The organism is Fodinibius salicampi (assembly GCF_039545095.1).
Lineage (GTDB): Bacteria > Bacteroidota > Rhodothermia > Balneolales > Balneolaceae > Fodinibius > Fodinibius salicampi.
On the sequence record NZ_BAABRS010000001.1, the window covers coordinates 1,268,774 to 1,499,459 of the forward strand.

215 protein-coding genes, 1 tRNA gene and 3 pseudogenes (2 of these 219 cut by a window edge) are annotated in these 230,686 nt (G+C 42.4%); 92 read left to right on the forward strand and 127 right to left on the reverse strand.

Annotated elements, in window-relative coordinates; all coding sequences use genetic code 11:
- On the forward strand, nucleotides 1-829 hold the 3' end of the coding sequence (locus ABEB05_RS05180) for a WD40/YVTN/BNR-like repeat-containing protein (protein ID WP_265788137.1). 2,051 nt of this gene lie to the left of the window's left edge; only the last 829 of its 2,880 coding nucleotides appear in the window; the start codon falls outside the window, past its left edge; the stop codon is at nucleotides 827-829.
- The gene (locus ABEB05_RS05185; protein ID WP_265788139.1) at nucleotides 732-1,229 is read left to right on the forward strand and encodes a DUF192 domain-containing protein; all 498 of its coding nucleotides are present in this window, start codon (nucleotides 732-734) and stop codon (nucleotides 1,227-1,229) included. Before ABEB05_RS05180 ends, ABEB05_RS05185 begins: the two co-directional genes overlap by 98 nt.
- A gap of 7 nt (nucleotides 1,230-1,236) precedes the next feature.
- Here ABEB05_RS05185 and ABEB05_RS05190 read toward each other — a convergent pair whose 3' ends face one another.
- From ABEB05_RS05190 to ABEB05_RS05210, 5 genes are all read right to left on the reverse strand, one after another.
- On the reverse strand, nucleotides 1,237-1,989 hold the full coding sequence (locus ABEB05_RS05190; protein WP_265788141.1) for an SGNH/GDSL hydrolase family protein: 753 nt from the start codon (nucleotides 1,987-1,989) through the stop codon (nucleotides 1,237-1,239).
- Nucleotides 1,990-2,006: 17 nt separating this feature from the next.
- The gene (gene fbp, locus ABEB05_RS05195; protein ID WP_265788143.1) at nucleotides 2,007-3,038 is read right to left on the reverse strand and encodes a class 1 fructose-bisphosphatase; all 1,032 of its coding nucleotides are present in this window, start codon (nucleotides 3,036-3,038) and stop codon (nucleotides 2,007-2,009) included.
- A gap of 137 nt (nucleotides 3,039-3,175) precedes the next feature.
- Nucleotides 3,176-3,769: a dephospho-CoA kinase gene (coaE, locus tag ABEB05_RS05200; protein WP_265788145.1), complete on the reverse strand. Its 594-nt coding sequence runs from the start codon at nucleotides 3,767-3,769 to the stop codon at nucleotides 3,176-3,178.
- Nucleotides 3,769-4,888 (reverse strand): peptide chain release factor 2 gene (gene prfB, locus ABEB05_RS05205; RefSeq protein ID WP_265789037.1). Its coding sequence is split into 2 segments (ribosomal slippage): nucleotides 3,769-4,827 and nucleotides 4,829-4,888, totalling 1,119 coding nucleotides; the frame shifts between segments, so codons are not numbered across the junction. Before prfB ends, coaE begins: the two co-directional genes overlap by 1 nt.
- Nucleotides 4,889-4,966: 78 nt before the next feature.
- Complete coding sequence (locus ABEB05_RS05210; protein ID WP_265788146.1) at nucleotides 4,967-5,221, reverse strand: hypothetical protein; 255 nt, start codon at nucleotides 5,219-5,221, stop codon at nucleotides 4,967-4,969.
- 150 nt (nucleotides 5,222-5,371) lie between these two features.
- Between ABEB05_RS05210 and ABEB05_RS05215 the strand changes: the two genes are divergently transcribed.
- The 8 genes from ABEB05_RS05215 to galE all read left to right on the forward strand — a co-directional run bounded on the left by ABEB05_RS05215 (nucleotide 5,372) and on the right by galE (nucleotide 10,865).
- On the forward strand, nucleotides 5,372-6,538 hold the full coding sequence (locus ABEB05_RS05215) for a BtaA family protein (RefSeq protein WP_265788148.1): 1,167 nt from the start codon (nucleotides 5,372-5,374) through the stop codon (nucleotides 6,536-6,538).
- Nucleotides 6,535-7,170 carry a class I SAM-dependent methyltransferase gene (locus ABEB05_RS05220; RefSeq protein ID WP_265788150.1) on the forward strand — a complete coding sequence of 212 codons (636 nt, stop codon included), beginning with the start codon at nucleotides 6,535-6,537 and terminating at the stop codon, nucleotides 7,168-7,170. The genes ABEB05_RS05215 and ABEB05_RS05220 overlap by 4 nt, the downstream gene beginning before the upstream one ends.
- A gap of 39 nt (nucleotides 7,171-7,209) precedes the next feature.
- Complete coding sequence (locus ABEB05_RS05225) at nucleotides 7,210-7,836, forward strand: tetratricopeptide repeat protein (protein ID WP_265788152.1); 627 nt, start codon at nucleotides 7,210-7,212, stop codon at nucleotides 7,834-7,836.
- 77 nt (nucleotides 7,837-7,913) lie between these two features.
- Nucleotides 7,914-8,402 (forward strand): hypothetical protein, encoded by a 489-nt coding sequence (locus tag ABEB05_RS05230; RefSeq protein WP_265788154.1) that lies wholly within the window; start codon nucleotides 7,914-7,916, stop codon nucleotides 8,400-8,402.
- A gap of 116 nt (nucleotides 8,403-8,518) precedes the next feature.
- Nucleotides 8,519-8,905, forward strand: a complete 387-nt coding sequence (locus ABEB05_RS05235; RefSeq protein ID WP_265788156.1) for a VOC family protein — start codon at nucleotides 8,519-8,521, stop codon at nucleotides 8,903-8,905.
- A gap of 45 nt (nucleotides 8,906-8,950) precedes the next feature.
- On the forward strand, nucleotides 8,951-9,319 hold the full coding sequence (locus ABEB05_RS05240) for an acyl-CoA thioesterase (protein ID WP_265788158.1): 369 nt from the start codon (nucleotides 8,951-8,953) through the stop codon (nucleotides 9,317-9,319).
- 105 nt (nucleotides 9,320-9,424) lie between these two features.
- Complete coding sequence (locus ABEB05_RS05245) at nucleotides 9,425-9,778, forward strand: taurine dioxygenase (RefSeq protein WP_265788159.1); 354 nt, start codon at nucleotides 9,425-9,427, stop codon at nucleotides 9,776-9,778.
- A 79-nt stretch (nucleotides 9,779-9,857) separates the two neighbouring features.
- The gene (galE, locus tag ABEB05_RS05250; RefSeq protein ID WP_265788161.1) at nucleotides 9,858-10,865 is read left to right on the forward strand and encodes a UDP-glucose 4-epimerase GalE; all 1,008 of its coding nucleotides are present in this window, start codon (nucleotides 9,858-9,860) and stop codon (nucleotides 10,863-10,865) included.
- Nucleotides 10,866-11,029: 164 nt separating this feature from the next.
- Here galE and ABEB05_RS05255 read toward each other — a convergent pair whose 3' ends face one another.
- The 3 genes from ABEB05_RS05255 to ABEB05_RS05265 all read right to left on the reverse strand — a co-directional run bounded on the left by ABEB05_RS05255 (nucleotide 11,030) and on the right by ABEB05_RS05265 (nucleotide 13,560).
- Nucleotides 11,030-11,791, reverse strand: coding sequence for a hypothetical protein (locus ABEB05_RS05255; RefSeq protein WP_265788163.1), 762 nt, complete (start codon nucleotides 11,789-11,791; stop codon nucleotides 11,030-11,032).
- Between the two features lie 245 nt (nucleotides 11,792-12,036).
- Nucleotides 12,037-12,159: a hypothetical protein gene (locus tag ABEB05_RS05260; RefSeq protein WP_265788165.1), complete on the reverse strand. Its 123-nt coding sequence runs from the start codon at nucleotides 12,157-12,159 to the stop codon at nucleotides 12,037-12,039.
- Between the two features lie 159 nt (nucleotides 12,160-12,318).
- On the reverse strand, nucleotides 12,319-13,560 hold the full coding sequence (locus ABEB05_RS05265; protein ID WP_265788167.1) for a glycosyltransferase: 1,242 nt from the start codon (nucleotides 13,558-13,560) through the stop codon (nucleotides 12,319-12,321).
- A 180-nt stretch (nucleotides 13,561-13,740) separates the two neighbouring features.
- Here ABEB05_RS05265 and ABEB05_RS05270 point away from each other — a divergent pair, with 180 nt between their 5' ends.
- From ABEB05_RS05270 to ABEB05_RS05280, 3 genes are all read left to right on the forward strand, one after another.
- Nucleotides 13,741-14,097: a DUF3127 domain-containing protein gene (locus tag ABEB05_RS05270; protein WP_265788169.1), complete on the forward strand. Its 357-nt coding sequence runs from the start codon at nucleotides 13,741-13,743 to the stop codon at nucleotides 14,095-14,097.
- 106 nt (nucleotides 14,098-14,203) lie between these two features.
- Nucleotides 14,204-14,288 (forward strand) — tRNA-Leu (locus ABEB05_RS05275).
- A gap of 205 nt (nucleotides 14,289-14,493) precedes the next feature.
- Nucleotides 14,494-14,619 (forward strand): hypothetical protein, encoded by a 126-nt coding sequence (locus tag ABEB05_RS05280; protein ID WP_265788171.1) that lies wholly within the window; start codon nucleotides 14,494-14,496, stop codon nucleotides 14,617-14,619.
- A gap of 282 nt (nucleotides 14,620-14,901) precedes the next feature.
- Here ABEB05_RS05280 and ABEB05_RS05285 read toward each other — a convergent pair whose 3' ends face one another.
- The gene (locus tag ABEB05_RS05285; RefSeq protein WP_425558400.1) at nucleotides 14,902-15,891 is read right to left on the reverse strand and encodes a glycoside hydrolase family 43 protein; all 990 of its coding nucleotides are present in this window, start codon (nucleotides 15,889-15,891) and stop codon (nucleotides 14,902-14,904) included.
- A 400-nt stretch (nucleotides 15,892-16,291) separates the two neighbouring features.
- Here ABEB05_RS05285 and ABEB05_RS05290 point away from each other — a divergent pair, with 400 nt between their 5' ends.
- Complete coding sequence (locus ABEB05_RS05290; RefSeq protein ID WP_265788175.1) at nucleotides 16,292-17,206, forward strand: poly(ethylene terephthalate) hydrolase family protein; 915 nt, start codon at nucleotides 16,292-16,294, stop codon at nucleotides 17,204-17,206.
- A 149-nt stretch (nucleotides 17,207-17,355) separates the two neighbouring features.
- Here ABEB05_RS05290 and ABEB05_RS05295 read toward each other — a convergent pair whose 3' ends face one another.
- The 5 genes from ABEB05_RS05295 to ABEB05_RS05315 all read right to left on the reverse strand — a co-directional run bounded on the left by ABEB05_RS05295 (nucleotide 17,356) and on the right by ABEB05_RS05315 (nucleotide 20,961).
- Complete coding sequence (locus ABEB05_RS05295) at nucleotides 17,356-18,168, reverse strand: alpha/beta fold hydrolase (protein WP_265788177.1); 813 nt, start codon at nucleotides 18,166-18,168, stop codon at nucleotides 17,356-17,358.
- Nucleotides 18,146-18,313, reverse strand: a complete 168-nt coding sequence (locus ABEB05_RS05300; RefSeq protein ID WP_265788179.1) for a hypothetical protein — start codon at nucleotides 18,311-18,313, stop codon at nucleotides 18,146-18,148. The genes ABEB05_RS05295 and ABEB05_RS05300 overlap by 23 nt, the downstream gene beginning before the upstream one ends.
- Nucleotides 18,314-18,586: 273 nt before the next feature.
- Nucleotides 18,587-19,450 (reverse strand): alpha/beta hydrolase, encoded by an 864-nt coding sequence (locus ABEB05_RS05305; RefSeq protein WP_265788181.1) that lies wholly within the window; start codon nucleotides 19,448-19,450, stop codon nucleotides 18,587-18,589.
- Between the two features lie 77 nt (nucleotides 19,451-19,527).
- Entirely contained in the window at nucleotides 19,528-20,625 is a 1,098-nt protein-coding gene (locus ABEB05_RS05310) for a glycoside hydrolase family 53 protein (protein ID WP_265788183.1), read from the reverse strand.
- Between the two features lie 189 nt (nucleotides 20,626-20,814).
- Complete coding sequence (locus ABEB05_RS05315) at nucleotides 20,815-20,961, reverse strand: hypothetical protein (RefSeq protein WP_265788185.1); 147 nt, start codon at nucleotides 20,959-20,961, stop codon at nucleotides 20,815-20,817.
- Between the two features lie 327 nt (nucleotides 20,962-21,288).
- On the opposite strand from ABEB05_RS05315, the gene ABEB05_RS05320 reads away from it, so the two are divergent.
- Nucleotides 21,289-22,437 (forward strand): helix-turn-helix domain-containing protein, encoded by a 1,149-nt coding sequence (locus tag ABEB05_RS05320; RefSeq protein WP_265788187.1) that lies wholly within the window; start codon nucleotides 21,289-21,291, stop codon nucleotides 22,435-22,437.
- A 109-nt stretch (nucleotides 22,438-22,546) separates the two neighbouring features.
- Nucleotides 22,547-24,883, forward strand: a complete 2,337-nt coding sequence (locus ABEB05_RS05325) for a TonB-dependent receptor (RefSeq protein WP_265788188.1) — start codon at nucleotides 22,547-22,549, stop codon at nucleotides 24,881-24,883.
- 501 nt (nucleotides 24,884-25,384) lie between these two features.
- On the opposite strand, the gene ABEB05_RS05330 is transcribed toward ABEB05_RS05325, so the two are convergent.
- From ABEB05_RS05330 to ABEB05_RS05340, 3 genes are all read right to left on the reverse strand, one after another.
- A complete protein-coding gene (locus tag ABEB05_RS05330; RefSeq protein ID WP_265788190.1) occupies nucleotides 25,385-25,948 on the reverse strand; it encodes a hypothetical protein in 564 nt (187 codons plus the stop codon).
- Between the two features lie 193 nt (nucleotides 25,949-26,141).
- Nucleotides 26,142-26,792, reverse strand: a complete 651-nt coding sequence (locus tag ABEB05_RS05335; protein ID WP_265788192.1) for a hypothetical protein — start codon at nucleotides 26,790-26,792, stop codon at nucleotides 26,142-26,144.
- Between the two features lie 203 nt (nucleotides 26,793-26,995).
- Entirely contained in the window at nucleotides 26,996-27,157 is a 162-nt protein-coding gene (locus ABEB05_RS05340; RefSeq protein WP_265788194.1) for a hypothetical protein, read from the reverse strand.
- Between the two features lie 247 nt (nucleotides 27,158-27,404).
- On the opposite strand from ABEB05_RS05340, the gene ABEB05_RS05345 reads away from it, so the two are divergent.
- Nucleotides 27,405-28,043, forward strand: a complete 639-nt coding sequence (locus ABEB05_RS05345) for a LexA family protein (RefSeq protein WP_265788196.1) — start codon at nucleotides 27,405-27,407, stop codon at nucleotides 28,041-28,043.
- On the opposite strand, the gene ABEB05_RS05350 is transcribed toward ABEB05_RS05345, so the two are convergent.
- The gene (locus ABEB05_RS05350; RefSeq protein WP_265788198.1) at nucleotides 28,036-28,344 is read right to left on the reverse strand and encodes a hypothetical protein; all 309 of its coding nucleotides are present in this window, start codon (nucleotides 28,342-28,344) and stop codon (nucleotides 28,036-28,038) included. The genes ABEB05_RS05345 and ABEB05_RS05350 overlap by 8 nt on opposite strands.
- 79 nt (nucleotides 28,345-28,423) lie before the next feature.
- Here ABEB05_RS05350 and ABEB05_RS05355 point away from each other — a divergent pair, with 79 nt between their 5' ends.
- Nucleotides 28,424-29,764 carry a Y-family DNA polymerase gene (locus ABEB05_RS05355; RefSeq protein ID WP_265788199.1) on the forward strand — a complete coding sequence of 447 codons (1,341 nt, stop codon included), beginning with the start codon at nucleotides 28,424-28,426 and terminating at the stop codon, nucleotides 29,762-29,764.
- Between the two features lie 15 nt (nucleotides 29,765-29,779).
- Nucleotides 29,780-30,454: an SOS response-associated peptidase gene (locus ABEB05_RS05360; RefSeq protein ID WP_265788201.1), complete on the forward strand. Its 675-nt coding sequence runs from the start codon at nucleotides 29,780-29,782 to the stop codon at nucleotides 30,452-30,454.
- 191 nt (nucleotides 30,455-30,645) lie between these two features.
- Here the strand turns inward: ABEB05_RS05360 and ABEB05_RS05365 are convergent, their stop codons facing one another.
- Entirely contained in the window at nucleotides 30,646-31,650 is a 1,005-nt protein-coding gene (locus ABEB05_RS05365; RefSeq protein ID WP_265788202.1) for a right-handed parallel beta-helix repeat-containing protein, read from the reverse strand.
- 624 nt (nucleotides 31,651-32,274) lie between these two features.
- Between ABEB05_RS05365 and ABEB05_RS05370 the strand changes: the two genes are divergently transcribed.
- The 5 genes from ABEB05_RS05370 (at nucleotide 32,275) to ABEB05_RS05390 (ending at nucleotide 37,494) form a co-directional block, all read left to right on the forward strand.
- On the forward strand, nucleotides 32,275-33,204 hold the full coding sequence (locus tag ABEB05_RS05370; protein ID WP_265788203.1) for a DNA/RNA non-specific endonuclease: 930 nt from the start codon (nucleotides 32,275-32,277) through the stop codon (nucleotides 33,202-33,204).
- A 746-nt stretch (nucleotides 33,205-33,950) separates the two neighbouring features.
- Nucleotides 33,951-34,655: a DNA-binding domain-containing protein gene (locus ABEB05_RS05375; RefSeq protein ID WP_265788204.1), complete on the forward strand. Its 705-nt coding sequence runs from the start codon at nucleotides 33,951-33,953 to the stop codon at nucleotides 34,653-34,655.
- 317 nt (nucleotides 34,656-34,972) lie between these two features.
- Complete coding sequence (locus ABEB05_RS05380; RefSeq protein ID WP_265788205.1) at nucleotides 34,973-35,959, forward strand: patatin-like phospholipase family protein; 987 nt, start codon at nucleotides 34,973-34,975, stop codon at nucleotides 35,957-35,959.
- A gap of 13 nt (nucleotides 35,960-35,972) precedes the next feature.
- Nucleotides 35,973-36,878, forward strand: a complete 906-nt coding sequence (locus tag ABEB05_RS05385; protein WP_265788207.1) for a DUF4747 family protein — start codon at nucleotides 35,973-35,975, stop codon at nucleotides 36,876-36,878.
- Nucleotides 36,868-37,494 (forward strand): hypothetical protein, encoded by a 627-nt coding sequence (locus ABEB05_RS05390; protein WP_265788209.1) that lies wholly within the window; start codon nucleotides 36,868-36,870, stop codon nucleotides 37,492-37,494. Before ABEB05_RS05385 ends, ABEB05_RS05390 begins: the two co-directional genes overlap by 11 nt.
- A gap of 103 nt (nucleotides 37,495-37,597) precedes the next feature.
- Here the strand turns inward: ABEB05_RS05390 and ABEB05_RS05395 are convergent, their stop codons facing one another.
- The 6 genes from ABEB05_RS05395 to ABEB05_RS05420 all read right to left on the reverse strand — a co-directional run bounded on the left by ABEB05_RS05395 (nucleotide 37,598) and on the right by ABEB05_RS05420 (nucleotide 48,862).
- Nucleotides 37,598-38,416: a hydroxypyruvate isomerase family protein gene (locus ABEB05_RS05395; protein ID WP_425558401.1), complete on the reverse strand. Its 819-nt coding sequence runs from the start codon at nucleotides 38,414-38,416 to the stop codon at nucleotides 37,598-37,600.
- 95 nt (nucleotides 38,417-38,511) lie between these two features.
- A complete protein-coding gene (locus ABEB05_RS05400; protein WP_265788212.1) occupies nucleotides 38,512-41,577 on the reverse strand; it encodes a PVC-type heme-binding CxxCH protein in 3,066 nt (1,021 codons plus the stop codon).
- Nucleotides 41,578-41,743: 166 nt separating this feature from the next.
- Nucleotides 41,744-43,531: a RagB/SusD family nutrient uptake outer membrane protein gene (locus ABEB05_RS05405; protein WP_265788214.1), complete on the reverse strand. Its 1,788-nt coding sequence runs from the start codon at nucleotides 43,529-43,531 to the stop codon at nucleotides 41,744-41,746.
- Between the two features lie 12 nt (nucleotides 43,532-43,543).
- Complete coding sequence (locus ABEB05_RS05410; RefSeq protein ID WP_265788216.1) at nucleotides 43,544-46,915, reverse strand: SusC/RagA family TonB-linked outer membrane protein; 3,372 nt, start codon at nucleotides 46,913-46,915, stop codon at nucleotides 43,544-43,546.
- 33 nt (nucleotides 46,916-46,948) lie between these two features.
- On the reverse strand, nucleotides 46,949-48,019 hold the full coding sequence (locus ABEB05_RS05415; protein ID WP_265788218.1) for a FecR family protein: 1,071 nt from the start codon (nucleotides 48,017-48,019) through the stop codon (nucleotides 46,949-46,951).
- Nucleotides 48,020-48,259: 240 nt separating this feature from the next.
- Nucleotides 48,260-48,862, reverse strand: coding sequence for an RNA polymerase sigma factor (locus tag ABEB05_RS05420; protein WP_265788220.1), 603 nt, complete (start codon nucleotides 48,860-48,862; stop codon nucleotides 48,260-48,262).
- A gap of 557 nt (nucleotides 48,863-49,419) precedes the next feature.
- On the opposite strand from ABEB05_RS05420, the gene ABEB05_RS05425 reads away from it, so the two are divergent.
- Together ABEB05_RS05425 and ABEB05_RS05430 are read left to right on the forward strand one after the other, a co-directional pair.
- On the forward strand, nucleotides 49,420-49,827 hold the full coding sequence (locus ABEB05_RS05425; RefSeq protein WP_265788222.1) for a response regulator: 408 nt from the start codon (nucleotides 49,420-49,422) through the stop codon (nucleotides 49,825-49,827).
- A gap of 110 nt (nucleotides 49,828-49,937) precedes the next feature.
- The gene (locus ABEB05_RS05430) at nucleotides 49,938-51,452 is read left to right on the forward strand and encodes a DUF5343 domain-containing protein (RefSeq protein ID WP_265788224.1); all 1,515 of its coding nucleotides are present in this window, start codon (nucleotides 49,938-49,940) and stop codon (nucleotides 51,450-51,452) included.
- 173 nt (nucleotides 51,453-51,625) lie between these two features.
- Here the strand turns inward: ABEB05_RS05430 and ABEB05_RS05435 are convergent, their stop codons facing one another.
- From ABEB05_RS05435 to ABEB05_RS05470, 8 genes are all read right to left on the reverse strand, one after another.
- Entirely contained in the window at nucleotides 51,626-53,419 is a 1,794-nt protein-coding gene (locus tag ABEB05_RS05435; RefSeq protein WP_265788225.1) for an ABC transporter ATP-binding protein, read from the reverse strand.
- 12 nt (nucleotides 53,420-53,431) lie between these two features.
- Nucleotides 53,432-54,697: a ribonuclease Z gene (gene rnz / locus ABEB05_RS05440; RefSeq protein WP_265788227.1), complete on the reverse strand. Its 1,266-nt coding sequence runs from the start codon at nucleotides 54,695-54,697 to the stop codon at nucleotides 53,432-53,434.
- An 85-nt stretch (nucleotides 54,698-54,782) separates the two neighbouring features.
- Nucleotides 54,783-56,585, reverse strand: coding sequence for an ABC transporter ATP-binding protein (locus ABEB05_RS05445; RefSeq protein ID WP_265788229.1), 1,803 nt, complete (start codon nucleotides 56,583-56,585; stop codon nucleotides 54,783-54,785).
- Nucleotides 56,586-56,637: 52 nt separating this feature from the next.
- Nucleotides 56,638-57,675, reverse strand: a complete 1,038-nt coding sequence (locus tag ABEB05_RS05450; protein WP_265788231.1) for an NAD(P)/FAD-dependent oxidoreductase — start codon at nucleotides 57,673-57,675, stop codon at nucleotides 56,638-56,640.
- A 134-nt stretch (nucleotides 57,676-57,809) separates the two neighbouring features.
- A complete protein-coding gene (locus tag ABEB05_RS05455) occupies nucleotides 57,810-59,171 on the reverse strand; it encodes an acyclic terpene utilization AtuA family protein (RefSeq protein WP_265788233.1) in 1,362 nt (453 codons plus the stop codon).
- Between the two features lie 327 nt (nucleotides 59,172-59,498).
- The gene (locus ABEB05_RS05460; RefSeq protein ID WP_265788235.1) at nucleotides 59,499-60,164 is read right to left on the reverse strand and encodes a response regulator transcription factor; all 666 of its coding nucleotides are present in this window, start codon (nucleotides 60,162-60,164) and stop codon (nucleotides 59,499-59,501) included.
- 68 nt (nucleotides 60,165-60,232) lie between these two features.
- Nucleotides 60,233-63,175 carry a sensor histidine kinase gene (locus tag ABEB05_RS05465; protein ID WP_265788237.1) on the reverse strand — a complete coding sequence of 981 codons (2,943 nt, stop codon included), beginning with the start codon at nucleotides 63,173-63,175 and terminating at the stop codon, nucleotides 60,233-60,235.
- Between the two features lie 45 nt (nucleotides 63,176-63,220).
- Entirely contained in the window at nucleotides 63,221-63,574 is a 354-nt protein-coding gene (locus ABEB05_RS05470) for a hypothetical protein (RefSeq protein ID WP_265788239.1), read from the reverse strand.
- A gap of 232 nt (nucleotides 63,575-63,806) precedes the next feature.
- On the opposite strand from ABEB05_RS05470, the gene ABEB05_RS05475 reads away from it, so the two are divergent.
- Nucleotides 63,807-65,228, forward strand: coding sequence for a phytoene desaturase family protein (locus tag ABEB05_RS05475; RefSeq protein ID WP_265788241.1), 1,422 nt, complete (start codon nucleotides 63,807-63,809; stop codon nucleotides 65,226-65,228).
- 78 nt (nucleotides 65,229-65,306) lie between these two features.
- On the opposite strand, the gene nfi is transcribed toward ABEB05_RS05475, so the two are convergent.
- Complete coding sequence (gene nfi / locus ABEB05_RS05480; RefSeq protein ID WP_345694237.1) at nucleotides 65,307-66,011, reverse strand: deoxyribonuclease V; 705 nt, start codon at nucleotides 66,009-66,011, stop codon at nucleotides 65,307-65,309.
- A gap of 74 nt (nucleotides 66,012-66,085) precedes the next feature.
- On the opposite strand from nfi, the gene ABEB05_RS05485 reads away from it, so the two are divergent.
- Nucleotides 66,086-67,510, forward strand: a complete 1,425-nt coding sequence (locus tag ABEB05_RS05485) for a pyridoxal phosphate-dependent decarboxylase family protein (protein ID WP_265788245.1) — start codon at nucleotides 66,086-66,088, stop codon at nucleotides 67,508-67,510.
- A gap of 64 nt (nucleotides 67,511-67,574) precedes the next feature.
- Nucleotides 67,575-68,279, forward strand: coding sequence for an SDR family oxidoreductase (locus ABEB05_RS05490; protein WP_265788247.1), 705 nt, complete (start codon nucleotides 67,575-67,577; stop codon nucleotides 68,277-68,279).
- 51 nt (nucleotides 68,280-68,330) lie between these two features.
- On the opposite strand, the gene ABEB05_RS05495 is transcribed toward ABEB05_RS05490, so the two are convergent.
- Nucleotides 68,331-68,672: a gamma-butyrobetaine hydroxylase-like domain-containing protein gene (locus ABEB05_RS05495; RefSeq protein ID WP_265788249.1), complete on the reverse strand. Its 342-nt coding sequence runs from the start codon at nucleotides 68,670-68,672 to the stop codon at nucleotides 68,331-68,333.
- 147 nt (nucleotides 68,673-68,819) lie between these two features.
- On the opposite strand from ABEB05_RS05495, the gene ABEB05_RS05500 reads away from it, so the two are divergent.
- On the forward strand, nucleotides 68,820-69,533 hold the full coding sequence (locus ABEB05_RS05500) for a hypothetical protein (protein ID WP_265788251.1): 714 nt from the start codon (nucleotides 68,820-68,822) through the stop codon (nucleotides 69,531-69,533).
- 29 nt (nucleotides 69,534-69,562) lie between these two features.
- Here the strand turns inward: ABEB05_RS05500 and ABEB05_RS05505 are convergent, their stop codons facing one another.
- Both ABEB05_RS05505 and ABEB05_RS05510 read right to left on the reverse strand, forming a co-directional pair.
- Nucleotides 69,563-69,979: a CoA-binding protein gene (locus ABEB05_RS05505; protein ID WP_265788253.1), complete on the reverse strand. Its 417-nt coding sequence runs from the start codon at nucleotides 69,977-69,979 to the stop codon at nucleotides 69,563-69,565.
- 90 nt (nucleotides 69,980-70,069) lie between these two features.
- On the reverse strand, nucleotides 70,070-70,780 hold the full coding sequence (locus ABEB05_RS05510) for a 3-keto-disaccharide hydrolase (RefSeq protein ID WP_265788255.1): 711 nt from the start codon (nucleotides 70,778-70,780) through the stop codon (nucleotides 70,070-70,072).
- Nucleotides 70,781-71,085: 305 nt separating this feature from the next.
- On the opposite strand from ABEB05_RS05510, the gene ABEB05_RS05515 reads away from it, so the two are divergent.
- Both ABEB05_RS05515 and ABEB05_RS05520 read left to right on the forward strand, forming a co-directional pair.
- Complete coding sequence (locus ABEB05_RS05515) at nucleotides 71,086-72,183, forward strand: DUF2914 domain-containing protein (protein WP_265788257.1); 1,098 nt, start codon at nucleotides 71,086-71,088, stop codon at nucleotides 72,181-72,183.
- Nucleotides 72,184-72,259: 76 nt separating this feature from the next.
- Nucleotides 72,260-72,697 carry an FKBP-type peptidyl-prolyl cis-trans isomerase gene (locus ABEB05_RS05520; RefSeq protein ID WP_345694238.1) on the forward strand — a complete coding sequence of 146 codons (438 nt, stop codon included), beginning with the start codon at nucleotides 72,260-72,262 and terminating at the stop codon, nucleotides 72,695-72,697.
- A gap of 58 nt (nucleotides 72,698-72,755) precedes the next feature.
- Here ABEB05_RS05520 and ABEB05_RS05525 read toward each other — a convergent pair whose 3' ends face one another.
- On the reverse strand, nucleotides 72,756-73,382 hold the full coding sequence (locus ABEB05_RS05525; RefSeq protein WP_265788259.1) for an O-methyltransferase: 627 nt from the start codon (nucleotides 73,380-73,382) through the stop codon (nucleotides 72,756-72,758).
- Between the two features lie 79 nt (nucleotides 73,383-73,461).
- Between ABEB05_RS05525 and ABEB05_RS05530 the strand changes: the two genes are divergently transcribed.
- On the forward strand, nucleotides 73,462-74,124 hold the full coding sequence (locus ABEB05_RS05530) for a lysophospholipid acyltransferase family protein (protein WP_265788262.1): 663 nt from the start codon (nucleotides 73,462-73,464) through the stop codon (nucleotides 74,122-74,124).
- A 170-nt stretch (nucleotides 74,125-74,294) separates the two neighbouring features.
- On the opposite strand, the gene ABEB05_RS05535 is transcribed toward ABEB05_RS05530, so the two are convergent.
- Nucleotides 74,295-75,395 (reverse strand): hypothetical protein, encoded by a 1,101-nt coding sequence (locus ABEB05_RS05535; RefSeq protein WP_265788264.1) that lies wholly within the window; start codon nucleotides 75,393-75,395, stop codon nucleotides 74,295-74,297.
- A 92-nt stretch (nucleotides 75,396-75,487) separates the two neighbouring features.
- Between ABEB05_RS05535 and ABEB05_RS05540 the strand changes: the two genes are divergently transcribed.
- From ABEB05_RS05540 to ABEB05_RS05560, 5 genes are all read left to right on the forward strand, one after another.
- The gene (locus ABEB05_RS05540; RefSeq protein WP_265788266.1) at nucleotides 75,488-76,660 is read left to right on the forward strand and encodes a glycosyltransferase family 2 protein; all 1,173 of its coding nucleotides are present in this window, start codon (nucleotides 75,488-75,490) and stop codon (nucleotides 76,658-76,660) included.
- Nucleotides 76,661-76,746: 86 nt separating this feature from the next.
- Complete coding sequence (locus tag ABEB05_RS05545) at nucleotides 76,747-77,658, forward strand: tyrosine recombinase XerC (RefSeq protein ID WP_265788268.1); 912 nt, start codon at nucleotides 76,747-76,749, stop codon at nucleotides 77,656-77,658.
- Between the two features lie 19 nt (nucleotides 77,659-77,677).
- Entirely contained in the window at nucleotides 77,678-77,977 is a 300-nt protein-coding gene (hpf, locus tag ABEB05_RS05550) for a ribosome hibernation-promoting factor, HPF/YfiA family (protein ID WP_265788270.1), read from the forward strand.
- Between the two features lie 9 nt (nucleotides 77,978-77,986).
- Nucleotides 77,987-79,018 (forward strand): HPr(Ser) kinase/phosphatase, encoded by a 1,032-nt coding sequence (gene hprK, locus ABEB05_RS05555; protein WP_265788273.1) that lies wholly within the window; start codon nucleotides 77,987-77,989, stop codon nucleotides 79,016-79,018.
- Nucleotides 79,019-79,132: 114 nt separating this feature from the next.
- Entirely contained in the window at nucleotides 79,133-80,107 is a 975-nt protein-coding gene (locus tag ABEB05_RS05560; RefSeq protein WP_265788275.1) for a M23 family metallopeptidase, read from the forward strand.
- Nucleotides 80,108-80,200: 93 nt separating this feature from the next.
- Here ABEB05_RS05560 and ABEB05_RS05565 read toward each other — a convergent pair whose 3' ends face one another.
- Nucleotides 80,201-80,905, reverse strand: a complete 705-nt coding sequence (locus ABEB05_RS05565) for a TrmH family RNA methyltransferase (protein ID WP_265788278.1) — start codon at nucleotides 80,903-80,905, stop codon at nucleotides 80,201-80,203.
- A 76-nt stretch (nucleotides 80,906-80,981) separates the two neighbouring features.
- On the opposite strand from ABEB05_RS05565, the gene ABEB05_RS05570 reads away from it, so the two are divergent.
- Nucleotides 80,982-81,419, forward strand: coding sequence for a CBS domain-containing protein (locus ABEB05_RS05570; protein ID WP_265788280.1), 438 nt, complete (start codon nucleotides 80,982-80,984; stop codon nucleotides 81,417-81,419).
- Here the strand turns inward: ABEB05_RS05570 and ABEB05_RS05575 are convergent, their stop codons facing one another.
- Nucleotides 81,420-82,097 (reverse strand): response regulator transcription factor, encoded by a 678-nt coding sequence (locus tag ABEB05_RS05575; protein WP_265788281.1) that lies wholly within the window; start codon nucleotides 82,095-82,097, stop codon nucleotides 81,420-81,422.
- A 114-nt stretch (nucleotides 82,098-82,211) separates the two neighbouring features.
- On the reverse strand, nucleotides 82,212-82,907 hold the full coding sequence (locus ABEB05_RS05580; RefSeq protein WP_265788284.1) for an alpha/beta hydrolase: 696 nt from the start codon (nucleotides 82,905-82,907) through the stop codon (nucleotides 82,212-82,214).
- A gap of 216 nt (nucleotides 82,908-83,123) precedes the next feature.
- Between ABEB05_RS05580 and bioB the strand changes: the two genes are divergently transcribed.
- The 3 genes from bioB (at nucleotide 83,124) to ABEB05_RS05595 (ending at nucleotide 85,888) form a co-directional block, all read left to right on the forward strand.
- On the forward strand, nucleotides 83,124-84,116 hold the full coding sequence (bioB, locus tag ABEB05_RS05585) for a biotin synthase BioB (RefSeq protein WP_265788286.1): 993 nt from the start codon (nucleotides 83,124-83,126) through the stop codon (nucleotides 84,114-84,116).
- A 102-nt stretch (nucleotides 84,117-84,218) separates the two neighbouring features.
- On the forward strand, nucleotides 84,219-84,686 hold the full coding sequence (locus tag ABEB05_RS05590; RefSeq protein WP_265788288.1) for a TspO/MBR family protein: 468 nt from the start codon (nucleotides 84,219-84,221) through the stop codon (nucleotides 84,684-84,686).
- A 20-nt stretch (nucleotides 84,687-84,706) separates the two neighbouring features.
- A complete protein-coding gene (locus ABEB05_RS05595) occupies nucleotides 84,707-85,888 on the forward strand; it encodes a lycopene cyclase family protein (RefSeq protein WP_265788290.1) in 1,182 nt (393 codons plus the stop codon).
- Between the two features lie 31 nt (nucleotides 85,889-85,919).
- Here the strand turns inward: ABEB05_RS05595 and ABEB05_RS05600 are convergent, their stop codons facing one another.
- The 10 genes from ABEB05_RS05600 to ABEB05_RS05645 form a co-directional block, all read right to left on the reverse strand.
- Nucleotides 85,920-86,972, reverse strand: a complete 1,053-nt coding sequence (locus ABEB05_RS05600) for an AI-2E family transporter (protein ID WP_265788292.1) — start codon at nucleotides 86,970-86,972, stop codon at nucleotides 85,920-85,922.
- Between the two features lie 90 nt (nucleotides 86,973-87,062).
- Nucleotides 87,063-87,770, reverse strand: coding sequence for a PIG-L family deacetylase (locus ABEB05_RS05605; protein ID WP_265788294.1), 708 nt, complete (start codon nucleotides 87,768-87,770; stop codon nucleotides 87,063-87,065).
- A 118-nt stretch (nucleotides 87,771-87,888) separates the two neighbouring features.
- A complete protein-coding gene (locus ABEB05_RS05610; protein ID WP_286668797.1) occupies nucleotides 87,889-88,626 on the reverse strand; it encodes an ABC transporter ATP-binding protein in 738 nt (245 codons plus the stop codon).
- Between the two features lie 6 nt (nucleotides 88,627-88,632).
- Nucleotides 88,633-89,994: an efflux RND transporter periplasmic adaptor subunit gene (locus ABEB05_RS05615; protein WP_265788296.1), complete on the reverse strand. Its 1,362-nt coding sequence runs from the start codon at nucleotides 89,992-89,994 to the stop codon at nucleotides 88,633-88,635.
- Nucleotides 89,995-90,016: 22 nt separating this feature from the next.
- Nucleotides 90,017-91,354, reverse strand: a complete 1,338-nt coding sequence (locus ABEB05_RS05620; RefSeq protein WP_265788299.1) for a TolC family protein — start codon at nucleotides 91,352-91,354, stop codon at nucleotides 90,017-90,019.
- 241 nt (nucleotides 91,355-91,595) lie between these two features.
- Entirely contained in the window at nucleotides 91,596-91,997 is a 402-nt protein-coding gene (locus ABEB05_RS05625) for a hypothetical protein (RefSeq protein WP_265788301.1), read from the reverse strand.
- A gap of 10 nt (nucleotides 91,998-92,007) precedes the next feature.
- Nucleotides 92,008-92,454, reverse strand: a complete 447-nt coding sequence (locus ABEB05_RS05630; protein WP_265788303.1) for a phage holin family protein — start codon at nucleotides 92,452-92,454, stop codon at nucleotides 92,008-92,010.
- Between the two features lie 2 nt (nucleotides 92,455-92,456).
- A complete protein-coding gene (locus ABEB05_RS05635; protein ID WP_265788305.1) occupies nucleotides 92,457-92,669 on the reverse strand; it encodes a hypothetical protein in 213 nt (70 codons plus the stop codon).
- Between the two features lie 90 nt (nucleotides 92,670-92,759).
- Nucleotides 92,760-93,983: an ABC transporter permease gene (locus tag ABEB05_RS05640; RefSeq protein WP_265788307.1), complete on the reverse strand. Its 1,224-nt coding sequence runs from the start codon at nucleotides 93,981-93,983 to the stop codon at nucleotides 92,760-92,762.
- Nucleotide 93,984: 1 nt separating this feature from the next.
- Nucleotides 93,985-95,196: an ABC transporter permease gene (locus ABEB05_RS05645; protein ID WP_265789041.1), complete on the reverse strand. Its 1,212-nt coding sequence runs from the start codon at nucleotides 95,194-95,196 to the stop codon at nucleotides 93,985-93,987.
- A gap of 160 nt (nucleotides 95,197-95,356) precedes the next feature.
- Here ABEB05_RS05645 and bshB1 point away from each other — a divergent pair, with 160 nt between their 5' ends.
- A complete protein-coding gene (bshB1, locus tag ABEB05_RS05650; protein ID WP_265788309.1) occupies nucleotides 95,357-96,100 on the forward strand; it encodes a bacillithiol biosynthesis deacetylase BshB1 in 744 nt (247 codons plus the stop codon).
- Between the two features lie 17 nt (nucleotides 96,101-96,117).
- Here bshB1 and ABEB05_RS05655 read toward each other — a convergent pair whose 3' ends face one another.
- Together ABEB05_RS05655 and dnaG are read right to left on the reverse strand one after the other, a co-directional pair.
- Nucleotides 96,118-96,951: an inositol monophosphatase family protein gene (locus ABEB05_RS05655; RefSeq protein WP_265788311.1), complete on the reverse strand. Its 834-nt coding sequence runs from the start codon at nucleotides 96,949-96,951 to the stop codon at nucleotides 96,118-96,120.
- Between the two features lie 70 nt (nucleotides 96,952-97,021).
- Nucleotides 97,022-99,079, reverse strand: coding sequence for a DNA primase (gene dnaG, locus ABEB05_RS05660; protein WP_265788313.1), 2,058 nt, complete (start codon nucleotides 99,077-99,079; stop codon nucleotides 97,022-97,024).
- A 269-nt stretch (nucleotides 99,080-99,348) separates the two neighbouring features.
- Here dnaG and sucD point away from each other — a divergent pair, with 269 nt between their 5' ends.
- The gene (gene sucD, locus ABEB05_RS05665; RefSeq protein ID WP_265788315.1) at nucleotides 99,349-100,224 is read left to right on the forward strand and encodes a succinate--CoA ligase subunit alpha; all 876 of its coding nucleotides are present in this window, start codon (nucleotides 99,349-99,351) and stop codon (nucleotides 100,222-100,224) included.
- Nucleotides 100,225-100,447: 223 nt separating this feature from the next.
- Here the strand turns inward: sucD and ABEB05_RS05670 are convergent, their stop codons facing one another.
- From ABEB05_RS05670 to ABEB05_RS05680, 3 genes are all read right to left on the reverse strand, one after another.
- A complete protein-coding gene (locus ABEB05_RS05670) occupies nucleotides 100,448-100,819 on the reverse strand; it encodes a hypothetical protein (RefSeq protein ID WP_265788317.1) in 372 nt (123 codons plus the stop codon).
- Nucleotides 100,820-101,044: 225 nt separating this feature from the next.
- Complete coding sequence (locus ABEB05_RS05675; protein ID WP_265788319.1) at nucleotides 101,045-101,935, reverse strand: carbohydrate kinase family protein; 891 nt, start codon at nucleotides 101,933-101,935, stop codon at nucleotides 101,045-101,047.
- A 66-nt stretch (nucleotides 101,936-102,001) separates the two neighbouring features.
- Entirely contained in the window at nucleotides 102,002-103,360 is a 1,359-nt protein-coding gene (locus tag ABEB05_RS05680; protein WP_265788321.1) for a sugar porter family MFS transporter, read from the reverse strand.
- Nucleotides 103,361-103,636: 276 nt separating this feature from the next.
- On the opposite strand from ABEB05_RS05680, the gene ABEB05_RS05685 reads away from it, so the two are divergent.
- From ABEB05_RS05685 to ABEB05_RS05720, 8 genes are all read left to right on the forward strand, one after another.
- Nucleotides 103,637-103,957, forward strand: a complete 321-nt coding sequence (locus ABEB05_RS05685; RefSeq protein WP_265788322.1) for a hypothetical protein — start codon at nucleotides 103,637-103,639, stop codon at nucleotides 103,955-103,957.
- A gap of 87 nt (nucleotides 103,958-104,044) precedes the next feature.
- Nucleotides 104,045-104,524 (forward strand): hypothetical protein, encoded by a 480-nt coding sequence (locus tag ABEB05_RS05690; RefSeq protein ID WP_265788324.1) that lies wholly within the window; start codon nucleotides 104,045-104,047, stop codon nucleotides 104,522-104,524.
- 55 nt (nucleotides 104,525-104,579) lie between these two features.
- The gene (locus ABEB05_RS05695) at nucleotides 104,580-106,805 is read left to right on the forward strand and encodes a TonB-dependent receptor (RefSeq protein WP_265788326.1); all 2,226 of its coding nucleotides are present in this window, start codon (nucleotides 104,580-104,582) and stop codon (nucleotides 106,803-106,805) included.
- Between the two features lie 258 nt (nucleotides 106,806-107,063).
- Nucleotides 107,064-107,948 carry an LEA/WHy family protein gene (locus ABEB05_RS05700; protein WP_265788328.1) on the forward strand — a complete coding sequence of 295 codons (885 nt, stop codon included), beginning with the start codon at nucleotides 107,064-107,066 and terminating at the stop codon, nucleotides 107,946-107,948.
- A gap of 41 nt (nucleotides 107,949-107,989) precedes the next feature.
- Nucleotides 107,990-110,452 carry a serine/threonine-protein kinase gene (locus ABEB05_RS05705; protein WP_265788330.1) on the forward strand — a complete coding sequence of 821 codons (2,463 nt, stop codon included), beginning with the start codon at nucleotides 107,990-107,992 and terminating at the stop codon, nucleotides 110,450-110,452.
- A gap of 90 nt (nucleotides 110,453-110,542) precedes the next feature.
- On the forward strand, nucleotides 110,543-111,145 hold the full coding sequence (locus ABEB05_RS05710) for a DUF4168 domain-containing protein (RefSeq protein ID WP_265788332.1): 603 nt from the start codon (nucleotides 110,543-110,545) through the stop codon (nucleotides 111,143-111,145).
- A 116-nt stretch (nucleotides 111,146-111,261) separates the two neighbouring features.
- Nucleotides 111,262-111,723 carry a methylated-DNA--[protein]-cysteine S-methyltransferase gene (locus tag ABEB05_RS05715; RefSeq protein WP_286668811.1) on the forward strand — a complete coding sequence of 154 codons (462 nt, stop codon included), beginning with the start codon at nucleotides 111,262-111,264 and terminating at the stop codon, nucleotides 111,721-111,723.
- Nucleotides 111,724-111,801: 78 nt separating this feature from the next.
- Nucleotides 111,802-113,400 (forward strand): amidohydrolase family protein, encoded by a 1,599-nt coding sequence (locus tag ABEB05_RS05720; RefSeq protein ID WP_265788333.1) that lies wholly within the window; start codon nucleotides 111,802-111,804, stop codon nucleotides 113,398-113,400.
- A 39-nt stretch (nucleotides 113,401-113,439) separates the two neighbouring features.
- On the opposite strand, the gene ABEB05_RS05725 is transcribed toward ABEB05_RS05720, so the two are convergent.
- The gene (locus tag ABEB05_RS05725; RefSeq protein ID WP_265788335.1) at nucleotides 113,440-116,427 is read right to left on the reverse strand and encodes a PAS domain S-box protein; all 2,988 of its coding nucleotides are present in this window, start codon (nucleotides 116,425-116,427) and stop codon (nucleotides 113,440-113,442) included.
- A gap of 410 nt (nucleotides 116,428-116,837) precedes the next feature.
- Between ABEB05_RS05725 and ABEB05_RS05730 the strand changes: the two genes are divergently transcribed.
- Entirely contained in the window at nucleotides 116,838-117,197 is a 360-nt protein-coding gene (locus tag ABEB05_RS05730) for a (2Fe-2S) ferredoxin domain-containing protein (RefSeq protein WP_265788337.1), read from the forward strand.
- 6 nt (nucleotides 117,198-117,203) lie between these two features.
- Here ABEB05_RS05730 and ABEB05_RS05735 read toward each other — a convergent pair whose 3' ends face one another.
- The 5 genes from ABEB05_RS05735 to ABEB05_RS05755 form a co-directional block, all read right to left on the reverse strand.
- On the reverse strand, nucleotides 117,204-117,560 hold the full coding sequence (locus tag ABEB05_RS05735) for a PAS domain-containing protein (protein ID WP_265788339.1): 357 nt from the start codon (nucleotides 117,558-117,560) through the stop codon (nucleotides 117,204-117,206).
- Nucleotides 117,561-117,577: 17 nt separating this feature from the next.
- On the reverse strand, nucleotides 117,578-119,776 hold the full coding sequence (locus ABEB05_RS05740) for a PAS domain S-box protein (RefSeq protein ID WP_345694239.1): 2,199 nt from the start codon (nucleotides 119,774-119,776) through the stop codon (nucleotides 117,578-117,580).
- 20 nt (nucleotides 119,777-119,796) lie between these two features.
- On the reverse strand, nucleotides 119,797-121,239 hold the full coding sequence (locus ABEB05_RS05745) for an ATPase domain-containing protein (protein WP_265788343.1): 1,443 nt from the start codon (nucleotides 121,237-121,239) through the stop codon (nucleotides 119,797-119,799).
- 325 nt (nucleotides 121,240-121,564) lie between these two features.
- Nucleotides 121,565-121,816, reverse strand: coding sequence for a hypothetical protein (locus ABEB05_RS05750; protein ID WP_265788345.1), 252 nt, complete (start codon nucleotides 121,814-121,816; stop codon nucleotides 121,565-121,567).
- A 164-nt stretch (nucleotides 121,817-121,980) separates the two neighbouring features.
- Entirely contained in the window at nucleotides 121,981-122,619 is a 639-nt protein-coding gene (locus ABEB05_RS05755) for a LuxR C-terminal-related transcriptional regulator (protein WP_265788347.1), read from the reverse strand.
- Between the two features lie 695 nt (nucleotides 122,620-123,314).
- Between ABEB05_RS05755 and ABEB05_RS05760 the strand changes: the two genes are divergently transcribed.
- The 4 genes from ABEB05_RS05760 to ABEB05_RS05775 all read left to right on the forward strand — a co-directional run bounded on the left by ABEB05_RS05760 (nucleotide 123,315) and on the right by ABEB05_RS05775 (nucleotide 128,479).
- Complete coding sequence (locus tag ABEB05_RS05760; protein WP_265788349.1) at nucleotides 123,315-124,991, forward strand: hypothetical protein; 1,677 nt, start codon at nucleotides 123,315-123,317, stop codon at nucleotides 124,989-124,991.
- Nucleotides 124,992-125,096: 105 nt separating this feature from the next.
- Nucleotides 125,097-126,086 (forward strand): pyridoxal-phosphate dependent enzyme, encoded by a 990-nt coding sequence (locus ABEB05_RS05765; RefSeq protein ID WP_286668816.1) that lies wholly within the window; start codon nucleotides 125,097-125,099, stop codon nucleotides 126,084-126,086.
- A 68-nt stretch (nucleotides 126,087-126,154) separates the two neighbouring features.
- Entirely contained in the window at nucleotides 126,155-127,345 is a 1,191-nt protein-coding gene (locus tag ABEB05_RS05770) for an FAD-dependent oxidoreductase (RefSeq protein ID WP_265788352.1), read from the forward strand.
- 24 nt (nucleotides 127,346-127,369) lie between these two features.
- Nucleotides 127,370-128,479 (forward strand): AI-2E family transporter, encoded by a 1,110-nt coding sequence (locus tag ABEB05_RS05775; protein WP_265788354.1) that lies wholly within the window; start codon nucleotides 127,370-127,372, stop codon nucleotides 128,477-128,479.
- A gap of 13 nt (nucleotides 128,480-128,492) precedes the next feature.
- On the opposite strand, the gene ABEB05_RS05780 is transcribed toward ABEB05_RS05775, so the two are convergent.
- From ABEB05_RS05780 to ABEB05_RS05815, 9 genes are all read right to left on the reverse strand, one after another.
- Nucleotides 128,493-128,831 (reverse strand): ribbon-helix-helix domain-containing protein, encoded by a 339-nt coding sequence (locus ABEB05_RS05780; RefSeq protein ID WP_265788356.1) that lies wholly within the window; start codon nucleotides 128,829-128,831, stop codon nucleotides 128,493-128,495.
- Between the two features lie 37 nt (nucleotides 128,832-128,868).
- Entirely contained in the window at nucleotides 128,869-129,690 is an 822-nt protein-coding gene (locus ABEB05_RS05785) for a ZIP family metal transporter (protein WP_265788358.1), read from the reverse strand.
- A gap of 24 nt (nucleotides 129,691-129,714) precedes the next feature.
- The gene (locus ABEB05_RS17105; RefSeq protein ID WP_350356648.1) at nucleotides 129,715-130,149 is read right to left on the reverse strand and encodes a MerC domain-containing protein; all 435 of its coding nucleotides are present in this window, start codon (nucleotides 130,147-130,149) and stop codon (nucleotides 129,715-129,717) included.
- Nucleotides 130,150-130,242: 93 nt separating this feature from the next.
- Nucleotides 130,243-130,428 carry a CsbD family protein gene (locus ABEB05_RS05790; RefSeq protein WP_265788360.1) on the reverse strand — a complete coding sequence of 62 codons (186 nt, stop codon included), beginning with the start codon at nucleotides 130,426-130,428 and terminating at the stop codon, nucleotides 130,243-130,245.
- Between the two features lie 126 nt (nucleotides 130,429-130,554).
- Nucleotides 130,555-130,950 carry a YtxH domain-containing protein gene (locus ABEB05_RS05795; protein ID WP_265788362.1) on the reverse strand — a complete coding sequence of 132 codons (396 nt, stop codon included), beginning with the start codon at nucleotides 130,948-130,950 and terminating at the stop codon, nucleotides 130,555-130,557.
- Between the two features lie 76 nt (nucleotides 130,951-131,026).
- The gene (locus ABEB05_RS05800) at nucleotides 131,027-131,221 is read right to left on the reverse strand and encodes a CsbD family protein (protein ID WP_265788363.1); all 195 of its coding nucleotides are present in this window, start codon (nucleotides 131,219-131,221) and stop codon (nucleotides 131,027-131,029) included.
- A 646-nt stretch (nucleotides 131,222-131,867) separates the two neighbouring features.
- Nucleotides 131,868-132,401: a DUF421 domain-containing protein gene (locus ABEB05_RS05805; protein WP_265788365.1), complete on the reverse strand. Its 534-nt coding sequence runs from the start codon at nucleotides 132,399-132,401 to the stop codon at nucleotides 131,868-131,870.
- A 26-nt stretch (nucleotides 132,402-132,427) separates the two neighbouring features.
- Nucleotides 132,428-133,015: an exopolysaccharide biosynthesis protein gene (locus ABEB05_RS05810; RefSeq protein ID WP_265788366.1), complete on the reverse strand. Its 588-nt coding sequence runs from the start codon at nucleotides 133,013-133,015 to the stop codon at nucleotides 132,428-132,430.
- Between the two features lie 104 nt (nucleotides 133,016-133,119).
- Complete coding sequence (locus ABEB05_RS05815) at nucleotides 133,120-135,084, reverse strand: aconitate hydratase (protein ID WP_265788367.1); 1,965 nt, start codon at nucleotides 135,082-135,084, stop codon at nucleotides 133,120-133,122.
- 387 nt (nucleotides 135,085-135,471) lie between these two features.
- Between ABEB05_RS05815 and ABEB05_RS05820 the strand changes: the two genes are divergently transcribed.
- Nucleotides 135,472-135,792: a Dabb family protein gene (locus ABEB05_RS05820; protein ID WP_265788368.1), complete on the forward strand. Its 321-nt coding sequence runs from the start codon at nucleotides 135,472-135,474 to the stop codon at nucleotides 135,790-135,792.
- Between the two features lie 22 nt (nucleotides 135,793-135,814).
- Here the strand turns inward: ABEB05_RS05820 and ABEB05_RS05825 are convergent, their stop codons facing one another.
- Both ABEB05_RS05825 and ABEB05_RS05830 read right to left on the reverse strand, forming a co-directional pair.
- A complete protein-coding gene (locus ABEB05_RS05825; protein WP_265788369.1) occupies nucleotides 135,815-136,612 on the reverse strand; it encodes a gamma-glutamyl-gamma-aminobutyrate hydrolase family protein in 798 nt (265 codons plus the stop codon).
- On the reverse strand, nucleotides 136,602-137,603 hold the full coding sequence (locus ABEB05_RS05830) for an amidoligase family protein (protein WP_265788370.1): 1,002 nt from the start codon (nucleotides 137,601-137,603) through the stop codon (nucleotides 136,602-136,604). The genes ABEB05_RS05825 and ABEB05_RS05830 overlap by 11 nt, the downstream gene beginning before the upstream one ends.
- Before the next feature lie 197 nt (nucleotides 137,604-137,800).
- Between ABEB05_RS05830 and ABEB05_RS05835 the strand changes: the two genes are divergently transcribed.
- The 7 genes from ABEB05_RS05835 to ABEB05_RS05865 all read left to right on the forward strand — a co-directional run bounded on the left by ABEB05_RS05835 (nucleotide 137,801) and on the right by ABEB05_RS05865 (nucleotide 144,799).
- A complete protein-coding gene (locus tag ABEB05_RS05835) occupies nucleotides 137,801-139,102 on the forward strand; it encodes an amidohydrolase family protein (RefSeq protein ID WP_265788371.1) in 1,302 nt (433 codons plus the stop codon).
- A 67-nt stretch (nucleotides 139,103-139,169) separates the two neighbouring features.
- Complete coding sequence (locus ABEB05_RS05840; protein WP_265788372.1) at nucleotides 139,170-140,363, forward strand: amidohydrolase family protein; 1,194 nt, start codon at nucleotides 139,170-139,172, stop codon at nucleotides 140,361-140,363.
- Nucleotides 140,364-140,487: 124 nt separating this feature from the next.
- Complete coding sequence (locus tag ABEB05_RS05845) at nucleotides 140,488-140,685, forward strand: hypothetical protein (protein WP_265788373.1); 198 nt, start codon at nucleotides 140,488-140,490, stop codon at nucleotides 140,683-140,685.
- 12 nt (nucleotides 140,686-140,697) lie between these two features.
- Nucleotides 140,698-140,979, forward strand: coding sequence for a Smr/MutS family protein (locus ABEB05_RS05850; RefSeq protein ID WP_265788374.1), 282 nt, complete (start codon nucleotides 140,698-140,700; stop codon nucleotides 140,977-140,979).
- 69 nt (nucleotides 140,980-141,048) lie between these two features.
- Entirely contained in the window at nucleotides 141,049-142,878 is a 1,830-nt protein-coding gene (locus ABEB05_RS05855; protein WP_265788375.1) for a MutS family DNA mismatch repair protein, read from the forward strand.
- A gap of 238 nt (nucleotides 142,879-143,116) precedes the next feature.
- Nucleotides 143,117-144,073: a threonine/serine dehydratase gene (locus ABEB05_RS05860; protein ID WP_265788376.1), complete on the forward strand. Its 957-nt coding sequence runs from the start codon at nucleotides 143,117-143,119 to the stop codon at nucleotides 144,071-144,073.
- Nucleotides 144,074-144,115: 42 nt separating this feature from the next.
- The gene (locus ABEB05_RS05865; RefSeq protein WP_265788377.1) at nucleotides 144,116-144,799 is read left to right on the forward strand and encodes an SIMPL domain-containing protein; all 684 of its coding nucleotides are present in this window, start codon (nucleotides 144,116-144,118) and stop codon (nucleotides 144,797-144,799) included.
- A 92-nt stretch (nucleotides 144,800-144,891) separates the two neighbouring features.
- On the opposite strand, the gene ABEB05_RS05870 is transcribed toward ABEB05_RS05865, so the two are convergent.
- Entirely contained in the window at nucleotides 144,892-145,527 is a 636-nt protein-coding gene (locus tag ABEB05_RS05870) for an arylesterase (protein WP_265788378.1), read from the reverse strand.
- Between the two features lie 123 nt (nucleotides 145,528-145,650).
- Here ABEB05_RS05870 and ABEB05_RS05875 point away from each other — a divergent pair, with 123 nt between their 5' ends.
- From ABEB05_RS05875 to ABEB05_RS05885, 3 genes are all read left to right on the forward strand, one after another.
- Nucleotides 145,651-146,373 carry an ABC transporter ATP-binding protein gene (locus ABEB05_RS05875; RefSeq protein WP_265788379.1) on the forward strand — a complete coding sequence of 241 codons (723 nt, stop codon included), beginning with the start codon at nucleotides 145,651-145,653 and terminating at the stop codon, nucleotides 146,371-146,373.
- A complete protein-coding gene (locus tag ABEB05_RS05880) occupies nucleotides 146,330-148,936 on the forward strand; it encodes an ABC transporter permease (protein WP_265788380.1) in 2,607 nt (868 codons plus the stop codon). Before ABEB05_RS05875 ends, ABEB05_RS05880 begins: the two co-directional genes overlap by 44 nt.
- Before the next feature lie 277 nt (nucleotides 148,937-149,213).
- Nucleotides 149,214-149,900 carry a YiaD family glycine zipper/OmpA-like lipoprotein gene (locus tag ABEB05_RS05885; protein WP_265788381.1) on the forward strand — a complete coding sequence of 229 codons (687 nt, stop codon included), beginning with the start codon at nucleotides 149,214-149,216 and terminating at the stop codon, nucleotides 149,898-149,900.
- Between the two features lie 161 nt (nucleotides 149,901-150,061).
- Here ABEB05_RS05885 and ABEB05_RS05890 read toward each other — a convergent pair.
- The 9 genes and pseudogenes from ABEB05_RS05890 to ABEB05_RS05930 form a co-directional block, all read right to left on the reverse strand.
- A pseudogene (locus ABEB05_RS05890) lies at nucleotides 150,062-151,273 on the reverse strand (aminotransferase class V-fold PLP-dependent enzyme).
- Between the two features lie 51 nt (nucleotides 151,274-151,324).
- Complete coding sequence (locus tag ABEB05_RS05895; RefSeq protein ID WP_265788382.1) at nucleotides 151,325-151,780, reverse strand: DinB family protein; 456 nt, start codon at nucleotides 151,778-151,780, stop codon at nucleotides 151,325-151,327.
- A gap of 113 nt (nucleotides 151,781-151,893) precedes the next feature.
- Nucleotides 151,894-152,400: a DUF1569 domain-containing protein gene (locus ABEB05_RS05900; RefSeq protein ID WP_265788383.1), complete on the reverse strand. Its 507-nt coding sequence runs from the start codon at nucleotides 152,398-152,400 to the stop codon at nucleotides 151,894-151,896.
- Between the two features lie 329 nt (nucleotides 152,401-152,729).
- Nucleotides 152,730-154,715 carry an LVIVD repeat-containing protein gene (locus ABEB05_RS05905; RefSeq protein WP_265788384.1) on the reverse strand — a complete coding sequence of 662 codons (1,986 nt, stop codon included), beginning with the start codon at nucleotides 154,713-154,715 and terminating at the stop codon, nucleotides 152,730-152,732.
- 124 nt (nucleotides 154,716-154,839) lie between these two features.
- Nucleotides 154,840-155,541 carry a DUF305 domain-containing protein gene (locus ABEB05_RS05910; RefSeq protein ID WP_265788385.1) on the reverse strand — a complete coding sequence of 234 codons (702 nt, stop codon included), beginning with the start codon at nucleotides 155,539-155,541 and terminating at the stop codon, nucleotides 154,840-154,842.
- Between the two features lie 308 nt (nucleotides 155,542-155,849).
- Nucleotides 155,850-156,419: a Crp/Fnr family transcriptional regulator gene (locus ABEB05_RS05915; protein WP_265788386.1), complete on the reverse strand. Its 570-nt coding sequence runs from the start codon at nucleotides 156,417-156,419 to the stop codon at nucleotides 155,850-155,852.
- 26 nt (nucleotides 156,420-156,445) lie between these two features.
- Nucleotides 156,446-157,483 (reverse strand): SDR family oxidoreductase, encoded by a 1,038-nt coding sequence (locus ABEB05_RS05920; protein WP_265788387.1) that lies wholly within the window; start codon nucleotides 157,481-157,483, stop codon nucleotides 156,446-156,448.
- Between the two features lie 121 nt (nucleotides 157,484-157,604).
- Entirely contained in the window at nucleotides 157,605-158,372 is a 768-nt protein-coding gene (locus tag ABEB05_RS05925; protein WP_265788389.1) for an MBL fold metallo-hydrolase, read from the reverse strand.
- Between the two features lie 68 nt (nucleotides 158,373-158,440).
- Nucleotides 158,441-159,016, reverse strand: coding sequence for a Crp/Fnr family transcriptional regulator (locus ABEB05_RS05930; RefSeq protein ID WP_265788391.1), 576 nt, complete (start codon nucleotides 159,014-159,016; stop codon nucleotides 158,441-158,443).
- A gap of 206 nt (nucleotides 159,017-159,222) precedes the next feature.
- Here ABEB05_RS05930 and ABEB05_RS05935 point away from each other — a divergent pair, with 206 nt between their 5' ends.
- Together ABEB05_RS05935 and ABEB05_RS05940 are read left to right on the forward strand one after the other, a co-directional pair.
- Nucleotides 159,223-159,693 carry an aminoacyl-tRNA deacylase gene (locus ABEB05_RS05935; protein ID WP_265788393.1) on the forward strand — a complete coding sequence of 157 codons (471 nt, stop codon included), beginning with the start codon at nucleotides 159,223-159,225 and terminating at the stop codon, nucleotides 159,691-159,693.
- 95 nt (nucleotides 159,694-159,788) lie between these two features.
- The gene (locus tag ABEB05_RS05940) at nucleotides 159,789-160,319 is read left to right on the forward strand and encodes a cupin domain-containing protein (RefSeq protein ID WP_265788395.1); all 531 of its coding nucleotides are present in this window, start codon (nucleotides 159,789-159,791) and stop codon (nucleotides 160,317-160,319) included.
- A gap of 572 nt (nucleotides 160,320-160,891) precedes the next feature.
- On the opposite strand, the gene ABEB05_RS05945 is transcribed toward ABEB05_RS05940, so the two are convergent.
- Nucleotides 160,892-161,692 (reverse strand): DUF5677 domain-containing protein, encoded by an 801-nt coding sequence (locus ABEB05_RS05945; RefSeq protein ID WP_265788396.1) that lies wholly within the window; start codon nucleotides 161,690-161,692, stop codon nucleotides 160,892-160,894.
- 181 nt (nucleotides 161,693-161,873) lie between these two features.
- The gene (locus tag ABEB05_RS05950; RefSeq protein ID WP_265788398.1) at nucleotides 161,874-162,062 is read right to left on the reverse strand and encodes a hypothetical protein; all 189 of its coding nucleotides are present in this window, start codon (nucleotides 162,060-162,062) and stop codon (nucleotides 161,874-161,876) included.
- Between the two features lie 304 nt (nucleotides 162,063-162,366).
- On the opposite strand from ABEB05_RS05950, the gene ABEB05_RS05955 reads away from it, so the two are divergent.
- From ABEB05_RS05955 to ABEB05_RS05970, 4 genes are all read left to right on the forward strand, one after another.
- Nucleotides 162,367-163,068: a DNA-binding domain-containing protein gene (locus ABEB05_RS05955; RefSeq protein WP_265788400.1), complete on the forward strand. Its 702-nt coding sequence runs from the start codon at nucleotides 162,367-162,369 to the stop codon at nucleotides 163,066-163,068.
- A gap of 370 nt (nucleotides 163,069-163,438) precedes the next feature.
- Nucleotides 163,439-164,560: a magnesium/cobalt transporter CorA gene (gene corA, locus ABEB05_RS05960; RefSeq protein ID WP_265788402.1), complete on the forward strand. Its 1,122-nt coding sequence runs from the start codon at nucleotides 163,439-163,441 to the stop codon at nucleotides 164,558-164,560.
- Nucleotides 164,561-164,609: 49 nt separating this feature from the next.
- On the forward strand, nucleotides 164,610-165,491 hold the full coding sequence (locus ABEB05_RS05965) for a universal stress protein (protein WP_265788404.1): 882 nt from the start codon (nucleotides 164,610-164,612) through the stop codon (nucleotides 165,489-165,491).
- A 5-nt stretch (nucleotides 165,492-165,496) separates the two neighbouring features.
- Entirely contained in the window at nucleotides 165,497-166,507 is a 1,011-nt protein-coding gene (locus ABEB05_RS05970; RefSeq protein WP_265788406.1) for an endonuclease/exonuclease/phosphatase family protein, read from the forward strand.
- A gap of 134 nt (nucleotides 166,508-166,641) precedes the next feature.
- Here the strand turns inward: ABEB05_RS05970 and ABEB05_RS05975 are convergent, their stop codons facing one another.
- The 9 genes from ABEB05_RS05975 to ABEB05_RS06015 form a co-directional block, all read right to left on the reverse strand.
- Entirely contained in the window at nucleotides 166,642-167,241 is a 600-nt protein-coding gene (locus ABEB05_RS05975; RefSeq protein WP_265788408.1) for a transposase, read from the reverse strand.
- A 121-nt stretch (nucleotides 167,242-167,362) separates the two neighbouring features.
- Nucleotides 167,363-168,835, reverse strand: coding sequence for an OmpP1/FadL family transporter (locus ABEB05_RS05980; RefSeq protein WP_265788410.1), 1,473 nt, complete (start codon nucleotides 168,833-168,835; stop codon nucleotides 167,363-167,365).
- 62 nt (nucleotides 168,836-168,897) lie between these two features.
- Nucleotides 168,898-170,196: a hypothetical protein gene (locus ABEB05_RS05985; protein ID WP_265788411.1), complete on the reverse strand. Its 1,299-nt coding sequence runs from the start codon at nucleotides 170,194-170,196 to the stop codon at nucleotides 168,898-168,900.
- A gap of 126 nt (nucleotides 170,197-170,322) precedes the next feature.
- Nucleotides 170,323-170,958 carry a response regulator gene (locus ABEB05_RS05990; protein WP_265788412.1) on the reverse strand — a complete coding sequence of 212 codons (636 nt, stop codon included), beginning with the start codon at nucleotides 170,956-170,958 and terminating at the stop codon, nucleotides 170,323-170,325.
- A 36-nt stretch (nucleotides 170,959-170,994) separates the two neighbouring features.
- A complete protein-coding gene (locus tag ABEB05_RS05995) occupies nucleotides 170,995-173,859 on the reverse strand; it encodes a ligand-binding sensor domain-containing protein (RefSeq protein WP_265788413.1) in 2,865 nt (954 codons plus the stop codon).
- Nucleotides 173,860-173,981: 122 nt separating this feature from the next.
- Nucleotides 173,982-174,836 carry a sigma-70 family RNA polymerase sigma factor gene (locus ABEB05_RS06000; protein ID WP_073062696.1) on the reverse strand — a complete coding sequence of 285 codons (855 nt, stop codon included), beginning with the start codon at nucleotides 174,834-174,836 and terminating at the stop codon, nucleotides 173,982-173,984.
- 156 nt (nucleotides 174,837-174,992) lie between these two features.
- Nucleotides 174,993-176,165, reverse strand: a complete 1,173-nt coding sequence (locus tag ABEB05_RS06005) for a phosphopentomutase (protein ID WP_425558402.1) — start codon at nucleotides 176,163-176,165, stop codon at nucleotides 174,993-174,995.
- A 17-nt stretch (nucleotides 176,166-176,182) separates the two neighbouring features.
- Complete coding sequence (locus ABEB05_RS06010) at nucleotides 176,183-177,682, reverse strand: GAF domain-containing protein (RefSeq protein ID WP_265788416.1); 1,500 nt, start codon at nucleotides 177,680-177,682, stop codon at nucleotides 176,183-176,185.
- Nucleotides 177,683-177,689: 7 nt separating this feature from the next.
- Nucleotides 177,690-179,486: a M3 family oligoendopeptidase gene (locus tag ABEB05_RS06015; RefSeq protein ID WP_265788418.1), complete on the reverse strand. Its 1,797-nt coding sequence runs from the start codon at nucleotides 179,484-179,486 to the stop codon at nucleotides 177,690-177,692.
- Between the two features lie 1,319 nt (nucleotides 179,487-180,805).
- On the opposite strand from ABEB05_RS06015, the gene ABEB05_RS06020 reads away from it, so the two are divergent.
- The 4 genes from ABEB05_RS06020 to ABEB05_RS06035 all read left to right on the forward strand — a co-directional run bounded on the left by ABEB05_RS06020 (nucleotide 180,806) and on the right by ABEB05_RS06035 (nucleotide 183,941).
- Nucleotides 180,806-181,516, forward strand: coding sequence for a VIT1/CCC1 transporter family protein (locus ABEB05_RS06020; RefSeq protein ID WP_265788420.1), 711 nt, complete (start codon nucleotides 180,806-180,808; stop codon nucleotides 181,514-181,516).
- Between the two features lie 383 nt (nucleotides 181,517-181,899).
- Nucleotides 181,900-183,051 carry an amidohydrolase family protein gene (locus ABEB05_RS06025; RefSeq protein ID WP_265788422.1) on the forward strand — a complete coding sequence of 384 codons (1,152 nt, stop codon included), beginning with the start codon at nucleotides 181,900-181,902 and terminating at the stop codon, nucleotides 183,049-183,051.
- 254 nt (nucleotides 183,052-183,305) lie between these two features.
- The gene (locus ABEB05_RS06030) at nucleotides 183,306-183,539 is read left to right on the forward strand and encodes a DUF2281 domain-containing protein (RefSeq protein ID WP_265788424.1); all 234 of its coding nucleotides are present in this window, start codon (nucleotides 183,306-183,308) and stop codon (nucleotides 183,537-183,539) included.
- A gap of 3 nt (nucleotides 183,540-183,542) precedes the next feature.
- Nucleotides 183,543-183,941: a type II toxin-antitoxin system VapC family toxin gene (locus ABEB05_RS06035; RefSeq protein ID WP_265788426.1), complete on the forward strand. Its 399-nt coding sequence runs from the start codon at nucleotides 183,543-183,545 to the stop codon at nucleotides 183,939-183,941.
- A 634-nt stretch (nucleotides 183,942-184,575) separates the two neighbouring features.
- Here the strand turns inward: ABEB05_RS06035 and ABEB05_RS06040 are convergent.
- Nucleotides 184,576-185,907: a DNA polymerase Y family protein gene (locus tag ABEB05_RS06040; RefSeq protein ID WP_265788427.1), complete on the reverse strand. Its 1,332-nt coding sequence runs from the start codon at nucleotides 185,905-185,907 to the stop codon at nucleotides 184,576-184,578.
- An 85-nt stretch (nucleotides 185,908-185,992) separates the two neighbouring features.
- Between ABEB05_RS06040 and ABEB05_RS06045 the strand changes: the two genes are divergently transcribed.
- Nucleotides 185,993-186,334, forward strand: coding sequence for a hypothetical protein (locus ABEB05_RS06045; RefSeq protein ID WP_265788429.1), 342 nt, complete (start codon nucleotides 185,993-185,995; stop codon nucleotides 186,332-186,334).
- Nucleotides 186,335-186,782: 448 nt separating this feature from the next.
- On the opposite strand, the gene ABEB05_RS06050 is transcribed toward ABEB05_RS06045, so the two are convergent.
- From ABEB05_RS06050 to ABEB05_RS06065, 4 genes and pseudogenes are all read right to left on the reverse strand, one after another.
- Nucleotides 186,783-187,112 (reverse strand): sensor histidine kinase, encoded by a 330-nt coding sequence (locus tag ABEB05_RS06050; protein WP_265789043.1) that lies wholly within the window; start codon nucleotides 187,110-187,112, stop codon nucleotides 186,783-186,785.
- A 66-nt stretch (nucleotides 187,113-187,178) separates the two neighbouring features.
- A pseudogene (locus tag ABEB05_RS06055) lies at nucleotides 187,179-187,697 on the reverse strand (sensor histidine kinase); the annotation flags it as partial.
- Nucleotides 187,636-188,196: a PAS domain-containing protein gene (locus tag ABEB05_RS06060; protein WP_265788431.1), complete on the reverse strand. Its 561-nt coding sequence runs from the start codon at nucleotides 188,194-188,196 to the stop codon at nucleotides 187,636-187,638. The pseudogene ABEB05_RS06055 and the gene ABEB05_RS06060, both read right to left, overlap by 62 nt.
- A gap of 153 nt (nucleotides 188,197-188,349) precedes the next feature.
- Nucleotides 188,350-188,952 carry a PAS domain-containing protein gene (locus tag ABEB05_RS06065; RefSeq protein WP_265788433.1) on the reverse strand — a complete coding sequence of 201 codons (603 nt, stop codon included), beginning with the start codon at nucleotides 188,950-188,952 and terminating at the stop codon, nucleotides 188,350-188,352.
- A 747-nt stretch (nucleotides 188,953-189,699) separates the two neighbouring features.
- On the opposite strand from ABEB05_RS06065, the gene ABEB05_RS06070 reads away from it, so the two are divergent.
- The gene (locus ABEB05_RS06070; protein WP_265788436.1) at nucleotides 189,700-193,356 is read left to right on the forward strand and encodes a multifunctional oxoglutarate decarboxylase/oxoglutarate dehydrogenase thiamine pyrophosphate-binding subunit/dihydrolipoyllysine-residue succinyltransferase subunit; all 3,657 of its coding nucleotides are present in this window, start codon (nucleotides 189,700-189,702) and stop codon (nucleotides 193,354-193,356) included.
- Between the two features lie 223 nt (nucleotides 193,357-193,579).
- Here ABEB05_RS06070 and folE2 read toward each other — a convergent pair whose 3' ends face one another.
- The 22 genes and pseudogenes from folE2 to nuoL form a co-directional block, all read right to left on the reverse strand.
- Nucleotides 193,580-194,479, reverse strand: a complete 900-nt coding sequence (folE2, locus tag ABEB05_RS06075) for a GTP cyclohydrolase FolE2 (RefSeq protein ID WP_265788438.1) — start codon at nucleotides 194,477-194,479, stop codon at nucleotides 193,580-193,582.
- Between the two features lie 26 nt (nucleotides 194,480-194,505).
- Nucleotides 194,506-194,958 carry a 6-pyruvoyl trahydropterin synthase family protein gene (locus ABEB05_RS06080; protein ID WP_265788440.1) on the reverse strand — a complete coding sequence of 151 codons (453 nt, stop codon included), beginning with the start codon at nucleotides 194,956-194,958 and terminating at the stop codon, nucleotides 194,506-194,508.
- 160 nt (nucleotides 194,959-195,118) lie between these two features.
- Nucleotides 195,119-196,177, reverse strand: a pseudogene (gene arsB / locus ABEB05_RS06085) (ACR3 family arsenite efflux transporter).
- Between the two features lie 151 nt (nucleotides 196,178-196,328).
- A complete protein-coding gene (locus ABEB05_RS06090) occupies nucleotides 196,329-196,925 on the reverse strand; it encodes a low molecular weight phosphatase family protein (RefSeq protein ID WP_265788442.1) in 597 nt (198 codons plus the stop codon).
- A gap of 99 nt (nucleotides 196,926-197,024) precedes the next feature.
- A complete protein-coding gene (locus tag ABEB05_RS06095) occupies nucleotides 197,025-197,930 on the reverse strand; it encodes an arsenite methyltransferase (protein WP_265788444.1) in 906 nt (301 codons plus the stop codon).
- Nucleotide 197,931: 1 nt separating this feature from the next.
- Entirely contained in the window at nucleotides 197,932-198,267 is a 336-nt protein-coding gene (locus ABEB05_RS06100) for an ArsR/SmtB family transcription factor (protein ID WP_265788445.1), read from the reverse strand.
- 186 nt (nucleotides 198,268-198,453) lie between these two features.
- Nucleotides 198,454-199,836, reverse strand: a complete 1,383-nt coding sequence (locus tag ABEB05_RS06105) for a hypothetical protein (protein WP_265788447.1) — start codon at nucleotides 199,834-199,836, stop codon at nucleotides 198,454-198,456.
- 109 nt (nucleotides 199,837-199,945) lie between these two features.
- Nucleotides 199,946-202,690: a TonB-dependent receptor gene (locus tag ABEB05_RS06110; protein WP_265788449.1), complete on the reverse strand. Its 2,745-nt coding sequence runs from the start codon at nucleotides 202,688-202,690 to the stop codon at nucleotides 199,946-199,948.
- A gap of 237 nt (nucleotides 202,691-202,927) precedes the next feature.
- Complete coding sequence (gene ftsH, locus ABEB05_RS06115; RefSeq protein WP_265788451.1) at nucleotides 202,928-204,973, reverse strand: ATP-dependent zinc metalloprotease FtsH; 2,046 nt, start codon at nucleotides 204,971-204,973, stop codon at nucleotides 202,928-202,930.
- A gap of 147 nt (nucleotides 204,974-205,120) precedes the next feature.
- A complete protein-coding gene (gene thiL, locus ABEB05_RS06120; RefSeq protein ID WP_265788453.1) occupies nucleotides 205,121-206,155 on the reverse strand; it encodes a thiamine-phosphate kinase in 1,035 nt (344 codons plus the stop codon).
- Between the two features lie 84 nt (nucleotides 206,156-206,239).
- Complete coding sequence (locus ABEB05_RS06125; RefSeq protein WP_265788455.1) at nucleotides 206,240-206,692, reverse strand: ExbD/TolR family protein; 453 nt, start codon at nucleotides 206,690-206,692, stop codon at nucleotides 206,240-206,242.
- A gap of 10 nt (nucleotides 206,693-206,702) precedes the next feature.
- The gene (locus ABEB05_RS06130; RefSeq protein WP_265788457.1) at nucleotides 206,703-207,248 is read right to left on the reverse strand and encodes a biopolymer transporter ExbD; all 546 of its coding nucleotides are present in this window, start codon (nucleotides 207,246-207,248) and stop codon (nucleotides 206,703-206,705) included.
- A gap of 12 nt (nucleotides 207,249-207,260) precedes the next feature.
- Entirely contained in the window at nucleotides 207,261-207,530 is a 270-nt protein-coding gene (locus tag ABEB05_RS06135; protein ID WP_265788459.1) for a hypothetical protein, read from the reverse strand.
- 37 nt (nucleotides 207,531-207,567) lie between these two features.
- The gene (locus tag ABEB05_RS06140) at nucleotides 207,568-208,278 is read right to left on the reverse strand and encodes a MotA/TolQ/ExbB proton channel family protein (RefSeq protein ID WP_265788461.1); all 711 of its coding nucleotides are present in this window, start codon (nucleotides 208,276-208,278) and stop codon (nucleotides 207,568-207,570) included.
- A gap of 163 nt (nucleotides 208,279-208,441) precedes the next feature.
- On the reverse strand, nucleotides 208,442-210,457 hold the full coding sequence (locus ABEB05_RS06145; protein WP_265788463.1) for a protein-disulfide reductase DsbD family protein: 2,016 nt from the start codon (nucleotides 210,455-210,457) through the stop codon (nucleotides 208,442-208,444).
- 28 nt (nucleotides 210,458-210,485) lie between these two features.
- A complete protein-coding gene (gene rplI / locus ABEB05_RS06150; protein WP_265788465.1) occupies nucleotides 210,486-210,944 on the reverse strand; it encodes a 50S ribosomal protein L9 in 459 nt (152 codons plus the stop codon).
- Nucleotides 210,945-210,960: 16 nt separating this feature from the next.
- Nucleotides 210,961-211,212: a 30S ribosomal protein S18 gene (rpsR, locus tag ABEB05_RS06155; RefSeq protein ID WP_265788467.1), complete on the reverse strand. Its 252-nt coding sequence runs from the start codon at nucleotides 211,210-211,212 to the stop codon at nucleotides 210,961-210,963.
- A 37-nt stretch (nucleotides 211,213-211,249) separates the two neighbouring features.
- Nucleotides 211,250-211,633 (reverse strand): 30S ribosomal protein S6, encoded by a 384-nt coding sequence (gene rpsF, locus ABEB05_RS06160; protein ID WP_265788469.1) that lies wholly within the window; start codon nucleotides 211,631-211,633, stop codon nucleotides 211,250-211,252.
- Nucleotides 211,634-211,810: 177 nt separating this feature from the next.
- Nucleotides 211,811-213,259, reverse strand: coding sequence for an NADH-quinone oxidoreductase subunit N (locus tag ABEB05_RS06165; protein ID WP_265788471.1), 1,449 nt, complete (start codon nucleotides 213,257-213,259; stop codon nucleotides 211,811-211,813).
- Between the two features lie 4 nt (nucleotides 213,260-213,263).
- A complete protein-coding gene (locus tag ABEB05_RS06170; protein WP_265788473.1) occupies nucleotides 213,264-213,554 on the reverse strand; it encodes a 4a-hydroxytetrahydrobiopterin dehydratase in 291 nt (96 codons plus the stop codon).
- Between the two features lie 4 nt (nucleotides 213,555-213,558).
- Entirely contained in the window at nucleotides 213,559-215,166 is a 1,608-nt protein-coding gene (locus tag ABEB05_RS06175) for a complex I subunit 4 family protein (protein ID WP_265788475.1), read from the reverse strand.
- 13 nt (nucleotides 215,167-215,179) lie between these two features.
- Entirely contained in the window at nucleotides 215,180-217,201 is a 2,022-nt protein-coding gene (gene nuoL, locus ABEB05_RS06180) for an NADH-quinone oxidoreductase subunit L (protein WP_265788477.1), read from the reverse strand.
- 498 nt (nucleotides 217,202-217,699) lie between these two features.
- Between nuoL and ABEB05_RS06185 the strand changes: the two genes are divergently transcribed.
- From ABEB05_RS06185 to ABEB05_RS06235, 11 genes are read left to right on the forward strand one after another with little or no spacing between them, the layout of a single operon-like run.
- Nucleotides 217,700-218,257, forward strand: a complete 558-nt coding sequence (locus tag ABEB05_RS06185; protein ID WP_265788478.1) for a Na+/H+ antiporter subunit E — start codon at nucleotides 217,700-217,702, stop codon at nucleotides 218,255-218,257.
- Nucleotides 218,257-218,532 (forward strand): MrpF/PhaF family protein, encoded by a 276-nt coding sequence (locus tag ABEB05_RS06190; RefSeq protein WP_265788480.1) that lies wholly within the window; start codon nucleotides 218,257-218,259, stop codon nucleotides 218,530-218,532. The genes ABEB05_RS06185 and ABEB05_RS06190 overlap by 1 nt, the downstream gene beginning before the upstream one ends.
- The gene (mnhG, locus tag ABEB05_RS06195; RefSeq protein WP_265788482.1) at nucleotides 218,522-218,851 is read left to right on the forward strand and encodes a monovalent cation/H(+) antiporter subunit G; all 330 of its coding nucleotides are present in this window, start codon (nucleotides 218,522-218,524) and stop codon (nucleotides 218,849-218,851) included. The genes ABEB05_RS06190 and mnhG overlap by 11 nt, the downstream gene beginning before the upstream one ends.
- A 41-nt stretch (nucleotides 218,852-218,892) precedes the next feature.
- On the forward strand, nucleotides 218,893-219,102 hold the full coding sequence (locus ABEB05_RS06200) for a Na(+)/H(+) antiporter subunit B (RefSeq protein WP_265788483.1): 210 nt from the start codon (nucleotides 218,893-218,895) through the stop codon (nucleotides 219,100-219,102).
- Nucleotides 219,099-219,404 (forward strand): hydrogen gas-evolving membrane-bound hydrogenase subunit E, encoded by a 306-nt coding sequence (gene mbhE, locus ABEB05_RS06205; RefSeq protein WP_265788485.1) that lies wholly within the window; start codon nucleotides 219,099-219,101, stop codon nucleotides 219,402-219,404. The genes ABEB05_RS06200 and mbhE overlap by 4 nt, the downstream gene beginning before the upstream one ends.
- Nucleotides 219,401-219,838 (forward strand): MnhB domain-containing protein, encoded by a 438-nt coding sequence (locus tag ABEB05_RS06210; protein WP_265788487.1) that lies wholly within the window; start codon nucleotides 219,401-219,403, stop codon nucleotides 219,836-219,838. Before mbhE ends, ABEB05_RS06210 begins: the two co-directional genes overlap by 4 nt.
- The gene (locus ABEB05_RS06215; protein ID WP_265788490.1) at nucleotides 219,835-220,203 is read left to right on the forward strand and encodes a cation:proton antiporter subunit C; all 369 of its coding nucleotides are present in this window, start codon (nucleotides 219,835-219,837) and stop codon (nucleotides 220,201-220,203) included. Before ABEB05_RS06210 ends, ABEB05_RS06215 begins: the two co-directional genes overlap by 4 nt.
- A complete protein-coding gene (locus ABEB05_RS06220) occupies nucleotides 220,200-221,699 on the forward strand; it encodes a complex I subunit 5 family protein (RefSeq protein WP_265788492.1) in 1,500 nt (499 codons plus the stop codon). The genes ABEB05_RS06215 and ABEB05_RS06220 overlap by 4 nt, the downstream gene beginning before the upstream one ends.
- A gap of 21 nt (nucleotides 221,700-221,720) precedes the next feature.
- The gene (locus tag ABEB05_RS06225; RefSeq protein ID WP_265788494.1) at nucleotides 221,721-223,205 is read left to right on the forward strand and encodes a monovalent cation/H+ antiporter subunit D family protein; all 1,485 of its coding nucleotides are present in this window, start codon (nucleotides 221,721-221,723) and stop codon (nucleotides 223,203-223,205) included.
- Nucleotides 223,206-223,207: 2 nt separating this feature from the next.
- Complete coding sequence (locus ABEB05_RS06230) at nucleotides 223,208-223,423, forward strand: hypothetical protein (protein WP_265788496.1); 216 nt, start codon at nucleotides 223,208-223,210, stop codon at nucleotides 223,421-223,423.
- Nucleotides 223,413-225,143, forward strand: a complete 1,731-nt coding sequence (locus ABEB05_RS06235; protein ID WP_265788498.1) for a Na(+)/H(+) antiporter subunit D — start codon at nucleotides 223,413-223,415, stop codon at nucleotides 225,141-225,143. Before ABEB05_RS06230 ends, ABEB05_RS06235 begins: the two co-directional genes overlap by 11 nt.
- Before the next feature lie 438 nt (nucleotides 225,144-225,581).
- Here the strand turns inward: ABEB05_RS06235 and nuoK are convergent, their stop codons facing one another.
- From nuoK to ABEB05_RS06250, 3 genes are all read right to left on the reverse strand, one after another.
- On the reverse strand, nucleotides 225,582-225,884 hold the full coding sequence (gene nuoK, locus ABEB05_RS06240; RefSeq protein WP_265788500.1) for an NADH-quinone oxidoreductase subunit NuoK: 303 nt from the start codon (nucleotides 225,882-225,884) through the stop codon (nucleotides 225,582-225,584).
- 1 nt (nucleotide 225,885) lies between these two features.
- A complete protein-coding gene (locus tag ABEB05_RS06245) occupies nucleotides 225,886-226,404 on the reverse strand; it encodes an NADH-quinone oxidoreductase subunit J family protein (RefSeq protein WP_265788502.1) in 519 nt (172 codons plus the stop codon).
- 126 nt (nucleotides 226,405-226,530) lie between these two features.
- Complete coding sequence (locus ABEB05_RS06250) at nucleotides 226,531-227,346, reverse strand: undecaprenyl-diphosphate phosphatase (RefSeq protein WP_265788503.1); 816 nt, start codon at nucleotides 227,344-227,346, stop codon at nucleotides 226,531-226,533.
- 86 nt (nucleotides 227,347-227,432) lie between these two features.
- Here ABEB05_RS06250 and ABEB05_RS06255 point away from each other — a divergent pair, with 86 nt between their 5' ends.
- Nucleotides 227,433-228,440 (forward strand): AAA family ATPase, encoded by a 1,008-nt coding sequence (locus ABEB05_RS06255; protein WP_265788505.1) that lies wholly within the window; start codon nucleotides 227,433-227,435, stop codon nucleotides 228,438-228,440.
- 113 nt (nucleotides 228,441-228,553) lie between these two features.
- Here ABEB05_RS06255 and rpsA read toward each other — a convergent pair whose 3' ends face one another.
- Nucleotides 228,554-230,557, reverse strand: coding sequence for a 30S ribosomal protein S1 (gene rpsA / locus ABEB05_RS06260; protein WP_265788507.1), 2,004 nt, complete (start codon nucleotides 230,555-230,557; stop codon nucleotides 228,554-228,556).
- Nucleotides 230,558-230,636: 79 nt separating this feature from the next.
- Nucleotides 230,637-230,686: the final stretch of a (d)CMP kinase gene (cmk, locus tag ABEB05_RS06265; RefSeq protein WP_265788509.1), read on the reverse strand. It continues 607 nt past the right edge of the window; 50 of the gene's 657 nt are visible here — the last part of the coding sequence; the start codon falls outside the window, past its right edge; its stop codon occupies nucleotides 230,637-230,639.

Genomic DNA, 230,686 nt, shown 5'->3' on the forward strand with positions numbered 1-230,686 from the left:
GCCCCGGCGCCGGTGGGTTAGCGAGGTACAGGCTTCTCCCCACTATACGGCCACAGCTTACGCTTCTCTCAACGGCTACCGTTACGATGAGTTTAAAACGTATCTCTACAAAACAACGGATTACGGAAAAAACTGGCACTCCATAAAAGGGAATCTACCCGACGACGTAGCAAATGTTATTGCTCAGGATCCAAAGTATCCGGATCTTCTGTACGCTGGCTTCGACCATGGTACCTATCTCAGCTTTGATGATGGCAATGAATGGTTTCTGATAAATGATATTCCCAACGTGGCGGCCTACGATATGGTCGTTCATCCCCGCGAGCTGGAGCTCATAGTTGGAACACACGGGCGCAGCGTATATGTTATGGATCTCAAACCTATTCACACAGTAGCTAAAAACAAGAACCAAAAGGTTTTGGCTCTTACTATTGATGATATCTCACATTCCGAAAATTGGGGCCAGCGCCCGGTCCCTTATCGCCCGGTTAATGAACCATCCGCAAAATGGATGTACTGGATTGGAGACGAGCAGGTACAAAATCAGTCTATAGAAATTACTGTGAAAGATAATAAGGATAATACCGTTACTACCCTCACCGATCGGGCCAGCTATGGCTTCAATACCTTTGAATGGAATCTTAAGCTTCAGGAGGCCAAGGAAGGCGAAACGGCCGATTATTTAAGTCCCGGAAACTATATAATTACTTATAATATTAATGGATCTACCGATGAAACAACATTCGAAATTACTTCTCCTAATAATAACAGCAATACTGGTCAGCGCGTGTTCTCAGGACCAGAAGAAATCGAATTCGAAGACTACTGACAATAATACCAATTCTGGTCGCCAGCTGGAGTATGAACGCTCTGTCACATTTCTGACAGCAGAGGGAGATTCCATTTCAACGGTTGACGTAGCAATTGCCGATGATAACCAGGAACGAAGCGAAGGGCTCATGAATGTGACCGACTTACCCTCGGACAAAGGGATGCTTTTTATCTTTGATGATAATCAACCACGCAGCTTTTACATGGCAAATACGCCCTTATCTCTGGATATTATTTTCGTCAATGCGGATAAAGAGATCGTGCGTATTCATGATAATACACAACCCTATTCCGACAAAAATTTAACCTCCGGGAAACCCGCCCGGTATGTTATTGAAACCAATGCCGGCTATTGCATGTCGCACGATATACGGGAAGGAATGCAAGTAACCTTTTAACAAGGCTCTACATTCGTTTAACTGTTTCCAGCCATCCATTAGCCATAAGCTGAGAGCCCGCGAGTGTCGGGTGCACACCGTCACCGGTCCAGTAAGTAGGTTCTACATTTTGTGATGCTTTATCAAAAATAGACTGGTAAGGAATAAAAGCCGCTTCAAAATCCTGGGCTATCTCTTTCGCTACTGCCTGATAATTCCTGAAATCAGGCAGCCAATCCTCTTCTTCCACGGCAGATCCTTCCAGGACAACAAAGGGCTCCCCAATCACCAAGTTAACATCCGGGAGTTGTTCTTTGGTACGTTGAAGCAGTGATCGAAAATCTTGCTCGTATGTCTCAACGGTACCCTCATAATCATTAAGCGTATGCCAATAGTCATTCACTCCAATGAGAATGCTCAATAGATCAGGTTCAATATCAAGCGCATCTTCTTTCCAGCGATCAGCCAGTTGAAACACCTTATTGCCACTTATTCCGCGATTATAACTTTGGGGGTCCCGTTCTGCCAGCTTGTGCCGCAGATGTGCTGTAGCAAGCATTGCATATCCTGATCCTAATCCGCTATTTGCATTTTTTTCGCCTTTATTTCTTCCCGCATCGGTTATAGAATCACCCTGAAAGAGAATTGTAGCATCCTCTGGTATAACCGGAAAGTCATCTCCCGATTTCCGTCTTTCTTGCGCCGGAGTTAGTGCCAGCCCGGCTGCCCCAAGAGCGGCCGCAGTAATAGTTTGAAGAAAATTTCGCCGCGTATAATCCATAACTCACCTATAAATAATTAAGCTGATATTGTTTCTGAGGAATATTTATCCAAAAATTCTTTCACTTTCAACACATTCTCTTGCGAACCTATAAAAATAGGAGTTCGCTGATGTATAGCCTCCGGCTCTATTTCCAAAATACGTCCTTTTCCATCAATAGCCAGTCCGCCGGCCTGTTCAATAATTAAGCTTAGCGGATTACATTCATACATCAGCCGAAGTTTTCCGTTAGGGTACTGGCTGCTGTTCGGATAAATAAAAATACCGCCGGTTTTAAGCGTTCGATGAACATCCGCTACCATGGAACCGATATATCTTGCTTTGTAGGGGCGGCTCGTTTCTTTATCCTCCACCTGACAATATTTAATATACTGCTTCAGTCCTTTATCCCATGAGTGGTAGCTGCCCTCGTTAACACTATAAATGGTCCCTTTATCAGGGATTTTAACGTCATCCTCCGATAAGATAAATTCTCCTATACTTGGATCGAGTGTAAATACAGATACCCCCATGCCCGTGGTATAAGTCAGCAGCGTACTCGAACCATAAAGCACATAGCCTGCTGCTACCTGCTTAAGTCCAGGTTGGAGGGCTTCATCGGCAGAAAGCTGATTCGAGCCGGGTTTTTCACGCATATAAATAGAAAAAATACTACCAATAGACACATTTACATCAATATTTGATGAACCATCCAAGGGGTCAAGATATACGATATATTTACCTCCGGCATTATCCAGCTCAACAATACCATCATTTTCTTCCGATATAACCATGCAGGTAATTTCAGCACGGTTGAGCGCAGAAATCATTTGCTCATCAGCAAAAAGATCCAGTTTTTTTACGGATTCACCGTGAATATTCTTGCTGCCGTCTTCTCCTAATATATTGGTAATACCTGCTTTATTTACTTCTCTGGATATGATTTTAGCTGCCAGTCCAATATCCCTAAGTAATTGCGACAAGTCGCCGGTAGCCCCGGGGAACTTATTCTGGGCCTGAATAATATATTCTTCGAGCGTAATTACTCGCTTCTTATTTCTATCTACCATAGTTTTCTCCCCTTTAATTATTGGCTGATTTATATTTATTAGAGGTATAAGCTATACTTTTAAAAGAACAATAAAACTAAGAGCCTCTTTGACTTATCATAGTCACTTAAATAAAATTAAGCTAGCAAGAAAGAGTCTTATGAATGCAAAAACTTATTAAATACAACTTCAGCTTTCTTTTTCAAATCCTCAAGTGTCCCCTCATTTCGAATCACAATATCAGCCTGGCTCACAGCATTCTCAAAGTTTCGCTGCTTATTCATCCGGCTCTTTACCTGTTTTTCGCTGGCTTCATCGCGTTCTTTGACCCACTGGAGCCGGCGCTTCTCATCGGCCAATACTAACACCAGGTAATCAAACAGATCCAGGTGATCACTCTCCAGTAACAAGGCGGCCTCGTAAACGCCTACCTTATAGCCTTTTTCCGCTGCCTCCTTCATCCGTTCGCGTACCGCAGCAGGCAACCTGGGATGAATAATCGCATTCAGCTCATCCACCCGCCCCTTTTCAAAGGCTTCTTCCGAGAGAAATTTCCTATTAAGCTCTCCTTCAGCCGTATATGATTCAGGACCAAAAGCAGCCTTTATTTCCGAGCGAATTTCATCGTTATCGACCATCAGCTGCTTGGCAAATTCATCGGCATTAAGGATATAAGCTCCCTCCTTTTTCCAAACATCACAAACGGTAGATTTTCCGCTGCCTATCCCTCCCGTAATGCCGACAATAACCATTATTCCGTCTTTTCAGTTGCTGAGATAGAAAGGAGGTATTCATTGATAAATTCATCAATCTCCCCATCCATTACATCTTCAACACTAGAAGTTTCATGGTCGGTACGATGATCTTTAACCATATTATAGGGATGAAAGACGTAGGACCGAATTTGTGACCCCCACTCAATTTTGCTTTTGGAATCTTCGAGCTTCTGCTTTTCCCGCTCCTTGATCTGCTTTTCCAGCTCGTAAATTTTGGATCGCAACAATACCATTGCTTTCTCACGGTTCTGATGCTGAGAACGCTCTTGCTGACATTCAGCCACCACCTGTTCTTCCGTTCCATCCGAAAGCTGACCTTCCCAAATCAAGCGAACGCCGGTCTCAACTTTATTAACATTCTGTCCCCCGGCCCCGCTGGCATGGAAACGTTGCAGTTCCACATCACTCTCATCAACATCAATTTCAATGGTATCGTCAATGACCGGAGATACAAATACAGAACAGAAAGAGGTATGACGCCTGGAATTACTATCAAATGGTGAAATACGTACCAACCGGTGTACTCCACTTTCGGCTTTTAAATAACCATATGCGTATTCGCCGCTAACTTCTATAGTAGCACTTTTAAGCCCGGCAACATCTCCATCCTGATATTCGATCACTGAAATATCAAATTCGTTTTTCTTGGCCCATCGGGTATACATGCGGTACAGCATCTCAGCCCAGTCCTGGCTTTCAGTACCACCGGCACCCGGATTAAAGGTCAATATCGCATCACGATGATCATCTTCGCCCCTGAGCATATTTTTGAGTTCAAGAACCTCTAGCTTCCGTTCCAGCTTGCGGGCTTCCTGCTCAAGTTCATCAGATACATCTTCTCCCTCTTCAAGAAACTCCTGGTAAACCCGGATACTATCCCGAAGCTCATCCAGTTCATCCCATTGGGCTACCATGCCTTTTTCATGATCCAGCCTTTTCATAATCCGGCGAGCTTCATCGGGGTCGTTCCAGAAGTTAGGATCCTGGGTCTGTTCCTGCAGCTCTATGATATTTACTTTTCTCTGCTCATAGTCAAAGATACCCCCTGAGCGCATCCACGCGCTCAAATAGTTCATTCAGATAATCGGCATTGATGGTTGTAGTACTCACGAAATTATTCTTTAAAAGATTAAAGGATGGCTAGTTCAAAACTCAATGATTGTAATGTAAAAACTACCTGTTGCTCAGCTTCCCCAAGATGAATCCGAGTGCAAGTCCGCCGGCAAAAGCAAAAAGCACTCCCTCTTCGGGATGTGACCGTACATAGCGTCGGGCTTCGCGATAGTCGTGATCAACCGCTTCGCGCACGGAATCGCGCTCTTGTTTAAGCTGATCAATCAGTTTCTCATAGCTGCGGATATGCTGTTTCTTTTGCTCTTCCGTTGTTTCTTCACCATTCGATTCGTTGTGTTCCTTATCCTGTGCCATGACTCTAATAATTTGATTAATAACTCTTTTAAAAGATACAAATTTCAACCGGGATTACAGAGAGGATTTCTCTCATTCAGCCACATTCTTAACATATAAGTTACGATTTGTTCACATCTATTACACATAGAAAATATATTTTAATAGCGTATGAATGTATTATCAGATATAGTAGAAAAACTGCGGGACCAACTGTTTAAGTCAGTGGTGTCCAACAACCTGGTATACAATACTTGTTGGGAAGATCCACGACTCGACCGGGAGATGTTACAGCTTGATGATCAAAGCAAAGTAGTGATGCTTACCAGCGCCGGCTGCAATGCCCTGGATTACCTGATCGACAATCCCAAGCATATTTTTTGCATCGATAAAAATCCGGTACAAAATGCTCTGCTCCAACTAAAGCAAGCACTGATTAAAAAAGGAAATCCATCACTGTTATGGTCTTTCTTTGGGTGTGGGGAAATAGAAGGAGCGGAAATGATTTATAATCAGGATCTTCGAAAATACCTGTCTCCCCGTGCCCAGACATACTGGGATGACCATATACACTACTTTTCCCCATATTCAAGTGAATCCTCTTTCTATTTCAGGGGTACCTCCGGAAAGTTTGCCCTGCTGATGCGTAACAGCATTAGAAAAAAAGGACTTTATGGCGATATAAAACATCTCCTTAATGCCCAAACGCTCGAGGAACAAGCCTACTATTTCAATGAGATTGAACCTTTGCTCTGGAATGGCTTTCAGCGCTGGCTTCTCAGCCGCAATGCGGTGCTGTCAATGATTGGAGTCCCTTCTACACAGCGCCAGATTATTGAACAAGAATATTCGGAAGGAATTCTCCACTATATCCGTAAATCACTGCGGAAGGTCTTTACCGAAATCCCCATACAAGACAATTATTTCTGGCGGGTGTACCTAACCGGTTCTTATACTTCGGACTGTTGCCCCAATTATTTAAAGGAAGAATACTTTGACACTCTTCAGTCACGTGTTAATCGTATTGAAATCCATACTTCAACTTTATCGGAGTTTTTAAAACGAAATCCCGGTACCTACTCACACTTTGTACTACTCGATCACCAGGATTGGATGATTGGTCAAAATCCCGAACTACTTGCCAGAGAATGGGAATATATTCTCCGAAATGCTGTAGCCGGCACACGAATCCTGTTTCGCTCTGTTGCGCCAGAAGCCGATTTCATTCCCTCTTTCGCCAGAAAAAAACTCAACTTTGCCTGCTCACTTACCGAAAACTTACATTTTCAGGACCGAGTAGGAACTTATGAAAGTACTCATTTAGCTATCGTACAATGAGAAACTCCACTCCATCTCATACCGATTCCAAAATCAAAAACTATTACCGGTTTCATTCCCATATATATGATATAACCCGGTGGAGTTTCCTCTTCGGCCGGACCTCTTTAATCACCATGATTCCGGATCTTCCGCCTCAACCCCGCATTTTAGAAATCGGATGTGGGACCGGCAAAAACATAGAACAGCTGGAGTATCATTTTCCCGATGCTGTTATTGTTGGAATGGATATGTCAACTGAAATGCTCAGAAAAGCCAGGAATCGCCTTCAACCCTCCGAAAATATCCGCCTTGTAAACAATCCGTATGGGAGAGTCTCACTCAATCTGGATCAATTTGATCTCATCCTGCTTTCCTATTCATTAACCATGTTCCAAGCACCGGTTGACGATATTTTTAACCACCTACACCAGGATTTAAAACCGGGCGGATATCTAGCCGTTGTCGATTTTCATACCAGCCGTTTCCCATGGTTTCGGCAATGGATGGAAATAAATCATGTCAATTTTGACGGGCATTTTTTGCCGCTGCTCAAAAAGTATTTTATCCCTTCACAAATTAAAACACATCGTGCCTATTTGGGGTTGTGGACTTACTTCCAATTTATTGGCCGGCAGGTTTATAAACTTTAGCACTGAGAAAAAGAGAGAACTTTCTTATCTTCGCGTTCTATGGAAAAAATAGAAAACCAGATCTCCGAAATAAAAGAAGAACTGCAGGAATCCCCCGAGGATGCGGATTTATTTAATGAACTCGGGATCGGCTATCAAATGCTGGGAGAATATGAGCAGGCGGTTAAAGCCTATCAACAAGCTCTTCAAAAAGATCAGAATCACTTTAAGGCTCATTTTAATCTGGCCAATACTTTTTTTGAGTTGAATAAAATCGATCAGGCGGTTAATCATTATTTGGATGCCCTTGAAATACGTCCCGATTATGTTCCTGCCCTTAATAACCTGGCGGATATATATGAAATCGCCGATGAAGACGAACGAGCCCGAGAACTCTTCGAATATATCACCAAAATCAAGCCTGACGATGCGATGGGCTATTTCAATCTCGCCAATCATCATCTGCGGGCAAATAATACAGTAGAAGCGGGACGCTGTTACAAAAAAGCGATAGAACTGGATCCGGAATTTCATGAGGCATACAATAATATCGGACTGATGCTAAAGCACATCGGTCAATATGAAAAAGCGATTTCGTACTTCGATCAATGCCTTGAAATTGCCCCCGATTACGAACCGGCACAGGAAGACCTCAAAGCCTGCCAGGAAGCGTTAAAAAAGTCCTGACCACAGTCGTCTTTGGAACACTTTCATCGATTCCTTTCTATAAGCATAATATCATTTGTAATTAAACCAGGAGTCATATGAAAATTGTTACCAAACTATCCATACTTCTTATCACGTTATTTTGTATTAGTTCAATGGCTCATGCCCAAGACCGACCTGGTGAGGGTTCCGTTGGGCTGTCAGCCTCAATCCAGCACAGCCAGACAAACTTGCAGATTCCCATTTGGCTGACGGATAATGTTACCATCGCCCCTGTATTTGGGATAAGTCACCAGGAAGATGCTTTTACTTCTTTAAATGTGGGAGTTGCTCCTCGTTTTTACCAAGATCTGGGAAATGATTTCGGCAGCTATATCGGTGCGCGAGGTATTATTCAGCACACTTCGAATGACGTAAACGACAACGATGAAACCGATATCCTGCTGGGCGCTACGGGAGGAGGCGAATATTTTCTCGATCATCATTTCAGTTTAGGCGTAGAAGGACAACTAAACTTTTTTATAAACGACGGAGGTGGTAGCTCGCTATCTACCGGAGCTGCAGTAATTGGAACCTATTATTTTTAGTAACAATACTTAAACGATACTTAAGCCGCTTCCTCATAGAGGGAGCGGCCTTTTTATTTATCGGAATTTTACCTAAGATAAGCTTTAATAGTTACTTAATTGATGTAATCAACGGCATGGAAAGAGTTATTGGATTCGGGGGTATTTTCTTTAAGGCAGATAATCCTAAGGCGTTGAGCCAGTGGTATAAAAAACACCTGGGAGTTCCTATTGATGAAACATATGGGGGCTATACCTTCGACTGGAAAAATGATAGCCTGCGCCCCAAAAAAGGATATACGATCTGGAGTCCATTCAAAAGTGATACCGACTACCTTAATCCGAGTGATAAGGAGTTTATGTTCAACTTTATAGTAGCGGATTTACCTAAACTTTTACAGGTGTTAAAAGAGGAAGGTATCAATCAGGTCGGGGAGATGGAAGATACCGAATTTGGCAGGTTTGCGTGGATCATGGATCCTGAAGGCAATAAAATTGAGTTGTGGGAACCTGCTGATCAGTAATTCTAAACGCAAAAATTTAATTATTAAAATAATATAACCTTATCTATGCAATTCTTTAGCCGAAAACTTATTAAACCGCAGGATTTAAATGCATCCGGAACACTCTTTGGTGGAACTGTATTAAGCTGGATTGATGAAGAAGCAGCAATTTTTGTCACTTGCCAACTTAATAAAGGAAATATCGTTACAAAGTATATGACGGAAATAAATTTTGTCAGCTCGGCCGGACTCGGCGATATTATTGAAATTGGGATGGAAACGGTCTCATTTGGCAGAACCTCCATTACCGTCCGTTGTGTAGTCCGAAATAAGTTTAGTAAGGAAACCATTATAAAAATAGACAAAATTGTGTTTGTAAACCTTGACGACGATGGACGACCTGCTCCCCACAATGTAACAGAACCACAAAATTAACTTTCCTGATAAATTATTGATGAAAGATCCCAATAGGTTTACATTGTTAACAGGATATCGTTTTTTCAAATACCTTTATATTTCACCCTAACTCCCGCATAATTTATGGATTATACATATATAGAGCCTGATAAAATATCGGAAATGCTTTTCGATGAGTCGGAATATGTCATTGAATTCTGTGAGGCCGGCGTGCTCTCTTTTACTGAGTTTAAAGACAATTTCCATAACCATCTTCTGGATCGCAATATGAAGCAACTGCGGGAAGCCGGCCACAAGATCAAGCCGGGTGCTAAAATGATGGGGGCTGATGAAGTGGTGGATAATTATGAAAAGGCCAAAGTAAGGCTGGAAGAAGATGCTCCAGATGAAGAACTCAAAGAATTAGTTGATACAATGGATTCAATATGTGCAACAATCATTGATGAGCTTGAGCATTTAGCCCAGAATCCAGAGTAAACCAATTTGGGGAATAACCGGAGATTCACGGGAGGACAAAACAGACTCTTTTCTTAATTAATTACTAAAGCAAAAACAGATGGAAATATTAGTTACCGGGGGGGCAGGATATATCGGCAGCCATACCGTTCTTGAGCTGTTAAAGGAAGGACACAATGTTATTGTAGTCGACAACCTAAATAACAGCAAGGAAGAAGCACTTGAACGGGTAGAGGATATTGCCGGGCGTTCGGTCACTTTCTATAAAACCGACCTGCTTGACAAAGCCGAGCTTGATGATATTTTCAATCAACATCAAATAGATTCCGTAATCCACTTTGCGGGTTATAAAGCCGTGGGCGAATCTGTTAAGAAACCACTCTCCTATTATCATAACAACATCACCGGCACTCTCATGCTCTGTGAAGCGATGCAGAAATATGGCGTTTATAATTTGGTATTTAGTTCTTCAGCAACCGTTTATGGAGATCCGGATGAAGTTCCTATAAAAGAAGATGCCCCCCTTACAACAACCAATCCCTACGGCCGGACCAAATTATTTATCGAAAAGATATTAAGAGATCTCCATATTGCCAATGACAGCTGGAATATTGCTTTATTGCGCTACTTTAATCCGGTTGGCGCTCATGAAAGCGGCAAAATAGGCGAAGATCCCAATGATATTCCCAATAATCTTATGCCTTTTATTACCCAGGTAGCGGTGGGCAAGCTCGATTATCTTTCTGTATTTGGCAATGACTATCCGACCCATGACGGCACCGGGGTACGGGATTATATCCATGTTGTGGATTTGGCAATCGGACATCTAAAGGCTCTCCAAAAACTTGAAGAGAATCCGGGAGTAGTTGCCTACAATTTGGGCACCGGACAAGGATACAGCGTGCTGGATGTAGTAAAGGCTTTTGAAAAGGCATCTGGACAAGAAATCCCATATAAAATTACGGATCGCCGTCCCGGCGATGCCGCTACCTGCTATTCCGATCCTTCCAAAGCGGAAAAAGAACTAAACTGGAAAGCGGAACGCGACCTATTAACAATGTGTGAGGACTCCTGGCGGTGGCAGTCCCAAAATCCCACTGGTTACTGAGCAACTTGCAGGTCGAAGGTTTAAATGTTGAAGGTTGAAAGTTTTGTTAACATCCAACGAGTAACATTCAACTTTTAACCTTCCTATCTTTCCACTCCCTGATGCCCAAAACAACTGACACACTGATCACTGTTGTACTTTTCACTGCAGACTGATCACTGTAGTCACTGCTTAATAAAGGTCGTCCGATCCACGCCTGTATTCCCCGTTCTTGGATCATAACCGTATACCAAAATTTGGTATGGCCCGTTTTCTTCCGGTGCAAAGGAAGCTTCGAAAGTGTTCTGCTTTCCAGCAAACTCCATCCGCTTTCGTTCGACTTCTTCTCCTCCTTTTTCAATGACAGCCACAAATTCCATCTCATCGCTGTCCCACAAACCACCCGGTTCAATGGGACATCCACACATCATAACTGCATTAGCAGTAATGGTTACCGTTTCATTGGGATTGCGCTCATGGGCCTGGGGCTGAAGTATATCTATGGAAAAGCCGGGAATCTCAAGAACAATACCATCTCCGGTAATGTCTTTACCCGGAATCAACCACAGTTCTGTGCTCGTCGTAACTGACGATTGCCTCTGAGATTTCGGTGCCGTAGCAGATACTTTCACCAATGTGGGCTCGGATAGATCCAGCTGGGCTTCGAACTTTGCAGCTCCTTCGGTATGTAAATCTCCATACCGCTTGTGCGGCTCCCGCACCAGACGTTGGGTATCTCCCGTTGTACCTTCGGTCTTCCCTTCCGCAAGAATAACTCCCGAATCTGCCTCTTCAATGAGTATCGAAGCGCCATCCATGGAAGTGCCTATAAATTTAGCATCTTTAGCTATGGCCCGTACGACCACTGTTGTGGACTGCTGGGACAAACTAGTTGCTGTTACACATCCGACAAGCAAAAAAAACAGAAAACTGGTTTTAATCTTCATGACATTTATTTTTATAAATTAAGATATGTTATCCTGAGTTTGATGTAAAAATCAACAAAAAGGCTCGAAAAATCCCTCCTTGAGGAGGGGCACTATCCACCAATAAGTGGATAGGTCGGGAGGTGTTTCCTTGGTAAAGCCCCCCCTCCTTCCGCTCGGAAAATCACCGAGAGGACTCCCTAAAGGGGAGATTACATTATCCTTATTCTTATATCGAGTTCACATTAAGTTAACTAAATTATTACCTAAACTACTTGCCACATCATGTAAATGGCAGCTGCACCAACAGCAAAGAGGAGAATAACAACAAAATAGGCTTCGAAGGTGCTGCTTCCTCCCTTTTTAAGTGCGTTGACCAGTCCAGCCAATGGAACTTTCCATAACCAAATAAGGACTAATATTCCGATGACAACTGCTGCCAAAATCATTACCATGAGAATGGGTACCCATAAATTCTATCGTTAATTTAACATATCAAATATAATAAACAGCTAATACGTAACCGACCTGCTATCACAGACAACATACTACGTTTTGTTCTTTTCTTCGATCCATTTTGACATGTACCTGGTACTGGCGGCAGTATGATGCATTAACATGCTGCCTGTAAAATTTTGTCTGCGATGGCTCTCCAAACCTTCCTTGATTCTGTTTAGCCTGGTAATAAACTGTTCTTCAAAATTATTTTTAGAGAACCGCTTGTTAATAATGTTTACTCCATATTTTTGAGCTTTTTGCCATTTCTCCCGGTTGGTATAAAGTTCCACCGAGCTATCTACGAAATTCTCTGGGTTGTTTTCAACAGCGCCAGGCCAATTTAAATTTCCCTGTAATCCCTCTGCACCTATATCAGTAGTAACCGAAGGCGTTCCGCATTCCATTCCTTCAACTAATTTACCTTTTAAACCTGCTCCAAAACGAAGAGGAGCCAGCATTACTTTTGCTTTGCCTACCACTTTTTTTGCATCTTCCGCTCTGCCTTTAATGTGGAAGCCCTCCTCTGGCTGGTGAAGCTGCTGAACTTTCTGAGAAGGATATGCACCATAAATATGCAATTCTGCTTTGGGAAGGGATGATCGAATTAAAGGCCATATATCTTTTTTCAAGTACTGCACCGCATCCCAGTTAGGGGGATGCCTAAAATTACCGATGGTAACAAAGTGCCGGCGCTCACTGAAATCCAGCCAGTTATTTTGCTGCTTTTTATCAATCGGCTCTATCAAAAAAGGCAAATAATGAAGTAAAGATGGATCGACCCTGAATACCTTCTGTAATACCTCCATTTCATATTCTGAAATGATTAACGAGAGATCACACCTGTAAATACTGGCCGCCTCCCGTTTCGCTACATCCGCCTGCAACAGCTCTTCAGTATTAAAAGAACGTCCGTCCCTGATAGCTTTTTTTCGTACTCGTCGGAGGCAGTGCAGGTCTTCACTATCCAGTATTCGCATCGCTTGCGGACAGTTTTCTGCAACCCGCCATCCGAACTGTTCCTCAGTGGTAAACCGATCAAAAAGCACAACCTCCGGTCGCAAACCTCTTATAAACTCATCAAATGAGGAATCGTTAAGTTTAACGGGCTGTTCATTAATTCCTTTTTGTTCCAGGTCAACGCTGTAATTACTCTTATCTGCTGTTGAAGCAAAAGTTATTTCATAGTTCTGCTTTTGAAACAGGGACAGGATTTCCATCATCCGCCGACCAGCTGCAGAAGAATCGGGTTCGGGCCATACCGAACCGATTACTAAAAGTGAAGGATCTGTCATGTTGCTCCTGTTTAATACTTCTGTATGTCATGCAAACATACCATATTATTGGGTTGTCATCATCTATATTCCTGATTATTTAGCACATCAAAATTAGCTATTTAAAATTGCATTCCAACCCCTTAGATCTTATTCTTCAGAGACCCACAGAATGTTTAGCAATGATCAGGAATTAGCAAAATGGATTTACAAATAGAAGGTACAGTAAAAAAAATACTGGAAGAACAATCAGGATCAGGAAAAAATGGTCCCTGGCGTAAACGCGACTTCATTTTAGAAACCGGGGGACAGTACCCCAAAGAGGTTTGCATTACCCAATGGGGGGATAATATTGACAAAGCTGATCTGGAGGAAGGTGAAGAGATTGTTGCTTATATAGATATCCAAAGCCGGGAATATAAAGGCAATTGGTACACGGATGTGAAAGCCTGGAAAATTGAAAAAGGCGATCAAATAACAGATCAGTCAGCCGGACAGGATTCGGTGCCCGTTATAAATCTTTCGGCGGAAGATGAAGACGAAGAGCCACCCTTTTAAGAAATTCAGCTTTTGTTTTAAGAGTATATTCACCTCCCGCTTTTTTATAAATGATGGTTGTAGATGTAGACTATTATATCTTATATTTGCTCTTTGTTGAAATGAAGCCTGAGTGGCGGAATTGGTAGACGCGCCGGATTCAAAATCCGGTGGCCATTGCGGTCGTGGGGGTTCGAGTCCCCCCTCAGGTACTTTACGCTATAAGTTATTATCTTTAAATGACTTATAGTCTTTTTTATTTGATATTATGCTTGATTCCTCTTCCCTCCTTTATATATACCAAACATAATACGTTTTTTGTGTTTAAGCGGTATTTTTACCAAACTACCTCCTTGCAACATAATATCATTATGCCTCAGGCTTGTTGATATAAGTTATAGTATTGGATTAGTACAAATGAGTAATGGCAAAGTACTTCACTTCAGCGGTCAGCGCATGCAGAACAAAGATTCTCTAAAAACCGTGGTTGAGGTTTTTAATCCACGGGGCGACTTGTCGGAACGGGCTCCTTTGATGAGATAGCCATAGACAGCAACCTTTTAGTATTTGAATCCAATAATCCTGCCATCTGGATGGATGAAAAAGACCGGTTCTATTTTGTTGATGACGACGATGTGCCGGTGGTAAAAGTAGGTACGATTGAGGGCATATAATCTAAACTGATTCCCTGTATTATTTTAGGTGGATGTATTGCGATTTTGTTGGTCCGTATCTTGCAGGAGCGTATGCAATGCGGCCCTATATCATTATCCCCCCGCCCAAAACGGCTGCCGGGAAGTACCCTCTGGTTATAGATAAATTTCTCTACGGCTGATATGGTCCCGTTACTTCTATTCTATCCCCGGAATCATCTACCTCAAAAAGATGAGGTATTCGGATGTAGCGCCCATCTACACTTTTGTGGCTGTGAGCCGACATTAGCAGTTTTCCTTCAAACGTTCGAAAAAGCATGCCATGCCCGAAATTTGGCGGAGTGATCAGCTCCTCTTGGTGTACCCATGGACCGTCCAGCGTACCACTCTCCGAATATGCAACACCCTGTACATAGTCATCAAACGCCCAGCTTGTCCATATCATCCCCAACTTTCCGGTTTGCGTTTCGAACAGCCAGGGGCCATCGGTAACCTTGTTGGGAATCACATTTCCGTCTTCATCCCGCTCCTTACTCCAGGGAGAATCAGATGCCCGAAACAAGACTTCTCCTTCCCCCACAGTGCCGGATAGATCAGGTTTCAATTGAATCTTTTCCATAGTCCCGTTCCAGTTAATCAACCATTCTTCGCAATAAACCATATACGGTTTGCCATCCTCACCGACCCAAAACGTGCCGTCTAATGTGGGAATATCCGGCGGCAAATAGGTATCGTCTTCCATGGGAACATATGGACCGTCAGGCTGGTCACTCACCAACACATGACTGGAACGCCGATTAATGGCATTGCCCTTTACGGTATCGATCACCACATCCCTGTTGGTGAATGTGGCAAAGTAATAATACTTTCCCTGGTATTGATGTAATTCGGCGGCCCATATCATTGGATCAGGCCCCATCCATGATTCAGGATCGGTCTCTACAACCTTAAAAGGACCCGTCCACGTACGCAGATTCTCGCTTTCCCATAGTAAGCCACCCGTTCCGGTCATGTAGTAGGTTTGCGTTTTTTCATCAGCAAGAATGGCGGGATCGCTAAGTCTGATAGAGTCTAAGGGGACATCTTCTCTTACTTCGGGTACCCATCCTTGAGCAAAGACTGTAGAAAAATTCAGGATTAATATCAGTGCAAAAAGAATGATTCTCATAGTATTATGATGTATGTTCAATTTCCAATGTTCAATATTTGTCCACTACCAGTAGCGGAACCCGGAATTGACCGGCATGACTCATCGGTACAACCTAAATAATTTTGGAGCTTATGCAATTTAAAATATGATAAAATCTTGTGATATCTTGCTATGATACCTATAACTTTTTTATTAATGAGTTTAGGAATTGGCTTTAAACAACCTGTCAGCGTCCACAGGACCTGAAAGCGTTGTCTTAAAGATGCTGACAGGAATCAACATCCATTGATACGCTGTCAGGTCCAGTTTTTTTCTTAATCCCTAAAAGCGTTATTATTAGTTATTTACAATATATACCACACCACAAGAGTATCCGAATATTACATTCATCATAAAAATTAATAAAAGACTTATGAAACAATTTAAACATCACAAGAAGTGTAGTTACACTATTTTTTTAGTCATACTCTGGATCGGATCAGGCTTTTTAAATTTAGCCTTTGCTCAAGGTAACTCACGTACTATAGAGGATGGGGGTACAGGATCCTACAAAGCGTTAATGATATCGGAAAAGACCTTACCCACCCATACGGTATTTCGGCCCGAAAAACTGAGTGCTTTCGGGAATGGAAAAAAGTTGCCCGTCATAGCCTGGGGAAACGGTGCGTGTAACAATTCTCCCTGGGAGCATGTCAATTTTTTGAATGAAGTAGCATCCCACGGGTTTTTGGTTATAGCGATTGGACCTATGCCAGAAGAAGGAGAAAAGAAGAGGGAGCTGTCAAAATCCTCTTTGTTAACGGATGCCATAGACTGGGCCATTGCACAAAACAGTGACAAGAACAGTCCCTATCACAACAAAATTGATACGGAGAACATCGCCGTTAGCGGGATGTCATGCGGGGGACTTCAGGCCCTCGAAGTAGCCCCGGATAAACGTATTACAACGGTTGGGGTATTCAATAGCGGCATCTTGCCAAGCCCTGATAGCGGCATGGAAGGCATGCCTTCCCTTTCAAAGGATCAACTAGATAAACTGCACTCCCCTACGCTCTATATGCTAGGCGGTGAATCTGATATTGCCTATGACAATGGCATGGATGACTTCAGACGGATCAATCATGTGCCGGTGTTCATGGCCAACATGGATGTCGGACACGGGGGGACTTATGCCGAGCCTCACGGGGGTGAATTTGCCAGGGTTGCCACTGCCTGGTACCAATGGCAGTTAAAGGGTGATGAAAAAGCTGGCAAACTGTTTACCGGCTCTCCCAGCGGCCTCTCTGAATCTCCCCACTGGACCGTCCAAAAGAAGAATATTGATTAGAGTGGTGAGCGGGAAGAACTTAAGTTGTGCTTCTTTCTATCTCGGAGAGGTCTGGATGGAAAAGCAATAACAAAAAAGGGACCGCCACAGATGCGGCGGTTCCTGATGTTAAATATTCTGCTATTATACTCGTTAAAATGCGCTGCTATTTAGAGATCAGAAAGAAACTCGGTAATCTCCTCTACGGTTCGCCTTAATTCGTCGTGGTGCAGGTTGTGGCCGGCTCCATCGATATGCACAAGCTCACCGTGCTGCATCACGCTGACCGCTTCTTTGTGAGTTTCACGTGCCTGCGAGGGAGCATCTGCCTTCAGGATCAGTGCGGGTACTGCAATCTCCGCAAGCGAATTCCCCGTCTGCATGGTGCCTGACATCGCCTGCCACTTCTGGCTGCTGTAGGCACCGTGATACTGCTTTTTAGAAAGTGCCCAATAGTGGCAATCCATCATCGCCCACTTGCTGTTCTGACGCTGGCATAACGCCACCAGGTCTTCGAAGCTGTAGTTGTTCTGGGCTACCAGCGATTCGGGCGTACCAAACATGCTTACAGAAAGTTGATCCGGGTTCTGCGGGGGCCTAGGCGGTGCTTCACGCTCTTCAGCTTCTTCAGTCTCCCGGTCTTCTTCCTGTTCCTGGTCCTCGTCTTCATTCTGTTGACCGGGACCTCTTCCCAGACCGGGATCAAGCATGATTATGGCTTCTGCCAGCTCGGGATACTCAGCTCCTACCCTCATGACTGTCGCAGCGCCCATCGAATGCCCCATCAGGATTGGCTTCTCAAATCCCATCTTCTCCACAAACGCCACCACATCTTCCACCAAGGTATCACCGTCGTCTGAAGTCGTGAAAGGATCCGAAAGGCCGTGGCCACGGGTATCAACCATAAAAATATTGTACGACTCCTGTAGCTCCCACGTCAGTGTGCTCCAACAGAGACCGTTATCCGTAACGCCATGAAACATTACGATCACCGGTTTTTCCGGTGCCGGAACGGCCTGGTAGTAGTGCATGCGAATTCCGTTCGCGTACACGTAGCCATCCGACCATCCCGCTGGCTTGTCGGGCAGCTGTGCCGTTGCCAATGATGGCAGCATGAGTAGGAAACATAGCAATTGAAGATAGTTGAAGAATGATTCCCTTTTATTCATAGTATTTATTCCTACGTTAGTTCTGTTTTAATGATTTTGGTTATATAAGCGTAAAGTATTTTCGTTAATAAACAGTTAGTCAATAAAGTGTTTACCAGTTGGCGATTTGTTTTAATTCTGCAATCCATATTTTTACAGGTAAACACGTTTAATCAATATTTATGCGTATCTCTGTCCATTTGTTGTAGAGTTTTTAAAGAGAGCGCACCTCTTCTACCTGATTAAAAATTCCTTATTGTTCCGGATTCAGGTGCTTGGCAAAGAACTCCTCCAGTGCGGGTTCGGTAACGTCAAGCTGTTCATTATAGGCTACGCCATGCCCGCCTTCCAATTCCATATATTTGATATCTGCACCTGCACCCTTCATCTTATCCACAAAGTCTTTAGTCAGTTCAGGGCGCACAACCGAGTCTTCAGTGCCCTGGATGAGAAACAGCGGTGGATGGTCACCTGCTATATACCCGATGGGCCACCATTCCTCTTTTGCCCTCGGCATATCGCGACCTAATTCTGTGGGAGGTGAACCGGCGGCTGCTACATTAACCATACTGGAATATTCGTTCCAGCCTTCCCCCTCCAGACCGGCTGATTCAGGAGCCATTGCCAGCATCATGGCTAAGTGTGCACCTGCCGAATGACCATAAGCCCCGATACGGTCAGGATCTACCTGGTACTTGTCGGCGTGGGCGCGCAGCCAGCGAACCGCAGTCTTAACATCTTCAATACAGGCCGGAAACTTGGCTTCATCCAGCAGACGATAGTTGATATTAATAGTGACATATCCTTGCTGAGCATAGTCAACCATCATCTTCTGGTAGACATCCACCGACTTTGATCCCGCTCTCCAGCCGCCGCCGTGGACGATCACCAGAGCCGGGCGCAGCCCACTTCCGATATTAGCCGGCATCGCCAGATCGAGCTTCCAGGCGTCACTTCCACCCTCCTTATAGCGGATATCTTTGGTTACCGTAATTGTTTTGTGGTCTGTATCGATCACCCTGTTAACCGGCTCTTCAAAAGACTGTCCCATACTAATGCCAGTGACGGCAACAACGGAAAACATCGTCAATACCAGAGATACAGTGGCTCTTTTCATAAATGCTAGTCTGGCTAGTTTCATTATATTTAGTGATTTAATTTCAAATTATTCTTCTATAGAAGCTAAAGTATGCACTACTCCGGGGCATCATCTTCTCCCGTCTTCCCGCGCTTGTACCTGTCAAACACGTTAATGACCGGACGTACATTGCAATCTTCGTCAAAGTAATCACTTCCACATCGACTGGCAGGCTCCCACCAAAAGACGCCTTTAATCTTGCGGCTGGAAACATTTAACAACGTTTCATTTACATCCTCCAAAAAGGCCTTGCGCGCCCCCCCAGCTATATCTTCAGGATAAGGTGCGTTATGATCTTCATATTCGTGAGGACGATAACCGGTTTCTACAAGCACGATATCCTTGTCATAATTCTCGACCAGCGAAAGCAGATTTTCACGAAGCTGCAGCAAGTTGCCGTGCCACCATGGGTAATACGAAAGCCCGATAATGTCGTAAGGAATGTTGTAGGAGTTGAACTTGTCGTAATACTGTTTTGCCCCGTCTGTATCAGCCCCGTTATCGTAATGAAGCATAATCAATGGTCGTGGTGCTTGTCCCCGACCGGCGTCTACTCCATCCACACCCGCTTTAAACAGGGCAGCAAAATTATCCCAGTTCTCCGGCAGTTTGCCCAGTGGCCACATCATGCCATTCCTCACTTCATTACCGATCTGTACCATCTCCGGCATTACGCCCGCCTCGCGAAATGCCTCAATTGTATTCTTGGTATACTGGTAGACCGAATCAATCAGCACTTCAACATTGGTCGTATCCCAGGCGGCGGGAATATACTGCTTGCCGGGATCAGCCCATGTGTCGGAATAGTGATAGTCGAGCAGGAATTTGAATCCGTGCTCTTGGGCTTCCTTGGCCAGATCAATGGTGTATTCCAGATCGTTTGGCAGCCGGTCGGGGGAATGAAACAGCCTGAGACGAATCCAGTTATACCCGTGATCACTGAAGATCTCCAGTCCCGGCTTTACCTCCCCATTCTCCTTGAATTCCACGCCCCCGTCTTCGGCCGATTTCAGGAATGAGAGGTCGGCGCCCACAGCGTAGTTAATATCAACAGATGAGACAGAGTCAGGTTGCTGAGCAATTGTATCCTCACAGGCAAGAGTTGTTATGAGAATCACGGCAAATAAAAAGAACCAGCATTTTGAAAATTTCATATGTGAAAATTATTGATTTGTTTTAGTGATTTTATCTAATCAATTTAGTCAGTCTACTACCTAAGCTTCCAATTACGTTACTTAATTCATTCCAGCCAAGCCTCTTCTACCTGGAAGCCATACCGTTCCCCCCCTCATAATCAGGGTTTTCAGAGGTATCAATCAGGAAAGGTGAAACTTTCCAATCTCTCAATACGACTGATACACATGATCAAAAACCTCATCTTCATCCAGAGTATCAGTCCAAACCCCTAACACATTTTCTTCTTCCGCTATATCATGCGCCTCCTTAATGGTTTCCGGAGAACCCATCAGTTCTAACAGTCTGTACGTCATATAACAATTTTGTTGAATATCATTTTTTCAAGGGTACAAAGGATTCCTTGAATAAAAAAGTCGGGATTTCTTTTTTTGATGATGATTTGTCTCTCAAGCGATAAGTTGGTAACAAGGATTGATGCAAAGGAATTAATTGAATACGTAGGTAAGTCTGCTAGCTGGCAGATTGACATTTTCCTTTTTGAAGGGGGTTAGCTATAAATAATGGATTAATTTTATCAGAACTTTATTTTTTCAGATATTTTTTTATATCCATAATTAAGTCTGATGTGATTAGAACAGATTTTTTTATAAATCAAGTTATTTTAATATTAATAGTATAATATGATTCTTGAAGCTTTTTTCTTACTGGGAGCCATTCATGGATTTATCTTGGCACTCATCCTATCACAAAAAAAGGTAAATCGTCTGCCAAACAAGCTGCTGGCACTACTAATGATAGTCTTTTCGATCGATCTGGGGATGGCAGCTTTTCATAGCTTTGGACTGCATACGGCATATCCTGATTTTATCGGGATCGACTACCCCATCACATTGCTTTATGGGCCTCTTCTTTATCTCTATGTAAAAACAATGAAAGATGGCTGTTCTACCATTAAGCGATACGATTATCTACATTTTGTACCCTTTATCATTTTACTGATTTATATGATCCCGTTTTACACTGGGACGTCCACTGCAAAGTTAGCATTTATTACTAGTCCTCAAGAACTATCCCACACATTTGGCTTTGGATTTATTAATCACCTCAAAGTTCTCCATGGATTAACCTATGCGGGGTGTCTCATTTTTATGCTCCTGTCTTACCGCAAGAAGCTAAAAGACTCTTTTTCTTCCATTGAAAAAGTGAACCTGAACTGGCTGCAAAATTTCGTGATTGCCTCCATTGTATTAGCTGCCATTGCCGGAGGAATACACTTTACCAACTTTTCTAATACGACTTTGATGGGATTGGGAGAGAGTGTCTATAGCAACATTACCCTGCTGTCGGTTACCATTTTTGTATATGGTATCGGATATATGGGCTTATACCAGGCGGAAGTTTTTACAGAATCAAAACCAGCAGAAAACAGCAATCACACACCACAAGAACAATATCAGAAATCCGGCCTAACTCAAGAGGAGGCCGAGCGCTATGCTAAGGAAATACGAAAAGTAATGGAGGAGCAGAAACTATATCAGGACAGCGATTTAAAACTAGCCGATTTGGCAAAGGAGTTTTCAATTTCTTCCCATAATCTGACGGAAATTCTTAACCAGTATATGGGACAAAATTTCTATGATTTCGTTAATCACTATCGCGTCAAAGAAGTGAAACAGAAGCTGAAAGATCCCGGCTCCAAAAACAAAACGCTACTGGCGTTGGCTCTTGATGCCGGATTCAACTCCAAATCTTCATTCAATTCCGTATTCAAAAAGCAGACGGGAATGACCCCTTCCCAATTTAGAAAGAATCATTCTATACCAGGATAAAGTATGCCGAAAATGATGTCCAATCCCACTGGCAAAGACGAATAAGAGCTTTCAAAGCCTTTTTTTGCCTGCAGAATATTAAATATCAATTCAAAATATTTTCTGCAGGATGTACACCCGATTTGCTACAGTTGTTTTCTTTTTCCTCTTTGCATTTGCTATTCAAGATATACAGGCTCAAACCTGGACCATCAGGGGAACGGTAACCGATGCATTGACCGACGAACCTCTGCCTGGTGCAAATGTTACAATTCCCGGCACCAATCCTCTTATTGGAACGGCCACGAACCAGGATGGAGAGTTTGAACTGATAAATGTACCGCTGGGTAGACATGATATTAAAGTGAGCTTTCTCGGATACAAACCGGTGATCAGAACGGGCGTACTTGTAAGCTCTGGTAAAGAAACGGTCCTTCATTTTGAGCTTGAGGAACAGGTATTCGAAGGAGAGGAAATTACGGTATCACCAGAAGTTGACAAGGCAGAACCTTTAAATGATATGGCCTATGCCAGCTCTCGCTCGTTTACGGTGGAAGAAACCCGCAGATATGCCGGCGGACTTGATGATCCCAGTCGTATGGCAACCGCTTTTGCAGGGGTATCGTCCGGCGGAGGCATCCAACAAAATGCTTTGGTAATCAGGGGGAATGCACCCAAAAATGTGCAGTGGCGCTTACAGGGAGTTGAAATTCCCAATCCCAATCACTTTGCCGGACTATCGGTCGCTGGTGGCGGTGGTCTTACCCTGTTCAGTGGACAACTTCTGGCTGATTCAGACTTTTTGACTAGCGCATTCCCGGCCCAGTACGGCAATGCCCTGGCGGGCGTATTTGATATAAACTTCCGATCAGGTAATACCAATCAGCGAGAGCATGCCGCCCAGATCGGTATCAATGGTCTGGAGTTTGCTTCGGAAGGGCCGTTTTCAGGAAAAAGTAACTCTACCTATCTTTTTAATTACCGCTATTCCACCTTGGCATTGCTGATGCCCATTTTGCCTACCGAGGGAGGCATTCAGTACCAAGATCTTTCATTTAAAATGGATTTCCGGACCTCAAATGCAGGGCGTTTTGAGTTCTGGGGTATTGGCGGCTGGGATGGGCAGCAAATGGATCCTACCATGGATAAAAGCGAGTGGGAGTATGAGCTTTGGGATCGCATCAAGTACGATATGAAAATGGGGGTCGGAGCCACAGGTTTGTCTCATAATATAGCTGTGGGGCAGAACAGCACTATTAAGACATCACTGGCAGCAACTGTAAATCATACCGACTGGCAGCAACAGCGGCTTAATCAAAATGTTGAGCTTGAACCTAATTTATCTATTAAAAATACAACTGGACGGCTTACAGCGCGATCTCTGCTCGATCATCGTTTTAACAAGCGTCATCTGAACCGTACGGGATTCAGTATCCAGCACCTGTACTACAACATGGGTGTTGGGATTGCTCCCGATGATCAGCCACCGTTATCCACATATATTGACGGTGTGGGCAACAGTCAATTGATTCAGGCATTCACTCAATCCCGCTTAAACTTGTCACCGGATATAACATTACAGACCGGTCTCCATTCGCAGTGGTTCACGCTCAATGATGAGATTACCATAGAGCCCCGGGCAGGCGTCGAATGGCAGCTAACCGATAAATCTAGCCTGAATATGGGATATGGGCTGCATAGTCAGCTCGAAGATTTGCGAATCTATTTTGTGCAACCTGATGCAGGGTATCCCAATAAATCACTCAAGATGGCCAAAGCCCATCATTTTGTACTGGGATATGATCTGAAGTTCAACCAAAATACCAGGCTGAAAGTCGAAGCTTATAATCAGGAGCTTTATGACGTACCGGTTATCGCCGACAGATCGTTTTCCATGCTTAATTTCATGCAGGACTGGACTTTCAATGATCCACTGGTCAACAGTGGACGGGGGCGTAATTACGGCTTGGAAATTACCTTGGAACGATTTCTGGATGACGGCTACTACTACCTGCTTACAGGTACTATCTATAACTCTCGTTACAAAGGCGGTGGCGGAGAATGGCGAAACACGCGATTCGATCAAGACTTTGCCTTTAATCTGCTGGGTGGAAAAGAGTTCATGTGGAAAGATGGTCAACGCGTGCTGGGCGTAAATGGCCGATTGAGTTATATGGGAGGAGAACGGTACAGTCCTATTGACAGTAAAGCATCACGTAACAGAGAAGAAGTCGAATTTATAGAACAACGTGCTTTCGAAAAGCAATTTCCCAACCGTCTTATTGCTGACCTGACAGTGACCTACCGCATCAATCGTAACGACTATGCCTCAGTGTGGGCCCTACAAGTCAAAAATGTACTTATGGAAAAAGATTTGTCCCACGATTATAACTTTCAAACCAACCAAGTTGATCTGGTCAAAGAGGGGACTCCGCTACCATTTTTTAGCTATAAGATAGAATTCTAAATGTTGTGTTCGTTTATAGCTAACGACATTCCATGTTTAAAACACTTAGTATTGACTGGTATTTTTGATTAGCAGATATTCCTTCAAACAGAAGGTTGGTGGCGGGCAGGGAACCAGTTAGACGACATTGAGCCATAAAGCTCGGGCAGAATGATTGCCCTGCCCCTTGCCACCACCGTGTAACCACCGGCAGCCACAGCAGGCTATAAACACGAATGCCTAAGAGGGACAGCGAGCCCGTGCGCGGGATTGGGAAATAGGCTGGCGGCCGGTTAGAGATCTGGGATAGTAGCTCTCCTGGAGCTGCAGTCTCTGTCCATTGATGGAGAATAAGCCCGAAAAGGGGTTTGGATGCCAGTAGGTAATCCGAACGTGATCACCGACACCGGTTGCCAGCTAAAGGTTTGAACCAAGGATTTATTGGAATAATACGATACTAAGGTAGGTGAGGACTATCTGCTTGACATTTTCCTTTTTGGCGGGTTAGGCATACAACTCTGTTTATAACTTATTAGCAACTGTCTCAATCTTTTCCTCTAATCCAGTCCATTTTACAGGAGTCCATTTATCCAAGGCTTTTGATAAAACCATAGATTTTCGTTTTGATTTTAGATCTTTTGCAGGAATGACTAAAAATTTCCATTGTCGCGGATCAACTTGGTCAGCGTTTTCTTTATCTGATTCAAGGTGAAGGCAAAAGACAAACAATTCGCAGAAATAGCCTTCGTCTTCGATTTTTACTCCCGGATTATCTCTCTCGAAATAGCTTGGTGGATTAGATTTCCATCCGAAGACCAGTGTTGGGGATTTAGTTTTACCCCAAATTTGGCGAAGTGCAATATTCTTTACTTGTATTCTAATTCTGTTTGAGCCTGAGCCATACTGTAAATCCCAAGGATGCCATCCCAAACCGACAAAATTCCATTCATCTCCCAACGCCATCATAACAAGTGCTTCAGCGACATCACCACGGTGTGAATTATTTAAAATCCGTGTTGAATACATCGACTCTATAACTGTACTAAGAACATCTTCTCGATCAGGTATTTTTTTATCGCCACTCATTGGGATAAACTTGCGTATTGATTATAAATTCGCTGTATGCCTAACGGCGTGGCGGTTAACGGGCGGAGCGGCCTACTCTACTGATTGACTGCCAACGTATTACCGTCCCGTTGAAGCGCTTGTTAGCTTCTGGAGATCTTAAGCACTGGTTCAAATCTCAGATTATTACCTTTGCAAGAATCGTTTGTAACATTCATTGCCGTTTTTTGAAAAGGTCATAACCGATACCAGTAATCATGCTTATAATTAACGTGATAACGGCAAAACCAAAACTGTTTAAAAAAATAGATTCCAAAGCCGGTGAACCAAAGTAGTAGGCGGCTATAACATGCCCTACAATAAGAAAAATTCCATTGATAACAGTGAGAGCAAATATCCAAGGCCACAGTTTTGAAAACAGAGATAACAAGCTTTCAGTTGTATGCTTTCGCCACCAATCATAGGATGAGTTAATACCCGATGCTGAAATACCAGCTAATATAGCAAGTGTTGGTGGGCCCACTCCGCCGCCAGAAAGTAACATTGCAACTGAAAGCAACATTAATACCACCCCACTACGTTTATTATTTAGAAATGCTACGGACCACACAATTAATACACCTGAAATAATCAGTGTCACAATTCCTGCAATAAGAAAACTTTGAAAGATCGTTATAGCAGGATCCCCTCCAAGGTACATAGCAATCGGACCTTGATCCCAAGAATTAATATAGAACCCATCAATCATAATATTTCCCTGGAGCACTTCACCTATTCCGTGAATCAGCCCCCCGAGACCACCAAGAACACCAAAGCTTGATGCGATTGCTTTCGCGGCAGAATTGTATTTTTGATGACTTTCCAATTTTATAAATAATCCTCAAATCTCGTAGCTAACCTTTAATTATATAAAGGTGCGTATTTGATAATGTATTATCTTACATACGATAATACTCTGAAAAATCCCATTTAAATACAAATAACGTATTATCTGGTGATATTATCGCACATAGCATTGCGATAATAGGTTGATATAACATTCACATCTGCCGCCTGGGACCAATTGATTTAGAGGGATACCATCTCTTTAATAGCTATTTCAACCTGAAGATAGAAGATCCATTCCGGATACTTCAGTAACCGTAGCCAGAGGTCAATAACCTCATCTTCTGAAAGTTGCCCCCGAAGATATTTCGTGATGTCTCTTGAAAGTATTTTATTTTGATCCAACAGTACAGTAGTTAATTGCTGTTTTTATAGTAAGTACCTTTTGGGAAGCAATCCTTACAAAAAATCTTAAGATAATTGACAAAAAGTAAAAGCCCTGCACCTTTCACAATGCAGGACTTATCTCATTTCATCAAAGAGAAATACATTCTCATAAGTAAGTACGTTTTAAGGGCTAATCCTTACAAATTTTTTTAAAAAATATATCGATTGCCTTATATTTCCATAAATCGTTCATAACTGTATCGTCATGATTACGAAAGACCTTACTAATAAACAGTCGAAATTCTTCCGGCACCTGCTGGAATACGCTCGTGATCACGGCAACCTTCCTTCCTATCAGACAATTATGGAGCATACCTGGATCACGTCTAAGAATGGAGTTCACCAGTATTTTAAAGCGCTCTGTGATAAAAACTACCTTCAGTCAACCGGCTGGGGTGGTTATGAGCTGCACCCCTCAAAACAGTTCCTGGTTGACAGCCCGGAAAATCCTATTCCCATTCGGGGGATTATTACCGCCGGAGCCATGCAGGAGGCCGTGGATACGGATTTGGGAAGCCTGTCCATTCGGAACCTGTTCCCCCAGGCACAATCGCCGTACTGCGTCCGTGTGTCTGGGACCAGCATGGAGGAGGCCGGAATCCATGACGGGGATCTGGTAATTCTGGATGACAGCCCCATTACGGACGGGGATATTGGTGCTATTCTGTATGATGGGCAGACCACGCTCAAAGAGATCCGTAAAAGCGACCGGCAGGTCGTGCTATACCCCAAAAGCTCCAATCACAGACCGATCATTATAGAACCCGATGAATTTGAGGAGATTCGGGTACTGGGCAAGTATATCGCACATTTTCATGATGGGAAGGTCCGGTATGTCAATTAAACAGTAGTTCGTCATCAAATTCGTATAGCAGAATCCATGTGATTTTGCCGCTGTCATACACCATTTCAAAGAACCGGTCTTCGGTGGTCCGTACTACAAAGTGTACATGAAGGGTATCGCCCTTCCGGGCGGCATAGGATTTGCGGATCTGGGCAATCTCAAAAATTTTCTTGTTCGCACGTTTGAAGCTTAGCGGTTCAATGCGCTTATGGGTCCAGTCCCGGCCCATGGACTCATCATCATCCTTAAATCCCCGGTATATGGCATTGACATTGATCTTTTCCTGTATAAGCGTTTGCATGGCCCTGATTATTCGGTATTGCAAAAGTACATAAATCGTTCATATAATATAGGAGAGCTTTCATGTTAAATGCAATGCCATGAGCAAAGAAATTTCGATCGATACCGGCACGTATGATGTCAACGAGAATGTGCACAAGATTACTGATTACCGGTGCGTGAGTGCCGACATGCAGCACACCTCGATCAAGGAGAGGCTGTACCTGCATCTGGATATGAACTGCTTCTACGCCCAGGTGGAGCAGCTTAGCTATGATCTGTATGGGATGCCAATATATATCGGAGGCTGGTATAAAGGCGACAAAGGCATCCCCCGGGGTATTGTGGCTACCAGCTCTTACGAAGCCCGTGCCTTTGGGGTCAAGACCGGCATGAGCGCCTATGAGGCGGAACAGCTTTGCCCCTACCTGATTGGACTGCAGGCCCACTATGAAAAATACAAGGGCGTGAGCCGGGAGATTGAAGCGGTGCTTAATGACTTTGCCATGGACGTGGAAAAGTACAGCATGGATGAGTATTTTCTTGATCTGAATTTCATGAAGGATAAGGACCGGACGGAAATCAAGGAGTACGGGGAGCAGCTCCAGGAGGTACTTTACCGGGAAACCGGACTGGTCTGCTCAGTAGGCATCAGCTATTCAAAAACCTATTCCAAGCTGGCCAGTGAATTGCATAAACCCAAAGGATTAACATTGGTCCTGAACAGTCAGGATGCACAAGATACGCTATGGCCGCTGGAACTGGATGAAGTCTGGGGCATTGGCCGCAAGCGGTATCACAAGCTGAAAGGGCAGAATATCCATACCATTGGGGAGGCCATTAACAGAGGGTATCCACCCTTTCAGGATCTGTTTGGTCCATATTTTGGTAAAATTATGTGGGAGATGGTAGCCGGAAAGGACCGGGCAAAGGTACTGACCGACCAGCAACTGATCCCCAAGCAGCTCAACTACATGCATACCTTTTCCAACTGGTCAGATGATTTTACCCATATCAAGGGCGAGATTATGAAGGGCGTCGGCCAGCTATGCTACCGGATGCGGGGCTATAACCTACGGGCCCGGCAATACTTTTGCTACCTGCGGATTCAGGATAGCAGTAATAAGGGCCTTTCGTTCCGATTTAATACCGAAGGATTTACCAACCTTGATGATTATGTGTTTTATGAATGCATGAAAAAGGCTGCTCCCCGCATCAAGGGACTGTTAAAAGGAGGGCATACCCTGCGGGGCATTGGCGTTGGGACGGTCAAGCATGACCACTCCGGCCAGCAGGAACTATTTTTCCGGGAGGACAACCGGAAGCGCCGGTTTTGCCTGGTCCAGGATGCCATCAATAACCACTATGGTCAGCAGATGATCCAAAAAGCATCGGTACTGGATTCTGTCCCCGGAAAAACGCATTTTTTAGATCGGAGCTAACTAAATCAGATAACTATGTGTGGAAGATACACCTTAGACAAGGACGAGCAGGAGCTGGAAGGTTATTTTGATGCTGTAATGGAGGATTTTGAGCAGTTTGGACCGAACTACAATGTCGCACCTTCGCATACCATGCCGGTAGTGGGGCAAAACCGGGAAGGAGAGCGAACGATCCGCCCCTTCCGCTGGGGCCTACTTCCATTCTGGGCCAAAGAGGAAAAGGTCAGTTATAGCATGTTTATTGCAAAGGCGGAATCAATAGACAGCAAAAAATCTTATAAACAATCCTTCGAGCGTCACCGGTGTCTGGTCCCGGCCAGTGGGTTTTATGAGTGGACCGGACCGAAGGGGGATAGAACGCCCTATTATATTTACCCGACCCATGAGCCGTTGTTTTCTTTTGCGGGGATCTATAACGTCTGGGAATCCCCGGAGGGCAAGAAAATACCCACGTATAGTATCATAACGACCGAGCCCAACCAGAAGATGGCTAATCTGCACGACCGTATGCCGGTGATGCTGCTCAAGGAAGAATGGGATGAGTGGCTGGACCCGGACAACCATAATACCAATGCTCTGAAGGACCTGTTAAACCCATTCCCGGATGATGCGATCAACTACTACCAGATTGATAAGAAGGTGGGGAATGTCCGGAATAATTCTAAAGATTTAATAGATCCAGTTGAATAAAAGAATTGCACGTTACATTAATTGAAAAGGGTAAACGTATCGTTAATAATGTTATACTTACACATTTATCTGGGCACCTTGACTATATCAAACATTCAGATTTTTTAAATGACGCAATAAATAAAAAACTCCCCTGCTTTTAACAGGGGAGTCCTAAGACCAGTTTCAAGTATCCTGATACATGATTCTATCTAATCAATCTCAAATGGTTTCGGAAGCTTTGTATCGTCTCCCCCATCAATTAGATTAGTTCCCCATCCGGATACATCGTTTCGGATAAGTTTTGTGTTTTCAGTTCCTTGTAAAAATATACCGAAACCAGTTCCCGTATTGGATGTAATGGTATTCTGACGAATGCCATTATCTTCACTTGGATAGGCCCATACTCCAAAAATATAATTTACGTCAACTTCAGTATACGTGATCTCTATCGTATTGTGATTCACATTAGTATTATTACCTACCAGTGCTACTCCCAGATCATTATTCCGAATCGTATTTTTTTGTACGTTAACATTGTCAGAAAAAACACCAATTCCGCTTGAAACAAAAGTGTCCTTATTATAAAAATGCCCTTCTACAAGGTTGTTCTTTATTACCCCGGAAGCTTCTTGGTCAACCTGTATCCCATTTTGAGCCCATCCGGTTGATTTCGGGCCAATACCGATTACATTATTCCCATCAACATTTACATCTGTCCCTGCACCACGTAAAACGATCCCTGCACGATGTACACCTGTTACTTCATTATTTGTGATATTACCAGTCGCTCCATCTTGATATGTAATTGGTACAAACTGATGTGGATAATCAGCATCAGTATTTACAGATGAATTTGCAAGTTTTACATTTGCTCCTTTTACATATATACCATATTGCTTTGATTTTGCACCATCAAAGGTTGCATTTAATGTGACCCCATCTATCTCACCATCTTTATCAACGTAAACCCCTATATCACATGTAATATCCAATGGGCTATTAGGCGTTTCGTTAATATAATGAGCGGTAAGGCCAACTCCCGTGTCTTGGCATTCCGTAAGGCTTGCCGTTTCTCCACTAGACATGGAAGTCGATAATATATCGTTGTTTTCGGTGTTGGTCGTTGAGTCAATGCTGGTCGTTGATTCTTCACATCCAACAGCTACAAAAACTCCAAGTACTAGTATCCCAATTAGATTGGTTTTCTTAATCATAGTTACCCCGTTTTTTTATTTTTATGCCTCTTGATATTTATACATCACTACCAAGTAAATTTAAATGCCTCCAAAGGCAAAATTAAAATAAATTAATATATGCCAAGTAATTTGATGTGAGTGCATGCTTGATGCAGTGTTTGGAAAGCCCCGTAGTAATGCCGCTACACCACATAGCATTCACAGATGGAAGCTTTTATATAGGAACCTGATGCACTACTCAGATAGCAGATCAGTACAAACCCACTTCACCTACGATAAACAATACTGTGTTTACCAATCTAGTCAAAGCCGACTGGAAAATCTGTGACTTAGTTCCGGGTCTTGTCAAGCAGATAGTTCTCACCTACATCTAGGTACTTCATTTCAACAAATCCTCATTCCAAACCTTTAGCTGGCAACCGGTGTCGTTGATCAAGCTCGGATTATCATACCTGCTGGTATTCAAATTCTACCTCATAAAAAGTCCAGCACCGGTTTAGATGAGAGACTTTATTAACTAGCCAATCCTATACGCAGCTATTAAGACCGTTTGAAGAGAAAATATTTACAAATTTTTGGAAGAACTTCTTTTTATGTCCAGATTATAGGTCTACTGCTACCTGCGATTAAATTCCATCAGTTATGAAACCGAACCTATTTCTATTATGTATCGGCTGCTTGTTGGCAGCCTCCGTTGCCAGCGGGCAAAACTATTCCGACTATGACCAACAATTTGTGGACGAGCATATCTACGAAGGTATGCCCAGCTTTGATAATATTCATATACGGCAGGCTTACATCCTCTCTTATAATCACACCCATCGGATCCCGAATTGGGTCGCCTATCATATTGGCTTGGATTACACGAATACCGTCCCGCGATATGGCATCTTTGCCCAGTATCGCACGGACTGGAACATTCCCAATCCGGTCTTCGACCACGAATATGACGGGGTGTACGACGGGGGGAGCGGTTATGCCCGCGGGCACCTGGCTCCATTTAATATATCAGGAGGCGATAGGGACGCAGACGGCCTGCTAGGGGTGGGCGATACGAACGGGGACGGCCTCATTACCAAGGAAGATATGATTGGCCGGGATCGCGAGGAATATATCGAAGACGCCGATGAAATCACCAGAGTCTATCAAATCAACCAACTCTCAAATATGACGCCCCAGGACCAAAATGGTTTCAATGGCGGAGCAGGGATATGGCGTGACCTCGAGCGATATATCCAGGGGACCATTGTCGAGGAGCAAAAAAAAGAGGTGTGGGTGATGGCCGGTCCGGTTTTGGGTCCCGGCGAGATGGAAAAGGTAGGCCCAAAGGAAATAACCGTCCCTCCAATGTTCTTTAAAATCGTGGTACGCAATGGGGAAAATGACCTGCCGGTCGTGTTGGCCTTTCTCCTTCCGCATCACAAAGAACCCCATGGAGAGATCGAAGACTTTTTGGTGAGCGTAGATATCATTGAAGCGATGACCGGCCTGAATTTCTTTCGAGACCTTAACGAAGCTACCGAGGATTCGCTGGAGGCCACCGACACATGGATAAACTGGAATATTTTTTAGCTTTTCTTGGATATATTTCCTTAAAACATATACGAATAAGAAAAGGCCAGCCGATCAAGGCTGACCTTCCCACCTCATTAAATGAGAATTTTCAACGGCTATAGGCAAGTACGTTTTTAGCGGGCAATCCTTACATAAAACATCTTAATAATTGATCCATTCCGTCTTTATTAAGGAGTTCTAATGTTACCTCTCTCCTATTCGGTCGTCCTATGATTGTAATGAGGTAGAAACGCTGCTTGTGTGCAGAGCTTTATTACAGACGGTTAATTTAAAAAGCCCCGGCTAGGCAAGGCCGGGGCTTTATTTTTAGCATTTACACGGTGGAATTTTACATACCATCAGAAGTATTAGAAAATATTTTCATCCGTCAACCCCGGAATCCTCTCCCCTTTCTAAAAAATATTTCATAACTGGCGAAAAAAATCATAAAAAAAATATTAGTAATAATCGGCCTTTACGTGAATTAAACAGCTATTTTAAGGCTAATATCTCGCATATCAGTAACTATAAAGAAAATTTTTTTGTAACAAATCGCTATTTCAACACTCTTGTATAGTAGGAGCACGGGTATAAATCATTAGAGAAGTCGAACTTAAAAACGTAAGTCAAGAACGTAGACGTAGCTTCGGCTGCGTCTATTATAAACAAATAAAACCCGGCATCAGAGAGACGTTGGATCCTTTCGCAATACCATCTACAGCGACTCGCTGCGGGCCGGCCAACCACAACTAAATAATATACTTATGTCACTAGAATATTATTTAATTCCAAACAATATGACTGACAACCCGGATGACTACCGGGCGGTGAGTCGAAACAGTAAAAGCTATAATCTTGAGGACGTATTCAAAAACATGACCCGCGAGGGATCCACCGTTACTACAGCTGAAGCCATGGCGGTGTTCGAGGAGATCACCCGGGGTATCATTGGAATGTTGGAAGAAGGCCATGCAATCAATACGCCCCTGTTCAATATCTCATCAAGTATAACCGGGGTCTTCGAGGAAGAAGAGGATCGGTTTGATCCCAATCGGCACCAGGTACAGATAAACCTCAATTCCGGCGTGCGGCTTAAAGACCTTTCCAATACGATCACACCGGAACGGGTCGAGGGTTCCTCTCCCGTTCCCACCCTCAAATACCTGCAGGATAATATTTCCGGCACCCAGAATGAGCTGCTTACACCCGGCGGCGGCGCGCGTATTAGAGGGGCTCGGCTCAAGTACGATCATGAGGATTCCCAGCAGGGCATCTTTTTTATCCATACCGGGGATCAAACCGAGCACCGGGTGGATTTTGAACCACTGCGCAATATGCCCCAGGACCTCATCTTTACGCTTCCGGACCTGCCGGCCGGGGAATACGAGATGGAAGTACGATGCGTATTAAAGAGCACCTCAGATATACGTACGGGCAGCCTGCCTGATCTACTGACCGTAGAACCGTGAACTCCATAATATAAAATCGGAACCCTATTTATTATTCGAATTGGGAGCCATAATGCTCCTGATTTCGACAAACAGATTGTCATTACTATGGGAAGGTGTCTGTCATATATATAGGAAGGTGTTTCCCATTACTATGGGAAAGTATCTGCCATATATATGGGAAGGAGTCTCCCATTACTATGGGAAGATGGTTCCCATATATATGATAATCAGTTTGCATATACATTACGGATAGCGGTTCAATATTCCCTGCCGGCCCGACAATAACAGCCGGCAGGTTTTTATAAACCCTAAACTATTTACAGATGGTGATTAGTATGTCAGATAATTATAATATCAGCTATAAAACAGAGGAACGTACTGCTTTGGTACTGTCGGGCGGGGGTGCCCGGGGCGCTTTCCAGGCCGGGGTACTGCAGGTATTGCGCGAGCAGGGATTCACCTACGATGTTATCAGCGGTATCAGCGTAGGCTCGCTGAACGGGACCATGATGGCCACCAATCAGTTTCACAGAATGATGAAGATCTGGGAGCACCTGACGCCCAAACAGGTGTACCGCAAGAAGACGCTGGCCGGACTGGCCCGCCGGTACCTTCAGTATAAAATCGGGATAGGTAAGCCGCCCGTTTCCCAATACGATAACGGTCCGCTGCACGCCCTAATGCGCACCCATTTCCTAGGCAAAACCACTTCCGTTCCGTTTACTTTCGGATACGTAACCCTGGAAACAGGCCGGTACGTCCGCGCTACCATTCCCGGTGAAGAATCCCGGACGATTACCGAAGAGGATATTCGCCGCATCCTGGCCTCTACGGCCATACCGGCCGTGTTCAACCCGGTACCGATCGGCGATCACCTCTGTGTGGACGGCGGACTCCGGGACATTTCCCCCATCCGCGAGGTCCTTCCCTACCATCCGCACCGCGCTATTATCATCCCTACCCGTCCGGTAAGTGATACCAACCACCGGGTGGAGAGCCGCGATATCATCGATATCGGCTTTCGCGCCATTCATATCATGCTGGACGAAATCTTCTATGAAGATATCGCCCGCTTCCTGACGATCAACCACCTGGTGCGCCAGGCGTCCGAGGAAGGCGTGGAGCTGCTTCACCGGACCGGCCGCCCCTACCAACAGGTGCATCCGCTTATTATCGCGCCCAAAGATCCGCTGGGAGACGCCATGGATTTCAGCAACGCTCATATCCGGCGCATGATGCAGACCGGCCGCGACCGTGCCCGTGAAGTGCTGTCGATGGAGCCCTTTCCCAAACCGATGGTCTGGTTCCGGGAGACGATGTAATTATAAAAGGGTTTTGCAAATCTCTCTAAAATCGCCACTGCGTTCATTCTACATACCAAATATCAAACCTGTAATCATAAAACGGATACTACTTATGACCAACCAACAGGAAGTTCAATTTTACGTATTTAACATCCGGTTGCTTACCGACCGGTCCCGCACTCCGGGGCTCTACTTTACGCTCTTCCGAAGGCTCTTTGCCATAAATAAATCCGCTACCGGAAGCAAGCGCCAGGGCCTTTTATTCCACACCATGAAACGCACGCGTTACGCGGGCATACCGGTATTGAAGGGACATCTCTGCCGGTTTCAAAAGCCCGTAAATATCGGGTCTCAGACGGTCTCTCCCGCCGGGTTTCCCCACTATCAAGTAAACGAGTACCTGTTCATCCCGGCCATCCATCGCCTGTGCCTGATTGCCGGAGACGCTCCCCTGCCCCTCACTACGCTGCAGCGCTTGTTAGAAGAGGGCCTCAATAACGCCGTACAAAAAGAGGAGGAGGTGCACGTGACCCTCGAAAAGTCCCCTGATTTCCTGGACGACCTGCTGGATGCGCCTCAAATTTCCGATATTAAGTTCCGCATCTCCTACAGCAACCAGGATCTGAATGATGAGTACACGAACCTGGTGGACAGCCAGCTGCGCGATGCGGAGATCGAATACCTGCAGATCAGCGGCCGGGCTCGGGAGGGCAAAAGTGTAGAGCTGCAGAAGAGTACCTTTCTTATGGGAGCGATGGGACTGGTGCCCAGCAACGGCTACGCCACGGCCCGCATCGTAAACCGGGACGGATACCCGCAGTGGGTCAGAACCTCCGACTATCCCCGGCAGTTCCGGCTGCATTGTAGCGAGGAACAAGAAACAGAAGCAATCGTTCGCCATCTGCTGCAAACCTATCCCCGCGCTGATGAAGCATAGCCCCTATTCCCACCCCATGAACATCAGGCAGTTAAGGGCCCGGCACCAGTCGGGTCCCGCTGCCCTGGTGCGCTTGTATCCCAAGAGCAAGCTGAAACAGACGCTGGGCATTCCGACGGCCCTAACTGCTCTGCTATTGGCCCTTATGCGGTGGTCCGGGACGCCGGTGCGCGGGACCCTGATGGATATAATGGACCTGGCCGTCCGTATATTCCCGGATATCCTGGGCGTGCTGCTGGGCGGCTTTGCTATCTTTTTCGGCTTCCGCGACAACGCCTTTCTTAGCAAAACCACCATCCGCGGTGAAGGTCCGCTTACCCTCTATCAAAAGGTAATCTTCGCCTTTACCTTTACGCTGGCGCAGCAGTCGATAACGCTGGGGACGGCCTTCCTGTTCCGGCTATTGGCAAAGGTACATATCGAATGGCTCTCCCCGGCCTATGGCCTGATTAATATCCTTGGTTTCGGGGTGCTGTTGCTTTTGATACTGGTTTCCCTGTTTTCGATCTACCAGATGGTGATGATTATCTTCGGGCTGGCCCAGAATTACCACCTGCATTTGGTGCTGGGGAAGCAGAAGGGGAGGGAAGAAAGAAAAAGAGAGTGGCAATTATAACTGAACATATCCTGCACTGACTGTGCAGGATATTAAGCCCTCAGCTGTGACCAAAAATATATTATTTATTGTCTTGGTACACTAACTTTTACTTTACACCGCCTCATACATCACATATTTCTACAGCCTCGCGCAAGGCATCCAACTCATTATCCCAGGTAGGAATAAACTCCTGTCCAATAAATCCGGTATAGCCGGTATCCACGATGGCTTTTATGATAGCCGGATAATATAATTCCTGGGTCTCGTCGATTTCATTTCGGCCGGGGACCCCTCCAGTATGATAATGCGCTATATATTGATGATTATCCCGGATGGTACGGATCACATCCCCGTCCATAATCTGCATATGATAAATATCGTAGAGTAGCTTGAACCGGTCCGACCCCACCTGCTTGCAAAGCTCGACTCCCCATTCGGTATGGTCACACATGTAATCAGGATGATTTACTTTGCTGTTCAGCAGCTCCATGCATACGGTTACATCATATTCTTCAGCCGTACTCATGAGCCGTTTCAGACCTTTAGCACAATTTTCCAGACCGACTTCGTCATCCATGCCGTTCCGATTACCGGAAAAACAGATAATTTTATCGAACCCCGCATCGGCAACCATGGGAATAACACGTTCGTAATCCGCTATCAATTCGTCGTGCAGCTGCAAGTTATTAAATCCCTCTTCAATTCCTTTTCCAGCACCCCAGGGCATCGCACACGTCAGCCCATGCTTTTTAAGGGTAGGCCATTCGTCGGGGCCGAGCAGCTCTACCGATTGAAGTCCTATTTCTTTAGCCGCCTGACAAAATTCATCCAAGGGTATGTCACCGAAGGTCCATTTGCACACCGAATGATTGACGTTCCCGTTGAGTTCGCTTCCGAGAAGTGCCTCTAGGTTCTCCATGCTGCCCAACCATCCGGCCATTGTCCCCGATCCAACAATAGCTCCTATTTTCTTTAACGCGTTACGTCTGGATACACTCATAATATTTGTTTATATGTGAATGATAAATATGATCGTTATTTCAGTGACGACAAATACTCCACCAGGTCCACCAATTCCTGCTGACTCATTCCACTCTCGAGTCCGGCGGGCATAAGTGAACGGTCCATCTGTTCCCTTGATGCGATTTCAGAAACCTGGTATGTGGTTGCAAATCCTCCTGCTGAAAGGAGTTCAACTTCCGATTCTGTTTCACTTTGAATGATACCTGCTGCTTTCGAACCGTCATTCATAGTAAGAATGTATCCTTCATAGCCAAAACTTATGCCGGCATTGGGTTCAATTATAGCTTCATAAAGACCCTCCTTGGGCAACTTATCGCCAATTTCGGATAATCCGGGACCAAACTCCGTACCTTGCCCGTTCACCACATGACATATCTGGCATGACCGTTCAAACACCTGTTTCCCGTTATCTATATCACCGGTCATTGTTACCAGTTCAGATACCGATTGCATATTACCTTGATCATTGTCACTACCTGCAAGGTAATCTTTTGCTACCTGCCTGATTTCATCCCGCCAGGCGTTGCTCAGAACCTGGTTTGCTGGCTGATCCAATGATGGCGGAAGGATGCCATTCCTAACCATATCCGCAATTTTTTCTTCTCCTGGCCAACTTGAACCCATTGCTGTTACGGCCAGACTGCGCATTTCTATATCCCGGTCTTCATCCAACATTACCTGCTGCAGAAGATCCAGGGCTTCTTCTCTTCCGGTATGTCCCAATACCTGTATAGCACTTTCCTTCTCACTACGGCTTCCATCATTAATAACGTTCCCCACCTTTTCTTTACCGCCATATTGCACGGCAAGCTGTGCTGCACTTACTCCCAAACTGCTGTCGGGATAAGCAAGCATTAACGTAACCAATTCATCATTTTCAGTGGAAAGTTCGAACTTTTCTACCAAGTCAATAAATTCATAGGTGCCGCGGGTCGCTTCAAGGGCACCATCAAGTGCCGCCTGAACTTCGGAGGAAGATTCAAAAGATGATTTTTTCAAGTGTTTTAGGGTTAGAATATCCAATCGCTGCTGGTCTGGCAGATCGGTTCCCAAGATGCTGACTAATTCCTGTTCGATCTGAGGACTTGTATGGAAATCAAAAGCCCGGAAATATCTCAATTTTTGATCGGTATCAACCGAAGATTCTTTAATCAATTCGGCTAACATCGGCACGGCCGCATCGGCCCGAGACCGCCAAACGATATCCCGACCGGCCGGGGTGTTCCATTCCGAACCGACCTCCTCCAGCCACGCCTCAAAAAAACGATCCCACTGTCCATAAGCCCCGATACCGAGAGCCTCCAGGTACCAACGGTCATTGCCATTATGTTGCAATGCCAACTGAGCCCACAGCTCTGCTGCCTTGGGATCATCATTTCGATGCAAGGCGATCGCAACTTCCCGCCGGACTTCCGGTGCGGAGTCATCAACCAGTTTCTCGATATAAGGAATAATATTGACATCCAGCTGACGGGCCGCCCGCAGACCCGTAATACGAATATCCGGATTTGTATCTGCCAGTGCCTGTTCTATATAATCGACTCCATTCCCTTCCAGTTTGCTCAGCAGCCAGAGCGCCCGCGCCCGATATCGGTCATTTTCTGACTCCCAGAGGTCCACAAGTGCCGGTTCCGCTTTTTTCCCCAATTCATGTAACTGTAGCCAGGCCCGTGCCCGCAAATTCATGTTCGGATTTTTAAGCGCTTCCACAGCTCCTTGGGGGGTACTCAGATCAAAGTCGGGTACCTCGTAATTACTGCCTTCCGGGGCAATGCGGAAAATCCGTCCCCGCTGCTGATCACCCATTTGGTGTCCGCCCACGCCGGGATCATACCAGTCGGCTACGAAGATGGACCCATCCGGGGCAACGGTTACATCCGAAGGCCGAAACCACTGGTCGTTATTTCCCTTTAAGATGTTTTCAATAGATGCTGAGTAGCCTGCCCCATCCTTCTCAACCGGATACGAACGAATGACATTGGGGCCGGGATCGGCGTGTATCATTTCATTGTGAAAGACTTCCGGCAGCAGTTCCCCCTCATAAACAAGAATGCCGGTCGGCGATCCTGCACCGGTCTGCAGTAAATTCGGAATTGACCCGGGGTCGTTTTGATACCAGTGGCGGGTGGGAATATCATCGGCCATACCCGTACGGCGCGTGCGCCATCCCGCCCCGGTCAGTTCATCCGTGTACCCATAGTTCCCGTACTCCATGACATAATTGATGCGGACGCCCTTATTGCCGTCATCGTCGTTATCGGACTGCCAGAGGGTCCCATAAGAATCAACCGCGACCTCGTAGTTATTACGAAAATTATGGGCCAACACTTCAAATTCACTGCCATCTAGGTTACAGCGGAACACCATCCCCTGCCGGTACGGGTCGCCGCCAGTTTTTACTTCATTGCCAAATATATCTTTGACGATATTGTCATCTGCGTCTTTTATAACCTTGCCCTCATTACCGGTATTAAAGTACAGCTTACCATCCGGACCAAATACAAAAGCGTGGACCCCGTGATCGTGCTGTTCTCCTTCAATTCCGCTAAATAAAATTTCCTTCTCGTCAGCTTTATCGTCACCGTCCGTATCGGTAAAAATAAAGATATGCGGACTCCGTGAAACAATCACCCGGTTATCGAGCACCATAATACCCAGTGCCGAATTAATATCGTTCCCCTGGTAAAATACCTTACTGGTATCGGCCCGGCTATCTCCGTTGGTGTCCTCCAAAATGACAATCCGGTCTCCGTCGGGTTTTATCGGATTATCTGGGTTTAAGCTCGGCCGGTAGTTATGCCCCTCGGTCACCCACACCCGGCCCCGGCCGTCAATATCCATATTAGTGGGATTTACCAACATATCTTCAGCAGCAAACAAGGTCGTTTCCAATCCCTCCCTGGTTTCAAGCCCGGTCAGGGCGTGCTCGGCATTTCGTTTTTCGGAGTCGCTGAGCTGCTCAATATCTTGTTGATTTTCAGAACAGCCGACAAAAGTTATAAAAAAAACGCAAATTATAGGCCACAATTTCAGTGGGCTGTAGCCTGAAATAGATTTTTCTAGGTGTTTATTTTCCATTTTTTAAAAAAAATTTAGCAGTAAATAGTATAGAATACGAAGCAGATTCATCATAAATCTGCTTCGTATTAATAGGGATATAAGGGAAAGAGGTTATTGGAAATAGTTTATTTATAACTCAATAATCTAATTCCAGGCATTTCCCGGGTCACAAAAAACATATTTCCTAGTTATACCCGGGATTTTGCTCCAGGTTTTCGTTTCTATCCATCTCGTACCGGGGGATAGGCACAAAATAGGCGTTATCATTCCACTGACGCTGGTCAATTTCAACGACGTTATACTCATAAGTATAACTGCCGTCATTGTTCAGTCTCCCTATGATGTTGACGCCCTCTCCGTTTTCGTATACATCAGGGGCGATCATCCAGCGGCGTACATCGAAATAACGATGATCTTCAAACGCCAGCTCAATTCTCCGTTCATTTCGGTATCTCTCCAACAGATCCTGCCCGGTCTCTGTAATTTCGGGCATGCCTGCTCTTTGCCGTATGGTATTGAGGGCCGTACGCGCATCCCCCTCATCTCCGAGCTCTATTGAAGCTTCGGCATAGTTCAGCAAAATCTCAGCATACCGTATAAAAATCCAGGGGACTTCCTGCCGAAAAAACTGGTGATTAACATTGGGATCCAGAAATTTCCGCATGTAGTAGCCTGTATAGGTTCCGTTCCAGTCTTCAATAGGACCGTCACGAGTATCCAGACCAGGACGCAGCTCATTTTGGCCCTCTACTTCAAATGAAGCAGTTTCTACAATACCCTCCGGATCCAGATCAGTCATATCTGACGGACGCTCTCTCCACTGTGAACCGTTATAAAAAATAGAGGCGTAAAAACGCGGGTCGCGATTTTCATACGGTGATTCCCCATAAGACGGATCTCCATTTTGGTACGCCTGCCAGCTAAATTCGGTTCCATCCGACATCTCGTAGGCGTCAACCATTTGTCCCGTAGGTGTGTCTCCACCCCAGTTGTGCCAGCCATTGGGCCCGTGAAACAGTCCCATGTCTGCTTCAAACCACTGATAACTTTGGTTCTGCAAAAAATATCGCGCAAAGATAATTTCTTCGTGATCTTTCTGGAGGAACAGATCAGCATAATTTTGAGCTGTGGAATCTCCAGGAGCCGGGTTTTCCCGGTAGAGGCTATAGCCGAGATCCATAACTGCTTCAGCAGCAGCCTTGGCTCGCTCCCAGCGTTGTGACTGGTCGCCACCGGTATAGCCGGTATAATCGTTTCCACTGGGATTCTCTGCATACAGATCACTAGCTGCATAAGTGAGAATACGAGATTTCAGTGCAAGTGCCGCACCTCGGCTGGCATGAGCTTTGTCCCCTTCAATAACGGTTGGCAGCATCGATGCTGCAACATCCAAATCTTCGACCATAAAGTTGATACAATCTTCGAATGAATCGCGCTCAACCAAAAAGTCATCATCAAGATTGAAGGTTTTTTTAATAATTGGTACTCCTCCATGCAATTTAACCAGATTGTGATAGAAATACGCCCGCAGGAAGTGAACCTCTCCGGTCAAACGATCCTTGAGATCCTGGTTAATTGGAGATTCCTCAATATTTTCCAGAAATACATTTATGCTCCGGATATTACTGTAGAGGTCATCCCAGTGAAAATGATCGAAAGGAGCTACTGCTCCATCCCCGAATAAGCCTAACTCATCTGGTGTCATGTTGCTTTGTTTTATCGGGGTGTCATTCCATCCATGGGTAATGATCGTTTCATCAACCCCAGAACTCACATTCACAGCAAAGAACCCATGACCAACACCCTGGTAGATATCATTAACATACGATTCCACCAGTGCAGGATCATTCCACAAATCACCCTCTGATATCTGATCTAGTGGTTTCTTGTTAAGAATCTGATCATCACAGGATGTGACAATCACTGCAATACAAATAAGAAATAAGAACTGTTTGACTATTAAATTCTTCATAGCTATCAATATTTAAAAGGTTAACGAGATTCCGGCATTAAAAACTCTTTTTTGCGGATAGTACTGTCCGGAGCTACTGGATGCCTCCGGATCAAATACGTTAAGCTTGTCAAGAGTCAACAGGTTATATCCACTCACATAGATCCGCATATTTTGAACCCCTACTTGTTCACCCAGACTGGCCGGAAGGTTATACCCGATCTCTACAGATTTCAACCGAAGATAATCCGCACTTCTCAGAAAGTATGTATTCTGATTGCTCGTCCAATACTCATCTGTTCTGTTGTATGTGCGCGGATGTTCAGTATCCGAATTCTCCGGAGTCCAGCGTTTGTCTGCATAACTCTGCATGAAATTACCTATTTCACCCGATTCGGTAAATACATAGCGCACAGCTCCGGTTGCCCCTTGTAGCAGGGTGGAAAAGTCAAAGTTTTTATATGCCGCATCGAGTGTCAGACCAGCTGTAAACCGGGGCATTTCATTTTTGTCTATACGCACTCGATCCAAGCCATTGATTTCTCCATCACCGTTTACGTCAACAAATTTAATATCTCCAGGCCGGGCTCCGGGCCAGCTTGGATTCGCATCTATCTCCTGTTGATCATTGTAGACCCCATCTGCACGGTAGTACAAACCCGTATTCATGGGACTGCCCGTAGATCGCTGATAATCAGGTACACCTGGAGACTCATCCCAGTACTGTATTTTGTTATAGGCATATCCGGCATTTCCACCAATATCAAATGACAGATCTCCAAACTGATCGGAATAGGTTATTCTTCCGTCAAAACCGGAATTAACCACTTCGCCTATATTTTCCCGTGGCAGAGAAAACCCTGCCGTTGTAGGAATAGAAGCATTACGCCACCAGAGGATATCTGAGCGGAGGTAGTAAAAATAATCGGCTTCTATCATCAGCCTGCTATCGAGCATTTCAGCATCGAATCCGACATCAAACTGGTTGGCCACCTCCCAGGTAACGTTGGAATTGGGAATACGCTCCTGCTGCAGGCTTTTAACAAGATTAGTCTGTTCAAAAATATATCCATTACCGAACCCGTAAGTAGTCAAATACTGGAACGGTTCGATGCGGTCATTACCGGTTTGTCCCCAGCTCGCACGAACCTTAAATCCTTCCAAAAATGAAACATTTTCTTGCCAGAACGATTCTTCGGACAGGCGCCATCCTATAGAGATACCGGGAAAGAATCCGTATCGTTTCCCCTCCGGGAATATAAAGGAACCATCATAACGGCCGACAAACTCAACAAGATACTTCTCATTGTAATTGTAGTTTATACGTCCAAAGTAGTTTTGACGGGCCCCCTCAAAAGCACTACCATTATTGTCTTTCTGTTCTTCCGAACCGGCAAAAAGCTGGTCAATGGAACTAGACAAATATCGTTCGCGATAGGCACTAAAGTACTGATTTTGAAACGTCTGTCGTTCAACACCGAGCAGCAAATTGAATGCATGATCTCCAAAATCTTGCTGATAACGCCCAATCAGGTTAAGCGTTGCCTGGTAGTTGTCGGCGGCATCCTGTGTTAACTGGGGTTCGTTCAGTCCCCTTTTAGCGCGCGTTAATACTGGATCGCCATTATCATCGTAAGTCTCATAATCCCAGGTGTAAAGGTACCACGGTGTTTCCCAGAGTTTATTAAACTGGTAATTCTTATCATAGGAAACATTGCTTTCAAATTCGAGCCCCTCGACAAAAGGAACATCAAACTCGACCTTTATATTACTTTGAAGAACATCCCGCTTATCACGGTTATATCCCGTAGCTTGAGTTCCGGTAACCACAGGATTATCACCGTATTCGATATCGGGACCGGGTCGTCCGTTGGGCCAATAGGCTGGAAGCGTTGGTTTACCCCGCATCAACGCACGGAACGTAGGTCCCACTCCTCGTATGGGTGCTTCTTGTAGCTCACGCCGCCCCGATAAATTCACTGAGATACTCAAATTGTCATTGATCTCTCCATCAATGTTACTTCTAAAATTATACTGGTCATATTTAAATCCACTATTTTTAAAAAAACCATTCTCATTAGCAGCCCCCAATGACAGGTAGTAATTGATCGTCTCACTGCCGCCCGAAACAGAGGCATTCATTTTATTCTGTTTAGATAGATCCTTAAAAGCCGCATTGAACCAGTCGGTATTGGGATGTGTCCAGGGGTTGGTTCCCTCCCGGTATTTTTGAATATCTTCCTGTGAATATCGTTCCTCGCGCCCGCGATACATGTCAATCTCATTGACCATCCGGGCATAAGTAGCAGCATCGGCCATTTCCGGTATCCTGGTAGGTTGCGTAAATCCCTGATTATAGGAAACAGAAACCTCTGGAGTTCCCTCCCGTCCACGTTTAGTAGTTACCAGGATAACGCCATTCGCAGCCTGTGATCCATAAATAGCAGCAGAGGCATCTTTTAATACCGTAATGCTTTCAATATCATTAGGATTCAGTCTGGATAATCCACCGGTCCTATTTGTGACTCCATCGATAACAACCAGTGGACTGTTATCACCCAAAGTATTACTACCCCGTATTTGCAATGTTGAGCCTGATTCTCCTGGCTGACCGGTATTATTTATGGCAACAACACCCGGTAGTCGTCCGACTAGATTATTTTCCGCATTGATAACAGGGGCTTTTGCGATGTCTTCACCTTGTACAGTTGAAATTGAACCTGTACTTGTGGCCTTAGTTTGAGTTTGATACCCAACAACTATCATTTCTTCTCCTGCAATAGCTCCAGGTGTCAACTGAATATCCAGTTGTTGTCGACCATTTATAGGCACTTCCTGGCTTTGATAACCGATATACGAAACTACTAATGTATCTTGCAAGGATGGGACTTCCAGTTCAAAATTACCATCTATATCAGTTGAAGCACCAATTGACGTACCTTTTACAAGAATATTAACACCGGTTAAGACTTCTCCAGATTGCGCATCGGATACAGTACCGTTTATCATCTCCTGAACAACCTGATTCTTTTCCCTGGTTTTCTCTTCTGGTTCGTAGATTCCATATGTTTTGGGATTTAGATACTTGAACACAAGTTTCTGATCCTTCAACAACTCATCAATTGCCTTTTCAACATTATTAGATAACAACCTTGTGGTGGAAACTTTTTTATCAACTAATACGCCTGTCCGGTATAAAAAAACTACATTAAACTGTCGCTCAATCTGTTCAAGAGCCTTATTCAAGCTCATCCCTTCTTCCACCAGAAGTTGATCATTTTCCTGACTTGATTCTGTTGGCAAAAGCAGAGAACCTAATGTTTGGGCTTGCGTATGGCTACCCACCATAGATATCCCTAATACTATTACCATGACTTTTAAAAATCGATATGCAGCGTTCTTCATAATCCTATCCCATTTTTCATTAACATTTCCCTTTTAGTTTTTGTTAACATTACAGCTATCTTTTCCAAAATATATTTTATCCCTATCCTCAGATTGATAAACCGGAATCTTAGTTACCTCCGAAACCGATCGCACCAGTCCTTCGAGTGATTTAAAATATATGGCTCCATCCAGTGTTATATCCGATAAATCGTTATCAACAAGCTCTACCTCAACGGCAAACCGCAGCTCAATAAATTTAGCCAACTCTTCTATACTCGTCTCATTGAACTTCATTGTGCCTGTTGCCCAGGAAGTATAAAAAGTGGGATTTACGAACTGCCTGTCTAAAACTTCTGATTTGGTGAACGTCAGCATTTCACCTTTTTTTACTTCTTCTTTTCCCCGGCTCTCGTTATCTACTTCAACTTTTCCTTCCTGCAATACTACACTGGAATGCCCATTGCGAATGGTCACTAAAAACTCCGTTCCTATGTCACGAACAATTCCATCAGGAGTACGTACTGAAAATATTGGTTCGGACTCTTCATTCCCTCCTTCTGCATCAAAGTAGGCCTCGCCCTCTAATACCACCTCAATCGTTTGATTGTGAAGGAGCCCAAGGGTATAGGTTACAGAAGAATTACTGTTCAGGGTAATAGCGGATCCATTAGAAAACGTTATGGTCTTGTGCTCACCCGCTCCCGTTGAAATGGTATGCTCTTCCGTAATTTGCTGGACCTGAGTCGAAGGAGCATTACTTTCAGGATATATATACAATCCTACCCCCACCATTGCACCGATAATTAATACCGCCGCTATGCGGTAAATCCATAGCGAATTGGAATTTCTATTCGGCAAATAGGTAATGTTAGCATCAGCCTTTCCCATCGTTGTATCGTATAGACGCCGCCACTCTTTTTTCATGTCCGGCTGATCGGGATCCTTAAATTCAAAACCCGCTATCTCGGCCATAGCCTTTTTGGCCTTTGCCCGATTTTCCTCACGGTCTTCAATCCAGTTATTCCATCTGCTGATCTCATTCTCACTGGCCGTGCCATTGACCATCCTGCGAAAGGATTGATTCTGAATGAGCTCCTGTACGGTATAATTGTTATTTTGCACGTTCAAATAATGATTTAAAAATAATTCTTTTCACAGTTCGGTATAGGAGAGTCAAAAAAATCCCGTGCGTACTCAAATTATTTCAAAAAAATTTTCAAATAGTACTTGAGGGAAAAAAAGCGTATCTCTACAATAAAGGAAGACGCTTAAATGACGATTGGAAGTAGAAAGGATATGTTGCCCCAAAATAGTCTATAGGAGTTTTCTCCTTGCAGAGTGGGAGGGGTCGGAAGTAAATATCTACACGAACCAAAGAAAAGATAGTAATAAAGAGATTACCAGTTTCATGATCTCAGTATCCAGCAGTGAACGAAGGGTCTCCATAGCCCTGTATATATGATTGCGTACCGATTGCCGATTGATGGACAATATCTGCTCTATTTCTCCATAGCTCATTCCATTATAATAGTGCAGGTAGATCACTTCTCTTTGGCGGTCTGAGAGCTGATTCAACGCTAGCCGAAGCTTCTTTTTCTGCTGAAATTTTACTTCATCCCTGATGATCAGTTCTTCTTTGTCAAACTGAATAAAATCCGCTTCATCAACTTCCTCTAAATCAGAATCAGTCTTCCGGTGGGCCTTTATTTTCTTCAGAATTTTTCGGCGTAACGATACAAACAGGTACACCCTGGGCGACTCAATATGGGTTAGTGCATCTCTTCTCTCCCAAATATTCCGGAATAGCTCTTGGATACAATCTTTTACCAATTCCGGCCGGTCACATAACTTAATACCGTAGCCATACATCGGCTTATAATAACGGTCAAAAAGAGCTTTAAAACAGCTCTCTTCACCGCGAATAAATTGCTCCCAAACTTCCCTATTTCCTTTTGAATTGTCCATGCCTGTAAATGTTATTGGTATGCCCTAATATATAGTATAAACCACTAAGGTACAGTACCATTAACCCTAACTATTGTTGGTAGTTGGTCATAGAGTAACCTTAATGATTTGCCCCTTTTGATCCCTCCAACAATCTTTTAAACCTATAAAAAAGAATAACTAAGTCAAATACTTTTTATACATATCCATTAAATAGTGAAATATTATTTCTTTCTGTATCATATTGCATCTGTTTAGCGAAAGTAGTCGCAGCTCTTCTTCTCCATATATTATTAAAGAAGTAGATTTTCACCCATTTTATTTTTAGCTTCTCCTGTAAGAGAAGTTTATATCAAAAAATTAATATTTATTTCATTTAAGACAGGTACTGAATGGGGTCAGGGATACAAGAAGAACGATCTTAAAGATAAAATGCTGAAAATCGAAGGTACGTGGTCCCGCCTGTATTTTACTATTAGCACAGATATCAGTACCAAACAGAACAACAAATTGTATTATAGCGAGTAATTTTGCATAATACATATAATCATTTACATAAAACGGCGTATAATAACAGTATGGCCCAGGGAAAACCCGCAACAGAAACAAAAAATGTACTTATTGTTGAAGATGACAATATTCAACAAATTGTTCTAGAACGGATGGTCAATCAAATTGGCCATACCGTAATAGGTTCAAGCTCGGCGGGAAGCAAGGCGATTGAATCTGCATTACGCATTGGAGCCGTTGATATTATTTTAATGGATATTAACCTGGCCGATGATATAGATGGCATTGAAGCTGCCCGTGAAATAAGCAAACATCGGGAAGTAAAGCTTATATACATCACCGGCACAGAAGACCCGGAGAAATTTAAGCGAGCCCAGGAAACAAATTATGTCGACTATCTTTTGAAGCCCATTAAAGAAGAGGAACTCCAAGAGGCCTTTTTTAAGGCCTTTCCTTCAAAAAAAGTTGATAACTGACTTTTAAAAGGCTTTATTAATTATATTAGGATATTTTAATTAGGGTTTGCCAGATATATCATTAAACTATGTTACCCATTTTACCCCATTGAAAATCAAGTCTCAGTCTTATGAAGGTTTCAGAAGCTTTTTTAGTCAACACTAAAAACTTCGATAAAATAATCGAAGCTCTTGTAAACTATGAGGATCGAGAGTTCGTCATAGACTCATCCCTTTTAGAAATGTTAGGCTATTCGGATCCCAATGATCTCCTTGTCGTAAGACTTCTTAAGGATTTATCTATTATTGATCAGGATGGAGAAGCCGGCAAATACTTTGATGAATTTCGTGATCCGGAAACCACAAAAAAAGCTTTGACCAGAGGAGTACTTGATGCCTATGCTCCCCTTTTCGAAAAAGATCCGCAAATTTATAAAGCGGATATCGGTGATTTAAAGAAGGCCTTTAATGAAGTGTTTAATGGGAAAAAAACTGATTTAATTGTAAAATATATTTCTGGTACTTTCCAGAAAATTACGAACTATTGCGGAGCTGGAACTATTGAAGCCGTAATGGACGAACGCGAAGAAGCCTTTGAAACAGAAAACGAATCGGAAGCGGAATTAGCCGTTGCCAACCATTCCTCAAATGGCATGTATCACGCAGGCCAAAACTCATCTATAGATATGGATAAAAATACCGAACACGACAGTGACAGCGGCAGTGCCAATCCCTACACCTCCAACAATACTGATAAACCTTCAAGAAATAATGATATTGGTACTGATCGAACGAGTGATTTTGAAGATTCTTCCTCTTACGATGATAGTGAAGATCAATCGGAGGCAGATTTTGATCCGTTTGAAACGGTAGATGATGAAGGGGAAGACTTTCAAGAGAAAGAAAAAAAGAAACAAACACAAGCAGTCGATAATGATCCTGTTGAGCTTAACACATCGCTGTCGGAAATAGACGTCAAAAAAACAGATGACGGACCGATAAATACCGCAAACGATAGCGATCAGGAAAACCTTGTTCAGCAAGCTCTTATACGAAAGTCAGAATTGCTTCACAAGCTTCAGCGCTGGGATGAACTTATTCCTACGCTGAATAAAATTATCCAGCGATTTGATAATACTGAGCATTCCTATCTGGAGGATGTTGTTTCCCAGTCTATTGTGCGCCGGGCTTTTGTTCTTGTCAAATTAAACCGAAATGACGAGGCTTTGCCTGCATTGGATAATGTCATCAATCGATTTAAAAATGCAAGTGACCAGCAGTTTTATAATCATGCATCGGTGGCCATGCTTCACAAAGCAGAGCTATTAGAGCATGAGGAAAATTATTCTGATCTTCTCCCGCTGTATGATTCTATTATCCGGCGACTCAGCGATAATGAAAATGAACAGATCAAAGGTAAAGTTGATCGCATTTTTAACAAGCGATATGAGCTGGTTTTAGATCAGGGAACACAGGATGAAATTCTTCAGGCAAGTGAACAGCTTATTGATCGCTTTAAAAATAACACGGAGTATCGCAATCAGCTTCAAAAAGCGATGATCAAAAAAGCTGAGATCCTGGAAGAAACTAACCGGGATGAAGAAGCACTTGAGGCTTACGATGAATTTCTGGCTATGTTTGAGTAAATGAAATTAGGTGAGTTAAGAGCAGAAACCTGATCCATTTTATCTTATCGAATGATTCCTTTGGAATGAGAGATCTTTTATTCCAAAGGGCAGATTGCATGCTCCTATATTCTTATATTATATCGACCGAGTTCCCATAAATGTCACAGGTTCTTAAGGCTGGCCTTACTCCCTTAAGCAGATTTTGAGGCAGAAGTAGGCAAATATTCATCTTTATACTGCAGTTCATACAGCTTGCGATAGATTCCGCCCTCTTTTTGAAGGAGCTCTTGGTGGGTACCCCGTTCACGAATTTCGCCTTTATGCATTACCAAAATCTTATCGGCTTCGTGAATGGTTGAAAGACGATGAGCAATCACAATAGAGGTTCTATTCTCCATAAGTTGATCACACACCTTATTGACAATCTCCTCGGTCTCCGAATCCACATTCGATGTGGCCTCATCCAATACCAAAATATTAGGATCATAGACCATCGCCCTGATAAAGCAGATAAGCTGTTGCTGCCCCATTGATAATGAGGAACCGCGCTCGTTCAGCATAAAGTCGTACCCCCCGGGCAACTTCTCAATAAAGCGATCTGCCTCTATACTGCGAGCAGTCTCAATAACACGCTCTTCGGAAATATTTGGATTACCTAATGTGATGTTTTCCAAAATCGTGCCGGAAAACAACGCATTGTCCTGCAGGACCAATGCAAAATTTGACCTTAATTCTTCAATTGTTAAATCCCGGATATCTACGCCGTCTAAAAGAATTTCCCCATCATTGATATCATAAAAGCGCATAAGTAAATTAATAATGGTAGATTTGCCGGCGCCGGTAGCTCCCACAATAGCGACGGTTTCCCCTGCATTGGCTTCAAAGGACACATTTTTCAATACGGTTTCTTCATCATTATTGTAGCTAAACCATACATCTTTAAAGGTAATACTCCCTTCCGGGTTATCAATGTGTATAGGGTCTTTTGGATCAGTAACTTTATTCTCAGTATCCAAGACATTAAAGATACGCTCGGAAGATGCCAGAGCTGACTGAAGGGTATTGAATTTTTCCGATAGCCCGCGAATCGGTCGAAAGAAATCACGAACGTATTGAACAAAAGCCAGTAGAATACCGAACGTTACCTGATCCATCAGGGCTCGTCCGCCTCCATACCAAATTACGAGTGCCATTGCCAGGCTCGCGATAATTTCAACGGCGGGCCAAAATATGGCAAAATAGAAAATGGTATCAATATAGGCTCCTTTATAACTGCTGTTTATAGACTCAAATTTGCTGCGCTCCCGTTCTTCCTTATTAAAAAGCTGTACAATGGACATTCCATTAATGTGCTCCTGCACAAAGGAGTTCAGGCGTGCTATTTGATCACGAACATTGAGGAATGCAACCCGTACTTTCGCCTTAAACAAAAAAGTAGCGTAAAACAACAGGGGCAATACAGAAATAGCTACCAGGGAAAGTTCCCAGCTCATGCTAAACATAAAGTACAGGATAAAGAAGATGCGAAACATATCTCCCATGATATTCACTACTCCATCACTCAGCAGGTCACTGAGCGCCTCAATATCACTGGTTGTACGAGTAATGAGCCGGCCGATCGGGTTCTTATCAAAAAACTGGACATGGAGAGACTGTATTTTTTGAAATACTGCATTCCTTAAATTATATAATGTCCCCTGTCCGAACCAGCGCGTGAGGTAGGTGTTAATAACCAGCAGGATAAATTCACCAACTAGTGCTCCTAAAAGGAGTACAATTATCCATAGCAAACCCTCAAAGTCATTGTTCGCTATATAATCGTCTACCGCGATCTGAGTTAACTTTGGGCGGATGGTGCCTAAAAAGGAGGCCCCAAGCGTTAATGCTATACCCAACAGTACATACCAGCGATAGGGTCTTATAAATTGATAAAGCCGTCGAAGAAGATTAGTATCGACGGCTTTATCATTTTCTTTATTGCTCACACTACTATTTGTTTAGAAGCGATCGAAATCATCAAATGGAGTTCGCGGCGTAATCTGTCTTGGCTTACGCTCATTATTATCCTTACTTCCTCCATTGTTATTGTTGTTATTATTATTGGAAGAAGACTTTTTAGATCGGCTACTTCTGCTGCTACGAGAGCTGCTGCTCTTACTACTGCTACTGCTCTTCCGGCTGCGAGATGAGGATGTTTTTTTCCTCTTTCTCATGCGACGCTTCTTTTTCTTGCCTCCTCGCTTGTTTCGCTTGGATTTGCTGCCGCCTCCGCCGCTGTTACTATCTCCTTTATTTTGGTTAATCTCTTTGAGATAAACCTTTGGCTCAATAATACCTTTCTCATGAGCCGGATCAGTAAATATCGGTCGAAGCTCTGTAGCAACCCATGTTGGGAAGAAATCATCCCGGGCCTCACGCAGAAGCACATATTCATTGGTGTAACGGGCTGAAAAATGGGTGATAACCAGAAGCTTTGTCTTAGCCTCATTTGCCACACGGGCAGCATCTTTAGCTGTTGAATGTCCCGTCTCCTCTGCTTTATCAGAAAGACTCTCATTAAAGGTAGCCTCGTGAATCAATACATTCGTATTCTTAGCTAACTTAACAGAGTTAGGACAATATTTGGTATCCGTTATATAGGCAAAGCTATCACCAGGACGCGGATGCCCTACAATATCGGCAGACTTAACTACCGTACCATCTTCGAGCTCTACATCCTTGCCGTCTTTAAGATCTTTGTACTGCCAGTCTTCACTAATACCCTGCTCTTGGGCTTTCTCGGCATCAACCTTGCCGGGTCGATCTTTTTCCTGCAAGCGATAGCCGATACAGAACTTTGTATGATTCAGAGGTCGTGCCTCTACATAATATTCATCGGCATCAACAACGCGCTCGCTTTCAAAATCTTCATCTAGCTCCACATACTTAATATCATAACTCAGGCTGATATTGGAAAAATCAAAATTAAATTCTATGAACTCCTGAAGTCCTTCCGGACCAACCAGAGTAATTTCCCGGTCTCTCCTTTGGAGCTGCAAAGTGGAAAGCAATCCAATCAGACCGGAATAATGGTCTGTATCGAAATGTGAAATAAAGATGTAATCAATTTGAGACCGCTTTAAGCCCCCTTGAAGCATTCTCATCTGAGCATTTTCTCCACAGTCAAAGAGAAAAACGCTCCCTTCTCTCCAAACAGCTACTGATGATAAATGACGTGTTGCCGTGGGTGTCGCTGAAGCTACACCTAATGGTACGATAATCATGATTTAACTCCTATGTCTTTTTTTCAGATCTTACTGCGATCAAGCAGCAGATCTTATAAGGTTATAATTTTACTATTTTGTTTTTTTAGATTTCGGCCAACTCTTCTTCTATGAGTTGTTTATTGTACATAACTGAATAACGACCTTCTTTATTTAATAATTCTTCATGTGTTCCTTGTTCTACAATAGTCCCATTTTCCATATAATATATAATATCTGCATCTTTTATCGTAGATATACGATGACTGATCATCAATGTTGTTCGTCCTTGCAATTCTTTACGGAGATGTCGGAGAATAGATTCTTCTGTTTTAGTATCTACAGCACTTAATGAGTCATCTAATATAATAATTTTAGGATCTCGAATCAGGGCTCGAGCAATAGCAGTTCGTTGTTTTTGACCGCCGGATAACGTAATCCCTCTTTCTCCTAACATAGTCTCAAATTTCTTTTCAAAATCCAAAATATTTTCACGAACCTGAGCCTTTTCTGCAGCAGTCTCAATTTCTTCTTTGTTGGCGTCTTCGGTACCGAATGCGATATTTTCGCCAATCGTATCTGAAAATAAGAAAGTATCCTGTGGTACCAACCCAATGTTCTTACGTAATATCTCTAAGGGAATTGCCTTAATATCCGTTCCATCAATTAATATTTTTCCTTCCGTCGCATCAAAAAGACGTGGAATGAGTTCTACAAGAGTGGTCTTCCCACTGCCCGTACGGCCTACTATGGCTGCATTTTGGCCTGCTTCAATTTTTAGATTAATATTTTTTAACACATGCTCATCTGCTTCCGGATAAGAAAAAGAAACATTCCTGAATTCAATGCTTCCCTCAATTTCAGTAATATCATGCTTGGTACTTTCTTTATCAGCTATATCAATATCTTCGGTTAGCATTTCATCAATCCGCTTCCACGATGCCATAGATTGTTGATAGCGATTAACGGTATACCCAAGAGAAGCGACCGGCCAGGTCAAATAGGCCACATAAATTATAAATTCCATAATGTTACCAACAGTCAGTGTTCCCTCTATGACCATTTGGCCCGCTTTCCAAACAACGATTATTACCGAAAGACCAATCAATAGGTTAAGAGTTGGATGAAAAAGAGACTCCACCAAATCGAGGCGCAACTTTTTCTTGCGATATCGTTCGCTTTCGTGTTCAAAACGACCGTTTTCATACTCTTCGCGATTATAGGCTTTAATCAGCCTTATACTTGTAAAAGACTCTTGGGCTCGCCCTGCAATGGTAGAATATTGTTCCTGAATTATCCGGGAATAATCATTGATATATCCACTTACCCAATAAGCAAAAGCAGAGAGAAAAGGGAGCGGAAGTAAAGCCCAAAGCGTCAATTCCGGACTTACAATAATCATCATTGTAATAATAAAACCTGCTCTTGTTAACGTATTAATGGTATACATATAAGCAGGTCCAAAGTATTCCCGGACTTTAGATACATCTTCTGTAGCACGGACATAAATTTCACCGGAATCGTAACTGCTATAAAAACGCTGGGGTAGTTTTAGGAGCTTGTCAAAAATATCGTTTCTCAGATCGTACTCTATTTTACGGGAAGCGACTATAAGGGTTTGACGAGTAGCAAAGAGCAATACGCCCGATAGTACCACCGCTCCCACTAACAACAAAGCATTTTTTGCCAGAAGCCAGCTTGCATCACTACTGAATAGTAGTTCAAAAATATTGCCAAAACTTTCTGAAGACCGGTCAAGTTCTATCTCTGTTACCTGGTCCACCGTTCGGCGTAAATAAACAGGTATCCAGACCAAGAAAAAATTGGATGCTGTCAAAAACAACGATCCAAGAATGATGGTCCCCTTATACTTTTTAAAATACCTATTTAACTTACGTAGTGAACCCACCAATAACTGATTTGGTTTGATGATCTATTTGTTTCTATCCAACTGAACTTAACTATGCAACCGTAGCATTACTGTATTTATTTATCCAGTATTCTGCCAGGTTGTACCCGGATAGATATGCTTTTTCAACGGATCTTCCACCGAAGTAGTTCCCTACTAACGCAAGTGGGGCATCAATCATTTCTAATTCCATAAAATATTCGTCAATAACATTTCGTGCCGTAAAATATTTCCAGCGCTTCAAAGAGGTGGATTCGGGCTGTGATACCCAGGAATCTATAACAGATGACGCTTCCCCGAGTATATACTGAGTTGCTTCAGCATCACTAACTCTTTCATATTTCTTTGAAGTACCATGTGAAGAATGAATAACAAGTCCCGTTTTGCCGGCTGTATCGCGTTTGGAAGACTCATTTCCAATCCACCGGATGGCACTGTTCTCACACTTAATGCCTTTCCATTCCGGGGCTTCTCGATCATAGGTAGCCGCAACGGAAATGCAATCGTCATAGAATACCTCATCAATTACACGAATTATTTTTCGGGCAGCCGTTTCATCCTGTGCCGTCTGTAGTATTCCATATGCCTCTGTAGCAGGAGTCGCTATAATAACCGCATCACATTCAAAAACATTAACATCAGTTAAATTAATCATCCATGATCGTTTTTTTCCACGATCGGGACCAATATAAGTGAGTCCCCCGGCTTTCTCCTGTGCCCGAATATCAACCCAGCGGCTTAAATATTTATTGATTTGCCCGATCCCCCCATCTAAAGCGTACTTTGTCAGTGGCGAGGCATTGGGATCCTCATTATGCAGGTTTAACCCATCATAAAAACTAAACTCTTCGGCCCATTCATGAAGCTCTGTTTTTTGCTGCAACTCAGCAAGAAAGGTTTGAAAGGTATTTGTCTCGGCAGAGAGATGAGCGATACCGTTATCCAAAATCATATTGTCCAGCTCAATGGATGCCAACCGACCACCCAATGATTCATTGCGTTCAATTATTGTAACCTCATGACCGGCTCTGGCCAGTCGACTTCCGGCAACCAACCCTGCAAAACTTGCCCCAATTATTCCTATAACCATCGTTAATTGATAAACTATTTAAATATTAAATAATATTGAATGGGTAAAAATCCGAAATTTTCTTCCAAATTTCTAAGATCAATTCATTTTTTATGAAAAAATAATATTGTGGAGAATAACTACCTATATCATCGTTAATAAACCCGTACCCGGGGCGCAACGGCCTGTTTATCTAGCAGAGCGGGCCAATAGGCAATAACTTCACTGGCCTTTGGTCGTCCGCCAGCATAGCCAGTCACCCCACCTGGACCTGTTAAAATGAGAGGGACTACTTCTTTCCCAAATCGGTTCACATCCTCTTTGTCTGGCCCGGCTACTCCTACCCGCATTTGTACTTCATCATAATCTTTTTCAAGCATTTCATCAGTCACCGGTTCCTCACTGCAGCCATTTACCCCTAGATACTCAACCCGGAAATCCTCCAGCTCCAAACCCAGTGCTTCTGCGCGTTCCCGCAGGATTTCGCCTCCTGCCTTCGCCTTCTTTAAGGCTTTTGGCCAGGAATACACTAGGGTAGAAAAAAGACGATATCCGTCTTTATAACTGGCTGATACCTTATAGGTAGGGGTAAATTCTCTCCCCTCAATTCCATATACATAAACACGATTGGGACCTTCCTGACTAAGCTGAATGGAAGTAAAATCAGCTATACAATCAGGAGTTATATATTCTTTGGGATCTCCGATTTCGTAGATCAGCTGTTCCTTCACGGTCTCTTCGTTTACTAATCCTCCTGTATTTTCGTGCTTGGTAACATAGAAATTACCATCGGCTTTAACCTCAACAATGGGGAAACCGATATCCGCGAAGCGATCGACGCGCTCCCAGTCCGTATAATTTCCGCCCGTTACCTGCGCACCGCATTCCAGAAAGTGTCCGGCAATCGTGCCCGCGGATATTTTATCATAGTCATCAAAGTCCCAGCCAAACTCATGTACCAATGGGCCGAGCGTAAGTGCAGTATCGGTAACCCGACCTGTGATAACAATATCGGCCTCCTGCTGTAAGGCTTTTACAATTGGTCGGCATCCAAAATATACGTTAGCACTAAGCAGCTGATCTTTAACGGTACTAATTGGCTCACTGGTATCCATATTTTTGAGCGGGTGTCCCTCGTCAATGAGCTTATCGATATCATCCAGGATATTGTCTCCATCTACTACAGCCACTTTCAGTCCGGATAGTCCCTGTCTTTCGATTTCCTCCAATATTCTATCTTTACAGCTATCGGGATTTATCCCGCCGGCATTTGCAATCACCTTGATCCCTTTCTCGGAAATATCAGGCAGAATCTCTTTTATTACATCTACGAAATCCCGCGCATACCCGTGTTCTTTATTCCGCATTTTTTGTTTTTGCAGAATAGACATGGTGACCTCTGCCAAATAATCCAGTACCAAATAATCAATAGGCCCTTTTCGAACCTGGTCAATTGGGGCCTTAGGCAAATCGCCCCAGAAGCCCTGTCCCGATGCAATACGAATAGTTTTATTCACGATATCACATTTTGGCTGTTAGTTTTTTTGATAAGATAAGATTTCATCATGCACTAACAAAAAGATACGGAAGTATTGAACGAAAGGCAGGCCTGTTTGAAAAAAAGTGGCCCCGGCACCTCATTAAGCCGGGGCCCTTTTACTCTCTCTCATTGTTTCTCTGCACTCAAGCAGCTATATCTCGAAGTCGGCTTATTTACTTCATGAAACCATCTATAAGATATAGTATGTCACACTTTCAGTCACCGCATGAACATGTAGAATATTTACTGCTTGGGAGGGGAAAACACATTCCATGCAGGCCAATCGACCACATGAAATACCATATCAGGAGTTGTCGGGGTGGATTAAACGTCGGGAGATTCCCTTAGAAACCGCTTCCGACCGGGAATGCACCTGTAATTTTCGATAGATATTCCGGATATGGTAGCGCACCCCATCCACCGAAAGATATACGGCATTCCCTATGGCAGCATAAGATTTACCTTTGGCCAGCTCCTCCAGGATTTCCAGCTCGCGCTCAGTAAGTTGCTCGCCCTCATCATTTTCAGAAGGAGTATGAAAGGTTTTAATAACCTTGCGGGCAATATTGGGCGTCATGGGGGAACCGCCGTCATGGGCATCCCGAATAGCCTGTTTAAGATCTTCGGGGGATATTTTTTTCATCAGGTATCCCACAGCACCGGCACAAAGAGCATCAAATACATTTTTGTCATCGTCAAAGACCGTGGCCATAATTACCGGCAAATCAGGATGCTCTTTTTGCAGATACTTGACCCCCTCAATGCCCGACATTCCCGGCAGTTCAATATCCATTAACACGATATTGGTTTTGGGAATAGCTTCTGATTCAAACGCCTCTTCGCAGGACTCAAAGGTATCCATCACCACAAAATCCTGTTCAAAGTCCAGAATGGTAGCCCACCCCTCGCGCATGTAGCGGTTATCCTCTACGATAACAATTTTGATGAGTTTTTCTACTTTTCGTGTCATAGGTCAAATATAATATTCACCGCATCATATATGCACCACATAGTCATGTAGTTTTACTTCAATCGCTTTCAAATCCTCAGTGCCATCGTCCATTTTGTTCCCCTTTTCTCTTCGGTTTCCAGCTGAAGATCTGCTTTAATTTGTTCAGCTCTGTTTCGAATGCTCTTAATTCCCTTACCTTCCCGCTTGCCGGACGATTGCTGAATACCCTGTCCGTTATCCTGTACTACCAGTTTAAGAAGATTCCCTTCCATCTCAAAAATCACCTTTACCTTATCTGCCTTTGAATGGCGCGCCGCATTTACGGTCATTTCCTTGAAAATAAGCCACAGGTGCTGGCGCAGCTCCAAGTCCAGAGGCTGGTCGATATCCGTATCTATATCCAGCTCGTATGCTATATCTTTACTCTCGAATAAATCCGATGCAAAACGGCGGCACTTGGAAAGCAGGTCTATCCAATCATCTTTTTCCGGGTCAATGGACCAGATAATGTCCGTTATTTTCTCCTTGGCCTCACTGGCACTTTCTGATATTAAGCTCACAAAGCGATCAGCCTGCTGCTCATCCGGCACCTGACGAATAGCCTGGGCAAAATAGGTAATGGAACTCAGCGTGGCACTGACCTCATCGTGTAGGTCGCTGGCAATGCGGTTGCGAATGCGCTGCTCGCGTAAAATCCGGTTAATTCTAACCCTGTGAATACCATACAGGATACCGCCAATGAGAAGCACATACAGGGCGTAGGCCCACCATGTGCGATACCACGGGGGAAGTACTGCAAAAGAAAATGTATCCGCTTTACTGACCGTACCATACACATCCCTGGCGCGCACGTGAAAAGTATAGTCTCCTTCCGGAATATTTGTATAATCTTTCTGCACTTCGGAGGTCCAGTCGCTCCATCCCTCTTCAAAACCTTCCAACCACACCTGGTAGCGTGTTGCAGAAGGTTCTTTATATTGTGCCGCCGCATATTGGAACCGAAGCTCGTTATCCTCGTATTCCAGCTCATATCCTTCATTCTTTAAATCGGCATTAATTAGCGAGTCGCCCCGGACGTATACCCCGCGGACATGCGTCTTGAACGGCTCCGGTGGATTTCCCTGCAGATAGGGATCTTTAGACGGATCGTACTGGATAATGCCGTCATCGGTGGCCATCCATATCAAACCACTTTCATGGGCATAGATGCGATTCACTTGGTTGGCGTCGATACGCTTGAGGCCCGCCTCGGCAAAACGATACCTATCTTTTTCTTTGAGCAACACTTGGTGCTCCCGGTTGGACCGTACCCAGATATTACCCTCTGCATCCTCTTCCATGAGAAAAATCTGTCGCTCGGGATCGGCCATCTCTTCTCCGAACCGGGGATCACGGATCAGTGAATCCCCAGCCGCATCATAGTGGTACAAGCCTGCGGAACTGCCGATTACGGCCTCCCCGGAAATATTAGACACCCGCAAGCTTCGGTTTTCCTGATCATGTGGAACCTCATAATGATGCAGGAAATTCTCAAAATTCATTAGTGAATCAAAAAATGTGCTCTCAATACGAAAAACTCCGCTCTGGATGGTGCCAACCCAAACATCTCCATCTCGTTCTTCAATCAAGGATGATATTTCGTAGCCAAACTCTTCATCGGAAAAGACTAGCTTATGACTTGCATCAAAGACCTGAAGTCGGCTTCGACCCAGTACAAGATATATATTTTTATCACGATGATAAGCTTGTACAAACTGCACACTTGAACTCTCAAAAAGCTTTACCGCTTTTCCTTCACTAATCTGATACAAACTATTATCACAATTAATCAGTAGGTTATCTCCGTATTGCGTAATGCTGTTACACCGGATAGACTGATCAAAAAGGGGTTCAAATTGTGTGTTTGGGCTGGCACTGCTTTTTTTCTGCTTAATATCTAATCGAAAAAGTCCTTCATTGGTAGCTGCATATAGATCATTACGAAAAACAGTTAAATCAATTACTGTGCCCGGCAAGCCACTTCGCTCATCAAGATAAGAAATGGGGTTCATGGGTTCTATAACACTCAGTCCATTGCCCAGTGCCACCCAAACGTTATTAGCCTGATCCAAAAACAGTGAGTGCACCTGATCACTGGCCAGACCGCTTTCGCTGTCTATTTTTCGAAGCAGTCGCCCAGCTTGATCAACCTGCACAATACCCCCGTTGAGCGTTCCAAAAAGGTAGCTATCATCGGGCAACTGGATTCCGGTATAGACCTTGTTGTTTACCAAAAAGCCATCCACTGTCGATTCCAGTGGAATTAAATGAGTACCATCAAAAACTGATAAGCCCTCAGTTCGATCTGCAACCAGCCAGCTGTCATCACCATGGGGAAGCATAGCATTAACGTCGCGGTCTATAAATTGGTTGCTATTGGGCACAGGTACCAGGCTGTTATTTTCTACAGTATATAACCCTTCCCCAGTATCAGATAGTATTATTTCGTCCCTTACTTTAAAACTCCTTCGAAATGCATTCTTAGGCTTATATATATTAATAGCATCATTCTTTTCATTGTATAGAGCCTCACCACCATCAAAGAAAGTAGCTCCCTTGTGAGTAATTACATTCCAGATATTTAAAATCTTAGAGCCTGAATCAGGTATCGCAGGTACCAAAGAATGATATTTTAAGGCGATAGAAGTATCAGCTGGTGGCTTCTCTAAGTAACCAAACGAGCCAACTCCACCAACAAATATTTTATTGTCACTGCCTCTCCTAATGGACAAGGCTCGATTATTTTCGATTTGGATCGCTTGCCACCGCACCCCGTCATATTCCAGCACCTCCCCTACATTGGCAACATAGATAATTCCACTGGTATCTTGGGCGATGTCCCAATTTTGAATATAGCTGTCATATTCCTGATCAGAATAATTTTGTATAGGTGGATAAGAATAAGTTTGAACATTTTTATTTTGACCAAACATAGCATAGCTATGAAGCAAGAATACAAATATACCTATCCCTATTTTTTGTACATCCACCTAATCTTCTATTGATTAATTCCGAAAACTATTACTTAGTATGATTTAATAGTCCTTATCGTCTCTAGGATCCTTAAGCTCGATATCCTCATCTTTTCCTTCAAATCCCCAGTCTTCTTTGAGCTCTGAAAGAATCAGATGATAGGTAAAAATATCGAAATCCGTTTGGGTCTGGATACTACTCGCTGAAAAAACAGTAATATAGTTGCGGAAAATAGTCTTAATATCTTTTTGTTTAGGCACACGAAAGTCCAGGCGTATATTACCCAAATCCCCTTTGGGTATTACGGCTCCCTTTTTCGGTTTCAGCTTTTTAAACGGCTTTTGGCTTCCCTTTTTCTTCACCAACCGGTACTCAACCTCAAAATCCAGGTCATTTATAATTTTCCTTTCTTTCATTTAGGTCTCTTGTATTGATTTGTATTATTTATTTTAACAAACGTACTGATCTCCCTGCTTTCGCCTCAAGCTAACAGGCTCTTATACTATTAAAAAGAAAATCTTTTTACAAAGCTTTTTTGGTGAGCGTAACTTAATATTTTAATATTTTTTGGATCATTATTTATTAGATTCAAAAAACTTGTTTATATAGAATACAATAGTAAAATTGTATAATTAATAAACTCGTTTAATGCCAGATGCCACAATCATAGGATCGGGTCCCAATGGATTAGCTTCCGCTATCCGCCTTGCCCAAGAGGGACTATCCGTAACGATCTATGAAAAAGCGGATACCATCGGTGGAGGAACCCGAACCCGGGAACTGACGCAGCCAGGATTCAAGCACGATATATGCTCGGCCATTCATCCCATGGCGAAAGCCTCTCCGTTTCTAAAATCCTTGCCCCTGGAAGATTACGGTCTCGCATGGATACAGCCCGATGTACCCGTTGCCCATCCTTTGGATGAGCAGTCGGCTGCAGCTCTATTCCGATCCCTCGACAGAACTGTGGAGCACCTGGGCAGGGACGGGAAAAAGTACCGAAAATTAGTTGGTACGCTTCTCAACTCCTGGGAAAAATTATCAACCGATATTTTAGCTCCCTTTTCTCTGACCCCGTCCCACCCCCTGCTGATGGCCCGATTTGGGCTACAGGCGCTTCGGTCGGCCGAAGGACTTGCGAAAAGGTTTACTACCCCAAAAGGCCGGGCGCTGTTTGCTGGTTTGGCCGGACACGGCATGCTATCTTTTAATAAAACAGCCTCTGCCGGTATTCCCCTGGTGTTGGGAATATCCGCTCACAAAGTAGGATGGCCGCTGCCCAAAGGCGGATCTCATGCCATAACGAAAGCGATGGCGGCCTACTTCGAATCACTGGGTGGCACCATAAAAACAGGTACAGAAATACATACAGTTGATCAGCTTCCTGATTCCAAAACCGTATTTTTTAACACAACGCCAAATCAAATTCTTAGCATTGCCGGGGATAAACTTTCCCAAAAGTATTCAAATAAACTCCGCCGATATCAACATGGATGCGGGGTTTTCAAACTCGATTTAGCCCTTAGTGAACCTATTCCATGGAAGGACAGCATTTGTCGTAGAGCAGGAACCGTACATGTGGGCGGAACCTTTAAAGAAATTGCAAGCTCGGAAGCAGCTACAAACAGTGGTCGGCATCCTGAAAAACCATACGTATTGGTTGCCCAGCAAAGTTTATTTGATGACAGTCGGGCCCCCTCCGGCAAGCATACCTGTTGGGCCTATTGCCACGTACCCAATGGCGCTAACAAAGATATGACCAATCCCATATTAAATCAGATTGAACGATTCGCACCCGGCTTCCGCGACTGTATTATTGCACAACATGCGATGAATACGGTTGCCATGGAAACATACAACCCGAATTATATAGGGGGCGATATCAACGGGGGAAAACAGGATATAACGCAACTCTTTACGCGTCCGGCGGGGCTATTTGATCCGTACCATATTCCTGAAACAAACTTCTACATCTGTTCGTCCTCTACTCCTCCCGGTGGGGGCGTACATGGCATGTGCGGCTATCATGCAGCAGGATCTGCCTTAAGGCAGGAATTCAGCAATCAGTAAACAGTGGGCAGTTATCATTCTACTTTGTAAGAGATTGTTTAGAAAAGTTTTTAGGTCACTGTTTACTGGCACCCTGTTTCACTGAACTTCTAGATATCCTTCTTCCGCCTCTCCCCTCCGCAGCTGATTTGCCCACTGGTGAGCCAGCCGGGTTGTCCGTGGCAGCTTATATTTGGTCAGTGTTTTCATGGCAATAGAATACGCATCATCAAAAGAGAGCTTATGTCCCGGTGATACATAGATAGGATTCACCTCAGTCCGGCTTCGTAATGCGATTCCAACTTTTTCGCCCTTATCGATAAGAGCAGCATAGGCTCCTTTCTCCAATGCTAACTCAGCGTGTGATCCGGTCAAAATATTTTTGGCAGAACCTATGGTCGGATGATCAATTTCTATCCCAAAATGAGTGGCTATACCCATTCTGCGCGGATGCGCAATTCCATGTCCGTCTAAAATCAATACATCCGGCTTTATCTGGAGCTGGTGCCATGCTTTCCACAGTACAGGTATTTCCCGAAAAGCAAGCAGGCCCGGGATATAAGGAAAGCTCGTCTGGTCCGAAACCAGTGAACGGGCTACAGGCTCTAAGCTAGCCAATTCAAGTACAACGATCGCAGCGTGCATCCAATCCGATCCCCTGTCAAATGAGATATCAGCTCCGGCAACTAATTTTGGTGCGGCAGATAGTGCTTCCAGAGAAATCTTTTCCCGCAATTGCTGCTGAAGTTTTTTGGCTTCCGATGGACTGATTGTTTTATAAAAATCCAGTGGGTTATCCGGCATAACACTCAAATTATTCGACAAAAATTTGTTATATAGTTCCATTAGTAACTACTAAAAAGAGATTTAATAATAAGATGGACAATAACGAATTTCGCAAACATGCTCATAAATTGGTTGACTGGATGGCAGACTATTTTGAAGAAGTCGAAGATTACCCGGTCAAACCCAACGTTCAACCTAGTGATATTTTAGAACAACTCCCGGAATCGGCTCCGAAGAAACAGGGAGACTTTCAAAAAATATTTAAGGATTTTGAAGAAATAATTATGCCCGGTATGACTCACTGGGAAAGTCCCAACTTTATGGGATATTTTCCTGCTAACAAAAGCTATCCCTCGGTACTGGCCGAAATGCTTACCGCCACCCTGGGAGCCCAATGCATGAGTTGGTTGACGTCTCCCGCTGCAACAGAGCTTGAAGAGCGATCCATGGAATGGCTCCGAAAGTTACTTGCCTTGCCCAATTCCTTTACCGGCGTCATACAAAGTACGGCCTCTACCTCTACTCTTTGTGCCCTGCTGATGGCCCGCGAGCGAACAACGGATTTCGATATCAATGAAAATGGATTTATGGAGAATGAAAGATTGACGGTCTATTGCTCCTCAGAGACTCACTCCTCTATTGAAAAGGACGTTAAAATTGCCGGATTCGGCCGAAAAAATCTCCGGAAAATTCCAGTTGACGATGAGTTTGCCATGCAGCCGGAGAAACTTGAAAAAGCAATTCAAGAAGATCTACAAAACGGCAGGAAACCAACGGCCGTGGTGGCAACAATCGGTACTACCGGTTCTACAGCTATTGATCCCCTAAAAGAGATTGGGAAACTTTGCTCTGACTATGACCTGTTTCTTCATGTGGACGCTGCCTATGCGGGCACGGCCCTGCTGTTGCCAGAGATGCGATGGATGAATAACGGCATAGAGCATGCCGACTCCTTTGTATTCAATCCTCATAAATGGATGTTTACTAATTTCGACTGTTCAGCCTTTTTTGTCCGAGATGAAGATCTGTTAGTGCAAACACTAGGAATTATGCCCGAATACCTGAAAACACCAGAAGACCAGCGGGTTAAGAATTACCGCGACTGGGGAATTCCGCTGGGACGACGCTTTCGTGCCCTAAAGCTCTGGTTTGTCCTGCGAAGCTTCGGGAGAGAAGGGTTACAGAAAATAATAAGACATCATATTGCCCTGGCACAAAATTTAGAGGAGGAAATCAATCAGCACCCAGATTTTGAACTCTTGGCCCCTGTTCCACTGAATACGCTTTGTTTTCGTTTTCAGCCATCCCATATTTCTGATGAACAAAAGTTGAATGAATTAAATAAACGGCTGCTTAATCAGATACAACAAAGCGGTGAACTTTTTCTTACACACACTACCCTCAAAGATAAGTATACCATCCGCATGGTAATAGGAAATACAAATGTGGAACAGCGACACGTAGAAAAGGCCTGGAATTTAATCCAATCGCTGGCGGCGAAACTTATTACCCGTTAAAAGACTTTACTAAATAAAGTGACAATGTCCTTCGAATTATTTTTAAAACAAAAAACCAGCTATTATGAATCTATCTGATATCAATGCATTAGTTACCGGCGGGAGTTCGGGCATAGGTAAAGCTACAGCGCAGTCAATCACCGAAGCCGGTGGAAAGGTCGTAATTGCAGCTCGAAACAAAGAAAAATTAAAAGCATCTGCAGCCGAAATCGGGGCCATACCAATCCAGTGCGATGTACGGAAAGAAAATGAAGTTATTGACCTTGTTGAAGAAACAACTAAACAGCTCGATAACTATAATGTTCTCATTAATAATGCGGGCTATGGTACATTTTCCAGGTTAGTTAATTTATCAGCGACGGATCTTGAAAGTCAGCTCAGAACGAATACGATCGGAGCAATGATGGTCGCCCGGGAGACTGCCCGATATTTTATTCAACAATCATATGGAAATATTATCAATGTTTCTTCCTCAGCCGGCAAGAAAGGATTTGAAGGAGGTACAGCCTACGTAGCAAGCAAATTTGCGCTCAGCGGCATGACCGAATGCTGGCGGTCGGAACTTCGTCCCCACAATATTCGGGTCATGCAGATTAATCCCAGTGAAGTACAGACCGAATTTTCCGAAAACGCAGGGCGCGGCAGCCGAGCCTTTAACGAAACCAAATTGATAGCTGAAGATATTGGCCAGACTATTGTGAGTATGCTTGCCCTCCCGGATCGCGGCTTTATCACTGAAACCAGTGTATGGGCTACGAATCCAAAATAAATACTATGCAGAGCTAAGAATAAGAGCTGGCAGGTTTGTTATTTCAGCTTTTTACTCCTGTTCGGGATAACATTCCGTACAGGGGCACATTGCACGCAACGTTTCCCACTGGTACATCCCATTATTATGTCCGTCGTTCCAAAAAATCTTGATCGCATGATTCCCGATCTGTTTAATATCCTCGATTTGAAATTGTTGCGTTGGTTCAACAAAAAACAGGGAACGATCGAAGGTATTCATGCTACCATGTCCCCCACGGCAGGTTACACAGGGACAATTTTTACGGAGCCCAAAGAGGGTATATTCAGAGTGATGCCCGTCTGACCATTCTATTTCCAGGATACCTTTGCTATTAGAAACTTCAATACTTTTAGGCCGTAAATCGTGATTCATAAACTTGTTTTCGTATATTTCGCGGGAGTGACTCTGTCATTAGTAAGAATTAGGAGTATATAATCTCCCTTGGAAAGAGTCTGTTTGTCGGTTTTCTCTTATATATCATATATATCGAATTCACGTTAAAATAATAAAACTAACGCTATGTATTTGCTGGTCCTTATCTTGGTGATCATTCTTTTAGCTATGTTTTGGGTGGGATACCAGCGTCTGTTTCGTTTACGACACTTAAGCCGACAACGCATTATCTTCGGATTAACTACAGCGATGGTTATCCTGACCATTATGACTATCGCTAACCATCTGGGCTATCTCAGCCAGGATGTTGCTGCTAAATTTACGATGGGACTCTACTCGGCAGCGACTGGCTTTTTTTCGGGATATGCTTTGAAACAATTCTTTCTAAAAAAAGAAGGGAGCTATATCGATTATGCCTATCGCTCTTTTTGGACAGAAACGGCCCCTAATATTATTAGCATTATTCTAATTGCTTTCGGACTTTATCGAACACATCTCTTCACCTTCGGCCCGTTTACCGGAGTTGGCATTACCTCAGGGCTTTCGCTCATAGCCTTCGGTGCTTTTAGCCTGACCATTGGTATTGTACCTGAGTTTCGTCAAAATGGGATTCTTATTCTCGATCATTTGGTTCCATGGAAGAAAATTGTGGCTTACCGCTGGTATAATGAAGAGGTTATCCAAATCGAATATATAAATCGTAGTAACAAGCTGACTGATTTCACAACCTTTATACCTTCAGAAGATGAACTCACTATTGAAAGGCTGTTAACCAATCAATTGAAACAGCATGAATCCGAGAGAACTAAAGAGATAGAGAACATTAACCCCTCCTCCTGATATTCTTTAGTGAAAAAGTCGTCTCAATTTCAGGTTGATTTCTCATGCTGTACCATCAGGCATTCATTTTTCACATACCTGAACCCTGCCTCTTTAGCCAGCTCCTCAGCTTCTTTCGATGATACATCCAACTGTGTCCATATTACGGGCTTTTGTCCATTGTTCTTCGACCAGTCAATGATCTGCTGTACCATTTCTGCGGTATATTGCGAGTCCCGGAAAATATCAACAATATCCACTGAATACTTTTCAGGTATATCATTCATAGTATCATAACATGGCAATCCAAGAACCTCATCATAATTTGGGTTGACGGGGATAATGCGATAGCCATTATCCCTTAAGTAACTTGCAATATGATAACTGGTACGATACCTATTTGCCGAGCAACCGATAATCGCAATATTCTCTGCTTCTTTAATAATATCAGCGTAATTAGCAGCCATAATATTTGAACCGTTATTTATATATTTTTCCTTTATTAAAAGATCGTATCCACCACCGGCATCTTAGATTAGGTATCTTTAATTTAAAACTTACTCTTTACTGCTCAGTTCCGATATAGGAGTTAACACTACTTTGCGAAACTCAACTTCTGCTCCTTCAGCTTGCAGGGCGATTTTCCCCTCTTCTGCGGTCGCATCCGTTCCATAGTTAACCAAATCACCATTTACCCAGACCTTTATCTTATCATCCAGAGCTTCGATAACCATGGTATTCCATTCTCCAAGATCATTTTCGGATCCGTCCGTCAGGTTAACAATTCTGCGTTTTTTGCCTTCCGTAACTCCCCATTCCTCTTCCGGACCGCGCCGCTCCTCCATATTTGGAACTTCAATATCCTCTACAATACACCAAAAATCTCCTGCATTTTCATGCATCATTTGAACCTCAATAGACTGGGGAAACATCTTATAAAGCGCCCTCGGTGTAGATGCATGAACCAAAACGCCACAATTGCCCGGCTCACCCGGAAAACGATATTCAACCTCAAGCCGGTAATCCCTGTATGTATCATCTGTTAGCAGATGCCCCCTGGGCTCACCCAAACTTACAAGCATGCCATCACGTACAATAAAAGGAGCCCTTAAGGTCGAATCCTCCTCCAGGTCCGGCACATCCATATGCCATCCATCTAAATTTTCCCCGTTAAAAAGAGTTTGGGATTTGGAGTCAGTCTGGGCATAACAAGACAAAGCTCCTATCACAAAAAATAAGCACACAAATACACTGAGAATTCTTTTCATAATCGTTACTACTACTATATTATTGTTTGTTCCTTTTAAAATACCATTTCTCCATTCAGGATGGCGTTTTTAAGAATTTAATTTAACAGCCTTTATGAAAACTACAAAGGAACTTATCTGTATAATTCCAAAAGTATTAATTAAGAAATTCAAATGGTTTAATTTATTTTGTCCCTACTCTCTGCCAGATAATTTAACTAATAAAAAATGATGTGAATTAATTAGGTGTATTCCTTTTGTATTCCAAAAGACTCATGTCGTCTATTTGAATATCCTCTGCCCTTATCAAAAACGATTAATTTTAAATGCTCAGAAAAACAAAATCTTTTATAAAACGCCACCAGAAATACCTTCCGGTACTGTTTTTTATCGGAGGATTCATATGGGATAGCCTGACACTTGGCAGAATTGACGGCTGGTATAGTAATACAATACTTTTTACGTATTTAGGTGGATTAACAATAAGCTTGTATATATTCAATTTATCCGATGACAATCACTGGGAAAAAACTTTCCTACAACCCTATGAAAAATATGCTCCACTGGCTGTTCAGTTTTTTTTGGGAGGACTCTCAAGTGCATATGTCATTTTCTTCTTCCAAAGTGTTAGCCTGACCAAGACCGCAGTCTTCTTCATCCTTCTGGTCGTACTTCTTATTTCCAATGAGCTTTTAAAGCATCGAATCTCGAACAAATATCTCCAGTTTGGAGCTTACTTGTTCGTATCTTTCACATTCTTCACTTTTTTCCTCCCCATCGTGATTGGTAAAATGAGTACTTTTATTTTTATCATATCCGGATTATTGGGACTAGCCTCTACCCTCCTGTTCATCTTTTATCTTTATTACAAAAGTCCCTCTACACGTGCAGAAATTGATGGCCGGAAAATTACAGTATTAATATTGGGCATTTACATCTTTATTAATGGATGCTACTATTTTAACCTCATTCCTCCCGTCCCGATCTCGCTTAAAACGGGAATGATTGCTTATCATGTAGAGAAAAATGAACCGGTATTTGAGGTTACGTATGCAGAACAAAAAGGCGTAGCCCGGCTTTGGAGAACCCACCAAAAAACGTTCAACCACAGCATGGGAGATACTGTATTTGCTTATACTTCTATCTTTGCCCCTACGGATCTCAGAAAATCTGTACAACACCAATGGCAATGGTATGCTCCTTCATCCGAAAGTTGGGAAACCAGTGATGTCATTAGCTATGAGGTGATAGGCGGACGTAAGAGGGGATTTAGGGGTTATACCTATAAAACAAATATTCATACTGGTGTTTGGCGAGTCAATGTGACTACACAAGAAGGACTGGTGCTGGGCCGCATAAACTTTGAAGTAGTGCAGGATAGCACCTTCAACAAAGCTGATTTAACAACTAAAACATTTAATTAGCAATTTCACTCTTAATTCTCCTTAAAAAACCTTATATTAACGCACATTCAAAGAACAAGAAAAAACTGATAGTATTTTGCCAAAAGTAAAAGACGGTGACACCGTAAAAGTTCATTACACTGGAAAATTAACTGAAGATGGAACAGTTTTCGACAGCTCAGAAGATCGCGAGCCGCTTGAATTTACCCTGGGAGAAGGTCAATTAATTCCCGGTTTTGAAGAGGCGGTTATCGGCATGGAAGAAGGCGACGATACAACTGTAGAGATCGCCTCTGAAGATGCATATGGTGAGCGACGCGAAGATCTGGAACTAGAAGTTGCCAAAGATGATCTGCCTGATGAAGTAGATCCCCAGGTAGGTATGCAACTTCAAATGCAGCAACAGGAAGATGGACGTGCTATTCCTGTTCAAATTACTGCAGTTGAAGATGATTATGTTAAGCTTGATGCTAACCACCCGCTGGCTGGCAAAGACTTAACCTTCGATATTGAACTGGTTAAGCTTAAAAGCTAACCTTTTTAAGCCATTCAATACTAAGCCTGAATTCCATTCATTGGAGTTCGGGCTTTTTTTATTTTTTCTTGATCAGGGTCAATCCATCACGAACAGGCAACAAAAGCTGTTCGACCGACTCATCCTCTTTTATAGTTTTATTTAGGCTGGCAATTACTTGGGATTTTTCGCTCTGAGGGTCAATCACCTCTCCTCCCCAAAGCGTATTATCAACAACCATCAGGCCATCTTTGTTAAGGCGGGGCAAAAGCAAATCATAATACCTTGGATAATTTATCTTATCAGCATCCAAAAAAATAAAATCAAAATTTCCGGGAATAGCTGGAATAGTTTCTAGAGCCTTACCCATTACCAGATGTATCTTTGAAGAATATTCACTCTTTTCAAAAAAATGCCGGGCAATCGCTTCATAATGTTCATTATATTCACAGCTAAAAAGAACTCCTTCTTTCGGCATAACCTTTGCCATTGTCAAAGCAGAATAACCTACGAAGGTGCCTACTTCAAGGATCCGATCAGCTCCCGATAGTTCTACAAGGAATGCAAGCAAGCGCCCCACCAATCGACCGCTTATCATATCAGTATGCTCCAATTTTTGATTGGCGACTTCGAGAAGCTCCTGTATTAATGGATCCTCCTTCGATGTATGGGAAATAGCATAATCTTCAATTTCCTTTGAAACCATGAATAAGAAATTTTTCGTTAGTATTTTCCAAATGACCTAAAGATATTCAGGTACTTAACATTCAACAAATATTTTATCATTGGATTTTATTCCTTCTGACGAATCTCCCCTCTTTATTAAAGGTTTTCGTATTTACACCTACTATCTTTTCAAACGCCGTTTCTCAAAAGTATGGTTAAAACAGGAATATCAGCCAGACAACAGCTCCAAGACAATCTACTATTTGAATCACCATTCGTGGTGGGACGGACTCATTCCTTTTTTATTAAATGAATATATTTTTCATCAACGGGCTCGGGCTGTTATGGGAATCCAGCAGATGCAGAAATATTCATTTTTTAAAAAAATCGGGGCTTTCTCCATCAATCGGAATGACCAAAGACAGACTCTCCGCTCTCTTCGTTATGCCGTAGAATCCTTTGAACGTCCCAATGCCAGTCTTTTCATCTATCCACAAGGGGAAATTACTCCCCCGGGTTCGTCCCTCCATTTTGAAAAAGGTCTGGCCTGGCTCAGTCAACAGCTCACGGATATAGAGATAGTCCCAATCGGTATTTACATACACACAGTCCGCAATGACAAACCGGAACTCCATCTATGGATTGGACCCTCTATAAAAACTGAGACTTCTCATTCGAAACAAGAATTAACCCAAAAATTTGAAAATAAACTTGAAAACATCCTCGAAAAACTTCGAGAAACGGCGGGCTTTGATGATTCAATATTCGAGCGTTTTATCTGATCTTAGTAGTTATCGTTTTGCTTTTGTTTGTATAGGTCGCACAATCCTTGTCAACCTGTTCACCAGTTAACATATCAGGTCCTGATAAAATTAGAGTTAGACAGCATCGCAATCCTTTCAACGGATGCTGAAACTAGTACAACATGACATGGTGGCCTTTGCCAATACCCTTACCACGTCCACCGGTAAAGCCTTTTGGACCGCTGTACCCAATGTGGCTTACCCGAAGCCTGGCGAATACGCATTCGGATTAGTGGCCAAAATAAACGGCGATGAATCCTACTCGGTTGAATATATTCACTAATACCCTTTTGCGATTCCAATATTTCCTCATCAGGAATATTTAAATAGGCTCGACTTCCAAATCGCTGGTAAAAGGGGCCATTATCTTGTTTATCCGATTGCTGAACCTGTACTTCAATCCCTTTTGATCGAAACATCAACTTATGAGCTGTCAACAGGCCAAAAAGGGAAAAGCTTCGATCATATAAATTGATCTCATCAAAAGTAGTTAAAACCTCGTTATTTTGGCGGTCAATCAGCCAGGCCTCGTATTGCTGCTGCTCCTCTCGATTCATTATATAATAAACCAAGGTAGCATAGTTGAAATGGAAACGTCCCCAATACCAATCCTCAAAGGAATTTCGCATCGGCTCTCTTCCTGTATTATGATCGTGATAGCCTGTACCATTGAACTCAATAGTACGAAGAAGAGGCTTTTTATGACCAGTACTCAGAGTAATATGTCCGGCTACGATTGCCCTTGGCAATACCAGATTCCACTGGTGACTTATCCGATTCTGTTTATCCTTATTTCCATTTTTCTCAAATAATTGTCCGGGTATCTCCCCTTCAAAACGGAGTGCCACCTCAATTTTGTCCCCACTAGGTAATTGCTCTTGAAGCTGTAATGTATATTCGAGATGATCCCCATGAACAGTCCCTTCCATCTGATGGGGACCAATCTCCACAAAAATTTGATCCTCCCTAAACACACAATTCTCTTTTTCAAACTCAGTAAAGCTATAATAAACAGGCTGGGAATCTTCATAGACAGCAATACTAATAGCTGGATATTCAGAGGGCGCGGATTCCTTCTCCCGATCAAGTGCTTGAATATATCGCAAGGAAAATGGGTTTCCCTCATAAAAAATGATAACAAAACTATATTTCCCGTCATCAGAAATCCCATCAAAATACCACCATTCGTATCCCCCGGAAAAATGAGGTATTGTACGTGTGTCTTCAGTATGATTTGAGATAATTTTCATAGACCGGCAAGTAACAGTTTTAAAAAATGATCTGCAAACCACCTTGAATAATTCAGTTTCATATTCCTTCTTTCCCTTTATACCTTATATCCATGATGACAATCGTATTCTACATAATATTGGGGTATCTGTGCTTTACTACTGCTATTTTGCTGATTAATAAAAGGGATTTCGATACCCTGCCACCGGCGCCTTCTTCTTATTTTTCATATCAGGCCCCTTCTGTTAGTATTTGTATTCCTGCCCGTAATGAAGAAGGAACTATTGAAAGATGCGTACGTTCGGCTCTTTATCAGCAATACCCGAATTTTAATGTTACTGTATTGGATGATCAATCAACCGATCAAACTCCAGCCATCCTCAACCGCTTAAAAGACGAGTTTTCCAATAAACTCACAATTATTGACGGTCGGCCTAAACCTGATGGATGGGTGGGTAAGCCCTGGGCTTGTCACCAGTTGGCTGAAGTAACGGGTGGAGAAATCCTGGTTTTTATTGATTCCGATACCTGGTTGGAACCCTCAGCTATTGCCAGAACGGTTCGAACAATGGGACAAAATGTACTCGATTTCGTCACGCTTTGGCCGGAACAGATACTGCAAAGTTTCTGGGAAAAAAATATTATTCCTCTTATCTACTTTGCCTTATTCACCCTTCTTCCTGTTCGTTATATAAAACGTTCTCCGATATGGCTTCCCTCTTTTCTACGAAAAAAAATGGACCCTTTTTTTGCAGCAGCATGTGGTCAGTTTATGGCATTCAAACGCTCAAGCTATAATGCCATCGGTGGACATCAATCGGTCTATAATCAGATCGTTGAGGATGTAACTCTGGCCAAGCAGATTAAAAATGCAGGTTATTCCATGAATATGTATTCCGGTCATAATGTTGTCAGCTGTCGAATGTACCGATCAAGCAAGGAACTGTGGAAGGGGCTTAGCAAAAACTTCCTTGCAGGATTCAATTACAATATCCCCCTATTTGTATCCATGTCTATTCTGCATCTGGCCGTTTACCTGTTCCCTTTCCTGGGTCTCCCTTTTCTTCTCTGGTTTGGCAATCCTACTCTCAGTATTCTATGCGGAGGGTGTTGTTTATTAATAATCTATCAACGCCTGATCATTAACCGCTGGTTCAATTGGAGTTATTGGTATGCTTTTCTACATCCGATAGGCGTGGGATGGTTTCAACTATTGGGTTTTTATGCTTTAAAGGACTATTTCAATAACGAATATCCTGAATGGAAAGGAAGAATACTGGAATAACCACATACCATAAATGTTTTCCCTAAATTAATTACATCCTAATCCGGGGTTTCTTTTTAAAGATAAAGTATTCATATTGGATATAGATGAAGAAGGCAATTGACAAATATCTTCGTTATTTAAATGTCGAGCGCAATGCTTCGTCACACACTATTCGGTCATATAAAATTGACCTGCATCAATTTTATACATTTTGTCAGGCTCATTTTGAAGAAGATGATCCGAACATCGAACTTGTAGAACGTATTACCATCAGGCTTTGGCTGGGAGAGCTCTCTAATAATGATCTGGCAAAAAGTTCTATTACACGCAAAGTGGCGGCTATTCGCTCTTTTTTTAAATACTGCTTTAAACGTGGCCACGTTCAAAAGAATCCTGCTCATCTGTTAGTGGTCCCCAAAAAAGATCGTCCTCTTCCTAAAACTGCTTCCCGGGAAGATATTGAACGGATGCTTGACCAGGTTGAGGGAGATACCCCCAGAATTAGACAAAGTCGGGCTATACTGGAGCTTTTTTATAGCACGGGTATCCGTCTCAGCGAACTCACGAATTTAAATGAAGAGGATATCAATTTTAAGCTCAGACAAATTAAGGTTTTGGGAAAGGGATCTAAGCAACGAATAGTTCCCGTTGGCGGTACCGCCCTTAAAGCATTGAAAGAACACCTGGCAACCAAAGCGGAGCTATACGGCAACAGAACAGACTCCGAAGCCCGAAACGCCGTCTTTTTAGCGGCAAGCGGTCAGCGCATATATGCCAAAGCGGTACAGCGAATGGTAAAGAAATACTTAGAAAGAGTGAGTGAAATCACCCAAAAAAGTCCCCACGTACTGCGTCACAGCTTTGCCACACATCTGCTTGACAAAGGAGCTGATATACGGGTAATTAAAGAGTTACTGGGACATAATAATTTATCTGCAACACAAGTTTATACACATACATCCGTTGAACGATTGAAAAATATTTATGAATTGGCTCATCCAAGAGCTAAAACTTAAATCTAACAAAAGGTGCATTATGAAAACTACATTCACAGCACGCCACTTTGATCCATCATCAGAACTTCATAACTATGCCGAAGATGCTGTTCAAAAGTTAGATCAATTTTATGACCGTATTCTTACCTGCGATATTATTTTACAACCCATTCCAGATGATGATAATCCTCAACAGGCAGAACTAAATGTTAAAGTGCCTCAGAAACTTTTAAATGCCAAAGAAAGCGCTTCCTCGTACGAGCAAGCCATAAATATGGTTATTGATAATATTGTTCGACAACTCAAAAAGTATAAAAAGACTACTCTCAAACAAAGATAACCAGACTTTATGCCCTTCGGCCAACACGAATCCATACCTAAAAAAGAAAAAATAAGCGTTGCCTATCTTATTGAACGTCTTCGTAAACGCGTTAAAATAGATATCAACGCATTTACGGCCGAAGAGCAAAGCAACCAGCGATACGTCACCGAGGCGGATATCCACCGCCCCGGTCTGGCGTTAGCTGGATTTATTAAATTATTTACACATCAGCGAATACAGGTTATTGGAAATACCGAATGCCGGTATCTAAACAGTTTATCTCCAAGAGAACAAAAAGAGGCTTTTAAAAATTTAACTCAATTTGAGATTCCTGTTTTATTTTTGACACATGGAAATGAGCTCCCGGATTACCTCCTGGATATGGCCCAAAAAGCTGATATTCCTGTTTTTGGTACTCCACTGGAAAGCGTCGTTTTTTTACACCGCATGCGCGACTTCTTGGAAGATCAGTTTGCCCTGCAAACTATGTTACACGGTACCATGGTTGATGTATATGGCATCGGAATTCTTATTGCTGGAAAATCGGGAATTGGTAAAAGCGAAGTAGCACTCGATTTGGTAGAAAGAGGACATCGTTTAGTCTCTGATGATGCCGTTATATTAACCAAAAAAAATAACGTACTTATGTCTTCCGCAACAGAAATGAATAAGCATTTCATGGAAATTCGCGGTCTTGGCATCATTGATATCATGTCGATGTTTGGTGTACGGGCTATTCGTTATCAAAAAAGATTAGAAGTTGTTCTGGAGTTATCTTTGTGGGACGAGGAGTCCCAGGATATCGAGCGGACTGGTTTAAACCAGGAGACAACCTCGATAATGGGGGTGGAAATACCGCTCATCAATCTGCCCATTACTCCTGGAAAAAACATTACGGTCATAGCTGAAGTAATAGCAATGAACTACCTGCTTCGTCACTATGGATATGATGCTGCTGAAGCTTTTCAGGAAAAGGTAAAAAAACATATCGCCGAAAAAGCTGACCCTTCTTCCATGCCCCGCAGAGCAGTCGAATATTTTGAAGGAGATATTGAATAACGCTATATTAATCTTTGATTAAATTATTATAATTAACTATATTAATCATTTGTTATACTATATAACGGCTTATATCGACCCTCTCGGAATTATTTCCGACAGCATTAAGAAAATATGTCCCTGAAAAATTATTACTATTACGACGAGGAAAACTGCGAATTTGTACCCGTCAAGTATAATCAGTTAGAACGAATCGTATATACTGCCTCTGTTTGGTTATTGTGCGGTGTTGTACTTGCGGGAATAGGTATTTCTATCCTTTCCTTTTCTATTGGAACTCCTGCTGAGATTGCACTCAAAGCAGAGAATGAAGCCCTTAAGAAACAACTTAGAACGACTCAAACAACCATAGACACCCTTGATCAGCAAGTTGATCAGCTCGCAAAAGCTGACAATGAGATGTATCGTTCTATGTTAGGCTTGGAAACTATACCCATGGATGAACGAAAGGCTGGTACTGGTGGTGCTGATCTTTATTCTGACTTTGACATCCATAGCCAGGAAACGGCCGAAATTCTAAAAAAGACTGCTCAGAACTTAGAAAATCTTCAGCGAAGCATTTCTATACAGGAATCTAGTTTTGAGGAAATACAGTCTTTTTACAATGAAAATCAAAAGAAAATGGTACATCTTCCGGCAATTAAACCTACCCAGGGAGATGTTGTGAGTGGATTCGGAAAGCGCTATCACCCGATTTTAAAGTATCGACGTCAACACGATGGACTTGACTTTAAGGCCAATATTGGTGATCAGATTTATGCTACAGGCAATGGAGTAGTAAAACATGCTGGACGTAAAGGTACTTATGGCCGATTGCTTATCATTGATCATGGCTATGGTTATGAAACTTATTATGCTCATCTCTCCTCTTTTGCAAAAGACATTCGACCGGGTACTCGTGTTGAGCGAGGGCAACTAGTTGCTTACTCTGGAAATACAGGCATGTCTTCAGGACCTCACTTACATTATGAGATTCATAAAGACGGTAGTCCACTCGATCCTCTCAACTTCCTTTTTGCCGATGTATCTCCGGAAGAATACTCCAGTTATAAACGCATAGCAGAACAAAGCCAAATATCCATGGATTAATTTATAATGTAATTCCTTAAATTAGTTAGTGAGTGGGAACTGATTTAAGAACTGCATTTTAAGGATTCCCCTAGAAAAAGTATTTTGTATTTACTACGATGGGTTCTTTCCTTTCTCCTTCTCTTTCAGATATCGATCTATTATTTTATCGGCAGCCCGGATAGAATTCTTTAACCACTTATAACGTAAATCCAATTTCTCTTCTTCTGTAAGTGACCATTCCAAATCCTTCGATTTTCGTATACGATTAGAAAGCTCATATAAACTAAGGGCCGCGCTTACCGAAATATTAAAGCTCTCACTAAAGCCAACCATTGGTATTCGTGCATAGCCATCGGCTCCGGTAAGGGCAGCCTCTGATAAACCCGTCAGTTCAGAGCCAAAAATAAGTGCTGTCTTCTTTTGGGTGGAAATATCATCAATGGTAATATCATCGGTATGTGGAGTGGTCGCAATCAATTGATATCCCTCATTCCTAAGTCTTTCATAGCACCTAATGGTATTATTCCCTTCTTGCTTATTGTAATAGTTTAGTGAAAGCCATTGATCCGATCCAATAGTTACCCCTTTACTGGGATCAAATTTATTCTCATTTTCTATAATATGAACATCCTGAACTCCAAAACAATCGCAACTTCTCAGAACTGCACTTGCATTATGTGGTTGGTAAAGATCTTCTAAAACAACAGTAAGGTGACGAGTTCTCTTCGACAGTACATCATTCATAGTCCGCCATCGCTCTTCAGTAACAAACTGTTGAAGATGTTTAATGACATCACCTTTTACTTTTCGATTCATGATAATTAACCGTTATGATTTACTAAGATAAATGTTATAATACTAATTCAATTCCAACTTTAAATACGAGGGATTTATGAAAGTAAGGGATATTTTAAAATCAAAAGGTTATGATGTCTACAGTATTGAGGCTGAAAAAACTGTTTACCAGGCTATTGCCAAAATGGATGAGCTGGATATAGGAGCCCTCGTCGTTATGAACGGTGACGAACTTATGGGTATCTTAAGTGAACGGGATTACCGGAGTAAAGTAATTTTAAAAGGCCGTACTTCTAAAAAAACAGCAGTCCATGAAATCATGACCGGCAATGTCTATTGTGCAACACCCGAGGATACCGTGGAATACTGCATGTCCCAGATGACTGACAAAAAGATCCGGCACCTCCCGGTTGTCGAGGATAACCAGGTTATCGGTGTAATCTCTATTGGTGATTTGGTAAAATCCATTATATCCAAGCAAAAAGGAGAAATCACCAACCTGCGCCATTACATACAAGGTCAGTATCCTCGTTAATTAATCAGGACAACGTAATATAAATCCTTTTTTGCGTACCGTATCAATATATTCGTACTCGGAATAATCACGTATTTTCTTACGCAGATAGCTGATATATACGTTTATATAATTCGTTTGGGTATCAAAGTGGATATCCCATACATTTTTGGCAATCTCTTCCTGGGTAACAATTTCATCTTTATTCTTTAGAAGGTATACCAACAGGTTATATTCATTATTGGTCAGGTCTACTTCTTTGCCATTAACCTTAAACGTCCGTTCCAGCATACGAATTTCCAAATCACCACATCGTAGTACCTTATCACCTTCCCCGCTGCTACTACGCCTGCTTATAGCCTCAATGCGTGCTACCAGCTCCTCTGTATCAAAGGGTTTGGTTAAATAATCATCCGCTCCCAGCTGCAAGCATTTGACCTTCATGTCAGTTTCTTGTTCTGCTGTCAGGATAAGAATTGGTGTAGTAATTCCTTTATCCCTAATAGTTTGACACAAGTCTAATCCATCCCCATCTGGGAGTCCCAAGTCAAGAATAATCATTTCATAATTATCAGAAGAAGCCAATTCCTCTCCATTTGTAACAGTATGAGCGGTATCTACATCATACTCATTCCTTTTAAGCACCGCCTGAACTAAAGCGCGCACTGATGGATCATCCTCTATGATTAGTACTTTCATATTTTTTATCTATTTTTACCATTCCCTTCATTACAACTAAATTTATTGGAGTATAACCAACTGTATTAATATGTGAAACTTTTAATTTGTATTCTTATCAAATTTATTCCAATATTACTTGTTTTTTTGAGATAGCAACCACTTTCTTATCTCATTCAAATATTTCTCCTGCAGCTTATGCCCCCCATTTAATTCCTTGTAAGTTACATTTGCTCCCCATTTGGCGAGCTGATTACAACTTCTCTTCTGCGGAGCTCCCTCAACGCTTCGGTCATCCTTTCCATGTATAGCTAATACCTCCAGCTCGGTATAATTATGCTGTTTATCCTTGAAATATTCTGTTTTAATACGACTGCCTATTACTACCAAATTATCTACCCGGGGAGCCCTAGAGAGCGTATAATATCCAGCCAAATAGCCCCCCATGGAATAACCTATTATGGTCATACTTGAGAACTTACTTTCATTCGCAATTCTCTTATCAATAAGCTGATCTAAGAAGGCTGAGGTATGCTCAAGTGATTTATGGAAGGAATCCTGGTTTCCATCATATAGATACCAGGCCCGCCCCCATTCTTCTATTCTCTTATTCCTGTCACGATCATATATCGGATAAGGACCCTGGATAAAAAGATGATATCCCTCCAAATCTAACAAAGGTTCCATGTATGAGCGAAATATGTTCATATTTTGCCTAAAGCCATGCAAGTAGATAAACAGGCGCTTATCCTTCTCCTTACCAACATCCATAAGCATAAAAGGTACCTCAATCTCAAAACGGGTAGTATCGGTAAACGATTCTTCCTCCATGACCGGAATAATTTAGTTTATAATTCTGCACTGAAATTAGTCTAAGAGAATGTTAAACAAGCGAATGTGAATATAGTCATTTTTTAAATACAGCTAAAAGCTACCGTAAAATATACATCAATTTTCAATGTATACTTGCTCATCATTTTTGGAATTTTCTATCAATCACCATTACCTTTGCCAATTATAAATAAATTTTAAAATAGTAATAGGATTATGGCGGACTTACGAACCGATTGGACCCTCAAAGAAATCTCTGATATTTATCATACTCCACTTATGGAGTTAATATTTCGGGCATCAACCGTGCACCATAAGTATCATGAGATAGGCGAAATCCAGGTTTGCACATTGTTATCTATAAAAACCGGGGGCTGTCCAGAAGATTGTGCCTACTGTCCGCAATCCGCTCACAATAATACCGAGGTAGAGGCCGGAGAAATGCTCGACCGGGAGACCATTCTTTCTGCGGCACGCAAGGCTAAAAAATCTGGTAGTACACGTTTCTGTATGGGAGCCGCCTGGCGTAATGCCCGAAATACCAAGGATTTTGAACGGGTTATTGATATGGTAAAGGAAATAACGTCCATGGATATGGAAGTCTGCTGTACGCTGGGCATGCTATCGGATGAACAAGCTGCTGCTCTAAAGGAGGCCGGACTCTATGCCTATAATCATAACCTCGACAGCAGTGAAGATTTTTATAATCGCATTATTTCAACCCGAAAATATCAGGATCGGCTGGACACCCTCAATCGTGTCCGGGAAAACGATATATCAGTTTGCTGCGGAGGCATCATCGGCATGGGTGAAACCGATAAAGATCGAATTGAACTAATTTATAATCTCGCTACTATGCCTACTCACCCAGAATCGGTTCCTATCAATGCTCTGATAGCGGTAGAAGGAACACCTATGGAGAACCAACCCAAGGTACCCTGGCACGATATGGCACGTATGATCGCTACCGCTCGTATTACCATGCCGTCCTCTATGGTTCGCCTTTCTGCCGGACGAGTAGATATGAGCATAGAAGAACAGGCTCTCTGCTTCATGGCCGGAGCTAATTCAATCTTTTCAGGAGAAAAGCTTTTAACTACGGATAACAATAAACCGAGCAAAGATCGAAAGATGTTCGATCTTTTGGACCTAACGCCCCGGGAAGCATTCAAAGATGCCAAGGAAGAACATCTCCCTGAATACCGATAGCACTTAAATAATAAATCAAAATGTTAGTAAATGGTAGAATAAAAAAATTTGTTATTCCCCTATCTGATTATAAAAGTGCTTGTATTATTTGTGTGAATATTTATGCAAACAACAAAAAAAGCAGCCGAAATATTGGTATGGGTTCTAATTTGTAGTCTGGCAGGTATATTTGGAGCTCAGTTTGATCCCGGAAGCTGGTATGCTTTACTGCAAAAGCCTGCCTGGACGCCTCCCAACTGGATATTTCCTGTTGTATGGCCCATACTTTATGTTATGATGGGCATATCTGCATGGTTTATTTGGAAATTAGAAAAGACCTCACTTAACCAACCCGCTTTTCTCTGGTTTTTCCTACAGCTTCTGTTGAATGCACTGTGGTCTTGGTTATTCTTTGGAATGAATCTCATTGGAACTGCTCTTGCTGAAATTTTATTACTCTGGATAGCTGTTGTTTTTACTATATTCCTCTTTTGGCAAAAAAGCAGAGTAGCAGGACTTTTACTAATCCCCTATCTCCTCTGGATGACCTATGCTTCTGCGCTAAATATGGCTATTTGGCAGTTAAATTAGAAAATTAATAATCTGACAAAGTGGGCATTGAATACGATTATATTATTGCCGGAGCGGGTGCAGCGGGACTTTCATTAGCTTGGCAAATGCTCCATTCCCCTCTCAAGGATAAAAAAGTCCTTATTATTGACAAAGATTTAAAACTACAAGATGATAAAACATGGTGTTTTTGGCACTCAGGTGAACCTCCTTTCCAGAAGTTAATACATAAAAGGTGGTCCCGGGTAGAAGTAGAAAGTGCAGAAGGGTATATCACCCAATCCCTACAAAGATATCCCTATTATGCATTGAAAAGTTATGACTTTGAAAAAAAGATTATTGCAGCTATTAAAAAAAATCCCTCTTTTCATTTACTGGAGTCCCCTATTCAAAAACTTTCTTCTGATCCCGATTCTAAGAAGGCCTATCTTCATACCCCCGAAAATATATTAGAAACGTCCTATATTTTTCAAAGCTGTTTTGATCCTTTCAAAATTCACAAATCCAATGTCAGATATCCTCTCAGGCAACACTTTCTGGGGTGGGATATTAAGATCAACACATCTATATTTAATTCCGATGTGTTTACACTTATGGACTTCGATCATTCATTTACCGGCGGGGTTGCTTTTACTTATGTACTTCCATGGACATCAAAGACAGCGCTATTAGAATACACTATTTTTTCGGAGAATATCATTGCTCAAGAAAAGTATGAGGAGAAGCTTTCTGCTTATCTATCTAATCGCTACGGGTTAGAGCCTGATGATTATCAAATTGAGCGGAAAGAATATGGGGTCATCCCAATGGAAGATCGCCCTGCTCTTCCATGGTATAAACCACGAATCATGAACATCGGCACACAAGGAGGAGTTACCAAACCCTCTACCGGTTATACTTTTATGCGTATTCAAAATCAGGTAAAAAACATCGTTGAGGGATTAATTGAAGATAACAGGCCCCTGATTTACTCTCCCTCTAAATTTCGATTTAAGGCTTATGATCTTTGGTTACTTCATATCATATATAATAGTCCCAAAGAAGCCACGACTATTTTCAAACAACTGTTCCAAAACAATAAAATGGATGAGGTTTTCTGCTTTTTAAATGAAGATTCAATACTAAGCGAGGATTTGCAAATCATGAGTAGTGTTCCCTATCGGCCTTTTCTAAAGGCAATTTGGAAAAGCAAAAAGAGGCTCAGGGAAATCGGCAGAAAATAAATAATCTATTCTATTTTAGCTTATGGAGGGTTTATGAATATTCCTGTGAATTCCCGAAGAGATAGCCAAAGGGTCTCAGCGCCTCAATCTGATCAAAGATATGCTTTAAGATACCTATAAAAGGCACAACTAAAATCATCCCGGAAATGCCCCAGAGTTCCCCGCCAACCAACAGAGCTACCAATGCTACCATGGGATTTATACTTACTCTTGAGCCCAAGACATTGGGTGTAATAAAATTTCCCTCCAGAAACTGAACAGTAGCGAACACCGCAATGACTCCCAAAGGTATTAGGAGTGACTCCGTAAATAGCAACGCGAAAATTATGGCGGGTAGACTACCGATAACAATCCCAATATATGGAATAATAGCCAGAATTGAGGCAAAAACAGCAAAGAATAAGGCATGTTCTATTCCGATAATCCATAAACCAATCGCATTGAGTATAGCTAATAATGTTATGACTGTCATCATACCGATGATATAATTCTGGGTCACACTTTGGATGCCATCAATAACATTATTAATGGTCTCTCCATCCCCTTTCCATAGCTTATGCAAAAAAGTTCGGTACATATTCTTGTAATACATCATGAAAAAAACAAAGATCGGAAGGAGTCCCAGTGTAGCAAATACACTGGTTGTGGCCCCTAAAGCAGAACTCAAATATTTACCTCCCTCATTTACTACTGTTGAGAGCCCCTGCTCCAAAAATTCTACCTGGCGGCTGGGCGAGAGATTAAATTTCGCTTCAAAAAATTGCAGCAAATCACTGCTAATGGCCTGTATCTTTTGATTGGCTTCAGGGAGACGATCAGCAAACTGCACTAACTGTATAGACAATAAGGATATGATACCTCCCAAAACTATAAACAGAAGAATCATGCTAACAACAATGGATACCACCCGGTTAAGTTTTAAACGCTCCAGCCACTGACTTACCGGTTCAAGCAACATGGCAATAAGGGCCGCAAAAGCCAGAGGCATCATAATAAATTTGCCGTACGACAGAATAACAAATATGAGCACTAACCCGAAGAGGATTACAGTACCTTTTAGCCAAGCCGGATAGCTTTGATTCATAATGTCCTCGATTTATTTCCTATTCTTATTAATCTACCTATTTAAAAGGCATGTATCTGCCGTTACATTATTAAATAATATGGCAAAGTACTACTTCAAGCGATCGGTAATATCTGCGAGAGGAGGATCAAATTTTTCCTGAAATATTTCAAACGGTACTCTCTTTCCTACTTCATTCTTTACATTGCTTTCTTCTATTACCTGCTGATAAGTTTCGTAGCAGTCTAGGGCATCATGGAATCTTTGATAATCCTCATCATTCGCCTGTACCCAGCAATCAATTTCTTCTTCTTTTGAAGAAGTGAGGTTAAATTTCCCTTCTCCTTTATTTTCATTGTAATGCGTAAAAAAAGCCAGTCGCTGCGGATAGGCTTTCCCCTCACGTTTCAAATCACAATACACACTTTTAACGACCGCATGACTTACCAGATGATCTTCGAAACCACTTATGCCATGAACGGCATAGGTAACCAGCACATCAGGTTCCAGCTTTTTAACATGGGTCTTAATTTCTTCTTCTATCTGTCTTGGATCCAGCTCCTTAAGCCCACTATCGGGCATAGCCAGCACTTCCATGCCTGTCAAGCCCAATACATCCCTGACACACTGCATCTCCTTAAAACGGATCTCTCCCATTTCCTCTTTATCTATTCCCAAACGAAATCGCTGCTTTGTTGCCTCTCCTTTGGTAAGGGTCAGCAAATAAACTTCATGTCCATTTCGAAGCTGAGCGGCAATGGCCGGAGCGGGGCCGAAGGATTCATCATCGGGATGAGGAAAGACGTATAGGATTTTCATATCAGCTAGTTAGACAGAATTCTCAAAATTTAGTTGTATCAAACTTTAAAAATCTGACACACCAAACAAGAATTAATTTTCATATAGAATAGTATATGCCAAAACTGCAAAAAGCCGATTAAGCCGTAGCACTGGGTAAGGCGATTTCGACACCGTCTAAAACCGGACTTTCTACTTTTACATCACTTTCAATAACTCCGTCCCGGAGACGAATGATGCGCCGGGCGTGATCTGCTATTTCATCTTCATGGGTCACCAATAAAATGGTATTTCCCATCCGGTATAATTCCTCAAACAACAACATAATTTCTTCACCGGTCTTAGTATCCAGATTTCCGGTAGGTTCGTCAGCCAACAGTATAGAGGGATTGTTTACCAGCGCCCGGGCTATGGCTACCCGCTGTCGCTGTCCCCCTGATAGCTCATTGGGCTTATGATCAAGGCGATCTCCCAAGCCTACCCGCTCGAGTGTTCGGGCTGAACGTTGGCGCCGTTCTGCTGTTTTTACTCCCGAGTAGATTAACGGGAGTTCTACATTAGATAAGCAATCAGTACGCGGAAGTAAATTAAATGTCTGAAATACAAATCCGATCTCCCTGTTACGTACTTCAGCCAGCTCGGCATCCTCAAGCTTACTTACATCTTGTCCATTCAGGATATAAATCCCGGAAGTAGGGGTATCCAGACAACCGATCAGGTTCATGAGGGTAGATTTTCCGGAGCCGGAAGGACCCATAATGGCAATGTATTCATTTTCCTGCACATCAAAGGATACACCGTCAAGCGCCCGAACCTCTTGATTCCCCATTTGATAAATTTTCATCAATTCTTCAATCTTAATAATCGGTTCTGCCATAAACTATTACCTGCTGCTAAATTTTCTGTTATTGATATTAACCTTATCACCGTCCGCCAATTCATTGGATAGTATGCGGTAGCTTCCGGTCACTACTTCTTCTCCTTCTTCAAGGCCCGAGAGAATCTGCATATGTGTATTATCACTAATGCCGGTCTTTACCTCACGGCGATACCCACGCCCGTCCTCAACCACAAATACCACTTTGCGCATATCCTCAACAGGTATAACGCTTTCCTCTTCATTAGATAGTGAATCATTTTCAGTTGTATCTTGTACGGATTCATCTGCAAAGTCTCGTACGGTAACGGCCTGTATGGGTACCGAAACTACGTTATGAGCGGTCTGAGTCTTAACATCCACCGTAGCAGACATTCCTGGTTTAAAGGAGGGAGTAAATGTATCCTCGGGACTTTCTCCCTCCGATACCGATTGAACCAGTTTATCACCAGCCATATCCAGGTTGTGAGCTGTACTCACTCGTATTTTAACCTCATAATTGGTTACTTCCTCGCTTGTTCCTTCAGACGTTACATCTGCTGAGTTTGCTATTTCTGTCACCACTCCACCAAATACTCGATCCGGATAAGCATCAACCATAATATTCGCCGAGTCGTTGACCGCTACATTTACAATATCATTCTCATTGACTTCAATCTGTACTTCCATCTGATCCATTTTTGCGATGCGCAGCAGTTCAGTTCCAATCGACTGGGTATTTCCCAGCACCCGCTCTCCTACTTCAACAGCAAGCTTACTAATTGTCCCTTCCCGCGGTGCGCGAATAATCGTTTTCTGAAGTTCTTCCCGGGCCTGTTGAAGCTGGGCCTGAATACTCTGCACCTGGTATTCAGCCGCCTGGAAACTAGCTTGACGGGCTTCATAACTTGACTTTGATTGAATATATTCCGCTTTTGAGATAGCTTGGGATTCATACAGCTCTTTATTCTGATTGAAAACCGACTCTGCTTCCAAAAGATTCGCTCGTGCTTCTTCCAGCCTTGCTTTTTGTGTTAACAGGGAAGCATTAATTTCATCTATCCGGGCCTGATAAATATCCGGTTTTATGCGTAACAGTAAATCACCTTTTGAAACGTAATCCCCCTCTTTAATGGGAAGTTCAATAATTTCACCCGAAACCTCTGGTCGCATGGTCACTTCTACCTCAGGCTGAATTTTTCCGGAAGCTGACACTACCTGGGTAATTGTCTTCAGCTCTGCCTTTACGGTTTCAACGGTTTTTCCTTTGTCACCTCCCCCGAGCCACCCCATATATTTGGCTGTAATTCCTCCCAAGGCCAGCAAAAGTATAATTACCCCACTGAAGACAAACAGCTTTTGAGTGGATGATTTTTGTTTTTTTGCCATTTTCTTAATCTCTTAAATAAAATTATTCTAAAGTTATATCCTGATTCAGCCTTCCAATGTAGTAATCAAGCAGTTGCTGTTGGAAGATTACCCGAAACAATGCCTGGGCCCTGCTGGCTTGCGCTTCTGTATACTGGGCATTGGCATCACTTAGTTCAATTAATGTTCCTGCCCCCACTTCATAACGCTCTTTCTGGGTTTGATAGGAACGTTCTGCCGCTCTCAACGCTTTCTCAGACGACTCCAGCTGCTTGACATACGAGCGATAATCATTATAGGCCTGATTAACCTCCTGGACTACCTGCAGCTCCAAGTCTTCTAAATTCAGCTTAGCATTCTTATAATTAATTTGCTGGGACTGTACATTCGTTCTTCTATTCAAGTTTCCGAAAATGGGGATACTTAATGAAAGACCAATTCCCCGGCTTATGTTTTGGTCGAAAAACTGATCTTCAAAATTAAGTGGAATTCCATCAGAATAACGACTCCCTACAGAGCCACTCAAGCTTAACGACGGATATAAACTACCTCGGGTAGCACTCAGCTGGTGTCGAATCGATTTGATATTATATTCTTCACTTTTTAAATCAGATCGATTCTCCAGGGCCGTGGTCACGAGTTGCTCCAAATCATAATCCGCTGCAGCGGCCGTTTGTTCATCAATCTCGGGTGTCTCAAAATTATATTCTTTTCGAGGGTCAACCTGAAGGGTCTGTATCAACTGCAGGCGACTGGACTCCACGGCATTTTCTGAATTAACCACTGCCAATTCATTATTTGCAACCGTTGCTTCCTGATTGTATAAATCCACTTGGGGCCGGGAACCAACTTCCACTTGTGCTCTAACCTGTTCTAACGTTTTTCGAGAGGCCTCCAGATTTTCCCGATCGATTCTCAAAAACTCCTTATCCAATATCAGCTGTAAATAATTACTGGCCGTATTAAAAATAATATCTTCTCGTACGCGCCGCAGGTTTTCCTCACCTGACCGTTTGTCATATTGACTGCTACGGAGGGAATGCAAATTCTCAAGACCACTATAAATAGGGAGATCTGCATTCAAACGACCGAAAAAGGAATGGGTTGTTTCGGTTACAATTTCCCCTATATCCTGATTAAAATTACGTCCTATATCCCTATTACCAGATACACTTGCGTTTATTGATGGGAGATAATCCGCCTTTTCGCTCAGCACCTGCCTCTCAGATAATTCAACATTATTCTGCGCTACTTCTAGTTGGTTACTATTTTCAAGAGCAATATTAATGGCCTCATCCAACGTAATAGGCTGAGCATCTTGTGCATACCCACCAATGGTAATAAAAAAACTTATAAGAAAAAGCAGAATCCCTGTACGCATACTCATCATAGAAATTATTTTTGGTTCATTTGTGTAATTACACGAACTATTATAAAAATAGTTACGCTTCGAAAAGAGTTTTTTTAGTTAAAAAATTTAAAAGGGATGAACAGGTAGGAATACAGTACACCTATACATTATTCATGCATAAGAATTGAAGTACAGTAAAATCACACAAAGCAATCAGATATGATGTAAAAGCTCCCACATAGGCTTTCTAACTAACTCTCTCGCTCAATTTTTACTCTTCTGCGCTTCCGTTCGAGTTTGGTAGGTGCTTCCCAACTTTTTCATCGAACTTTTCTTCGGCAAAATCAGTAACAAAGGATAGTGCTTTTCGCATAGCAAGTCGCTTTAACTCATAAAGCAGCGTACTGGTAAATTTTCCGTCAGAAGAAGAGGAAGAGGATAAAGATACAGATTCCTCCTGCCTTTCCCGATGTCCGATAAGAAAACCCAGAAATACAGCCCCACCAACTACTGGCAGAGGATGCTTCCTTATAAATGATTTGGGGTCCAAGCTATCGCTCACATCATGACGAACCTGATCAATCGAGTCGTCAAGCTCATCCTGAATTTGTTCGAGCTCGGCTTCCAATTCTTGCTTCTTCTGTTCTAATTTATCCGTCTGATCTTTTGCCATGATATTTCCTCTATTCATTTCTATTTAAAGAATGATCAATCTCCATCTCAGCCGATTCAAGCTTTTTATGCTCTCTTTTCCTATTTCCTTCAACAGCCTTAATCATTTCCTCCTCAAAACTCTGCTGTAGCGTATCAAATACCCGCCTGGGTTTCAGATAAATAAAAGCTATACCTACCACGAAAAGCGGAATGGATACAATCAGGAATCCCAGACTTTGACTGCCTATTAAATTGCCCAGATAAATAGCTAAAGCTACCAAAACAAAGCATACTCCCCCCAACAGCAGTAATGCTCCCGTCGTCCGCTGTACAGAAACAGCGATCCAGTGGGAAAAATGTTCTCCGGAATTTAGCATTACCAATTCGATACGCTTCTCCACATATCGTTTGATATCGGCAACCATCGACCGGAGCTTTTGTCCCACCTTATCTGTTGTAGCTTTATCTGATTTCATTCCTAATCATCAGAACTTAAAATTTTCCCAAGTATATACCCGGCAAAAAGCCCTGCAGCCACACTCTTTACAGGATGTTCCCTGATTAAATGTTCTGCCCGACCTTTCAGTTCTTCAATTTTTTCAGGTAGCTCATCATTTTCTACCATTTGACGACCGCGATCTAAAGCATCATCCAATCGACGATTTACATTTTCAAGTATCTCTTCATTCATAACAGTTCAATTTAATTTAGGGTTTTCACCTAAGGATACGCTTAATTATAAGGAAATTATTGGTAAAGTGATGCATAAATAAGCCGCGATTTATTCGTACCGCAGGCTATCTATGGGATCCAATTGTGCAGCTTTATAGGCTGGATATACTCCAAATACCATACCCACTACAAACATACCAAAAAAGCCGACAATTACGGCCCAAATGGGAATAACCGGCTCCGTTTCTATCCACAGGGCCATGCCGTTTCCAGCCAGGATGCCTAATGCTATGCCAATAACTCCACCCAGCTGACAAATAAAAACGGCCTCTGCCAAAAATTGTGAAATGATAGCTTTTTTAGTAGCCCCCACTGCTTTTCGGATTCCGATTTCGCGTGTTCGCTCGGTAACCGACACCAGCATAATATTCATTACGCCGATTCCCGCTCCAAGCAGGGTAATACCTCCTATTACAAAACCCACTATATAAAGTATAAAAGTAAACTGGTCGAAAGTTCCGGCCAGGGAGTCATTCGTTTCAATTTCAAAATCATTTTCCATACCCGGCGCCACCTTACGGATCACCCGCATCACTCCAATAACTTCATCCATTGTGGCCTCAATAAAATCCATAGTCGGAGATTTTACCTGTATATCAATATTCCGGTCACCACCATACATCCGCAGGGCCGTCGTATATGGAATGAGTACAAATTCATCCAGCGACTGCCCGAAAATACTGCCCTTTTGGTCAAGCAACCCAATGATTCTAAACTGCTGACCAGCAATCCGGATATCCTTTCCCAACGGATATTCAGTTTCAAAGAGTTCGGCCTGCACTTCGCTTCCTATAATGGCAAAAAATCTCCCGTATTGAATGTCTTCATCCGTGAAGTTTCTTCCATCAATTAATTCATAAGCATTATTACTCAGATAGTGCTGATTGCTTCCCTTGATTTGTACCGTCGGATCGGTTTCCTTATCGCCGTAGATAATTTTTGTGCGGTCAAATGTTTCATCGGGACTTACATCTTCGGCCAAACGCAGCCGCTCTTTGAGTTTCTCAAGGGTGGTAAACGAAATATTCTGCCGATTACGGTCGCTTTGCATATCATTACCAATACGGATAGAAGGAGTCCGTGATACATTGATTACATCTCCGCCCATCATACTCATAGTATTTGTAAAAAAATTGTCCAATACCGCTACAGCTGTAGTGGAGACAATGACAGAGAACACCCCTACCACCAGTGCCAATAAGGTTAAAGAAGAACGGAGTTTATTCGCCCAGAGTGCGCCAAAAGCTTGTTTAAATATCTCTAATAAATTCATGTTATTCGTACCTAAGAGATTCTATAGGATCGGCATGAGCAGCTTTATAGGCCGGGATAAATCCAAAAATAAGTCCTACTAGCGAGCATAAAATAAATGCCCCAAAAACCACGCTGATATCAATCGAAGCGACAAAAATCTGATTTAACAGAATACTGATGGGATACGACAAGGCAAGTCCAACGAGGCCGCCCAGCAAGCACATTACGATGGCTTCAATAAGAAATTGAGATAATATTTCCCATCGCTTAGCCCCTACCGCCTGACGGATGCCAATCTCTTTTGTCCGCTCGCGAACGGAAACAAACATAATATTCATCACTCCTATTCCTCCAATGATCAGCGAAAGAAAGGTAAGCGCACCCCCAACCAGATAGAGTCCCGTTTTAAAAGATTCAAGCTGGGCTTTAAATGCCTCCGGCTTATTGATGGCAAAATCGTTTTCTTCTGTGGCCTCCAGCTGACGTATTCGGCGCATAATACCTTCAATTTCATACTCCCCCTCCTCCACACTCAGCTTATCCGAAAATTTAACCGCAATCTGTATACCGCTTCGCAGTCCAAAAACCTGTCCGTACGCCATGATGGGTACAATAGCACGACGATCCATATCTGAAAGTCCCAGGAACTTGCCCTGTTTTTTCAGTACGCCAATAACCCGAAATCTTTGTCCACCCATTCTGATATGTTCACCCAGTGGATTTTCTTGTTCAAAAAAAGTTTCCGCCAGGGTTGCACCTAGTATTACCACTTTCACTCCTCTCCGAACTTCCTCTTCTGTAAACACCCGACCACTCTCAATATCCAGTCCTGCCGTATCAAAATACCTTGCAGTAACACCTGCCATAAAAACCCCTTCCGAGCTTTTATCTTCGTAACGCAGGGTCGTTCCTCGAGCCGCAGCTGCGGAAACGGCCGAAGCCAGCTCGCTGGATTGACGGATTTGATCCACATAACTGAGCTTCATTTCGCGACGGTTTCGATATTTCCACCATTCATAATTGGGTCCACCGCCCCAAGGTTGTTTCTCCACATACACAACATTCTGACCCATCATCGCCATACTCTTGTCAAACTCGGCATCCATACCATTACTTACGGCATTCATGAGGGTTACCATCACAATACCGATTATGATACATAAAGTTGTAAGTATGGAACGGGTCTTATTGATCCTGAGGGCTCTTAATGAGATCTTTATTCCCTCCCACATGCTACTTATAAAACGTCTAACCACAGATACTCCTATTAATTTTATACTGAGATGTAGTATTCTACGCAAAAAAGATCAAATCGTTGCACAAAAATAAATTTGTTATCTTTTTAATCAGACTTATACTCTACTATTCCATTTTTAATAAAAGATATAACTCATGCAATTAGATATTCTTGCTCTGGCGGCCCATCCCGATGATACAGAACTATGCTGCGGAGGTACACTGGCGGCCCTGGCCAACCAAGGGAAAAAAGTGGGAGTTGTTGACTTTACGAAGGGAGAAATGGGTACACGAGGCACTCCTGAACAAAGGATGCGGGAAGCCTCTGCTGCAGCAGATATAATAGGACTCGAGGTACGCGAAAATCTGGAAATGGCGGATACAAAGATCCAAAACAACCGCGAAAATCAAAAAAAGATAATCCAAAAAATCCGTCAATACCGGCCGCATATCTGCCTGGTAGGAGCCCCTGAAGATCGCCATCCGGATCATGGTAACGGGACTCAACTGGCACTCGATGCAATTTACTACAGTGGACTTACAAAAATTGAAACCCGTGATGCAAAGGGGAGTCGACAAGAACGGTGGCGTCCTTCACACACCTTGCACTATATGCAGGATCGTCCTTTTGAACCAGATATTGTTTTTGACATTAGTGATACATTTGAAACTAAAAAGAAAGCTATATTGGCATTTGAGACGCAGTTTAATGTAGCAGATCCAAAGGATGAGCCGAAAACCTATATTTCCGACACCGAATTTTTTGAGGGTATTGCAGCTCGTGCCCGTCATTACGGACATCTGATTGGGACTAAATACGGCGAACCGTTTAAGTATCAAAACGGTCCCCTGCCAATGCGTTCTTTAAAGACTCTTTTTGAAACAAGTCCGATGAGATAATTAGCAGCAGCGCAGTATTATCTTCTGCTCTCTACAACATTCCCTATTAGTTCCTTCTCTGTAAACTGCGACTGTATACCGTCCAGCAGGAATGAATGTATATCCGAGTTTCCGGCTATAATGCGTTTTCCAAACAGCCAATTATCTCCGCCCTGCCAGTCAGATATCCGTCCACCGGCTTCTTCGATAATCAGTGCACCCGCCCCCACATCCCAGGGATTTAATGAATACTCATAGAAGCCATCCAGACGACCACTTGCAACGCAACACAAGTCATAGGCTGCAGCTCCGGCACGACGAACCCCATGGGTTTCGTGCATCAGCGTGCGAAAGAAAGACAGGTAATTATCCATCAAACTTAAATCATTATAAGGGAAACCTGTTCCAATTAACGATCCATGCGCATTTTCTATGCTCGAAACTGAAATAGGTCGGCCGTTTAGAAATGCACCTTGACCTTTTATGGCAATAAACCACTCATCGCTGGCCACTTCTAACACTAAACCCATTTTGGGTTCTTTATTTTCCCATAGTGCTATGGACACACAATAGACCGGGAACCCATGGGCAAAATTGGTTGTGCCATCAATGGGATCAATCAGCCAAATACGACCTTCCGGCAATTCCTGACCTCCGGATGATTCCTCAGCCATAATATCATCCTCGGGGAATTCCTTATTGATAACCGACAAAATTTGTTTTTCTGCTTCCAGGTCTGCATCCGTAACGAGATCATTCTTTCCCTTTAAATCTATGGAAAAACTGTTGGATGCCCGGAAATCACGAATTACTTTTGCTGCATTTCCGGCAGCTTTTCGGGCAATATTAAGTTCTATGGTATAATCAGACATGAATATATCTGTTTTAAAAATTTAGGATAAAAACTTTTGGAAACGATAATGATTTGAAATCCGAATCGTCTTATTGCTCACTTTTCATTTTATATTCGAACACTTTTTCGGAGACACTTCTTGCGGATTCCGTATCTGGATCGGGATACAACTCATCGATAGGCGACTGTTGTATATGCGTCCGTCGACGCCCGACTTCCTTCATCTGGCGCATTACTTTTTTTCGGTCCTCGCCTTCAGCCGAATTGAACCTTTCATAAAGTTCGACCTGCAATCGATCCAGAAAATGGGATTTCAATGCTTTAAGCGCTCCCTTTGCCGTCCGATACGGATTCTTATCTCTTTTATACTGTACACCAATCTTTTCATGATGCCGATCGCTTACAGAATATTTCTCCAGGACAATTTCTCCCACCAGCTCCGGATAGGGATGCTCCCTACTGGCATATTTCTCGACGCTCACCTCCTTCTCGGTTTTAAACCGCTCAATAATATCCGAGAAAAAATCACGTAATTGTTCATCTTCAAAATGTTTTTCCGAACAGTACGATCCGATATAATCAATCATATCACGGCCGTACATCAGCATCAGGCGGATCAGCTCCTTTTCATAATTCGGACGCTTTTTGGGTGGCTGAGGCTTTTTATTTGTGTCGTTTCGCTCCTTATTTCCCCTAACCTGTTTGTTAAATCCAACGGTATGCGGATGCGGGGCTTGTGGCCGATGATCGCTGCTTTCCGAAGGTTCCTGCTGTTGACGTGCCTCCCGTTCCTTGCGGCGCTTTTCACGCTTTCTGGCTTTTTGCAGCTCTTCTTTCAATTCTTTTCGTATTTTGCCTAACTCATCAAAAAGAGCCCTGTCCCCCACTTTTGCCTTACTGTTCAGATGCTGTACAAATGTTTCTCTCGAAACCGGGTCGGGCATATGGGCAATACTTTCCAAAATTTCACTAATTATCTTCTTTTTTTCAGCCGGGGCTTCCCACTTGCCCAATTCCCTGGCCTTTTGGATTTGATAGGTCAGAAAATCATTTTCTTTCTCCTCTTTCATTTCCAGGAAAGAATCACCCCCGAACTGACGCACAAAAGAGTCGGGATCTTCGCCTTCGGGCAGTTCCAGTAGTTTTACATCCATTCCCTCACGCAAGGCTATATTGATCCCCCTCTTCATAGCACGCTGGCCGGCCGAGTCGGAATCGTATATCATGGTAATAGTTTCGCCATAGCGATGCAGCAACTTCATCTGCTGGGGAGTCAGTGAGGTTCCACTGGATGCCACTACATTTTCGATACCATACTGTTGCAGTGATATAACATCGGTATAACCTTCTACCAGAATAACCTCATCGGATTTGCGAATTTCATTTTTGGCAAAATTAATTCCGTAAAGAACTTCACTTTTATTATAAACTTTGGTCTGAGGAGAATTAATATATTTAGCGGTCTTCTCATTCCCTAATACGCGCCCGGCATAGGCAATCACTTTGCCCGATGGATTAAATATGGGAAACATCAGCCTTCCCCGGAAGGCGTCGTAGTAGCCCTCTCCTCTGTTACTCGGCTTTATCAATCCTGCTTCAAAAAGATATTCTTCATTTAATCCCGAATCCAAGGCCGCCCTGTAGAGTTGTTCTCCTCCCTCAGGCGCATAACCCAGACCGTATTTTTTGATAATCTTCCGATTGTATCCGCGTTTTTGCAGATAGTCACGGGCCTTTTGGGCTTCATCTGTCTCCATCAAGTGCCGGTAGAAAAAAACACCCGCATATTTAAGGGCGTGATAAATTCCTTCTCTCAGATTGTGCTCTTCGGTAAGCTCTTCGTCATCTTCTTCTGGCAATGAAACTCCATAACGGTCGGCCAATGAACGCATGGCTTCAAGAAAGCCGACCCCCTCCATTTCCATAACAAAGTTAAATACATCTCCCGATTCTCCACATCCAAAACACTTATAGATGCCCAGGTCTGGCGTTACGTGGAAAGAAGGCGTACGTTCGTCGTGAAAAGGACATAACCCTTTCCAACTGCGTCCGGATCGTTTGAGCTTGACGTAGTCTTCGACTACCTCAACGATATCCGAGGCACCGCGCACTTCCTCTTTTTTTTCATCGGGAATCATTACTGCCATAACTCAGAAATAATAATGGAATTTCCGGTCATTATCATCCTATATATCCAGAATTTAAAATTAGACTACACGAATTCTATTACTCCAAATCTACCTTGTTAATCCTTGGATAATACAAAATCAAAAACCATCTATCAGGTAATATTTGAAACTAAGATTCTGATTACTTCCCAAATTTCTAATTCCCTTCTGATATCTTTGCCAATTCACTATGATGTGGGTATATTCCGTCCGACACAACAGAACCGTTTAATTTAATAGAATAGTTCATGAGCGTACTTGTTGGTAACGATACTCGATTAGTAGTACAGGGAATTACGGGCAGCGAAGGTAGTTTCCATACTAAACAAATGATAGAATACGGCACAAATGTAGTTGCGGGAGTCACGCCTGGTAAAGGCGGCCAAGAACATCTGGGACTTCCGGTTTACAATACGGTTGCAGATGCTGTTGAAAAAGAACAGGCAAATACTTCTGTCATTTTTGTACCGCCGGCTTTTGCAGGCGATGCCATTTCCGAAGCCGCCTTTGCAGGGATTGAAGTCATTATCTGTATTACGGAAGGTATTCCCGTTAAAGATATGGTAGTTGCCAAACAAGTAGTGGAAAGCTACGGTGCTGCGCTTGTTGGGCCCAACTGCCCAGGAGTCATAACTCCGGGTGAAGCCAAAATAGGTATTATGCCCGGAAATATTTTTACATCCGGAAAAGTGGGACTCATTTCGAGATCCGGAACGCTTACCTATGAAGCGGTCGACCAATTGACCAAAGCCGGACTTGGACAAAGCACGGCTATCGGTATTGGCGGTGATCCTGTTATCGGAACTACCCATACTGACGCTGTTAAGCTTTTCCAGGACGATGATAATACGGAAGCAATTGTACTCATCGGCGAAATTGGAGGAACGGCTGAAGAAGAAGCCGCCGCTTATATCAAAGATAATGTTGATAAACCGGTCGTTGCCTTTATCGCGGGAAGTACAGCTCCTCCCGGCCGACGCATGGGACATGCCGGCGCCATTATTTCCGGAGGAGAAGGGGGTGCCGATGCGAAGAAAAAGGCACTGCGTGATGCGGGCGTAACCGTCGTTGATAGTCCTGCTGAAATTGGCAAAACGCTCAAAGAATTATTAGAAACAGTTTAGAATTAATTATCTCGTCCGGTCATAAATTGATCGGACGAGCTTTTCTTTGTGGCGGTTCTTTTTTAACACAAACTGTTACCAACAACAGTATTTGAAACTGTTCGAGGTTAAAAAGTTCCATAACGGAGCTATAATTGCTATGGCTTATCTTATCTTTGGACTGGCTATCGGTACATTTATAAGTGCCCTTATAGAAAAATACCACAAAACAGATAAAACCCAGTTAATACCGGCTTCCTACCTTTTTATTCTCAGTGGAATCTTCTTCTTGGTCTTCCTTTATATTGGATGGCCATTGATCGAACAGGTTTTTACCTAAATCCAAGGAAAATTCCTTATTGGAAGAAAGACTGTCTGCCTGTCCAATAACCGGCATATCGTAAGTAAACCCTTTGGGTTTGTAGTGCAATATTTTAGCGTCACTGTCTTTGGGATTATAGATAGGCATTTGATCCAAAGATGACCGATCCACATCACCGGAAATTTTTAGGGAGTCCCCCGCATTGTTTTGATAATTTTTAGCAGTTGGTTGAGCCTGTATATTCATCAAACCTACTATCAAAATGACCGGGAGTATTAAGATAAAACGTCTCATATTTTTTATAGCTTTAATTTTGAAGAATTTGCATATTTATCACCATGCAACCTCACCAAAATCCTAAAATACCTATTACCAAATCCTCAGGATCTGTATAGATAAAACTTTGTTGCAATCAGATTATTGTTTTTCTAACATTTTCGGAACTGCTATTCACCAGATAAGTGATCAGACAACGGCAAATACATCCACAGAAAACCAGATAATAAAATTCCAGTAATTTTATCCCATTACAATTTCTTCTATACTGTGGATATCATATTCAGGGGTTGCGCCACTTTTTTGTGCTACAAATGAACCTGCGGCATTCGCATACTTAAGGAGCTCCTTGCCTTTCTTCCCACACTGTACTCCATAGATCATTGTTGCCAAAAAAGCATCTCCTGCTCCAACACTATCCTTAGCATCGGTTTTATACCCTCTATGGTCAGACCAGCTCCCGTCTTCAAATAGCATTGCTCCCGCCGGCCCTTTCGTTATACAAATGAATGAACATTCAAATTTTTCAGCTAACGTTTCAACAATCTGACAAGAACTTCCCGATAAAGAAAACCACTTTTTAATTTGTTCCAGCTCGGCTTCGTTCATTTTAATGATATCAGCGGCGGCAAGAGAATCCCTGATAACGGTTCTATCTATATGAGGCGGACGTAAATTCAAATCTAAAATCTTCTTATCGGCATATTTCCACAGGTTTTGAATGGTATCCCGGCTTTGTTCATTACGTTGGGCCAGTGAGCCAAACACGATGCCCCAACTTTCCCTGACTGCTTGCTTTAGTGAAGGAGAGGGTTCTATAAAATCCCAGGCTACCGGTTCAATAATCGTATAGCTGGGTTCGCCATTAGAGGTTACTTCCACTTCAACAAAACCGGTTTCCGACTGGCCGTCGGTCTGAATATGGGCTGTGGACATGTCGTTTCGTTGGATGCGCCTCAGCGCCTCTTTCCCCAAACGATCGCCCCCGACCCTGCTACACATTTCGACTGAGATCCCTAGCTGATTAAGATGATAACAGACATTCAGCGGTGCGCCTCCGAGAAACAACCCTGATGGCAGGGCATCCCAAAGTATTTCTCCAATACACAGAATCTTCCGTTGTTGTTCGGCCATAGATTAAAAAAAATCAAAAATTTATATACTCAGGTTATCGTTATCCGGCTATCGCTCAGCAGCATGCTACGCTAGTTCCTCTTGCTTAAACTCGGCATCTTTGGGTAGCAGGATATCCTCCAACTCCTCAAGCGAACGATTTTTGGTTTCCGGCATCAGCAGCCAGACAAAAAGTAGCTGCAGCACCATCATCCCGGCAAAAAAAGCAAAGATCGTACCGCCGGAAAAAGCACTTAGCACGGTGGGTGTAACCAAGGTAATCAGTGCGGCAAATACCCAGTGGGTACCGGAACCCAGTGCCATCCCGTAATCGCGCACTTTGTTCGGAAATATTTCAGAGATAAATACCCAGATAACGGCTCCCTGTCCCACCGCATGCGAGGCAATAAAGGCGCAGACAAAGGCCACAACCAACCCTCCTTCAGCCCCGGTAAAAAACCCCCAGGAAACGCCGGAAAGCGAGATAATATATCCGAAAGAACCATAATACATGAGCTTCTTGCGTCCAATGCGATCAATCAGGTACATACCCAACAGCGTAAAGAGCAGGTTCACAATACCCAGTGGAATCGAGGCGCCTAACACATCCGAGGCCGCAATACCCGCCTGCTCAAAGATGCGCGGGGCATAATAAAGTACAAAATTAATGCCCGACAGTTGATTAAAGAACGCAATCAAAAATGCGAGCGCCATCAAAAAACTATATTTTCGAGAAAAGAATTTGGCGTCGGTAACCTTCTTGGTTGACTTCTTAATTTCTACCAATAATTCTTCAATATTAGCTCCTGGATTAAGTTGTTTCAATAATTTTCGAGCTCCTGAATCGTCTTTCTTTTTAAGTGCCAACCAACGCGGACTTTCCGGCACGCCAAGCACAAAGAAGGCGTAAATAGCGGCAGGAATGGCTTCCACGCCCAACATCCAGCGCCAGGCATATTCATCAAAGTACACCCCAATAAGGTAATTTGACAAGTAAGCCACCAAAATGCCCAGCACGATATTAAACTGGTAGGAAGCCACCAGTCGGCCGCGGTTTGCCGCCGGAGTAATCTCAGAAATATAGATCGGGGCCGCCACCGACGAGGCCCCCACCCCTAATCCTCCGATAAAGCGCGCAAAAGAAAAGAGATAGGGATCGAGTGCCAAGGCGGATCCCAAGGCCGAAAGCAGATACAATACGCCAATAGCAAAGAGCGTCTTTTTGCGGCCGAACCTATCGCAGGGAATCCCCCCAAACAGCGCACCAACGACCGTTCCCCAGAGAGCCATCGACATAATAAAGGTGCCATGAAAGAGATCACTGGTATTCCATATTTCCTGAATTGGTCTATCGGCCCCGGATATGACAATGGTATCAAAACCAAATAAAAATCCCGCCAGTGACGCCACAATGGCCGACAATAATATAGATCTCGTTTTTATCATGATATTTTAGTTAAAATTACTGGGATTCTCTACCGTTTAACACGATTTAATACCAATCCCGGAGATTCCTACTTAGACAAGTAATACTATTCTTAAATCGATATCAAAATATCCCATTCCTTTTAACGGATTTTAGTTTACACATCATCCCAAAACTTTATTCTATAACTAAAAAATACATATCAACAATAAATCGTAATTATTTTTTACATACAATTGTTTGGCAAGATTTTTTTAAAACCCTAATTTAAGATTAACCTAAAAAGAACGTCTGTAATGCAAGGGAAGTTTAAGACATATTTCAGTCTTTTCCTGCTGGTGCTCATGAGCATCGGCCTGACTATCTCCACCCTTCATTCCCATCACCACCTGGAATGGAGCCATTCGTCAGACTTTGTTGATACAGGACATTGTCTTACAGAAGATACTACCGTATGTCCCATATCCGGGTATATCTTTGAAACAGATGTACTTTCCGCTTCCTTTTTTGGGGAAGCTTTTTTCAAATCTAAAGAGATTATTACAGACCACCAGTTTTTTATAGATGACTATTCTACCTCGGTAAATCGAGGACGCTCCCCTCCTGCTCTAATATAGATTCCCATATATATTATTTCATTCTATTAATCCGCATCCATTTCAACACGTTGTGGAATTCTTATCTAATATTAAATATTTAGAGCGATGAATACTATCAATTTACGATCTGTCTGTACACTCTTTATAACTACACTATTTACCACATTTATCATTATAGGTTGCAGCAACCCGGCAAACTCCAATGGAGATGACCATCATTCACATCCGGAAGGAGCAGTCCTCCAAATGAATGGTGAAGAAATTATTCGTATCGAAGAGGGAGAAATTGTCTCAGGTAATTCCAGTCTTGAAATTGAAAACGGAGATGAAACTCCACTCATTACGATCTACTTTTTGGATCATGATGGCGAAACGTTCCATCCTGAAGAGGATCATTTCTCTTTGAACTGGGACCAAATTGATACCTCTGTTGCAGTGATTGAACAACATGAAGAAGACGGCAAATGGAGCTTCCACCTTGTTGGACAGAGTCCGGGCGAAACCGAAGTTCGCTTCCGCCTGTGGCACGAAGATGAAAATCACTCTGATTTTGACACCCCTCCTATTCCTGTCACCGTCAATTAAAAATTCCGGTGGATGGGGACTTTGCCTCATCCACCTTCTCTAAAAGAATATCCTTATGCGATACCTTACTCTTTTACTCATATTCTGTTTATATGGAATATTTCCAGCTGAATTATATGGTCAAACAACTAATAAAGGAGAACTTTCGGGCCAAACAATAGATCGTAACTCAGAAGAACCACTCGGCTATGTTTATCTCCATTTGGAAGAATTAAACCGTACGGTTACCGCTCATTCCGATGGCTCTTTTTCTTTCCAAAATATTTCTCCCGGGTCCTATACCCTGTCGGCTACTCGCATTGGATACCAGGCCGTATCCCAGACTATTACCATTGAAGCTAATGAAACTACAGAAATCACGGTATCACTAAAACCCTCTGCCCTCAGCTCGGAAGCAATTGAAGTAGTAGGAGCTGCCGAGCAGTCCTCTGCTGGCAACCTTGAACATGCTTCAAAAACCATACAGGGAACAGATCTTCGCCAAAATTTAGGTACTACTCTTTCTGCAACTATGGATGATCTGCCGGGTATCAATTCTCGATCCATGGGATCGGCACCTGCCCGACCGGTCATCCGGGGACTGGGTGGTGAACGTGTACTTATCCTGCAGGATGGGGAACGTACGGGTGATGTATCATCACAATCGGCTGACCATGCTGTTACAGTAGATCCTATGGCTGCCGAAGAAATTGAACTTGCCCGTGGCCCCGCAGCTCTTGAATATGGTGCAAATGCGATCGGGGGGGTGGTTAATGTTGTTCGAAATCAAATTTCCTCATCTCTGCCCGACCATTTCCACGGCACAGCCAGCCTGCAGGGAAAGTCTGTCAATACAGGAACTGTAGCAGCTCTGAATGTCGGAGGACCAATTGGCAGTGATCTTGCTCTAAAAATTGATGGGAATCTACGTTCTGCTCGTAACCTTAAAACGCCCGAAGGAACACTCACTAACTCTGATATCTTTTCTACTAATAATTCAATAGGAATCAGCTACTTACGACCTTGGGGCTATGCCGGGCTTGCGGGAAGTATGTATTTGAATAACTATGGTATCCCCCCTGACCCAAATGGTGGACATGAACATGGCGTTGATATTGAAATCGAAAAATATCAGACAGAAGGAAAAACAAAAATAGCTCTTGATAACGAAACATTTAAGTCTATAAAAGTTACCTTCTCTCATAAAAGCTACTACCATAAAGAAATTGAAAATAGTGGAGCGATAGGAACTGAATATGGTGTTCTTACTACGAATAGCAAGATTATAACCCAACACCAAAGCTGGGGATTTCTCGATGAGGGGACAATAGGTTTTTGGGGAGAAACCAAAAATTATGCCGTCAACGGTACACAGACGCCAGATTCTGATGCTCATAGTTTGGCCGGTTTTGTTGTAGAGGAAAAAGATATTGGAGCTCTTCACCTTGAAGCGGGTATTCGTTTCGAACTAACTCAATCCATACCGGAGGAAGAATACAGCGCATCTATTGGAGAGATACGTGAACGCACTTTTTCCGGCCTTTCTACTTCAGCTTCCGTTATATATGATTTGGGACATGGTTTCTTTTCCGGAGCTACATTTATGCACTCTTTTAGGGCGCCCTCCCAGGAAGAACTCTATTCCGAAGGGCCGCACCTGGCTTCCTACTCTTATGAGGTTGGCAATCCGGACCTAAATCCCGAACGAGGATTGGGTAAGGAACTATTTATCCGTCACAAAACAACTTCATCCACCGCAGAAATAGGTGTATATCATAATTCTTTTAACAGCTATATCTATCCGCGTAACACGGGAGAGCCCAGCTCACGATTTCCTTCGTTAAATGTATATCAGTTTACAGGTGTGGATGCCTTATTTCAAGGAGTTGAAACCTCCTATCAGATCGAGTTTCTTAACAATTGGGTAATGTCGGGATCTCTCAGCTATACCCATGCTAAACGCAAAGCAGTGAATGAAGGATGGCAGCCGCTACCACAGATTCCTCCTCTACAGGGTAACATCGGTCTGAAATATACCGTCGGAGGTTTCCAATTAGGAGGAAAAACCACAATTGCTGCCCGGCAAGACAGAACTGGTGAATTTGAAGGCCCCACAGATGGCTATACAGTATTTAATTTGTTCGGGCAATACAGATTTGAATCCAGTGGCTTCCTTCATACCGTATCACTGAATGGTGAAAATCTCTTCAATAGAACTTACCGCAACCATTTATCGCGCATCAAAGACTTAATGCCCGAACCCGGTAGAAATATCTCACTACTCTACCGAATCTATTTTTAATACTGAAAAATATTTCTTCCAAAAATAAAATCCCGGGACTATCAATCCCGGGATTTTTTTGCTTCAGGGCTCAGTTATGTTAGGGTTACAAGAGAAAAACTCTTTAAAAAGGGTGCATTTAGCTCCCCCTTCTATATAACAAGAGTGATAAGCGACCAAAATGTTACAAAAAAGTTTTATTTTTTTTGAAGTTGTATACCATTGCCTCAAAATGTGTATTTTATTACCTCTAATAACCTTTCAAGAATATCTTTTTATATGATATCAAATAGTCTTTCCCTATCAGGCATTTCCCTCCGAACAACATGCCTATTTCTTGCACTAATTATTCTCGGCGGATGTTCAACGATCCAGGAAATCACTAATAGTATTCAGAAACCAAAAGTATCGGTAGCTAATGTTCGAGTCACTGATTTTAACTTCAGCCAGATGGAATTGACCTATGTTATCAAGGTAGAGAATCCCAATGCAGTGGCTGTGGAAATGATAGGTTACGACTATAATCTGGATATTAACGAACATCCTTTTATTAATGGCGACCAATCTAAAACGATGACCATTGAAGCATCGGGAGAAAGTATCTTTGAAGTGCCCATGACGCTGAACTTTCCGGATTTATATAGGACCGCTTCGGAGTTGGTAAATGAAGATGAGAGTTCTTACCAGTTTCTAAGTCATTTACGGTTCGACCTTCCCATAATTGGCACGACGGGAATCCCGGTCAAAAAGTCCGGGAATATACCCCTGCTTAAATTGCCAAAGCTTAGTATGCAAAGTATAGAAGTCAATAACCTTAACCTATCCAGTGCGGATCTTACCCTTAAACTTGGATTTAATAATCCCAATGGATTTGGAATGGATATCGGCCAGCTCAATTATGATCTCATAGTTAATGGAAGCCAGTGGGCAGACGGGACGGCGTTGCAGGATGTTAAAGTCAAAGAGAATGGGTTAACCGAACTCGAAATTCCTATATCACTGAACGTTACGCAAATTGGTACTTCGGCCTATCAAATACTTACGGGATCAGAAAATCTGGATTATCAATTCCAGGGGAACTTTCAATTCAATGTAGGCCACGAGTTGCTGGGCAGTACTAACTTTGATTTCAACCGTTCAGGGAAAATACCCGTTAACAGATAAAAATAAATATCAATAGAGACGACATTATTTTACAGACGGACATGGAACAGATTCACCATTACGATATAGAACATGAATTAGGTGCAGGGCAACACGGAACGGTTTATTATGCCACCGACACCCGGCTTAAGCGGCCAGTAGTTATTAAGATTGTACACCCGAAACGGGCAAAGGAAAAGCATATACGAGAACGAATTTTAGAAGAAGCGCGAATTGCCTCCGCCATTCAACATCCTAATGTAAGTGCTATCTATGAAGTAGGAGAATTTGATAAGCGTCCCTACATCGTAATGCAATACGTACCGGGACGCACCCTTAAAGAATTACTGGAAGGAGGTCCTTTGAACCTCCAGTTTGCTTTGTCAATAAGCATTCAAATTTCCGATGGACTGGCGGAAGCTCATAAGCTTGATATTCTCCATCGGGATCTCAAACCAGCCAATATTATGGTTACTGACGGGGGACTAGTCAAGATTCTCGACTTTGGACTTGCCAAGCGGCTCGGCACCACCGAGGTTATTGCACATGAAGAGAATTCCCCTAATTTTAAAAATGGAGATCAGGAACAATTATCCTCTCGTTTTGGGACAACCGCCTATATGGCCCCCGAACAGTTTATCACCCTGCGTAGCAGTAAACAATCAGATATCTTTTCACTGGGGATTATACTATATGAAATTATTACCGGGGAACACCCTTTTCTGGTTGGTGACCGTAATGATGAGATGCTCATCGTCCAATCTATACGCTCAAGGAAACCGGCTCCTCCCCAAGAACATCGACCGGAGATTCCGGATACGTTAAATAATCTCATTATGCAAGCCATTGACAAACAACCTACCAATCGGTTTGAGTCAGTCGCAGCCCTCCATGAAGGACTTAAAACACTTATGAAAAGCATGGAGTTTGAGAAGGGAATGATTCCGGGTGAAAGCTCTGCTTTGCTTCCCTCGCCTTCTTCTCCTCGAACAAAAAGTTCAAAAAGCGGAGATAAGAAAAATACGGGCTTTTTTTCTATGCTTACAGAATTTTTCCTTCAAAAAGATCGCAAGGAAGTTTCCGAGAATTCTATTGCGGTCTTACCCTTTAAACAGGTAAAAGAAAACGGACATACCCGTTATTTTGGATTGGCGATGGCCGATGCCATAGCAACACGACTATCCCAAAATTCCTCCGTAGTAATTCGTCCACCGGGTACCTTCCTTTCCCTTTCAGATCAAACTGTTGATGAAATTGAAGCAGGACACAAACTTCAGACTGAATATGTATTAACCGGCTCATTTTTCAGTGATGATGATGGGTTTACCCTTAACTGGCAACTCCTGGAGGTAAACTCACAGAGCATAAAAGCCGGAGATACCATCTCTGTTCCCTCTTTTGATCTGGTAAAAGTGCAAAGTGAGATAACAGATGCGGTATTTGATACGCTCTTTAGTCTTGGCAAACTGGAAAAAAATCATAAGAAAACTTCGCTCGATAATCTTCCTATTGATTTGTCGGAACAATACTTGGAAGCACAGGCACTATTATCTCGCTTTTTATGGGGATCCAATAATCCCAAAGACCTAAAGGAAGGCAAAGAAAAATTTGAAGAAGTTCTCGACCAAGCCCCTAATTTTGCGGCAGCTCATGCCGGACTCGGCAGAACCCATCTGAATTATGTGACTAATGGCTTTGGCGGTCCAACTCATTTTATGAAGGCCCAGCGCCATCTTGAAAAAGCTCTTGAGCTGGATCCGGATAATGTGGAAGCCAAACTTCAACGCGCGTATACCTATTTATGGAGAGGGGAAAAAGAGCAAGCCCGCCGCGATATTCAGTACCTGCTTAACCATCATAGCAATAACTCTGAAGTTCTTTTAGGAGCCGGTATCATTATCCAACTGGAGGGACTTCACCGGGAAGCTCTTCGCCTGCTGGGGATGGCCCTGCAAGATAACCCAGCTGCCGCTACACAGATATACAATCGCCGGGCCCGCTTAAACCACTATCTGGGGCAGATGGATCTGGCCTGGCTGGAAGTCAATAAGGGACTTACGCTCGAGCCGGACCATTCATTGCTGCGCACTACGGAAGGATATCTTTATTTCCGGGAAGGAGCGTATGAAAAAGCAATTCCTATATTGGAATCTGTTATTGAAAATGAACCTAACAGGCGGGTTACTTATCCAACATTGGCAATGTGTTATGTTCGGAACGGGCAGCGTGAAAAAGCGTCTGAGCTGATCACTGATGAACTGCTCAGCATCGCCTCAACAGATTGTGAAATGGCACACCGGCTGGCCACTTATTGTGTAGTGGATGGAAATACTTCCGAAGCACTGCACTGGCTTCGTAAGGCGATTTACCTAGGCTATGAGAACTATCCCTGGATTGCCGAAAACCCTGCCTGGGAGACCCTTCACGATAATGAAGAATTTAATGATATTCGCTCTGATCTGGAACGCGTTTACAAGCGTAACCGGGAGCACTGGGAAAAATTTCTGGCCAAATTCTGGTCATAATATCAAGTTATTGCAAATCCATACTTTCAATAGGTAATAAAATTCCTTTTTTTCCCGTTGCCCGTATGTATAAAGATAAAAACTTAATTCATGAAAAGTATCTCGATGACTCATACTCTTAAATATATATCGTCCTTAATCTTAGTAATTACCCTTGTTAGCTGCCAAAGTGATGACTCTGCTGATCAAACGGCCCAGCAACAAGCCTCACAACAGCAACAATCACAACAAATGCCCGGCCAAATGGGACAGCAGCAGGCTGCTCCGGATGTAGACCTTTCAGAAGAAGAGGCTGAAACCTTTGCCGATGCTATCATTGCCGCTCAAAAAGTCCAGGCAGGTGCTCAACAAGAATTGGTCTCTATTATTGAAGACGAGGGGCTTGATATCCAAACCTATCAAAAAATTGCCCAAGCTTCCCAACAGGGACAAGAACCAGCAGACAGCGTTATTGAAGATGGAGATATGGATAAGTTTGATAGCGCAAATGAATCTATTAAAGAAGCCCAGCAAGGAATCCAATCGGATGTAGCCGATGCTGTTGAAGAAGCAGGAATGGAGATGGAACGGTTCCAGGAAATTAATCGGGCCGTCCAACAAGATCCCGAACTTCAGAAGCAAATACGACAAAAACTGCAGGAGAAGATGGGTGGCATGCAACAACAGCCTCAACAACAACCTTCCAATCAATAAATCATCCTTTTGATTGTTCTTTTCAGGCCCGCTTCTATTTAGGAGCGGGCTTTTTATTTTCAAATACTTTTTCTAGATAGAAATTCAGTCCCGGTTAATCATTACTGTAATTAAAAATGAAATATCACTATCACTCTCCTATCGGTTGGCTCGAGCTGGTTATTTCCAACCAGGTTCTGACTGCTATTCGGTATCTCGACAATAAACCGGATCCATTACAGACGCCTAAGCATTCCGTTTTTGAACAAGCTGCCAATCAGCTTACCAGGTACTTTAATAAGAAGGATAAGCATTTTACCATGCCTATAAGTACCCAGGGAACAGCGTTTCAAAAAACTGTTTGGGAAGAACTTCAAAATATTCCCTTCGGTACCACCATTACCTATGGAGAGCTCGCAAAACGCCTGGGAGATCCCAATAAAGTACGGGCAGTAGGAAGAGCAAATGGGAAAAATCCTATCCCTATTATCATCCCCTGTCACCGGGTTATCGGTTCTGACAAAAAATTGATTGGCTACGCCGGGGGTATCGAGCGTAAACGGTTTCTGCTCGAACATGAAGGGGCTATTTTACTATAACTAAAAAATCTTCGCTATTCTCCCCTGTCGCAGGTTTATTATATTAGAGCTTCCAGGATAATAGAAAATAATATCTGTATGAGTAATCCTATAAAATTAATTTCTACTTTTCTTCTTCTAATGCTGGGATTTTCTGCTATAGCATATGCCCAAGTACAGGAAGCCCCAGATCGAACGATGGGTGAAGGGCCTTTTGATCGCCTGATCATACGCGGTGCCATTTTGGTTGACGGTACAGGCTCACCACCACGCGGTCCTGTGGATGTTGTTGTGGAAGAAAACAAAATAACTTCCGTTCAATCTGTTGGATACCCCGGGGTTTCTATTAATGAACAGCAACGCCCAGAAGCAGATACCGATACCTATGAAATTGATGCGGAAGGGATGTATCTGTTGCCCGGCTTTATTGATATGCATGCCCACACGGGAGGATCAGCCCAGTGCACCCCGGCAGAATATGTCTATAAACTCTGGATGGCTCATGGTATTACTACTGTTCGCGAGCCCGGTTCTTTTAATGGGATGGATTGGACACTCCGCCAGCAGAAACGGAGTCAAAATAATGAAATAACGGCGCCGCGCATTTTCCCCTATATCGGTTTTGGGATGGGACACGAAGGTGAGATCACTTCTCCGGATGAAGCCCGGCAATGGGTTCGGACCATTGCAGATGCCGGGGCCGAAGGCATTAAGTTTTTTGGGGCACCAAAGCCAGTTTATGCTGCCGCTATCGACGAAGCCAACAAACTGGGTTTGGGAACCATGACTCACCATGCGCAAACACGTGTTGTCTATAATAACGCCCTGGAATCGGCCCGGCTTGGATTGACAAGCATCACCCATTGGTACGGCATTCCCGAGGCCTTATTTACGGATCAAACTATTCAGGATTATCCTGCAGAGTACAACTATAATAACGAGCAACACCGTTTCGAAGAAGCCGGCAAGCTATGGAAACAAGCCGCAGAGCCCCATAGCGAGCATTGGAATAAAGTGCTGGATGAAATGCTAGAGCTTGACATTACCCTCAATCCTACATTTACAATCTATGAAGCCAGCCGCGATCTCAGTGTCCAGCGCCGCGCTGAATGGCACGAAAAATACACCCTGCCCTCCCTTTGGGAATTTTATAAGCCCAATCGCAGATCTCACGGCTCATACTGGATTAACTGGGGTACTGAACAAGAAGTAAATTGGAAAGAGAACTACCAGCTCTGGTTTGAATTCGTTAATGAATTTAAAAACCGTGGAGGGAGAGTTACACTGGGATCGGATGCCGGTTATATTTACAAATTGTACGGCTTTGGCTATATACAGGAAATGGAGCTTTTCCGGGAGGCTGGTTTTCATCCCCTGGAAATTTTTCAATCGGCTTCTCTTAAGGCTGCAGAGGTGCTAAACATGGATGATCAACTGGGTACCATCGAAGTTGGCAAACTCGCCGACATGGTGTTAGTCGATGCCAACCCACTTAAAAATTTAAAAGTACTATATGGTACCGGTGCTATTCAAGTAGATGAAGACAATAAGCCCACCCGCATAGGTGGAATTAAATATACCATTAAGGACGGGATTGTTTTTGACGCCCAAAAAATGTTGCAGGATGTAGCTGAAACAGTGAAAGAGGCCAAAGCGGAAAAGGACTATGAAATCACTCAACCCGGACTGGATTATTAAATCTCTTTTCCCAATTTCGTTCCTTTTTTGGAAGTAATCTTATATCAAGGAACTGCTTGATCCTTTTACTTCCTGCTTATCAAAGGAGAAAGAAAGATCAAGTCCGTTTTCATTATTGATATTAAGATCAGCATGTAACTGTTCTATCAGGGTATCAATGATAGTAAATCCCAGAGACTCATTTTTTTTCTCTACAAAATCGGCGTCAAGCCCCCGGCCATTATCCTTTACTCTTACATGAATAATATTGTCGCGCTGTTTTATGGAAATTAATATTCTTCCTTCTTTCCGGCCTTTAAAGGCATGCTCATATGCATTGGAGATAACTTCATTAAGGATTAGCGCACATGGCACGGCCTGATTCACATTTAATGCAAAACTATTATAGTCCAGTTGAAGATCAATTTCTTCTCCATTAATCGTCATCTGCTTAATATTTTCGATCAGTTCTTTAATGTAAGGACCGAAACTTATCTTGGAAAGCGAACTGGATTCATACAACTTCTCGTGTATGAGAGCCATTGTCTGTATCCGTTTTTCACTATCGGTAAGTAGCTTTATAACTTCTTTGTTATCCGTATTGAATGACTGTAATTGCAGCATACCGGATACCACTGCTAAATTATTTTTAACACGGTGATGGATTTCCTGCAGCAGCGTTTCTTTTTCTTTCAACGATTCTTTCAGCTCAATTTCAGACTTAACCCGTTCCGTAACATCCTGGGCGACAAGCTGCAATCCTACTTGCCCATCGTCTAATTTAATAGGTACACCCTGTGATTCTAAATACAGCTCTGTCCCGTTATTAACGGTTATCTTATATGTATGGATTTCTTTCTCTTTTCCATTAATAACATCTTTTATCCATTTTTGAGCCAGCTTCCGCTCCTTCTCATCCAAAGTAATCAGATCAAAATAATTTTTCCCAATTAACTCATAGGGAGTTTTAAATCCAAGTATAGCAGCTCCCGATTGGTTGATATATTTAATATTACCCTCAGGATCTAAAAGCTGAATCAGGTTTGGATCATTTTGCACCAGGGTTTCCCAACGTTGTTGACTTTCTTGCAATTTTTCTCGGGCAAGAATTCGATCAATTTGTGAAGTGAGGGTCTGTACAATGCTGTCAAGCAACTGGCGCTCTTCTTTAAGGAAAGGATCTTCTTTAGAAATAGTCCCGGTATCAGTATAAACTAGTTGTATTTTAAGGGGTTTACCTTCAATGCGAGTACTTTCAGCGGACAACTCCCAATCTGTTTCCCGAAAGTTATCCGTTATAAAGGTATTTCCATCAAATGTAATAGCAGCTTCAGTAAGATCTGGATACTGCAAGCCCTGGGGCAAATATTCTACCGCTTTAGCGAGAAGCTCTGAAGCATTCGCATAGTCTTGCTCAGAAAGATTCGAAATACTATACAGGCATCGTTGCTCCTTTATTCGTTCATTTAATTTCTGAAGGGTCTGTTTCCGATCGGTAATATCCGTAGAAATTCCGCATAAACAGTTTTCAAATCCCGGGACCCCTTTCAGAGGATACTTTATAGTGTGATAATGCCTTATTCCATCTCCTATGGGCAGCTGTTCCTCCACTTCTATGGTTTGTCCCTTCTCCAGAACCTTTTTGTCATTTCCTCTAACATTTTTGTGAAGTTCATCACCAAATAACTGCTTATCCGTTTTACCAATTATTTGATGCCCTTCTAAACCAAAAAGCTCTTTATAACTATTATTCACCAAACGCATCCGCCCTTCGGAATCTTTAACATATATAATCGCTTCGGTCTGATTTATAATCGCATCCAGTAAGAGCCGTTGCTGCTCTAATTCATATTCAGCTTCCTTAATTTCAGAAAGATTCATGCAGGTACCAACGATAAATTCTTCCCCTCCCTTTGTAAATCTCTTGGCCGTAATATAGTACGGGATAAGTGCTCCCTCTTTGGTTTTCAGTTCAACTTCCGCATCGGCATGACCGGTTTCAAATGCTTGAGCAATTTTAGATTTTACCAGATCATGATCTTCTTGCTGGTAAAAATCGAGGGGATCCATTTGTGCTATTTCCTCACCGGAATACCCGAGTTCCTGTGCAAAGTTGTCATTCCACCTTATATAATTTCCTTCTTTATCAACCACGTAAAACAGACCCGGCAGACTTCCGATGGCTGTATTCGTAAATGCCTTCTCCTCTTCCAGTTTTTGCTCATATCTTTTGCGGTCTGAAATATCGCGAGTACTGGCCTGAATTTCTATCAAATCTCCATTTTCATCAAAAATGGGCCGCATAACAGATTCCGTCCATTTATACGTCCCTAGCTTCGTACCCTTTCTAAAAACCCAGCGCTGTATTTCTCCCCGTTCCTGAAAATCCATTGCCTTCCCCTCCAATCGACTTCGATCTTCGGGATGCATATTATCGAATCCATTGTGTCCGACCAATTCTTCAGGCTCATACCCGATTAATTCTTTACTTGATTGTGATACATACTTGTACGTGCCGTCCGGTGCATGACGGGAAATCATATCTGTAGAGTTCTCAGCCAGCAACTGAAACTTCTCTTTTTCTGTTTTCAGCTGTTCGTTCTTTTTGGCAAGCTCTTTATTCTTTTGCTCCAGTTTAAGGGAATAAGAACGTTGCTTGAGTAGAATTTTAATGCGCGTTTTTAGCTGCTGTGGGGTAATGGGGGTATATACAACATCATCTACAAACTCCCATATAGTCTCGTTTTGCCGGGTTGCCTGTCTATTTGCGGAAAGCAACAAAAATGGCAGAAACAACGGAGCCGTTTCTTCTTTACATTTATGAAAAAGTTCCTCGTTTTCCGAAAATGAAATCTCATCCATAATACAGAGATCAAAATCAATATCTGCTGTATTATTGAATCCAATTTTAAAATTCAGGGAATCCGGGATGCACTGCTGTATTAGTTGAATACCATCAGGATCCTTTACTGATATAAGGATTGTTGCCCTATGATCGTCCGACAATAATAGCGAATTCGAATCCATTTCTATTTCGGATTTTTTCATTACAGTCTGATCACAGTATTTTGTTTAGAACTGAGTATCTCACTTAGCCGTCAATTAGTTATTATAAAAATGCCACACATATATTTATCTCGCTTAGCCAGCCCTTCTATATAATATCAATTGCAGATATTACCGTAAATGTACCGCAATTACATCTAACCCTTACCAATAAAAATTAGCTAAAAAATTTATGAGATGGCCAATGCCCCAAAAGCTTTATTAACATTTTTTAAGATAAGCAATTGTTTTCTACGTAGAAAGACGTAAAACACCTATTTTTCAATACGTATTTTAACTTATCTATGCTTGCTTTTAATAAGTGAGACTGAATTCTCTGTAAAAAATTATCATTCTCCAGCATCTTCCATTAAATTCCTCCAACTTTTCATAAGACATTAAATAACAAATCTATGAACCGACGCGTACAAAAAAAGGCCAAAGAGCTCCATGTAGATAAGATTCAGCGGCATATTTTTCTCTGTGCAGACCAGACAAAACCGAAATGCTGCAAAAAGGAAATCGGTCTAGAGGCATGGGCATTTCTAAAAAAAAGACTTAGTGAATTAAATCTCGATGGTGCCGGGGGAATTTACAGGACCAAAGCCAATTGTTTGCGTATCTGTAAAAAAGGACCGGTTGCGGTGGTTTATCCGGAGGGTATTTGGTACCATTCCTGTACGCCCAATGTGCTGGAACGGATCATCCAGGAACATCTCATCCAAGGGAACCCTGTTAAGGAATACATGTTTGCAGAACAGCCGCTGCAATAAAGTTTTTTAATTAAAAACTTTAATAGAACGAGCTAACATAGCCTCTTTTTTATTATAGATAACAGGACTTTCAACCATCAGTGTTACAAAACTGCTTCCATCCGATGTTCTGGGGATAAATAAGTGTTTCCGAAGCTCTGGTTCCAAATCATCCTGAAAATCTGTCGGAATATCTTCTCCAATAAAATCGTCATGAAAGAGATATCTAAATTGAATTTTGGAATATCCGTAGGCGTTAATGGCAGCGTTATTTACTTCCAATATTCGTTTATTCGATCTTGCATAAATCCACATTGGAATCGGATTAAACCAAAAAAAAGTGTCTGACAAGTTCTCGTTATAAAAGTTTTTCTTTTCCATCATAATACGCCAAATTAATGTTAAACTAACGTGCTTGAAGAGCCTTTGACTTCTTGCTTTTCAAAAGAAATTGCAAACGAAAAGCCGTCATCGTTTTTCATCTCTTTATCAGCTTCAAGCTGGGTTATTAACGTATCGATAATAGCAAAACCCATAGAGTTATTTTTCTTTTCACTAAAATCATCGGGAAGACCCGAACCGTTATCTTTTATTCTTATTAAAATGGTATTGTCCTGTTCTTCCAGTGAAACACTTATACAACCATTTTTTTTGTCACTAAAAGCATGCTCAAATGCATTGGAAACGACTTCATTGATCATCAGGGCACAAGGCACCGCTTGGTTCACATTCAGATTAAAAGAGTCAAACTCAAGATTAAGCTCAATATCTTCTGAATTGACCGATACCTGTCTGACATTATCAAGCAAATCTTTAACATAAGATCCGAACTCAATTTGTGAAAGCGACTGAGACTGATACAGCTTTTCATGTATCAGAGCCATGGTTTTAATACGATTTTTACTGGCACTCAATAACCTTTTAACTTCTTTATTTTCGGTACTAAGCGTCTGCAGCTCCATCATGCCCGATACTACGGCCAGGTTATTTTTAACACGATGATGAATTTCCTGCAAAAGCGTTTCTTTCTCAGAAAGCGACACTTTAAGCTGCTGTTCGTATTTTATGCGATCAGTAACATCGGTAGAAATTCCGCAGAGGCAATTTTCAAATCCGTAGATCTCCTTCAATGGGTATTTAATCGTATGATATACCCTTGTTTCATATTTATTGATTGGAAGTTCTTCCTGAAGCTCAACCATTTCATCAGTTTCAAATACAATACTATCATACGGCTCCACTTTTTCGGCAAATGTTTGTCCGTGCACCTCCTCGGATGTTTTTCCAATAACCTCCTCCCTACTCAAATCAAAAATGCGTAAGTAACTTTCATTGACAAGTTGGTATTTCCGGTCTTTATCTTTTACATAAACAAGAGACTTTGTTTGGTTAATCACAGCATCCAGCAACTGACGCTGTTGCTCAAGTTCATACTGCGCTTCCTTTATGGCAGATAAATTCATACAAAAACCAACAATGTAATCTTTATCTCCCCTGCTAAAACTTTTTGCCTTTACATAATAGGGAATTAGCTCGCCGCTCTTAGCTAGCATTTGCATCTCTGCTTCTGCACTACCCGTTATAGAAGCCTCAATAAGTTTAGAAATTGCAAATTCCCGATCCTCTTTGTGATAGAATTCCAGCGGATGCATTTGCTCTACTTCTTCATCAGAATATCCCAACTCCCGATCTATATTATTCCATTTTACAATATTAAGATCCTCGTCAATCAAATAGAAGAGTTCGGGTAAGCTCTGGATTGATTTATCAATAAACTCTTTCTCTTCCCTGAGCTTTTTCTCAAAATCTTTTCGTTCTGATATGTCTCGCGTACTGGCCTGAATTTCTATTATTTTTCCTGTCTCCTTATCGCCAATAGGTCTCATTACAGATTCAACCCACTTATAATCGCTCTCCTTTGTTTTTTTCCGAAATTCCCATCGCTCTATCTTATTATCTTCAAAGCTCCTGACTTCCTCCCGTAATCGTTCGCTGTCTTCGGGATGCATGTTATCTAATGCATTTTGCCCCATCAGCTCTTCCGGGGTATAGCCTGTCAACTCTTTTGAGGCAGGTGAAACATACAGGTAGGTCCCATCAGGAGTATGACGAGAAATCATATCCGTAGAATTCTCAGTAATCAACTGGTACTTGCGCTTCTCCTCGGCCAGTTCTCTATTTTTTTCTTCCAGTTTCAGAGAGTATTCACGCTGTTTTAACAGAAGGCTAATACGCGATTGCAACAGCTTTGGGGATGCGGGAATATACACCACATCGTCAGCCAACTCTAGCATGGTAGCATTGTTTCTGATTGCCTTCTTATTGGGTGACAATAGTAAGAAAGGCAAAAAGATCGGCGCAGCCGTATCTTTTAGCTCCTGCAACGACTGCTTATTGGCCTCAAACGATGGATGATCCATGATACAAAGATCAAAATCCCGATTGGCTATACCATTACTACTGGTTTCTATAGCCATAGAGTCGGGCAGAAACTGCTTTATCAGTTTCAAATCCTGAGTATTATGGACCGATAACAAAAGCACCGGCTGGCCTTCGGTACTCAATTCCGGGTAATTATATGTCGAGCCCATAGTATCCATGATAATCACTCCGTAAAGACCTACTTGTCAACTTCTGGCGTACCAGATAAAATTCCACGCATATTTTCCAGTTTATCTCCAACCTTGATACCTTCGGAGGTAATTTGAAATTCACGAATTGATTTTTCAAAATCACTTAACCGTTTCTTTAGCACGCCGACGGCTTTTCTTAGTTGTCCACTTACTTCCAGGTATCGCAGAAAGATGATATTGTCAGCTAGATAGCTTGCATTCATATTCGTAGTCGAAAATCCGCCTGTCACATTTTTTGTCTCATTCAACAAAAGCGTAGTAACACCCATATTCTGCAAGTACACAGTGAGCGCATGCAACCGTTCCAGGGTATTTTTACCGCGCACCGCCATATTATATCCCCCTACAGCATCGATCATAACAATTGAAGTGCCATTTTCCTCCACATCCCTACGGATGATTTTCGCAAATTCATCCGGGGAATAGGAAAGTGGTTCTACCGACATAATATTAAGAAACCCCGCCTCAAGCATCTTTCGAATAGGAGTGTTAATCATTTCGGAACGCTGTATAATCAGCTCTTTCGATTCTTCGAAGGTATATACGGCAGAACGTTCATTACGCGAAGCGGCTTCTTTAATAAACTGTAGTCCAAGGTTGGTCTTTCCAACTCCCGTCGGACCAACAATCAGGCTGGTTGTTCCTTTTTCAATACCGCCGTTAAGCAGCTTGTCAACCCCCTCCACGCCTGAGGATAGTACCCCTTTTGCGTAAGTTCGGCTATAATTATTGGGACGCAACCGCGGATAAATAACGATTCCATCTCCTGTTATTTTGAAAGCATGTTCCCCACTCAAATAATCAGACCCCCTGAATTTCGTGACGCTTAGGGTTCTCCAATCAGATTTATTATCCAGCTTTATAATACCGTCAACCCAAAAGGCGGCGTCGTCCCCATTACCACCATTACTACCCAGCGATTCAGAGGTCATCATCAGCGTGGCACCGCGTTTGGTAACATAATTTACCAGCGACAGGGTCAGTTTCCGCATTTGATAGGGATCCTGATTCAATAATCGCAACATCGTAAAGGAATCAAATAGGATGCGACTGGGGGAAAGTTCATCTACCGCCTTTGTCACAGCTTTCATAATCGGCCCCTGCTCCACATCCGCAGAAGAAAACACGCTGTACTGCTCATTATTTTCACTTAGGTCATCACTCGGGCTTAAATCCAGACCCACTACGCCAGAAAGATCAATGCCAAACTGTCTGGCATTTTGGAGCAGACTCTCTTTCGACTCAACCATCGTAATACATAGGGCATCTTCCCCCTTATCCAGGGCTTGCTTTAAAAAGTGAAAGCCCAGTGTTGATTTACCCGAACCCGGCCCTCCTTGTACCAGATAGGCTTTTTGAGGGATTAGTCCACCGTGCAGGATTTCATCTAAGCCGTCTAACCCAGTTGAAAGTTTGTCAAAGTCACTCATTAATAATTATAGATATTTTATATATAAATTAATGTCTTCTAAAAAACCTAAAGAGTATTTAAATCTTCGTATTTAACTTATTTGGTAACGTAAGGGAGTACAAACAAAGTTTGTTGACGTGATATACCTATTTTTTAAGATGCGTACTTATACCTACACGAGAGTTAAAAAGGCGTAGTTAACTGGTAGATATCAATAAAGGTTGGGCCAAAAGAAGACTACTTTTCAGCAAACTGAGAAACAATATGCAATAGTTCTTTAGTATCAGAATATATAGGTAGGCACTCATTTACACCAGCTTCTATTAACGGATCGCTTCGTTCACTTAAGCCGTCTTCACAAAGGGCAACAAGATATTTAGAAAGCTTTTTTCGCAAATGCCTCGTATATATTCATCAGGTTTATAAGGCGATGAAATGAGGTCAACAAGTGAAACTTGGTATTTTCTGTCTATAGGTATTCCTTCCAGAAATTGGTCATGGGTTATATGCTCAATTTCCCAATCGTCTTCTTCATTGAGTATTGATATGATAGCGTCATTTTGTATCGATTGGTCACCTATTAGTAAGATTCGCATATGAAAAGGATTTATTTTTTTCACCCTGTTCATATAGCGGTTTACCTATTAAGAATAAAAAAGAAGGGCTTCAAAACTGCTAAAACATCATATCAACAAAGGTATTCTCTACTTTTCATAGTACGGCCTAAGCAAGTCAAAGTAAAACAGTAATTTATTTAGCTTTACTTCAGGGTAAACAGATTGTTTTTGATTGCAAATTTTACCAAGCCGGCCGTATTTTTAGCTCCTGTTTTTTGCATCAAATTACGGCGGTGAGCATCTACTGTTCGTACACTAATACCCAGTTCTTCAGCAATTTCGCGATTTATTTGTTCTCTGCAGATTAATTGCAGAACCTGTAATTCCCGCTCGGTAAGGTCGGAAACCCGTTCACTGGTAGAACGAACCTCTTTCCCCTTAATAAGCAACCCTATGGTATCGTTGCAGAGGTACTGATTTCCGGAATATACCTCTTTAATAGCTTTAATAAGCTCTTCGGCTCCCCGTTTTTTTAAAATATAGCCCGATGCACCGGCCTGCATTACATCTTTTACCTGCCGGGGATCTTCTTCATCGCTCATAGCCAGAATATGAGTTTCTAGATGATCCCCCAAGATTTTTGTTATGGTACTCAAAGGATCCAAATCCGGGATATCTATATCGAGCACAACAACCTCTATGTTATCTCCTTCGGGATCATAGGGACATAGTTCCTCTTTATTTTTAGCCGTACCAATTACGTTAATATCAACATCTTCGGATAAGATTTTTGTAATACCATCTCGAACGATCTCGTGGTGTACTGCAATCAGGATATTCACAAATGCTAAAAGTTATTTAATAAATAATCATAGCAGGTCAGAAATGTGTCTTTAAAATAAACGCACACATTACTTGTTCCGACCCAGTCTATTTTTAACGTACTTCTGCTTTTCGTATTCTGCGTGCTCTGTATTTCAAGCCGTGTTCGAGCAACATTATTAACTCCCAATATTATCAGAAAAAGAATAACTTATTTTCAGCAAGATGTATATAGGCTAAACTGCCTATTTTATATTTAGGTATAAACCCTAAGTTCTTTTACCATATAAGGTTAGGAATAAATGAATATTAAATAACAATACATTTAATGTCGTCTAAAATGGATTGACAAAATCAGTTTTTAATTACAGTCATAAAATTTCACTCTTAGTACTTTATTTTAAACTTGAGAATAAAATTGCGGTTATGCCAGAAATAAGCTGATAGCTATCCAACCTTTGAACAGGTATAGAAAGCATATTTAAAATATCTGTGACAATGCTATAGCCTCCCAGTTCGTTAAGAACCAATAAGTAAGTGAATAGAAGAGCTAATGAATTAATATTTGATTATGAGTTATGGATTTTCTCAAGTCAATCATCTCATCATAGTTCACAGGCGGCTATGATATTTTTAACGATTACTAAACGATAGTTTTAACTCCTGAAATTTATCTTTAGCTTGCGTCTTCAATAATCAACTTACCCACAGCCCTATGGGAAAGATCAAGATGAAACTAGCCGGAGTGAATCCCCTGCTCAAAGGTATTCTCTATTTTATTGGAGGACTTGTTCTCATACTGCTTATTCTCCAGCTTGCAATATTTATTTGGGGAAACAACTATGTGGAAAGTCAGCTGCGGGCTCAACTTAGGCAATCAAATACCCAAGGCTATTCTATTGATTTTGAAGATCTTGATCTCAGAGTATTCTCAGGATCGGCAACTATTAGAAACATCCGGGTAGATACCGATACCTCCCTATTTTCCTCCACGGATGATACTTCTTCTGCTCCACGTTTTCTCTTTACAGGCTCCCTCGGACAATTAAGCCTAAGCGGAGTCAATGTCTTTTCTTCCCTCATGGGTGAAGAACTACATATTGGCACGCTGACCCTTGACAGCCCCGATATCTCCGCACTGAAAAATCCGAATGAAGTGTCCCGGGATGATGGTTCTTTCTCCTCTGTTGATTCTACTATCCTTGCTGGCATCCCCGACCGATACACTGCCCTCGAAATAGGTGAAATTATCATTAAAAATGGCCATGGAAAGCTCACTCAAACTGATGATACGCTTTCTTCTCTCCAACAGCTGAATCTTTCCCTTCGAGAGATAAGAGTTGACTCGGCTTCAGCTCAATCAGGACGCCTTTTTATTACCGACAATATTTCATTGGATGCCCGTGATTTTACGATGCATCTTTCCGACAGCCTGAATACCATTGCTTTTAACCACCTTTCAATTTACTCCGATGATCAAACTGTAGCTCTGGATTCCCTACAGCTTAACCCCCGTTATGGAAAACTGGAGTTTGCCCGCCGGCACGGCACCACCATTGACCGCATTGACCTTGCCATCCCGAATATTCGGTTTGAATCGGTTGATTTCCCCCAACTAGTGGAATCTGGACGTATTTATGCCGGCTACGGCCATATCAGCGATCTCCGGCTCGAAGACTACCTCAACCGAGGCATTCCTCCAGGACCACCGGTCGCCAAGCCCCTGCCCTTTGTTGCTTTTCGTGATCTCAATATTCCTGTCAAAATGGACTCCCTGCATATTGAAAACGCCTATATTTCCTATAGCGAATATGTGGGCGACACTCCCCGGGCGGGCACTATCACCTTTGAACAGACTGACGCTATATTCCGAAACATCAGTAATTACCCGGAAGATGTGGAGAAAGGGATCACCACAACCCTGGATGCGGAAAGCCAGGTTATGGGTACGGGATTACTTGATGTCCATTTTGAGTTTCCAATGGATACCCAAAATGGTTTTCATAAAATAGAAGGGAAACTTAGTGAAATGTCAATGCCCCACTTTAACCAGATGGTTGAACACGTAGCTTTTATCCGAATAGATAACGGACAGCTAGACAGCCTGACCTTTGAAATGACACTTGATCAAGAACAATCCAGCGGTACACTTGTCATGAATTATGAAAACTTTAGTATTTCCGTGCTCAATAAGCAATCCATTAAACAACATGGCCTGCTGGAAAACTTCAAAACATTCTTAGCCAATAATTTTATTGTCAGAAAGAAGAATATCCCTGGAAATGATATGCAGGCGGGCCGTATTGATTTTGAGCGTGACGAATCGAAATCTATCTTTAACTATTGGTGGAAATCGCTCTTGAGCGGAATCAAGGATTCCATCAGGAAATAAAGCACAAACCTGTCTATTCCCGGAGTCTGCAATACTATTCCTTTCTGTTTTTTATTATTTTCGATTTTTATTCTTACAAAGGTCACTACGGATTAAGTTCCTCTATTGCCTAAACAAGGCAGCATTAACATATACACTATTATCGTGCAGATTCCTACTTTTTCAGATATCCAGAGCGCGTACCTTAAGATTCAAAACAAAGTACACCGCACGCCTGTTTTAAGCAGCCAAAAGGTAAATGAACGAGCCGGCGGAGGAGAGCTTTTCTTTAAGTGCGAGAACTTTCAAAAGATTGGGGCTTTTAAATTCCGGGGCGCAACCCATGCTGTAGGAGAATTATCGGACAATAATGCCCAAAATGGAGTTGCCACTCATTCATCTGGCAACCATGCCCAGGCGGTGGCCCTTGCGGCCAAGCTACGGGGGATTCCGGCTCATATTGTAATGCCCAAAAATGCTCCTGGGGTCAAGGTCCGGGCCGTGCGCGATTACGGTGCTAATATCACTTTTTGTAATCCCACACAAGAAGCCCGAGAAGCCACCCTGGAAGAAGTCGTTGCAGAGACCGGGGCTACTTTTATTCATCCCTATGACAATCTAGATATTATTATGGGTCAGGGTACGGCCGCGCTGGAGCTGCTCGAAGAACATCCCAAACTGGATATGCTGCTGGCTCCCGTTGGCGGAGGCGGACTTATGAGTGGCAGTGCTATTGCCGCTTCGGGACTGGCAGCATATACAAAAGTAATTGGTACGGAACCTGAGATAGCCAATGACGCCTATCTCTCCTTTAATTCCGGAGAACTGTATCCGGTACAAAGCACAAACACCGTAGCTGACGGACTGCGAACCTCACTCAGTGAATTGACCTTCTCTTGCATCCAAAAGCATGTTGATGATATCATTACCGTTAAAGAACAAGAAATTATTGATACCATGCGGTTTGTCTGGGAACGAATGAAAATCATCATAGAACCTTCCTCCGCTGTGCCGGTTGCGGCAGCATTCAATCATATTGATACGCATGACCAGCAAGTTGGTATTATCATCAGCGGAGGTAATATGGATCTCGATCATCTTCCGTGGATGAAATAAGAAACATATTGAAGATCAACTTTCTCACCTAAATGGATTTAGCTATAGTATTTACTCATTAGTCATTTATGAATTCTGAAAAAATTATCATTATCGGGGGTGGAGTATCGGGAATTACTACTGCCCTGACGCTCCAGCTCCTGGGTTGCCAAACCGAAATTTATACCGAAAAAAAAGCAGAGAATATTGCAGATAAAAATACTCACCCGGAATTTGCGAGCCTCTTTCCGTCCGCTTCGGTAATACCCCATTCGGTCTATTCAAATCAGCTAGAAGAGCTTTTCCAATCTTCCCAATCATTCTTTTACGAATTGCGCAAGCGGTCTTTTCCAGGGCTGACGCTCCAAAAGCATTTTGAGGTTTTTGAATTTGAGAAAGATCGTCCCGAATACGGCGACTGGATGATGAATTTTAATTCTTTAGAGGAGTTTCATCCACGGGAAATTCCGCGCCGCTCCTTATCTCAGGATGTATACGGGTGGGCCTTTGATTGCATCTTTGCCGACTGGCCGCTTTATTTTCCGGGCTTAATTACACTCTATAAAGAATCAGGTGGTGAAATTAATCAGCGTAAGATACAAAAAAGAGAAATCCCCTCCCTTCCGGCAGATATTATAATCAATTGCAGCGGTACTGGCAGCCCTGATCTTTTTGATGATCCAGTGGAAAAGCAAATGATATTGAAGGGTCATTTACTTCACAAGCCCGAAGCATCGCTGATCACCAACAGCAATGATGAAATTATTTCCTACAATTATACCCCAAAAGCCTCCATCTATTCGGACTCTTCCGGAAATGCCTGCGATGTGTATTGCTATCCGCGTAAGGATGGCTGGATTTTAGGCGGTAGCCGGGAATCCGGCTTTTTAGATAACAACGATAGTGAAACAGAGGATAGTCCAATAGAAAATACTCGAGCTTATAAAATTGATAGCCTTGATATTCCTTCGGCAGTTATTGACTTAAATCAAGAGATTCTAAATACAACATTTGGCCACTCTCTGGAACAATCTGATAAGTTATCTGCTCTAATGGGATATCGCTATATCCGTAACAAAGAAAATGGATTGCGCTTAGACCATGAAACATTGGATGGTAAAACGGTCTATCATAATTATGGTCACGGAGGAGCTGGAGTTACGCTCTCCTGGGGATGTGCAATACACCTAGCAAATAAAATTATATCTCTAAAGAGATCTCAAATGCAATCAACTCTGTTAGACAGATTGGAAGAAATAATGTTTGATAAAAAGACATAACAATGAATCAGGGGAAAGAATACTATGGATAAATATCCTATTGCACTACGATATTTAATACGGCTTCTGCTGTTATTCTCAATAATAGCCGTACTCATTATTGCCCGCCAGCTGTTAGTGCCTCTATTTCTGTCAATTTTGTTTGCCTATTTACTGTATCCTGCAGCAAATAAAATGGAAGAAAGCAACATCCCCCGAATAGCAACTAATCTGATTTTAATTGTCGGCACCTTTGCGTTTTTAGGAGGCATAATTTACGGGGCATCACTTATGGTCGTTACGTTCACTACCGATCTGCCAGAGATAAAAGATCAAATTGACACCAATATTACTCGCTTCCGCTGGGCACTGGGACGCACATTCGGGGTAACGGCCGAGCAGTTGGATAATATTGTTGAGAGCATCCGGGGTTCCGGAGAATATATTGCGCAACTATTTACCGGTACGGCCAATACTATTTTAACAGCTGGTCTGCTCCCGGTTTATACTTTTTTACTCCTTTTCTACCGCGATAAGTTCCGTAAGTTCGTGTCGATGCTCATATCTAATCATGAAGAAGAAACGGCCCAAGACATTATTGACCAGGCCTCGAAAATTGTTCCTCAGTATTTAAAGGGACTCTTTATTGTTTGCTTTATTCTAATAGGACTTAATAGCCTGGGATTTTATCTTATCGGTATCGAATATGCGTTGCTGATAGGATTAGTTGCTGCTATTTTTAACCTGATTCCATACCTGGGAACGGTCATTGGTTACGGTATCGCTTTCCTGTTTGTGCTGGCTACACAGTCACCGGGATTGGCACTGGGAGTTATCGGCCAGTTTTTCGTTATTCAATTTATCGAAAATAATATTCTTACGCCGAACATCACGGGATCATATGTACAAATTAATCCGCTAGTAACTATTCTCTCTCTCATTGCAGGCGGAATGATCTGGGGACTGCCCGGCATGTTTATGGTAATCCCCTACCTGGCGATGTTCAAAATTGTATGTGAAAATATAGAGAGCCTTGAACCGGTCGGTTACCTTCTGAGCACCCGGGGAACGGAGGAACATGCCCTTACTTTTCAATCCATGATGAACAACTCCGGTGCGGATAGCACAGGAAACCCAAAAAATCAGGCTTCCTAAAACCTTACTTTATTTAGTTATAGATCTGTTTTTCTGCACATTGGGGACAGTCCAACCAGTTTTCCGTGGGCATTGAGGAAAGTGCATTGGGACTACTTCCCTTTTCAAAAACTGGTCGATAGAGTACTTCTCCCTTCTCATGTGATTCGCCACAAGTATGGCAACTAATTTCATCATCAAGCTCCTTGGGAGTATAGCCGGCAATTACCCACCCTTCATGTCCCGCATGAACGGCCAAACTCTCCAGAGCCGCTCGCACAGTCTGTGATTTATTGCCGCTGTAATACTTTTCGGAGAGTTCCCCCAAGAGCTCAACCGTTTCATTATCCAAAGTAAAATTGAGGCGTTTCATAGAAGTATTATATTAATATTGGTTATCCTAAGGAAGTTTAATAGGCTGCATACCATGCCAGAAAGACTATGATTCCCCCTAAAAAAGTATAGAGTACAGCCCACTGTCGGTAACGATCCAGTTTGTGGTGTTCATCGTGTGTTAAATCGGTTTCCTGGTGGATCTTACCCCCTACTTCGCATTCTGGCAGGAAATCAATAGCTACATGGAAAAAGACTCCGGTTGCAAAACCAAAAATGAGTGCATTTATGATATCATTGCCAGAAAGATTTAACAGGCTTACCGGTAACGCTGTAAGTCCAATTGCCGCCGCAGGTAATAGTACCGATAAAGCTGATTTCCCCTGTTTAGTGAGGCGCCGGGAAGCAGCATAACCGGCCGGACCCTTATGAGAAACAATAGCTATACCCAGCAGCACTCCGAGTTCCGGCATAGCTGCATAGACCATCCCGATAATCAGTCCTGCAGATAGCGCATGGGATGTAAGCTCCAGTACCACCGGATCAATCGAAGTTTTGGTGTGTGTCAGTCCATGATTGAGTGTATGAATAGCAAAACCGGCTATGATACCGGCTGCAATTCCCAATCCGCCATAAACAGGATGATGATTGATAGCTGTAGGGACTAAAAAGATAGCGGCACTGGTTATCATGGCCCCACTTGACAACCCATAGCCAGCAATAAGATGATTAAGTTTACTTTGACTGGCCGATTTGATCCCCAACGGTATTGCCAGGGCCATCGCTGTAAAAGCGATCCAGGAGATTCCAATAATTTTCCAGTTTGCGTACAGGATGGCTATAAAGGTAAATACACAGAAGACAAAAAGAGTACCGTAAACAATAGATTTATCTGACATAATCTATGTTAGAACATATTAGAATTAAAAATCTTTGGTAACAGAACAGGATCGGGCGGAATGGTTTTGATAGTTTAGCCAATGTCCACGTACCAGTAATGCACTTCCTATTATAGTAATAAATGATTCCCACCATAACCCTACAAAATCATGTAGCAACCAGGAAAGAGTAATCACTCCCAAACCTGAATAAAGAAATACAGAAACATTTTTAGCATTTTTCGATTTGCGAATTGCATAATATATGGTCGGTAAGATTAAGAGAAGTAATACAGGATGTGTCCATTCATGTGTTGCTTCTGCAGCGGGCCAAAGGGGTAACAGAGATACAAAAACCGGTACCAATAAACAATGAACGGCACATAAGCCCGACAGGCCAATACCTATTTTATCCCAAAAAGATTTTGTAACCAAGAGGAAGATGTATGCTGCAGTTTTAGTGTGTACGATTATACACACTAAAATATTGAAGAACAAGCTCTTTAATAAAAAAAGCCATCACTATTACATGATGGCTTTTCCTTCTGTAAGAGTTAATTGTTTTTTAAAATATTACAAATCCTTGATAATCGCTTTTATCTCGTCTTTGGTCTTACCCAGTTTTTGCTGAATATTACCAATCAGCTGATCTTCCTTTCCTTCTTCGTAAGTCAAATCATCATCCGTTAACTCTGCATACTCCTCTTTCAACTTTCCTTTCAACTCGTTCCAGTTTCCCTCAATTCTTAGTTTATCCATACTAGTTTTAACTATTTTATGATTGAATATTAATACTTCTCTCCTTTATTAGGTATCATCTCCCTTACCTTGATAATAAAATTAGATAGCAATTTGTGATATTTAGAAGAAAATGAATAAAGCAGGCTAATAACTTCTCAAGGCCTCTATCAATTCACTTTTATTCATTGTTGAGTAACCCTCAATCTCCAGGGTTTTGGCTTTCTGGTAGAGTTCGTCTTTGGTCCAATCCTCATAGGAAGTAAGTTTCTTTGCTTTTTTAAGGATCTCATCCCCTTTTTTCTTAAGCTCTTGACTAAGCTCGTTAACTTCTCCCTTACCAGCTTCAACTTTCTTATTGAGAGTTTCCCGAAGTTCCTCTATCTCATCTTTTAAATCCTGAAGGTATTCGGCTCTTTTTTCATTAATCTTTTTTCTGGTTTCCTCTCCTTTATTCGGAGCGAACAACAAGCCAATAATAACCCCGCTGGCTATGCCCGTTAAAGTGGCTAAAATTACTTTTTCTTTATTTCCTGTTCCCATAACTGTACTGATTTAAATTAAAGATGTCATTTAATATTTAAACACGTTGTATAGGTAAAATAATTTCAATACCCGATTAATCATCCAATAAGCTACGGATCATATCCGAAATTTCAGCCTTTGTTTTCCCCAGCTTTAGTTGCAGTTCTCCAATAAGACGCTCTTCTTTTCCTTCTTCATAGATGAGATCCCTCTTCGTTAAGGCGGGATAATCTTCTATAAGCTTCGCCTTTATTTTTCGCCAGTTTCCTTTTGTTATTAAACCACTCATAATAAGTTTTGATTGGAAGATTTAATTTCAAGCTGTATTCCCAAGCAACAATTATGGTTCATTTATAATGGTTTTATGTTATAGGTCTTAAAGGCTTATAAAGTTTCGGATAAATTCTTAAAAAGATATTATCATCTTCCAAATTATACAGCGTACAACCATGGAATTCCCCAATATCTTAGTATGTAAAGCCTTATGTCTACTCTCTCTTGAACAACCTATAAGTGGCTTAGCAAACAATACCCCTAAGCTTCCAAATAAATTTATATGGTGATAGTTAATACGGATAGCACGGAAATAGCTCTGCGATGGATCATAGAAGTAATAAAATACCGGTTTAAAAAGCCGTCTCGACAAACATCGCTATGAGTGATAATGGCAAAGTGTAATGAGTTATATACATCAGTATTTTCTTAAGAAAAAGATACGCAGAATCAGAACTATTCTTATTACTCATCGGTCATTCTATTTGATTCTTATTCACCATGTCCATCCAGATATGCTCCCAATATTTACGTTTATTGCCAGCGATTGAGCATATATCATTCTATCAAATCATACTTTGAATAATTTTCGCAGTAGAATATTGCATTGCTCTCTCCTTCTAAAATTAAATACCATTAGTTTTAATTTAGCACTTCCCCCCTTAATTCCATCCCCGAACTCCTTTTAGCAACTCATTATCAAGTTCATGATCAGGATCTTCATGGTGCAAGACTGCAATATCTCCAGTGGCCTCCATTACCACTGCTTTTACCTGGCTTAACTGAGTGGCATTAGCTTCCCGTAGTTTTGCACGGAGATCGGCATGGGTTACTTTAGCCTTTTTTAAGTTATCTTCTAAAATTTTTGTCCCCTTCATTAACAACAATGGTTCATTATTTACCAATTTGCTCATCATGGATGAACTTCCTCTCAAGCTTGCAACCGTAATTTGCAGAACATATAAGGTAGCAAGTGCTGTTATAGCCAAATATAAAGGCGGATCTTTTGCTAAAATAGTACTCGCAATAACCGACCCTATTGCCACCGTTATCGCGAAGTCAAAACTAGACATTTTAGAGAAAGAACGTAATCCCGCTATCCTCGTAAAAAGTATAAGTGAGATATAAATTCCAATGGTAGATAATGTGGCCATCAATACTGCTGACCAGGTAGTGTTTATCCAACTGTAATCCATAAAAGGTATAATCTAAAGATTAATTTCTATAACAAATTATAAATGATCAGACCAAATGTACCAGCAGAAAACAAAAAAGCGAGCAAGGCCATCAGTCCGTCACGGGTAATTAATGCTAATCCAAAGGCAGTAAGCGCGATACCTGCTATAGTAGCACTAAAAGGGATAACTTCCATGACTGGCATTACTAATGCAATAGCAATACACACAGAGGCAATAATATAGATTCCAACGCCCCGTGTTACCATAGTTAGTCGTGGACGTAACCAATGATCAGAAAACCGGGCAGGAGAGTGCATCCACTGAAGTCCCTTTTTGAGTTTATCCTTCCCCACAGATTGTCTGAGCAACCAGTCTGGCAGCCAAAAATGATCATACTGAAACAGCAACTGACTTCCTATCAACAATATAAGTATTCCCATAATAGTCGGTACCCCAGGGATATCGCCTAAAATAGGTGCAATGGTAACCAAACAAATTAGTAAAAGAGGTCCGAACGAACGGCGGCCAACGGTGTCCAGTATTTCACCCAACGATACGTCCTCTTCCTTTTTGTCTATAGCGTCTTCAATTTGATCCAGAAGTTGAGTTAAATTTGTAGGCTCTTCACTCATATCCTTATATATACCAGATATTGAAGACACTAAATATGTTTTTAATATAAAAAAGGCTCCGACTAGTTGTCGGAGCCTTTCCAGTTTTAATTCTCAAACTGAATTTAGCTAGCCTTCTTTTCGGCTTTAAAGCGATTAATTACTCCACCATGGAGCACCGCTTCTTTTTGGCGATCACTAAAGGTGTGTTTTACAGTATATTTATTGCCTTTCGTCTTATTATGAACGACGACTTCATTGCCATTTTTAATAGCACTTCTGATGTCATTCACGGTTAAGACATCGCCCTGATCGATATCCTCATAGTCCGCATCATTTGCGAATTCAAGCGGTGGAATACCAAAGTTGATCAGGTTTTGCCAGCCAATACGGGCGTAACTCTTTGCGATTACGGCCCGCTGACCCAAATAACGCGGAGCGATAGCCGCATGTTCGCGACTTGAACCCTGGGCGTAATTTTCGCCGGCTATTACTACGTGCCCACCGTGCTCATCTTTAGCTTCCATCGCCCGATCATGGAAGTTTTTATCCACAACATCAAGTGTAAATTTACTAATTTCTGGAATATTACTGCGGAATGGCAGCACTTCTGCCCCGGCACGGAGAATTTCATCGGTAGAAATATCATCTCCCATCTTGAGCAGAACCGGAACGTCAAAATCTTTAAGCTCATCAAAGTCGGGCATGGTTGAAATATTCGGCCCTTTCTTGATTTCACCTCGTTCCTTTTTCGGTTTCGGCGGGGTCAACATTTCCGTATTTATGTGAATCTCATTAGGATGCTCATACTTCGGATATTTCATATTATAAAGATCCTCAAGATCGCGCGGATCGGTAATCTTTCCGGTCAATGCAGAAGCCGCCGCTGTTTCGGGACTTACCAAAAAGACTGAGTCTTCGGGGGTTCCTGAACGGTCAGGAAAGTTACGCGGCACAGTACGCAAGCTGTTTTGTCCTGTTGCAGGCGCCTGCCCCATGCCAATACAGCCGTTGCATCCGGCCTGGTGAATACGAGCTCCCGATTGAACAAGGTTAAACATCACATCATTCTTAACCATATTTTCGATAATCTGGCGTGATGTAGGATTGATATCATAGGAAACATTGTCATTCACCGTTTTATCCTTCACAATCTCAGAGGCCATCCAGAAGTCACGAAAACCCGGATTCGCGGAAGAACCAACATAGGACTGATAAATATCTTGTCCCTCTACTTCACGAACAGGCACTACGTTACCCGGACTGCTGGGCAGAGCTATAAGCGGTTCCACATCATCCAGCACAAGTTCTTCATACTTATCATATTCAGCACCTTCATCAGCTTTGAGTTCGACGAATTCATGACCACGCTCTTGGGATTCCATAAAACGACGCACCTCACCATCGGCAGGAAATACCGTGCTGGTAGCTCCCATCTCGGTACCCATATTTGCAATAACATGGCGATCCATGGTATCAAGATTTTTCAGCCCTTCGCCAAAATATTCAATTACATAACCGGTAGCTCCATCTACATCATAGCGACGAAGCATCTCAAGTACTACATCTTTGGCACTTACCCAATCGGGCAAATTACCTTTAACTTCTACTCCTAATACTTTGGGCATCTTGATGTATAGCGGTTCACCAGCGATGGCAAAAGCAACATCTAAACCACCAGAGCCAATAGCCAACATACCCATACATCCTGATGCAGGAGTATGGCTGTCAGAACCAGCTAAGGTTTTACCTGGAATTGCAAAACGTTCGGTTTCAATAGGATGGCTTACCCCGTTTCCAGGACGGCTAAACCACATACCAAATCGTTCGGCTGCTGATTTCAAAAATACGTGATCATCTGGATTTTTATAGTCGGTCTGTATCAGGTTGTGATCCACATACTGACAGGACATTTCTGTTTGGGCTTCATCCAGTTCCATCGCTTCCAATTCCAACATCACCATGGTTCCGGTAGCATCCTGAGTCAGTGTCTGGTCAATCTTTAAACCGATTTCCTCTCCGGCTTTCATTTCACCATCAACAAGATGACTCTTAATAAGTTTTTCGGTTACATTAAGTGGTTTACTCATATAATAAAATGTAGTATTGTTATAAACTTCTGTTTTCCTATTTATATAAAGTTATTCCATTCTGCTTTCGTTTCAAAAGTTATCAATAGGAGTACTATTTATCTTCTTTTAAGCTAATTTAAATTGGTTCTATCTTACACTCCAAAAAAGCTTCGTTTTTATCATTTTTTTTATTAACTATGGAATAGAGCTGGCAATAATTCAATTTATAAAAAGAAATATGCGTGATCAGCCTATGAATTATGATAAACTGACTTTATAACTTGACAAACCGAGTCCCAACTCGGCAGTCAGCTAAAGCCTCTCTGGTGCACTTCTACTTTTTGCACCTTTTCTGATTCAAAAACTAGAATCTAACTAATCAAGCACACATAATAGGAGTATATTATGATTCGACATGTCGTAATGTGGAAACTTAAAGATGAAGCCGAAGGAGCCACAAAGGAGAAAAATGCAGAAAAAATGAAGCTCATTCTTGAAGGCTTAAAAATAAATATTGATGAAATAAAAAGTGTGGAAGTCGGTATTAATATTTCCGAAGGAGATGGAGAAACCGGCACACCCTATGATGTTGTGCTTATATCCGATTTCGAGACCGAGCTTGATTATACCATGTATACTCGTAATGACCACCATAAAAAAGCGGTAAAATTTATTGACTCCGTAATCGAGGAACGACATTTCGTAGATTATAAAGTAGATATCTGATATAAAGAAGTACGATTGGGGATCATTTTACAAACTTCTTAGCTTGGCTTATTAATGCGCCAAAAATTGCCCGCTGGTGTACTATCTGGGGCATATATTCTGGGTGCCACTGGACACCCATCATAAACGGATATGATATATGCTCAATAGCCTGAGGCAGATCTGTTTCTTCCCGCGCAATAACCCTCAGTCCACTGCCTATGTTATCTACAGCTTGATTATGCAAAGCATTAACCCAAATATTATCTTTCCTAATAATCTGGCCTAATTTTGAGTCTGATTCAATAAGTACCTTCTTTTTGGGCCAGATAGAATAAACTTGGGGCACTTCACTATAAAAATCGCCTATATCCTGATACAAATTCCCTCCAAAATGGACGTTGATCAGTTGAGATCCACGACATATACCTAATATGGGAATGGTATTATTGATAGCCTTTTGAAGTATTTCAAACTCCAGTCTATCTCTTTCGGGGTCAACAGCAGATGATTTTGTCGAAAGGAGTTTTCGAATCAAAAACAAAAAAGGATAAAACAAGAAGGACAGTATTTTTATAAATCCTTGATATAAACTTGATGGTTTAGGCCCCATTTCAAAAGGATTTTCAGCAAAAGATTTTCCATACCTTTCCTGATCAATATCGGCCCCGCCTCCTAAGATAAGTCCATCCAGATTCTCACCTGGATGTGGTTCGGAAGGCGTTATTCTAATTGGTTTTCCTCCCTGTAATAATACTGCGTATTTGGTAAACCACCATGCAGCAGTTCCCCCCTTATCCGGTCCTGTTATGCCAATGGTCGGTTTGTTGCTATTCTTCATTTAAATCTAATAATATAACTATAGATTCTACCCATTCCTTTTTAAAGGACACCAGTGTTTTCTCTTTACGCATTACATATAACTGAGCAAGTTTCTCTATCATTTCAGGCTTTTGGACCAGCTCTTCTACAGCTATCCAATAATTCCATTCTTTGGCAAATGTCCAGCTTAAGTCATCAATTTTACTATTGGGCAAGCGGTAGTGAAAAGTAGGCCTTGGTGTATTCTTTTCCCCATTAAGCTTGCGTTTTACCGTGGCCTCGTCAAGCATGGCAAGTATCGGAAGGAGATCTAAAGGCCTGTTTCTTGTTGGATTAAATTTTATATAGTCTGAAATAAACTCCTTTTGTGAGGGCTCATAACCAACATCCAGTACCTTTAAAACAAATTCTTTAGGAAAAGGATCTACAAAGGGAGACAATTTCCTGGAAATATCGATTTCCAACTTTTCCAAAAGCCAGGGATATAGCAGTAAGAATGCGCGCAAATATTTCAGAATGGTCTCAATATCCAGTACAGGGGCTTCAATATTGATATGCATTCCAAAAGCATGCACGAGAGACCCTTTAGTCCCCTCTGCCTTTTCTTCCCACAGCTTTTTACGTAAATCTTCTAATCGTCCAAACTTTGAAATGGATACAGGGGGCATTACAATTTCTACAGGAACCACAGACATTGCTAATTTATCTATAATATCTTCTATAGATTTGCGAAAGGAGCGTTCTTCGATATCTATATCAGCCGTATCAAATATATCTTCCTCCGCCATTTTTTGTAGGATACGGGCATCGAGTTCTACTCTAAAATCCCCCAAATCAGTATTCCTTATCTCAATATAGTATCGGTGATTCTTCCGGACTTCTCCTCCGTATATAGAGGTTATAATATCCGCAACACGCTCTAAACCGATACCTGCAAATTCGAGCTCAAGTCCTATTTTTCGCTCTTCATTATTCTCATTATACAGTACCGGAGGTGATCTATATGCCATAAATAAATGGTTTCGATATCTTTTCTTACAAAAGGTCAGGGTAACATTTCATAGGTAAACTCATTATCGAACAGTTTTATAAGGTAAAAAGCAACAAAATAACTGCCCTTATAAAACACTTGCCTACCTGGCGACTAATTTGCATAATAATGTAACAATAATCTAAAATAACTAATCCCCAAAATAAGGGACAATTTATGAACAGAGTTCTATCGATTTTGTCATTGATTTTGCTATTTCCAATGCTAGTCTTGGCGCAGCAGCAACCTCAGGTATTTGAAGGAGCTAAAATCATTCCCATTGAAGGAGAACCTATTTCGGAAGGAACACTTATCATTGAGAAAGGCAAAATAACAGCTGTAGGCACCCGGGAAAATGTTGAAATTCCCGAAAATGCCCAAACACATGATGTAAGTGGAAAAGTTATTATGCCCGGACTCGTGGATTCCCACTCCCATATTGGCAGCGGAGATGGAGGCGATCGCTCATCAGCCTTACATCCCGATACCCGTATACTGGACAGTATTGATCCCCGCAGCGATACCTTTAAAAAAGCGCTTGCCGGCGGGATTACTACGGTAAATGTTATGCCCGGATCGGGTCATCTTATGAGTGGCAGAACCGTTTATCTAAAACTTCGTGATACCAATACTATTGAAGAGATGCTTTTTGTTGATGATCCGGTAAATGAAATAGCCGGCGGACTTAAAATGGCGAATGGAACAAATCCAATTGGAGAGGGTCCCTTTCCCGGTACCCGTGCTAAATCTGTAGCTATGGTACGCGACTTGTTTATTAAAGCCCAGGAATATAAAAACAAAGTTGAAAAAGCGGATGGGGACCCTGAAAAAATGCCTACGCGGGACTTAGGTATGGAAACGCTTATCCAAGTGCTCGATGGTGAAAGGGTTGTACACAATCACACTCACAGACACGATGATATTCTGACAGCTATTCGTTTATCCGAAGAATTTGGATACCGGCTGGTCCTCCACCATGTGAGTGAAGCCTGGAAAGTGGCCGAAGAAATTGCGGAAGCGGAGGTACCCTCTTCTATTATTGTGCTGGATTCCCCCGGAGGAAAAATGGAGGCTGCTGACATACGATACGAAAATGGTGCAGTCCTGGAGGAAGCCGGCGTAATGGTGGGATATCATACGGATGCTTCCATAACCGATACCCGTTTGTTTCTGCGATCTGGGGCCTTTGGTGTGCGCGCCGGAATGAGCCGCGATGCAGCTCTAGAGGCTCTGACAATCGCTAATGCAAAGATGCTTGATCTCGAAAATCGGGTCGGAACACTCGAAGAAGGAAAAGATGCTGATTTTATTATTCTTTCCGGAGATCCGCTGAGTACTTACACTCGTGTTCAGCAAACTTGGGTGGAAGGTAAAAAACGATTTGATGTTTCCGATCCTGAGGATGCCAAATATGCTGTCGGAGGATACAAGGTATTTGAACGGTCGACCCAAAATCATCACCATCACGGTATCGATTAATGTACTGTTTGTTACCCGTATGGTATCCACAATCTGATCAATTTCTTATTAAAGCATTATTCTTATTATGAAACGTCGAATCATTCTATTAACCGTCTTTATTTTTAGCCTCACTACTGCTATTCATGCCCAATTGGCCGTTAAAGCCGATACGATCTATACTATGGAAGGACCTAAAATTGTGAATGGCATTATTTTGGTTGACGATAATAAAATAGCCACCGTTGGTCCAGCAGATGAGATCGATATCCCAGCTAATTATGAGGTACATGAGGCTTCGGTAGCAACTCCCGGCCTTGTTGATGCTCATTCCGTAGTTGGATTGGCCGGCATCTTCAACCAAGAGCATGACCAGGATCAGCTGGAAACATCCGATGCCATACAGCCCGAATTACGTGCGATAGACGCGTATAATGCCCGGGAAGAATTGGTTAAATTCGTACTCGATAAAGGCGTTACAACCACCCATACGGGCCATGGTCCCGGTGCACTGGCAAGCGGACAAACCATGATTGCCAAAACCCCTTACAATACCGTGGAAGAAGCACTGGTTGACTCCTCAACTACTGTTGCTTTTACCCTTACATCTGGAGTCAGCCAAAATTTCGATAAACCCGGTACACGCTCCAAAGGGATGGCCATGCTGCGACAAAAATTTATTGAAGCACAGGAATATATTGAGGAAAAAGAATCAGAAGATCCCCCATCCAGAAATTTGACCATGGAGGCTTTGGCTAAAGTGCTCAACGGAGAATTGACAGCCATGATTACCGCTCACCGGGCACAGGATATCATGACAGCCTTGCGCCTGAAAGAAGAATTCGGTTTTAATATGATTCTCGACGGTGCTGCTGAAGCCTATCTCGTATTGGATGAAATAAAGGAAGCAGACATCCCGGTATTTATCCATCCTACGATGGTCCGCACGTATGGGGATACCCAGAATGCCAGTTTTACTACTGCCGCAAAGCTACATGATGCGGGTATACCGTTTGCATTTCAAAGTGGATTTGAAAGCTATGTACCCAAAACGCGTATAGTTCTCTATGAAGCCGGCGTGGCTACTGCTTACGGGTTGCCCCGAGAAGCGGCTTTAAATGCCCTTACCAAGAGTCCATCACAAATCCTGGGCATTGATAAACTTGTGGGTTCGCTACAGGAAGGAAAGGATGCGGATATCGTACTTTTTGATGGAGACCCGCTGGAGTACACCACTCATATTCGTTCCGTTATTGTGGACGGCAAAGTTGTCAAAAAATAAGTCGGGAGACTTGAAAAGGGAATGTTTAATTCCTTTCCATTCTATGTGTCTTGATCAAAAAGTAAAACATTTTTTAGTCATTCTCGTATATTAGCTTGTAATCATAACTAAACGATCGATTATTATGAGTGGACAAGGATCAGCCGGTAATGTTATCGCAGCGTTAGCAAGCTTTTTTATTCCCGGACTGGGGCAACTTTTGCAGGGACGCCTCATCAAAGCAGCCATACAGTTTGTATTGGCCGGCGTCCTCTGGATCTTCCTGATGGGATGGATCATCCATCTGTGGTCTATTCTGGATGCGGCCATGTTTAAGGCTTAACTCATTGATCTTATGAGCCAGGAGACTGAACCTAAAGAGCTCCCAATTGACGGGACCCTGGATTTACACACCTTTAAACCAGAAGATTTGGGGTCCCTTATTCCCGGCTATATTGAAGCATGTCTGAGCAAAGGGATTTTTGAAATCCGGATTATTCATGGCAAAGGAACCGGCAACCTGCGTCGGTCTGTCCATGCCCTGCTCGATCGCAATCCACATGTAAAATCATATTCTCTGGCTGGAGACCACAGCGGATGGGGAGCGACCATAGCCACGCTGGAAAAAAATAAATAATCACTGCATTTTTCTATTCCTTTCTCTATCCTTTGGCTAAATAGTAACGTATCAAAAAAAAATGATGGCATGAGCTATACCTCCGCCTCACTACGCAAGGCACTGGAAAACCAAATTCGTCGGCTTCAAAAGAAAACCGATGACCTTAAAAACCAGAGCCAACGATTATCGATGATTCGGCTTTTTATCTTTGTGGGAGGACTGGCACTCGTCTATATGGCCGGGAGCTTAGGACCTGAATGGCTGTTCTGGATTACATTGATCACTTTCATCGGAGGTTTTTATAAGCTCATTACTATTCATAAAAAAATTGATAAATCAGTTGAAAGGTTTACCGTCTGGAAAAATATCCGCCGTAATCAGTTAGCGCGCCAGTCTCTTAACTGGTCAGATATTCCAGATTCCAATGCTATTAAATCATACCAGGATCATCCCTTTGCTTTTGACCTTAACATTATAGGGAAACACTCCCTGCTAAGTCTGATTAACACAGGACATTACCAGGGAAGCACCGATTTTCTTGCACAATTATTACTTCAACAAGAACCAGATCCGGAGGAAGTAGCTGATCGGCAGTCCGTAATTAAAGAGTTAAGTTCCAACGCCAGCTTTCGGGATCGCCTGCAATTACTGGCCCAACTGAATAGCAAACAGGAACTAAGTGATGACTGGACTCTGGAAGAATTGCGTGAGCACCTAAATAACGCTGAAAAGGTCAATTATAATGGTGTCTTATCCCTTTTGGGTGGACTTTCTATACTCAATATCGTGCTCGGGGTGCTTTACCTTACGGGCTATATCGCACCATATGTCATATTTACTTTTGTGCTTTACCTGGTGATCTACAACTTCAACAGTGATAAAATCAGTGGGCTCTACAACGAGGCTTCCCAAATAGTAAAGCTCTTAAAACCTTTCAAGACAATTCTGGAATATCTGGAAACTTACTCTTACTCAGGGAATCCTAATCTAAAGGATTTTTGCAGCCCCTTTTGGAAGCGTTCAAATGCACCGTCCGGGTATATAAACCAGATCGTCCGGATTGCTGGGGCAGCCTCTTCTCAGCAAAGCGAAATCATTTGGGTACTGCTTAACTTTTTAGTGCCTTGGGACCTCTATTATGCACAAAAACTAAGTGGTTACAAACAGGAAGTAGCTCCCTTCCTGTCTCGTTGGCTCGATCGGTATTATAAACTTGAAGCCCTGAGTTCTCTGGCTAATTTCAGCTGGCTAAATCCGCACTATAATTTCGCGCTGCCGGAAACGAATTCTGGTAACCCATTTGAGGCTAAAAACCTGGGACACCCTCTTATTCCGGAGGATGAAAAAGTAACTAATAACCTAACCATTCATGAAAAGGGCGAAATCCTGTTAATCACCGGATCGAATATGGCGGGCAAGAGCACTTTTTTACGGACCGTGGGTATCAATCTGGCACTTTACTTCAGCGGTGGACCCGTAAACGCTTCCTCTCTGACTACCATCCCCTTTCGGTTGTTTAGCAGCATCAACATTACCGATTCCCTCGATGAAGGGCTCTCTCACTTTTATGCGGAAGTCAAACAACTGCGAAAACTGCTGACATTTCTTGAAGACAATCATCCGATGCCTGTTTTCTTTTTGGTGGACGAAATTTACCGGGGAACCAATAATCGCGAACGGCTACAGGGCAGCAAAGCCTTCCTCCAAAATGTAGCCGGAAAAAACGGAATAGGTATGGTATCAACCCATGACCTTGAACTGGCACAACTGGAAGAGACCATTCCCGAACTCAGCAACTGGCATTTTTCAGAAACCATTGACGACGGAAAAATGAGCTTCGAATACAAATTAAAATCGGGTCCCTGCCCTTCTACCAATGCCTTAAAGATTATGGAAATTGAGGGGCTACCGGTTTAAGAATTCTTAAATAAAAAGTTAGGAATTATGAACTAGTTTTCTCAAAGTATATGCCTGCCTATTTGCAGACTTCTGTTATTTAATATCTGCTTTTTTACTGTGTAATATTTCAAATTACCAGTTGTCTACAGAATATCGAGATTCCATCTTTAAACCAGAACTATATATATTTCACATCTGCTAAATAAATTTATATTTAACAGTTAGAACAGTAGTTACGAGAACTAAATATATACTATTGAATTTAGTCCAAAAAATAGAAGACGCACATAAGCGAATCAAAAATGATATTTTTCAAACGCCCCTGCTCTATTCACACTGGCTGAGTAATAGCTGTGATGGTGATGTTTATCTGAAGTTGGAAAATGAGCAGATTACCGGTTCATTTAAAGCCCGTGGCAGCCTGAATAAACTGAAATGGATTCAAGAGCAAAATCTGGAGAAACACCCTGTTACGGCCTCCACCGGAAATCACGGATTGGGATTTGCCCGGGCTTGCGAGCTATTGGATATTGATGGGACGGTTTTCCTGCCTCACAATGCGGTGGATTCCAAAGTAGAAGCGATTCGCAATTATGAAGTGGATATTCGTTTTCACGGAGACGATCCCTATACTACCGAAAGATATGTCCGCAAACGCGCCGAAGAGGAAGGCTGGATCTATGTCTCTCCTTACAATGACCCGGAAATTATAGCGGGACAGGGTACCATCGGAAAAGAAATACTTGACCAGCAGGAGGAAATCGATAACATTTTGGCCACTGTAGGTGGTGGTGGATTAATCTCCGGCATCGGTTCTTATGTCAAAAATAAACTGCCGGATACATCTATTATAGGATGCCAACCGGAGCATTCACCCGCAATGAGTGTAAGCGTCCGCGTCGGTGAGTACCAGGAAATTGAATCAAAACCTACGCTTTCAGATGGTTCTGCCGGTGGATTCGAGGCCGATGCCATTACTTTTGACCTCTGTAAAAAACTGGTAGATGATTTTATCCTGATTTCTGAAGACGAAATTCGGCATGCCATACGTTCTATGATCAGGCACCACCATAAAGTAATTGAAGGATCGGCCGGAGTGGCTATAGCAAGCCTGTTAAAAAATCCGCGTCGTTTTGCAGATCAAACTATGGTAATTGTGGTATGTGGTGCTAATATTGCCCCGGATACCTTACAATCCATTTTATGTTCGTAACCATAAACATTCGTTTACAACCATTAATTAAAATATACCATTATGAGAGCCCTTACTTTACTATTAACTTCTTTTCTCGCTTTCGGAACCGTCCAGGCGCAGGATAATACCATCTCTATCAATTCCTCGGCTACCGTTGAAATTCCGGCCGATCGGTTGGTTTTTAATATCAATATTAATGCCGAAGCAGAAGAGCCTCAGGAAGCATATAAACAACATCAGCAACGGGAACAAATCCTGCTTGATCTCCTGAAGAAACACCAGATCAAGGAAGAGAACATCAGCTTCCAGCCTATCTCGATCTCAAATATCAATACTCATCGCAATGACCAGGAACCGCGCATTCGCACGCGGCAGCAGGTAAGTTTAACGCTCTCCGATTTCGACCGGTACGAAGAGATTCAGATTGCACTAATTGAAGGAGGCTATGATGATTTTAGCGGTCAATTTATATCAACCGAATCCGACAATGGAAAGGATCAAGCACTGAAGGATGCTCTCCATACTGCCCGCCAAAAAGCTGAGCTCATTGCTGAACAAAGTGGCCTTACTCTTACGGGTATTCATTCTGTGGACTTCTCATATAATCAGTCACCTCCCCGTCCTATGATGATGGAAATGGCCGCGCGGGATGATGCCTCAGGAAGTCTTATATCCGAATATGCACAAACAGTAAGTGTATCCGCAAGTGTATCAGTGAAATATAATTTTATGAAAGTGAATTAACCCACTTTAGTATTGGAGGCTATAAATGGATACTAATTCCTGGAAAAATTAGTATCCTTAGTCTTCAATATTAATAAAACAGCAACCTTTCTTTACTCTTCTTTCTTAATTTTTAAGATAGGTTTCAGCACTTCCCAAACATTTTCGGCCAAAACCTTGTGACCCTCTGCCGTGGGATGAATTCCATCTGACTGATTAAGTTCTTTATTCCCCCCTACACCTTCCAGTAAGAATGGAACAAGCTCAGTATCGTTTTCTTCAGCAAGTTCAGGATACATTTTACGAAATTCCTCGGTGTATTCCTGTCCCAAATTGGGTGGTACCTGCATTCCTGCCAATACAATAGTCGCTTCCGGATACTTTTCGCGTACTTTGTCTATTATCTTTTGCAAATTATCTTTAGTAGTGCTCAAATCCACGCCCCGAAGTCCGTCATTTCCTCCCAGCTCCAGCACGAATACATCCACGGGCTGCCGAAGCATCCAATCGATCCGTCGAAGCCCCCCCGCCGAGGTCTCTCCACTCAACCCTCCGTTAATAACCTTATAGTTCCAGCCCAGAGAATCGATACGTTGCTGAATAAGGGCGGGAAACGCCTCATTCTCGTCAATTCCATGTCCAGCAGTGATACTGTCACCAAAGAAAAGTATGCGCTGGGGATTATCTTGTCCATGAACAGACAGGATTAATAAAAAAAACGTAACAAAAAGTGTTAAAAGTCGTTTCATCAGTTGACTAACAAATAATTACCGTTTTTATTCTTTATGAATCAGGAAACGATTTCTTCCGCAGAATGATTCATTTATCTTTGAAGAATACCAATAACAGCATTTTAACCAGTTTATTATTTTATGGGTACAAATCATATCTTGGAAGTTACCGATATTACCCAACAATTCAGAAGCGGTGATCAAAAACTTACCGTTTTAGACCAAATTAATTTCTCTGTGGAGGAAGGCACCACCTGCGCCATTGTGGGACCTTCCGGGAGTGGGAAAACCACTCTATTGGGACTCTGTGCCGGACTTGATCGGCCTACCGATGGCAAAATAAACCTAAACCAAATTGATCTAGGTCCACTTACCGAAGACCAACGCGCACAAGTACGAAATAAACATGTTGGTTTTGTTTTCCAAACTTTTCAGCTGGTACCTACTCTTACCGCTCTGGAAAATGTTATGGTTCCACTGGAGCTCAGAGGAACTAATCCCAAAGAAGTCGAACATGATGCCCGGGAGTTACTCACTGAAGTAGGACTTGGGGATCGCCTCCAGCACTATCCTGCCCAACTTTCGGGTGGCGAACAGCAGCGCGTTGCCATCGCTAGGGCTTTTATCAATCGGCCGAAAATCTTATTTGCTGATGAGCCTACCGGTAATCTCGACTCTGAAACGGGCCACACCATAGAAGAACTACTTTTTGATCTCAACCGCATCAGCGGCACCACGCTGGTGCTGGTTACACACGACCACTCCCTGGCCGAGCAGTGTCAGCGTATCATTCATCTGAAGAACGGCCGTATTCACAGCGATGAACGGAACGAACCATCCGAAACAGAAGCCATCAATCAATAAAAGCAGCTCATATATGCACTCCTTCTTTTCAGGCTGGTCGTGGAAAATGGCATGGCGCGATGCCCGCTCTAATAAAAAGCGCCTCTTTATTTATATCTCGGCTATTATTATCGGGGTTGCCGCACAAGTAGCCATTACCTCCTTTCGGGACAGTCTCAACGAAACGATCAATAACCAGTCAAAGGAACTGCTTGGGGCTGATCTTGAAGTTGAAACTGAACAGCCTTTTCCGGATACGCTCAGGGCCTATTTCGATGAGCTGGGTGGTGAACAGGCTACCATCACAGAATTTCCTTCTATGGCGTTATTTCCCAAAGGAGGACAAACCCGTTTGTCTAATATCCGTGCTCTGAAAGGTAATTTCCCGTTTTATGGAACGCTCGAAACGGATCCTGTTTCCGCGCTACAACAATTCAAATCGGATACCTCTGCCCTCGTTGATCAAACATTGATGACCCAATTTAACCTGTCGGTGGGCGATTCCGTAAAAGTAGGTCAGGTAACCTTTCCCATAAGCGGCGCTGTAACCAAAGTGCCGGGTGAAGCGGCAGCGGCCTCCATGGTAGGGCCACGCATCTTTATTCCCCACTCCATGCTCGACTCAACGAAATTGGTACAGCAAGGGAGTCGCATTGAATACAAGCGATATTTCAAATTTGAGAATGGCCGGGAGATTACTCCCATAGAATCAAAGCTCGATTCACTCGAAGAGTCTCTTGCTATGGATATTGATATAGAAACCATAGAAGAGCGACAGGAAGAGTTAGGCGAAGCCGTTGGTAATTTAGGTAAATTTCTAAATCTCGTTGGCTTCATTGCTCTCCTTTTGGGCGGTATCGGGGTAGCCAGTTCCATTCATGTATATATCAACCAGAAAATAAGTACCGCATCGGTACTCCGTTGTTTTGGCGCCTCCTCTAATCAGACTATGAGCATCTTTCTTATACAAGCTATAGTTTTGGGCTTTTTGGGGGCACTCGTTGGAACACTCATGGGCGTAGGTATACAATACCTGCTTCCCTCTTTGGTCAGTGACTTCTTTCCGGTGGATATAGAGCTAACAATATCCTGGCTTGCAATCGGCCTTGGTCTTTTTACCGGTACGGGCGTAGCCCTAGTTTTTGCTCTGCTGCCGCTATTAGCACTCCGTAAAGCCTCGCCACTCTATGCCCTGCGAACGCTAGAAGAATCTATTACGCAACTGCTCTCACAAAAAGTAAAGTGGACTACCTACGGCCTTATAGCGTTAACCGTCTTTGGCTACGCTACCCTGCTTACCGAGAGCTGGCGGGCAGGCGGACTTTTTACACTCGGCATGATCGCCGCCTTTGGATTGCTGCTACTTACTGCTCAGTTACTTATAAAAACAGTTAAACGCTACTTTCCCTCTCATTGGACCTATGTATGGCGACAGGGTTTAGCCAACCTATATCGCCCTCATAATCAAACAGCCACCCTGATGCTTTCACTTGGCCTTGGGATGCTGCTCGTAAGTACGCTCTATTTTAGCCAGGATATGCTGATGAAAGAGCTTGATTTTGCCACCAGGGATGATGCTCCCAATCTTATTTTCTTCGACATACAGTCTGATCAAAATGAGGGACTCAATAACCTCCTTGATGATCAAGACCTCCCTATACTTCAGAATGTACCCATGGTAACCATGCGCCTGGATTCACTGAGGGGACGAAGCATAGAGGCGGTAGATGAAGATACTACCACCGAAGTACATGGATGGGCACTCAGACGGGAATATCGCTCTACCTACCGCGACTCCCTTATCGATTCAGAAACCCTGCTGGAAGGAGAATGGATCGGAACTGCCGATCCTTCCGAAGGCCCTGTACCCGTCTCTGCAGCCCAGGAAATTGCCGAAGATCTTCAGCTTGAAATTGGGGACTCCCTCACCTTCGACGTTCAGGGTGTCCCGATATCAGCTTACGTGGGCAGTATACGAAAAGTTGACTTCCAGCGTGTGCAGCCAAACTTTTTTATGCTATTTCCGGCCGGTGTACTGGAAGCCGCTCCTCAAATTTTTGTAACGATTACACGTACTGAGGATACGGAGGCTTCTGCCAGGGCTCAGCAGGCTGTGGTACAGGAGTATCCCAATGTTTCAGCTATAGATGTAAGCCGTATTTTGGAAACTATCAATCAGTTTGTAAGTAAAATTTCCCTGGCTATCCAGTTTATGGCTCTTTTCAGTATCATAACGGGACTTATTGTCCTAGGCAGCTCAGTTGCCACCAGTCGGTTCCAACGTGTTAAAGAGAGTGTGCTTTTACGTACCATTGGCGCCAGCAGAAAACAGATTATCCAAATACTGGCTGTGGAATATCTCTTTTTGGGCGTTCTTTCCGCCTTAACGGGGTTAATACTTTCCGTAGGAGCCGCCTGGCTACTTGGCTACTTCTATTTTGATATTGCCTTTGTTCCCAATGGATGGGTTATTATCGGGGGCACCGCGCTTGTTACAGCCTTAACGATCCTGATAGGCATGGTAAACAGCAGAAGTATCCTTAACAAAACTCCCATTGAAGTATTACGTGCAGAAACAACCTAAGTATTCAGAAAGATAAAGAAGAGATCCATACAAGAATGGATATAGGTCAAAAAACAACGTATATATCACTGTTTGTTTTGGCAATATGTATCCTGCTTACCCTTGTTATCTACCTTTATACAGGTCATTTAGTTATTGTACTACTTATTGCACCCCCTATTATCCACTGGATTCTTAAAAAGCGGAAGGAATCTTAAGCCTACAAAAGGAGTATGGAACATAGTGTCTTATAAATGCTTATAATACTACATCTTGTTTAACCAAATAGATATCAGATATGACAACATTCAAAAAAGCTACTATACTAACGATTTGTATTGGTTTTTTGGCCTTTACGTTTGAAGGTTGTAAAAACTGGAGTAACACAGCCAAAGGCGGTGCAGGAGGTGCTGCTGCCGGAGGATTAGCTGGTGCCATCATTGGTAAAGCTGCCGGTAATACGGTAAACGGAGCTATTATTGGCGCTGCTGTAGGTGGAGCAGCTGGTGCGGCTATCGGTAACTACATGGACCGCCAGGCCGAAGAGATAGACGAAGAGCTTGAGAATGCCAAGGTAGAACGCGTAGGTGAAGGTATTAAAATAACCTTCGATTCCGGTATATTGTTTGACTTCGACTCCTATGCCCTGCGGGAAGCTTCCAGGGAAAATATTCGTGAACTTTCCGATATCCTTCAGAAATATGAGGATACAGAAATCCTGTTTGCCGGGCATACCGACAGCCAGGGTTCTGCAGAATACAACCAGGGACTTTCAGAAGACCGGGCTAAATCGGTAGCCAGTTATACCTCAGAACAGGGAGTTTCCAGCGAACGCATGATTATTACAGGTTACGGGGAAGAAGATCCTGTAGCCGACAACAGTACCGAAGCCGGACGTCAACAGAATAGAAGGGTAGAAATCGCGATCTATGCCAACGATGAGCTTAAAGAGAAGGCCAAGAATGGCGAAATAGGCGAAGGATAATACTTCTAACTTTCTGAGATTATTATATTTAAAGGTCCGTACTTCTTAGTACGGGCCTTTTTTATTTAAAAACTTTCTGATCTAGTTATTTATAAAGTGTCAATCGTTCTTTGAAAAAAAATCTGGAAAAGAACCTGAGTTTCGGAGTTAGAGTTACTGAATTACAATTGAGATACCAACTCTTCTATAACTCCTACTGCCTTATCAATCTCTTCAGCTGTATTATAGTAATGAGGAGAAATCCGCAGCGCCATTTCTACAGTTTTAGCATCCATATTGATTACTCCGTGGTTACGCTGTGTCGCGCTTGTATTAATTTTTTGTTCCCTCAACTGTGCTACTAAATCATCTATATCGATTCCTTCAATACCTGCTGTTACAATAGCGCACTTATTTTCTCCCCCATTCAACACTTGTACGCCAGATAGTTTGCTTAATGCTTCCCGGGTGTATGTTGCAAGTTCACTAGCACGCTGACTGGCTATTTCTATACCTATCTTTTGAGCTTACTCGGCAGCAGCTCCCAGTCCAAGGACAAGAGCATAGGGAAACTCCCAGTTTTCGAATCGTTTTGCATCGCCTTCCACCTGAAAATTATTGGCAGAGATCCACTTGGCTCCCCTGGTATCTGGAAACAAAGGGGAATATCCCTGTTTAAGCATCCGGTCGGATACGTATAAAAACCCTACGCCACGCGGCCCACGTAAAAATTTACGTCCCGTAGCTGCCAAAAAATCACAATGGAGGTCCATTACATCAACCGGTAATTGTCCTACTGCCTGACAGGCATCAAGAAGAAAAGGGATCTCAAACTTACGACATATTTCACCCACCACCTTTGCATTTTGAATGAGTCCGGAATTAGTTGGTATCCAGCTCATCAGTACAAGTTTCGGGCGTTGCATCTGGATAAGATCGTGAATAGAGTCAGGATCAACACCACCTTCAGGTAGATCTTCCGCCCGAACAATCTCAATTCCATATCGATCAGCTAGATTTAGCAGCATAATTTGGTTTGAAGAGTAATCCGCATTGGTAGTTATTATGTTATCTCCCCGCTGGAAATTGAAAGCGCTAAGTGCCTGTGATACAGCTACGGTAGCATTCTCCACAATAGCGATATTGGCAGACACAGTTCCAATAAGCTGAGCAATAGCATCATAAGAGGCGGATATTTCTTTTTCTGCTGCTTCCGCTGCCTCGTATCCACCAAAACGGATCTCGTTATCAAGATGTTTATGAATCGCCTCTATGACAGGCGTCGGCATTAATGCGGCACCTGCATTGTTAAAATGAGTACGATATCTACAACCCGGAGTGTCTCTTCGCCACTTTTCCAGATGGGAGGAACCTAATAATTTTGTTTTATTCATAAATGAGAAGACTATCAAATAACAGTTAACTATGCCGAGTACTATAACGGATTAAATATTATTCATTTCCGTATGTATACTATAACTGATATAATCTGTATCGGCTATATCCATTTCACGTTTTGATGTATATTCAGACATCTGTCCCCTGTGGTGTTGACCATGGGTGCAAAGATGAAGGAGGATATCACCAATAGATGAACTACCCGAATCACCACTAAACCGCTGAAAACTAATAACCCTGTCTATATCCTGCTCTAAAAGCTGATAATAAATTTTCCTGTGCTCTTCCTGCAAATCAGTTAATTGCTCTGAAGGTAAAATCTGCCAGATATTTTGACCAATTTCCTGGCCGAAGATACGCTGAAACCACGCCTGCTCACTCAGTAAAATATGACTCATCATCTTCGCAAGATATTGGTCATTACTCCCTTCATCAGACAGGAACTCAATCCAAATCTCATTAGCCCAAATACAATGATGAACCTGTTTATTTAAATATTCCATTTATCACGTATGCACTAAAGTTACGACCGCAATATCACATTAAATAATATTGATAAAATGTAAAGAATTGAAAGGCTCAAAGCGGCTAAGCCAGATATAAAAAATATATCCTCCTAAACGCTAGAGACAATTAATCCGAATTGAGATAAGTGATGATAGCAATGTTTGAAATGAAATTTCTTCCACTGGTCTCCATTTAGTTCTCCAAAAACCGGATTCATTTGTGAAGCATCCGGATTGTTTTCGTAATACTCTAAAAAGTCTTGAATCTCTTCGTTTAATTTGGCTTTTGCTTTACTCAAATTTGGATATCTCAAATCTAGTAATCCTGAACCCGTTACTGGATTTACAAACCCCTTAGGCATAGGACGATTCATATTTAAAAAAGCCTGAAGCTTAGACCTTTTCTCTTCCGGAGTATAGCATTCAACTTCCAATTTACCCGTTGATACTTTAAATGCAAGAATCAGATGCTCAATCATGTGGTGAATCGTCATTTTACCCCAATCCGCTTCTATATCCTCATCAATAGAATCAATAATCTCTGGCAAATTTTTGTCGAAGAACCTGTCTATCAAGTCAGGATCTTTCACGTTAAGAGGCAGTTTAACAGGTGTCATAGCTTACTATTTTGGATTAAAGCCACAAGTAGAAAAAATGGACCACAAAATGCGTTAGTAGAGACTCCAAATTGGTGGCCCTACTGCTTTAATCATAAGCATTTATACCAGTATACTAAAAAAGTAACTGTTTTTTCTATTCTGGTCGGAACTTTCTATTCAAAGGATCAAAGAACAAAGAATAAAAAAGCGTTCGCCTCTATAGTTCCCTATATATACTCCCAAACAAGAGGTCCCCATCAAATCTGTATAACCAAATTGAATGGGGACCTAAATTTACTACAAATAAGATGCGACTCAATTATCTTAACCAAGCCACTATCTTGTATTTATTTAGAAGCAAGATCACGCAATGTACTTGTCAGTTTCTTCATTTTTGCTGTTTGTTCAGAGGCTGCAGCCTGCCCTTCTATCCGATCAGCCAATTCTGAAAGGAGTGTTTCCTGTTCCGAACCAGATGCCCCTTCGGCTTCCGAAATACTTTCTCTGATAGCGATAAGGCGTTCCGGAGATAGGCTCCTACCGCGCTCAAGCTGATCGACATACGCTTTTGCAAGGGCAAAAGTAGCAGGCCAGTCGTACTTCGGCTGTCCCTGGGCATTCAGCTGATCAAACTTAATAGTATTCGCGGCATCGATCTCATTCTGGGTAAGGTAAGGACTTGGTTCGAGCTCAAAGATATCAAGTCCGCGAGCGATTTCTGAATTTACAATTGCGCCATTGTACCAATATACAGACCAGCTTCCGCCCATCTGCATACGTGTAGAATCCACGGGACCACGATCATGAAAAGCAATCTCGACCGGGTTTTTCGGATCTGTCCAGTCAAAGATGGATATCCCACCCTGGTACCAAGACTGCACCATAATATCCCGATCGGGTACCGGAATTAAAGAGCCGTTATGCGCCACACAGTTTTCCTGTTCTGTCTGGGCGGCAGGCATCTTAAAGTAGCTTTGGAAATGCATCTCTTTGTTATCATCGATAGTAAAAATAGCATTGGCACCCCATTCGTAGGGATCATCCTCGCGGCACTTTGGCTGTCCACCTCCGCCCCATTCATCCGTAAAGAGTACCTTATCTCCTTCATTATTAAAGGTTGCAGAGTGCCAATAAGCAAAATTTGAATCCGCAACAGCGTCCACGCGTTTGGGGCTTGCAGGATCCGAGATATCCAATAAAAGGCCATATCCCTCACAAGCGCCTCCCGCCAATCCAATTTCTGGATAAAGGGTAATATCATGGCACTGATTAGGTCCTCGTTCTTCTGTTTCATCACCTTCTTCATCGTCATCATTCCCACTGCCATACCGTTCAGTAAGTATATCCTGCAGATTATTACGTAGGGTCGTGCTATCGGCAGCTGTTGGGGCTTCACGGCCGTTTTCCTTTGCAATATTCAGAAGCATAGGCTGTATAATTCGATCTGGGATAATACGTTCCCGGCCGAACACGTCTGCTACAAATGCTCCTTCTTCTTTAGCCTTTTCAATTTTAGCCTGATCAGCGGGAGAGAGCCCGTGCGTAGGTGCTTCTGTCAAATTTTCAAAAATACGGGGTGAGTTTACAATAGCCGCTTGCTCGGGATTATCCAGCGGTACCTTTATTACCTCAATCCGGTAAAGAGCCGAATTGGGATCATCTTCGGGCGGAGCACTTGAACAACCGGGAAGCTCTTCTTCAGGGCGTACCGGGGCAGAACCAGAAACGTACACATACACATTTTCCTCATCCTTTGGATCATCCAGAACGGAATGAGTGTGAGATCCGCGACAGGTCTGGACATTCGAAATGTACTCGGGATTTTTAATATCAGAGATATCGAAAATCCGGATACCACGGAGGCGTTCTTCACTAACGGCTTTATTAACTCCTTCGGTGCCACAATCAAGACGGCCGCCAAGCCCCTCTCCGGAGACAAAAAGCAGATCTCCGTAAACAGACACATCGCTCTGTGAGGCGGGGCAGAGAAAATCAACCACAAGGCTTGGTTCCGCAGGATCAGAAATATCCCAGACCATAAAGCCATTATAATTTCCCTGGATAGCATAATTATCTTTAAACGCCAAGTCAGAGTTCGTTACTCCCACAAAATCCTTTGGTGGAGGGGTTTGGGAAAGCAAATTGAGATTCCAAATTGCCTCTTCCGCATCGAATAATCCTGCTTCTAATCCTACTCGCGGATCGGGACTGGGTTTCTCTATTTCCTCCAGGGGTTTAATATCAGAACTGTAGGTAGCAGAAGAAGAATTATCAACCGTGGAGGATGAGGGAGCACATGAATAAGTAGCAAAAGCCACTATAGCAAGGAGCATCCCCAAGTAGCTTCTCCCCAGCCTAAAACATTGTAAATTTAGATTGCAATCGGAGTTCATATTTATATTATCTCTTTTAAAATTAGAAGTGCTTTTTTTTGAAAAAAAATGTATTAAAACAACTTCAACCTGATTCTGGTAAATCATCAAGCATCAGCTGCATCCGGTCGATTTCCGTCCGCTGGTCGACCTGAATATCTGAGGCCAGCCGGAAGGCCTGTTCATCCTGGGCGGCCCCATCGGTCCCAAAAAGGTTGTCAACCATATGTACCGCACCGGCATGATGTTCAATCATATATTTGAGAAACAATCGGTCGAACTCAGTACCCTTAGCCTTCGCAAGTTCTTCCAGCTTTTGCTGCGAAAGCACACCGGGCATTTTTTTGTAGCTGGTAAAAGGCTCGTTATCGATCTCAATATATAAATCCAGTCCTTCAATCTGGATTTTCGGTGCAGGTTGGTCCCGATCGCGGAGCCACTGCTGCATCGAAGCAATTTCATCTTTCTGGGCATTAATAATCCGTGCGGCCAATCGCTGAACTGCAGCACCGGCATTATTTTCCGGGGCTAAACGGGACATGATAAGTGCCTGTGCATGATGGGCAATCATCCCCCTCATAAACTTAACATCGGCTTCCGTGAAGTCCATGCGGGACTGCTCCACCTTCTCCCAGTAAAGCTCTTCCAGCTCTGATTTATTCGAGGAAGACGCAGTCTCATCTGATTTTGTACTTTCAGTACTTTTGCAGGAAACTGTTCCAATAAAAAGAAGAAGGACAGCAACAATTTTGAAAGGAAATAATACTCTTATATTACTGTTAAACACGTCTCGGCAAGAATATATTTTTAAATTATACTTTAATATAGCGCCACAGTATAAATGCAAAATGGAAGAAAAACCAGTGCATTTTTTTAGATTCTTTGGCCAATAACCTTCTGTTTTCCTTCTTTTCTCCAAACTTTAGTCTATGGCGGGAGGCGTTATTATCATCCTCCGAACAGCTGATAATTATTTACTCTGTAAAAGGTATCAATTTATTTGATAAAAAGTAACGCCTTTTGATCTATTTATATTTAGGGATAATTAATATGAACTCCAATCCTCTTGATAAATTAATATTCACATGAAAATACTTATGATAACTCGCGCCGTATCCTGCTCAAAGACTGTGGTGTAATATGCAAATATGAAGCAATATGCTGTTGCGGAACCTTCAACGCAAGATCCGGATAACGATTTATAAACTCCAGGTATTTATCCTTGGCAGATCCAAAATGCAGGAATTCCTTGTTCTTTATTTTGTTGAGCAACGCTGATTCCGTTAAACTCTTAGTAAGGATATACAAATTAGGAACCTCTTCATACAACTTATTCCACTTTCTGCGTTGGATGGATAAGATCCTGCACTTGGTTACAGCCTCTATACCCAAAGCGCTCGGTTTATTATCATAAAAACTTTCAAGAGCTACGGCAAATTGGTTTTTACAGATAAAATGTTTGATAATTTCCTTCGCATCACCTCCAATGATATATTCCCGTAAGATGCCTTCATCGACAAAACCAATGCGATCGGAAGTCATGCCTATGGATAAAAAATCGTCACCGGACTTAATGCTTTGTACTTCAAAAAAACTGGTTACATATTCCACCTCTTCATCAGACAATATCCCTCCGAAACTCAGAGCATTGATAAGGTTTTTCATATTTTTTTAAAATGGGTCATTAAGAATTATATTAATTCGACGTTTATTAAACTGCGGGCACATGAGCGTACTGCTTCCTTCACAGGTAACGGCTCCCATTGCAATACATTTCTTGATTTTGAGCTATCGACCTTTCTTTCCTTACCCAAATCATTGAGTATAGGTTCAAGAGTAGAATCAAAATACGAAAAAAGACGAACTATAAAATTTGGGAGGATCCAGGTGGGTATACTTCTGTCAGGAAAATGCTCCTGTAAAATTTCCGTAATTTCATTGAATTTTAAATATGCTGATGATCCTATAAAGCGTTCACCCGCTGCTTCCGGGTGTTCCATGGCTCGAATTAAAAGATCAGCAACGGATCGAACGTCCACTATATCAAAACCAATATTGGGCACCGCCGGCATGCTTCCATCCATTGCTTTGCGAACAATATTTGCTGAAGTCCCGAAATCCTTTTCCAAAACGGGTCCCAAAATAGCCCCCGGACAGACTGTTGCAAATTCTAATTCACCGTTATGCTGATCCATAAATTTCCAAGCCTCTTTTTCAGCTATTGTTTTACTTCTATAATAAGGGGTAGTATCGTCCTTATTATCACAATTAGTCCAGTCAGCTTCGGTATATATTCCATCTTCAATACCCTTTTGTTTTCCGTAAATGATCGCTCCTATGGACGAAGTAAGTACTACCCTCTTCACATTAACATTATGAGCTGAGGCCGCTTTAAGTATATTTATCGTACCATTTTTTGCCGGAAGAATTAACTCATCTTCATGATCCGGAAGTTCCCTGGGGAATGGAGAAGCAATATGCTGGACAAAATCTATTCCCGGCATTAGCTCATCCCAAACGTCGTTATCCTGCAGATTCGCCTCCGCAAATTGTAACCAATCGATATTAGAGGTATGCTGGGCTATAACATTTTTAATATGATCTGCGCGCTCTATATTTCTCAGCGTTCCAGTCACCCGATATCCCTTTTCGAGTAATTGAATAGCGGTCTGAGAACCGAGGAAACCGGTTACTCCGGTCAATAATACTGAATGTCTTTTCCCTTCCATAGTATGTATATACTTTTAAAATAAGTTAGATTTCTCTGCGTCTAAATTATAAGAATCATACCTCTTATTTCTCTTATCATTTGGTAAAAAATAGGACAATGTTTTATTGACCAAGAAACGCCTACAGAAGCTCTATGCTTTCTCCGTCATTCGGTATAAATACTTTATCCTGAAGCTTTTCTTCCTCTAGCATATTTCTCAACTGTTTTCTGGTAGTCGGACAATGATTAATTGCTTCCAAATGATTCGCAATTACTTTTCCGGGACTCTGTCTGACGAATTGAATAATTTCATCCATATTCATCAGTAGTGGTCTGAATATATCAAATTGAGCAGAACCGCAGGCAACCACACTGACATCGGGCCCATATTCCGTTAGTACCTGGTTGACACCATTCGTAAAGATAGTATCTGAACTTAAATAGATGGACGGTTCTCCGGGTAATTCAAGAAGGAATCCCATTACATCACCCATAAACTTGGTCACAAATCCATAACCGTGAGTGGCCGGGATTCCGGTTATATACCCGCCCGAAAACTCTTTCTGTTCCCAGTAATCGAATGTTTTATGGATAGCAAGCCCCTGTTTATGAAGTATTTCTTTGTCATGGACACTGCACAATACGGGTATTTCTTTTTCCTTAAGAAATGCGATGCCCGCCCCATCGAGATGGTCCGGGTGTCGATGGGTAATTATTGCATGTGTAACGCTATCCAACAATGCCTTACTTCCCTCTGGCAAAGAAACAGTAGGGTTTTTCCTTGGTTTGGATCTAATAAAAGCAAACGGAGGAAGTGTTCCTTTATCCCCGAGCATTGGATCAACTAACAGAACTTTTCTTTCAGTTTCTATTACCATGGTTACATTTCGGAGGTGATATATCCTCATATATTCATCATTTTGTTGTTGTTCGCTCCCAATTAAATGATGAAGTCGAAAAATAGCATTGATTCCAATCAAGAAATACGGCGGCGTATTCTGCTCAGGGTTTCGGGCGTGATACCCAGATAGGAAGCAATATGATACTGGGGTATTTCCTGAAGCCACTCCGGTTTATAGATACGAAGCTCTTTGTAAAGTTCTTCCGGGGTCTTTGTAACCCGGTTGTATTCGAACATTTCCCTGATCTTTAATAACTGCTCGAAGACCAAATCTCTAAATTCTTCCCGGCATTCATATTTTTCCAACAACTTAAAAAAAGGTATCCGGTCAAGCTCAAGCAACTCTATATCTGTTAAGCTTTGCTGATTCCGTTTTGTTTTTACAGTGTTGATGAATGAGGAAAAATCAGTTATAAATCGAGGTTTCGTATAAAAATTTATATTCACCTCCCGGTGATCGTTCAGGTAATACTCTCTTATAACTCCCTTATTAAGGAAGCGAAGTTTACGATCCGTTTCAGTCTCTTTAAGAATTATAGTGTTTTGGGGGATGACCCTTTGCTTAAAGGAAGACAATAGCTCATTAAGTCCCTTGTGACTGAGCGGACAATTTGTTCGAAGAAACAGGGATATATTTTCTGTATTACTCACTTAGTTCATGATTAATGCCCAAACTTAAAGGCCTTAAAATTACCGTATCTAAGATAGTAGGCTAAATTTTAACTGCAAAGATATTAGCCAAAAACGACCAGATTAAAACCCGTCACTTAATTATGCGCGCTCCTCATTGGAATGGTTCCAGTCTGGTTTTTATTATAGATTATATCATAGCTATTTAATTTAATCCGGAGGTCATTATGCCCTTAAATAAATTAATCAACTATTTGGATGAAAAGGGAAAGAAATATGTAGTAGTAAAACATTCCCCGGCATTTACAGCCCAGGAAGTGGCGGCATCAGCTCATATTCCGGGCAAGGAGATGGTTAAAACCGTGATTGTAAAAGCGGATGGTGATATGAAGATGGTAGTGCTCCCTTCTACACACGATGTAGATTTTGATGCCATAAAAGAAGCCATAGGAGCCGAAGAAGTTGAGCTTGCCTCAGAAGATGAATTCGAGAATATATTCCCTGATTGCGAACTGGGAGCCATGCCCCCATTCGGCAATCTTTACGATATTGATACCCTGGTAGCCGAATCGCTAACCGAGGATAATATTATCGCATTCAATGCCGGCACCCATAAGGAATTGGTGAAAATGGGCTACAGTGATTACGAGGAACTGGCTAATCCCCAGATTATGCCGGTAGGAGTAAAAAAGGCATAACCTCATAACTGGCAAATATGTTTTTAAGCGTTCTTGCTCTGGGTTTAAGGGGATTATTACGCCTCAATTTTAATCCAGATGATATATAGAAGAATATGCAACCGAAAAAATTATATCTTGAAGACGACGGCAGCATCCCCAACAACAAATTGCCGCTGCTCCTGTACCGCAATGCCTTTAGCAAGCGGGGACCAGCTGGTGCCCGTTGGCTCGAAGAACAATTCCACCAACATAATTGGACAAATGCCTGGAAAAACGGGGTTTTCAACTACCACCATTACCACAGCACTTCGCATGAGGTTCTGGGCGTGTATTCCGGAAGCGCCAAACTGCACCTTGGAGGAGAACAGGGCCAAAAAGTGGACGTTCAGGCAGGAGATGTTATCATCATTCCGGCCGGGGTAGCCCATAAGAACCTGGGCAGCAGCCGTGACTTCAGGGTGGTCGGCGCCTATCCGGACGGAAACAGCTATGATTTAAAGACTGGTAAGGAAAGTGAACGTCCTCAAGCCGATAAGAATATTGCGGCGGTACCCATGCCCTCTGCCGATCCCCTGCTGGGCCAAAGCGGTGGACTCACGGAAATATGGAGTAATATAAAGTCAGAGCTAAAAGATAAGATATAGGAAAATACAACTTCCATCACACATCAAAAAAATGTAAGGAGCAAAAGATGAACGAGGAAATCATAAATCTCAACCCGCTAGTCTATTTAATGGATGGATTTGCACCACACTTTTTAAACAATAGAAGCTTCTTATTCTGATTTCCATTTTTTAAAATACCTAACTACTACCAAGCCGAATAGCAGAGTCATAGAACCATGGAGTATGAGTTGAGATTGCTCAATGATTAAATTGTAAAGGAAAAAGAGTAAAAACAGACTGAAAACAATAAGTAGAATTAGATTGTAATCTCTCGAAACCCTTTCTGAAAAGCTCATAGCTATAATATACGTTTATAAGGAAATAGAGTGGTATAACGGTCTGATACACCCTATACACTTATTTAGCAAATAACGAAAAGTGAACCCAAAAACCAAGGTCTGATGCTAGCTTTCCTCTTCATAATCAGCAACTCAGTCGGCTACAATAGATTTGAACCAAGGATCTGTAGAAGTCAAGTACGCTGAGATGTGGGTGAATCTGTCACCAGCCTGAAGAGTGACATTTTCATTTAGAAGGGATTAATGTACTGTTTATTTGCTTAACTCAACCTCTTGGTTAAAAAGCTTAGCTATTTTTACGAACTTATTCTTGTAATCTTTATCACTATCATCATGCAGTAGATTATGAATCGATTTAAAATAATCGAACACAATTTGTCGAAAACTAAAGCTGGATTTCGTTAAACATTCTGAGAATAGAACACTTGTAATTAATACTGAATTGTTAATAATAGTTTGGTTATCAAATTTGTCATAGGGATTGGGCTCTAATTTAGTAATGGTGTGAAATTCCGGATAACCATCAAAATAAGTTGGATGAACTCGACGTGATGCATATTCATACCCGAATTTATAGAGGAATCCGAGGTCATTTTCTTTTAAAATTTTCTTAGGATCAGGTTTATTCCAACCATCTAAATTCTGCTTATATTCTTGGTATTTCTTCCATTCCTCTTTTGTAATTTGAAATAAAGGATCCTCTAATATTCCTTCAAGGGATTGGTCACTTCTTGCATTATTAACATGTTCAAAATTTGCAGTAAGTGTTTCAAATTTAAATTCCTGAAATGAATCGTGCTTACTTAAGTAGTATACATGAACTAATCGATCGAGCAATGAACGGTACAGGATTAATGCATTATCGTAATATTCCTTTTTATATAAAATCAAAATTGATTCAAGTAAAGAACTTCCTTTTGCAATACAATTTCTTAGATAAAAGTCTTTCGATTTCTCGGTTTTTTCAGCTAAATCAAAAATCAACATTGGAGCTACAGCAACAATATTTTTCAAACACTCAAATATTTCTTTTTCAGGTATTTTTGATTGCATTCCAATAGATATTTACAAAAGCATGCTACCTTCTAATTAATCTACTAACCCAACGGCACAACAATTTTCCTTTTACACTCGTAGTTTGCCAAATATTCCGTTTAAACACAAAATTCCAACTTTAATTGCTAAATCTGCAAGTTTACGACCTCTGTCCTTTCGCATAACAAATGCTAACGAATCAGCGCTGTTGCCGGTGTATCACGGGGGCGGGCCGGTGCAGCTCGTTAAGCGCCAGCTCAACTTTTAGGTAGTATATCCATTCGGGGTATTTCAATAACCGCAGCCAAAGATCTATGGCCTCTTCTTCGGTTAGCTTGCCGCGGGTATAGTTCGTCATGTCTTGTATTAGGTTCTCTTCTTCGCCCATTTATTTGCCCTGTTTTTAGTGAATCTTTGTATAGTAAGTACCTTTCAGCGGCCAATCCTTACAACTTTTTTTAAATTTTTTGTAAGGATTGATCTCCAAAACGTACTTACTTATGTGAGGTCACAAATATAGGGCCTCTCAAAAGAGAGGGCGGATACAAATATCTGTCCGCCTGTAAAAAATAAAATATCAAACAGAAGGCCGCGGGGTGCCTCACTGTATTGCTGCTTTCTTTATCGATAGGCTGCCATATAGTACATCCGGTAACCATACTAGCCGGTCCTTCATAAAACCTATTCTTATTATGGGATTAGAATTCTATTTAGCACCAAATAACATGACCGCTGATACCGAAGATTATATGGCTATCAGCAGTAATACCAACAGCTATTCCATCGAAGATGTCTTCGATCATATGACGCGCGAGGGCTCTACCATTACCAAGGCAGAAGCCCTTGCCAGTTTCGAGGAAATCAGCCAGGGCATTATCAACCTGATTCGCCAGGGAAATGCGGTGGTCACGCCCCTGTTTAATATCCGCTCGGGTATTAGCGGGGTATTCGAGGATGAAGATGACAACTTTGATCCGAATCGCCACCAGGTACGCATTAACCTGTCGGTAGGCTCCCGTCTGCGGCCCATTACCGCCGAAATAGATCCGCAGAAAATTAAAGCGCGCGAACGTCAGCCGGATCTCGAATACTTCTACGACGATGCTACCGATACGAAGAACGATGTTATCACTCCTGGTCGTGGGGCGCGTATTGTGGGAGAGTTGCTTAAATTCGACGAAGACGATCCGACCCAGGGTATCTTCTTTGTGAATAAAGACGACGCCTCCGAGACACCGGTGGATGAAAGCATCCTTAAGAATAAACCCGGGGAGCTTATTTTCATTGTGCCTACCCTGCCCGCCGGGATATACCGACTCGAAGTGCGTAGTATTATATTCAATACTACGGAACTGCGCACCGGAGCCCTTTCGCACGAACTGACCGTTTCTTAGCTGTCAACAATCGGGTTCGTCTGTCTAAGACATAAGACCAAAGCCTCTCCATCTGCCTGGTGGAGGGGCTTCTTTATTTCGTTATGGTGTATAACACGTCGTGTTAAGGGTCGTAACACGTAGGGTTAAGGGGTCTAACACGTCGGGTTAAGACCCTTAACGTATCGGGGTTGGAATACACTCTCTCCGGTATATGAAGAAATAGATGACTGGTACCCACTTGTTATTCTCCCCGGATTATCAATAACAAAAGGGAAATATCACCTGTTGAAGTAACAAATTATCTGCAATTACGTCTCCCTGCCCCCTTGTTTGTAAGCGCACTCTTCTACATATTGAGGCATACATTAATCTGGTAAGAACTGTGTATATGGCAAAAAAAAAGAAGAAAAAGCTACGAAGTCTCCTTTCCAAACGTAAAGCCCATGCCCGAAAAGCTCCGGGTACTGCGCCCGGTACCGTGCAATATACCGGGGACCAGAAGGTCGATGAGGTCAGCATTAAGGTGCACGATTACGATGTCGATCATGTGGAGCATATCTCCATTGCGGATATTGAGGAGTCACGGCCCTTCCTTGAAAACTCATCCAAAACCTGGATCAACGTTACCGGCCTGCATGATGTGGACAAGCTAAAAAGCATATGGAAGTATTTTGATCTCCACCCCCTGGTCCAGGAAGATATTGTCAATACTAGTCAGCGACCAAAGGTAGAAACCTATGATAACTGCATCTTTTTCGTCCTTCGTATGCTGTCTTTCGATCCGGAGAACAAATCGCTGGTTTCTGAGCAAATCAGCGTGGTGCTGGGGAGTAATTACGTGCTTTCCTTCCAGGAAACGGATAGCAACTATTTCCAGCCGATCTTTAATCGCCTCGAGGCCGGGGGACGCATCCGCACCCAACCGACGGATTACCTGGCTTATGCCCTGCTGGATACCGTTGTGGATCATTACTTCAACGTGATTGAACAGATAGGCAATGAAATTGAAGAAGTTGAGAATATCCTTTTTGAGGATGAAGAAACCAACCAGGATTTACTGCAAAAGGTGCATCATATCCGGCGGGAAGTCGTCTTTTTGCGTAAATCGGTGTGGCCTTTACGTGATGCCCTCAATACCGCTATCCGGGATGATTCCGATTTTATATCAGACCATACCAAATTATTTCTCCGCGATGTGTACGACCATATGATACAGGTTATTGACAGCGTGGAAAACTACCGGGATATGGTATTAAGCCTTCACGATCTCTATATGTCGTCGATGAGTAACCGGATGAACGAAATTATGAAGGTGCTGACCATTATCGCCACCATTTTTATCCCTCTTACGTTCATCGCTGGTATTTATGGGATGAATTTCGATCCTGAAGCCAGTCCCTATAACATGCCGGAGCTCAGCTGGTATTGGGGATATCCGGCATCCATAGCAATAATGGTTGTATTAGCCCTGATTATGCTGTACTATTTTAAACGCAAAGGATGGTTATAGTCTAACGTATTAACTGTGAACCACTTATAATCTTTTTATATTTAAACCTATGGAAAATCTAAAAATTCTTGTCCCTCTCGACTTTTCTGAACTGAGTGCCACTGCTCTGCAGTCGGCCCGTCGGATGGCGGAAATGTGGAACGGAAGCATTACTCCTTTTCACTCCTACCTGCCTCTTAACGAGGTAGACGGCGGACCCTATATGTTCGGGATGCCCTCTACCCCCGTTGAGGATTATGAGGATGTGGAAAAAACCATTCGGGAACGACTCAACGAGCTCTCCCGGGAACATATTGAGGCTTCCATGCTTAAGACCCCGCAGGTTTCTATTGGCAATCCCGCCCAATCTATTGTGGAAGAAGCCAAAGATTACGATATGATTGTGATGCCTACTCACGGGCGCACCGGCTTTTCCCGCTTTTTCCTGGGTTCTGTTGCCGAAAAAGTGCTTCGCATGGCGCATCTGCCGGTATTGGTCGTCAATAAAGAACGGCAGCTTACCGATCTCGAACATATCCTGCTAACCACTGACTTTTCTGATCACTCTAAAGATGCCTTTCCCTATGCCAAGGCCATTGCCCAAAAAGCAAATGCACAACTGGAACTCATCAATATTTTTGCCTACGATCCGGAACATAACAACGATCCGGATAAGTCCAAGATTCAGCTTCGCGAACAACGACTCAAAGTACTGGCCAAAGAAGAGCTCCACGAGTTGGGCGACCAGGTTACCACCAAGGTAATCGTCTCTACGGATACTCCTCACGAAGCAATTCTCAACTATAACCTGAACAACCCCCAGGATCTCATTGTGATGTCGACAGTGGGCCGTACCGGCATTGATTACCTTATGATGGGCAGCACCACGGCTAATGTGGTTCGACACGTTAAGAGTCCGATTCTAAGCATCAACCCTAAACAAGAAGCATAAACCCTTTGAAACGATTTATCTTTGGCATTGTTATTCTTGGGATTGCCTTATCTCTATTTAAAGCCTGTGGGGGTACTTCGGGTTTCGAAGTCGATGATGAAGACGAACCGGAGGAAATTTTGCCCACCGAGCCAGTTGCCCCGGATGGCATACTGGAAACCGTAACCTGGAATACCGAGTGGTATGGTAATGAAGGGAATGGTCCCGATGATGAGTTCCAGCAGACAAAAAATATCGTGCGGGTGTTAGACTCTCTGGATGCCGACCTCTATGCCATGCAAGAAATCTTCAGCCAGGAAGCTTTTAATGAGATAGTTGAGCCCATGACCGGCTATAAAGGCTTTACGGCTGATTTCATCAATAAAGGCCAGAAGATGGCTTTTCTGTATAACACCAACACCATCGACTCCCTGGAAGCAGGTGAAATATCTCTAGCGGAGGTGAGGGAAACCTACCGGGATGAGTGGGAATACTACTGGGCCAATGGCCGACCTCCCCTCTTTTTTCGATTCGATTACCATACCCCCAACAGCGAGCAAACGGAGTTCTTTGCAGTGGTTATTCACGCCAAAGCTAATTACGGGGACTACCAGGAATCTTATAAGCGACGCCAAATGGCGGCCGAGGGCTTGTACTACTACCTGTTGGATGAGCATCCCAATGCCAATATCATTCTGATGGGCGACTACAACGATGATGTGGATGAATCGATTTATTACGAAGAACAAAATGGCGAAGAGGTATACCAGGAAACACCCTACGATGAGTTTACAGAGGATACCCAACACTTCCGAATAGTCACCAAAGTACTATCTGAAAATAAGCACACCGCTTCCATAAACTATATGGATAAGGGCGACCTGATAGATCATATTACTATGAGCGATGAGCTGTTCAATCTTTATATCGATGACAGTGCGACTATTTATGAAGCCCCGCTTGATTATATCCCCGACTTTGAAAGCAGCACCTCAGACCATTTGCCGGTTTGGGCCAAATTTGATATGGCTCAGTAATTAATTGGTGTATTTCCTCGTTCCCGGAATATTTGGATACAAATCTAATTGGATTTTTCGCTGGCGGCCACGCCATGGCGTGTTGTCGGGACGTACCATGTATTAGTCCGTATTGATTCGAATTTATCACTTATTCAGGCTACTGCCATATATTCTACCGCTTGCTCGTGAATTATATTGCTATCGGTATTCCTGTCTCTTTTACCTTTCTGCCACTGCAATGGATTATCAAATATATATTGCCTTATGCGCTTTAAAGCCCGCTCATTTCGGATTATATGATCATAAAAGCGCGACTGCCATGCAAAATATTCGTACTCATGGGCATTGCACCACCGGGTAACGGCTCCCTTAAAATGATTGATAATCATAGATAATGATTTTGATTGGGGCTGCCCGAATTTTGCTTTTCTCTCTGCTTCAGAAGCATTTGGTACGGACATGCCATGGCATGTCCCGACAGCTTCTTCTGATTCAATTCCGATTATCCCATGAATATGATCAGGCATTACCACAAATTCATCCAATATCACATTTTCCTGATGATGAGGAATCTGCCGCCAATAATGCCAGGCTATGCATCCAGGCACCGACAGGCCCATCATACCATCATTAATATGGCCAAAATGATGCTGGCTCTCGTCCGTGCAGATTGTAATAAAATATAGCCCTGTCCTGTAATCCCAGCCCTTCAATCGGATCGATTTTCGATTCGGACAATTCCTCTTTTGCATCTCTTTCTTGATTTAAAATCAATCTGCCTCCAACAATTCTATCCTATTTTAATCACGTCTCTCATTCGTATTTGTGCGGAGGTAGCATGCTACGTCCCCGACGAAAAATGTATTAACCTTACTACAGTGCCAGCTTAATGCCTGCCATTACGTTTAATCGGCCAACATCTTCATGCACGACTTCATCAATGACATTATTCCCGCTTTCATAGCTATAAATAACATTCTGATCTTCCCACATGCCGTATTGTAATCCGATGTCCAAGCTTGTATTGGGACTAATCTTAGTGCTAAAACCACCGCTTATAAACTGACGGGAGCTGTCAAAGCCTCTGGTTGGATCAGCGTAATAACCATAGCCGACTCGGGGGGTAAACTGCTCGTTCATTTTATATTCGATGCCTCCCCTGAAATTGACCACATCTTTAAAGACAGATTGTATCTCGTTGTTCAGCTGTGTTTCATAGTCACTCAGTCCTTCCTCATCATATTCAGCTTCTGTATAAAAAACACTTTCCGCAGCTGCTGTAAGGGTAATTTTCTCATTCCCGGTATAAGTTACCCCCGCCTTTAAGCGCGGTGGACGTATAATCTCGTAGGTGAACTCTCCGGGAGCATCATGTTCTTCCACATCTCCATTGTCGAAGGTCGTAGTAATCACGGTATTGTACTCTTCTTCTATCTCTAATCGACTCGGGAACTCATAACTAACCCCTATATTCCAAGCTTCAGCAGGCCGATACATCAGGCCCAGCCGGGCACTAAAAGATTGCATTTTGGCATCTATAGTATCATAACTGAGGATCTGATCAATATCTGTATTATTCGATCTATTGTTATAATCGTTATTCCGGTCGCTCTCTAAGAAGTCTCTCTTATAGGTATAGGTACCACCGGAAATACCAACAGAAGCACCAATAAAAAGGTTCTTAGCAGCTTCCGTTGCAAGAAAAGCCGAATATTCACCCAACTGTCCCCTTTCGGTCATCTCTAAATTCTGCTGGATGCCCTCGTATCCGTTGGCTCGGAAGGCCGAGGTCGTATTCGAGTAATCGTCATCCCCCGGACTCGGATCATAAATGGCGAACGCATCATAAGCAGTAAAATAAATATCATCACTTACCAGGGAACTATTATAATAATCAGTAATGGTCGAAGCTTCATTAAATCCATTTGCGCCAAGTGCTCGGTTATAGTCGCTGGTCTGGCTGTATCCCCCTCCAAACACCAAACTTCCCCTAGTCGTTGGGAACTTATACACAAATCCCAGATCGCCCACGCTTGTTTGATTATCTGAATGCTCGGTAGTATTCCCCAAGTAACTGCCCGAGGCTTCAGCAAATCGGCTGCTCAGGCTGAAAGAAAGATATCCTTCCGGTGCCAGTGCCATCACGGCTGGATTATCCTGATAGGCACCAAAACCAGTATAACTGCTTACGCCAGGAATTACGATACTTACCGGATCGTAGGAAGGATATTCGAGGCTGTAGCGCAGAACGTCATCGGTGGTCTGTGCTCCGACGATGGCCGGAGAGCTCAAGAAAATACCCAAAAGGACGAGAAACCATTTTTTTGATATACCTTTGATATTCATAGTCTTATACCTTTATAGTCTGTTGATGAAAAAATGTTGGATATGCCTGAGCTCGGTTAAACTCAGTTGCCACCGCTACGGGAACGCGAGGAAGAACCGCTTCTGCTTCGGGAACCAGATTTACTGGACGAAGAGGAAGAGCGACTCCTGCTTACGGAACCAGAACTACTACTGCTACTACGACTGCGCTGCCTAACAGACGAATTATTACCAGAGGAAGATGAACGACTGGAACGCGAGCGTATTTGGGTATTTGCAGAAGAGGAGGAACGACTGTTGCTATTCGATATCCGGGTTGCCCCCTTCTCAATAGCATTTCTTAATTTCTTAATAAAACCACTACTCCGGCTGTCGCTTCTCCTATCATTGCGCTCCAACTGTCTGTTTAATCGCTGTTGGGGAGAAGTAGAAGGCGAACTATCTAAAGTATTTATTGAACGCCGTATAACACGCACATTCCGCTCTCGCTTGTCACTGTCATTGTTATTGGCTGTCCGGATGCCTACCCTACTCACGCGAACGGCTGAATCATTGTTGCTTTGCTGTTGCATATTATCACCCCTGCTTCGGCTGCGGGAACTGCTCCCATCACTTCCACTGCGGCTTCGGGTAGTATTCCCCACTGAGCCTGAATTTGTTCTGCTTCGGGTACTATTTCCTTGCTGTACCGTACTACGAGTTCGCGTAGTATTACCAGAACGCTGGCGTACATTTGTATTTGAGTTATCGGAACTTCGACTCCTTACGCTAGTACCACTGCGCCCATTGTTGGAGTCCGATCGACTTCTGACCCGATTGGTTCCTACGCTTGCACTTCTTCGGCCATAACGCCGATCGTCATCCCGGCTTCTGCTGTAGTTATAATATGCACGGCCAGGCTGCCCGTAATAATTGTAGTAGTTATAGGCGTATGGACGGTAGTGATAGCCGTACCAGTAGGGATCATAATAGTACGAGTGTCCATAGAAACTATGGTAAAACGGACTACCCCATGAAAAAGAGAAGGCAAAGCTATTGTGTCCATAATAATGTCCAAATCCCGTTCTTAAACGCCATCTCCAATAGGGGCTTAAAGACCAGTAGTGTGAAGAAAAGTAGGGGTCGTAATACCTGTGAGAATTAAAATAAAAAGAGTGGTAAGAAAAATCGGAGAAGTAACGGTTAAACCCATATTTACCATAACGATCAGCATAGGCATAGTCCTTGTAGTAGACGGGAATATACTCATCATATTCCACCACCTCTTCCCCCTGCTGGTCGGCACGATCTTCTGTCACAGATTGGCTATACTTCAACTGAGTATAGCATCCGGTTAACAATAAGGCCGATAATGTTAAGATAAGAGCTTTAATCAGTTTCATGGCATTCTACGTTTAATGTTAACTCCCCCGCTCTGTGTTACGAGCTCGTACACTACTTCTGAGCTCTATTATCAATGTATATGATTAATGTTATATACACAATCACATGATCATGTGAATAGCCCATTAAATTTCTCCCTTGAGGGATTTAGCAATCACTTCTGCTTTAGAATGAACGTGTAGTTTTTTATAAATATTGCGTATATGAGCACGTACTGTATCAATGGAGATGTCGTACCGGTCCGCAATCATTTTATAACTGAGTCCGTCTACCAATCCATTAACGATATCGTGCTCACGCGGCGTTAAATTCGAATCGCTGTCCTTTTTATTGTTATCATCCTGAAAATGAGTGATCACCTTCCGGGCTATTTGAGGCGACATGGGAGCACCACCGTCCAGCAATTTCAAAATAGATTCTTTAATCTCGGGCAGCGAGGTATGTTTGAGCAGGTAACCAGAAGCGCCTGCTCGCAATGCTTTAAATATTTTATGGGAATCGTGATAGACCGTCAGCATTATAATTTCAATATCGGGATATTCCTCTTTAATAACCCCCATCCCCTTGATGCCGGACATCCCAGGGAGCTGGATATCCATTAATATAACATCCGGTTCGGCATGTTCCTCCAAATAATCAATCATTTCCTCAACCGAATCTACCGCTACGGGACAGCTAAAATCATCCTGCATATCAAGGTAACGCTGAATTAGATCACGAATCTTTTTGTTGTCTTCGACAATACCAACTACGGAAGCCATAAGAATCAGTTTTAAGTAAAATTAATGCATAATCTTTCAGGCTGTACCTTCTACCCGTACTTCAAAACCCTTGTTATTATTAAATGTAATATCCGCATCAATACGTTTCGCTCGCATCTTCATGTTAGACAAACCCTGTCCCGTTTTACGTTCGTTTTGAGGACCGGTTCCGTCATCATGAATACTCATTACAAAACGTTGACCGTTTGTTGCCAAATGAATCTCTACCTTGCCTGCATTAGAATGCTTGGCTATATTATTAATTGCTTCTTTAAAAATAAGGTACAGGTTTTCTCGCAATGATACTCCAAGTTTTTCTTGCGTATCGCCCTCAAAACGATAGCTGATCTCTTTCTCGGGCAGTACGTTGTTCACATAATCCTGCATTCGATCGGTAAGATCCCCTACTGTGTCATTGCGTGCATCTATGGACCAAACGATGTCATCAAGACTGGATACAATTTTTCGGCTTTGGTTTCCAATTTGGCGGAGCGAATCCTGAAGAGGATCGGCGACATCCATCGTCTGGAGGAAATCTGACTGTAAAGCAATTTCCGTGAGTGCCGATCCCACATCATCATGAAGATCACTTGCTATGCGCACGCGCATCCGCTCCAACTCTACCATCTTACGAACACGATAATAGTTATATATAAAAAATATTAGTCCAATAACGGCCACTATAACTGCAGTAATAAACCACCAACGCATCCAAAATGGAGCCAGTACGGTAAACGACAACTCTGTTTGTTCTTCATTCCACCGCCCATCATTATTACGAGCCCGCAACTGGAAGGTATAGTCACCGGGACTCAGCGAAGAATAACGAACACTTCGATCTGTAGTCATCTGCCACCCCTCACCGGAATTTCTTAGCCTATACTGATATTCCACCTGATCTGGTGAAGTAAAATTAATACCTACATAAGAAAAAGTGATATTCCGCTTGTCGCTTTCAATTTCGATCTCTCCTTGTAAAGGTACATTTTCTCCTCCGGCATTAAGATTTTTCATATGAATACTGGGAGGGGCTGCATTCATGGTTTCCATAGACGGAATAAAGCGTGTAACACCTCCTACCGATCCAAACCATAAATCACCCTCATTATCTTTAAATGAAGCTCCTGCATTCATTTCATTGGCAACCAGTCCCTGTGCCTGGGTAATAAGTTTAAAAGGACGCCTGTCATCGGATGGTTCTGCATTCTTATAAGCTTCATAATCAAAGCGGATAATCCCTCTGTTCGTCCCGATCCAAAAAATACCACGATCGTCTTGTTCTATAAAATAGCATACCTCATCGGGCAATCCATCTTCTGGCGTTATAGCCTCAAAATTCTCACCATCAAACCGGGCAATTCCACCAAATGTGGCAGCCCATAAATTTCCTTCTTTGTCAATAAGAATATCCATTACCCCATTGTTCGGTAACCCATGCTGAATGCCATAGGTGGTGAAAGTACTGTCTTTCCACTGACTAATCCCTCCGTAAGTGGCAAACCAGAGCGAACTATCTTCTGATTCCTCAATCGCCATTACCGTATTATTAGCCAGTCCTTCTTCCTCTGTCCAGAGTTGAAAGTCTTGGTTATCATATTCTAGTACTCCCTCTCCGTAGGTACCCAACCACCAACTATCCGTGGCCTCTGACCTGTGTAATGACCGTATTTTTCTATACGGGACCTCGGTTTCGTCAAAATTCTGGAATACTCCTTCTCTGAAGATGCTTAAGCCCCATCTGGTACCGATAAATAGTCCCTCGGTACTGTCAAAGGCCATCGTATAGACTTTATTATCTACCAACCCATCCTGACTGTTATAAATTGTCGTCCCGGAATTATTCAATCTGGCGATCCCTCCACCATAGGTAGAAATCCAGTGGCTTCCTGTTCTATCTTCCGTTATATCCGTTATAACATTATTAGGCAATCCCTCTTCCACAGTATAATTCCTGAAATGGTTACCTAAAAACAGATTTATGCCTCCTCCAAATGTCCCAAACCAAATATTTCCTTCCCGATCATATAAGGTGGTCTGCACAATATTATTGGTGAGCCCTTGATCAACAGAATAGTTGGTAAATGATTCTTCAATAAAAAAGCTAACACCTTCTTCTGTCCCTATCCAGAGTCCCCCCGACTCCTGATCCACCGAAATAGACTGAATGCGATTATTTACCAATCCATCATTTTCTGTAAAACATCTGAATACCTCTCCAATAAGTTTACAAAGCCCCCCGCGGCTGCCAATCCATAATGTACCATCCTGTCCTATTGTAAGATCACGGAGACGATCGTCGGGCAGCCCGTGGCGCTCGGTGAAAGTTCGAAAGTTCCCATCTTCCAGCTTGGTTAGTCCGTCCCGTGTGGCAAACCAAAGTATGCCCTCTTCATCTTCCAGAACTTTACGAACGCGATCGTCTCCCAGACCATTCACTTCTCCGTACTGACTAATATTATTATTGCCATCCAAGTGCCAAACGCCCTCGCCATCCGTTGCAAACCAATATTCATTCAATTCGTCTTGATATATATCCAAAACAGTGCTGGAATTCAGGGGAGACAATGCTGATACTGATTGAATACTATCAGACTTAATAACGTTTACCCCGGCAGCGGTCCCTATCCACTTCCATCCCTTGTGGTCTTCGTATAAGGAGTGGATTCTGTTTTCTTTAAGACCGTCTTCCATGTAATAATTTTCGAATTCTATACCATCAAATCGGTTTAATCCATAGCTGGTAGCAATCCAAAGATAGGCATCCTCATCCTGGAGCAGGTCATTAACCACAGATTCACTAAGACCATTTTCAATGGAGTACGTACGAAAAGGCAATGTCTGTGCTTCCGCTTCACTAAAACTGATGGCCAAAAATAATACGATGAGTAGGTAGAATCTCATATATAGTGAACCTCAAAAAACTGCTCTAAATTTTACAATTGTATATCAGTCTATGAAAATTTGCGGAAATAAAAAAAGCCCCGGCAGTGCGGGGCTTTTTCATTAAAATAATAGTCAAAAGTTTAACCGAGATAGGCTCGGAGAGCTGCGCTTCGATTATGGTGGCGAAGCTTTCTTAGTGCTTTCTCCTTAATTTGCCGAACGCGCTCCCGCGTCAGGTCAAAGCGTTCACCAATTTCTTCAAGGGTTAACGAGTGCTCCCGACCAATTCCAAAATACAGGCGAATTACTTCTGCTTCCCGGTCGGTCAGCTTAGACAGTGCCCGCTCAATCTCCACCTTGAGCGATTCCCCCATCAGATCATTATCGGGATCCGGAGTTTCCTCGTTCTCAAGAACGTCCAGCAGGCGATTATCTTCGCCCTGAGCAAAAGGAGCATCCACAGAAAGGTGGCGTCCTGAAATTTTAAGAGTGTCTGCAACTTCTGATACGGTCATATCCAGACTTTCGGCAAGCTCTGCGGCAGAAGGCACACGTTCGTACTCCTGCTCCAGCTTTGAAAGCTCTTTACCGATCTTATTCAGCGCCCCAACTCTGTTGAGCGGCAGACGAACAATACGGCTTTGCTCTGCCAGTGCCTGCAGAATGGATTGTCGAATCCACCAAACCGCATAAGAAATAAACTTAAATCCCCGAGTTTCATCAAAACGTTTTGCAGCTTTAATCAGTCCCAAATTACCTTCATTAATAAGATCTCCAAGTGACAATCCCTGATTTTGGTACTGCTTAGCTACGGAAACGACAAAACGAAGATTGGCTTTTGTTAAATCTTCGAGGGCTTTTTGGCTGCCTTTCTGTATCTCTTTGGCAAGCCTGACCTCGTCTTCCGGTGTAATAAGTTTCTCTTTACCAATCTCTTGTAGATAGCGATCGAGGGATTCCGATTCGCGAGTAGAAATTCCTGAACTTCTGGCCACGGGATTTTTCTGGGTTTATTAGTATTTTTAGTGCTTTTTAATGGTAACGTATTACCATCAGGGTAAGATAACGCCCAATATATAATAATGTTGCCCTTTCAATCTCTGAAATATAGCAGGTTTAAGGCTTAATTGCGAATGATTATTTTCGCTTCCCTATGCCTTTTCAAGCATACTTTTTCCACTAAATTCGGCTGGTATACCGAAATAACTTGCCACAGTACATGCAACATCACTAAAGGTCTGTCGCGTTCCAAGATTAACTTGTGCGGCTTTTGATCCCGGAAACAGTAATACCGGCACATATTCCCGGCTATGATCAGTACTGTTTGAAGTAGGATCATTTCCATGATCTGATGTAATGATCAATAAATCATCTTCTTCCAGTTTACTTATAATAGCCGGTATCGCCCGATCAATTTCTTGCAGGCATTCGGCATAACCCGAAGGATCCTGCCGATGTCCATACATTTGGTCCGTATCAATCAGGTTTACAAATACGAAACTATCTGAAACTGCAGACATTAGGCTCAGCAACTGAGAAATCCCTTCTGCATTGTGTTTGGTTCGTCGGAACTGGGTAAAGTATTCTTCTGCAAAAAGATCTACGACCTTACCAATTGAATAGGTGTTAATTCCTTCTTCTTTCAATCGGCCCAAAAGATTATAATCTGGGGGCGAAATAGAAAAATCGTGTCTTTTTTCTGAAATGCGTTCAAAACTACCGGCTTCTCCCTTAAACGGGCGGGCAATAACCCGTCCTACTCCATGATCTTCGGTAAGCACCTGATTACGTGCAAACTCACACCAATCGTACAATTCATCAACAGGTGTTACATCCACATGCGCGGCTACCTGGAACACACTATCTGCCGAGGTGTAAACTATGGGATACGTTGTATCCAGATGCTCTTCCCCATAATCATTAATAACCTGGGTTCCGGAGTATGGTTTATTAACCAATACTTTTTCCTTGCCAATCCCCCCGCAGAAAGAATTAATTACTTCCTTGGGAAAACCCTCCGGATACGTTGGGAAAGGTCGGCCCAGCTGAATTCCGGCAAGCTCCCAGTGTCCGGTTGTTGAATCCTTACCGGCCGATCGTTCCTGCATTTTACCATAGGCACAAATAGGATCTTCGATCATTGGAACCGATGTTAACGGAACGATATTTCCCAACCCCATGCGCTGCATATTCGGAAGTTTGCAACCTGTTGCCTCACAAAGGTGTCCCAATGTATTTTCTCCTTCATCCCCATAGTCAGCGGCATCTTCCTGTGCACCTACGCCCAAACCATCAATAACAATTAGATAACAATTACCCATAATAAATTACCTTCTTATTTTTATTTGGATTTTGTTGCGTCTGACAAGGCAGTTTTAGCATTAGACAGTACCTGGTAGGAATCTTCATAATCCCCATTCAGCTCTACGAAGCCTACATTTATGCCTGTCTCTATATGCATCCCGTTTGATAGCTCAAACGAATTGCTGAATTTATCGCGTAAAGCAGATATCCATTTTTCAAGGGCTTTCTGATCTTTATTTTGAATCAAAAAAGAGTACACATAATCCGAATGGTAACCCAACATTCCCGTATAACCGAATTGCCCCGGATTTAAAGCAGTAACAAGGTCGCGTTGCATCTGGTCAAGCTGATCAATACGCATTTTTGTCCTGAGCTTGGGCAAATTTGACAGGGTCAAAAGCCCAAACCAAGTATGGAAGTCATTTTGCTCCTCTCCATTATTGCGAAGCTCAATATCCACTGTCTTCTCCCAAAAATCCGGCATAAATGCTCCATACTTGTTGGCAAATACCGGAGCATCAATATCAATATTCGGATCGTTTGCAATGATTTGAAGAGCCGCTACCCGAACCAGGTTTATAAGTTTGTGTTTCGTTGACTCTTTAAATATTAGCGGGTTTTTATCGTAAACTAATACTACCCCCTGCCGACGATCATTCATAAGCATCGGAATGGCAATACTGGCCCCCTCGGTGTGGGGCTCGCGGGGAGATATGCGTTTGGGACTATTATTAAAGTGAATAGCAAATTCCGGCTCGCCGTTTTCAATAGCTTCACTGGCTATGGATCGATCTTCGATACTCATACCAATAGGAAGTGGATCTTGCGCACCATCAGAATTTAGCACATTACACCAGCTTTCCATGCCTCGCGCTATAAATGAAACTCCGCCTTCATTCAGATATTCCTGGATTATATTTAATAGCCTCTTAACCATTTCTGTACGGTGGCAGCGTACATCCAGTTGGTTAACGGAGTCTTCATAATCTATCCATTCGTTTTGCTGCTCGTAAAGATCACTAATCTCCAGATAGGTATTTAAAACATTACGAAGGGCCTCAATATAGGAATGAATAACCTCGCTTTGATCTTCGGTAAAGACATTATTTTTGGACTCCAATACGGTAATCGCAACGGTCTCACCATTATTCACGAATGGCAACATCGTAACATACCGCACTGGCACTTCATTATAGTAGTGTTTAAGAGATTCTTCTTTTAGATTATTATTCCCTATTTCAACTGCCTTAGGTTCCGTAATATCTTTGTATTCATTCAGAAAGTGATCATCGAACTGAAGACGATCTTTAAACATCACATTTTCAAGAGCGGTGGATTTAGTCTCAAGTACAAACTGCCGGCGGGAACGATTTACCCAGTACATATAAACCGTTTCCATCTCGGAAGCACTTCGCAACAGAAAAATTAAGTTTTTTAATACGTGTTTAAACTCACGCAGGGCCTTTTCCTGGCGTTTTTGTCCCATAATATCTGCATTTGATCGGTCTTTTTTCTGTACGGAAGCATAACTGTCCATTATTAAATTACCTTACTTTTTGCGCCAATTCTTCAGCCTGTTCAATCATCTGTTCCACGGCAACCAGTCCCTTATTCCAAAAGTCCGGCTGGGTTATATCAAGACCCAGTTTACCCACAATATGTTCCGGCCAATCTGATCCCCCCGCCCGGAGCATCTCTATATAGCGATCGGAAAAACCGTTCTTTGACTGTCGGTATTCTTCATAAAGGGCCAGAACCAGCAATTCTCCAAAAGCATAGGCATAAACGTAGCCGGGCGTATGTAAAAAGTGAGGAATATAGCACCACCAAAGATTATAATTTTCTGTGAGAGTTACAGAATCGCCGTAAATATCGTTCTGGGTTTTGCGCCACAGCTGAGAAAATTCTTCCGTAGTCAATTCACCTTCCTCGCGGCGTTTGGTATGAATGGCGTGCTCAAACCTGTTCATTGAAATCTGGCGAAACACGGTTGCAATGGTATCATCAATTTTTCCAATTAACAGCGCCAATTTTTCTTTGGGATCAGCAAGCCGGCTCATCAACCGTTGAAATACCAGCATCTCCCCAAAAACGGAGGCGGTTTCGGCCGTGGTAAGCGGAGTATTAGCCTGCAACGCTCCCTGCTCGCGGGATAGATACTGATGGACCCCATGGCCCAATTCATGAGCCAAGGTTTGCACATCGCGTATCTTTCCGTCGTAATTCATAAAAACATACGGATGTACGGAAGGGACGGTACTTGCGGAATAGGCCCCTCCCCTTTTACCGGGCTTGATAGCGGCATCGATCCATCGCTGTTTGAAAAACTTTCCGGCGATATCTCCCATATCCTGATGAAAGTCTGAATAGGAATCCAACACCATATCCTGGGCTTCTTCCCACTCAATCTCCTTTTCGTTTTTTAAGAGCGGAGCATAGCGGTCGTAATCATAAAGCTCTTCGTAATCCAACAGCGAACGCTTCAGCTCATAGAAACGGTGCACCAAATCATAATTATCTGTTACAGAGTTGACGAGGATTTCCACCGTTTCATCGTCGATCTCGTTGGATAAATTCCGGGATGAAATCCAGCTTTCGTACCCCCTCAGCTTGTCGTCGGTATGCTTATCAGCCAGCAAAGTATTAAAGACAAAGGTAAGCGGACGACTTAGTTCCTCGAATGTATTGGTAAGGGATTCATGGGCACGTTTTCGAAGGTCCCGGTCCGATTCGTGCAATTTACTTAGCACTTGCTGCTGAGTGAGTTCTTCCCCATCCAGTTCAAAGCGGGCGGCTCCCATCGTTTCATCAAAAAAGCGATTCCATGCGCTCCGGCCCGTTACTTTTTTGGCGGACAGTACCTGCTCTTCTTTTTCGCTGAGCACATACTCTTTATAGCGGCGGGAAGTTTCCAGGTAATGCTTATAGTGACTGAGGGTTTTGCTCTCAATAAGTGTTTCCGCCTGCTCATCATCCACATCCAGCCACTCCACATCAAAAAAGACCAGCTGTTGCTGTATTTCCGAGGATAGCTCATTGGCCTCCTGAACCAGCTTCCCATATTTCGCATTGGAGGTTTCGGTGGACCAGATCAGCTGGGCATAGGAGCCGATCTTTCCCAGCAGCTCCATAATTTCTTCATAATCCTGCAGCGCTTTTTTCATTTCCTGGGCATCAAAGGAAGCAACTTCCCCTTTATAGTTCGATGCAAACTGCTTTGCCTGTTCCCGAACCCTTTCTTTATCCTTTTTCAGTGCAGGATCATCCACCGATTCATAAAGATCTGAGAGGTCCCACTCAACATATTGCGCACTTGTTTCTTCTGCTTCTTTTGTACTCATATAAATAGTTTAATACAGCCTTTTCTTATTCTTTAATATTAATGATGCAATCAGCGTAGTATAACAAAATTAATCGGTCCCCAAGCATCGTATCTACCATTACAAATAAACAGATTGCTATACGGCCTATATAATGGTTTTATAAGCATTTTTCGTTTAAATCTGTTTAGATTTACGGGGATAGAACGGGGAGATTTTCATCCTTCCCCAAGAGTCGGTCGGACCCCTGAAAATGAAAATTCCTATGCATTAAAAAACACAGTTTTTAAAACTAACTAATATTCTATTCTAAGCCAATAATATCCCGCCTCTTTTTTAAGAAAAGAACAACAAAATCAACGCTTTACAAAGCAGCTGATACCTACGAAGGACTAAACCAATCGGCTGCGTTATTTTTCACAGAAATCACACTTTAACTGACCTCGCAACGACCTATATATCATCGGGAAAAGGCATAAGACATTGCACTTAAGCGACAAGTCTAGTGATTAAAATTAAAATCTCAACCGCACTCGAGTCCCCTTGAAACGGTTGTTAGGCGGACTTTTTAGTATCAGCTTTCCAATTCTTTTTGGCTAATACAATTGCTAGGATGACTCCTACTATGAATCCACCACTCTGATTTCCCAGAGCAGAACCGATCGAAACACAAAGTAAAATCACTCCGAGTGCAATTACTATATTTTTCATGATTTTATCCCTCATTATTTTACTAGTACGGCTAATATATAGGCGTGGAATCCGGCTCCAGTTCAATTTTCTCATAATATTAGATTTTGTCCAGTTATTTATCGAGAGGCTACTTTCAGTGGATATTATCCGGAATAGTAGATTCCAGATAACATATCCCGAAAATCTTTTTTTTAAAAAGAAGCAATACATCTTAGGGAGCAGTTGCTATTTCAACTGGAGTGGATTAACTATTTAATAATTAAAATAGCATCGGCAAAGATGCAAAATATCAGGATATGATAAAGAATATTATGTCAACCTGTTATGTCACAAAAAGCGGGTCGCTATGCATGATAATATCCCAACATAATACGGTTTTTGTGTTTGAGCGGTATTTTTAGCAAACTATGTCTTTGCACGATAATGTCATTATGCCGTTGGCTTGTTGACATAAGTATAGGTTATAGGGCTAATACAATCTCAAAATATTAAGTATCTTGATCATAAGGTGATGTAGAATCTTTGATATGAACTCCAATTTCTTAATACTTTTTGAAGATCATATTAATTAATATGTAAGAAATAAGGACGTACTCAATTTCAGCAATGAGGTGCTTGTGCTGGTCATAATGTCGATCAAGAGACTAATGAAAAAAAAGATAACCATTGACAACTATTTAGATAGCCATTATATACACCGAAGTAATTGGTTAAGAGCAGCCGTTCTTGGAGCAAATGACGGTATAATCTCTATTTCAAGCCTTGCTATCGGAGTAGCAACGGCCAGCGCAACAAGAGATCCAATTTTATTAGCAACCATGGCAGGTCTCGTTGCGGGAGCATTATCTATGGCCGCCGGAGAATATGTATCTGTTAGTTCACAAACTGACATTGAGAAAGCTGATATCAAACGGGAAAAACAAGAACTTGAAGAAATGCCCGAAGCTGAAATAAAAATTTTGGCACAGATTTATGAAAGAAGGGGCCTTAAGAAAGAGACTTCATTACAAGTAGCAAAAGAATTAACTGAAGCAGACGCACTTGGGACGCACATTCGTGACGAATTAGGAATCAATGAAATAAGTCAAGCGAAACCAATTCAAGCAGCCTTAGCATCAGGTGGTGCATTTACAGCTGGTGGGCTTTTACCTTTAATTGTTACACTTTTTGCACCTGTCTCACAAGTAGAATTTTTCCTATATGGGTTTACTATTTTATCTCTCATTATTCTTGGTGTTGTATCAGCTAAGACTGGTGGTTCAAACATTACTAAAGCTGTGATACGGATTGTAATCTGGGGAACCATTGCAATGGGTTTATCCGCATTAGTTGGTTACATTTTTGGTGTCAATGTTTAATTTAGCAAGTACTGTAGGAATGCAATGCGGGCTAATCTGTTATTATAAATAACATTACTATTTCTAATTTAATCTTTGACGTTAAGCTGACAATTAATTGCACTGGGAAACGCATTTGCTTGTCTGTTAAAATAATTTCTGATTCTCTTATATAAAGCGCCCTATAACCAGCGCATTAAGGGGACAGGCCTCGCCTGTTCTTGCCAGCTTCCATTTTTATAGTTACTCTTTCATTTTGTAATTAATTCAACACTCCGGCGCCTGCACCTTATGCGCAAGGTCGTTATAGGGCTTAAATAAAAACATGTGCTATTCGATGCAATCGTTAGTACAGAACCTTTGAGAAAATGAAAAAAAGTATTGTTTACCTCTTTTTAATTTTCATGGCATCATGTAACCAACCCGCTAAATATGAGTTGGTTATCGAAAATGTGGGCTTTTTCAACGGAGTAGAAGACAAGGGAATCGTTAATATTGCTATAAACTCCGACACCATTGCTGCAGTTAGTACGGAACCGCTGCTTTCAGACTCAACCATAGATGGTGCCGACAAATACCTGATTCCCGGCCTGATAAATAGTCACACTCATATCTGGCGAGCGGAAGACCTAAAAGCGGGATATGAAGTAGGGATTTTAGCGAATATAGGTACCCATGCCAGTGACGAAAAAAGAGACAGCCTGATTAAGGAAAAAAGTAAAGAGGAAGGATATCCATTCTATTATACATCCGGAATTGCAGCAACAGTACCCGGCGGACATCCAACCCAGGTAAGTCCCAATCCGATTGAAACAATCAATGACACCGTTTCAGTAAAAGAATTTGTGGACCATCGAATTGCTAATGGCGCCGATTTTATCAAAATAGTGCGGGAAGACCATGATTTTTTCATCTTCCCGGCACAGCCAACTCTTAGCTATGATCAGATTGAAAAAATCATCGATTATACCCATAGCTTGGGTTACAAAGCCGTAGTTCACATAGGTATGCTGTCAGAAATGGTAAAAATTGCTGAATTCAAACCCGATGGCTTCGTTCATATGTGGAGTTATAGTGACGAGTCGAAACTTACAGATGAACACCTTTCCAAGATTCAAGAAAGCGGGGCATTTGTTGTTCCCACAGCAATCCTCATACCCCGAGGATTTGAAAATGCAAAGATACGAGGGGAAAAAGCAGCTGAGTGGGCAAAAGAAAATTTTATTTCCGTAGAAGAAACATTAGAAGGAATAAGACGCATGCATCAGGCAGGTATAATGATCGTTGCAGGGACAGATGTAGGAGCAACTTCTACCATAAACTGGGACACTGATTTGCTGGCAGAATTAGATCTTTACAGTGAAGCGGGCCTTTCAAATCTTGAAGTTTTAAAAACAGCAACGGGGAATGCAGCCAAAGCCTGGGATATACCTGTGGGAAGGCTTGGCGTAGGAAGTAAAGCGAATATGGTACTCCTTAATGGAAATCCTTTGGAAAACTTAGAAGCTCTTAAGGATATAAATAAAATTTGGAAAGCGACATTGGCTGAAGATTAATTTGTAACGAAGGAAGAGCCCAAGCCCTATAACAACGGCATTAAGCGGATTTGGTACAAACTTGGTTTTGGCATTCTCAATTGCAATTACAGTTTTGTCTGTTAAATTGAGTACATAATCTCCAAACCGCTTATGCGCAAGGTCGTTATACCCAGCACTCAACTTTCAATTCTTGATAAGCTTAATAAAAGACTTTCTGCTTTTTGGCGTTGTTTTGTTACTTTTAAGCAGTAGTTGATTTAAAAAATACCGACATGAGTAAGAAGCCAGTTTTAGACAAATTTGAGAAGCTTCCCCCTGAAGCTAAAAAAGAAGCAAGCGACTTTGTTCAGTTCTTATATGAACGGTATGTCAAATCCACTCCTAAAAAGACAAAAAAGCCTATCTCAGAAAGTTCTTTTGTTGGAATGTGGAAAGATCGTTCTGATTTAAACGATAGTTCCGCTTGGGTAAAAAAACAGCGCCAAACCCAGTGGACAAAACGCTAAATTATGGCGGACCAGTTTATTCTTGTCGATACAGATATTCTTATTGATGTCAGTCGTGGCATTACGCAAGCTATTAACACACTTGAAGAACTCCAACAAGACTATGTTCTCTCAATAAGTGTCGTAACACAAATGGAATTGATGGTTGGTTGTGAAAATAAGAAGGAGTTTAAACAACTGGAAAACTTCCTAAATCGATTCGAGATTATTCAACTCTCTAAGAGTATTTCAACAAAAGCTGTTGAACACTTCAAAGAATACCGCCTTAGTCATGGTGTTCTAATTGCAGACATGCTTATTGCGTCCACCGCCATAGCTCATGAAATAGAGTTGATTTCCAAGAATCAGAAAGACTATTCATTTATCGCAGATTTAGAGCTTAAAAAATATATTGCAGAATAGGTGCTGGGCCTAAACCCTTTAAAAAGGAAAGTGTCAATCCGCCGGCTGACGGACTCATCCCAGGGTTCTTCATTTAACTTTTCAAGTGATACCTCTTATTCAGACCATCACTGCCGACCAGCTACATTGATCACGCTCGAATCCCCCCATTTCTACCATTAAAAAGTGACAGCATAAAAACCATCCCTTACGGAAGGTAAAGGTCGTTTTTAGACGTTTTGGAAAAAGAAGACCTGCCGATGGCCAAAAAAATCCCCGCCGGGATAGCCGTCACAACGCTTACTTATTGATGCCTCCATTCTGCCAGTTATTCAGCAGCTCCCATCCGACTGTACTTAAAAGTACAGTCGGTATGTACCGGTAAGTACAGTGCGACCGGAGTAGTAAGTACAGTCGGTATGGAGTTAGAAGTACATGAGGTAGGGAGTAAAAAAATATGCCCCTGCCTTATAGAAATAGAGGCAGGGGCATTGAATAGCTGATCAGCTTCAGCCTAAGAAACGACCAGTATGGCATTTAAGCGAGCCGTTTTTAGGCGACAGCAGGGTATCTTATACATGGCTTCTTACGAAGCCTCCCCGTTTATCTTTTAGCGTATATCCTCCACGCATAATTATCGGCATGTTAGATTCGATTAACTTCTATCCAGAAAATGCGTTTTCCCCGGGACCTTATCCATTATTGATGCTTTGGTGATGGTGTTAGCCCCATGCTTGTTGTTAATGGCATCCTGAACCATGCAGAATTGCCGTTGGCCCGGATCTTCGGAAAAAAACAGTTCCTGCTGCCCCGAATGGTCCACGCTCACCGTCCCGATGCCAATGCCCCGCAACGCATAGCCGCCCTTCAGCAGACCGTTGATGCGCGGCCGCGCTTTACGCATGCACTCGTGGTGGATATATCCGTCAATATTGGTGTACCCGTCGGTCGTGAACCGAAAACTAACGCCTTTATGCTGGCGGTGCTGGATCCGAAGGTAGCAGAAATACTTCCGGGCCCGTAATCGGTAGGCCCGCATCCGGTAACACAGCCGGTTGATGCCTTTCATCAGCTCCCCTCGTATTTCCGTCACGCTGGTCGATTGGGTGCTAAAGGTATGCATGTAGTTGAGCTGCTCTTTGGGGACCAGCTGCTCGGTCAGGACCTTCGCCCTATCCTTGCCGGCGACCATCTCATACATGATTTTTCCAAAATAGTCCCCGAACAGCTCCTGGAAGACCGGATAGCCCCGCTGGATTCCGTCAGCAATGGTTTGCAGGCCTTTGCCCTTGAGCTTGGCGTATCGCTGGCGGCCGATCCCCCAGACTTCATCCAGCGACAGAGGCCCCAGTATTTCTGCGGCCTCCTCCCGGTCCAGCACCAGTGCTAGCCCATCGGGTTTGTTGATATCGCTGGCCAGCTTCGCGTAGGTCTTCGAGTAGGAGATCCCAACCGAACATACCAACCCGATCTCCCGGTAGATCATGTCCCGCAGGGCTTGCCCATAGCGGGTAATCTCTTCCCTGGATTTGTCTTTCAGGAAAGTAATGTCCAGGAAGTACTCGTCCATCGAGTACTTTTCGACCGTCGGGGCAAAGTCATTAAGGACATCTTCGATTAGAGCACTGATCCCTTTATACTTCTCGTAGTCGGCCTGCAGCCCAATGATATACGGACAGATCTGTTCGGCCTCGTAGGCACTCATGGCCGTCTTGATACCCAGTGCCCGTGCCTCATAGGAGCAGGTGGCTACAATGCCGCGAGGTATCCCCTTTTCGCCTTTGTACCATCCGCCGATGTAGATCGGGAGCCCGTGAAGCTTGAAACACTGCTGTTCGACCTGCGCATAGAAGCAGTTCATATCCAGGTGCAGGTAGTACCGCTCCTTCAGGGAGGTATGCTGCATGTCTCGGCTCACGCACCGGTAGTCGGTGATCTTGTGGACATCCTCGTCAGGATTATATGTTCCAGGGTCAATTGTATGCATTGGTTATGAAAAAAATAATTGCAAATAAAAGGATGATTGTTATAAATTACATGTAAATATATATGTAAATAAAGTAACTTATCCAATGCAAACCGTCCTAAAAGAAAAGGTTAATGTCGATGCGGTCTTTCGAAGCTTTAAAGACAGTGACAAGCACACCCGCAGCGGATGGGAGCATAAACGGATCCAGCCCCGTTACGTGAAACGCAAGAAAGGCGAAGTACTGACCATTACAGACGTGCGCCGCTCCTACGCCCAACGCAAAGGCGAGCGCCTGCAGGTCCATTTCGTGATCTGCTGCGAGGGGGAACGCTACTTTCACCTGGTCTATGATGCGGACAAGATCCTGTGGGTGCTGCTCTATGAATTTGACGATCAGATGCTCTTCGACGAAAAAGAGATTAACGTGGATATATCCATGGAGTAATTTTTTTGTAAGGGTTACGCCATAAAACGTATTTACATAGCCATTGAATTAATGAGATATAAGGTCATCTTTAATCGGCTGGCCTTTTCTTAGATTTATTATCTGTATAGTTGGAATCTGCTAAATACACATAAAGGGATCATTGCCTGCTATTATCCACCACAACGCCCTTTCTTGATTGCTATCCATCCAATGGGGTACCATAGATACCAGATGAAAAAGGTTAGGCTAAGTTTTCACTCTTAAGAAATATCGACTTTTGAAACAGTAATTTATATTTATTAGCTGCCCACTTTCCGGTTACACTTTTCAATCTTAGAAGCTCATAAAGTTATTGCCTTATTACTTATACCCTTTATTCAAATTATATCAATATTCCCGTCTTCCATATTATATTGTACTTAATACAATAGAGTTCGCTTAGCATTGACCGCTAATCATTTGTTGTTCATTCAACTACTGCACTACCGATACCTTTCACCTCAGCCTTTTCAAATGTTAACTGACAATGTGTACCCTCGCCGTTTGTAATATTTAACTCAGCATCCAACTGTTGTTGTAAAAGATTCACTAATGTCATTCCAATTGTTGAGGCATTGTTAGAATAATCCTCTTTGGGCAAACCGACTCCGTCATCATGTACGATTAAATAAACCTGGCCTTGCTCTTCCCCGAGACCAATTTCTATTTGCCCATCATTACGATCTTTAAAAGCATGCTTGTACGCATTTGTCAGAAGCTCATTTAAAATAAGACCGCATGGTATTGCTTGATTCACATTAAGGTTGATCGGCTCTATTTGCAGACGAAGTGAAATATTATTTTTGCTACCGTATACATCCTTTAACTTATTAGCGATTTTTCTTGCTGTTTCCCCAAAATTAAGGTGCGACAACCGATCCGACTGGTACAGCAGCTCATGAATAGCAGCAATAGCCTGAATACGCTGCTGGCCAATGCGCAAGGAATCTTGCAATTACGGGTCTTTACTCTCCGAGGCTTGCAACTCCAACATACCACTCACTATTGCCAAGTTATTTTTAACGCGATGATGGATTTCGTGGAGCAAAGTTTCTTTTTCTTTGAGTGATTCCTCCAGTTTTTCTTGGTAGGCAACCTGCTCACTAAAGTCTATCGCCTCAACAAAAATCCCATAAACCTCTCCACTATCATCAAACAGCGGTTTATATATGAAGTTAAATATGTATTCCTTTTGTGCTCCCTCTTTCGCTTTATCAAAATATATCGGCTCCCCACGTCCAACATAGGGTTCTCCTGTATCATAGACTTGGTTCAATAAATCAATGTATCCCTGTTGTTGGACTTCTGGTATTAACCTCAATAACCCGTTTACCAATAACATTATCTTGTCCCACGACTTCTCGATACGCTTTGTTGGCAATCACAAAGCGCATTTCAGAACCTTCCAGTAAACACTTCGGAGTGGGGGGCTTCTTCAAACATCTCTTTAAGCTTGTCCCGACCTGTTTCTGCTTGCACGCGCTGCGAGTGTTCTTCATGCAACGAAGCTTGCATTTTTTTTCTAAATTTTTCTGTTTTGTAACATCAACACCGGAACCAACGATATAGGTCTGGTCATGTTGCTGAAATTTATTTGCTATAAAATCATAAATAGCAGTATTGTCTCCAGCAGTATATAGTTTTAATTCAACTCTCGCATGTCCTTCTTCAAATACGTTAGCAATTGATTCGCGGATAAGTTCCTTATCATCATCATGGACAAACGCTTCCGCAGGTTGTCTACTAATCTCCCCATCTGTTAATCCAAATACGTCTGTAGAATGGGCGTTCCATTTTATTACTTCCCCTTGCTCATTTAATACAAATAATACGCCAGGCAAGCTTTTTAATGTTATATCATTAAATTCTTTTTCATAGCGCAGTGCCTTTTCCGTCTCTTTACGATCGCTTACATCACGGAATATTAAACTGGTCCGTTGTTCTCCTTTGTAATTGGTAAAAACAGATGTTGTCAGCTCACCAGGTATATAGCGTCATGATTTGTGGACATAGGTAAGCTCACCGGAAAATTTACCCGTTTCCGACCGTTGTTCCAGCGCTTTCTCTAACTTTTCATCTTTGGCGACAATTCCTTCACGACCTTTACGGGTAATTTCCTGTTCTGTCATACCAAGGATGTTGCAAGCTGCTTTGTTGGCTTGCAGGATATCACCATTCGGAGCGGTAAGCATTATGCCATCCAAGCTATTTTCAAAGAGCATTTCATACTTTTGCTGATAATCTATCTTGCTGGTCACATCCTGGACAACGACCAGTTTATAGTTATTCCCTTCGTAAGAAACAGGACTGGTTAATACACGAACAAATAAATCATCCCCATTTTTCTTTTGATGGCGCCACAGACCTGCATTATTGAACTCCGGTTTCTTATCGTTGCCTAGATGCTTCTTTAACGTTTCAACTTCGCTGGCAGGACGCAACTGGTCAATAGTCATCGAGCACATCTCACTGTGGGAATACCCGTATAGCTCAACGGCCGATTGGTTTACTTCCTGTATGGACAGATCTGAAGGATCATATATCCACATCGGATTTGGGTTCTCACTAAAGAACAGATCTACATTTTTAATATCCATAAACTAAACACCCCTAACCCTCGTGCAGATTTTATCATATTAAATCCTTTTAAGGTTTTAAGGAAAGCAAAAAACTACAAAATTAAATCTTTTATAAGAATCGGGGAGGGTATTTGTAATACTAAAACCTTCTGTCAAAGAAAACTTACCTTATCCTCCATTTCGTAATCTATTTAAGTTTATTTGAGGACGAATTTGGGATCCCAAATAACATAGAATGCAAGAACTTGGAAAACAAAAAGAGCGAAGCGAAAGGGAATGATAGAATCCCGTGATTTTATCGGAGAACGATTTGTACTTGTTGGCAGAAAAGGAGTTACAAGATTACAAAGTTAAGGGGAAATCTAAATAAAGGATATATTGAACTGGTTTATATAATTTTATGTTGGTATGGAAGCCGATCAACCAAGGCACAACATTCTGAATCAAATTAGCACTTTTCTATACATGGCGGCAAGGACACGGGCATAGGCTATTGCCAAACACATTGGGAAATAAACAGTTTTAAACAGACATGCCCTTTAATGGGAATTTATGGAGATATAGCGGGGTGTGACTACCGAATTATCATCACCAAAATACTCCTCAAAACACATAAATAAGCATCTACATCTTTACTGTTTTTTACCATAACAATGGTTAACTTTAGGCTTGGTAGTATGTTCTGAGAAACCAAAATATCTGTCAATTTTAATAGTTGAACTCGTTTTAGCTACTAATTTTTAACTTACTCAAAAAGATCACATTTTGAAGTCGCTCGAAGCTGTTTTTGGTCCCAATTCCGCACTTGTTGAAGAACTTTTTAATCAATATAAGGAGGACCCCTCCTCTGTTCCCGCTCACTGGAAACAATATTTTGATGATATTGATGAGGATGGCACCGCGGAAGAACTGAAAAAAGAAGCAAAAAAAGCAGATAATGGTGCTCCCGCTTCTGCCCCATCCAAACCTAAAGCTCCTGCTAAGGAGAAAAAACAGAAAGATACTAAGGAAGAAGAAAGCGCTGACGTTCCTAAGGGGGCTACGCTGGAAAAAATAAAAGGGATTTCCAGCAAGATTGTAGAAAATATGGATGACAGTCTTAATATACCTACGGCTACCTCCGTCCGCGTGCTTCCCATGAAAATGCTTATTGAGGATCGGGCTATTATTAACCGGCACCTTCTGCAGCGCGACGAGCAAAAGTCCTCTTTCACCCATTATATTGCATGGGCCATTGTTCAGGCTCTGAAGGAGTATCCGAATATGAACAACTCCTTCGTCCGTAAAGATGGGGATCCTTATAAAGTTATTCCCGATCAGATTAATCTGGGTCTGGCCGTTGATGTAGAAAATAAGGACGGCTCCCGAAATCTGCTGGTTCCAAATATTAAGGGTGTGGACCAGATGGATTTCAAGGAATTTCTCAATGCCTATAACAACCTGATTGCCAAAGTTCGAAACGGCAATCTTCAAATTTCTGATTTTGAAGGAACTACCCTTACACTGACAAATCCCGGAATGATCGGAACCGTACAGTCCGTACCAAGGCTTATGGAAACACAGGGAACGATCATTGCCACCGGAGCTATCGACTATCCGGCCGAATACCAGTCGATGTCCCAAAAGGTGCTCAATAAACTGGGCATCAGTAAGGTAATGACGGTCACTTCTACGTATGACCATCGGGTTATTCAGGGAGCTGAATCGGGCTCTTTCCTTAAAAAGATGCATAGTCTACTCAACGGGGAAGAAAACTTTTATGAGCAAATTTTTGAAGATCTAGAAATTCCCTATGATCCCCTCCCCTTTGGTGAAGATAAATATATAGGTCAGCTGGACGGGCAAGGTGCTACGCTTGAGCAGAATAAGCGGGCGATCGCTGTTATGCGCCTCATTAACATGTATCGCACACGGGGACACGTACTCGCTGATCTCGATCCATTAAGCGATGAACCGGGTCATAGTCCAGAGCTGGATCTTGAATATTATGGACTTACCCTGTGGGATCTGGACCGGGAATTTTATTGTGGCGGACTGGGTGGTAATGAAAAAGCCTCGCTTCGTGAGATTGTTCGCCTGCTCCGCGATACCTATTGTGGTAAGATTGGGGCCGAATACATGCATATTCTGGATCTGGAGGAACGCCAGTGGTTGCGGGAGCGCATGGAATCTACCACTAATACGCCGGAATTAGACAAAGAGCAGAAAAAAGAGATCCTGCACAACCTCAACCGTGCCAAAGCGTTTGAGCAGTTTTTACATAAAAAATATATTGGTCATAAAAGATTTTCACTGGAGGGCGCCGACACGCTTATTCCAATGATGCACCACATGTTGGAAAAAGCCGGTGAAGATCAGGTTGAAAAAATGTTCATGGGCATGGCCCATCGGGGACGTCTAAATATTCTCGTAAATATAATGAACAAGCCTTACCGCAAGGTATTTGCTGACTTTGAGGGAAATCTTGATCCGGACAGCATTCAGGGTTCGGGTGACGTCAAATATCATCTCGGTTCGAAAGGAACGTATCAAACGAAGGCAGATGAAGAAATCAATATCGAGCTGATGCCGAATCCAAGCCATCTCGAATCGGTTAATCCGGTTGTTGAGGGAGCTACAAGGGCAATTCAGGACCATCATGAAAGTGAATCTGCAAACAAGCACATTGTTCCTATCCTTATACACGGTGACGCAGCATTTTCAGGCCAGGGTGTTGTGAGCGAAACGCTTAATATGTCCCAGCTCGATGCCTACCAGACCGGGGGTACAGTACATATTATTATTAATAACCAGATTGGTTTTACGACCCTTCCAAAAGATGGCCGTTCGACCGAATACGCTTCTGATCTGGCCAAAATGATCCTTGCTCCCATTTTTCATGTAAATGGAGATAACCCCGAAGAAGCTGTTCACGCTATGCAGATGGCTTTTGAATATCGGCAGAAATTTGGTAAAGATGTCATTATTGATCTGGTTTGCTACCGCAAGCATGGTCATAATGAGGGTGATGAACCAGCCTTTACACAACCGGGTATGTACCAAGAGATCGATAATCATCCGCCTGTACGTGATATCTATGCAAAGCACCTTCTAAAGCAGGAAGAGCTGACCGAAGAAGAAGTTCAGGAAATCTTTGATGAATTTGACGATCTGTTGAGAGAAGCATTTGAGGACGCCAAGAACGCTTCTCCGCTCGAGGTTACCGAGGATATGATTGAGCGCCATGAAACCAAGCAGGAGGACTGGCCGGAATTCCCTGATACAACATATCCCGAAGATGAGCTTAAAGATATTGCGGTTAAGTTAAATACCGTTCCCAAAAATTTTGACGCGAATCCCAAGCTTTTAAAACAATTAGCGAAGCGCGCCGAAATTGTAGAAAATAATGAAAAGAAAATTGACTGGGGTTTTGCTGAAGCACTAGCCTTTGGCTCTCTCCTTAAGAAAGGCACAACGGTACGCCTGACGGGTCAGGATGCCGAACGAGGCACTTTTTCACATCGGCATGCCAAACTCCATGGTACGGAAACCGATCAGGAATTTATTCCGCTCAATAATCTGAGCGATGACCAAGCGCCTTTTTATCCATATAACAGCCTGTTGAGTGAGTTTGCCTGTGTAGGTTTTGAGTTCGGCTATAGTGCGGCTGAGTTGGATGCATTGGTTATCTGGGAGGCCCAATTTGGTGACTTCGCCAACGGGGCACAAATTCCGGTGGATCAATATATTTCGGCTAGTGAGGCCAAATGGGGACAAAATTCTTCCCTGGTAATGACACTGCCCCATGGTTATGAGGGTCAGGGGCCGGAACACTCTTCCGCACGTCTTGAACGTTATCTGCAGCTCTGTGCTGAGGATAACATGCAGGTTGTGAACCTGACTACACCGGCACAATATTTTCATATTCTCCGTAAGCAAGCCAAGCAGGAGGATAAACGTCCTCTTATCATTATGTCGCCGAAAAGCTTGCTACGGCATCCACTGGCTACCTCAAAAACTGAGGATCTGGCCAAAGGAGTCTACAAGCCTTTTATCCCGGACCACGAAGTAGAAGATAAAGATAAGATTGATCGACTGGTTATTTGCTCTGGGAAGGTATATTATGATCTCTACAAAGAGCGAGAAGATGAGGAAATTGAAAATGTAGCCATCACACGCTTGGAACAGTTCTATCCTTTTCCTGATAAAGATCTGGAAAACATACTGGAAGAATATGCACATGTAGAGGATATCGTCTGGTGCCAGGAGGAACCAAAGAATATGGGTGGTTGGTTCTTTGTAAATCCCCGAATAACAGAACAACTTCGGGATAATCAATCCTTACGCTATGTGGGACGACAGGCTTCCGCCTCTCCTGCTGCCGGACAGGTTAAAATTCATAAAGCTGAACAGGAAAAACTTATCAATTCGGCCTTAAAATAACGATAAGATAAAAGCTTAAAATAAGAAAAAGGCCTGACCATCGAATCTTGGTTAGGCCTTTTCATTTTTTTGAGCTATATAACTTCCTACTGCTATTGATAAGCGTCACGCTTATCATATATTTGTTTCAAGCATAGACGCTTAAAACAGCCATTTATTTTAATCCTTTATCTCGAACTCAGGTTACTTCACAACAGTTAAAATTATCAACTATTAATAAACCCTACCGAAGACCATTGGGTACGCCCTTACAAATACGACTAACCGCATCGTGGCTGTGCAGGCTCTCCATATGCACACAGCGGATTACAAAGTCAACAATCTCATCCTGTTCATTCAGCTGCTCATATAATAACCGAGCAGCATCCTCTACAAATTTTTGGAAAGCTCCATTCATCTCTGCAAAAGCCTGCTCATCTTCACGTTTGACCATTACCTGAGTTTCCGTCATCAACGCTTCGCGACAATGTTCTACCAAGTCCTCCACGAAAAGAGAATCATCCAGTTCGACGGTCATGCTGGCTAAGCTTCGCTGACTGTGTGGTACCGTTGCAACCCCACGTTTATCCCGGGCGTGCTCCGAAAGCTCGTAAGAGCATGGGCAGGCACTGCTATATTCAAAATCCAGATGCATAAACTTTCTAAATTTCCCATCTTTGCCCATGGTTCCCTCTATAGAAACAGGATAATACTGATATCCTTCTAATCCGGAACGTAAGCTTTCCTGCATGATTGGATAATTAAAAGACAGACGCAGGTAGGCGGATTGAGAGTCCAAATCCTCCCGGTAACACTCTAGAACTTCCTGAAGCTTATCCGGATGGAAGACCTCATCCTTAAATTTATAAAAAGAGCGCATAATGCGACTCATATTGATGCCCTTTTTCCCCGCTTCCAAACCTACATATCCATCTACCGAGGTTTCGAGCGTAATAAGCTCGCCATCGGGACGCGGATACTTTAACGGTAGCTTAAAATCAGAAATACCTACCTGTTGAATAGGTACGTCAGCGCCTTCGATGAGTGACGCCGGACCATTTTGGAGGTCCGGAAGGCTATCTTTATAGTCGTCAGACACAGTAAATGTTGGATCGTAATAACGCTTCAATTTTGTAGATATCATTCGTTCGTGCTACTGTTGAAGAATATTTATTTCAAATCAGGTAAAGGTTTACCTAAGAGATACGGACAATATTTAGCCGAATTTCGTTCAGTTTCTTGTAAATAAACACTGTAAAGGAAACCGTTATTCTCAAGTTCATTTGCTATGGGACCTTTTAGTTCATCAAAAAAAGCCTTAGCTAAATTTTCAGTCGATGGAATTACATCATCCAAAAACGGTACATCCAGATTCAAATTCTTGTGATCGCATTTATCGACAATCTTCTTTTGAATTATGGATCTTAATATTGACAGATCGATTACATAACCAGTTTCATCATTAATATGGCCGGCAACTGTAACCTCAATATTATAATTATGGCCGTGCCAGTGCTCATGGTTACACTTCCCAAACGTCTGACGATTCCATTCATCCGAACGATCTGGATTATGTAAGCGGTGAGCAGCATTAAAATGCGCTTTTCGTTTTACAAAAACCAAGCTAATACCGTTTTATTGTTTAAATTTCGAATTTATAAAACGGATCTGTATTGCCCATGGTTCCATTTTATCAGAATAACTCTAAATTATTACCATTTGGCATTTATACCAAAAATATGAAAAGAATAGTTATACTTCTGATATTTTTATTTTATTAAGTCTATAAACCGGAAGCATCTATTGCAACAGTAGACTGGTAAAACTTTCTCTTTAACCAGAAAGCAACATTCACCAGTGCAATAAGGGCCGGAACCTCAATCAAGGGGCCCACTACTCCAGCAAAAGCTTGTCCGCTGTTTAATCCAAATACAGCTATTGCAACGGCAATAGCCAACTCAAAGTTGTTACCGGCAGCTGTAAATGAGATAGATGCATTTTTATCGTATCCGGCTCCCATCACTTTGCTCACTGCAAAACTAATGAAAAACATCACCACAAAATAGATCAGCAGCGGTACGGCAATACGAGCCACATCCATTGGAATTTGGACAATGAGTTCTCCCTTGAGGCTGAACATAACCACGATGGTAAACAGTAGTGCAATAAGCGTCATCGGTGAAATCGTTGGTAAAAAAACTTCCTCATACCACTTTTTGCTTTTTAAACGGACCAATCCAAAGCGACTGAGCATACCGGCCAAGAAAGGAATCCCTAAATAGAAGGCCACACTTTCAGCGACGGTATAAATTAAAATATTGACAATGGCTCCTTCGAATCCAAGTAGCGGGGGTAGTTTGGTAATAAAAATCCAAGCATAAAAACTGTAGGCAAAAACCTGAAATACGCTGTTGAGTGCTACTAAACCAGCTCCATATTCATTACTTCCCTCTGCTAAGTCATTCCATACCAATACCATAGCGATACAACGTGCCAGTCCGATCAAAATAAGTCCCACCATGTATTCCGGATAATCGTGCAGAAAAATTAATGCCAAACTAAACATCAGCGCCGGACCTATAATCCAATTCTATATCAATGAAATACTCAAGACTTTGACATCCTGAAAAACCTTTGGCAACAATTTATAATCCACTTTGGCCAGCGGTGGATACATCATTAAAATCAGCCCAATAGCGATGGGAATATTGGTAGATCCGCTGCTGAAGGAATTGATGAATTCAGGCGTTGATGGAATTAAATAACCGATCACCACTCCGAAAGCCATCGCTACAAAAATCCACAAAGTTAGGTAGCGATCAAGAAAGTTCATTTTTTTCATTGGATCAGGTGTACTCATTTAGAAATTTGTGCAATCAAAGTTTGATTCTTTTATGGTGTTTGTGAGTATATATCCTGAAATGAGGACTACCATGTCAGGGCTTCGCAGTACAAGTTCAGGATGAACATGAAAAAATCTTTATCTCAATTACTCATACTTTTGACATCAAGTAATACATCTCTGTGGCGATTTGACGGCATCGCTCATCGTAGGTCTCTTTTTCTCTCGGCGTATCATCAGACTCTTTGGGATCGACATACGGAATAGAGAATCGTTTTTCCGCACCCGGTACGAACGGACAGTTTTCGTCGGCATCGGAACAGGTCATAACCGCCGCGAAATTTTTCTGGGGATTGTATGAATCATCGAATGTTTTAGAGAAGCAGATCAACGGCTCGTTTTCATCACTGAAATATACTTCATATCTAGGATTTTCTCCTTCGGGATCTTGTATTTTAAATCCGGCCCGCTCTATCGCTGCCACTGCTCTTGGATTAAAAGCCGTTGCTTCAGTGCCTCCCGAATAGGTTTCTATATTATCGATGTCAAAATACTTTGCCATTACTGCTGACCAAATTTGGCAGAGATGGCTTCGACGACTATTATGCGTGCAGATAAAGGTTAAGTTTACTGAATTCTTTGATCGAATATAATCGGCTATATCCTTTAACTTTTGTTTTCGTTGAGCCGCGATTTCTTCAAGGCTTTCTTCCAGACTGCTGATGTAATTTTCTATTTCAGAATACACTATAGTTTCGTTAGATAGTATTTGTTCGTTTCCAATTGGATTGCAGGGAGGTATTGCAATACGTCCCTGCAATGTGGAAAAATCTTTATTGGCTTTTTATCAGCAGCAATCTGATCCCGGTGTACAAACAGCCCCTTCCTCTATCATTTTAATTTCTTGCTCTGAATTTTTAGAGTCAGTTTCCTCACCCGGCTTTTGGGCAAAAACAGTAATACTAAATATGCCGGTATCGCCATTTTTAAAACCCTCTATTTCTTCTTCAGATAAATATCGGGTTAAAATATCATCCGGTATTACAATGGGCTTTTCTTTTTGAATGGTAATATTCTCAAATCCCAGTTCTTTAATATGACTCATATATTCATCCTTCTGAATCGCTCCAGCCACACAACCGGCATACATCTCGGCGTCTTCGCGCAAGGCCTTTGGCAACTCTCCTACCAGTACGATATCGGAAATGCTAAAATGTCCGCTAGGCTTCAGCGTACGAAAAATTTCCGAAAATACTTTTTGTTTATTCGGTACAAGATTTAATACACAATTACTGACAATAACATCAGCCAGGTTATCTGAAACGGGCATATCTTCAATATCACCTTCCCGGAACTCCACATTATTAAAGTTCAATTTTTTGGCATTTTTGCGGGCTTTCTTAATCATTGGTTTTGCAAAATCAATACCAATAACTTTACCCGTCTGACCGGTTTCGTGACGCGCTATAAAACAGTCATTCCCGGCTCCGGATCCCAAATCAATTACAGTATCTCCCTCTTCAATTTTGGCAAACTGTGTGGGCAAACCACATCCAAGTCCCAAATCGGAATCGGCATTATATCCTTCGACCTCACTATAGTCATCGGACATAATATTGTACACCTCGTCAGAACTTTCACCCGAACCGCAGCATGAACTTGCGTTATATTCCGATGACTGTTCGCTTATCTGACTATATTTTTCTTTTACGGCTTGCTTTAATTCTTCCGCAGTTTTCTGTTTTGTACTCATATCAGCAGCAATTTTCTTGAGTTGCAGTTTTTAAATTCGTTAAAAGTGGTGTCAAAAGTTCTTCCATTTCTGCTATGCCCTTTTCATCAAGACAGTAACAGGTACGCACGCCATCAATTTCTCCTTTTATGACTCCTGCTCTTTTTAAGGCTTTTAGATGCTGAGAAACTGTTGACTGAGCCAACGGAAGCGCATCAGTGATATCGCCACATATGCATGTCTCACGTTCGGCCAACAGTTCAATTATAGCAATTCGGGCCGGATGTGCAAGTGCTTTCATCAGCTCGGCTGATCGTTTTTGTGAAGGTTTAAAAAGCTTTGCTTTGGTTATTGCCATATCCTTTAATTGTAAATCGTAATTATACGATTAATGTACATTCTTCTATCCCGAAAATCAACTCAATATTAAGATTTAAATAATAAGGAAGGGCCCGAATCAACGGACCCTTTCCTGTGATCAGCACACCTCACACAATATATGTGAGACGATGTATGTGAAATGAAACCTATTGGTGGCTATTGCCTATTGATTCGGCCAACGCACCCAGCTACCTTCCCGTGTCCAGTCTTCGGTTCCAAAGGCTCCTCTGTATTCAACCTGGGTAAAGAAACCATCATTAGGAGGGGTTGCACCTCCGGAAAGGGCTGAAGAGCCAGCTTGGAGACTAAAGTTGTAGTTGTCCGGATCATTAAACATCGGATCGAACTCTTCATATGAATCTGCATAGCGATCTGCATCCGGCTGCTCAGCACGTCCACCTGCGCCAGATACATCCTGGAAATCATCATTAGTATATAATATGAAACCGTTTAGACTTAAGGCATCGGGATAATTGACATAGGTATCATCCCCTTCCTCTTCGGCATCGCCACCTTCCAGAACAAACGGAGCGCCATCCATGTTAGATACGATGAAATTGTTATATGATCCTTCCAGATTTTCGCGTAATCGCAGTCCAAAATTATTCTTTTCGGGACTGCTTCCCTCTCCGGCACCATATACAGTAACATTATAAAGATTGGGTGAAGTAGGTCCGTTTCCACCATCACAATCCGAGAGATCGTCACAACCATCATTTTCGAAACCGTTGTCAGCCCCGGGCTTTTGAACGGCTAACCAAAACTGCCCTCGTCCGGTCCAGCCCTGGTCATAATCATAGGAATCGTCATCGGCCCCATAAGCTACGAAGTATTTAATATCAACGGTACCACCGAATAATTCTATCCCATCATCACTGCATTCATAGGTTTGTACATATTCAATCGTCGTTCCACTACCTACCGAATAGAGCGTTAGCGCTTGGAGCTCTGATCCTTCAGAGATACTGAAACCTGTATATTCAATTCGAACATATCGAAGAATTCCACTGTCGTCGTCACCCTTGTCCCCGCCATATTGAATGGCATCATCCAAGCCTTCCACTTCACCGACTCCACTTGGATTTGAGTTTGGAGCGTGACCGGTCAAAATAATTCCGCCCCAGTCGTTGCGTTCCGGATTGTCCCTGGCAGACGTAAATACGATGGGATTGTCAGCGGTACCTTCAGCTACCAGACGGGCCGTAGGACGTGGTCCATCGGAGAAGTTTTCTTCATCTTGATCGAGAGTGATAATGGTACCCACATCGTTAGAATTACCGTTGTGATACTCGAAACTTACCGTCACGCCCGGTTCAATAGTTAGCGTTACTCCGGGAAGAACAAAATGCGGTCCAGCGAGTGTAGTATCATTACTCCACGTTTGATCTTCGGTAATAAGTGTACCGGGAAGATTTTCATACACTTCAGGAATTTCTTCATCCCCACCATTATCAGGATTGGTTGGACTATTATCGCTGCATGCCGATAACAACAATGAAAGCGGCAGCACAAACATTAGTAGTTTTTTTGTTACGGTAGTAATCATTTGATTATATTTATTTGATTGTGATTGGATTCTGATTTAAGGTCAGTAAGTTGTGAAATACGTTTTAAGAAATTATTACCACAGCATAGGCATACTATTATGATTGCGGTTAGAAGTTGTAGCTAATACCAACATTATAGGTGACACCGGGCGCATATTTATTGGTGATTACATCTCCCTGTTTATACACTACCTCTTGGTCTAACAGATTTTCAACATCTGCTTTAATTGTAAACTGACCCGGGCGATATTTGACGCCTAAATCCACTTTATGGAATGGCTGTTCGTATTCATCATCCGGATGACGTCCCATCCCAACGGTTACAATACGCTCACCGAAGGTGTTATAATTGGCTGAAAGCTCCATATTCCATTGCGGTATGGTATAAAACGTCCCTGCATTAAAAGAATAGGGAGACTGTCCATACATCGGCCGTTCAAAGTTTGCCGTCCGGAACCGATCTTCTTCCTTGCTTCGTGTCTCGGACAGGATATATGAAGCATTAACAACTAACTGAAGTTGTTCAGTAACGTTTCTCCTCCCTTCAACTTCTATTCCATACAGATTTGCCTGATCCGCATTTTTATACTGTACTTCCGTACGCTCGGTAAAGCGATAGAATAGCTCTATAGGGTTAAAAAACTTTTTATAAAAGGCGCTGATAGCAAATATTTCGCCTGGATTAGGATAGCTTTCAAACCGAATGTCATAATTGTGAATAAGTGTGCGGTTAAGATCAGGATTTCCATAAACTATTTGAGATCCTACAAAGTCCTGAAACCGAAAATCAGAAATCTCCCGGAATTCAGGACGGGCCAGAGTCATTGAAAATGCCCCTCTAAAGTTGATTTTATCTGAAGCGCTATAAGTTGCATTAACAGCGGGTAGGATATCCGTTTTATCCACGTTAGCAATCGCCTGGCTTTCACCATCATTTCGAATTTTTACCTTTTGGATTGATTGCTCAACACGAGCCCCCGCTTCTAGTGTGAGGTTTTCGATAAAATCCATATTAGCACTAAGGTAACCGGCAAGTAAGGTCTGCTCACCCTGATAAGAATCACGTGCTTGTGTAGTCTCGACCAAATCAAGCTGATCGTTTTCTATCAAAACCGGATCAAGGGCTACATTGGCGGGTTCATCTTTTCGGTCGTTGGGATAAGCTCCGGAAAAGTTTTGATACTCCAGGCGTCGGGCATTAAAATCTCTGTCCTTTAACAATCCCGAAAAACCTGCTTTAAGTCCCAAAGACCGAAGGGGCTGTAATTCATAATCGACCTTAGCAGTATAATTATTATCCAGCTGATCAGAGAAGAAATGAGTATTGCCCCCGTCATCAAAATAGATATTATAAGTATCCGATGGCGTCAAATTGTATTGTGTTGTTCGTCTATCCGGACGATCCTGCTTTGCCCGCGAATAGCTTATGTTTACAGAAAGTTGGGATTGCAGGAAAGAATCAAAATACCGTTCCAAGATACCGCTACTCGAAAAAATGGCTCGGCGATTAAAGTCCTGAACGGTCTGCCGGGTGTTTCTTGGATAATTAACGTAATCACCAATAATCAGCTGAGTAGAGTTCTCGAGTGAGTTTGAATAAAGATTTTTCAATCCTATTTTTGTTTTTGAATTGGGCTTGAGAAACACATTTAACATACCGCTAAGTGTAGCATCCTCCTTTCCCTCACGGCGCATATAATCGGCGTTTAAAACATTCTGATCCGCATCGCTATTATAACTTTGGATAACCCGGTACTCTCTGCCTGGTTGGTATGAGCGATCATATTTATAACTGAAGTTAGACACAATCCCAATCGGAAGGTTTGCTTCATTGAGCTGGTCGGCATAGCTCAACTCGAATTTTTGGGAAGGAATCGCTTGCTGATTACTATTTATTAGCCAATCCCCATGGAGAGCATTTGCCAGCTCTTTTTCATTTTCAGATGTCACCCTGCTATTTTTGATTACCGCTGGCAAGGTTCTTTTCCCGTTATCAAATCCAAGAAAATCCATAGGACTGCCCCGGTAACCAATCGTATTTTCAAAAGTAGAAACAGAGTTGTAGCTGGTAGAATAGGAAAAGCCAATATTTTTTTCTTCCGGGAATTCTTTTGAAGTAATTTGTACTGAACCCCCGGAAAACTCTCCTGATTGGTCGGGTGTAAATGTTTTTTGAACTACAATATTCTCTACTGATCCACTATTAATAAGATCAACCGGTGCTTCCTTTTTAGTGGGACTCGTTGAAGGAACCGGAGCCCCATTTAACTGTACATTGCTGTAACGATTGCCCAATCCCCGTATAAAAACATCCTTACCATTGAGCAAGGTAACCCCCGTCACCCTTTTCATTGCAGAAGCTACATTACCATCCCCGGTCTTTCCTAAGTATTCGGATGACAATCCATCCTGCATCGGTACCGCTTTTCGTTGGATGGATAAAAGTCCTGCCTCACTGTCTGTGCTCGCCTGCGCCGTAACGGTCACTTCACCCAGACCAATTGTTTCCGGTTGTAAAGAGACATTCAGCTGCGTTACTTCTCCCGACTCAACCTGAATATCCGTTATATTTTTCTTGGTATAAGATATGTAGGAAACCGTAATAGAATGGGAGCCCGGTTGTATTCCACTAATACGATAGACCCCATCAATATCCGATGCTGCTCCTTTGGTGGTACCTGAGATGGATACATTGGCACCTATGATGGGCTCTCCCGATTCGGCATCTACTACCTTGCCGGTAATAGTACCTAAATCATCTGACTGGGCTTTTGCTGATAGAGAAAAAGAGTAGAAGACGATGGCTAAAAGTAACGCCGTTTTAAACCATTGACTAAAGAGTTGAATATTCACGATAAGTGTGCTGTTTTTTTTTGATTGAATCCTCAACATGAGATCCAATAATAGCACACTCAGATTGTCCGAATATTACACGATCTTTATCAGTCTGTTATTCTAATTTTACGTTATTGTTAACAACCTAACCCAAATCAGCAGATTTGATTATGCTTGCATCATAATTAAGATCAGACTCTATTGATTCAAAAACACCCTTTCTTAATCTTACCCTGAAAACGGTTATCCAATTTATTATTCAGTACTCTGATTATCCCCACTTCTCTCCCCTTCAACAATATCAGCTTCAGAAATATTTTTAGGCTGACCGTTTTTCTCCTGCTGATCCTTTTCACTTTCAAATATACCCTCGGGGTATTTACCCTCTGGATGGTCTCCTAATAATTCTTTCAGATCATTATGGTCAATCACCTCTTTGTCCAGCAAAGTCTTGGCCATCATTTCGAGCTTATTTTTATGCTCATTGAGCAGTGATTTTGTCCGTTCATAATTCTCTTTAACAATTTCACTAATGGCCTCATCTATCCGTTCAGCGGTATGTTCTGAATACTTCTTGTTAAAACCATAACTGTTCTCCGGATTTTTAGAATCCTTAAGGGACAGATATCCTATTTCTTCACTCATTCCATATTCAGCAACCATGGCGAATGCCATGTTGGTAATACGCTCAAGGTCATTCTGGGCACCGGTTGAAATTCGTCCAAAAATAATTTCCTCCGCTACACGTCCGCCCAGTAATGCACAAATTTTATCGTTTAATTCTTCCGTCGTCATTAGGAAACGATCCTCTAGCGGAGTTTGAAGGGTATATCCCAAGGCAGCTAATCCACGGGGAACAATGCTAACCTTTAATACCGGATCCGTATGTTCCAAATACCATCCCACAATGGCATGACCTGATTCATGGTAAGCCACAATCTCGCGCTCTCTCGGATTAATTAGCTTATTTTTTTTCTCTAATCCCGCAATCACCCGCTCAATGGAATCCTGAAAATCTTCCATTTCCACAGAATCTTTATCTCGGCGGGCGGCCATTAATGCAGCTTCATTACAAAGGTTTGCTAATTCAGCTCCGGCAAAGCCTGGAGTTTGTGATGCCAGTAGCTTCAGGTCTATATCGTCTGAGAGCTTAAGATTACGGGTATGCACCTTTAAGACTTCTACCCTTCCTCTTAAATCTGGCTTATCAATTAAAATCTGTCGGTCAAAACGACCGGGACGTAAAAGCGCAGAATCTAACACATCGGGACGGTTGGTGGCAGCCATAATGATTACCCCCTTATCCGTATTGAAGCCATCCATTTCACTCAGGAGCTGATTAAGCGTATTTTCCCGTTCATCATTTGATCCCATCATTGCTCCTTTCCCACGGCTACGCCCAATGGCATCAATTTCATCAATAAAAATGATGCAGGGAGCCTTTTCTTTTGCCTGTTTAAACAAATCCCGTACCCGGGCGGCTCCTACTCCTACGAACATTTCCACAAAATCGGACCCACTGAGACTAAAGAAAGGTACATCGGCCTCCCCGGCAGTAGCTTTAGCCAATAATGTTTTACCAGTACCCGGAGGGCCTACCAACAGTACTCCTTTAGGCAGAGTACCTCCAAGCCTTGTAAATTTCTCAGGATTCTGCAAAAACTCAACAACTTCCTCTACTTCGGTCTTTGCCTCTTCAAGACCCGCTACATCCTTGAACGAGATCTCACTGTCTTTCTGCTTATCGTATAACGAAGCTTTGTTTTTCCCAATGTTCAACACCTGCTGTCCTGGATTCATCCGGCGGAAGATAAAAATCCAAAAAAGGATGGCTAGTCCAATTGGAATAAGCCATATTAAAATACCCCCAAACCAGTCTTCTTCAATCTGCACATCATAAGTAACACCATGCTCATCCAAAATCGGACGGATCTCATCCCCTTCAAGCATGGTAGTTTGAAATATATTCTGGGTGGTAGAACTGCCCACCTGCCAATCATCTCCTTGTTCGACAGTATCTATAATTCCTTCATTAAGCGCTTTCTCGCTATATTTCCCGCTTATATAGCTCCCGTTGGTAATCGTAATCTGATCAATATATCCTTTTTCAACATAACTAAGGAAGGTACTATACTTAATTCGCTCTCCACTTTCGGAATTCATGAAATATACCTGTACTCCAAGAAGAGCCAATAGTAATACTACGTAAATCCAAATTGGAAACTTTGGTGAATTAGTTTTGCCCTCACCTGAACCCTGATTACCTGATTTCTTTTTTGAAGACTTATTCTGTTCAGACATGTATGAACTCTTTGCAAATTTCTCTTATCAACTAAATATACGGCAAATATTTATAGTCTGCGTACTTATCCAATAAATTAGCAATATATAACGAATTGAATTTTATAAACGTATACTCAAATGAAGTCTCTGATATTATGAGTCTCTTTACCCTTCTGAATCATTAAAGGATACCACTCCTCCCTCAGCTTGTTGCATACGAATTCCTTCTTCTTGATTCTTGACTTGTCCTATCACCGTGAAGTCACTAAACTCTTCCGACAACTTTTCTACATTTTCTTCCGGGAGCGTAAAAACCATTTCATAGTCCTCCCCACCATAAAGGGCATATTTATCCACATCTTCTTTCATTTCATCAGCCACGTTCCGCGTATCTAAGGATATAGGTAATGTAGCCTGATAAAAATAAACGCCTTTTCCTGAAGCTTCGGCAAGGTTCTGCAAATCATTAACCAGACCCTGGGTGAGGTCAATCATTGAGGTTGGGATAATATCTAAATCACGAAGTATTTCAATAAAACTTTTTCGAGCAATGGGTACCAGCTGCCGTTTTACCACATACTCGTAATCATCAAGGTTGGGCTGGAAGGACTGTTGTTGTTTTTCTTCCTCCCAAAACTTTTTTTCCCTCATTAGGATTCTCAAGCCAGCGGTAGCTCCTCCAACATCACCGGTAACACAGATCGCATCTCCTATTCTTGCTCCACTACGGTAAGTAATTAGCTCTTTATCAACATTCCCATAGCAACTTATGCTAATTCCCAATAATTGATGAGAAGCAGAAAGGTCACCTCCTACAATTTCAAAATCATAATCCTTACCAGCCGCACCAATGCCCTTATAAATTTGCTTGAGCATATCCACAGACATTTTATTGGGAACTGATAAGTTAACCAATACCGCGTCCGGGGTTCCATTCATGGCATATATATCACTTACCGCAGCAGTAGCTACCTTATATCCAAGATGGTGAAGTGGTACATAGGTCAGATCAAAATCCACTCCTTCCATAAAACTTTCAGAAGAAAGCAGTTTAAGATGATCTGAATTCTCTAAAACCGCACTGTCATCGCCCCATCCTTTAATCGTTTCCTTATGCTGAGTCTCATTATGTTCCATCAGCTCATTAATAAGTTCACGACGTCCCAGTGACTGAATTGTTCGAAATTCGTTATCTGCCATAAAAGTTTGAATAGCTATAAATAAAAAAGGCAGGTACACATGATGTGTACTTGCCTTCTAAAGTTTAATAAATATTATGAAATATTACTGATTTACTTCCTGCCTTGTAGAGTAATTAATTCGAAGCGTTCCAGCCTCACGTAGTTCTTCCTGAACATCGGTAACGATACCGGTTTCGGTATCTTCATTAACCCTGAGTGAGACAATCAACTTGGGTTGCTCCGTGTACTTATCGTACATTAAATTACGAATAGCACCAATATCATCAATTATAGCATCATCAATCTGGATGCGTGTTTGTCCAAGCTCTCCTCCTCCAAGTTTTTCAGGACCAATATAAATGTAGCTTATCAGACGTTTCTGCTCAATCTTTTCAACATTTTCTGCTTCCGTAAAATTAATTTGCACCTGCAATTCAACTTCACGGAGTACCGTTGTAACCATAAAAAAGATGAGCAACATAAAGATAATGTCAGGCATCGCAGTCATTGGTACTTCCTGACTTGTATCAGCCGATTTTTTTTCGAAATGTGCCATAGATTATACGTTATCCTTCGTCGGGTTCTGCAATTGAGATTTTCTTTGGAAACATATCCTTAATAGTCTGTTGCTGCTCGCTATCTTCCTCTAACTGACCGTAGTTTCTGCCATACTCTGCCTGGGCTGCTTGATTGCGAAGTTCTGCATAAGCACCCATAACCTCATCCAGCATATTAATATACGTTCTGTATGGGGTCTGTCTGGCTGTTTTAATAGAAACGATAGCTTTATCGGGCGATTCAGATAAATTAGGGTCTTCGCCATTATTCGTAACAAAGTCCTTTATTTTCTGTTTCACCTCAGAAATATCCGTAGGCTCATCATCCATCAGCACCATACCCTGGGCATTAACCAAAATATTTAACAAATTCCGTTCCTTAATGGGAGGTGGATCCTGTTCTTCTTCAGGAGCAGGTGGCAACTGAAGACCAATACCCGTATCGATATCTATCGTCGTAACGAGTAGAAAGAAGATAAGCAAAAGGAAGGCAATATCAGCCATTCCCGCCCCACCCAATTCGGGATCTTCACGTCGTGTTTTTTTATCAAACATAATAGTGAATGATTAAATATTTAAAGTTCCGCGTAGACCCGTCAGAAATATTAGCAGAATCATTGCAGCCATCATAAAAATCATGGTAGCAACTCCCGCTTCCGTTATGTCACCAAATACTCCATAACTAATACCGAATACTACAAAGGGTACCAGCATGGTTCCTACTTTCTTAAACTCCGCCTTACCTTTAATGAGGCTTTGGATACCGGAATAGAGCATACCTAATACTCCAAGTCCGATTAATGCCAAGCCTAATCCTATGCCTATAGTTGGAATCATAATATTATCAAATAAAGAATTAGTTTTTAGCTCTTATTTACTCTTCGTCGGACTCTGGCGCAACCTGCTTACCCTCTTTGAGCATAACAATAGAATCTATAAGAGTAATGGAGCTTTCTTCCATTTCAGAAATTATGCGATCAATTTTAGAAACGCAGTAGTTATAACCAACCTGTAAGATAATACCTGCAAGAAGTCCTGCAGCAGTTGTTAAAAGAGCTACCTTAATACCTCCAGCAACCAGCGATGGTGAAATATCGCCTGCCTCTTCAATGGCATCAAATGCCTGAATCATACCTACAACCGTACCGAGGAATCCGAGCAAGGGAGCAATGGCAATAAATAGTGATAGCCATACCAAACCTCTTTCAAGGAAACTCATTTCAATAGATCCATAGGCTGATATTGCTTTTTCAGCCGCATCTATACCTTCATCAACACGCATCAAACCAGCTTGAAAAACAGATGCCACCGGACCTCTTGTTTCGGCACAAAGCTGACGAGCAGCGGGAACCCCACCTTCATCTAACGCCTCCTGTACATCCACAACAAATTTCCGAGTATCAATATCAGCCAAGTTCAATGTGATTATTCGCTCAAGAAAAATAGCTAAACCTAAAATGAGAGCGACAAGGACCGGCCACATAAACCCACCATCGTTACCTTCATTAAATCTTTGTACAAGTACATTAAAAAATCCTTGATCCGCTCCTGCTTGAAGGAAAAAGAGAGTTATAGACGTTATCATACGATTACTCCAATTAAATTATATTAGTTATCTGTTAATAAGGGGTCTGAAAGATGAAAAATGATAGATTAATTTCATTAAAAAGTCAAAGGCAGAAGGCATTATTTTTATAATCCACCTTTTAAAAGGATATTTTAACAAAATTTATCTTTCTAATACTAGTTCATCCACTTTTAACCCTGTTAGCTTTTTGTTCAAAACGTTGAAGACCTATATCCAAAAAATTCTGGAATTCTTCCTGACCGGCATAGCCAACCAGTTGTGCAATAATTTCTTCGGTTTGAGGATCAATAATTACATAAGTAGGTAACGCTACCGTACCCGTAATTTCAAATTGAAATCGTTGATTTTTTGGACCCTCAGATCCATCGTCTGTATATAAACGCACTTGCTCCATTTTTGCAAATCGTTTTTGGATAGAACTAAGAGGAAAGACATTTGTTTCCATTGCCCGGCAATTTGTACATGTATAGCCTGTAAAGTCAATAAATAAAGGTTTATTCTCCTCCCTGGCCTTCGTTAAAGAAGCTTCATAATTGGAAGACCACTGACTTTCTTCCCCTTCGTTTGTGCCTGTCCCCCCCTGTTGTGCGAGAGTTCGGACAACACTTACGTCTGTGGCTTGTTTTGGAGGCAGCCAAGAATCCCAAATTCCAAGTGAAGCACCGAGCAATCCAGGTATAAGGTAAAAACTAAAAAGAATGAACGGGAGTGATAGCATCAAACGACCTGCGCCTATTTTCTCTGGCTTTTTATCATGGGATAGTGAAAAGACTCCCAAGACATATAAACCAGCAACAAAAAATATAGCTATCCAGGCTGCAATAGCAAAGGGACGGGAGATCAATCCCCACTGCCATACCAAATCAGCGTTAGAAAGAAATTTAACGGCCGCAGCCAGTTCTATAAAACCCAATAATACCTTAACCACATTCATCCACGATCCACTTTCAGGCAGAGATTCTAACCATCTGGGGAAAAGGGCAAAAAATACAAAAGGACTGGCAAATGCCCCTGAAAAACCAGCCATACCAATAATTGGATAGAACCATTCACCACCGGCTGTAGCGGCCAGTACGCCTCCTACAAACGGCGCTGTGCATGAGAAAGAGACAGCACTAATTGTTAGGGCCATAAATAAAATTCCGACAACACCAGAACTTTCATTGCTCTTTTTATTCAGCCAGTTTGTTAACTGATACGGCAGTCGTAATTCAAAAGCCCCCAAAAGGCTCACTGCAAATATCACAAGTATAATAGCTATAAACAGGTTAACCCAAGGGTTTGCTGCAAATTGATTCGCTCCTGATGCTCCAATAAAAAATGCTAAAAGAGCCCCCAGAATTGTGAAAGTAAGTACGATGGCCATCCCAAAACCAAGAGCCTGACCAATGGCACGGCTGCCCTGGCCCTCTTTCTGCTTAGAAAAAAACGAAACGGTTAGTGGAATCATCGGAAATACACAAGGAGTGAGTAAAGCCGCAAAGCCAGCTGTTAAAGCGATCCAAAGAAAAGAGAATACTCCACCTCCACCTAAGCCACCTGCGTCTGTACTTGCTGCTCCTGTAACACTTCCGGTTTCACCAGACGAAGCTGGACTATTTCCCTCCTCTATATTGCCTGCAGCAGAAACATCTTCATCAGGACTTTCATCATTACTCCGCTCCTCAAAATCTGAAAAGGGATCGTCTGCAACACCGGCAATAGTAACCGACTTAGTAATAGATTTTGTCTTGGGAGGGAGGCAGGATTTGTCATCACAAACCTGGTATAAAACTTCCAGGTCAATCATGGTAGAGCCTTCCATATCTGGTTTAAAAGCTACAGGAATGGTAAAAGTAGCAGATTGGGTGTGCCAGCCTAGTTCAGCATTGAAATTAGGGTCCATCTCTATGGATGGTTCCGATTCCGAAACATCGCCTGCGATTGCCATATCTGGATTTGCAGAAGAAAACTGGGTAGGATACGGTCCCGCATCCGGATCGTTTGCGATGGAATAAAGATGCCACTCACCTTCAATTGAGGCTTCAATCGTAATCTCTGCCACCTCACCCGCAGCTATCTCTTCAGGAGCTTCCGTAATGGTGTAAGAGACCGGATCCAGAACCTGACTATAAACAAAAAATGGGGATAACATCACCATGATGCTCCCCATTAAAAATAATATAACTTTTTTCATATCCAGTAGTTAAATGAAACGCGGGATACTACTTCTTAACTACCCATACTTTAATCTGTGCCTTTATATCTCCAACCAGATTAACCGTGGCAGTATATTCTCCCAGCGTATTGATGTCTTGATCTAACGAAATCTTACGCTTGTCTATTGTAATATCTCGTTCTTCCAATGCATCTGCAACATCTTGATTCGTTACAGAACCATGGATACGCTCATCTTCGCCGACAGAAACGGGGATAGTGACCGATGTTGTTTCCAGTTGTTCAGCCATATTTTGAGCCGACTCTATCGTCAACTCAGCACGCCGTTCTGCTTTCTCCTTCATTCGCTCTAATCGATTGAGCGCCCCGTCAGTAGCCATCATAGCTTTACCCTGGGGGATCAAATAGTTACGGCCGTAACCAGCCTTTACCTCAACGATATCACCAGAGTCGCCGAGTTTTTCAACATCTTCTCTTAAAATTAACTTCATGTATTTATTAGCCATAGAAATAAAAAATTTTTTATCGAAGGTTATCTGCTACATATGGAATCATACCCAAAAAGCGGGCACGTTTAATTGCACGGGAAAGCTGACGCTGATACTTTGCACTTGTACCGGTAACACGTCGTGGCAAAATCTTTCCCTGATCGTTCATAAATCGCTGCAACAGATCAGTATTTTTATAATCAATGTACTCAATACCAGCCTTAGAAAATTTGCACTTTCTGGTTTTTATCTGATTTTTCTTCGGATGTGATGGATTCTTAATCATAACAAAAAATAGTTGTAGTTATAGAAATGGATTTAAATTAATCTTCGTCTTCCTCTTCTTCCTCCTCATCATCAACAAAGACGGTAGGTACCGCATTCTTGCGCTGAAGTTCGCGATGACGCAACATTTTAGCATCATACTTCAGCGTCAAATAACGCATAATATGATCATCAATTCGGAGGGCACGCTCCAGCTTTTCTATGAGTTCGCCGGGAGCATTAAAATAAGCGTTTACATAGTAACCACTCGTTTTTTTATCCATCTCAAATTCAAACTTGCGGATTCCCCATTCATCCACTTCATCAATTTCTCCACCATTATCTCTGATAAACTCAGTGAATTTTTCAACGATCTCTTCGTATTGATCGTCTTCCAATACGGGATTTATAATATAGGTTAGCTCGTAATAGTTTTTACTCATGTGATATGTTCCTTTGGTTGTTTCTGTTTGAAACAGCCGACATAGTGACTTTCACTTGTCAGCAGGCAGGCAAAAATAGCGTTTTTTGCTATGAATTACAATTACTGCAGCAATAAACCTCTTTTCTCCGGAATAATAATTTAATCTTTCCGATTTTTAACGGGTATTAAAACTAGATTAAAAGAGGCTAGCCGTTACCCAGTCACCGGCATAGTAAGAGGAAAGCAAGTCATGCAATCCGCCAAATGCCACGCCAAAATATACGGTCATAATAGCCAATACAATAAGTGTGGTGCGATATACAATTCCTGAATGAACGAAAGGCACATCTTTATTCGGCTCGCGGAAGTACATGTAGACCATAGGACGCAAATAATAATAAACACTGGCAGCGCTGGCTAAAACACCAATTACAGCCAAAGTAACCATTCCCGCATTCACTGCGGCAGCAAAGACCAGATATTTTCCAAAGAAACCAACCAGTGGTGGTATACCTGCAAGTGAAAATAAAAAGATAGAAAGCATCACTCCCATTAGTGGACGTTTAAAGCCAAGGCCGGAATAGTTGTTTACATCTGTAAAATCGAGTCCCTGTTGACGCTCATAATAGGCCACCACACCGAATGCACCAACATTCATAATAGTATAGGCAAACAGATAATAGAGGACCGCGCTGTATCCTTCGGGCGTACCGGCAGCCAATCCAACCAGCAGATAACCCGCATGAGCGATACTCGAATAGGCCAGCATCCGTTTAATATTATCTTGTACCAGGGCAATAATATTGCCCAGAATCATCGTCAATATGGCCACAACTGTTAATAAAGCAGACCAATCTGCCGTTTCTGCCGGTAACATCTTAGATACCACCAGAATAAGGGCGATAAATGAAGCCGACTTGGAAGCCGTAGCCATATAGGCCGTAAGTGTAGTCGGGGTACCCTGATAGACATCGGGCGTCCACATATGAAAAGGGACAGCAGACACCTTAAAGAAAAAGCCTACAAGCAACAATCCTCCTCCAGCGAGAAACAATAAGTCCGGACTTGCCTGCTGAGCAATTTCCGGCAAACTTAAAGATCCGGTTGCTCCGTACAATAATGCCATACCATACAACAAAAACCCGGTTGAAAAAGCGCCCAATAAGAAATATTTGAGAGCAGCTTCCGCCCCACTTTTACGCTCTTTTATGAGCCCGGCAAGGACATACAGGCACATTGACATCGTTTCCAGACCAATAAAAATCATGATCAAATTATTGGCACTGGCCAGAGCAGTCATTCCCGCTGTAGCAAATAATATCATGGCATATACTTCACCAAAATCATGTTCAATAGCCTGTAGGTATTCCCTGGATATTAATACACAGAAAAGTGATCCGAATAATACCACGGCAGTACCAAAAGCAGAAACACCTCCATAGGTAATCATTCCGGAAAAGGCTTCTCCCACGGGACCAAACATATCTACAACAGCCAAAGCCAAGCCAGCTGTTAATGCAACAACAGTTACACCAAAAATCCCGCCATGGTCATCTTTGTATGCATCTATTAACAGGGCGATAAGTCCCGCTACCGCTACTATTGTGCCGGGTAAAAAAGCGTTTAGGTCGTGTAAGTAATCCATTCAATTAATTGTTATACAGTGACTCTATCGATTTTGCAAGTTTAACATCTTTTTCGGTAACCTTTCCGCCAGCATCATGGGTGGAAAGTGAAATATTAACCGTGTTATAAACATTCATTATTTCCGGATGATGGACCTGATCTTCGGCCTCATAAGAGATACGCACCAAAAAACTAATCGCATCTCTAAAATTATCGAAGCTGTATTCTTTGCTTATTTTATCATTGCCGTATTCCCATTCCGGAAGATCCTGGATTGCTTTCTCAATTTCTTCTGAGGTAAGTGGTTGTGCCATAGTACTACTTTGTTTTGCTTTGCGATGCTAATTCATCCGTCACATCATATAATGTAGAAGCCCATTCAGGTAGTTCCTGAGTGCTAGCTGACTGTTTGATAGCTATCCGCTTTTCTTCTGAAGATTCCAGCAATTCATTTACCTGGGCTTCAGAATATTGAGTAAAATCGACGGGACGAACTCCAATCCAGAACATCAAAATAACAAGTGGTACTAAAATACCGATCTCCCGAGCATTAAGATCATTAAGCTTCTCATTTACCTTATGCTTAAGCGGGCCAAACATGACTCGCTGGTACATCCACAACATATAAACTGCGGCCAGTATAACACCCAACGCTGCAAAAACAGCAAAAGCATTTTGCGGGATTACTTCTGAATTAAATGCACCATTCAGGATGAGAAACTCACCAATAAATCCATTTAATCCCGGTAACCCTATAGAGGCAAGCGTAGCGATCATAAACATAACTGCAAAAACCGGGATCACCTTGGCGATGCCTCCAAAATCTTCAATCATCCGGGTATGTCTCCGGTCATAAATCATTCCAACAATAAGGAAAAGCGCTCCGGTGGAAAGACCGTGATTAATCATCTGGATAATGGCCCCCTGTACCCCTATAACATTCACTGCAAAAAGCCCCAGCACTACAAATCCCAAGTGGCTTACTGAAGAATAGGCTACTAATTTCTTTACATCCTTTTGAACCATTGCCACCAAGGCTCCGTAAATAATTCCAACTACAGCCAGCGCTGCCATATAAGGAGCAAATTCAACAAACGCATTGGGGAAAATTGGCAAGCAAATTCGAAGCAGGCCGTATGTTCCGATTTTCAACATAATAGCTGCCAATACGACCGATCCCGCCGTAGGTGCTTCGGTATGGGCATACGGCAACCATGTATGAAATGGGAAGAGAGGAACCTTAATACAAAACGCCAAAGCAAAAGCAGCGAACAAATAGGTTTGCTCGACAAGACCTATTTGATACTCACTACCGGATAGAAATCGCCAGTCGGAACTAAAAGCATAACCTTCCATAAATGAACCGGCATCGTATCCTACATAAATTAATCCCACCAGCATAATGAGCGAACCCACCATGGTATACACAAAGAATTTAACGGTGGCATGGATACGTCCCTTCCCTCCCCATATTCCAATAAGGAAGTACATAGGAATCAAAGAAAGTTCAAAAAACACATAGAAAACAACCAGATCCAGGGAAGCGAACACACCCATGGAAGCCGTCTGTAAAAGCAGCAGCATGGAATAGTATCCGGCTAAGTGTTTCTTTACCGAATCCCATGAAGACAGGATTACAAGAGGCCCCATCAATGTTGTAAGCATAAACAACAGCAAACTAAGTCCATCCAACCCTATCAGGTATTTAATATCCATTCCCCCGAGCAGTGGAGCTCCCTCCGTAAGATATTGTGCCGCTCCGGAATTGGCGATGTCAAAATTAAACAACAACGGAAGTGAAAGTATAAACGTAGCTGTGGTAGCTATTAAACTAATCCACTTGGTGGCCTTGTTATTTCGCGTTACCAAAATAGCGGCAATACCGACAAGCGGTAAATAGATACAAATATTTAGTAGTAACTCCATCTTACAGTTTAATTTACAGGATCAACATACTTAATACGATAATAACACCTAACACCAGAGCGAGAGCATAACTGCTGACAACTCCCGTTTGGATATACCGGAATACGCTACCAAAAAGTCGAACAATTCCCCCCACGGCATTTACTATACCATCTATAATCTTCATATCAAATCTCGCAAGCCCTTTGTCAGAAAAGCGGACCAGTGGATGAACTACAAGCCCTTCGTAAAACTCATCGAGATTGTATTTTTCTTGCCAAACCTCATAGAAAACACCAAATCGGTTAGCAAGAGTAGCATCTGACTCTTCAGTAGCCCCACTACCATACATTCGATATGCTACGTAAACCCCGCCAACAGCCACGAGCACTGATATCACCAGAAGCAGCCACTCCGTAGAGTGAGACAAGGCTAAATCATAATCAGCTGTAATGTTGTATAGCCAGTTATGCAACAAATTAATATGCTCTTCCTGATGCGTGAAGGTGGATAGCATGAAATTTGGCACCCCCAGGAATCCACCCACAACAGAAAGGCCACCAAGCGCCCACAGGGGAATGGTCATCGTCTTAGGACTCTCATGCAAGTGTTTCTCTGCGCCGGCCGCTTCTTTAATTTTCTCAGGAAGCTTAAATTTGCCATTGAAGGTTCCAAAAGTCAGACGGAACATATAGAAGGCCGTCAGGAAGGCCGTTATAATTCCAACTCCCCACAGGAGGAAATAAAGTGATCCGGCGAATTCGCCGAACCCTGCGTTAAAGGTAAAAGCCAGAATTTCATCCTTCGAGAAGAAACCGGCCAGCGGTGGAATACCCGCAATAGCAACCGTAGCAATTAAAAACGTTTTATAAGTGGAAGGCATGTACTCCTTCAATCCCCCCATATTCCGCATATCCTGCGGATCAAAATGCACATCCTTGCCCTCTTCGTGCAGCTCGTGCTCCACATGTTCCATGGTATGAATGACAGAACCTGATCCCAGGAAAAGCAGTGCTTTAAAGAAAGCATGTGTCACAACATGGAACATGGCTGCAATAAAGGCGCCCGAACCCAGTGCCAGGAACATATAGCCCAGCTGAGACACGGTAGAATAAGCCAGCACCCGTTTAATATCATTTTGCGTAAGGGCAATAGTAGCTGCAACAATAGCCGTCAGCGCTCCTATCACTGCAATAATCATCATCACTTCCGGAGACATCACGAACATAGGAGACATACGCGATATCAGGTAGATACCAGACGTAACCATGGTGGCAGCGTGAATAAGAGCCGATACAGAAGTGGGACCGGCCATCGCATCCGGTAGCCACACAAAAAGTGGAATCTGAGCGCTCTTACCCGTTGCTCCTATAAACATTAGCAGCCCAATCCAAAATTTAGCATCAGAGGGTATGGCATCCAGACTGCTTAGAATATTATCAAAATCAAGACTTCCTATATATTGAAAGGTCATAAACATCGCTATAAGGAAAGCGAAGTCCCCTACCCTGTTATACAAAAATGCCTTCTTTGCCGCATCCGACTTGGACATATCAGTATACCAAAAACCGATCAGAAGATACGAACATAGTCCAACGCCCTCCCAGCCGAGAAATAAAAGCAACAGGTTATCGGCCAGTACCAAATTCAGCATGGCAAAAATAAAGAGATTCAAATAGGCAAAGAATTTCCAATAACCCTCATCTCCCCACATATAGCCGATAGAATAGAGATGAATCAAAAATCCAACGCCTGTAACTACCAGCGTCATTAAAAGAGAAAGCTGATCGACTTGGTAGGCGATATCGACGCTAAAGCTACCGACCTCAATCCATGTAAAAAGTTCGGCGAAGATCGGGGCTGAGTCTTGCCCCATATTAAAGAAGAAATAAACAGCAATAGCAAAAGGAAGGAATACAGCAGCATTAGCTATAGTACCGATCAATCCCTTTTTCTCCCGAAAGGAATCAGAACTTAATCCAATAAGTCCATTAATAAGAAATCCCAATAGCGGGAGTATGACAATCAGACTTGTAAGCGTAGTAGCAAAATCCATTTATAATGATATTTCAGTATTGAATCCTACAAAAAATTGTCGACCCATAAGTAGCCAACACCCCAGGCTTTCCCAAGGAGAAATTATCAGGTGGCAAAGATACAAAAAAGTAATTGAAGGTAAAGACTAAACTTCACAATATTTCTGTCAATACTTTTATTTAGTTGCTTTCTAAATTAGCTTCATTCCCTTTTTGTTACTAATGTCTATACTTTCACCACAATTATATAATATTTTGTTAAAAGTCAGGCGAAGAGATTGATCGAATGTAAGCCTTGGATATTTTCTACTGCAAAAAAGGAAGAATTGAATTTTCAAATATTGAACGGCTTTTTTATTTTCACCTCAAACTAAATTCAGATCGCAATCTAAATTTAAAAGAGTTGTTAAATCCATACTAGTCGTGCGATTTCTATTTTAGGTCTAACATAGATTTTGTATGTTTAGCGACCATTTTGTTTTGATTATTAGCATTCACTAACAATAAGGACAGATCCTTTGAAGACCTTATCAATCCGGAGTTTCATTGTTTCTTTTGTCACCTTGATGGCCTTCTGGTACATTATGAGTGGCTTTTTTGACCCCATCCACAGTCTTATGGGTGTGGTTAGCGTTGCGGGAGTTATGGCACTCAATTACCAATTAAAAAAGCATAAGTATTTTGATGATGAGGTTGATGTATTAGATGATATACGGTACGGACGGCTTATCTTTTATTTAGTATGGATGTCTTGGCAAATTATTGTCTCGGGAATTCAGGTCGCACGCCTCATACTTACGCCTTCTTTACCGGTCAAACAAAGAATGGTACGCTTTAAGGTGGATCTACCCAGCGCTCATGCCAAAATGATTTTAGGAAATTCTATTACTCTTACGCCCGGTACGCTTACGGTCGATATACATGAGGACGAATTTCTCGTTCATTCTATTGATCAAAATGCCTATGAGGGCATAGTCAATGATAAAATGCCTCAGGAAGTACTAAAGCTTTTCACTAAGGACATGCATCCAGTGGTATCGGATGTAACAATTATATCAGATAACGAAAATCTGTAATGCATACTTTTTTTCTGTACAGCGCCGTCATTTTAACGGCTATTATTGCGATTCCGGCCTATCGTGTGGTCAAAGGGCCTACGGTATTCGATCGTCTGATCGGGACCAATGCCATCGCTACAAAAACTATCGCCTTGATTTGCCTGATCGGTTATCTTTTTGGCCGGATAGATATGTTTATTGATATAACACTGGCTTATGCCATTCTTGGGTTTATAGGCTCACTTACCATTGCCAAATATTTTGCTGCGACAGAGGTTCGATATGATGACTAGTATTCAGATTATATTTACGGTATTCTTTGTTATTGCGGGCATATTTTTCCTGTTGGTTGGCAGTCTTGGTACGGTTCGCCTGCCCGATTTTTATTCCCGCACCCATGCTACCAGCAAAAGTGATACACTGGGGCTTCTGTTGATCATTACAGGACTAATTATATATGAAGGGTTTCATATTAATAGTCTCAAACTGTTATTGATCTTATTATTTATTGCACTGTCAAATCCAATAGGTTCCCATGCTTTAGCTCGTGCCGCCTACGAGGCGAAGCTTAAGCCAATGTTTAAAGGGACCGATAAAAAGAAGGGGAACTGAGACTGATGTATTGGGAATTTGAACTTATATTATTTTGCTTTTTGCTCACTACGGCAATTATCGCTCTTGAAGCAGATGATTTACTCATAGCAGTTGTTATGCTCACGATCTTCAGCTTTTTGAATGCCCTCTTGTTTACAACAATGGGAGCTGTAGACGTTGGGTTTACAGAGGCTGTAGTTGGAGCCGGGGTGACTGGTATTTTACTTGTCGTTGCCATCTATCAAACCACATACGAGACAGTAGATTGAAGAATTACATCCAGCTTTTTCTCATTATTTGCTTTACGGCGCTCCTGCTTTTTGCGTCAATGGCTTTGCCGTATCGCGGTGATGTGGACAATCAAATGAATCAGGAAACGAGTATTACCGGTACAGAAGTACCCGGTAATTATTATGTACAGGAGGCCTATCACGATGCTCACACCAATAATATGGTTACGGTTGTATTAGGAGATTATCGTAGTATTGATACGCTTGGAGAACAAATTGTAATCTTTACGGCAGGTATGATCTGCTTTCTGCTTTTGAGAAAACACAGGGAAGACGAATGAAAAAACGTGTAGCAAGCCCAATTGTATTATTAGGCTCACGACTTTTAAGCCCTTACATCATGGTTTTTGGACTCTATGTGATCTTTCACGGTCACTATAGTCCCGGTGGTGGTTTTCAGGGTGGTACTCTTCTGGCAGCCTCTCTGCTTCTCATACGTATTTCAAGCGGTCGTCGTATTTCGCGCATTCAATTCAGTGATTATCTCACTACTCCCCTGGCGGTTGTTGGGGTACTCATATATTTTGGTACGGGTTTAGTTGCCCTATTTGCCGGCGGATATTTCCTTGATTATGGTCAATTGCCAATTCCAGGCCTCGATGGGGCTGAATTAAGGTACTGGGGAATTTTAATTATTGAACTGGGTATTGGCCTAACCGTTATGGCAGTACTTGTATCTATTTTTGATGATATGGTTAGAGGAGAAGACGAATGATTGATTTTGTACTCGGACACTACGCTTACTGGTTCACAATTATCCTGTTGGCTATCGGACTCTATGGGATGCTTATAAAAGATAACCTTGTCAAAAAAATAATTGGATTATCCATCTTTCAAACCGGGGTTATCTTATTTTTTGTTTCTGTCGCTAGCAAATGGGATGCAACGGTACCGGTTAAAAGTGAAGCGTTCCCTATAACAGAGGTTAGTAATTACATGAATCCTCTACCCCATACCCTCATGCTTACAGCTATTGTAGTGGGAGTTGCAACACTAGGCGTAGCCTTTGCACTGCTTATTACGATCTACAACCGCTACGAGACCCTGAACGAACAAGAACTGTTAGAGAAGATTCAATGATCGGATCAGATATACCGGCTTTAATTCCTTTTACATTTCTGGCATTTGCTATCCTAATTCCTCTTTTAGGGCTATGGAAACGGCAACTATCCTATTATTGGGCTGTACTTGGTGCAGCTATTGCTACGGGCTTATCTGGGTATGGTTTCTATAACTATGTGACCGAAACAGAAACTATTCGTTATTTCTTCGGGGGTTGGGAACCACCCATAGGCATTGAGTTTGTATATGACGGACTGTCCGGCTTTATAGTGTTGGTCATAAATGCCATTGCCCTTTTTGTTCTTATCCATTCCCGGATGATCGGAAAAACAGAATTCCCTGGTAAGGTAACAGGCTACTATTCAGTTACCATGCTGTTAATGCTTGGTTTTAATGGCATGGTTTTAACGGGAGATCTCTTTAATCTCTATGTTTTCCTTGAAATTTCTTCACTTGCCAGCTATGCCCTTATCGGGATTGGAGAGAAACGAGCTCCCTATGCTGCCTTCCGCTATTTAATTATTGGTACCGTTGGCGGATCGCTATACTTATTGGGAGTCGGATTTTTATACACCATTACCGGCACGCTTAACATCATTGATATGACCGCTATGTTGCCAGAGGTTATATCAAATTCAGCTGTTATAACAGCCTTGGTATTAATAGTAGCCGGCATAGGGGTAAAAGCGGCACTCTTCCCTCTGCATGGATGGCTGCCCGATTCCTATACTTATGCCTCTTCGACTTCTTCCGCTCTTATTGCACCTATTGGCACTAAAGTTGCGGCCTATGTTCTTCTTCGAGTCGTGCTTTATCTGTTTGGAGTCGATATTGTTGATACGGCTATTCCCATTACTGAAATTATCGGTGTTCTGGCCGGAATCGGTATTTTATATGGATCAATTATGGCGATTGCCCAAAGCGAACTTAAAAAAATGCTGGCATACAGCAGTATTTCGCAAATTGGGTATATAATCATGGGCATTAGCCTTGCCAATCCATTTGGATTTATCGGAGCGGTACTCCATGTACTTAACCATGCTTTAATGAAGGCCTGTCTCTTTTTAGTAGCTGGCAATTTGAGATTGAAAGAAGGACATTCAGATATAACGAAATTTGATGAAAGCTATCGAAAAAAATATCCATGGACTATGCTGGCCTTTACAACAGCGGCATTGTCGATGGTGGGCCTGCCTCCCCTGGCTGGATTTTTCAGTAAGTGGTACCTGGCGCTTGGAACCATTGAAAACGGAAGCTGGCTGCTACTGGCAGTTATACTTTTAAGCTCGTTGCTTAATGCAGTATACTTTTTCCGAATTCTTGAAAAAGTGTACCTGCGTAATCCCGAATCGGATGAAGATAAGGCAGGCATCCTGTCTTCTTTGCGTTCTAATGAGGTCAAACCCTCTATGCTTTGGACCACTTCTGTAATTGCAGTCGGTATATTGGCTGTAGGCCTGCTGAATGCATTTATCGTTTCTGCAATTGTAACCATGTTTCCCGCTGGATTATAAACCAAGAAATTAATATTAGTAATGGAGCTTACTTTCGTACCCCTATATGCTGTACTCGCATCGCTTGCCGCGGTGCCATTTATTTTGTTGAGTTCCAACAAACCTAATCTGCGTGAATTCTGGACTATTCTGGCTGGGGTAGTTAAATTCTTACTAGTCTTAACGCTTATCCCTACTGCTTTAGAGGGTCGTACCGTTGAACTCACCCTGTTTGAAATTGCGCCGAACCTTCCTATTGAACTTCATGCCGATCCTTTTGGAGTCTTCTTTGCGATCATAGCCTCTGGTTTGTGGATTTTCACGTCCTTCTATTCCATCGGCTACATGCGGGGACATAAAGAGAAGAAGCAAACCCGCTATTTTGCAAGTTTTGCCGTATGCCTGTCTTCAACCATAGGTATCGCTTTTTCCGGAAACCTGTTAACCTTCCTCCTCTTTTATGAGATGCTGACTATTGCTACCTATCCGCTCGTTATACACAGTGAAAACAAAGAGGCAATCCGCGCGGGACGGAAATATTTGGCTTATACGTTAACAGCAGGTCTGTTGCTTATTGCAGCGGTAGGGATTACCTATTCCCTAACAGGAACCCTTGAATTCCAGCCCGGCGGTATTTTTGGAGATGTGGATCTCAGTAATACCATGGCGGTCTCTTTGTTTCTGCTTTACCTAGGCGGAGTGGGGGTTAAAGCTGGTATTATGCCAATCCACAGTTGGCTACCGTCAGCTATGGCTGCTCCTACGCCAGTTAGTGCCCTTTTACATGCGGTTGCAGTCGTAAAATCGGGTGTATTCGGAATCATTCGCGTAGTTCACTATGTGTTCGGCCCGGAAGTAATGGGCAACTTTGGATTGAATGAAATTCTTATTGTTATTGCAGGCTTTACCATCATTGTTGCTTCACTACTGGCCTTTGCCCAAGATAACCTCAAAAGACGGCTGGCTTATTCAACAGTGGGACACCTTTCCTATATTGTATTAGGAGCCGCCCTGCTCACTCCATTGGGACTCACCGGTAGTATTATGCATATATCTGCCCATGCCACGATGAAGATTACGCTTTTCTTCTGTGCAGGTGCAATTATGGTCAATCTTCATAAAAAGAATATCAGCGACTTGAATGGCATTGCTAAGGTAATGCCTTGGACCATGGGGGCATTTGTCATTGGCTCAATGGGGCTTGCGGGAATTCCTCCTATAAATGGTTTTGTAAGTAAATGGTTTTTAGGTGCAGGTGTACTGGAGGGTGGCATGATACTCCCTCTGATCATTCTAATTATAAGCGGCTTACTTAATGTGGGATATTTCTTCCCCATCATTCATCGTGCCTACTTTAAGAAAGGCGGAAAGGAATTAGAGGGGCATACGGAGGCTTCTCCCTTTATGGTTGTCCCCATTGTGATAACGGCAACCGCTTCTGTTATCTTTGGACTGTTTCCGGATCTCTTTTTCCACTTTTTCGAGCTGGCATCCAATATAGCTGAAACTGTTTTTAATACCCTGTAACTATGAAAAAATGGCACTGGATATTACTTGGAATTCTGGCAGTGATTAGCCTCATTGTTGAATTCACTATGGTAGAACACCACGGAGATTACTGGTGGAGCCATATTCCGGCATTTTATATTATCCTGGGATTTGTTGGTTCTGTTATTGTCATATTTCTCTCCAAGTGGCTGGGAAAATTAATCATCTTAAGCGACGAAGATTATTATGATCGTTGAACTTTTTACTATACCGGCTCTCATTTTAATCGCCGGAGCATTTATATTGCCGTTACTTCCCCGGCAAACGCGGGGGACAGCATTTATACTGTTTCCAACCATAGCTCTGGGCATTCTATGGATGCTTCCTGAAGGAAGTTTATTGCAGGCAACATTAGCGAATTATGAACTTCACCTACTCAAGGTCGATGCCCTAAGCCGGATTTTTGGTACCATCTTCGCCCTCATTACCATCGTAGGTGGTATCTATGCCCTTCACATGAAAGAACTAGGGCAGCAGACGTCCGCCCTTGCTTATGCCGGTGGTGCTCTGGGCGTTACTTTTGCGGGAGACTTTTTTACCCTCATTGTCTATTGGGAAATCATGGCCGTGACTTCTTCTTACCTAATTTGGGCCCGGCGTACAGAAGATTCCGATAAGGCAGGAATGCGTTATATCTTGGTCCATGCCTTTGGCGGTGGACTGTTACTCAGTGGCATATTGCTTCACTTATCGGAGGGAGGTTCATTGTTGTTAAGTCCTTTAGCTCCGGAATATACGCCATCAAGCACTTTGATACTGATCGGTGTAGCTATCAACTCCGCTATTCCTCCGCTACATGCCTGGCTGGCGGATGCTTATCCCAAAGCAACCATTACAGGCGCGGTTTTTATGTGTGCCCTTACAACTAAATCAGCGGTCTATGTATTAATCCGTCTGTTCCCTGGTTGGGATATCCTGATTTGGGCTGGCCTGGTAATGGCTATATGGGGGACTATTTATGCTTTGCTTGCCAACGATATTCGTGAGATTCTTGCCTATAGTATCATCAGTCAGATTGGTTACATGGTCACGGGTATAGGCATCGGTACCGAGATGGCTCTTAACGGGGCTGCGGCACATGCATTCAGCCATATACTGTATAAATCGCTGCTCTTTATGGGCGCCGGCGCCGTCATGTATGCCACCGGTAAAAACAAACTCTCTGAACTTGGAGGTTTTGCGAAAAAAATGCCCCTGGTTGTGATTCTTTATATCATCGGGGGATTGGCCATTTCGGGAGCTCCACTGTTTAATGGCTTTATAAGCAAGTCAATGATTATCAGCGCTGTCGGTAATGCGCATATGGAAACGGCTACCATAATACTGCTTTTAGCTTCTATAGGTACTTTCCTGCATACGGGACTAAAACTGCCCTACTTCACTTGGTTTGGACAGGCTAAAAGTGAATTTGCCGTTAGCAAAATACCCATCAATATGAAAATCGCTATGGGAATCGCTGCCTTTTTCTGTGTTTTATTCGGCATCTTTCCTTCTCTACTGTATAATCATCTTCCTTATCCAGTAGCATATCATCCATATACAGCTTACCACCTTGTGGAGATGACCCAAATATTAATATTCGGATTTATTGGTTTTTGGTTTTTGAAAGATAAACTTAACACTGCTCCCAATATCTCACTCGATCTGGATTGGTTTTATCGCCGGCCAGCTCACCTCGTCCGAGCTATTTTTGTACAACTACCGGATCGTATTTTTGCTGTTGCAGAAAATATAATGCTGGATACTGCTCAAAAGATAAGCCGTATTTCCCGTAACCCACGAAAGTATCTTTATTATGGTGATACCGATTCTACCGGTCAGCCTGTGAAAACGGATGGATTCACCACCCCTATTCACACAGCTATGGCTTTTATACTTCTGGGATTTATTGTAGTCGCCTTATTTGTATTGATATAATCTTATCTATTGAGATATTGGCGCCCAAACAAATTGTTTGACGTGTTGTGTTCCTCACGCTTTATTCCTATTAACTCATGAGCACAAGTAGTATTGGGAAATCTGTCTATTATTTTGATCTCAAATAATAACTTTCTCATATCTTTATTCAGAAGTAGACTAAACTAGTATGCTTCTCCAATAAACTATGCATCAAGTGAGGCCTTTATCCGCAAAAATTTTCCAGACAGCCTATAATTTAAATAAATCAACATTACCTTAAACCGTTACTCCTACTCAGTTTAAGCTTCGTTTAGAAAAGGCTACTCCTACTTTTAAGCGATAGGTAAAGGGATCCTTTATTTAAAAGATCGCTAATAGTTAGTCGAGAAAAGGTAAAAGATCCTTTTCATTGGGAATTGAATGTCAGCCATTTCTGGTAAAAATATTTTTAGAATATCACCAGCGAAGTAAATTAACTCTGCTGATATCAACCGAAAGATTATTCCGGAATATGGCAATAATGATTGCAAGACCTACAACCGCTTCGGCTGCCGCAACGGCCAAAGCAAAAAATACCAAAATTTGTCCGTCTATATTGCCATAGTGACTACTAAAGGAAATGAGAGATAAGTTAACAGCATTAAGCATTAACTCCACACACATAAAAATAACAATTGCATTCTTACGAATAAGTACTCCTATCATACCAATACAGAATAGGATAGCGCTAAGTGCTAAATACCAATCTATGCCAAGCATTTTATTCTTCTCTAGCAGGTTTAATTTTATGTTGTGCAACGATGAGAGCTCCTACAACGGCAGCTGTCAATAGAATTGCTGTTAGTTCAAAGGGCAACAAGTACTTGGTAAATAATACATCCCCAACGGCTTCTACCGTCCCAACCTGTGCCATTTTCTCCGATACTACGGGTAGTGTGTTTGAGAAACTTCCGATACTATAAATAAGTTGCGTAAATACTCCAACGCCAAATAGAAAAGCGACAAAGTATTTAATACGGAACTTGTTAAATAAACTTTGTTCATCATCTACATTGAGAAGCATGATCACAAAAAGAAACAGTACCATAATAGCTCCGGCGTAAACCAAAACCTGAATAACGGCCATAAATTGTGCCTGAAGCAATAAATATAACCCAGAAAGGGATACCATATTCAATACCAGGAAAAGGGCACTGTTAACCGTATTCTTGCTTATAACCATTGCCAGTCCCGATGCAATAGCTAAAACAGCCAGAAAAATGAAGAAATAAGTAATCATATCATCCAATTTGTTTTAGTGGCTTCAAAGGTAGATAAATTTAAAAACGGCATCAACTTAAATTACGAATTTTCAACTTTTTAAATCCACTCTATGTAATACTTCTGTTGCTTTAGGTAATAAGGGTTACCAGAATGAAATGAGACCGATAATCCCTATGGCCCAGCAATACCAGGCAAAGGGATGAATCCCTTTATGACGGAGTAATATAATTAAGTATTTAAGTGCGAAATAGCCGGATATGAAAGAAGTGATAAATCCGACAATAAGTCCCCACATCGTTTCAAAAGGAACTCCTACTTCGATCATTTCAATAGTTTTTAACAGCATAGCTCCGCCAATGACCGGGATAACCATTAAAAAAGAAAAATTCGCTACTTCTTCGCGCTTGATACCTAAATATAATCCAAGTGAAATAGTAGAACCGGAACGACTTATCCCCGGTAAAATAGCAAAAGCCTGAGCCAAACCTATACCAAAAGCACTTCCTTTTGTAAGCCTGTTCGGATATTCTTTTCTGAAGCTGGTGCTAAATAAAATTGCCCCCGTAACTAATAACATTATTGAAACAGGAAATGGACTCAAAAAGGTTTCTTCAATCAAATCTTCCATTGTGATTCCTACTATCATAGCCGGAATCATACTGATCAAAATAAACCAACTGAGTTTTATATTTCTATCGTCTTCATAACGTTCACTTAATTCGGCAGGATTTTTTAATAATTCCCAGATTGATAATAGAATAGCACCAATCTCTTTTTTATAATAAAGGAGAATGCTGCACAAGGTGCCAAAATGAACAACGACTTCAAATGTAATATTTTTTTCAAAGTCTCCTCCTAATAGCTCTTTTCCTAAGACAAGATGCCCCGAACTGCTTATAGGCAAAAATTCTGTAAGTCCCTGTATAAGTCCTAATATAAAAGAATCTATGATTTCCATTTATTAACTTTAGTCGTTTATATTTACAGCGCAAGAAAATAGGTATTACATTATCAAAATCTAAATCAACGGAAAAAAAAATTATCATGGACAACACTCCATCATCCGTAAACATGCAAGCATTGGGCGAACGGATTCAACAATCCAGCGCTTTTATTGAAGATATTTATTCAGAATTAAACAAAGTCATTGTTGGCCAACAATACATGATAGACCGGCTGCTGGTCGGATTGTTAGCAGACGGCCATGTACTCCTTGAAGGTGTTCCCGGACTTGCTAAAACCCTTACCGTCTCATCACTTGCTAAAGTGATTAACACGAAGTTTCAGCGCCTTCAGTTTACACCCGACCTTTTGCCGGCCGACCTTATTGGTACACTCATTTATAATCAAAAAGAAGCGGAATTTACTGTAAAGAAGGGGCCTATCTTTTCGAATATCATTCTGGCAGATGAAATTAACCGTTCCCCTGCCAAGGTACAAAGTGCATTGCTCGAGGCAATGCAGGAATTACAGGTCACAATAGGAGAAACTACTTATCCATTGGAGGAACCGTTTTTAGTATTGGCGACACAGAATCCCGTTGAGCAGGAAGGGACCTATCCCCTGCCTGAGGCTCAGGTAGATCGTTTTATGATGAAAATAAAGATTGACTATCCCAGTGAAAGTGAAGAGTTGGAAATTATGCGTCGCATGGCTCAGACGGGTGAAAAACAGAAATTAAAACCAGTCGTAAGCACACAAAAAGTCCTCGAAGCACGCGAGGTTATTAATCAAATTTATATTGATGAAAAAGTTGAGCAGTATATTATTGATCTGGTATTTACTACGCGAAAACCCAGTCGCTACGATCTCGATGATTTAACGGAGCTGATTAACTTCGGTGCCTCACCCCGCGCTTCTATAAATCTCAATCTTGCGGCTCGGGCTCATGCCTTCATGCAGCATCGGGCTTATGTTACTCCCGAAGATGTTAGAACGATTGCTATGGATGTTCTCCGCCACCGGATCATCCCAACTTTCGAAGCAGAGGCTGAAAATATTACTTCCGAAGATATTATAGAGAAAATAATGTCAACGGTACAGGTACCATAGTCGGTTATCTTTTTTTCTCTCACGAGCTAAAAGCTTATCAATAAAAAAGGCTCAGCGTTTTGAACGCTGAGCCTTTTAATTTTATAAAAGATGAAAGAGAAATCTAGAAGCTGTTATTCCTGCTCATCAGCAACCTCTTCTTCCTCTCCCTCGTCCTCATCAGCTTTATGCAGTTTTCTAGCTGCTTCAGCTTTTTCCTTTTCAGCCATCTGCTCTTTAAGATCAGCAAGGCCAGACATTTCACCGAGTGTTGGTGTACCAGTCTGCGGTGTAGGCTGATCTGAAGAAGAAGATCTGCTTTTCTTTGTCTTCTTCTCGGATGATTCGGCTTTCTTAACGTCTTGTTCTCGCTGACTGAGCGTAATATTCTTATTTGATTCATCAAGCTCAATTACGAATGCCTCAACGCTATCGCCTTCAGAGAAATTCTCTTCCGGCTCACCATCTTCAGCAGTTTTACTTGCGGGTAGGAAACCTTCAAGTCCAAATGGCAGGTTAACAAAGACTCCTTTATCGGTTGTCTTGATAACTTCGCCCTCGACCTGACTGGTTCCGCTGTATTCCTCTGCGAATTTCTCCCAGGGATTCTCCTCAATCTGCTTATGACCCAATGTAATTCGACGGTTTTCAAAGTCAATCGCCAGAATCACAACTTCAATTTCATCATCCTTATCGATAATCTCGTTAGGATGATTGACTTTTTCGGTCCAGCTCAGATCAGAGATATGGATGAGTCCGTCAATACCGGGTTCGAGTTCAACAAACACACCGAAGTTGGTGAGATTGCGAACGGTTCCGGTATGCTTGGATCCAACGGGATATCGTTTGTCGATATCCTCCCATGGATCTTTCTCAAGCTGCTTGACACCGAGTGAGATTTTCTTCTCGGGCTCATTCACATTAAGAACTACACAGTCAATGATATCATCCTTGCTAACCAGCTGTGACGGATGCTTAATATGCTGCGTCCATGACATCTCACTGATGTGGATAAGTCCTTCAACGCCTTTCTCAAGCTCAATAAAGGCCCCGTAATCAGCAATAGAAACAACCCGGCCCTGAACCTGAATATTCTCAGGATATTTAAGATCAATCTCATCCCAGGGATGCGGCTGTAATTGCTTCAATCCGAGAGAGACACGTTTGGTCTCATCATCAAAATCGATAACTGCGACATTAAGGTGTTGATCCAAAGAAACAATCTCTTCGGGATGCTCCACACGTCCCCATGAGAGATCCGTAATGTGCAACAGGCCGTCCACTCCACCTAGATCGATAAAGACTCCAAAGTCGGTAATATTTTTGACGATACCTTCAAGAACCTGTCCTTCTTCAATCGTTGAGAGAATTTCTTCGCGCTGCTCTTCAAGATCAGACTCGATAAGAGCACGGTGAGAAACGACAACGTTTTCGGCATGCATATTGAGTTTCACAACCTGAAACTCCATGGTTTTACCTACATAGGCGTCAAAATCGCGTACCGGTCGTACATCGATCTGCGAGCCGGGCAGGAATGCATCTATGCCCATAATATCCGCAACCATTCCACCTTTTATACGTCGTTTAATATATCCTTCAATAACTTCGCCTGTTTCAGCAGCACGTTCAATAGTCTCCCAGGCATGGAGAATATCTGCTTTGCGACGCGAAAGGATCAGTTGTCCTTCCTGATCTTCAACCTTATCCAGAAACACATCAACTTCATCTCCCGGAGCAAGGTTTTCTACAACTTCATCAGGAAATTCATTTGCCTGAACAATACCTTCTGATTTAAATCCTATATCAACAATTACATAATCTTCATCTACTGAAACAACACGCCCGGTAACAATTTCCTTCTCTTCTATCTCATTAAGCGTGTCTTCATACATTCCTTCCATCTGATGAAACTCCTCATCAGTATAATCCTCCGATGCAGCCTGCAGCTGGTCATAGGTATAGGTTTCATCTTCATCGATTTCACCGGTAAATGAGGGTACAGATTCTTCTTCTGGTTCTACCCGCACCTCTTCTTCAGTAACAGCATCAACTGCTGTGTCTTCGGTTGCCTCCTCGGCAGTTGTGACCTGTGCTTCTTTTTCTTCTTGGTTTTCTTCTTGTTTTAGTTCTTCTGTCATTATTAGTTTTTGATTAAAATTACCGCATCCTTACGATCGGGATGGGATTAGTGTTAAGGTTATAGTTAAATCATATTGTTCAACTATTTAGTCTTTCGCGTATTTCTAAACAAATTTTATCGACTTGTT

Coding starts and splice junctions, on each gene's coding strand:
- ABEB05_RS05245 (WP_265788159.1), top strand. CDS start 9,425: ATGGATTATACATATATAGAGCCTGATAAAATATCGGAAATGCTTTTC.
- ABEB05_RS05305 (WP_265788181.1), bottom strand. CDS start 19,450: ATGAAAAGAGCCACTGTATCTCTGGTATTGACGATGTTTTCCGTTGTT.
- ABEB05_RS05725 (WP_265788335.1), bottom strand. CDS start 116,427: ATGAAAAAATCCGAAATAGAAATGGATTCGAATTCGCTATTATTGTCG.
- ABEB05_RS05525 (WP_265788259.1), bottom strand. CDS start 73,382: ATGGTTTCAAAGGAAATTGAAGATTATGCTATTTCCCATACATCGAAG.
- ABEB05_RS05695 (WP_265788326.1), top strand. CDS start 104,580: ATGCGATACCTTACTCTTTTACTCATATTCTGTTTATATGGAATATTT.
- bshB1 (WP_265788309.1), top strand. CDS start 95,357: ATGCAATTAGATATTCTTGCTCTGGCGGCCCATCCCGATGATACAGAA.
- ABEB05_RS05565 (WP_265788278.1), bottom strand. CDS start 80,905: ATGAATCGAAAAGTAAAAGGTGATGTCATTAAACATCTTCAACAGTTT.
- ABEB05_RS05865 (WP_265788377.1), top strand. CDS start 144,116: ATGAGAGCCCTTACTTTACTATTAACTTCTTTTCTCGCTTTCGGAACC.
- ABEB05_RS05295 (WP_265788177.1), bottom strand. CDS start 18,168: ATGTTTCATGGCGTTACGGATAACGGTCTCTGTTGGAGCACACTGACG.
- ABEB05_RS05450 (WP_265788231.1), bottom strand. CDS start 57,675: ATGGTTATAGGAATAATTGGGGCAAGTTTTGCAGGGTTGGTTGCCGGA.
- ABEB05_RS05615 (WP_265788296.1), bottom strand. CDS start 89,994: ATGGCAAAAAAACAAAAATCATCCACTCAAAAGCTGTTTGTCTTCAGT.
- ABEB05_RS05420 (WP_265788220.1), bottom strand. CDS start 48,862: ATGGACAATTCAAAAGGAAATAGGGAAGTTTGGGAGCAATTTATTCGC.
- ABEB05_RS05995 (WP_265788413.1), bottom strand. CDS start 173,859: ATGAGATTCTACCTACTCATCGTATTATTTTTGGCCATCAGTTTTAGT.
- ABEB05_RS05185 (WP_265788139.1), top strand. CDS start 732: ATGAAACAACATTCGAAATTACTTCTCCTAATAATAACAGCAATACTG.
- folE2 (WP_265788438.1), bottom strand. CDS start 194,479: ATGATATCTACAAAATTGAAGCGTTATTACGATCCAACATTTACTGTG.
- ABEB05_RS05355 (WP_265788199.1), top strand. CDS start 28,424: ATGAGCAAAGAAATTTCGATCGATACCGGCACGTATGATGTCAACGAG.
- corA (WP_265788402.1), top strand. CDS start 163,439: ATGGCAAAAAAAAAGAAGAAAAAGCTACGAAGTCTCCTTTCCAAACGT.
- ABEB05_RS05365 (WP_265788202.1), bottom strand. CDS start 31,650: ATGATTAAGAAAACCAATCTAATTGGGATACTAGTACTTGGAGTTTTT.
- nuoK (WP_265788500.1), bottom strand. CDS start 225,884: ATGCTTGGCATAGATTGGTATTTAGCACTTAGCGCTATCCTATTCTGT.
- ABEB05_RS05330 (WP_265788190.1), bottom strand. CDS start 25,948: ATGAGTGGCGATAAAAAAATACCTGATCGAGAAGATGTTCTTAGTACA.
- ABEB05_RS06020 (WP_265788420.1), top strand. CDS start 180,806: ATGAAAAAAAAGATAACCATTGACAACTATTTAGATAGCCATTATATA.
- ABEB05_RS06255 (WP_265788505.1), top strand. CDS start 227,433: ATGGACAACACTCCATCATCCGTAAACATGCAAGCATTGGGCGAACGG.
- ABEB05_RS05770 (WP_265788352.1), top strand. CDS start 126,155: ATGAATTCTGAAAAAATTATCATTATCGGGGGTGGAGTATCGGGAATT.
- ABEB05_RS05700 (WP_265788328.1), top strand. CDS start 107,064: ATGATATCAAATAGTCTTTCCCTATCAGGCATTTCCCTCCGAACAACA.
- ABEB05_RS05345 (WP_265788196.1), top strand. CDS start 27,405: ATGATTACGAAAGACCTTACTAATAAACAGTCGAAATTCTTCCGGCAC.
- ABEB05_RS05375 (WP_265788204.1), top strand. CDS start 33,951: ATGTCACTAGAATATTATTTAATTCCAAACAATATGACTGACAACCCG.
- ABEB05_RS05815 (WP_265788367.1), bottom strand. CDS start 135,084: ATGAGTAAACCACTTAATGTAACCGAAAAACTTATTAAGAGTCATCTT.
- ABEB05_RS05325 (WP_265788188.1), top strand. CDS start 22,547: ATGTACACCCGATTTGCTACAGTTGTTTTCTTTTTCCTCTTTGCATTT.
- ABEB05_RS06175 (WP_265788475.1), bottom strand. CDS start 215,166: ATGGAGTTACTACTAAATATTTGTATCTATTTACCGCTTGTCGGTATT.
- ABEB05_RS05190 (WP_265788141.1), bottom strand. CDS start 1,989: ATGGATTATACGCGGCGAAATTTTCTTCAAACTATTACTGCGGCCGCT.
- ABEB05_RS05570 (WP_265788280.1), top strand. CDS start 80,982: ATGAAAGTAAGGGATATTTTAAAATCAAAAGGTTATGATGTCTACAGT.
- ABEB05_RS06225 (WP_265788494.1), top strand. CDS start 221,721: ATGGAGCTTACTTTCGTACCCCTATATGCTGTACTCGCATCGCTTGCC.
- ABEB05_RS05300 (WP_265788179.1), bottom strand. CDS start 18,313: ATGTTTCCTACTCATGCTGCCATCATTGGCAACGGCACAGCTGCCCGA.
- ABEB05_RS05800 (WP_265788363.1), bottom strand. CDS start 131,221: ATGAGTGGTTTAATAACAAAAGGAAACTGGCGAAAAATAAAGGCGAAG.
- ABEB05_RS05315 (WP_265788185.1), bottom strand. CDS start 20,961: ATGACGTACAGACTGTTAGAACTGATGGGTTCTCCGGAAACCATTAAG.
- ABEB05_RS05915 (WP_265788386.1), bottom strand. CDS start 156,419: ATGAAAAACCTTATCAATGCTCTGAGTTTCGGAGGGATATTGTCTGAT.
- ABEB05_RS05730 (WP_265788337.1), top strand. CDS start 116,838: ATGAACCGACGCGTACAAAAAAAGGCCAAAGAGCTCCATGTAGATAAG.
- ABEB05_RS05935 (WP_265788393.1), top strand. CDS start 159,223: ATGCCCTTAAATAAATTAATCAACTATTTGGATGAAAAGGGAAAGAAA.
- ABEB05_RS06010 (WP_265788416.1), bottom strand. CDS start 177,682: ATGGACAGTTATGCTTCCGTACAGAAAAAAGACCGATCAAATGCAGAT.
- ABEB05_RS05840 (WP_265788372.1), top strand. CDS start 139,170: ATGAAACGTCGAATCATTCTATTAACCGTCTTTATTTTTAGCCTCACT.
- ABEB05_RS05790 (WP_265788360.1), bottom strand. CDS start 130,428: ATGGATAAACTAAGAATTGAGGGAAACTGGAACGAGTTGAAAGGAAAG.
- ABEB05_RS05215 (WP_265788148.1), top strand. CDS start 5,372: ATGAATGTATTATCAGATATAGTAGAAAAACTGCGGGACCAACTGTTT.
- ABEB05_RS06125 (WP_265788455.1), bottom strand. CDS start 206,692: ATGGCACATTTCGAAAAAAAATCGGCTGATACAAGTCAGGAAGTACCA.
- ABEB05_RS06210 (WP_265788487.1), top strand. CDS start 219,401: ATGAAAAAACGTGTAGCAAGCCCAATTGTATTATTAGGCTCACGACTT.
- ABEB05_RS05720 (WP_265788333.1), top strand. CDS start 111,802: ATGAGTAATCCTATAAAATTAATTTCTACTTTTCTTCTTCTAATGCTG.
- ABEB05_RS05955 (WP_265788400.1), top strand. CDS start 162,367: ATGGGATTAGAATTCTATTTAGCACCAAATAACATGACCGCTGATACC.
- ABEB05_RS06030 (WP_265788424.1), top strand. CDS start 183,306: ATGAGTAAGAAGCCAGTTTTAGACAAATTTGAGAAGCTTCCCCCTGAA.
- ABEB05_RS05590 (WP_265788288.1), top strand. CDS start 84,219: ATGCAAACAACAAAAAAAGCAGCCGAAATATTGGTATGGGTTCTAATT.
- ABEB05_RS05805 (WP_265788365.1), bottom strand. CDS start 132,401: ATGGATTACAGTTGGATAAACACTACCTGGTCAGCAGTATTGATGGCC.
- ABEB05_RS06220 (WP_265788492.1), top strand. CDS start 220,200: ATGATCGGATCAGATATACCGGCTTTAATTCCTTTTACATTTCTGGCA.
- ABEB05_RS05280 (WP_265788171.1), top strand. CDS start 14,494: ATGAGTAATGGCAAAGTACTTCACTTCAGCGGTCAGCGCATGCAGAAC.
- galE (WP_265788161.1), top strand. CDS start 9,858: ATGGAAATATTAGTTACCGGGGGGGCAGGATATATCGGCAGCCATACC.
- ABEB05_RS05425 (WP_265788222.1), top strand. CDS start 49,420: ATGGCCCAGGGAAAACCCGCAACAGAAACAAAAAATGTACTTATTGTT.
- ABEB05_RS05900 (WP_265788383.1), bottom strand. CDS start 152,400: ATGACACCTGTTAAACTGCCTCTTAACGTGAAAGATCCTGACTTGATA.
- ABEB05_RS05885 (WP_265788381.1), top strand. CDS start 149,214: ATGACAACATTCAAAAAAGCTACTATACTAACGATTTGTATTGGTTTT.
- ABEB05_RS06140 (WP_265788461.1), bottom strand. CDS start 208,278: ATGATAACGTCTATAACTCTCTTTTTCCTTCAAGCAGGAGCGGATCAA.
- ABEB05_RS05625 (WP_265788301.1), bottom strand. CDS start 91,997: ATGGCAAAAGATCAGACGGATAAATTAGAACAGAAGAAGCAAGAATTG.
- mnhG (WP_265788482.1), top strand. CDS start 218,522: ATGATGACTAGTATTCAGATTATATTTACGGTATTCTTTGTTATTGCG.
- ABEB05_RS05940 (WP_265788395.1), top strand. CDS start 159,789: ATGCAACCGAAAAAATTATATCTTGAAGACGACGGCAGCATCCCCAAC.
- ABEB05_RS05400 (WP_265788212.1), bottom strand. CDS start 41,577: ATGGAAAATAAACACCTAGAAAAATCTATTTCAGGCTACAGCCCACTG.
- ABEB05_RS05255 (WP_265788163.1), bottom strand. CDS start 11,791: ATGAAGATTAAAACCAGTTTTCTGTTTTTTTTGCTTGTCGGATGTGTA.
- ABEB05_RS05500 (WP_265788251.1), top strand. CDS start 68,820: ATGTATTTGCTGGTCCTTATCTTGGTGATCATTCTTTTAGCTATGTTT.
- ABEB05_RS05380 (WP_265788205.1), top strand. CDS start 34,973: ATGTCAGATAATTATAATATCAGCTATAAAACAGAGGAACGTACTGCT.
- ABEB05_RS05580 (WP_265788284.1), bottom strand. CDS start 82,907: ATGGAGGAAGAATCGTTTACCGATACTACCCGTTTTGAGATTGAGGTA.
- ABEB05_RS05685 (WP_265788322.1), top strand. CDS start 103,637: ATGCAAGGGAAGTTTAAGACATATTTCAGTCTTTTCCTGCTGGTGCTC.
- ABEB05_RS05505 (WP_265788253.1), bottom strand. CDS start 69,979: ATGGCTGCTAATTACGCTGATATTATTAAAGAAGCAGAGAATATTGCG.
- ABEB05_RS06165 (WP_265788471.1), bottom strand. CDS start 213,259: ATGGATTACTTACACGACCTAAACGCTTTTTTACCCGGCACAATAGTA.
- ABEB05_RS06215 (WP_265788490.1), top strand. CDS start 219,835: ATGATTGATTTTGTACTCGGACACTACGCTTACTGGTTCACAATTATC.
- ABEB05_RS05715 (WP_286668811.1), top strand. CDS start 111,262: ATGAAATATCACTATCACTCTCCTATCGGTTGGCTCGAGCTGGTTATT.
- ABEB05_RS05670 (WP_265788317.1), bottom strand. CDS start 100,819: ATGAGACGTTTTATCTTAATACTCCCGGTCATTTTGATAGTAGGTTTG.
- ABEB05_RS05855 (WP_265788375.1), top strand. CDS start 141,049: ATGAGCTATACCTCCGCCTCACTACGCAAGGCACTGGAAAACCAAATT.
- rplI (WP_265788465.1), bottom strand. CDS start 210,944: ATGGCTAATAAATACATGAAGTTAATTTTAAGAGAAGATGTTGAAAAA.
- ABEB05_RS05905 (WP_265788384.1), bottom strand. CDS start 154,715: ATGCTCCTTGCTATAGTGGCTTTTGCTACTTATTCATGTGCTCCCTCA.
- ABEB05_RS05350 (WP_265788198.1), bottom strand. CDS start 28,344: ATGCAAACGCTTATACAGGAAAAGATCAATGTCAATGCCATATACCGG.
- ABEB05_RS05265 (WP_265788167.1), bottom strand. CDS start 13,560: ATGACAGATCCTTCACTTTTAGTAATCGGTTCGGTATGGCCCGAACCC.
- ABEB05_RS05535 (WP_265788264.1), bottom strand. CDS start 75,395: ATGAAAATTATCTCAAATCATACTGAAGACACACGTACAATACCTCAT.
- ABEB05_RS05640 (WP_265788307.1), bottom strand. CDS start 93,983: ATGAATTTATTAGAGATATTTAAACAAGCTTTTGGCGCACTCTGGGCG.
- ABEB05_RS05810 (WP_265788366.1), bottom strand. CDS start 133,015: ATGAGTGAAGAGCCTACAAATTTAACTCAACTTCTGGATCAAATTGAA.
- ABEB05_RS05795 (WP_265788362.1), bottom strand. CDS start 130,950: ATGGGAACAGGAAATAAAGAAAAAGTAATTTTAGCCACTTTAACGGGC.
- nfi (WP_345694237.1), bottom strand. CDS start 66,011: ATGCCGGATAACCCACTGGATTTTTATAAAACAATCAGTCCATCGGAA.
- rpsR (WP_265788467.1), bottom strand. CDS start 211,212: ATGATTAAGAATCCATCACATCCGAAGAAAAATCAGATAAAAACCAGA.
- ABEB05_RS05785 (WP_265788358.1), bottom strand. CDS start 129,690: ATGTCAGATAAATCTATTGTTTACGGTACTCTTTTTGTCTTCTGTGTA.
- ABEB05_RS05220 (WP_265788150.1), top strand. CDS start 6,535: ATGAGAAACTCCACTCCATCTCATACCGATTCCAAAATCAAAAACTAT.
- ABEB05_RS05605 (WP_265788294.1), bottom strand. CDS start 87,770: ATGAAAATCCTATACGTCTTTCCTCATCCCGATGATGAATCCTTCGGC.
- ABEB05_RS05945 (WP_265788396.1), bottom strand. CDS start 161,692: ATGCAATCAAAAATACCTGAAAAAGAAATATTTGAGTGTTTGAAAAAT.
- ABEB05_RS05825 (WP_265788369.1), bottom strand. CDS start 136,612: ATGAAGAATAGCAACAAACCGACCATTGGCATAACAGGACCGGATAAG.
- ABEB05_RS05545 (WP_265788268.1), top strand. CDS start 76,747: ATGAAGAAGGCAATTGACAAATATCTTCGTTATTTAAATGTCGAGCGC.
- ABEB05_RS06015 (WP_265788418.1), bottom strand. CDS start 179,486: ATGAGTACAAAAGAAGCAGAAGAAACAAGTGCGCAATATGTTGAGTGG.
- bioB (WP_265788286.1), top strand. CDS start 83,124: ATGGCGGACTTACGAACCGATTGGACCCTCAAAGAAATCTCTGATATT.
- ABEB05_RS05610 (WP_286668797.1), bottom strand. CDS start 88,626: ATGGCAGAACCGATTATTAAGATTGAAGAATTGATGAAAATTTATCAA.
- ABEB05_RS05895 (WP_265788382.1), bottom strand. CDS start 151,780: ATGGAATATTTAAATAAACAGGTTCATCATTGTATTTGGGCTAATGAG.
- ABEB05_RS05820 (WP_265788368.1), top strand. CDS start 135,472: ATGATTCGACATGTCGTAATGTGGAAACTTAAAGATGAAGCCGAAGGA.
- hpf (WP_265788270.1), top strand. CDS start 77,678: ATGAAAACTACATTCACAGCACGCCACTTTGATCCATCATCAGAACTT.
- ABEB05_RS05600 (WP_265788292.1), bottom strand. CDS start 86,972: ATGAATCAAAGCTATCCGGCTTGGCTAAAAGGTACTGTAATCCTCTTC.
- ABEB05_RS05510 (WP_265788255.1), bottom strand. CDS start 70,780: ATGAAAAGAATTCTCAGTGTATTTGTGTGCTTATTTTTTGTGATAGGA.
- ABEB05_RS05850 (WP_265788374.1), top strand. CDS start 140,698: ATGAGCCAGGAGACTGAACCTAAAGAGCTCCCAATTGACGGGACCCTG.
- ABEB05_RS05270 (WP_265788169.1), top strand. CDS start 13,741: ATGGATTTACAAATAGAAGGTACAGTAAAAAAAATACTGGAAGAACAA.
- ABEB05_RS06100 (WP_265788445.1), bottom strand. CDS start 198,267: ATGGCAATAACCAAAGCAAAGCTTTTTAAACCTTCACAAAAACGATCA.
- ABEB05_RS05990 (WP_265788412.1), bottom strand. CDS start 170,958: ATGGCTTCCGTAGTTGGTATTGTCGAAGACAACAAAAAGATTCGTGAT.
- nuoL (WP_265788477.1), bottom strand. CDS start 217,201: ATGGATTTTGCTACTACGCTTACAAGTCTGATTGTCATACTCCCGCTA.
- ABEB05_RS05750 (WP_265788345.1), bottom strand. CDS start 121,816: ATGCGAATCTTACTAATAGGTGACCAATCGATACAAAATGACGCTATC.
- ABEB05_RS05370 (WP_265788203.1), top strand. CDS start 32,275: ATGAAACCGAACCTATTTCTATTATGTATCGGCTGCTTGTTGGCAGCC.
- ABEB05_RS06045 (WP_265788429.1), top strand. CDS start 185,993: ATGCAAACCGTCCTAAAAGAAAAGGTTAATGTCGATGCGGTCTTTCGA.
- ABEB05_RS06135 (WP_265788459.1), bottom strand. CDS start 207,530: ATGATTCCAACTATAGGCATAGGATTAGGCTTGGCATTAATCGGACTT.
- ABEB05_RS05210 (WP_265788146.1), bottom strand. CDS start 5,221: ATGGCACAGGATAAGGAACACAACGAATCGAATGGTGAAGAAACAACG.
- ABEB05_RS05290 (WP_265788175.1), top strand. CDS start 16,292: ATGAAACAATTTAAACATCACAAGAAGTGTAGTTACACTATTTTTTTA.
- ABEB05_RS05515 (WP_265788257.1), top strand. CDS start 71,086: ATGCTCAGAAAAACAAAATCTTTTATAAAACGCCACCAGAAATACCTT.
- sucD (WP_265788315.1), top strand. CDS start 99,349: ATGAGCGTACTTGTTGGTAACGATACTCGATTAGTAGTACAGGGAATT.
- ABEB05_RS05490 (WP_265788247.1), top strand. CDS start 67,575: ATGAATCTATCTGATATCAATGCATTAGTTACCGGCGGGAGTTCGGGC.
- ABEB05_RS05880 (WP_265788380.1), top strand. CDS start 146,330: ATGAACGGAACGAACCATCCGAAACAGAAGCCATCAATCAATAAAAGC.
- ABEB05_RS05870 (WP_265788378.1), bottom strand. CDS start 145,527: ATGAAACGACTTTTAACACTTTTTGTTACGTTTTTTTTATTAATCCTG.
- ABEB05_RS05485 (WP_265788245.1), top strand. CDS start 66,086: ATGGACAATAACGAATTTCGCAAACATGCTCATAAATTGGTTGACTGG.
- ABEB05_RS06035 (WP_265788426.1), top strand. CDS start 183,543: ATGGCGGACCAGTTTATTCTTGTCGATACAGATATTCTTATTGATGTC.
- ABEB05_RS05235 (WP_265788156.1), top strand. CDS start 8,519: ATGGAAAGAGTTATTGGATTCGGGGGTATTTTCTTTAAGGCAGATAAT.
- ABEB05_RS05470 (WP_265788239.1), bottom strand. CDS start 63,574: ATGAAAGAAAGGAAAATTATAAATGACCTGGATTTTGAGGTTGAGTAC.
- thiL (WP_265788453.1), bottom strand. CDS start 206,155: ATGGCAGATAACGAATTTCGAACAATTCAGTCACTGGGACGTCGTGAA.
- ABEB05_RS05710 (WP_265788332.1), top strand. CDS start 110,543: ATGAAAAGTATCTCGATGACTCATACTCTTAAATATATATCGTCCTTA.
- ABEB05_RS05310 (WP_265788183.1), bottom strand. CDS start 20,625: ATGAAATTTTCAAAATGCTGGTTCTTTTTATTTGCCGTGATTCTCATA.
- ABEB05_RS05690 (WP_265788324.1), top strand. CDS start 104,045: ATGAATACTATCAATTTACGATCTGTCTGTACACTCTTTATAACTACA.
- ABEB05_RS05320 (WP_265788187.1), top strand. CDS start 21,289: ATGATTCTTGAAGCTTTTTTCTTACTGGGAGCCATTCATGGATTTATC.
- ABEB05_RS05760 (WP_265788349.1), top strand. CDS start 123,315: ATGGGAAAGATCAAGATGAAACTAGCCGGAGTGAATCCCCTGCTCAAA.
- ABEB05_RS06170 (WP_265788473.1), bottom strand. CDS start 213,554: ATGGCACAACCACTTACCTCAGAAGAAATTGAGAAAGCAATCCAGGAT.
- ABEB05_RS05950 (WP_265788398.1), bottom strand. CDS start 162,062: ATGGGCGAAGAAGAGAACCTAATACAAGACATGACGAACTATACCCGC.
- ABEB05_RS05680 (WP_265788321.1), bottom strand. CDS start 103,360: ATGATAAAAACGAGATCTATATTATTGTCGGCCATTGTGGCGTCACTG.
- dnaG (WP_265788313.1), bottom strand. CDS start 99,079: ATGGCAGTAATGATTCCCGATGAAAAAAAAGAGGAAGTGCGCGGTGCC.
- ABEB05_RS06105 (WP_265788447.1), bottom strand. CDS start 199,836: ATGATTACTACCGTAACAAAAAAACTACTAATGTTTGTGCTGCCGCTT.
- ABEB05_RS06250 (WP_265788503.1), bottom strand. CDS start 227,346: ATGGAAATCATAGATTCTTTTATATTAGGACTTATACAGGGACTTACA.
- ABEB05_RS05740 (WP_345694239.1), bottom strand. CDS start 119,776: ATGGATACTATGGGCTCGACATATAATTACCCGGAATTGAGTACCGAA.
- ABEB05_RS05395 (WP_425558401.1), bottom strand. CDS start 38,416: ATGGCCGGATGGTTGGGCAGCATGGAGAACCTAGAGGCACTTCTCGGA.
- ABEB05_RS05830 (WP_265788370.1), bottom strand. CDS start 137,603: ATGGCATATAGATCACCTCCGGTACTGTATAATGAGAATAATGAAGAG.
- ABEB05_RS06025 (WP_265788422.1), top strand. CDS start 181,900: ATGGCATCATGTAACCAACCCGCTAAATATGAGTTGGTTATCGAAAAT.
- ABEB05_RS05540 (WP_265788266.1), top strand. CDS start 75,488: ATGATGACAATCGTATTCTACATAATATTGGGGTATCTGTGCTTTACT.
- ABEB05_RS05645 (WP_265789041.1), bottom strand. CDS start 95,196: ATGTGGGAGGGAATAAAGATCTCATTAAGAGCCCTCAGGATCAATAAG.
- ABEB05_RS06245 (WP_265788502.1), bottom strand. CDS start 226,404: ATGATTACTTATTTCTTCATTTTTCTGGCTGTTTTAGCTATTGCATCG.
- ABEB05_RS05980 (WP_265788410.1), bottom strand. CDS start 168,835: ATGAATATCAAAGGTATATCAAAAAAATGGTTTCTCGTCCTTTTGGGT.
- ABEB05_RS05575 (WP_265788281.1), bottom strand. CDS start 82,097: ATGAAAGTACTAATCATAGAGGATGATCCATCAGTGCGCGCTTTAGTT.
- coaE (WP_265788145.1), bottom strand. CDS start 3,769: ATGGTTATTGTCGGCATTACGGGAGGGATAGGCAGCGGAAAATCTACC.
- ABEB05_RS05845 (WP_265788373.1), top strand. CDS start 140,488: ATGAGTGGACAAGGATCAGCCGGTAATGTTATCGCAGCGTTAGCAAGC.
- rpsF (WP_265788469.1), bottom strand. CDS start 211,633: ATGAGTAAAAACTATTACGAGCTAACCTATATTATAAATCCCGTATTG.
- ABEB05_RS05475 (WP_265788241.1), top strand. CDS start 63,807: ATGCCAGATGCCACAATCATAGGATCGGGTCCCAATGGATTAGCTTCC.
- ABEB05_RS05495 (WP_265788249.1), bottom strand. CDS start 68,672: ATGAATCACGATTTACGGCCTAAAAGTATTGAAGTTTCTAATAGCAAA.
- ABEB05_RS05745 (WP_265788343.1), bottom strand. CDS start 121,239: ATGAGTGACTTTGACAAACTTTCAACTGGGTTAGACGGCTTAGATGAA.
- ABEB05_RS05920 (WP_265788387.1), bottom strand. CDS start 157,483: ATGGAAGGGAAAAGACATTCAGTATTATTGACCGGAGTAACCGGTTTC.
- ABEB05_RS06065 (WP_265788433.1), bottom strand. CDS start 188,952: ATGGATATTAAAAATGTAGATCTGTTCTTTAGTGAGAACCCAAATCCG.
- ABEB05_RS06040 (WP_265788427.1), bottom strand. CDS start 185,907: ATGCATACAATTGACCCTGGAACATATAATCCTGACGAGGATGTCCAC.
- ABEB05_RS05240 (WP_265788158.1), top strand. CDS start 8,951: ATGCAATTCTTTAGCCGAAAACTTATTAAACCGCAGGATTTAAATGCA.
- ABEB05_RS05430 (WP_265788224.1), top strand. CDS start 49,938: ATGAAGGTTTCAGAAGCTTTTTTAGTCAACACTAAAAACTTCGATAAA.
- ABEB05_RS05405 (WP_265788214.1), bottom strand. CDS start 43,531: ATGAAGAATTTAATAGTCAAACAGTTCTTATTTCTTATTTGTATTGCA.
- fbp (WP_265788143.1), bottom strand. CDS start 3,038: ATGGTAGATAGAAATAAGAAGCGAGTAATTACGCTCGAAGAATATATT.
- ABEB05_RS06145 (WP_265788463.1), bottom strand. CDS start 210,457: ATGAAAAAAGTTATATTATTTTTAATGGGGAGCATCATGGTGATGTTA.
- ABEB05_RS05225 (WP_265788152.1), top strand. CDS start 7,210: ATGGAAAAAATAGAAAACCAGATCTCCGAAATAAAAGAAGAACTGCAG.
- ABEB05_RS05780 (WP_265788356.1), bottom strand. CDS start 128,831: ATGAAACGCCTCAATTTTACTTTGGATAATGAAACGGTTGAGCTCTTG.
- ABEB05_RS05360 (WP_265788201.1), top strand. CDS start 29,780: ATGTGTGGAAGATACACCTTAGACAAGGACGAGCAGGAGCTGGAAGGT.
- ABEB05_RS05460 (WP_265788235.1), bottom strand. CDS start 60,164: ATGACACGAAAAGTAGAAAAACTCATCAAAATTGTTATCGTAGAGGAT.
- ABEB05_RS06095 (WP_265788444.1), bottom strand. CDS start 197,930: ATGAGTACAAAACAGAAAACTGCGGAAGAATTAAAGCAAGCCGTAAAA.
- ABEB05_RS05735 (WP_265788339.1), bottom strand. CDS start 117,560: ATGATGGAAAAGAAAAACTTTTATAACGAGAACTTGTCAGACACTTTT.
- ABEB05_RS05655 (WP_265788311.1), bottom strand. CDS start 96,951: ATGTCTGATTATACCATAGAACTTAATATTGCCCGAAAAGCTGCCGGA.
- ABEB05_RS06230 (WP_265788496.1), top strand. CDS start 223,208: ATGAAAAAATGGCACTGGATATTACTTGGAATTCTGGCAGTGATTAGC.
- rnz (WP_265788227.1), bottom strand. CDS start 54,697: ATGATTATCGTACCATTAGGTGTAGCTTCAGCGACACCCACGGCAACA.
- ABEB05_RS06130 (WP_265788457.1), bottom strand. CDS start 207,248: ATGTTTGATAAAAAAACACGACGTGAAGATCCCGAATTGGGTGGGGCG.
- ABEB05_RS05630 (WP_265788303.1), bottom strand. CDS start 92,454: ATGAAATCAGATAAAGCTACAACAGATAAGGTGGGACAAAAGCTCCGG.
- ABEB05_RS05390 (WP_265788209.1), top strand. CDS start 36,868: ATGAAGCATAGCCCCTATTCCCACCCCATGAACATCAGGCAGTTAAGG.
- ABEB05_RS05705 (WP_265788330.1), top strand. CDS start 107,990: ATGGAACAGATTCACCATTACGATATAGAACATGAATTAGGTGCAGGG.
- ABEB05_RS05230 (WP_265788154.1), top strand. CDS start 7,914: ATGAAAATTGTTACCAAACTATCCATACTTCTTATCACGTTATTTTGT.
- ABEB05_RS05410 (WP_265788216.1), bottom strand. CDS start 46,915: ATGAAGAACGCTGCATATCGATTTTTAAAAGTCATGGTAATAGTATTA.
- ABEB05_RS05620 (WP_265788299.1), bottom strand. CDS start 91,354: ATGCGTACAGGGATTCTGCTTTTTCTTATAAGTTTTTTTATTACCATT.
- ABEB05_RS05985 (WP_265788411.1), bottom strand. CDS start 170,196: ATGAAACTGATTAAAGCTCTTATCTTAACATTATCGGCCTTATTGTTA.
- ABEB05_RS05775 (WP_265788354.1), top strand. CDS start 127,370: ATGGATAAATATCCTATTGCACTACGATATTTAATACGGCTTCTGCTG.
- ABEB05_RS05965 (WP_265788404.1), top strand. CDS start 164,610: ATGGAAAATCTAAAAATTCTTGTCCCTCTCGACTTTTCTGAACTGAGT.
- ABEB05_RS06190 (WP_265788480.1), top strand. CDS start 218,257: ATGCATACTTTTTTTCTGTACAGCGCCGTCATTTTAACGGCTATTATT.
- ftsH (WP_265788451.1), bottom strand. CDS start 204,973: ATGTCTGAACAGAATAAGTCTTCAAAAAAGAAATCAGGTAATCAGGGT.
- ABEB05_RS05835 (WP_265788371.1), top strand. CDS start 137,801: ATGAACAGAGTTCTATCGATTTTGTCATTGATTTTGCTATTTCCAATG.
- ABEB05_RS05875 (WP_265788379.1), top strand. CDS start 145,651: ATGGGTACAAATCATATCTTGGAAGTTACCGATATTACCCAACAATTC.
- ABEB05_RS05925 (WP_265788389.1), bottom strand. CDS start 158,372: ATGAGGATATATCACCTCCGAAATGTAACCATGGTAATAGAAACTGAA.
- ABEB05_RS05635 (WP_265788305.1), bottom strand. CDS start 92,669: ATGAATGAAGAGATACTTGAAAATGTAAATCGTCGATTGGATGATGCT.
- ABEB05_RS05975 (WP_265788408.1), bottom strand. CDS start 167,241: ATGCAAAAGAGGAATTGTCCGAATCGAAAATCGATCCGATTGAAGGGC.
- hprK (WP_265788273.1), top strand. CDS start 77,987: ATGCCCTTCGGCCAACACGAATCCATACCTAAAAAAGAAAAAATAAGC.
- ABEB05_RS05675 (WP_265788319.1), bottom strand. CDS start 101,935: ATGGCCGAACAACAACGGAAGATTCTGTGTATTGGAGAAATACTTTGG.
- rpsA (WP_265788507.1), bottom strand. CDS start 230,557: ATGACAGAAGAACTAAAACAAGAAGAAAACCAAGAAGAAAAAGAAGCA.
- ABEB05_RS06235 (WP_265788498.1), top strand. CDS start 223,413: ATGATCGTTGAACTTTTTACTATACCGGCTCTCATTTTAATCGCCGGA.
- ABEB05_RS05560 (WP_265788275.1), top strand. CDS start 79,133: ATGTCCCTGAAAAATTATTACTATTACGACGAGGAAAACTGCGAATTT.